Here is a 196,295-nt window from a genome sequence, read left to right on the forward strand (position 1 = left end):
TGCAGGAAACCAACAATAAAATGCAAACCCTCTTAAAGGTGATTTATTCATGATTAGTCAAACGGTTTTCGATACTTCCAGAATACTGAGTTTGAAAGGTGTCACCCATGTGGTACTCTCCCCGGGCTCCAGAAATGCACCGCTCACCATCAGTTTTTCCAGAAACCCGGACATAAAAATCTATAACATCGTCGATGAGCGATCCGCTGGGTTTATTGCTCTTGGGATGGCCCAAAAGCTCCGGCAACCCGTGGTGCTTTGCTGCACATCTGGTACCTCTCTGCTCAATTATGCACCTGCTATCGCTGAAGCCTGGTATCAGCAAATCCCCCTTATCGTGATCTCTGCAGACAGACCACCTGAATGGCAAGGACAACGAGATGGCCAGACTATCCATCAAGTAGGTGCACTTGCAAATTTTGTGAAGGAAACGTTTGAACTACCTGCTCAGACTGAGCATGAGGATTTGGCCTGGGAATATTCACGAAAACTCAATGAGGCAGTGAACCTTTCCACACAGCTTCCGCAAGGACCGGTTCACATCAATATCCCATTCAGGGAGCCTTTTTACCCTCAACCGAACGATCAATTGACGTTCTCAGATCACCCTTGGGTTATTTCTCCTCATTATTCTGAATTGTCACCTGACTTTTCATCCTTGGCCGAAGCATGGCAACACTTTGACAAAAGGCTGATCGTACCCGGGCAACAACCCCTGACCCCTGAGCTCAACGAGGCGTTGGGAAGGCTCACGGGTGAGGCGGTGGTAGTTGGTGATGTGATCTCCAACATATCAGGACAGGCCGCCATCCGACACCACGACCTCTTTCTGGCTTCCGTAGAAGGTAAGCTCGCAGAGAGTCTGCAGCCGGATCTACTCGTGACATTTGGCCGATCAGTGATCTCCAAGAACCTTAAGATTTTCCTACGTAAGAATCCACCCAAAGAACATTGGCACATCGATGAAGCCATGGTATCAGCTGATCCTTTTCAGAGCATGAGCAAGCTCATTCAGGCCAAGCCCGAGCGTTTTCTGGCAGCTATGGCTGACTCAAAGGGAGATCTTAGCGATTTCAGTTTTCAGATCAGAAAGAATTTTGCCCAAAACTGGGCCGTGGAGGATAGTAAGGGAGAAAGACGACTAACCGAAAGCTTTGAAAACATGAAGTTTTCAGAGTTCTCAGCTTTTGCGAAAGTGATCAAGCTCCTGCCCGACTCCACAGACCTGCACGTGGCGAATAGTATGCCTGTCCGCTATGTCAACTTCATACAGGGATTACCGAAAGGCACCGAGGTTTTTGCCAACCGAGGCACTAGCGGGATAGATGGTACAAACGGCACTGCCGTGGGAGGATCATTGGTATCCAATCGACTGACGGTTTTGCTCACCGGTGACCTTAGTTTCTTTTATGACAGAAATGCATTCTTTCACCACTACGACTTAAGGCAACTAGTTCTCATCGTATTTAACAATGGTGGTGGTGGCATTTTCCGGTTAATTCCCGGGCCATCAGCCCTACCAGAGCTGCAACAGCACTTTGAAACCAGACACACCCACTCTGCAAGATTCACGGCCATGGAGTACGGTTTTGATTACTACCAGGCCAAAGATGCTGCAGGTGTGGAAAAAGCCATGAAGTCCATTGTGAAAAAAGGAAAAACCCCAAGACTACTGGAAATATTCACTGACCCAGAAACCAACAATGAGGTATTTGCTCAGGTAAAAAAGGCATTCACTTCCTGATAATACTCCACCCGCCAAATTCAAAAAGCCGGAAGAGTTCCGGCTTTTCTTTGTTTAATTAGCGTACAATAATCTTTTCCGCTATTTACAGCTATTCCCTGTAAATAATATCTTATCTGCGGTTTTCACATAAGTGAAATTGAAGGTCTCAGCAATGATATCGACTACCTCATCAATGGTCTTTTCATTAAACTTAGCTGTAAGCACACAGTTTTTGAGCATCTGATTCTCATAATCAAATGTCACCCCATACACTTCACTCATCGTTTTAGAAACTTCATTCAAGCTGGTAGACTTGAAGGTAATCACTCCTGTCTTCCATGAGAGGAAATTATCATCAGTAATTTTGCGCTTCTTGATACCGCGCTCTCCTAGCTGAATGATACCCATCTCCCCTTTCTCCAGGTTGATTTTCATAGCTCTTCTGCCAAACACCTCGGGGTTTTGAGCCATAGCCACTGATCCGCTGCTCACCATTACCTCCACGGCATTTCTCTCCTCACGGGCATCCACCACAAATGAAGTCCCCAAAACCTCCACAAGTACGTTGGTGGTATTCACGATAAAGGGTTTATTTTCATTTCGTTCCACTTCAAAGAATGCTTTTCCGGTCAGAAACACCTCGCGCTTGTCTTTGAAATCGCCAATGCTAATGCTGGCTCCACGCTGCAAGGTGGCGATAGTGCCATCTGGTAGCTCAAAGGGTGTCACCGTGGCAACCACCTGTCCATAAGGGTTATTTGCCTTCTTGGGGTAAAGCGCAAACACCAGCCCCAATGCCACAATAACCGTTGCAGCAATTCTGAAAATTTTTTGGTTCCAAATCGGAATTATTTTCGGTGCGCTCTCCTCATCGGCCAAAATACTGTTCAACATGGCCGGATTTCCTTCTTCAAGTGGCTGGGAGGTTAACCAAATTTTCTTGAACTCAAGAAACTCTTTTGAGTTATTTTCTGTGGCACTCCTCCACTCGTGCACGGATTTAATTTCTTCGTCCGATGCTTCTCCCGAAAAATACTTTGATAATACTTCTTCCATTTCCTTTAATACTCCGACAAATAAACAAATAACATGGATATACCCCCTATTCTTTTTCAGAGATTATCTGCTTTCGGGTCATAATCGGCAGGCATCAAATCTGCCACCCGCTCCCAGGACCAGTACCCAATGGTGGTTAGACCCAAAGGTTCTTTTATCTGACCGTTGTGATCCAAAGTAACGTAAGTACGTTTCAACTCAAGCATGGATTTCTGAGCTCCAGGCTGATGACTGTTGATCCCGGAAGTTGGACCCAACCCATTGGATGAAATCTCATCTTCATTAAGGCTACTCAGGTATTGAGTGCTTTCGACCTCCTTGTCGTAGCTCACCATTACATAATCATCAAAATCGAGCTTCCACTCATACCGATTGGTGCCTCGTGCAAGGATGTCATCAGGCTCTATCTCAACCATTTTCTTATTGAATATTTCGGAAATATCCTTGACGCTATAAATTCTAAAGCCCTCTTCTTTGAGTTCATCAGCAATTAAAGACTTAAAGAAATGCGTGATTGACCCGTAATAACTCTTCATTCTGTTCTTGCGCCATTTCTTCCTGATCCGATTGTTCTCAGGGTCCAATGGCGTAAATCTTGCCTTTCCGTAAAAACTCGTGCGGTCATCGTCTCTTTCGAAATGCTCAAGCTCATAGCTCACCTGATATCCCAGCGCTTCATTCAAGATAATCAGTGGCTCCTGAGCTTCCCCTGTAAAAACCCGGGTATCTTCATTGTAAGAGAAATCCAAAGATTCCGCATTTAGTATTTCACATCGGGAGGCATTGGCGGAGGATCCCAGAAACTCCTTTTTAAACATCCTGTAGTACCTGGGCCATTCATCCTCAGACACGATAGGGTCAGAAATGATCTCTATTTGATCCAGTGTCCGCACCTTGAAATCCAGCAGCCCATTGATGGCATAAGAATTATTATTTTCGGCCTTAAAGGAATAGGAAGCCAGCTCATATGCCACATGGGAAAAAACCAAAATATAGCTTCCGTGCGGCACATCCGTCAGCCGGTAGTTTCCATACTGATCAGTCACTGTGCCGATGGTCGTTCCATTAATGAATACATTTACTCCCTCAATGGCGTTTTTAGATCTGTACTCACGCACCCAGCCGGTTATCTGCACCTTGCCTCTGCTACCATCCACTCCCTCCTTCGAGACCCCTTGCTTGGCTCTGATGATGATCTGATCCTCGTATCTCGAATGCTCCAGCATGGTACCTACCAGGAGTATATTCAAGAGGTTGTCGATGTGGATACCTTTTCTGGTGAGGGTATACAAACTCCCTTTAGGGATGGCATCAGCATTATAGGAAAAATAATACCCACTCTTATAGGTGATGCTGTCCAGTACAATTTCCAGTGGAAGGTCCTTAAAGGATATGGAAAGCGTATCTGTGGTATCCTGTCCTTTTACCGAATGGAGAAAGGCGAACAGAACAAACCCAAATAGCCATTTCCATCTCATCGCCTCAATTAAGATCTTTCAGTTTTTCTCTTAAGGTTTTCAGTGCTTTACCCATCTGAACCTCCACCGTTTTGATAGAGATGCTCAGGTGGTCTGCTATCTCCTGATATTTCAGTCCCTCAAAGCGACTGAGCTTAAAAATTTCAGAACACCTGGGAGGCAGGTTGTCAATGGCTTCAAAAATACGTTCCTGCACGTTACTGTTTTCTCCATCGGGGGAAGGACCCTCTACGGCTTCTTCCATAAACGTGATCACGTACTGTCGATAAGAGTCCTTTACCTTTTGATGTTTGATGAAATTGAGGCACGTGTTATGTACAGATCTGTATAAATAACTTTTGATGGATGAGTCTGGAGCCAGTGTATCACACTTCTCCCAAAATTTCACAAAAACCTCCTGAATCACCTCCTCGGCATCATCAGGATCATCCATAAATCTCATCGCATAGGATTTCAACAATCCATAGTACTCATTGAACACAAGTTCAAAAGCGCGCTTATCTTTGTTGCGTAGGCGTTCTACCAGTACTTGATCAGGGTCTTGCAAACTATACCAGTTAATGTTATTCAAATTTGAAAGGCAAAAGCTAACCATTGGCGAGCTTAAAAGCGGAAAAATAAACCAAAATATTCTTTCCGATCTTGAATCTCGTGTGGTAAAATTCATAATCTCATGGCTCGCGGGGCAGAAGGAATTTGCTATGCCTACCTCTGGCTCCACGGGCACCCCGAAAGAGACACACCTTAGCCGTGAGGCGTTGCAATACAGCGCACGGCAATCAATGGAATACATAGACCCTACCGGAAGTTATCAAACTACTCTTCTCTGTATCAACCCCGACTATATCGGAGGGCTCATGGTAGTGATTCGAGCGCTGACGCATGATTTGGATGTGAGCATGGTGGCGCCAACTTCCCGATTGGCTGATGTCCTGGGCAAGGAGTGCTACGATCTTGTGTCCATGGTACCCATGCAGGTACAGTACCTGCTTGATCATCATCCGGATACGCTCTTGCAATTCAAAACCATTCTAATCGGTGGTGCTCCCCTGCCTCATGAGTACATTGTTAAGCTCAAATCACTAAAGGTCGTGAGGTGTTTTCAAACTTACGGGATGACTGAAACGGCCTCACACATTGCTTTGAAAAACCTGACCGACGGTGATGACAGCTTCGAGGTATTGGGAGATGCTGAGATACAACAGGATAACCGTGGATGCCTAAAGGTCAAAGGGTCGGTAACAGATCACCAATGGATCCAAACCAACGATGTAGTAGAACTGACAGATCCACGCCATTTCCGGTGGTTGGGCAGAGCTGATTTTGCCATCAACTCCGGAGGAGTGAAAGTTCATCCTGAAATATTGGAAGCATCCTTAAGTTCTCAACTGAAAATGCCGTTCTTTGTGGCTGGATTACCAGACGCTTCTTTGGGTCAAAAGGTAGTGATGATCGTGGAATCTCCAGAGCCAGTTACATTGGATTTCAGCCATATCAGTCAATACAGTCGCCCCAAAGAAGTCTATTACAGCCCAGGATTTTCCTATACTCCCTCTGGCAAGGTAAATCGGACTGAAACACTCAAAAAATTGAACTTATGAAAGTAAAAGTATCTTACCAGACCCTGCAACTGCCCCCTCCTCTTGCTTTTGCCTACACGTTGGAAATGGAGTTTCACGAGGAAGAAATTAAAATTCAGTACGATCTGGAGTTTTTAAACCGGGATGAGATTACTCTTGAAGAAATTGAAGAAGAAGGATTCAGTGAGAATGATGATTATAGCTGGACCGGTACCCTGGGCAAGGCATGGGTAGAGGACCTTTATGATGACCTTCTGGAAGTTGACCTGGAAGACGAAAGCGAGGATTTCAATATCTATCTGCACATGGAAATATCGCATGATGGTCAGGAAGACAGTGGCATCGCTGTAATGGCAGAAGATTGGGACTACAGGCTTCAGGAGGTGATACAGGCCATCTATGAAAAAGCAGGGATAGAAGATAAACTTAAGCTCAAGTTTATTCATCAAGCCAATGGTGAGCGGTCGTTTTACGAGCTGGAGGGCTCCTTTGAACACAAAACGTGTCAAATCAACCAAAAGGACATCAGCTGGGATGAACTCCATCAGCTGATGAGCGATGTGTACACCATAGACTTTGAGGGGGAATCGGTAGAAAAACCATCCGGGGACGGACTTTGGATTGACCAGGACGCTATGTCTGGCTATCAGCTCTTTGATGAGCAGGCCGGCCCCAAGGCTTCCAAAATTAAATCCCGTATTTTGGACATACTGGAGCGATAGCCCATACCTATTTGGTATTCATAGGTTTAATGGTTAATTTTTATGTTGATACACTTATTTGAACCATTAACCTCTTATTGATTATGAAAAGTCTTGGATTCATTGGGAAACTGCTCTTTGTTCTGCCCTTTGCTATGTTTGGTTTTTTCCATTTCATGAATGCCTCAGCTATGTCTGGAATGGTACCAGCGGCATTTCCCGCACCAGAGGCGTGGGTATATTTGGCCGGGCTTGGACATATTCTGGCAGTAGTGGCCATCGTAATTGACAAGAAAGCAAAGCTAGCTACGATGCTTCTTGGGATCATGCTACTTTCATTTGCACTACTGGTTCATTTCGGTGGATTTATGGATGGAGATCAGGGAGACACAGCCAATTTCCTAAAAGCTACCTCCCTGGCGGGTGCTGCCTTTTTTATGAGCAGCAAGCTGACCAATTAAATATCGAACAGATTATAATTGCCTCCCTTCCTGAAAATGTTCAGGTTCAAGGGAGGCATTTTTTTGTTATCAAAGTACTTCTTCTTCGAGTTATGGAAAAGCTGATCGATCATCAGCGCATAGTTACCTGCCCCGTGTAGCCTTCTCTCCCAATCGGTATCATTGGCCTTGCCTCCATGAAGCTCTTTGATCTGATTCATGGTTTTTTCGGCTCGATCAGGAAAACTCTTCTTTATCCAATCCTCAAAAATCTCCCGAATTTGACCATTCAGTCTCACCACAGTGTATCCGGCTGCCAGTGCACCATGCTCCGATGCTGCCTTGAGGATGGCAGGAACCTCAGTATCATTGAGGCCTGGTATGATGGGCGCGTTCATCACACCCACCGGCACACCCAACGCACTCAGCTCCCTGATGGCATTCAGTTTTTTCGTAGCTGTAGCAGTCCTTGGCTCCAGTTTGGCCCTGAGAGACTCATCCAGTGTAGTAATGGAGAAGTAAACATGCACAAGAGATTTCTCCGCCAGAGCCTGAAGTAAATCCATATCCCTCAAAATCAGTGCATTCTTGGTGATAATGCTCACAGGGTTTCGGTACTTGAGCATAACCTCCAAAATACCACGGGTGAGCTTCAGGTCTTTTTCTATTGGCTGATAGCAATCGGTGTTACCGGAAAGCATGATGGGCTGAGGCTTCCAGGAGATTTTGCTCAACTGCGCATCCAGCAACGCAGCCACCTTGTCTTTCACAATAATCTTACTCTCAAAATCCAGCCCGGCACTGAAGCCCCAATAGGTGTGGGAGTTGCGTGCATAGCAATACACACATCCATGCTCACACCCCTGATAGGGATTTACCGAGTAAGTAAATTGCAAATCAGGACTGTTGTTTTTGCTCAGTACATTCTTTGGAGATTCATGAAAGATCGTTCTGTTTGGCCGCTCCTCCTGTGTGTACTCGTCTATCCCTTCATCATGGTACTGCCCCACGGCTTGCTTAAAAAATGGATTTGTGGGATTGTACTGCGCACCTTTACCTTTCATATTAGTAAATATACTAATATAATTAGTTAAGCTAAATATATTAGCTATATACTTTTCGTATTTTGCTAAGTCCGAAAGCACTGCCCATCCCCACTATAAATCCCATCAGGTGTGACTCCCAACTCACAAAAGAATCCTGCGGATAAATGCCGTAAATGAGCCCTCCATATATGAGCAGCACAATGATGGAAATCAGTATAGAGCGAAAGTTTCTGCGAAAAATCCCGAAGAAGATCAAAAAACTGGCCAGTGCATACACCAGCCCACTCGCACCAATGTGGTAATATGGCCTGCCTATAACCCACACCAATACATTGGTCAGAAAATAACCATGGAAAAATACCTGAGTGGCAATCCTGTCATAAAAGATGTAAACGGCGCTCCCAAGAAATAAAACTGGAAATGTATTGCTAACCAGATGAGAAACAGACCCGTGAATGAGGGGTGCGGCGAGAATTCCGATCAAACCACTGACTGTTCTGGGAAGAATACCCAGAAAGCCTAAATCTATGTAACCATAGAACTGAATGCTAAAGCTGAGCCACATCAGAAAGACTAACCTCAGAGGTGGTATGACACTGGATCTGTACATTGGTAAGCTAAAGAAACAAAAAAAGCTGCCAGTGGCAGCTTCTATCATTTAATATTATTGGTTTATTTACCTGGCTCCTTGATCATTTGAAGCTCAATCAATTTTGACTCTTCGTAGCTCACAGACAAATATCCAAGGACGCCACCAGATGCCTCAGCTATTTTCTTAGCCAGTTCCTTGAGCGAGGCATGTAGCTTCACACCAAAATTCTTATCCATTTTGGGAAGAATAAAATTCAGTTTCCTCAACTCAGCTGTCAACACCTTATTGCGCTCTTCAGCACTTTCAGGAAGCTCATCTATTAATTTATTGAATTTAGACTCAAAGCTTTCCCCTACTAACTTGTAATAGTCTACCAGCTGCTCTCTCGCTCTACTCTGCTTGCTATGTGCCACGTCTATGGCTTCTTTTCTTTCGCTCTTGTCAATATTGCCATCAGCGCCCGCTATCAGGATTGCTACATACACCGGGGCAGTCAGCAAAACATCAATCTCTTCTTCTCTTAGGTTTTCGAATTCTTTGATCATTATTGTGTCTATTGAAACTCGCTCGAAAATAGTAAAAAATGAGTGTTTACCCGTAATTAATTCTCATCATTTTCACCCCGTAGCACAAACTTCATCAGTAGAGGTAAGTGATCGGAAATTTCTCCTGTTTCGGAGATTACACTTTGTCCCACGCTTGTGATAAAATTCTCATTGTAAAGTATATAATCGATCATCTGATAGGGCTCCCTACTGTTGAAAGTATTGAATGACGCGGGTGAACTTTCATAGGTCAAAGAGTCTACAGCTGACCGTATATGTTTGGCGGACATGATCACACTCATGGCATCATCTGGCTGCAGGTACTCCGGCTGGCTGTTAAAGTCACCGATCAGCAATACCGGGAGTTGATCCGAATAGGATTCGAAGAGTTGCTTCACGGTCTCGGCCTGTGCCAGTCTGGTCTCCTGGTCGAAAGCCTCCAAATGAAGGTTCATCACACGAATGGTATCCCCAGGGGCCAATACGAGATCACACACCTGTACCAGTCGATCGATATAAAAGGCATTGTATACAAAAGAAGTGTTGATTGGTTTGATCAGGGTGATGGTCTGTGCGTTAGCCACCGGAAACATGGATAAAATAGCCTGACCGGAGAGCATTTTTCCAAACTGATGCCCCAATGGCCAGTAGGGAAATGGCACGAATTTCTTATCCCAATTCACAGAACGGTAGGCATAGGGATAGTCCAACTGCAGGGCCAAACTATCCAGCTGGTTGTACATAAAGGAACGCTGCGAACCGAAATCAACCTCCTGGAGACCTATCATATCCGCTTCGATCCTTTCAAGGGTTTTCAGAGCCACCGACAAGTTCTGGTGATACAATTCCTCTACGCGTTCCACCGCGAGATTATTGGTCATCCCAGATAGATAGCCTATATTGAACGTCACAACGCTGAGGGTGTCTGATCGCTCAAATTGCTTTATCTTGCTGTCATATTGCGTTGTACTGAAGTGTTGATCTTTTTCCAGATTGCCTTCTGAAGCGACAATAAAAAGTGAGGTAATTCCCAGAGTAACAAAAAAGAGTAGAGTAATAATTATTCTCGCCATTCGTGCGTGTTAACTGGGAGCAAGTTAAATTTATTAGAATTTACAATGCCTGATAATATGGATTTTTCATACTTGATTTCGATCAGTGACGGTGATACGGCGTTCATTCAAGAATTTATATCGACGTTTGAATCCAACTCCACCAGTATCATAGAGAAGCTCAAAATTTCCCTGGAGACAGGTAATTTTGACAGTAACAAAAAACTCGCACATCAACTAAAGCCTTCCCTGGAAATGCTGGGGCTTGCCAGCCTAGAAATAGCCGTTGGTATACAGGAGCAACCTGAAACGGTGACACTGGAGCAGATCCTGCAAATAGAAAGTGAGTGTAAAGCTGCGGTTCAGGAGATGAACAACCGCTTCAATCTATAGGGAGCTTTTCTTTTTCACCCAAAAACTTGGGTCCTCTATTGAAAACGTAAAGATCCAGAACCGTATTAGTACGTGCCAAAATCTCTCGAATGGCCAAGGATAGCGGTAGCTGGTCCTTATTGTCGGCAGAAAAAGCAACGGCATCCATGCCATAATAATCCGCAATGAAAAGTGCCCGGTAGCAATGAAAATCCTGAGTGATAATGATCAGCTCATCCTGGCCAAAAATGAGTTTTGAGCGAACAACCGAGTCCAGGGTACGGAACCCCGCAAAATCCAGAGTGATATCAGCCTGAGACACCCCCAGAGCCATCAGGGCATTGAGCATATCCTTTGGTTCGTTATAATAAACTGTGTTATTATCTCCACTCACAATGACATGATCAATCACCCCCCGATGATACAGCTCGGCAGTGGCGTCTATTCGCTCTTTAAAGTACTTGTTGGTACCGCCCTTTACTGTCCGCTTGCTGGTTCCCAATAAAAGCGCAACCTTCTTACTGGGAACCTGAGTGATGTTGTAATAGATCTGACCGCTGGTGCTTGAAATGATCCAGAAATTGAGGCCTAACACGAGTACGCTGATAGCCCCAACCATGATCACTGCATACTTAGCGATTTTCTTGAGCAATTGCATTTAGCTTTTAATTGATTTGTCCTTTACAGGCTTAGTCTTCTTCATCCTTGCTTTTCCCTCCGAAAAGCCCCAACTGATTGTCCTCTTCCTCCACTTCATGCTTAATATTGCTCTTTAATGCCTCCAGATCCACTGCTGTCTTGCCTGTTTCTTTTTGTTCATTTTCATCATCCACTTCCTCTTCCTCTTTTTGAGGAGTGACCTCCGCGGCAGAAAGAATGTTCTGATATGGGCATTTATTACCCAGTGCTTTCCATCCTTTCACGTCAATGACTTCTGCCAGATCCAATTGGGCAGTTTCATTTTTGCGCCCGTCCTTATAAGTAACGGAGATCAGTGTATTATCGCTGTTATTGGCAAAAATAAGTTTAGAGCCTTTGGCTTCAGAAACAAAACTGAATCGCTTGTCAAGGGTGGTTGTCTCTATCAGGAATCGCTTGACGTAATAGACCTTATTGCCAGCATCATAGTGAACCGCATTGATCGGTAAATCCTTTTCATGCTTGAAAAGCCCAAGAACCTGGTTGGGCTCATACCTATTCGTTAGCTCAAAACTGGTCAGTTCATAGCTCCCATCCTTGTAAAACACAATGATATGATCTTCTGCTTTGAAGTTGCCCAGGTGATTACCTCTTTTGTCCGTATTGAGTCGGCCAATCACCTCATCATACCATACATCCAGGCCACCTAGCGTAGACACTCCCGCCGACTTAAACTGCACCTTTCTTACGGGCTGTTTGGTGAGGATATTTCCTCCGGCTCCTCTTCCCTTGATTTCAATTTCTGCAAAGTCAAAATCAAAAACTTTCTTACGCGCCTTGCTGGCCGGAGTGAGATACACGGTCACTACCTCCGCCTCTCCATTGGGGTTGGCTGAGAAGTAATGAACCCGAGAACCTTTGCCCCCTTTGGTCAGGTCATATTCCCTATCTCTGGTCACAGAAAGCACCTGAAAGCGCTTCACCATACTGCGCCCACTCTTCCCGTCCACATAAGCCAGGTTATAGACCATGCGCTCATCGGCTTTGTTAAATACCCCGGCGTAAATAATGTTCTTACCTACAAAGACCTTTTCTTGTATTCTGGTTACCTGGCACACACCATCCTTGCGGAAAATGATGATATCGTCAATGTCAGAGCATTCACAAACAAACTCATCTTTTTTGAGGCCATAACCAATAAATCCATCCTCCCTGTTCACATAGAGCTTAGCATTATTAGCGGCTACCACAGCAGCTGATATGGTATCGAAGTTGGCAATTTCGGTTTTGCGTTCCCGGCCCTTGCCGTATTTATCCAACAGATTCTTGTAATAGGCTATAGCAAACTCGGTAATGTGTGCCAGATGGTGCTCTGTCTCCTCAAGTTCTTCAGTGAGCTTACGCATCAGTTCATCTGCCTTGAAGGCATCAAACTTGGAGATCCGCTTGATCTTAATTTCCGTCAGCCGGATAATATCATCCTGAGTAATGTCCCTGTAAAACTGAGGTTTGAATGGGTCCAACCCTTTATCAATGGTCTGGAGTACGGCTTCCCAGGTCTCACACTCCTCTATGTCGCGATAGATCCTGTTTTCGATAAAGATCTTTTCGAGGGAAGAAAAGAGAATTTTCTCCATCAACTCACCTCGTCTGATCTCCAACTCCTGCCTTAGTAGCCCCACTGTTTGGTCCACCGAATGCTTCAGGATCTCTGTCACATCCAAAAACTGTGGTTTATCGTCGTAAATCACACAGGCATTGGGCGAAATGGACACCTCACAATCGGTGAATGCATAAAGTGCATCAATGGTGATGTCAGGTGAAGTGTTTGGTGCTAACTGGATCTGTATCTCAATATCCTTAGCGGTATTGTCAATAACTTTCTTGATCTTGATTTTACCCTTATCATTGGCTTTGATGATGGACTCAATGAGTGAGGTAGTGGTGGTTCCAAACGGAATATCCTTGATGATCAGCGTCTTGCTATCCATTTCCTCGATGACCGCTCTTACTCTGACCTTTCCGCCTCGCTTACCATCATTGTAGTCTGATACATCTATTTTCCCTCCGGTCAGAAAGTCCGGATAGAGCACCACTTTCTTTCCTTTCAGGATATTGATTGCTCCTTCTAAGATCTCGCAGAAATTATGCGGAAGCACTTTGGTAGATAAGCCAACGGCTATACCCTCTACTCCCTGGGCCAGAAGCAGCGGAAACTTGACGGGAAAAGTAACCGGTTCCTTTTTACGACCGTCATAGGACAGTTGCCAGGTGGTCGTTTGAGCATTGTAAATGACATCCAGCGCAAACTTCGAAAGGCGTGCCTCTATGTACCTGGCAGCAGCAGCACTGTCTCCTGTGCGAACATCTCCCCAGTTACCCTGCGTATCGATCAGGAGGTTCTTTTGCCCAATATTGACAATGGCATCACCAATAGACGCATCACCGTGAGGGTGGTACTGCATGGTACTTCCTATGACGTTGGCTACTTTGTTAAACCGTCCGTCATCCATTTCCTTCAGGGCATGGAGTATCCTGCGCTGTACGGGCTTGAGCCCATCCTCAATGGCCGGTACGGCTCGCTCCATGATCACATAGGAGGCATAATCCAAAAACCAATTTTCATACATTCCCGAAACCGGGATTACTTCATGCAGCTCTTCTTCTTCTCTGCCGTTTTCTTCACTCATGAGATCCTGTATTTTGACTTGCTATAGAATTTACATTTAGATCCAAATTCCACACGTTACTCTTTATTTCATTTTATCAACTCCCTCGGGGAGTTTCTTATCTGCTTAAAATCATTCTATTGGATGTATGTCCCGACCTACAATCTTCACTGACGTCACTGTGCCAATATTGCCTGGAGTTGGTCATCCGAAACGTTCAATACACCATTTTTAATCAGTCGGGGGGTGAGCGTCCGCCAGTGTTCGTCCTTTTTGAAAATAGATTTGAACATGGGAAGTGCCTCACTCATTTTGTTAGTATTAGCCAGGTTGATGGCATGCCAGTATTGCATTTCCAGGTTATCAGGAAACATGTCTTCCGCTTTCTCATATAGCTCGCTCGCAGCCACAAAATCCCCTGCTTCCACAGCCAGGTCGCCCTTATTCATATATTCGTAAGCCTGATGCACCTCCCATAGACGCCTGATTTCCACCAAAGGCTCTGCATGGTCATCCACCCGAATGTCTACTTTACGATCCAACCATAGTTTTCCTGTAGGCTGCCCCGAAACCACCAATACTGCCGCTGATTGCTTACCTCTGATGTCTCCTCCGGCAGCTTGTGCCGCTTCCAAAGCGACAATCAGCCTCTCGGCCAGGGGTCCTTTGGCATTCTTATACGCTTCTGCCATTGCCGGCCAAACCTTGTCATTATCCATCAGGTTAGCCTGTACGGCAAAGTTTTCCCCAACCAGGTGTCCTGCAGCCGGAATGTTTTTAGCTCCCGTATGGGAAGCTGCCAAACCGCTTGCATCCACAATCCCAAGCTGACGGTAGGCTTCTCCTTCATCACTTTTGATCAAAGCCTCCAACACCTGCTCAGCATTCAACCCGGTCTTTAAAAGCGCAAGGCCTTGCGGACCAAAAGCAGGATTGGAAAAGGACTGGGTAGCTATGGCCCCTACTCCAGCTTCGGCCCAGGTAACCACGGTGCCCACCGAAAACCAATGAGACTGAACCGCAACACCCAAATCCCCTGTCTCAGGATCGTATGCCACGATGGAGTAAGTATGAACTAACGGATGCTCTTTATTATACTGTGCGTTAGCCACCCAAAACACCATCAGGGAAATACAACTCAGAACAATTTTTCTCATCTCAGTCATTTTCTAATCTGAATATTTCACTCGCAAAATGCTCAATATAAGGACCCACACCCGTGCCATGAGTGCCTCCCGACAATGTGGTGAATGAAACCACATCAGCAGAAGCTCCATTGGCAATGAGTTTTGCATACACATCTACCGAATTTTGATAAGGAACTGTAATATCTGCATCCCCATGATACATAAACATCGGAATCGTAGGTGTCCAGTCTGTCAGGCTATTTTCAAGAAAAGCCTCTTTCACAAAAGCGTATGCCGGCATATCAACACCCGCAATAAATTGGGGGTTTAACAATACTGAAAGCTCGTCGCTCAAGAGTGCATTGATCTCACTTCCACTCTTGGATCCATCAAAATATCCTGAAATGGCGGCAGCATAAGGTTCATTAAAGAACACATTCAACTCCTGATTCCAATCATAAGTCGTCTTGTAAGCATAGGCCACATAAGCCAGGAAAAAAGGCTGATGATAGGTATCAAGGGTAAAGAAGTATTCCTGAAAGGCTTTGACATCATACCCACCGGAAGATGGGAAAGATGCTTTCAGGTCATAGTACGCCATACCCACTTCCTCGACATACTTGTGTGTAGCCATGGTAGCATAACCGCCCTGAGAATAACCAGCCAGGTACAATTCATCATCAATGGACATTTCCAAATCTGCCACCAGCTGCCTGGAAGCGTAAATACCATTGACAACAGAAGTGGCCGTAAGGTCTTCCACATAGTATGGATGCATGAGATCGCCTGATGCTCCAAAACCGATGAAGTCTGGCAGGATCACCACAAGCCCTGTACTAGCCAATGCCGAAGCAAAAATGATTTGACCATCTGAAAGCTCCAGATTGGTTGGGGCCTCAGCCTCCGAAGCAATGGTACCGTGCTGGAAGCTGACTGTAGACACCGTATCCTCCGTATTAGGTAGCATAATCACTGCCGAGGCGGTGATGGAATCCCCTTTATAATCAGTCTTATAAGTGATTTTATACAAGGTCACATCATGAACCATCAGGTTTACATCCACGTCCAAACCGGACAATGAGATGAAGGCACGCAGATCCCCGGCAGGTCGTGAAAATATGCGGGTGGCTTCTACGAGTGTCTGCGGAGATGCCTCTACTTTTTCTTCCTTAGGAGTGACATCCTCATCCTTGCAACTTCCCAGGAGCATCAGCATCCCGAGGCCACCTCCCAATATCCATAATTTCATCTCCTTCATCATCCTGACTTTAAAAGTTCTATACCAAAATAGGTGCGTCTGATTCCTTGTCTACCACATCCTTTTCTATGCGGAGTTTGTCGATGATAAACTCCTGACGATCAGGGGTGTTTTTACCCATGTAAAACCTCAGCAGATCCTTGATCTTGGTATCCTTCTGAAGGATAACAGGCTCCAGTCGGATGTCCTCCCCTATGAAACCACCAAACTCCTCGGGCGAAATCTCTCCCAATCCTTTGAATCGAGTGATCTCGGGTTTATTTCCTAATTTTTCGATGGCTGCCTTACGCTCCTCATCACTATAGCAGTAGATGGTCTCCTTTTTATTTCTCACCCTGAAAAGTGGGGTTTCCAGAATATAGACGTGGTTATTTCTAACCAACTCAGGGAAAAACTGAAGGAAGTAAGTCAACAGCAGTAATCGGATGTGCATACCATCCACATCGGCATCCGTGGCAATCACGATCTTTCTATACCTCAGTCCTTCCAGACCGTCTTCTATGTTGAGTGCATGTTGCAGGAGGTTAAACTCCTCATTTTCATACACCACCTTTTTGGTTTGCCCAAAGCAGTTGAAAGGCTTACCTCTCAAACTAAAAACCGCCTGAGTTTGTACGTCTCTTGACTTGGTGATGGATCCGCTGGCACTGTCTCCCTCGGTGATAAATACCATGGTCTTCTCCAGCAACTCATCTGAGCCTTTTTTGTCGTCATAGTGAATGCGACAATCTCTTAGCTTCTTATTGTGAAGATTGGCTTTTTTGGCCCGTTCATTGGCCAGTTTCTTGATACCGGCAATTTCTTTCCGCTCTCGCTCCGACTGAAGGATGCGCTTGAGCAATGCGTCTGCGATCTGACTATTCCTATGCAGGTAGTTATCGAGCTCTTTCTTTAGGAAGTCATTAATGAAAGTTCGCATGGTAGGCCCTTCCTCAGCCACATTAATGGAACCCAGTTTGGTCTTGGTCTGGCTCTCAAAGACCGGCTCCTGAACCCGCACTGCTACCGCACTCACGATGGATGCCCGGATATCTGAGGCCTCGAAGTTTTTTCCGTAAAAATCCCTGATGACCTTCACTACTGCTTCCCTAAATGCCGCCAGGTGTGTACCTCCCTGGGTAGTGTGCTGTCCATTCACAAAAGAGTAATACTCTTCCCCATACTGATTAGCATGGGTCATGGCCACTTCTATGTCATTGCCCTTAAGGTGGATGATTGGATATCGCAAGGCTTCTTCATCTGTCTTGCGCTTCAGTAAGTCCAGCAGACCATTCTCAGAATGGTATTTTTTACCATTGAAATTGATCGTGAGTCCTGCATTCAGAAAGGCATAGTTCCAAAGTAAGTTCTCGAGGTATTCGGGTATAAAGTGATAATGTTTAAATACCGTGTCATCTGGCTCGAAACTAATGGCTGTTCCATTGCGCTCCGATGTTTTTTCCACCTTGGCATCATTGGTGATTTCACCTCTTACGAATTCTGCCAGCTTGGTTTCCCCATCTCTGAACGACTGTACCCTAAAATAAGAACTCAAAGCATTGACGGCCTTGGTTCCCACACCATTCAGTCCTACAGACTTCTGGAAAGCGCCGGAATCGTATTTTCCACCGGTGTTGATTTTACTCACACAGTCCACCACTTTGCCTAGTGGAATCCCACGGCCAAAATCCCGTACCTCCACCTTTCGGTCAGATACTTTGATGTTGATGGTCTTTCCGTGTCCCATCATGTGCTCATCGATACTATTATCGATGATCTCCTTCACCAATACATAAATACCATCATCGTGAGCCGAGCCATCGCCCAGTTTCCCAATGTACATCCCGGGTCTCAGTCTGATGTGTTCTTTCCAGTCTAGCGACTTGATACTATCCTCGGTATATTGTACTTCTGCCATACGCGCGTTTGAAATCGGATGATTAAACCATTGATTTGATCAACTCAAATCGGAATTTATACAAAAAAACAGATTTAGAAAGGCCTTAAAATCAGTAGTGACTTGAGCCTTTAAATGAATTGAAAAGCCTTAAAATATTGCAGATCAAGTAGTTTTAGGCCTTTTTATAGATCATATAAAATAATCCTAAAATCCAGGAAAAAATAAGGGCCGGTCCCAGGTAGTTCAAATAGGCAAAGCCGGAGGCGTTGAGGTGTGCACTGTTATTGAGTACCCCAATGAATCCTACGAGAAGAGTCAGGCAAATATTAATCACAAATGCTCCACCCCTTACCCAGGCCTTTACGTCTTCATTTTCAATTTTACCTTCAAAGAGTTTTTGAAAAGCCAGCATCACAAGGTTTACGATCACGAAACCAGCCACCACATAATAGAAAAAGGTCTCCTTGTGCAACTGCAGACTACCTGCATCGGGTTCCAATGCGACCATGATGGGTAAGTAGGCATATACCAGTACGAGAATGATCAGGAAAAGAATGATGGAAAGTAACTTGAGGAAACTAACGACTCTAAGCATATTTAATTAAACGAAGCTGTAATTTTCAAATGTCAAATCTTACTAACTGCACAAAAGTAGGTCACCCCAAGCACAATCACTTGACTGAAAAAGAATTTATAACAGCAATTCAAAATCATACCGGGATCATCCACAAGATCCTGTATCTGTACGTGGATGACCCGGAAGACAAACGGGACCTGAAGCAGGAAATCCAGCTACAGGCCTGGCGTGCCAAGGATCGTTTCAGGGGAGACTCCCAGTTTAGCACCTGGCTGTACAGGGTGGCCCTTAATACGGTATTTACTTTCAATAGAAAGCGAAAAATCTCCTCCACCAGCCTGGATTCAGCGGCAGAACCCATCCACCATCCTGCTGAAAAAACCGAGCGATCAGAACTGCTCCTGAGAGCCATTAAAAACCTGAATGATGTGGACAAAACGATCGTAACACTCCATCTGGAAGACTATGACAATGGAGAAATTGCCGATATCACCGGCCTGAGTAAAAACAATGTGGGCGTAAAGCTCCACCGGATAAAGGAAGCATTGAGGAAAAAACTTAACGAAAAAGCCCAATGGACGAATTAAAGCAAGCCTGGGAAGAAATGACTTCCGACAGCAAGGATTTGACTCAGCTGTCTGAGGCAGAAATTAAGGGCACAACCAGCGTAAAATCCGCGGGTGTGATAGAAAAGCTACGATCTGGGGTTAAGAAGAAATTGGCATATGCGGTCTTTTTCACATTAGCCATTGGGGGCGGTATTCCTTTTGCATTTCCGCTGGCCTCTCAAATCCTGCTCACCATCCTCTTTGTGGCTTATCTCGTGGGTGCGGTATTGCTCTACCAGGAGTTGCAAATACTCAACAGAGGTGTAGACATGACTCAGGATGTACTACACGGACTGACTACCTACCGCGACCGTATCAAACGTGTGCTCAGGTATGAGGAGTCTACTGCCCTGGCCCTCTACCCTGTCTCCATTTCCGGTGGGTTCTTCCTGGGATTTCAGCTGGTCGATCGCGAAGCTCAGATTATGACCCAAACCATTCACTGGGTTTTTCTGGTCATTACCATCTTGCTCCTCACCATTGGTGGTCACTGGCTGGCCAGGTGGATGAACCGAAAGGCTTTCGGGCAGTACCTGAATAGATTGGATGAAACCATCGAAGAATTGAAGGGAATTTAACGCACGGTTAAGTTCAGTATTTAGGTGCTTCTCCTATGTTTGCAGCCCAAACGCTCAAACCAATGCATCAAATACGCCTCATGCGGCCTGGATCTGATGGTCAGATCATCAACGAGTATGGACTAGCTGAAAAGCCTCCCCATGATTGGGGTTTTCTACCTGCTGGAGATGCGGCGGTCACCAGAAAAGTGACTGCTCTCGGAGACTGTTGGCGGATACAAATCAAGAAAGGAAGACGCCTGCAATCACTTGGGATATGGGCACCAAAGGACCATATAACCCGAGCCAAGCAGGAGGTAAAAGGCATGCGCTCCACCCCTGATTATGCCAAGAAGAGAGCCAGTGCGGCCAAATCACGAGATCAAAAGCAGGCAGCATATACTGCAGAATTTGAGCAGGCAGTCATCAACTTCCTCAACTTTCACCAAGTATACAAAGCATTTGAAACACAGATGGCCAAACTAATCACTGCTCATGCCATTCCGATAGGCAGTGGTACAGTGGCCCGTACTCAGATGATCCCGCTCTCTGAAAGAGCTTCAAGAGCCGTAACGGCATGGATGCGGCATCAAACAACAGAATATGATCGGATGAAAATCGCCAGAGTGAAAGGAGAAAGACGAGCTGTGCGCCGGAAACTTGCGGAGCGCTCTTCAGGGCTCCTGAAAGCCTACAGAAAGGGTGAACCTATTGCTCCTGAGTGCCCACTCCAGAAGGCTTTGAAGCGTACCAACTGATTGTATCAGTCCTTCAGCATGAATAACTCCATCCTTTCGGCATGAGCCGGATCATAAAATAGCATCGGGGCTCTCAACTTCCTGATGGCAGCTTCCAGGTTCGTAAAGTTGGACTGGGGAATGTGCAGAGGGATTTTGTAGAGAATAGGGTCTTTTTTATCAATAGGGAACAGCACTCTGGACTGATACAAATAAGGTATAAGGGTTGCATTGCAATTCAGCGCAACGCGTGAAACTTGATGGGCCTCCAATAGCTCTGTGAGGGTAAGATTGATCTTCTCGAAAAACTCTGTGGTAGCCGCCAGCCTCACCCTGGATCCGGCTCTCGATTTCCCCTTTTTATTTAAATATTTGATCTGACTGAACCCCTGCTTTTTACGGGTCATATAAGCGGAAAATGTGGTATGATACACATTGTTGCTGCCATGCATAATGCAAATAGCAGCATTCCCAGACTCAATTGTCAGATAAAGCACACAAGCGGCTTGCTCAGGAATGGAAAAGTCCTTACGCACGGTGAGATGCAAGGGCAATCGGATGAACCCTAAAGATTCATTGTGTTCATCATTCAGTACTACCAAATGCCGCTTGAGGTCATAGACCGCATGTGGAAACTCCCGTTTAACCATATCCATTAACTCACTGATTGGCAAATGGTACAAATTGGCTTTGAGCTGATCCATGAATGACCTTTTTTGAGAAGTCAAATCTAATGATCAGATGGGTTCGAATAGATCAGATGAAGCAAAAAGATCAGGTACTTGCACCCGGTACCTATCAGTCGGATTCATTTCTGTGATTGGATAGCATGCTTTACCTTTGGTCCATGAATATTGACCCCATTATTCTTTCCATCCCCATTTACTTTCTGCTCATTGTGGCAGAGCTCCTGATTCAGTTTTTCAACAAACAAAAGATTTACCGCCTCAATGACGCGGTGACTAACATCTCGTGCGGCATTACTCAGCAGATTACGGGTGCTTTTTTCAAAGTAACAACGATAGCAGCTTATCAATTTGTTTACGAAAACTGGAGCCTTTTCCGCATTGAAAATACCTGGTGGTCAGTAACCCTACTCATCCTGGCAGTGGATCTATGCTACTACTGGGCGCACCGGATGAGTCATGAAGTAAATCTTTTTTGGGGTGGACATGTGGTTCACCATCAAAGTGAGGACTATAATTTTTCCGTTGCGCTTCGTCAGGGCTCCTTTCAGATTCTCTGGACTTTTTGGTTTTACATACCTCTCGCATTCCTTGGATTCAATACTGTAACGTTTTTGATAGTATTGGCACTCAATACAGTCTATCAGTTTTGGATCCATACGGAAACCATTGGTAAGCTTCCCCGACCGATTGAGTTCATTTTCAATACTCCCTCCCATCACCGGGTGCATCACGGCCGCAACCCCAAGTACATCGATAAGAACCATGCGGGATCTCTGATCATTTGGGATCGGATGTTTGGCACTTTTCAAGAGGAAGAAGAAAGACCTACTTATGGCATCACCAAACCAATCAATACTTGGAATCCTGTTTGGGCCAATCTGCAGCATTATGCAGATATGGCCAGCCAGCTCAGGAGCACACCCGGTCTTATAAATAAGCTGGGGGTAATGTTTAACAAACCCGGATGGAGGCCTGTGGCACAGGGCGGTTATCAGTCAGCCCCAGAAGTGGACAAAGTGAACTATCGAAAGTATGACACACATCCGGCATTTAGGATGAGTCTCTACGTGCTGGTTCAGTTCATCATTACACTGGCGGTGACTTCTGCTTTTCTGTTTACCCTGGCAGATCAGGAACTGATCAACAAACTCATTTTTTCTTTGGTAATCGTGTGGTCCGTTGCTCAATTTGGACTGCTGCTGGACAATCACCCGGAGTGGAGCAGGTTGGAATACCTGCGCATTCTGTTTTGCGGAGGGGTCTTCGCTTTTCTTTATCCTTATCCCCTCATTATAATCCTTTCAATCACCTATATAGGGGTCGCTTTGATTTCATTTTTCTTTACATATAAACCTGCAACCGACACAGTTGGGTCGGTGATCAACTCATGAAATACTTCTTTCCTCTCCTTTTAACCCTCTCATTAAGTGCTTGTTATTCCATTCCTGAAATAGAGGGATTTGACAAAGACGTCTGGCAATCTGAGATGAGCTGTGAAACTAATCGCCTGGCCATGGTACAGCTTCTTATTTCACAGCAGGAAAAACTACTCGGTGAAGGTCAGGCAGAGATCCAGCAGCTCTTAGGCGCACCTGATGAGCATGAACTATACAACAGAAATCAGAAGTTCTTCTACTATAACCTTACCCCACCCACAGGCTGTGAGAATGGAACATTTCGTCGCCTAAGCGTGAAATTTGATGCACTAGACCGTGTGAAGGAAGTGATGGTAATTGAGTAACAGCCGTCATCCATGTGCAGGTATAACGTACGTTTCAATTCTAAAACGTAACAAGTGAATGCACTTCACCGGAGCCTTTCAAGCGTTCCTGGCCTTTGAGAAAAGACAATTCTACCAAAAAAGAATAACCAATCACCTCTCCACCAATCTTCCTGATCAGTTCGGCCGCCGCAAGGGCCGTCCCACCAGTGGCCAGCAAGTCATCATGAATGAGCACACGCTGACCTTTAGTGATAGCGTCTACATGGATTTCTATCTCAGCGGATCCATATTCCAGATCGTAGGAATGTTTGATGGTCTGATAAGGGAGCTTACCCGCTTTTCTAACGGGGATAAATGGTACACCCAATTGCTGGGCAAGTTGCAAACCATAAATAAACCCTCTGGATTCGATGCCCACCACACCTTCTACATTTTTGGTACTCCAGTAATCAAAGAAGGTCTGACTCACCTCGGCACTCAGCTCAGGATTGGCCAGTACGGGGGTTATGTCTTTAAACAGGATACCGGGTTTCGGAAAGTCAGGAACGTCACGAATGACTTTGGAAAGTTTTTCTGAAATCATCAGGCTAAGTTATTCAAATCTCAATGACTCGATAGGATCGAGTTTGGAAGCTTTATAGGCAGGCAGGTATCCAGAGATAAGCCCAACAGTCATACCGATGATCACACCCACTGCAATCCACAGCCAGGGGATCACAAAACCACCGCTGCTGATCAGGCTGGAAGTAAGATTGCCAATGATAATGCCCAGCACAATTCCCCCAATACCTCCCATCTGACAGATGACAATGGCTTCTATGAGAAACTGCTGACGAATCTTTAATGGCGTGGCTCCCAGGGCTTTACGAACACCGATTTCGCGGGTTCGTTCCGTCACAGACACCAGCATAATATTCATCAATCCAATGGAGGCACCCAGCAGGGTGATGAACCCAATGGTGAACCCTCCTATTTTGAGGTAGCCTGTAATCTCCCCTAATCGCTCAGCCAATGACTGATTCACTGTCACCTGAAAGGAGTTTTCCTCCTTAACAGGGTCGCGCCGAATGGCACGCATAAGTCCTGTAGCCAGGCCGGTAGCTGCATCCATCTGGGTGGGGTCATATACAGCCACAGTAGCTTCATAATCCAACTGACGTCCAGCCGCCAGACGTCTGGCAGTTAGTGTTGGTACCAAACACATACGATCCACACTTCCATTGCCGCCGGTACCCCCCTGAGCACCGAGTAAGCCCACCACTTTAAATTTGGAACCCATAAACTTGATCTCCTTATTGATAGGGTCTTCATCCTTTTCAAACAGAGCACTTTTAATCTCCGAGCCAATGATCACTACCATGGCGCCATTCTGCACCTCTATTTGCGAGAAGCCACGGCCCTCCTTAATGTCATAACCATCTACCAGCAGGTAGTTATCATCACCACCCTGCACGCGTGAGTTCGGATTAGTCTTCTTGGATCCGCGTTTGATCTCCGCAGCAAAGGACACGTAGGCATTTACGCTCACCACGCCGGCCGTGAATTTCTCTTTAAACCTCATCAGGTCCTCATAGGTAAGTGGTGGGAATACCTTGGCCTCTTTCCCATCGCGTGACCCGCGATTCTTGCGCACACTCTCCATATCGAAAGTGTTGGCGCCCAAATTTGAAAAACTGTCATTAATAGAGCTCTGAATCCCCTCAATGGCCGTAAGAATGCCCACGAGCGAAGTGATACCAATGGCAATAATGGCTGCTGTGAGGAAGGTTCTGAGCTTATTGGCCATCACTGATTTTATTCCTTCTTTTACGTTTTCTCTGAGATCCATGGGTTACCTTTATCGCTTTGGAAAGTTAGTGAGAACTATGCTTTATGAATGACTGTTGCAGTATTAAATTTTGATAGTGGGATGCGTAAACTCTTTCTGATTCTAATCCTTTTTGTTGGCTTTCAGGCCAAATGTGCCTACATCCTCATTCCCATGGATGAAACACAGACCGATCACCTAAAGGCATACGGAATTACTTACTGGATGTTGACCCAGGAGGTGCCAGCCGACTGGTTGCTGAATTATCGCGGAGGTAGTTTTATGGTCAAGCACCTCCAAAGTATCGAAAATGAATGTGTCATCCGAAATGTATCCTATGAGATTATTTCTGATGCACAGGCCAACCAAATCCTGAATGAGATCGCCAGCCCGGCCTCCAATATGGACGTAATGAAGCTGGAGAAATATCCAAAAATCGCAGTGTACTCCCCTAAAAGCAAACAGCCCTGGGATGATGCCGTTACCCTGGTGCTGACCTATGCAGAGATTCCCTACGACGTGATCTTCGATGATGAGATCATGTACAATGAGCTCCCTAAGTACGACTGGCTCCACCTCCATCACGAAGATTTCACAGGTCAGTATGGCAAATTTTACCGCACCTACCAGCACTTCCCCTGGTACCAGCAGCAGCAGCGTGAATATGAGGAGTCTGCCCGAAAGCATGGCTACTCCAAAGTGTCTCACCTCAAACTGGCTGTAGTCAAGAAAATACATGGGTTTGTTGCCGGAGGTGGTTTCCTTTTTGCCATGTGTTCTGCCACAGATACTTACGACATAGCCCTGGCTGCAGAGGGGTTAGACATAGTGGAATCTATGTATGATGGTGACCCTGCGGACCCTAATGCCCAGAATAAGCTGGACTTTGACAAGACCATGGCCTTTCAGAATTTCCGCCTGGAAAGAAATCCCTATGAGTATGAATACTCTGACATAGACATGCAGGCACGCGAGCGAGGATTGAAGCAGGAAACGGATTTTTTCTCACTCTTTGAATTCTCCGCCAAATGGGATCCCATCCCTACCATGCTGACCCAAAATCACGAACACATCATCAAAGGCTTTATGGGACAGACCACTTCATTCAGGAAGTCTCTTATCAAATCGGATGTGGTGATAATGGGTGAAACACGCTCCGTGGGCGAAGCAAGATACATTCATGGAGTTATGGGCAAGGGCTTCTGGACATTCTACGGCGGACATGATCCTGAGGATTACCAACATTTCGTGAATGAACAGCCAACAGATCTTAACCTTCACCCCAACTCACCGGGTTATCGGCTTATCCTCAATAATATCCTCTTTCCTGCAGCCAAAAAGAAAAAACAAAAAACTTGATTTGTGACTTAGAACTCAAACGATCAATGCATCCGGTCTCCTCGTAGCTCCAGGCTTCTGATAATATCAGCTTCTGCAACGAGGATCTCCTCCCACCGGGCTTTCACATATTCCTCAGTCATATAGACTTTGGCCAGCTCTATGAAATTGACATAGTGCCCTGCCTCAGAGACCATCAACTCATAATAGAAAGTCTGCAACTCTTCATCCGCAATGTTTTTCCAAAGCAACTTGAAGCGCTCACAGCTACGTGCCTCTATCAATGCGTTCATGAGCAGCTTCTCCACTAGCTGCTGATCTCTGCTACCCCCCTTATTCAATACTTTGTTCAGTGCAGTAACATATTCGTCTTTGCGGGCATACCCTAACGCATATCCTCGCTTCTTAAGCTGCTCGATTACACGTTCAAAATGAGCCCATTCCTCAGCTACCACCGGAGTGAGTACATCTACCAACTCCGACTTTTCAGGATACTGAATGATTAGAGAAATGCAAGATGAGGCCGCTTTCTGCTCGCAATAAGCATGATCTACGAGAATGTCCTCTATTTGCATTTCAGCAATGTTGACCCAGCGCGGGTCAGTGGGTAACTTAAGCCCCAATACGGTCTTGTGGTCCTCCATCATTAGTCAAAAAACATCCATCTCACACCAAAATCCATCACCTGTGACTGCCCTGGGTAATAGGGTGTCACAAAATAGCCATCATTACTTTGCTGGTTGATATTGGTCATTTTCACAAAAGCTCTTAGGTTATTGATTTTCATACTCAGAAAGAGATCTGCGGTGTAAAACTGCTCGATCAGAAACTCTCGTTGCAAATGAAACTGCTGGATCTCAGGTGCATATCCCATTGCGTAATACTGACTTTTAGCATGTACATCTATACCCACTTCCACCCCCATGGTATCTTTAAACCAGTATCCACGCCAGAAAAAACGGCCATTGTAAAAAAACTGTGGGACCTCCATATGGTCAGCGCCCCCTCCAGAAGTGTTCGTATAGTACACCTCATTTTCCAGATGAAAAGCTTCTTTCAGTGCTTTATTCGTGTACAACCTGAAATTAAAATCGCCACCCAATGAAGCCATAATGGCCACATCGCCACTCTGCTGAGCGGTTTTCTCTTCATCAAAGTAGAAGAACTTATCCAGGCTCAGCAACCTGCCCTGAGGCCTGATCTTCAAAAAGCCCAAATCCACCTGCAGACCAGCGGTTATCTCATTGCTAAAAGCAGAAGCAAAACTTTGATTCCATTCGTGATGGTTGCCAAAATACTTCTCATAAATAAAGGCGGGCTTGTACCTCACAGACTTGTATGATCCAAAGAGGAAGTCAGAATTGAGCTGACCAGTCAGCTGGTATTCACCACTTTGCATCAGCTCACCTTTCGCCTCTATGTTAAACTGGTCTTTCCAATCAAACCGGGTATAACCACCCAAAAACATCTCACTGAAACGTGGCGTAGGATCCTGATAGAGGTTGTCAAAATCAAGGTCTCTCCTTTTGAGGTATAGGCGGTAAAAGATGTTGGCCAGATCTCCCTTAATCCCCACTTCATTGACCATCTCCTTCCACGTAAATCGCTCATAGGTACTGTCTGTCCCCAGCAAAAACTGATCGTAATAGCCACCATAGGTAACATCAGTCCCACTGGACACATCTTTGAAGTCCTGAAAGCCTACCTCCTGATTTTTCAAATCAAACTGATGATAAAATTGCAGCGGAGTGGTCCAGTTATACTGGTGATAGAGGTGAAAATTAAGTCGGTCATCATTAGATCGGGCTTCCGAAAGCTGGATGTCAGAATCCTGGTATTCAAATAGGTCTGCTTTGGTCGCCTGAGACAGATCCTCAATATAGATACCACCGGTTTCTTCTATATCGTACCCCATCTTCACCATATGAAACATGGCGCTGTAAGGCTTCTCCTTGTGTTTATAGTAAGTATACAAATCGAAAACCGTACCTACCACGTTGCGATCTTGCTGACCACTTTTACCAATCTGCTTATCGGAGGTGATCCGATAAATATCAAAACCCACATTCCAGTTTTCGTTGACATTCCGGCTAAAGGCCATATCCACCACAGATCTACCTTCTCCCCCAAATACCACCATCAGATTGATATGTGGCGACTTGGAGTCATAATATTTTAGCTGGTCAGGATTGACCATGTAAGGATCATAAACCGAAAGACCGCTGGTACGCCCTATCTCCTTTGGAGCCGGGTAAAAAATCGGGAACAGGGCTGTCCCATTGTTACCCAGGTCCTGAAACTTTCGTCGCTCTATATCCAGCTTGGTGAATTTCTCTAATTCGTAAAGTGTCGTATCTGGGTGCCTTTCCTTCTCCTGATTGTTCTTCAGATCGCTTTCATAAATGATCAAAGTGGTTTTAGATCCGTAAACCAGTTCACTGGAATCATCCGTGATTTGAGCTGCGGAAAGCAGACTCATCAAAAGAAGTATTGCCGATAGTGATTTTTTCACAGCGCAAAAGTATAATCAAATAGGTTCTTGGGCATAGTTTTTCAGTTTCGACTCCAGGTTAGACAGGAATAACGATTCGTCCTTCAAAAATTTCATACGAATGGGTAGATAAAAACAGGAATAATCGCGCAGCTCCTGAAACTGCTTCAGCTTCACCATATCTTTCTCAGTGGTGATCAGGCTGGTATCTTCGTCCATTTCACGGAGGATGTCACGCACATCTGCTGGCTTGTAGCGATAGTGGTCTCTGTAGTTATAAGTGTGCTTCACGGCATAGTTGCGCTGGAGGTAATTCTCAAAAGGCTCAGGATTAGCCATTCCTGAAATACCCAGTACATTTCTTTTGAGTTCACGCCCATTTTGAAAAAGTGAAACCAAAGGATCATACTGTACGGTCATAAAATGCACTGCTGCTGAGGTATATTTCTGGATCTCATGCCGCATCCCTACCTGATCTGCCTCACTCATATATTCCGGACACTTGGTCACCACTACGATATCCGCACGCTGCACCCCACGTCGTGCTTCGCGCAGCCTGCCTGCCGGCAGCAAATAGTCCCTGTGCAGAGGATTTTCATAGGTAGTAAGCACAATCGACACTGAAGGCGTGACTCTTCGGTGCTGAAAAGCATCGTCCAGCAAAATGGCATGCGCATCCGGCACATGCCCCAATAGCTCAGAGATGGCCAGGTCACGCTCTGCCCCTACAGCCACAGGAACTATCCCATGATATTTCTGCAGGTACATGTAGGGCTCATCCCCAATTGTATCAGGTGTGTCAGCTGTGGTAGCCAACCTAAAGCCATAAGTTCTCCGCCCATAGCCACGACTGAGAGTGCATACTTTCTTGTCCTGTCCTTGAAAATACCTCACCAGATAGTCAATCATTGGTGTTTTACCGGTACCGCCTATGGATAGATTACCTACTACCACTACATTTGTATCAAAGCGAACCGTTTTCTTTACCCCAAGATCATAGAGCAGGTTTCTGAGCCTGGTGATCAGGTCAAACAAAAGTGCAAAAGGAAATACAATAACTTGCCACCAATACATAAAGGGAGTTTACTATGCGAATCAAAGATATTACAGATTTCTTAGAGCAATTTGCACCGCTCAGCTATCAGGAGTCTTATGACAACTCAGGGCTCCTAGTTGGTGATGCCAATGCAGAGATTTCGGGGATTGCCATTACACTGGATGTGACCGAGCAAGTCATTGATGAGGCCATTCACAATGGAGACAACCTCATCATCGCCCACCACCCGTTGATTTTCAAAGGACTCAAAAGTCTGACCGGAAAGCACTGGGTGGAACGATGTGTGATCAAAGCGCTGAAACATGACATTGCACTTTATGCCATCCATACCAACCTCGACAATGTGCACCTCGGTGTAAACAGAAAAATCGCAGAGAAATTATCGCTAAAGAATATTCGTATTTTGAGTCCTAAATCAGAGATCCTCTCCAAACTGGTCACGTTTGTGCCGCATGAAAATGCCCAGCAAGTCCTGGATGCCCTGTACAATGCCGGTGCCGGTCAGATCGGTCAGTATGACCATTGCAGCTTTCAAACGGAAGGTACAGGCACTTTTCGACCAGGAGAAGGCTCCAGCCCGCATATTGGCAACCACCATGTGGATGAAACGGTCAGTGAAAAGCGAATCGAGCTCATTTTCCCCTCCCACCTCAAGCATCGCATAGTCAGTGCCCTGCACAATAGTCACCCCTATGAGGAAGTGGCCTATTACCTCTCCACACTCAGCAATACAAACCAGGAAGTAGGGTCAGGCATTGTGGGTGACCTCACCTCCCCCATGGACACATCCGAATTCCTTCGTCACCTCAAGCAAACCATGCGCACCGACTGTGTCAGACATACCCCAATTTGCAAGGAAAAAGTATCAAAAGTGGCCCTCTGTGGAGGAGCTGGAAGCTTCCTGCTCACTAAAGCAATAGGTGCAGGAGCTGATGTCTTTATCACCGGCGATTTCAAATATCACGACTTCTTTGAAGCCGATAACCGAATCGTGGTAGCAGATATTGGACACTTCGAAAGTGAGCAGTTCACAAAGGACTTGCTTTATGATATAATAAGCGAAAAATTCACTAATATTGCACTCCGTTTATCGGAGGTACAAACGAATCCTATCAATTATTTGTAATACTACATGGAAAACACCGTAGCGAAAAAGCTCGAAAGCCTCGTAAAATTACAATCCATCGATTCTGAACGTGATGAACTACTGAAGATCAGAGGAGCCTTACCCGATGAGGTAATGGACCTTGAAGATGAGATTGCTGGTTACCAGACGAGAGTTGAGAAACAAAACTCAGAGCTTGCGGAACTAGAAGAAAATATAGCGAGCAACAAGACCGCCATCAAAGACGCTGAGAAGCTCATCAAGAAGTATGAAGAGCAGCAGATGAATGTTCGCAACAACCGCGAATATGATGCCATCACCAAAGAGGTGGAGTTGCAGCAGCTTGAAATTCAAATTCTTGAAAAGAGGATCAAAGAAGCTTACGTAAAAATCGATTCGAAAAAAGAAGAGATTGCACAGACTGAAGGTATTTTATCTGAGCGTACAAAAGATCTTGATTCTAAGAAAAACGAACTGGATACTATCGCAAGTGAGTCAGAAGCGGATGAGCAGAAACTCATGAAAGATAGAGATAAAGCGGCTAAGCAGGTAGAAGACAGATTGCTGAAATCTTACGAGAAAGTAAGAGAGAACATGCGAAATGGCCTGGCTGTGGTACCGGTAAAGCGTGGTGCCTGTGGCGGCTGCTTCAATGTGGTGCCCCCGCAAAAGCAAGCAGAAATACGTGAAAAGAAGAAAATTATAGTTTGTGAGCACTGTGGCCGAATCCTCTCAGATGTTGAGGATGAAGTGATTGAGGAAGAAAAACCCAAACGCAGAACCAAACGAACAACGACTAAAAAATAATGAAAGCGCCCTTGTGGCGCTTTTTTTATATCACTCCCTTCTCTGGGTGCTTGCCTTTGATGGATCTATAATAGGATTTGATGAACTCCATATCCGCTTCCATGTCCCCTGTTGGGTAAAAAGGCTCCCGATACTCCACCACTTTGTGTTCAAAGTCAAAACCCACCATCACGATGGGTACACCAGCCTTGTGGGCGATTCTGTAAAAGCCAGTCTTCCACTCTGGCACATATGACCGTGTGCCCTCCGGCGTAATGGTGATAATAAAATCCTCGTGCTGCTGGAATAATTCCACCACCTGATCCACCATGTTGGTATTCCTCGATCGATCTACCGGAAATCCACCTACAGCCCGCATAAACCACCCCACCACAGGAAGATCAAACAGTGATTTTTTGGCCAGAAAGTGACTTTTCAATCCACTAATACTCCTGGCTGCCACCCCCACAAAAAAGTCCCAGTTACTCGTATGTGGTGCCACGATCACAACATATTGCTTCAGGTCAGGACGCTGGCCTTTCATCTTCCAGCCTGTCAGCCTAAAGCAAAATCTAAAAAACAATTTCTTCATGGGGTTATAGTTTCTTCAATGCACCTTCTTTGATGGCTTTTCGGGCATACTTATATCCGAACTTGTAAATAGCCTGAGCCTGCTTAAAATCAAACACCTTAAACTTGCTCAGTCCAGGAGGCTCCAGAAACACGTCACAGTGCTTCTTTCTGGAATGAACATTCTGAGTGACAGTCAGCATCATGGAGCGCTCCATCAGGTCGCGCCAATTACCCAACTCATATCCTTTGTCGATGGGATTACAATGCAGGGCTACGATCTTATCACAACTCTTTTGGATAGATGCGTAAGGAAGGTTGTCCAGAATTCCTCCATCCACCAATGTTCTTTTACCTATCACTATCGGATCAAATACTACAGGGATACTACAGGAAGCCAGGATGGGTTTAATTAATTGGCCCTTCCTATAAACTTTTACCTTCCCTCGTTTGATATCGGTGGTGGATACACACAAAGGAATTTTAAGGGCTTCAAACGAATCCTCCGGAAAGTACTTTTTTAGCTCATGCGAAGCCCGTTCGATATTGAGCAGGCTTCGCCAGTTAAATGACGGGCGGAACGTTGTGAGGAAATTGGTTTTTTCAATAAAGCCGCATATCTCCGATGGGGTGTATCCCGCACAATACAGACCACCAGCCAGTGCTCCTGCACTGGAGCCGGAAACAATATGAAACGACAATCCCTCTTCCTCCAACGCCTGGATAATCCCTAAATGCGCGATTCCCCGGGCACCACCGCCAGATAATACGAGACCTAGTTTCATAAAGTCAAATCGCTATAAATACCGATTTCCACCACTAACACATCCCAATACCCTGTGCGGATAATCATCTGCATCAGGCCACTACGCCCATATTTGAAAACTTGTCGATTCGTTCGGCAATTCGTTTCTCTACGGAAAGTTTCTCCAGGTTTTTAATATGCTTCACCACTTCTTTCTTCAACTCTTTTGAAGCCGCCTTCATATCAGTATGTGCTCCACCAAGGGGCTCCTTGATGATGCCATCAATCAACTTATGCTGAAGCATGTCCTTGGCAGTCAATTTAAGCGCCTCTGCGGCCTGTTCTTTATAATCCCAGCTACGCCATAGAATTGACGAGCACGACTCAGGAGAGATCACCGAATACCAGGTATTTTCCATCATCAATACTTTATCAGCTATGGCAATACCCAAAGCACCACCAGAAGCTCCCTCCCCAATCACCACACTTACTATAGGCACAGTGAGGGTCATCATTTCTTTCAGGTTTCGGGCTATAGCCTCTCCCTGTCCACGCTCTTCTGCCTCTATACCCGGAAAAGCTCCAGGAGTATCTATCAGGGTGATCACAGGGGTATTGAATTTTTCTGCCAGCTTCATCAGACGTAGGGCCTTTCGGTAACCTTCTGGATTGGCCATACCAAAATTACGTTCCTGCCGCTGCTTGGTATTACGCCCCTTCTGCTGACCGATAATCATCACCGAGAGTCCCTCTACTTTGGCAAACCCGCCTACCATGGCCTTATCGTCTTTTACCGTACGATCACCATGGAGCTCTATAAAATCATCGGAAATTTCATAAATATAATCCAGTGTGTAAGGGCGCTCGGGATGTCTGGACAACTGTACTTTCTGCCACCGGGTCAGGTTTTCAAAAGTATCTTCTTTCAACTTCACAATCTTCTCTTCCAATTTTGTGATAGCCGCCGACACGTCTACATCACTCTGCTGGGCCAACAGTTTCATGTCTGCCAGTTTGCTTTCTAATTCTACGATTGGTTTTTCGAATTCTAGGTGCATGTATTGAAAAATTTTGAGGTACAAATGTAGCCATAAATACCCTTTTCAGACATTTTAACCGAATTGAAAAACACATTTAAAATATTTGAAATGAAGTGTTGCATTTGAAGAAGTAAGGGTATAGTTTTGCAACGCAATTGAGCAAACGGTGTGGTAGTTCAGCTGGTTAGAATGCCTGCCTGTCACGCAGGAGGTCGCGGGTTCGAGTCCCGTCCATACCGCAAAAAATTGCAAAACCCTTTGATTTTCAGAGGGTTTTTTTGTTTATAGGGGTTAGACATAATGTTCTGCCAGGCTCTTACACCCAGAACTTCTTAGAACCTCCGATTAACAAACCTTACCACGGTGTCTCCACCCTAAGTTGTTCATAAGAACCTTAAATCCCCATCAAATTTCTGGAGATGGAATGCGCAAGACCCAAAAGTGCCATGAACTCCATAAAATCCTGATCAGAACTCCCGGAAGGAATAAGTAAATACGGATTGATCCGGTATTTTTTAGAGAGCATAATAGCATAAGGAGTATCCTGCCAGGTGGCCACCGCCCGACCATCGGATAACACCACGGCCCTGAAATACTGTCCACTGTACACGACCAGAAATTGGCGGTCGTTGATCTTCGCCTCAATTAAAAAATCAGTGGGTGTTTCTATTGCTCCATACTTCCGCAGCCTGACCCTGAGCCACTTCAGGTCATCGTTAAAACAGGAGCTCCAAAGTGACGCCAGTGAATCTTCACTTCTTTTGATAACCCGATAACTTCCCAGAGTGTCTCTTTGGTCGATGATCCATCCCAAGGCCCCTTCGTCCAGTAGCAATGTAAATTGTTCGGTGTGCTCGAGGGTACTCCCATCGGCTGTTTTCACCCGTTCCCGGGTTTTCTCATAAGATCCGTTTACAATCAATGGAAGAGCGAGCCGACTTCTTTCTCCCAAGTGGATTTCATTGGGATAGATCCATGCAGACTCAATGAGTGTGCTGGTACTCAGACCGGTCAGAAGCGTCCATACACTCTCGGAAAAGTTCTCTTTTCCCTGGGGCTGCGTGGACAAGAATTGCGAAGGGCTGCCCGATTTAAGTTGAATTTCACTGATACCTTGTCTGCCAAGCTCATAAGTACCTGTCTGCATTTTCACCTTTCCGAAAGGAATAGAGTCCTGTTGCTGGGCTTCCAGTTGCCAAAAACAAGTCAGTAAAATGAATATTGTAAGGCATGGAGCTTTCATAGTCTAAATTTAAACAACCCCCCGTTGGTAAAGAAAAATAATTTTCGAGCTGTAAGTCCCTCCACCCTAGATCAAGGGGGAGACACCTGGAGCGTAGAAACTTAAGACCTTTGTCTCACAGAATTTCTCTCAACCAACTTTGGTGCAATGTCCAAAGTCTCTGACTCGGTTTCATTCAGTAAGTCCAGGAGAGTGGTCACGGCCATGCGGCCCATTTTATTGGTGGAGTGCTCTATGCTTGACAATCTGGGAAAGGTATACTCACACAATGGCCGATTGTCAAAACCCAAAACCGAAACCTCCTGAGGCACCTTCACTCCTATCTCGTTGAAGTGGGCAATCACCTGGGCTCCAATCAAATCATTGTAACAGGCCACTGCGTCGTATGCCCCTTCCTGCCAATGATGGTCGAGAATCTCAGATGCAGTACCATCAGTATCCAAAAAACTTGCTGTGCAATTGGGAAGGTCACTTTCGTCCAAAGCCTTATTGTATCCACTTAGTCTGGCCACGCCATTCTTTAGCGCCTCAGAGAGCCCGATAAACAATAGCTTTCGATGCCCCGACGCTATGAGGTACTTACCTCCAAGGTATCCTCCCTGCTCATCATCGAATGAAATATGAGGAAAAACCTCCTGGTCTATGATTCGATCAAAAATCACCGCGTGCTTACCCAGAGCAGGCAGGCCCTTAAGGAAATTGATATTGTGGGTTTCCTTAGACGGAGCGATCAGAATCCCTTCTACATTACAAGCAATCAAAGACTTTACCAATTGATTTTCCTTCTTTTTGGATTCGTTAGACTGGCAAACCAGCAGATTGTACCCAAGCTCCTCTGAGGCTTCCTGCATACCAGATAGTATGGCAGCAAAGAAATCATCACCAATCTCAGGCACGATGATCCCAATCAGTTTCGTCTTATTGGTTCTGAGTCCTTTGGCCGCAGTATTTACCTGATAATTCAGTTTACGGGCCATGGCCTTCACCTCCTTGACCAACTGAGCATTGCTTTGATTCTTACCATTGAGAATGCGGGATACGGTAGAGGTGGACACATCCAGCGCACTGGCAATATCTTTGATGGTGGCGACACGTTTCATTTTGGGTATTCTGGGCTAAACGGAATTTTATATTCTCAAACTATAAACGTAAATTTAACGCTTACAGTTGACTAACAACAATCACAAAACACGATTCATCATGACTTATCAGCATCCAACCATGTGGGTTTCCATTGATTGTCTGGTGTTTGGCTATGATGTCTCCGAAGAGAACCTGAAGTTACTTTTATTTCAAAGAAAAGTAGAGCCATTTGCTGGACAATGGTCGCTCATTGGTGGATTTGTTAACGAAAACGAAGACCTCCTGGCCGGTGCGCAGCGTGTACTGAAGACATTCACCGGGCTGGACGGTGTATTTCTGGAGCAACTTTCCACCTTTGGCAAGGCCAGTAGGGATCCTGGCGGCAGAGTGGTATCGGTACTATACTGGAGTCTCATCAAACTGGATTCTATCCAAAAGGAAGTGGTCAACAGTCACGGAGCGGGTTGGTTTGATCTGGAGCAACTCCCCGAGCTGGTCATGGATCACCTCGACATGACCCAGCTGGGCATGGAGCAACTACGCCGCAATGCCACAACCACTCCTATCGGGTTTGAGCTGTTGCCTGAGAAGTTTACCCTTCCGCAATTGCTGCGCCTCTATGAGGGTATCTATGGCAAAAGCATCGATGACAGAAACTTCCGCAAAAAGATACTGGCCACGGATGTATTGGTGCGGTTGGATGAAAAGGATAAATCAAGCTCTAAAAAAGGAGCCTATAAGTACATGTTTGATGAGCGTAAGTACCACGAGCTGAAGCAACGCGGGTACCACCTGGACTTCTCCATCAAATAAAGACACAAAAAAAGCCTGGCGTTTCCGTCAGGCTTCTAAATCAGTAAGTACTGTTAAACACTTATTTTTTCGCTAAATCTACTACAGCTTTGAAAGCATCAGGGTGATTCATTGCCAAATCAGCAAGAACCTTTCTGTTGATCTCTACATTGGCAGCTTTCAACTGACCCATGAATTGAGAGTATGACAAATCATATTCTCTCACGGCTGCATTGATTCTCTGAATCCAAAGTGCTCTATATTCTCTTTTCTTTACTTTTCTGTCACGGTAAGCATATTGCATACCTTTTTCGATGGCATTCTTTGCTACCGTCCAGACATTCTTTCTTCTGCCCCAGTACCCTTTGGCTTGCTTCATCGTCTTCTTACGACGAGCTCTGGATGCTACATGATTTACTGATCTCATTTGTTTTTCTTTTTTGACAATTGGCGCCAGTCATTACTGAGCTTGTGAGCCAAATTATCGGGTTAAACTATTGAACCTTGATTAGAGGTTAAGCATGTGCTTAACGTTTCTCTCGTCACTTGGATGAACCAAAGTAGCGTGCGTCAGATTTCTCTTTTGCTTCGTTTCCTTTTTGGTCAAAATGTGACTTTTGAATGCGTGCTTTCTTTTGATTTTACCTGTACCTGTCAGTTTAAATCTCTTTTTAGCACTCGAATTGGTTTTTACCTTCGGCATTTCCTACTATTTATTTCTTACTTACTGATTTCGCTGCAATGATGATAGACATGCGCTTACCTTCCAACTTGGGAAGTAACTCTACCTTGCCATAGTCCTCTACGGCCTGCGCAAATTTCAAAAGAAGGATTTCTCCCCGCTCTTTGAAAACGATTGTTCGACCCACGAAGTGCACATAAGCTTTCACTTTGGCGCCTTCTTTAAGAAACTTGATCGCATGATTCAACTTAAAGTTGAAATCGTGCTCATCCGTATTGGGTCCAAATCTGATCTCTTTTACGACAGTTTTCTGAGCTTTGGCTTTGATCTCCTTTTGCTTCTTCTTCTGCTCATATTTGAACTTTGAATAGTCGATCACCTTACAAACAGGTGGTTCGGCCTTGGGAGAGATCTCCACCAGGTCTAATCCTTGTTGTCTGGCTAATTCCAATGCTTTTTCGATGGGATATACATCCACTTCAACATTGTCACCAACTACCCGCACCTCGCGAGCTCTGATCTTTTCGTTCACTTTATAAGGCTCTTCTACGCGACCCCTATACGGCTTTCTGTATGGTCTACTAATTGTAATCCTCCTTTTTTGGTTCTACCATTGAAAAATAAAACGCAAATATCGTTATTATTTCTCTTTATATAAAATGCTAATTTCCTTTATTTAACAGTTCTTTTACTGTGTTGTTAAAGAAATCTTTAAATTCTTCGATTTTCATACTGCCCTGGTCTCCCTTGCCATGAGCGCGAACAGACACACTTGCGCTCTCTGACTCCTGCTCTCCTACGATGAGCATGTAAGGTATCTTCTTTACTTCGGCATCCCTTATCTTTTTCCCGATTTTCTCATCGCGCTCATCAATATATCCTCTAATATCCTCCTGCTGGAGGAAAGAGTATACCGAATGGGCATAATCGTGATACTTTTCGGAGATCGGCAACACCGCAATCTGCTCAGGTGCCAGCCACACCGGGAAGTCTCCCGCGGTGCTTTCAATCAGGATGGCCACAAAACGCTCCATGGATCCGAATGGTGCCCGGTGAATCATCACCGGCCGATGCTTCTGATTGTCAGTGCCGGTGTATTCCAGCTCAAATCGCTCGGGCAGGTTATAATCCACCTGAATGGTTCCCAACTGCCACTTTCGACCCAAGGCATCCTTGACCATAAAGTCCAGTTTGGGTCCGTAGAACGCAGCTTCACCAAGCTCTACCACGGTCTTAAGTTTCTTCTCTGCCGCTACTTCAGTGATTTCTCGTTCAGCTCTGTCCCAGTTTTCATCACTTCCAATGTACTTATCAGGGTTCTCAGGGTCTCGTAGAGAAATTTGAGCAGTAAAATCTTCAAAGCCTAAGGCACTAAACACATAAAGCACCAGGTCAATGACCTTGGCAAACTCTGCCTTCACCTGATCAGGCCGGCAGAAAATATGCGCATCATCCTGAGTAAAGCCCCTTACTCTGGTGAGTCCGTGAAGCTCTCCGCTTTGCTCATATCTGTAAACGGTACCAAACTCGGCATACCTGACAGGCAATTCCTTATACGATTTCGGACTTGATTTATAGATTTCGCAGTGATGCGGGCAGTTCATGGGTTTCAGCAAGAACTCTTCATCCTCTGCCGGGGTGCGAATAGGCTGGAAGGAATCTTCGCCATATTTGGCATAATGACCAGATGTCACGTACAGTTCCTTACTACCTATGTGGGGAGTCACCACCTGCTCATACCCCGCCTTTACCTGCGCTTTCTTCAGAAAGTTCTCCAGACGCTCACGAAGGACTGCTCCTTTGGGCAACCACAAAGGAAGCCCTTTCCCCACTTTTTCTGAGAAGGTAAAAAGTCCTAACTCCTTGCCAATCTTTCGATGGTCTCGCTTTTTTGCTTCCTCCAGCAGTGCGAGGTATTCGGTTAATTCCTTTTGCTTGGGGAAAGTGATGGCATACAGCCTGGTTAGCTGCTTTCGCTTCTCATCACCACGCCAGTAAGCACCAGCAATACTCAGTACTTTGGCTGCTTTGATAAAACCTGTGTGAGGAATGTGCGGCCCACGACAAAGGTCGGTGAAGTTGCCTTGTTCGTAAAAAGTGATGTTGCCATCTTCCAGGCCCTCAAGCAATTCGAGCTTATATTCATCCCCTTTTTTCTGATAATAATCTACCGCATCCTGCTTGTTGATGTCTTTTCTGACATAGGGATTCTTTTCCCGGGCCAGTTCCAACATTTTGTCTTCAATGGCTTTGAGGTTTTCGGCATCAAATACCTGATTTCCGAAATCTACATCATAGTAAAAGCCATTTTCAATCGGCGGGCCTATACCCAATTTCACGCCGGGATAGAGCGCCTCCAGGGCTTCTGCCATAAGGTGAGCAGATGAGTGCCACATGGTAGACTTCCCTTCGTCATCATTCCAGGTGAGCAGGCTGAGTGTAGCATCTTCGTTAATAGGCCGGGTAGCATCTCTTACTTCGCCATTTACCTTGGCGGCCAACACATTTCTGGCCAGCCCTTCGCTGATGTCCATGGCCACATCCATGGCAGTTACGCCCTTTTCATATTGCCTTTCACTACCATCCGGTAAAGTGATTTTAATTTCACTCATTCTCAGTCTCTTTCTTTGATGAAATATCTAAAATGGGGATTCTCTTCTCTCTTTCCCGCAAACTCCGCAAATATGCAATTTTTCGACCAACATTTCGAGCCATTTCTTCGGCAAGTGAATTGGTAGAATCTTTTTCAAAAACCAGTGATGAAAGGGCATAAGATTGATTCAGATAACCCTGGTTTTCGAAGATCTCGGCTTTGGCCAGTAAAGCCCGCGATGAGCTGTCTTGCTGAATAACCAAATCGAGATAATAAGTGGCCGAATCCCACTGATTGTCCTGCTTGTACCAAATAGCTCGTTGATAGTAGACCTCCAAACTCTTCAAAACCCGCAACCTGGAATGGGCCTGTTCACTCCTACCCAGCTCATAAAGTGTCTTTGCGGCAAGCATCTGTCCCTCAGCATCATCAACATTAATCTGCAGTCGCTCGAGTACCTTACCGGCTTCTTCAAACTGGTTGTGCTCCAAAAGTAATGGCACATAGGCATGAAGTACAGACGGATGATCGCTATCCGCCCTGGAAAGATTGCTAAATGCATACAGTGCTCTGGTGGTATCCTCCATTTTCAGATAGGTGCGTGCGGCAAATGTCAACTTCTCAGGATCTTCCTTGCTCACTTGTATCAAATCCCACAGGTGATTTTGGGCTTCTCTCTCCCGCCCCAGGCCGGACAAGGCAATAACCCTCCATTGTAGGTTATCGCCCGAAAAACCATTCAGCTCTTCCCAATGCGCCACATAATCAAGCATTTTCTCATACAAATGATGTGTTCTGAAATAGTCCTGTCCATAGAGATATACCTCCTGATCCAATCCGGCATTGGAAATAATAAAATTGAGATCATCGTCTGCTTCCTCAGGCCACCTAAGCTTTTGATTGATAAATAAGCGCTTTTTCCGCAGCAATACGTCCTTGGGCTTATCCCTGATTTCCGAGTTGATAGCTTTCAAAGCAGTGAGATAATAATCAGGGCCTACCGAGACCTCTGAGATGGAATATCTCTGATGGTCTGAGCAACCAGCCAAAATGAAAATGCAAATCAGGGCTCGATACATCACTATAGGATGAGTTGGATATTGAATTTCAAACCAAATTTACGAACATCCTGGCGATCGAGATAAGTGAGGCGATGAAAGGCTTCCACAGAGAAGACCTTAAAGATATTTTCCACACCATAACCCAGCTCCACATAGGGTCTGTTGTCCATCTGATGGAATGGCAACACTTCTACCCCATCCACCATCTTATTTTTGGTCATGGCAAGGTTGCGATCGCTAATGTCACCATAAAGCATATTGGCACTACCAATTAGGCGCCATTTCAATTTCTTCATCAGGGGAATGGTATTGAGAATAAACCCTTCAAAGGAGTGTCGGTACCTGAATTCAATGTACTTATCTGTGCTAAACTCAAAGTAGTCCATTAGATTGTATGCAAAATCCACATAAAAAAAGGTCTCATTACCAATGGTATTGTACAGCAAAGTGTATGGTAAATCTCCGACTATATATCCACCGGTAAGTTTAATTTTGGACACTCCCAGGATGCCCATTTTCTGATCCTTCTCTGCCGAGAGTTTCATTTTGTGATAGTTGAAGTCGCTACCCAACACTCCCTTGAAACCATAGGTATAATCCAGGTTGAATGCTGGCCACCGGACGGTCCCCAGACTGAGTCTTTCATTGTCATTGATCACAAAAAGCTCATCCTTGGCATATCGCATCGATACGGAAGCCTCGCTCACTTTGTACATGCTTGAGGTCTCAGTGTCTCCGGGGCTACGATAGTACTGAAAATCAAAGAACGGATCGAAGGATTCGTGTTTCATTGCAAACGTCGCTCCAAACCCCGCGCTGAGCTGCCTGAAGAGACTCAATCTGTACTTATTAATCAAAAAGGGCTGAGTAAGGGTGCCAAATCTGCTAAGGGAATAAAAGAGGCTATTAGGCTCAATCTGCTCATTGAGCAACCAGACCTGCTCAACTTCCCGCTGCTGTTCGTATTTGATGTTGGTCCACGGTTGCCTGTCTAATATCCTGTCCGCGTAAAATCGATATTTGATGCGTTCATCATCAAACCCATACCCTACATGACCACCAAAGGTCCACTTCCGACTCAGATCTATGGTAGTACGACCCCCGAAACCTACCCGTACACCTTCAATATTATTATTCCCCAAAAAAGTAGAATAAGGTCCAACATCCATCGCACCAACCTTATAATACCCGTTCACAGCAAATTTGGCCAGATCCATATAGGTTTTGACAACCGGTATTCGTTTCATTGAATCGATCATACTGAATACATTGATCTCAGTAGGTGACAGTGAATCGTGCCGGTTTTCAGCCCAATATTGCTCATCATAATCGCGAACGGTTTCCTCCATCACCACGGGATTCAGATAGAAACTATTGGGCTTAGGCTGATTAACAATGTGATCCTTAGTGGAGACATAAAATTTGGCGAGCATACCCGCCGTTTCCTTTGTGACCTGAGATACATCCACTACCACCCGTGTTTTTTCCGGCAACCAGGGACCGGCTGATGTCTTGATGAGATCCTGTTGAATCTTAATTTTCTCAATATAATTCAGATTGGCTGCCTTAGGTACGGACGCATCAATTCGTTTGAGGGCATACTCCTCTTTGGTAATCCACATCGTACCCGTAAAAGCCAAATCCTGCTCTCTCTTGGGATAAAAATCAATCCGATAGCAAAATTGGTCATTGATGTAGGCACTGTCTTCCAGATACACCTCATAATAGAGTCTCCATCCGTCAGTGATCGGAGAAACAAACTCTTTGGTGACAATATTGAGCCAGTTCTGGTAAAAGTTGTATTCCTGAAATGTGGAACCAATGACCTGAGAGGTAAGTGTGCCATCAGTGATCCCTACCCCACTTACTTTGGTTTTGATGATGTTCTCGTGCTTAAACTTGGGGTCCCTTTTGTAGTAGAAATCAGAAATCGCCTCTGAGATAAACACGGGCAAAATAGGCATCCCATCTTCACCGGCAATCTGCTCAATGCTATCCAATACGTTGGTGATTTTCTTAACAATCTTCCTGTTCCTAAACCGGTCTGAGATATTATCTACATCAAATTCAACCTTGGTATAGCTTTCATACTGGTAGGCACTCAAGCTCCGCTTGTCATTCAGGTCTTTATTGCGAATGATATTGCGCATGATCGGCCAGGCCGGATTCTCACCGGCATATACCACCACTTCGCCCAGAGTCTTCACATCCTCATCCATTTGGAAGTTGATGATTTGGTCGCGCCCTCTCTCGAGGGGTTTGGCCCGCATAATAAAACCAATATACCGCACCTCTATTGAATCTACTTTTTGATTGGTCTTGGCAATGAAATTGCCTTCAAAATCGGTGATGGTACCATCTTGTGTTCCTGTGAAAATCACATTAGCAAAAGGTATAGGCGTACCTGTAGCAGATTCAATCACTTTGCCCGAGACCGTGGTGGTCTGTGCAAACGCAACGAGGGAAAACAAGGAAAAGACAGTAAAAAGAAACTTCTTCAAGGATAGTCGAGAGCTAGAGCTGAAACCAACGCAAATCAAGTCTATTATTACGAAGGAGGAAAAAATGAGATGTTGTTTATCTGATATTTTTCTTAATCTCATTTACATCATGCTGAAGGTTCAGCACCATGCCCGCTATTTTGTCAATAGAAAGTTCATTTGCGGCCTCAGGATCAGGAAACTGTATACTTATATACGCCTTGGCTTCCCATATCTCCATTACTTCCTTTGGATCAACCTCATATGCTGAATAGGACTTGTTGTCAGAAACCAGGTAAAGGGTACCCTTCTCCTCAATATAGTTGAACACGCGTTTATAAACTACGCCCTCACGGTCAGTCACCAGCACATAGGTTTTACCGTTTTTGATCTCTGTAATGCTTTCAAGGTACCTACCAATGACAATGGATCCGGATGTAATGGGCAACATAGAATCTCCAGAAATCTCAAAGGCCCTGTAAGTTGCATTCTTGGGCAGCATTGGAAGGTTGAATTTGGGAAGCTCTGAGATGTATTCAGGATCGGAATATCCATTCATATAGCCGGCAGCTGCCTTTTGGGGTACTAATTCAATATTTTCATTATCCTCCTTGTCCACCGTGATTGACAATATTCTCACCTTATCCCGAGGTGAACTCCCCTTTCCTGTGGTCAGGTCGGTGGCGATCAAATCGTCAGTGCTCACATTGAGTACCTCGGCGATGCTCATCAATGTCTGAAGCCTGGGCTCGGCCCTGGCTTCTTCATAGGCACCCACTACCGACCGCTTAATGCCCACCTGATTGGCAAACTGCTCCTGGGTGTATCCGGCTTGCTTTCTAAGAAATTTGATGTTTTCAGCGATAATACTCACAACTCTGCTCGATTAATGATATAGCGTAACATTTTATCCATGTGGGGATCAGCTATCGAAAATAATGAAATTCATATCATCCCGCCCTGACTTGCCAATAGAATACAAATGTAAATGATGAAACTCTTTGGTCTGTCGGATGGTATGAAGTTTTTCCTTAATGGTAACCACCACATCCCGAAGGGTCTTATTCGCATCCACCAATACATAGCCGTACATGTCTTTACGCTCCCGAATGGTCGCATAAAATTTCACCTGGCACTTACCCGATTTTAACTTTTTGGAATTGAGTTTAAGCGCATACTCGTCATCAAATGACACATCCGCTGCCACGGTCAGCAGATCCTTCACTCTAAATATATTAGCATTCTTATTCATAGCTTCCACATTATGGAAGTAAATAAGATCATTATTTTAGTAAAATGCAAATAATGATGGTAAAAATACTAATAAAATGAGATATTAAAGGTTCTGCCTATTGGCCTCCTATCCTAAAGTAGACACTCATGCCGAGATTGGACGTATTCAGCCCCAAGTCGAAGTAATCTGCCTTGAAATCATAAGAAATACCTCCACTGCGAAGAATAACCACTGTGCTTCTGTGAACCCGATAACCCAAACCCGGGCTTATACCGGGTGCCACTCTTTCCTGATCTCCAAAACTCAAATCAACGTAGCCATTCAAAAGCCAGAAGAAGCTTCCTTCTATCGGGAATATCCTGGTGTAGTTGGGATGAAAAACAGCGTACGAAACATCAGGTATAGAACGTGAAATATATCCGATGGAGAGTCCGAGTAAATCCCGATCCCCAATGGCATACCTATACTCAGGCAACAGGACAAACGCACCAGATCCGTCATTATCACTAATGTTCACGGTACCTCCCAAAAAGTGTTCACCTTTAGATATTTGGGCCTTGGCCAATCCAAACATGGACAAACAAACGACGAGTAACGAAATCTTCTTCATAGGGTATATTTTTCTTCTAAATTAAATATTTCATTCAACCTAACGCAAAAACATTACCCCTATTTTTAACTGAATACTAAATAACGTATTCAAAACGATCCATCAACCCACGTACTTCAGCATTCGTGGTGATTTCCACAACCCTTTTCTGATGGGAATGATCCTTCCACTTCTCCAAACCCAGGCTATGAACCTCCTGTACCCCATCAAACCAGGCCCTGTTATCTCTGACTGTGGCATGGTCATACCACCTCAACAATTCCTCACTCATCGGCTCCTCTATAAAATCACAAACCTTCCTCATTTGACCTAAATAGTCCGTCACCAAATCCTCATACTTAAGCGTAAACACCTGATGATGATCATGCATGGCCACCCCTGCCGAAACATCGGTGATGTACCGATCAATTGGAATCCAGTACTCATCGGGTTTTTCGGGATGAATGGAAGTGCAGACCGCACGAGGATCACGTACTATATGGATAAACCGGGCATCCGGCCCAAAGTATTCCAGCAGTTCAGGTATAAACCGCACATTGGCCGGACGCTTCTCACACCAGCGGTGACATTGTTGCGGGATTCTTTTGGTCAGAATGGCCCTGTAAAGTCGATCAATGCGTGTGGGAACCAGCCCTGCACTCCCTTGATGCCATTCTGTAAAAGCATCTAATTCTTTAGCAAAAGCAAAAATACCTGGATGCGCAGAGAGCATGGAAAGTAGCAGACTGGTACCGGACCGACCACAGCCACCAATAAGTATCGGAGCTCTGGTGAAGTGATTGCGTTCCCTGATTCGTCCGAGCCGATTGATCACCGGGCTGGTAATATTGGCTTTCCACCATGTATTCATTGGCAGAGACTAGTTTCCAACATAGAATATGGCATTGGTAAACAGCAACTTCCCGTTTTGCCAAAAAGACCTGAATAATGGATTGTCGGCCATATAGATCATGTGTCCTGCACCGATAGACTCTACCCCAAACACCAATGAGCTTCCCACCCTGCTCCTGACCAATTGACCAGCAAAACCGCTCAAATGATCTTCCGGAGACTTGATGACTCCTACATTGCCTGAGGATAAATAGCCGTACCGGGAGGCTGAGGTTTTCAGTGAAAAATATGAATCACCATACCCAAAAGCCAAAGGGTGGGTTTTATCCAGATGGACCTTAAATACAGCACCCGCCACATACTCCCGGATATCATAGCGCTCTCTGTCTGCATGCGGCACTAGTTTCAGTTCTTCTTTTACTAAATCATCCTTATCCTCAAATGCCCCTTTCTCGGCTTCTGAATTGAAGGCACTCAAACCGCTGTAATCACTGTCTGCTAACTTATTCAGTGCGCCCTGCACGGCAATCAACGTACCTCCATCAGCCACCCAGTCACTTATTTTCTTCATAGTATTAGCTCCAAAATCGCTGTACCAACCATTTTGCATGATGAGCACATCATATTGGCTCAAATCCACTCGATCGAAATATTCAGTAGAAAGTGTGGTAACGGGATACCCCAGCTCCTGCTCGAAAAAATGCCAGGTAGCGCCGAAATCAAGTGAAGACGTCCCAGGCCCACCGATCAGAGCCACTTCTGGTGCCCGGAGAAACCGAACATCAGCAGACCCTATATCTGGTCCTGCAGACACAAACCCTGAAGCAATCGGAGTAGCCTGGCGTCCGTACTGAGTGCTCAGGTTGCTCACGAAATTGGTAAAATCACGAATTTTTGCATTGTCGCGTTGGGTAACCAGAAAAGAACCCTGATTAAAGACTTTGTCCTCCAGCTGGATGGGTTGAGTAGTGAAACGCACCTGCACCTTCTCCTTCAGCATGGCTGTCAGCAATCGGGCATCCTGCATATTCTCCCATTTGAAAATATATCCGTAAGCCGGAGAAAGCTGTGTGAGCTCTGAAGATGTGGTCTTGCTGGCACCCACCGAAAGCACCGCACTCGTGGCATAGGCCTCCACCCCATAAGCGTAAGGCACTGCCCAGGCTGTAATGTCATAGGTAAGTGAATCGGAGAGTTTAGTTTTCGGCTCGAACAAGACAGAGGTAAGAACCGACTTGGGCTGATCCGTAGAGATCACGATATCCTCAGATACGATAGAAAAGCTCTTTGTTTTCCCAGAACCATAATGATAGCCACTGAGTGGTTTAGAAACACTGGCAGCCCCATAGCGGATCCCCTGCATGTCTAACCATCGCTTGAGGGCATCAAACTTTCCCTGGTTACCGTCATACTTCAGGACATAACTCTTATAATCTGAAGGGCCTTTTTGTTTGAAGAACTTCGTGAACTCACTGAGTACCTTTTCATTATTCTGGGAGGTAATCTCTATAGTAGACAATCCCGTGGTATAATGATGAGCTATGCGGTCTTTCAGTGTGAGTGTATCTCCCTCTTCTTTGATCACACCAAGGCCGGCTCTCCCAGAGCCACCCTGCTCGTAGGTCATCCCAATGGCACCGTTGTAAATCGGATAGGTATCTCCATAGCTCGGGTAGAGCAAATCAAAATACTGCTTGGTGAAGTAGAACCAGTTGTTGGCATCAAAATACTTTGAGTGATTTTTACCGATCTGCGTCTGAAAATCACGCTGCCAGTCGGTAATCAGCTCATGAAAGGGCTCTGCCGCGGGAGCAAAATAATAGGGCTCATTGATTCCCTGCTCATGAAAATCCACATGAATCTGGGGAAGCCACTGATTATAGACGGCCATTCGCTGCTGACTTTCCACCTGAGTCTGCCAGGCCCAATCCCGGTTCAGGTCAAACAGGTAATGATTGGCTCTACCCCCGGGCCATGACTCATGATGCTCCCAGGAGTCCGGGTTGGCATTGTAGGGCTGATTGGCGTATTGCCAGTAAAAATTCACATAGCGTTCCCTCCCATCAGGGTTCACGCACGGGTCCATGACGATGAGCGTATTTTCGAGCCATTCAGCCTTGTCAGAGTCACTTCTCACCAATTCATACAAGGTAGTCAGGGCCGCTTCTGTTGATACTGATTCATTTCCATGCACATTGTAACTGAGCCAAACCACGCTGATGGACAACTCAGGAGAGCCACTCACTAATCCTGCACGTTTGAGGTTATCCGTGCGAATGGTTTCCAGCTTGTCCAGGTTTTCTTTGGTGGACACAAAGGCCAGATATAGAGGACGCTTTTCATAAGACTCGCCATACTGCTGAAGCACTACCTGAGGTGAAACCTCGGCTACATGCTGAAAGTAGTCCACCACCTGATGATGACGACTAAACTGCTCACCCGGCTCATAGCCCAAAAAGCTGGCAGGAGATTTCAACTGACTATGGCCGCCAAGCATATTACCTAAAGCCAAAAGTGCTACTATATATTTTTTCATTGGGTCATTTCATTGAATACTGAATGCTGCTAAAATAACTCAAATCAACCGACTAACATGACATACTTATATAGACGGTTGGCCGGACAAATAACCAAAGGGAACAACATCCCGAAATAAGTGGGCTTCAAAAAAAAATGTTAAATAAAGCCCGTAAGTGTAACTTTTTAAACCCCGGAATTTCGGGCAAGTGTTCAGAAATGTGAACATCTAGATCCGATCATGAACACCTAATGAAACTCAAAATATTTTTAAATAGCTATTTATCAAGTAGTTATCAATTTGGCACAGAATTGATATCCTGAGATTTCAATTATTTAATTCTCAACTATAAAAACAACAGGTATGAAATCGATTCAAAGAATGATGGGAGTAGCAGCACTGATAATGATTTTCACGTACAGCACTCAGGCCACTCCTGATGACAGTAATGCAGTAAAAAAAGCGAAGGACGCTGTGGAAGGTGCAGCTCCTTATGACTGGAAGACTATGGCTCAGAGTGCCAAGGTGTGTTTTAGAAAACAGGAAAATGTGGAGCAGGCCCTGGAGTGGATCAATAAATCCATAGAAATCAACAAAGACCCCTTTAATCTGGAAATAAAAGCCGACTACTATCGCGACAAAGGTGAGAAAGACGAGGCCTTAAAACTATATTCTGAAGCCTTGAAGGTTGGTAAAGAACAAAACTTCTGGTTTGATGGCACCGACATTCAGGCGAAGATCTGGAAACTCCGAGAGTAATACTTACTTCTAAATGGAAAGGGCCTCAATATTGAGGCCCTTTTTTTTAGATCAATCTTTTTTCAGCTTATCAGCAAAGACCTCCTTGAATTTCTTCACCTTGGGAGCCACCACAAATTGGCAATATGGCTGGCTACCGTTCTCGTTGAAATAATCCTGATGGTAATTTTCAGCCGGGTAAAACACTTCAAACGGCGTAATTTCAGTTACAATCGGGTCACCCCATGCTCCCGATTCATCCAGCGCCTTTTTCAATCGCTCGGCCACCACCTGCTGTGCCGGATCATGGTAAAATATAGCTGATCTGTACTGAGTACCTACGTCATTTCCTTGTCTGTTGAGTGTAGTTGGGTCATGCGTCTTCCAAAACACTTCCAAAATTTCCTCCAAACTGATCACTGCCGGATCAAAGGTCACCTGTACTACTTCCGCATGGCCGGTCCTGCCTGTAGTCACTTCCTTATAGAAGGGATCTTTGGTCTTCCCTCCGGAATAACCAGACACTGCAGACTCCACCCCATTAAGACGCTGAAAAACAGCCTCTGTACACCAAAAACACCCTGAACCTAACGTTATTTTTTCCATTGTTTATTTGAGAAAATTTGGCAAGAATAACCTCCCGATCACTCAAAAGGTTCACGAAATAAACAACATTTTATCTCGTTCACAAATACCTCCTTAAACTCAACCTATACTTGCTCCTTTCAAAGGATCTGTATTCCTCAGCCCCCGGTTTCAAGATTGTATTTTAATAGCATCGATTGCCCTGTGGATATCTAATACTTCATTTTGGCTAATATTAACATTACCCAACGTTTATGAATGTCTGACAACTTTTTGTGATATGATAAACTTTAAGGGCGCCAGGGAGTTGGTCTGAGGTATGAAATCAATTCGGCAGAGCAACTAGAAATTTACATGAAACATGCCGATACCGGACTGATGGTTTTTACATCTACATGAATTAAGTCTATTGAAAGCACATAAAAAAGACCTTACCACCGGATCTATTCCTAAGAAATTAATTGGCCTCACTCTGCCCATGATGATGGGAATCCTGAGCATGGTGGCTTTCAATCTCGTGGATACTTATTTTGTAGGAAAGCTTGGGAGCCTGCAGTTGGCAGCACTCAGCTTTACTTTTCCGGTAATCCTGGTGATCTTCAGCATTATCCAGGGCCTGGGCATCGGAGCCACGGCATTGATCTCCAGATCCATCGGCAGGAATGATCGACAAAAAGCCGCCCGCGAAACGACTGATAGCCTGGTGCTTTCGGTATTAATAGCCGGAGTGTTTATTGTCATCGGGCTATTCACCATTAACCCTACCTTCAGGCTGCTGGGAGCCAGTGACGAGATCCTGCCATATGTGATCGAATATATGTCTATCTGGTACCTGGCATTATTCTTCGTGATTATCCCGTTTGTGGGTAACAGTGCTCTCCGTGCGACTGGTGATACCCGAACACCCAGTTTGATCATGATTTTTGCGGTACTAGTCAATGCGATCCTCGATCCTCTTCTGATCTTCGGTTATGGTCCCTTCCCGGAGCTGGGGATGAAAGGCGCCGCTATAGCCACCGCCATCTCCCGAGCCATGACCATGGTACTCTCACTTTGGGTGCTGGCCAGGAGAGAAAAGCTGATCGTCAAAACTATCCCTGCATGGAAGACGCTGCTTGGATGTTGGAAGGCCATCCTCCACATCGGTATCCCTTCAGGCCTGAGTAAAATGATTGTACCCATCACTACAGGTGTGATTACCGCGCTTCTCGCTGGCTATGGGGACTTTATGGTTGCCGGCTATGGAGTCGCCACCAGGATAGAGTTCCTCTCGATGAGCATCCTTTTTGCCCTTTCGGCCTCCATAGGTCCATTTACCGGACAAAACTTTGGTGCTTACCATTTTGACAGAATACGTATTGGTGTTTTTTATGCCAATGTATTTAGCGTGACCTGGGGCTTGGGCATGGCGCTGATCCTGTACCTGCTGAATGATCCTATTGCCAGCATCTTCACCGACAACCCTGAAGTGATCCGATCCACCAAAATGTACCTGACCATCGTATCATTTTCCTTCGGGTTTCAGGGGATTGTGCAGGTGGTGAACAGTAATATCAATACCCTCAGCAAACCTCTGGCAGCATCGCTGATCGTATTTGTGCAAATGCTTGTTATATGCATTCCATTGCTTTATTTGTTGGAATATTCCTTTGGAGTTGCTGGCATATATTCTGCCGTAGCCATCACCTATGTTACAGGCGGCCTTATTTCCGCGTTTTTCAACCGAAGAATTGTGGCCCAGATGCAGTCGGACTATGCCCAACATAATGCGGCACCATAGATCGGAAAACGTTTTGGTAATCCATCTAAAATCGTAAATTTACCAAGAAGCACTAGACGCCACCTTATGAAGATTTTAGCACCACTAGCCGAAAACGGAAGAATTAATCCTGATGCGAGCATTAGAGACAGCCAATCTGTCATTATCAATGCGCCGATTCAAAAGGTATGGGAGGTGCTGATCGATATGTCCCGCTGGCCAGAGTGGAATGGAGACATCAAATCAGTAAAAGTGGATGAGGTAAAAGACGGAGCTGAATTTCGCTGGACCCTTAATGGCTCCACCCTAACCTCCACCATTCGAAAAGTGCAGGCTCCTGAGCTCCTGAGCTGGACTGGTTCTACCAAAGGCATCAAAGCCATCCAGGTGTGGCGATTGGAAGATTCAGGAGATAATCAAACCATTGTATCTACCGAAGAATCGCTCCAGGGCTTTCTCACCCTCTTTTTCAGCCATCAGAAGTTGCACACCACGCTGCTCAAGTGGCTGGAGCGACTCAAGCAACGTGCTGAACAATAATATCTGTTATTACTTCTTATCGAGTGCTGCAATCTGCTCCTTCAGCATGGCAAACTCCGGTTCCATGTCAAGAGCTTTTTGAAATAGCTCCCTAGCCATTGAGGTATTGCCCTTATCCGCTTCGATCATTCCTTTCATTCGAATAGTGGCTGCTTTGAGCGAAATCTCCTGAGTTCTTGAATTATCTATTGGGAAAACCAATTTAAGTTGGTCTGACTTAGGAGAAGCTATGATGATATCGGCATTGTTAATGGCTTCACCATGTCGCTTGAGCTCTAGCTGCAAAAACGCAATTTTGTAGAGCGTGCCCAGATCATTATTTGCCAGGTATAACTTTTCGTAGTTATTGACGGCTCTGGTTTTCACCCCCAGGTTATCAAAAGCCACTGCAGCCACTTCCGTAGCAAACAGATCATTGGGATCAACCTTCATGGCATCTTGCGCCACAAGCGCTGCAGATGCATACTGCTGGTAATCGAAATAGAGTAAAGCCAGTGAATCAAGCACTGCACTGCTATTGGGGTTGGTGGCAATCAGATTGTAGAGTGCCATCCTTGCTACATCCGGATCATTGTACTTTTTGGCAAGGGTGTAGATATATGCCTGTTTTCTCAGCTCATAAGGAATACTATCCTTGGGAGCCTGCTGCTGTGCGGATGCTGAGATTGCACAAAGAGCAATCAATAAAGTGGCAAGGTATTTCATGTTATTTGTTTAGTGTGAAATTTTCAAGAAGTTGCAAAAATAGAAATTACTTTGATTTGACAGTCAGCCCTTTGGCTTTTCCTATCTCCAGCATCAAATCATACGCCTCTGCAGGATCATTTTTGATCTGTCCCTCCAGAATGGCTTCTTTGATGGCGTTTTTGATTTCGCCCACAATTACCGAAGGCTTTATATCAAACGTTTCAATAATGGTTTCCCCTGATACCGGAGGCTGAAAGTTGCGAAGATGGTCTCTTTCTTCTACTTCCCTGATCTTATTCTGCACATTGATAAAGTTGGCTAAATAGCGCCGCACCCTATCCATGTTTTTGGAGGTGACATCCGCCCTGCACAGGGTCATCAGGTCTTCTATATCATCACCTGCTTCATAGAGCAACCTTCTGATCGCTGAATCAGTCACCTTCTCATTCACCAAAGCGATGGGCCTCAAATGAAGCCTCACGAGCTTTTGCACATACTTCATTTTATCATTTAGAGGGAGCTTCAGGTTTTTGAAGATCTTCGGCACCCACCGGGCACCCATATCTTCATGCCCATGAAAGGTCCACCCTGCTTTGTCATGAAAGCGCTGTGTGGCGGGCTTGGCAATATCATGAAGAATGGCCGACCATCTCAACCAGAGGTCATCAGTGTCCTCACTGATGTTGTCCAGTACCTGAAGGGTATGGTAAAAATTGTCCTTGTGGGATTTTCCATTTACTTTCTTCACGCCCTGAAGCCGGGCCATTTCAGGAAAGATAATCTCTAATAAACCTGAGGAGAACAAGAGTTTAAAACCATAGGAAGGTGTATCTGCCAGAATGATCTTGTTGAGCTCGTCGGTGATGCGCTCCTGAGAAATGATTTTGATCCGCTCTTTTTGAGTGACAATGGCATTGAAAGTATCCGGGTCTATGTCGAATTTGAGCTGTGTAGCAAACCTAATGGCGCGCATGATCCTGAGTGGATCATCTGAGAAAGTTACCTCTGGTTCCAAAGGAGTTTTGATCAGTTTCTGACCCAAATGCTCTACCCCGCCAAAAGGATCTATCAAGGTTCCAAAATCGTGTTCATTCAGGCTGATGGCCAGTGCATTGATGGTGAAATCCCGTCTGTTTTGATCGTCCTCCAGGGTGCCATCTTCTACAATGGGTTTCCGGGAATCCGCTCTATAGCTCTCCTTTCTGGCTCCTACAAACTCCAGCTCGTATCCATCATAAGTGATGGCTGCCGTGCCAAAGTTCTTATATACGGCTAGTTTGGCTTCCTTACCAAGCTCCTTCTTCAACTGCTCTGCCAGCCGGATACCACTTCCCAAACATACAAAGTCGATATCCTTGGAATTTCTACCCAGAATAAGATCCCGCACATAACCGCCCACTATATAAGCTGAAACCCCCAAACCTGTCGCCACCTGACCCACACGGTGAATCAATGGATGAAAATCCACTTGCTTATCCAAAACCTCCGTTACCATCATTGGCTCAAAATTATAACAATCAATCCAATGCAGTTTGTAGGCACCAGAATAAAAACGCAGTATAAAGGAAAATCCTTACAGCCAAATGTCAAACTCGCTGACAATAAACCACCAGTACACCTCGGCTTATTTGTACTACTTATTAGATTTGTAGAGACGAAATCCGATCAATGAGCACATCACCACAAGAGAAAATCGCCAACCTCACCAAAGAGCTGAATCATCACAGTTATCTCTATTATCAGGAGAACAAATCTGAAATCTCTGATTTCGAATTTGATCAGAAGCTGAAGCAGTTGGAAGAATTGGAAGCAGCCTATCCTGAGTTTAAACTGGAGGATTCGCCCACGCACCGCGTAGGTGGCACTATCACTAAAAATTTCAACACCGTCTATCACAAATCACGAATGCTTTCGCTTGGCAATACGTATTCCAAGGATGATCTCATCGAATTTGACAAACGGGTGATGAAAGGATTGGGAACGGAGGATTATGAGTACTTCTGTGAGCTCAAATTTGATGGTGTGGCCATCAGCCTGCTCTATGAGCAAGGGGTGCTCAGCCAGGCCGTCACGCGCGGAGACGGTGAAAAGGGCGATGAAGTGACCAGCAACGTGAAAACGATTCGCACCATTCCCTTACGACTTAATGGTGATTACCCTGAAACTTTTGAGGTTCGGGGTGAGGTATTCATGCCCAAGAAGGTCTTCAAAGCGCTCAATGAAGAACGTGCAAAAAATGGAGAGGCACTACTTGCCAATCCGCGAAATACTGCATCAGGCACCCTGAAGATGCAGGACTCTTCAGTGGTAGCCAGCCGAAAGCTGGACTGTTACCTTTACAGCTTACTTGGAGACGCCATTACCACTAGCACCCATGAAGAGTCTATCCATCTCCTGGAACGTATGAATTTCAACGTCTCACCCACCTATGCCCGATGTAAAAGTCTTGAAGAGGTCTTTGAATACATCAACACCTGGGAGCAAAAAAGACACGAACTGCCTGTAGAGACCGACGGAATCGTCATCAAGGTCAATAGCACAGCTCATCAGGAAGAACTTGGGTTCACAGCCAAAACACCACGCTGGGCCATTTCATACAAATACAAATCTGAAGCCGCAGAGACCCGACTGAATAACATCACCTATCAGGTGGGGCGCACCGGAGCCATCACTCCTGTGGCTGAGCTCGAGCCCGTACTGTTGGCTGGCACCACCGTGAAGCGTGCCTCCCTGCACAATGCCAATGAAATAGAACGTCTGGATATTCGGATTGGAGACTATGTGTTTGTGGAAAAAGGTGGTGAAATCATTCCGAAAATCACTGGGGTAAATCACGATCGTCGTGCTGCGGATTCAAAAGAAACGATCTACCAGAACAGTTGCCCGGAGTGTGGCACTCCACTGGTGAGAAAAGAAGGAGAAGCCAATCACTACTGTCCCAACGCAGATGGTTGTCCTCCTCAGGTCATGGGACGTGTCGAGCATTTCATTTCCAGAAATGCCATGGACATTGCCCACCTGGGTCCCAAAACCATCGAGGGCCTCTTCCAGACAGGTAAAATATCCGGAATTGCAGATCTGTATTCACTCACTTTTGAGGACCTGAATGGATTGAAGTTTGAGGACAAAGATGAACTTACAGGGGAAGTAAAGATCAGGTCCATTAAAGATAAATCCGCACAGAACATTGTGGAATCACTGGAAGCATCCAAGCAGATTCCTTTTGAAAGCGTCCTGTTTGGGCTTGGTATAAGGTATGTAGGGCGCACAGTAGCTGAGAAGCTGGCTGAGCACTTCAAGACCATCGACAACCTCCGAAATGCCAGTATGGAAGAGGTGATCGCAGTTCATGAGATCGGTGAGCGAATAGCCGAAAGTGTGGTGAATTTCTTTAGCATCCCTGAGAACATAGAACTGATAGAACGACTCAAGGCCGCTGGTCTGCAAATGAGGATGGAAGAAACCCAAACTCCGGAGTATCAGACGCAAATATTTCAGGGAAAAACGGTTGTGGTCTCAGGGGTTTTTGAGAGTTTTGAACGTGAGGAATTGAAAAAACTCATCAAAAGCCTTGGCGGGAAGGTCTCCAGTTCCATTTCCGGAAGCACTGATTTTTTGATTGCTGGTGCCAATATGGGCCCGGCCAAACTGGAAAAGGCTCAAAATCTGGGCACCCAAATACTCTCAGAGAAGGAGTTTAGTGAGATGATTAACCAATGACATGCTAAAGAAAGCCATTCTGAATTTTAAAGCGAAGCGGATTTTGAAAAAGAGGTCCCAGGAGCTTATGACCGATTTCAAATCGAGCCAGAAAATAGCGATCATCTACTCAGACCTCTTTGAGAATGAAAAGCAAATAAGTGAGATCGTCAACGAGCTCAAAAAGGAAGGGAAAGAGATCAGTATGATGGTATACTGTCACAGCATCAAGAAAAAGACCACCGCTCTCCCCCATTTTCATTCTAAGGAAATCTCACTGACTGGCGAAATCAAAAGCGAAGACCTCAATTTTTTCCTTCGCCAGAGCTACGATTTTGCATTATGTTTCGATCAGTCACGGCATTTCATCATTGACTATGTATTTTCGCAAGTGAAAGCCAAATGCCGTGTTGGCATTAGGACACCTTCGCGAGACCATCTCTTTGAGATGATGATTCAGGCTGATGATCAGCAAACCCCACTGAGTAGTGAAGTATTAAGATATTTAAAAATGATTCAATCTTATGAATACTGAAATTTTTAAAGGTACCGGAGTGGCCTTGATTACCCCATTCAATAAAGATCAAAGTATTGACTTTGACGGTCTGAAAGCGGTAATAGATCACGTAAGTGAGGGAGAAGTGGATTACCTGGTCATTCTGGGTACAACTGGCGAGGCACCTACCATCACTGCGGAAGAGAAGAATCAGGTAACCGAATTCGTCATTGCCAATAACCCGCGGAATTTGCCAATCGTATATGGTCTGGGTGGAAACAGTACCAAATGGGTGACCGATCAGCTCGATCTGATCAAGGACTACCCTCTGGCGGCTATCCTGAGCCTTAGTCCTTACTATAACAAGCCATCACAGGTAGGCATTGTACAGCACTATGAGGCCATTGCCGACGCAAGTCCCTTTCCGGTGATATTGTACAACGTACCCGCCAGAACCAGCTCTAACATCACCACTGAGACCACTGTAACGCTTTCAAAACATCCCAATATCATTGGAACCAAGGAAGCTTCTGGAAACCTCACACAGTGCATGGAAATCAGAGCCAACACAGATGAGGACTTTCTATTGATATCAGGTGATGATGCACTTACCCTTCCTATGATGTCTTTTGGTTGTGTGGGTGCCATTTCTGTCATTGCCAATCTGCAGCCGGCGGCATTTTCACGAATGGTCAAACTAGCACTTGCCGGTGATTTCAAAGGAGCATCCAAGCTCCACTTTGAGCTATTGCAGGGCTACGAACTGGTCTCAGCAGAAGGCAACCCGGTTTCTGTTAAATCCGGTCTGGATGCTTTTGGACTTATTCAAAACACCGTACGATCGCCTCTTTATGCAGGTAGCAAAGAACTCATCAGACATTTCAAAATGTATCTGAATAAATAGAGATACGCTTTTAACAAAAAAGCCAGATACTCAACTTTAAAGTATCTGGCTTTTTTTATGCTCAGTGCCCGGAAAGGGCTGATACAATAAAAAAGGGGCTTAAAAGCCCCTCTCTTATTTTATAATCTTTTGGGATTATGCTTTGTTTTTCATGTCCTGCACTTCGATTCTGATCTCTTGTGAGAGGTTCTTCAGCTCTTGCATTCCTTTTCTAACTCTTGTTCCTGCTGCAGAGTTTTCTTTGTCATAAAATTTGCTGAAATCTGCTTCAAGAGAATCTACTAATTCTTTAAGTTGTTCGAATCTTTTCATATTGATAAATCTTTAAGGTTACTGATAATTATTCGATGAGGCAATTTATATAAAATGTTCAAAAACCAAGCATATTGAGCTAAAAAAGCTAAATATGACCTAAAGTTGTGCCAAAGTGGCACCCTCTACTCCTGCTTTTTTGTACACTCCATCATCCAGCTTTTTCTTAACTGCCTCAAAAGCCGTGATCGTCTCTGCCACATCATCCAAACTATGCACAGCTGTTGGGATGATCCTCAGAATAATGGTACCCTTAGGCACCACAGGATATACCACCACAGAACAAAATATGCTATGCTCCATTCGGAGATCCTTTACGAGGTTTACTGCCTCCATGGTGTCTCCATTCATGACCACAGGAGTCACCGGAGACTGTGTAGTGCCTATTCTGTAGCCTTTTTCTCTGAAGCCAGACTGAATGGCATTTACTATGGTCCAAAGGTTTTCTTTCAACTCAGGCTTAGTTCTGAGAAGCTCCAAACGCTTGAGGTTACCGATAACCAGTGGCATTGGCAACGACTTGGCAAATATCTGAGACCTCACATTGTATTTAAGTACATCTATGATCGCTGCATCTCCGGCAATAAACGCCCCAATGCTGGCCATAGACTTGGCGAAAGTAGAGAAATAAATATCAATACCATCCTGCACGCCCTGCTCCTCACCTGCTCCTGCTCCTGTAGCTCCCATGGTACCAAACCCGTGAGCATCATCTACCAACAACCTAAAATTAAATTTCTCTTTCAACTTCACGATAGAGGCCAGATCTCCCATGTTACCAGACATCCCGAAGACACCCTCAGTAATCACAAGGATACCTCCTCCAGTTTCTCCTACGAGTCTCTCAGCACGCTTCAACTGCTTCTCGAGGTTCTCTATGTCATTATGAGGATAAACAAAACGCTTACCCATGTGCAATCTCAATCCATCAATAATACAGGCGTGAGACTCAGCATCATACACAATCACATCTTTTCTATCCACCAAAGCATCAATCACGGACATTACACCCTGATAGCCAAAGTTCAAAAGCATGGCCGAATCCTTCTGCACAAAGGCCGCCAGCTCTCTTTCTAACTGCTCGTGGTACACGGTATTTCCCGTCATCATCCTGGCTCCCATAGGATACGCCATTCCCCATTCGGCAGCTGCCTCGGCATCTGCCTTTCTTACTTCAGGATGGTTAGCCAAACCCAGGTAGTTGTTCAAACTCCAGGTCAACACTTCTTTCCCCCTAAACTTCATTCGGGGAGCAATCTCACCCTCCAGTTTTGGGAACATATAAAAGTTATCATCAAAATAAGAATGCTGTCCTAGCGGCCCCCTATCCTGTAGCAATTTTTCAAATAAATCCATCTAACGTGTATTAATAAACCTTACCAATTTGGAAATACAAAACTAACACTTATTAAAGATTGGACAAATGTTATACAGGCATTTAACCTGCGGTCATTTTTTGTAAATATTCATTAGCATTGTGTCATAACCCAAAAAAATGAAAATCAAGAAAATACTCATAGCCAACAGAGGCGAAATCGCCATAAGGGTGATGCGCTCTGCGAAAGAAATGGGGATAAAAACCGTGGCGGTATATAGCGAAGCTGACAAAGCAGCAGCGCACGTACTCTACGCAGATGAAGCTGTATTGATCGGGCCACCCCCCTCCGCTCAGTCCTACCTGGTCGCTGACAAAATCATTGAAGCCTGCAAACTCACGGGTGCTGACGCAGTACACCCCGGATATGGATTTCTCTCTGAAAATGCCCAGTTCGCGGAGAAAATAGCTCAGGCAGGAATCATTTTCATTGGACCGTCCGTAGAGGCCATCAAAGTAATGGGCGACAAACTAGCCTCCAAGCAAGCAGTAAAATCATTTGATGTACCGCTCGTGCCTGGGATGGACGAACCTATCAGCGATGTGGAAAAAGCCAAGGCCGTGGCGCAGAAAATCGGCTATCCGGTGATGATCAAAGCAAGCGCCGGCGGTGGTGGAAAAGGAATGAGGATAGTGACCGACCCCAAAGACTTTGATGAGCAAATGACGCGAGCAGTTAGTGAAGCACGCAGCTCTTTTGGCGATGAGGCGGTCTTTATCGAGAAATTTATTACTTCCCCCAAACACATTGAGGTACAGATACTTGGTGACCAACATGGTAATATTGTCTACCTTTTTGAAAGAGAATGTAGCATACAGCGAAGAAATCAGAAAGTAATAGAAGAGGCTCCCTCTGCTGTACTGTCCCCAGAGCAACGAAAGCGATATGGAGAAGCTGCAGTAAACGTGGCCAGATCATGCAACTACTATGGAGCCGGCACGGTGGAGTTCATCGCAGATGCTCATCTGGATTTCTATTTTCTGGAAATGAACACCCGCCTGCAGGTGGAGCACCCCGTCACAGAACAGATCAGCGGCGTGGATCTGGTGAAAGAACAAATCAAAATCGCTCAGGGTGAAGCCATCTCCTTTACCCAGGAAGACCTTCAAATCAACGGACACAGCATAGAAGTGCGTGTGTATGCGGAGGATCCTGAAAACAATTTCTTACCCGACACAGGCACCTTAAGTACCTACAGACGTCCACAAGGAGCGGGTGTGAGGGTAGATGATGGCTACGAAGAAGGAATGGAGATTCCTATCCACTATGACCCAATGATCGCAAAGCTCATTACCCACGGCAAAGACCGGGCAGAGGCCATTGAAAGGATGAAAAGAGCCATTTTTGAATACAAAATCATTGGCATCAAAACTACCCTGCCTTTTTGCGAATTCGTTCTGAACCACCCCGATTTCATCGATGGGTCTTTTACAACGAAGTTTGTGGAAGAGCATTTCACACCGGATCATGTGAGAAAAGAGCCTTCTGAAGATCTGGAGCGGGTAGCAGCCATTTTTGCTTTTGAACAATACAAAGCCAAAAAAGAACGGCTTCAGTATACCCCTGCTGCCAGTCAGAAATCTGGGTGGAAAAGTCGGATTAAGCGCGACTAGTATGGCAGAAATCAGACCATTTGCTGGCTGGAGGTACCATCAAAAGCATACTCAAAATATCGATAGACTTACCTCACCACTCTTTGATGTGGTCTCAAATAAACAGCGGGAAGTACTTTATCAAACCGAGTATAACAGCATTCACCTTTCGGTACCCCAAGGAGAACATCCTGCCGAACTGGCCAAAGAAAAACTGAGCCAATGGAAGCAGGATGGGGTAATCGTTCAGGATCAGCTGCCAGGAATCTATGTCTACTTTCAGCATTTTTCATTGGCAGGCAGAGACCAGACCTACATCCGAAAAGGCTTCATCTGCAACATTAGAATCTACGAGTGGGGCGAAAAGGAAATCCTGAGGCATGAGAGTACCATGCCATTTTCAGTAGATGATCGCATGCAGCTTCTCCATAAAACCCAACTCAATGTGTCCCCTACCCACGGGCTCTATACCGACCCGAATGCAGAAATAGAAAAGTACCTGGATGAAAGCATGCTGGCGCCCATCTATGAGTCAGAAGATTATCAGGGAGTAAGAGACGTACTTTCCGTCATCCATGATGCCAAAATCATAGGCAGGATTCAGGAAATCATTAGGGAGAAGAAAATCATACTGGCAGATGGTCATCATCGCTACGAGGGTTCACTCAACTACATGCAGCAGCGCCGAAAGGAGAATCCAAAGCATACCGGACAGGAAGGGTACAACTACCACATGATGATGCTCACCAATACCGAGGCGGATGATCTGAGAATACTGCCCACCCACCGGGTGGTGCGTGATCTGGATAACTTCTCCGAAGAATGGCTCCTAAACCAACTGGAAGAGGATTTCACCATCAAAACGGTGGAAAATGCACCGGATGTCAATGAGATCATTTTGGGCAAACAGTGGGCTTTCGGGCTTTTGATAGGTGATAATGCTTATAAAATTCGTCTAAAGCCGGAAAAAATCAACGAGATCAAATGGAATTTCCCAGATGAAGTGAAAGCCCTGGACCTGACGGTAATGCATTATTTTATATTTGAGAAAATCCTGGAAATCCCCGGCCAGAAACAGGTGAATGCCAGAAACATTACCTTTCAACGAAACTTCACAGAGTGCCTAAGGGAGGTGCTCAAAGGTGAAGCACAGTTTGCTTTAATTACCAAGGATATTTCAATTGAAACTGTCAAGCAAGTATGCTACAGTGGATTCACAATGCCCCAGAAATCAACCTACTTTTACCCTAAAGTCATTAGTGGTTTCGTATTTAGTTCCATAGACGATCATGAGTTTCAGACACCCTTTGATTCTTGCTTCCAATAGTCCACGGCGCCAGGAGCTGCTGAAACAAGCTGGCTTTAGCTTCGACGTGTTTGTCCGGGATTTTGACGAAAGTTATCCCGAGGAGCTTCCTGCCGAACAGGTGGCAGAATTTTTGGCAGTAAAGAAAAACAAAAATTACCGTGAGCTGCTTTCCGATCAGGTAGTGATTACTGCTGATACTACAGTCGTATTAGGCCATTTGGTACTCAATAAGCCAGCGGATCATGCGGAAGCTTTCAGCATGCTAAAATCCCTCTCGGGTCGTACTCACCGGGTGATCTGTGGGGTTTGTATCTCCTCGCCCAAGAAGCAAGTGGCCTTCACGGAAATTACAGAAGTCACCTTTGGGCACATGACCGACGAAGAAATCAACTTTTACATTGAAGAATATCAACCATTCGACAAGGCGGGTGCTTACGGTATTCAGGAATGGATCGGACAGACGAAAGTAGTGTCTATCAAAGGATCTTACTTCAACGTGATGGGCTTACCTACTCACAGGGTTTATGAAGTTTTAAAATCTGAATTTCAGGACGATATTTAACACAAAAGGGGCTCACAAGCCCCTTTTATTAGTGTTTTATAATATTTCAGAAGGCTCTTATTCTTCCGAATCTCCTTCCTTCTTCTCTTCTTTTTTAGCTTCGATACCGTCTCCATCCTTCAATCGCTTAGATACGGCCAGGAATGGGCCTGAAACCACTTCATCCCCTTCTTTCAATCCTTCCACAATTTCAATGCGCTCGAAATCACTAATTCCGGTCTTCACAATGGTTTTCACTGCCTTTCCGTCAGCTACTGTAAATACCACCTCATCCAGCTCCTGATCCAGTGAGGTCTCTGTGTCTTCAGCATCCTCTTCTCCTTCACTGTTAGCTTTTCGGGTAGTCACAGCAGAAAGTGGCACTGTGAGGATGTCGCGTTTGGTTTCGGTAATGATATCCACACTGGCGGTCATTCCTGGTCTGAAGGGGTACTTCATTCCGTTTTCCTTAATCAGATCCTGATAAGAAGAATTCAAAATTTTAATCCTTACCTCAAACTCAGTCACTGCATCTGACGACACTTTGGTATTGGCAGAGTTGGCAATCTGCGTGACCACTCCTTTAAAGGTTTTATCCATATAGGAATAAGAATCCACATCGATAATCGCTGTATCACCCTCTGAGATGCGTATGATGTCATTTTCATTTACATCCACCCTCACTTCCATATTGGAAAGGTCAGCGATACGCAGCATCTCCGTACCCTGCATCTGTGAGGTACCGACTACAGTCTCTCCCTCTTCCACATCCAACTTAGAAACAATTCCACTCATCGGCGCTTCAATCTCCGTGAGACGAAGGTTTTCAAGTGCCTCATTCACCGAGGCCTGAGAGCTCTGCACAATGTATTTCGCAGCTTCCACGTTTTGAGTAGCGGATTCCAAATCCTGCAGGGCTACATTATAATTGGCTTCTGAAAGCTGAAAATCGGCATCTGAAATCACCTTCTCGGCGTACAACTTCTTTTGTCTTTCATACTCGAGCTCTGCTCGCTTATAGTTGGCTTTTGCACGAGCTTCTCTTGCTTTGGCATCGGCCAGGTTGGCTTTTTGTTGATTCAGGTTGGCCCTGGTTCGCTCCAGCACAGACATGAAATTGTCCGGTCTGATTTTCAACAGAAAATCTCCCTTGGTTACAGAATCTCCTTCTTCGATGGACAGCTTAATGATCTCGCCGGGTACTTCCGGGCTGATTTTCACTTCAACCACAGGCTGAACGGAGCCCGAGGCGCTCACCTTCTCTACAATGGTAGCTTTCTCCACCTTGCCAAACTCTACCTCAATGGCCTTTTTCTGTCCTACCCAACCCTGGGATTTACCAACCATCGCAAACACGATGAGCAACACGACAACCCCTATCAGGATATATAATATCTTGTTATTTGATTTTTTCTTTTTGGCCATGGTGATTAGAATGATAAGGAGTTACCCTGATAAAAGTCTAAGATTTTTTTCTTAAAAATGAAGTCAAATTTAGCGCGAACAAGATCCGATTTGGCACGAAACAAGTTATTTGATGCCACCTGATAGTCCGTGAAATTCGCCGCCCCTAAGTTATACTGGTTTTCAACAGAACGAAAAGTTTCTTCTAATGCTTCCACTTGTCGTGATGAAGCAGCGTAGGTTTTGGACGCAGCAAAAGCGTCATTGTAAGCCGTTTCAATGGTTTGTCTCAGTAAGTTCTTTTGCTCTAGTACGGTGATCTCTGCCTGCTGCAAATTGATCTTTGCGTTTTCAACGCTGGATTTGGCCTGGAGGTTATTAAAAATCGGGATAGACAAATTCAAAGTCAGCGATTTACTAAAGTTTTGGTTCATTTGGTCATTGAATGCTACAGTCTCAAAAGAGCCATTAACCAACTGTTTGTAGGCATCTGAGTAATTGGATCGGAAACCTCCACTCAAGGAAAGCGCAGGCGCATACCCTGATTCTGCCACCTTCACTCCCATCAGGGCACTTTGCACCTGCAGTTCGGCGCTTTGTATCTCTGGCATGGACGCTACCGCCGCTTCAAAAACCTCATCAGAACTTATTGTGAGGTCGGCCTCTCCTTCCAGTGTGAGATCCGGGATAATCAGCTCAATGTCCTGAGAAGTAGGAATCAACATGGCCTGTTTCAGGCTCAGCAAGGCAAGATCCAGGTTATTTTGAGCGGTCACCAGCTGCACCTCATTGGTAGCCACCTGAGAGATCAGCTCCAACTCATTGGTGCGGGGCAGCGCTCCTCCTGCTACCAGCTTTTTGGTACGCTCCAGTTGCTCCTGACTGGACCGTAGCTGGTATTCGGCATTTTCAAAGAGTTCACGGTTGAAAATCACATTCAGGTAAAACGTAACCACATTTAACGAGATGTCATTCTCCGCTTTATCCACCGCATACTGCGACGATTCCAGACTCATTCGGTTTTGCTTGATGGTATTGGTGATTCTAAACCAGTTAAACAAGGTCATATTGGCACTCCCGCTCACCCCAGTAAAGTTGATCTGCTGAGTGATGAATGAGTTGGTGGTGGGGTCAATGGATCTACCCCAGTTGTAGCCGTAATTTCCTCCCACATTCAGGCTCGGGAGCTGACTGGCCCTGGATTGGTTCAGATTGACCTGAGCAAGCTGCTCCTGGAGGTTGCTGCGCCTCACAGACAGGTTATTTTCTATGGCAATGTCGATGCACTGCTGAAGATCTAATACATAAAGTGAATCACTTTGGGCAAAGGCGGTAAAAGTAAAGAAGAGAATCAGTAGGGTTAGGTTCAGTTTTTTCATGAGATCATTGATCAATGTCGGGTATGTAGAGGACACTCCTCACCCAGTTAAGGTTACGTAAATATTCTAAAGTGATGGCTTTTATGCCTGAGTCCATTTCAAAAACCAGGCAGGCCAGATCGTTCTTCCCTTTTCGGGAAACAGTCATGGTAGCGATGTTGCAATCGTCATGTGAAAGCACATCTGAAATGAAGGCGATGCTCCCCTTCTGGTCATCGGCATGAATGATGAGTGTGTGGGCACTGGCCGTGAAATTGCAGTCAAAGCCATTGACTTCACGGATTCTGATCACCCCACCACCTCGGCTTTCTCCTACCACTTCAGCCTGATTGTCCTTGGAGGTAAGATTCAGCCTTACCGTATTGGGATGAAGCGTAGAAGCATTGCCTACAGACTTAAACTTGTACTCGATACCTGCATCCTTCGCTAGCTCCAGCGCACCTTTGATGCGCTCATCATCCGTAGGGAAATCCATGAGGCCGGCCAAAATAGCCCGGTTACTCCCATGCCCTTCATAGGTTCTGGCAAAAGAATTATAAAAGGTAATGATGGCCTTGGTGGGTTTGTCTTTCAGAATTTTACGGGCCACCCTGCCTATACGCACCACTCCAGCTGTATGCGAGCTGGACGGGCCTATCATTACAGGGCCTATCATATCAAATACACTGCTTCTTTCAGACATATCAGGAAATTAAACGATTAAAGAACTAATACGATACTTTAAAATGTCACTTATTGTAAAAAGTTGACTCAAACTGCCACCTGGGCCTTGATATGAGGGTGTGGATCGTAGTTTTCTAGTGTGAAATCCTCAATGGTGAATGAAAAAATGTCTTTCACGTCAGGGTTTAGTCGCATAATCGGAAGAGGCCTTACTTCACGAGAAAGCTGCAAACGCGCCTGCTCCAGATGATTGGAATAAAGGTGTGTATCCCCAAAGGTGTGTACAAAATCTCCATATTCCAGCCCACACACCTGCGCTATCATCATCGTGAAGAGTGCATAGGAGGCAATATTGAAAGGCACCCCCAAAAACACATCAGCACTGCGCTGATACAGCTGACAGGAAAGCTTACCATCGGCTACATAAAACTGAAACAAGGTATGACATGGTGGCAAAGCCATTTTTTCTATCTCGCCCACATTCCAGGCACTGATGATCATTCTCCGTGAATTGGGATTGTTTTTAATGGTGTCGATCAAGCCCGAAAGCTGGTCTACCGTGGTGCCATCGCTCTTGGGCCAGCTGCGCCACTGCACCCCATAGACAGGGCCTAGTTCACCATTGGCATCTGCCCATTCGTCCCATATGGTCACCTTGTTATCATTCAGGTATTTGATATTGGAATCTCCTTTGATAAACCAAAGCAGTTCATGTATGATCGATCGGAGGTGCACTTTTTTGGTGGTAACAAGGGGGAAACCATCCTGCAAATTGAACCTCATCTGATGTCCGAAAATGCTCAGGGTACCTGTGCCTGTTCTGTCTCCCTTTTCCACACCGTGGTCCAGGATATGCTGCATCAAATCGAGGTATTGTTTCATGATTAATCGTTTTTGATTGGCTACTTTCGTAAAGGATAACGCTAAATTAAGACCTAAAAAGTAGAAACCTGAACGCTTTACTAAATAAGTACTTTGGAAATTTCAGGAGTGGTAAATTCCGCTTTTTACTGGTGAGCCTGTGGGTGGTTATCACCATTTTCTTTGCGTATCACCTGCAGTTTCTCAAAGCGGATTTTGAATTCGAGAAGTTTTTCCCTCTTGATGATCCGGACATCACTTTTTATGAAAATCACCTGAACTATTTTGGCTACGACAATGACTACCTCCTGATTATTCTGGAAAATAACAATGGAGTGTTTCATGAGGACTTCCTCCAAAAAATCGCGCAGCTAACGGCCAGTATCAAATCAGAAGAGGGTGTAATTCAGGTTGGCTCTCCCCTCGATTTTCAACAGCCCATCAAGGCCCCTCTTGGGGTAACACTTGTTCCGCTCATTCATCTGAAAAACCCGGAACTATACCCACAAGACAGTGCAAACATGTTTGCTCACCCTATCTACAGGCACTTCTTTGGTAAAGATGGCAGGTCTTTACTCGTACAGGTTACCCATCAGCATTTCGAAGACCCTGTTTCCGCTGATCTACTGGTCAATAACCTGAACCAGTTACTCACCCAGGAGCATTTTGATCACTACCGACTGGCGGGAAAACTTGTGGCTCAAAAGGCATTCATCGGGTACATTCAGAGCGATTTTATTCTCTTCCTTGCATCAGCACTGGTTGTGAGCTTTCTGCTTCTTATCCTCGTCTTTCGCTCTGTGAAAGTATCGCTCATGCCCTACCTCATCAGTGTCACCAGCCTTATCTGGTTGCTGGGACTGATGGCCTTGCTCGGGCAGACCATTACCATTTTGGGTTCGCTTATTCCTCCTGTTATTCTATTTGTATCCACCTCTGATGCCATTCACCTCATCAATGCCTTCAGGGCAGGCGAACAACCCGATTTTATCACCAGGTTAAAGACTGCCATCCATAAGGTGCTCACACCTACTTTTCTCACCTCGGTCACCACTGCTATAGGTTTCTTTAGTCTTGTGACCATCGATACAGAACCTATTCGCTTTCTGGGGATTTTCTGTGGGATTGGCATTATGCTCTCTTTTATCATCACTTTTGCTTTTGGACCACTGCTGATCCATCAAAGCTACCCGCCACGCAAACCAGGTACAGCCACAAGGTACCTGGCCATCTGGGTGATCCGGCATTACAGAGTCGTTCTCGCTGGCACCACACTCCTGGTGATCTTATCTGTGGCAGGACTTTATCTACTCAAAACCGATGCTCGCCTCCTGGATGATCTTCCTGCGGACTCAGAAGTCAGGCAGGACTTTGAGTTTGTGGACATTCACTACGGAGGGTCCAAGCCCTGGGAAATGGCCTACTGGCCTAAAGATCCCGATGGCAGCATTTGGGAGGAGGAGGTCATGCGAGAGGCCCATAAGATTCATCAGTACTTACTAAAGGAGTATCCCATGGACCGACTTTGGTCACCGGTCACCTTTGCCATGTATGGCCATCAAATGATCAATGGTGGGAGCTCTTCAGCATTTGAGATGCCCGATACACAAAATTACCAGAGAGCCATTCGAACCGTACGCCCTTACACCCGGAAGCCTGAAGTCCCCAGCCTGATCGGCCAAAATGAGCATTATGCCCGCTTTACAGGTTTCATTCCTGAATTTGGGTCTCTTGAGACTATCCAAAAAGATCAGGAGCTCCTTTCCTACCTCGAGGCCCACCTTAATCATGATGTCATTGAATACCGGCTCACCGGCACCACTTACCTGATCGACAAAAGCCATGAAATGCTCTCCGCTAACCTGATGCATGGACTTCTAATCGCCATTTCAGTCATTTCTTTAATACTTGGGATTTATTTTCGTTCGCTTAAAATCCTGTTGATCAGCCTAATTCCCAATATCATCCCCCTTTTAGCCACGGCCGGGTACATGGGGCTTGCAGGAATTTCGTTAAAACTCACAACCTCCATTATATTTGCTGTTGCATTCGGTATTGCAGTGGATGACACCATTCATTTTATATCAGTGTACCGAAGGCAAAAAGCTAGAAATAGGATATACAGAATGATCAATACTTTTCAGACTGCTGGTAAGGCCATGAGCATTACCACACTGGTAATTGTTTCGGGTTTCGTTTTATTCCTTTTTTCCTCATTTGGAGCTACTTATTACCTGGGCTTGTTTTTGTCCTTGTCCCTGACAATAGCCCTGATCATTGATCTAACCCTACTTCCGCTACTCCTTCATTTTACAGAAAACAAGAACAGTTTATAGTTGTTAACTACACAATGAATAAAGGATTAAAAATAGGCGATGACATTCCTGAAGTAACCCTCAAAGATCAGGAAGGCCATCTGATTGATTTAACCGCGTTCAAGGGGAAACATTCTTTGGTGGTATATTTCTATCCAAAGGACGATACTCCGGGGTGTACCCTGGAAGCTTGCAGTTTCAGAGATCGATATGATGAATTTGAAGAGGCCGGCGCCAAGGTGATCGGTATCTCAGGAGATTCTGTAGGTTCCCACAGCCGTTTTGCTTCGCGTCACGGTCTCAATTTCATGTTATTGAGTGATATCAACAGAGTGGCTGAAAAGGAATTTGGCGTGCCGAGAAACCTGTTGGGGTTATTACCAGGTAGGGTCACCTACGTCTTTAACAAGGAAGGAAAGCTGGTATCCACCTTCAGTTCGGCGGTGAAGGCCACCAGACACATCAAGGAGTCGCTGAAAGCTCTATCCACCTGTCAATGAGGCTACTGGCTTATTAGCCAGTAGAGCTACCTTTTCCCTGACCTGCTCCACCACTTCGGCACTTCCATCGCAGGTGATCGGAGCAGATACGCTCACTACCATCTGGGTACTGCTCCATTTGCCCCAGGTAAAGGACTTTCCGGTCTGCCTGATGCCTATGGGAAGGATCGGCACATTGGCCTCTTTGGATAAAATAAAAGGACCTTTTTTGAAATGAGCGATCTGATGATCCACTGTGCGTGTGCCCTCGGGAAACATCAACACTGATTTTCCCTGATTAATCAGTTTAGCTGATCGCTTCAGACTCTCCATCGATTTTTTTCGGTTGGACCGATCAATAAAAATCATACCCGTGGCCATCATGTACCACCCAAGGAATGGGATGATTCTCAACTCTTTCTTTGCCACAAAGTACAGGTTGGCAGGAATCGCCCGAAAAAGAATGGGTATATCCAAATACGACTGATGATTACAGACAAACACATAGGGTTTGTCTCGCTCAATGACTTCCATCCCACTCTTTTCTATTCGGATACGAAAAGCCCACAAAATACCCGGAGCCCAGCAGCTACGGGCCATCGCCACAGGTATGGCTGTGCGAAAAGTGAATAGATAGATAATGAGCGACAGGCTAATCCAAAAGATGCTCCAAACCGCACAAAAGAAAACTCTTAAAAATACCAGCATTCAATCAATCAAAATTCTCCTCAAAGCTAAGCACTCTCCCATAAAATGGTACCCACTTAAAAGCTTTGATTTAATACTCGTTTTTCAGGGCATCGTTTAACTTTGCGCACTTTATAAAAATCGAGAATCAATGGCCGAGTACAAACATCTGGAGGTAGAAAAAAAATGGCAACAATACTGGCAGGAAAACAAGATCTATGAAGTAAGCATAGATCCTTCCAGGCCCAAGTATTACATCCTGGATATGTTTCCGTATCCTTCAGGTGCCGGACTACACGTAGGCCACCCACTTGGCTACATTGCTACAGACATTATTTCTCGTTTCAAACGACTCAAAGGGCACAATGTGCTTCACCCGATGGGTTTTGATGCCTTTGGTCTACCGGCTGAGCAGTATGCCATCCAGACTGGTCAGCATCCGGCCATTACCACGGAAACCAACATCACCCGCTACAAAGAACAGCTCACCAATCTGGGATTCAGCTATGACTGGTCTCGCGAGGTGCGCACTTCAGAACCCTCCTACTACAAATGGACCCAATGGATCTTCAAGCAGCTATTTAACAGCTGGTACAACAAAGACTCAGACAAGGCAGAGCATATAGACACATTGATTACAGCTTTCGCCGAAAGCGGAAATCAGGCGATCAATGCCGTGTGTGATGATGACGTGCCTGCATTCAGTGCAGGTGATTGGAACAGTTGGTCGGAAGAGGCGCAGCAAAAAATGTTGCTTAAATACCGACTGACCTATATCGCAGAAACCACCGTAAACTGGTGTCCGGCTTTAGGTACTGTCCTTTCCAACGATGAAGTAAAAGACGGATTTTCGGAGCGGGGCGGCCACCCTGTCGTAAAAAAGAGCATGGCACAATGGAGCATGCGGATCACGGCCTATGCCGACAGACTCATTTCCGGGCTGGATAAAATTGACTGGCCAGAGCCTATCAAAGACATGCAACGCAACTGGATCGGCAAATCCTATGGCGCTGAAGTAGATTTCGCCATTGAAAATTCAGATAAGAAGATCAGAGTCTTTACCACCAGAATTGACACCATCTATGGGGTGAGCTTCATGGTGGTGGCACCTGAAGCCGAAATCGTACAGCACCTGACCACTCCTGAGCAAAAACAGGAGGTTGAAGATTATATTGCCGTGGCCAAAAACCGCTCTGAGCGTGAGCGAATGAGCGACGTGAAGACCGTTTCCGGGGTGTTTACCGGGAGTTATGTGATCCATCCGTTTAGCGGAGAGAAAGTGCCTGTCTGGATTGCCGACTATGTATTGGCAGGATACGGTACCGGAGCAGTGATGGCCGTACCTAGCGGAGACCAAAGGGATTTTGACTTTGCCAAGCACTTTGACCTGCCGATAGTACAAATAATCGATTCGCAAAAAATTACCGAAACGGAAGCTGATGCCACCAAAGAGGGCAAAATGATCAATTCAGGTATTCTGAACGGGCTTACTCCACTTGAGGCCATCGACAAGGCTATTGCTGAGGTGGAGCAGAAGGGAATTGGGGTTAGAAAAGTGAACTACAGATTGCGTGACGCCATCTTTGGTCGCCAGCGCTACTGGGGTGAGCCTATTCCGGTTCACTTCAAAAATGGCATCCCCTATCTACTGGAAGACAGCGAACTGCCACTCAACCTTCCTGAGGTAGATAAGTATCTCCCCACAGAAGACGGTGCGCCCCCACTGGGCCGTGCAGACAACTGGCAGTACAAAGATGGTACTCCCTATGAGCTGACCACCATGCCTGGTTGGGCCGGATCCAGCTGGTACTTTTTCAGGTACATGGACCCGGACAATGATCAGGAATTTGCGTCTGAAAAAGCCCTTGACTACTGGCAGCAGGTGGACTTCTATATGGGTGGCAGTGAGCATGCCACCGGTCACCTCCTCTACTCCCGTTTCTGGACCAAATTCCTCTACGACATGGGATTCATCAAAGTAGATGAGTATGCTAAGAAGCTGGTGAATCAAGGAATGATTCAGGGCCGCTCAAACTTCGTTTACCGGGTAAAAAATGAGAACAAATATGTGTCCTTTGGACTGAGAAAAGAATTTGATACTTACCCGGTGCACGTGGATGTCAACATTGTAAAAGATGACATTCTGGACCTGGAGGCGTTTAAGTCATTTAGACCAGACGCAGAAGATGCAGAGTTTGTATTGGAAAACGGCAAATACGTCTGTGGCTGGGAAGTAGAAAAAATGTCCAAATCCAAGTACAATGTGGTCAATCCGGATGATCTGGTGGAAAAATACGGTGCTGATACACTCAGAATGTACGAGATGTTTCTTGGACCTATAGAGCAGAGTAAGCCCTGGAACACCAATGGCATAGAGGGTGTTTACAAATTTCTCAGGAAATTCTGGACGCTCTTTCACAACAACCGGGAGGATCTCCTGGTGGTCTCAGAGGAGCCCGCCACCAAAGAAGAGCTAAAGGTGCTCCACGGTCTTCTCAGGAAAATTGAGGACGACATAGAGCGCTTATCACTCAACACCTCAGTGAGTAATTTCATGATCGCCGTGAACGAACTGGGGGCACTCAGCTGTAACAAGCGGGCTATACTGGAGCCAATGGTTATCGCCCTGGCCCCTTTCGCTCCACACCTTTCTGAGGAGCTCTGGTCACTTCTCGGACATGAGGAAAGCATTTTTAATGCATCCTACCCTGTATTTGATCCCAGTCATCTGGTAGAGGATAGTTTTGAGTACCCGATCATGGTGAATGGAAAAATGAGAGCCAAAATTCAATTGGGAGCGGATCTGTCAAAAGAAGAAATCGAGTCGCAGGCACTGGCTCACCCCAATGTACAGAAATGGACTGAAGGTAAAACGCCTAAAAAGGTAATCGTAGTACCTAAGAAGATCGTCAATGTGGTGGTATAATCGTGGCATTATTTGTGCAATCAACCACCACATGAAAAACGCAATAATCGTAGCGACTTTGCTCTTTCTGGGAGCTTGCACGAGACCCGAAGATGCTCCGCAATTCATAGGGATAGAGAACATTGAAGTCTCAAAAATCATGGGTACCAATGCCGTGCTTAAAGCAGAAGCTATTTTTTACAACCCCAACGATGTAAAAATGAAGCTGCGCAAAGTGAACATTGATATCGAACTGGAAGGCAAAAAAATCGGAGTGATCAACCAGGAATTTACGACCAAAGTACCTGCCCTTTCCGAATTCAGGGTGCCATTGAATGCCAGCTTTGATATAACAGAAATCGGACTACTCAATGGCATCATCAGCATCCTGGGTGGGAAAAAGGTGGCAGTTCATTATAAGGGGTTTGTGAAAGTCTCCGTGCACGGTTACCCCGCTACTGTTCCTATTGACTTTGAAGAGGAAGTGAGGATGTGACCGATAAATACTTAGACAAAAATCCCTAAAACGTGGTATTGAACTGGATTTGGCTTTTGGCTAGCTTTATGCAATAATTAGCACAAAAATGAAACGCCTTATCTCCACCGCCCTGATTCTTCTGATTTCCAGCCTTTTTGTTTTATTGGGCTTCAAGAAATTTCGTCCTTCCGTACAAAAACCCTCTTCGAAGCTTTTCGTCTGACCTGACTAAACCGTCAGTTCAATGATGTTTCCCTCGGGATCCAGTATGATGCTTTCGTAATAGCCGTCACCTGTAGTTCGTGGTTCGCTGTGAATGGTGATGCCCGCACGTCTGAATCGTTCTGTGTACTCATCCACGGCCTCTCTGCTTCCCAGACTTAGCGCCATATGAGCCCAACCCAATTGAGTGGAGGTCCCCTTTTGGTGATGGTCTTGTTGTTGCATCAGTTCCAGGCGCGTATCCCCATCTGCAAAGGTTAAAAAATAGGATTTGAAGTTCTTTTTAGGGTTGTGATAAAGATCGGAGGCAATGGCTCCGAAATACTTCACATAGAATGATTTGATGGCTTCCAGGTCACCAACCCAGATTGCCAGGTGCTCTATTTTCATATTTAAAATCCGGAATTGGGATCTTCTTTTATGGCGTCATCCAAGGAAGGTTCTACCTCAACCTCCTGTATTATGGGGTCTGATTTGACCTTTTTCCCTTTAAAGAGGCCTTTAAAAAAACCTCCGGAAGACACTGAATCGGCAGGGTTATCAGACAGAGGCTCTGAGACTTCCTCCTGTATGGGCACTCTGGTATAGAGATACTGTCCAAAATGCTTATTGTAATACGCCTGCTCAACATTCAATGCCTTGTCATTTGGATCATACCTATAGAGGTATTTGAGTTCCGTTTTAGGCTTGGCCGGCTCCACTATCGCCAACGTAGGAATATCGAGGGTATCCTCTTCGGAAGAAACAATGGTAGCTGTAGAGTCAATCACCACAGTAGCCGAATCAGAAAAATCACTGGCAATAAATTCACCAACATCCTCCACCACAGGAGGCTCTTCAATAGGCTTTGGTGCTAGTATATTCTCCTTAGGGGCGGTCCTGAGTTCGTAGTTCTTCAGCCAATAAGGTTCATATTTAACGATTCCAAACTTGGTCTTCTTCACCTCATCCGGGGTAACCACATAAGGCTCTACATAGGCAAAATAATCAATCCCTTTGCCAACAGACGCCACCACCGCTCCCGCACTATCCAGCGATACCGGCTTCTGACTCGCCAGATATTTTAGGCGCTCATCCTTGTCTATTTTCCAGAGGTAAGAATAGTAGGCCATCCGCACCGAATCATCCAGAATATAGGTACTCTGAAAAGCCGGACAAATGATCTTGTCACGACAGGAGGCCAGGCATAAGATGATGATAATAACAGCGGAAAGTTGCCTCATAAATATGGCTATCGGCGAATACAACCCCTAAAATAGGATTATTTTAATTATGGTAAAAGTTTGTAGGGCAGAAAGAAAGTGTTTCAATATCACTCATCTAAGATTTCCAGTGCGTGAGGAAGGATCATTTGCACCCATGCTGCATACATTTCTCCTGACGGGTGGAGGCCATCCTCAGCCACATATTCGGGCTTGGTGGCAGCTTCCCTCGATATAGGAGTGATATTGAAAAATGTCACACCGTAAGCCTCCGAAAAGCCTCTGGCCATATTGTTATAATCGTCTATCTCACGAGCGATTTTAGCCCGATCACTATTGGCCGCAAAGGGTGTCACTCCATAGTCAGGAATACTCACCACGATCACCCGACGCTTGTCTCCTCCGGCAAAGGCAATGGCCTGCTTTAGCAGGAACTCAAACTCGGTCCGATAAATAGATATGCTGTAGCCACGATACTGATTATTCACTCCTATAAGCAACGAAACCCAATCATAAGGCCCTTTTACTTCAGAATGGTCGATACCATCTTGAAGCTCCGCTGTGGTCCACCCTGTCCTGGCAATGATCTCAGAATCCTTCATTTCCACACCCCTTTCACGGAGCTCTGTGACCAGCTGTACAGGCCATCTTTCTGCTATTTCCACACTTTCTCCAATGGTGTATGAGTCACCCAAAGCGAGAAAACTTATGCTTCCATTTGTCATAGTAGTATCCTCATTATTTTCTTCATTTTCAGAACTTTCCTCATCTTCTGGCTCAGCATCGTCATTTGCAGGGGTTTCATCCTTTGTTTTCTCCTCATTTTCAGGGCGGTTATCATCTGCCTCCATACAGGAAAGTGGGAAAATCAGGCAAAACAAATAAATCAACTTCATAGGTTCTTCAGTTCTGCTTTCAATTTGGCCGGTAGGCCGGAGACGACCAGATCATATGAATCATCCACCCACTCCCGTATTTGCTGGTCTGAAAGAATCCCAACTGTCATCACGGTATTCCAGTGTTTCTTGTTCATGTGATAGCCCGGCAGCACATCCTCAAACTCCTCTCGCAGCCTGATGGCTTTCTCCGGATCACACTTCAGGTTGACACTGACAAAATCTTCTACATTGGCCAGGGCAAACATTTTGCCCATCACCTTAAATACCAATGTATCGGCATCAAAAGGAAACTCCTCAGTCACTCCTGGCTTGGCAATGCAGTGATTTCTCAGATCTTCGATGTTCATAGATTACAGAATATACGATGCAAAGACTATGATCGGATGATGTACCTCACGATGATGACAATCACGCAGATCAAAAACATGATCATGGAAATCTTATTGATTCCATGCATCATCTTAATACTCGTATTGGTCGGTCGAGAAGGGTCTTTTTTTCTGAAAAAATAGGTTAATACTTCTTTGAAATTGAAATAGTAACCAGCATCATTTTTCTCTTCATTCTGGTTTTGTTTCTCTGACATGGTCTTCTATTTGAATCGTTACAGGACAGCCTGTGGCTCTGTCCATTTGCCATCTTCCTTGATTAACTCTATCAATTCATCCAGGGCACGTGCAGAAGGCACTCCCCGCTTCATTACTTCTTTGCCTTTATACAAAGTGATCTTCCCCTTACCAGACCCCACATAACCATAATCTGCATCTGCCATTTCCCCCGGGCCATTCACTATACATCCCATGATCCCGATTTTTACACCTTTCAGATGATCGGTGCGCTTCCTGATCATGGCAGTAGTCTCCTGCAGGTCAAACAAAGTACGCCCGCATGAAGGACACGAAATATACTCTGTCTTGGTGATCCTGGTCCTGGCCGCCTGCAATATCCCGAACACGGTGCTATTATACAGTTTGGCTTTAGCCAATCTCTCTGACCTGTCCCCTTTTACCTGAGCCATGCTCAGAAGTGCTCCATCTCCAAAACCATCAATGAGCAAACCACCAATGTCGGTGGCAGGATACATCATCATGGCATCTGCATTGAGGTAAGGAAAAGATCGCTCTATCACCACCGGTATACTCACTCCGGCATTGACCAATCCAACGAAGGACTGACGCAAATCTGCATAAGCATGCTGATTATTTGTTTTGAGAATCAACACAGCGTTGGTCATCTGTCTGATCTTTTCGATCACAGATGGCGTGAGCTTCGTAGTAGATAGCTGTATGAAAATACACTTTGAATCAATAGGCTTATCTATCTCATTTACAGTAATTAATGGGTACTTGTTCGCGTCTGAATTGACCGTCAACCAGGTGTTATAATCAAGTATCTCTTTAAGTCCATTGGGTAACATAAAGGGGATTGGGCGGGTACCGGTATAAATGTAATCGCACCCCAAATCATTCATCGTCCACTTGTCCAATTCCGGCAGGTAGAAGTGCCCAATTGCTTTGAGGTCCTTCATTTCTACAGACTCGATATCAGAAAAATCCGCAATCACCCTGGGGACATTCCCACCACCAAAATTAATTACCTCATCCGTCTGGCGTTTCTGATATTCATAGGGATGGTAAACACTAAAATCACAGTTGGCTATTGGCGCATGCCCCTGTCTCCCCACGAGCCTGTCTACAAGGATTTGCCCTACAGGGGCTTCTACTTCAGGTGCTTCGGTGAGAGAGACACGCACGGTATCTCCCAATCCATCCTCCAGCAGCACGCCTATTCCAAGGGCACTCTTGATTCGGCCATCCTCTGCTTCGCCCGCTTCCGTCACACCCAGGTGCAATGGATAAGGCTGTAGTCCTTCCTCATCCAACTTCTGAACGAGCAGTCGATAAGCCTGCACCATCACTTGTGGATTGCTGGATTTCATCGAGATCACAATATCAAAGTATTCCAGCTCTTCGCAAATCCTGATAAACTCCAGCGCTGACTCCACCATTCCTAATGGGGTGTCACCATATCGACTCATGATCCTATCAGACAATGAACCATGATTGGTACCAATGCGCATAGCCGTACCGTATTCCTTACAGATCTCCACCAGGGGTGTAAACTTTTCGCGAATGCGGTGCAGTTCGGCATTATAAGTCTCGTCCGTATATTCTATCTCCTCAAATCGCTTTTTATCGGCATAGTTTCCCGGATTCACCCTTACCTTCTCCACGATGGTGGCAGCAAGTTCCGCGGCATTCGGAGTGAAGTGAATATCAGCCACCAGCGGCACAAAGCATCCCCTTTTGCTCAACTCACTTTTTATCTCGCGGAGGTTCTCGGCCTCTTTGATACTGGGTGCCGTAATTCGCACATACTCGCACCCACTCTCCACCATTCTCAATACCTGCTCCACCGAACCCTGTGTGTCCATGGTGTCCACGGTGGTCATGGATTGTACCCTGATAGGATTATCCCCACCCATGGGTACGTCCCCAACATACACCTCACGTGTCTTTCTCCTTTTATATTGAGTGAGGCTATCGCAAAAATTGACCTTTCCGGTCAGGAGCTCATCGGCAGGGTTCATAAAATAACATTTATGGTCTAAACACCATACAAAGATAAAAGTTGCGGGATCATAAATCGCCTAATTGTGGTCTGATTACCAGGTCCTCCACCACGGTCCGGTCACTGAGCTGATAAGTGGTGAAAATCATCTCTGCCACGTCTTCCGGTTTCATAAATCGATCTTCCGGCAAGTCCACCCCTTCCCAACTGGCAGTAAAGGTAGCTCCAGGCATCACTGAGGTCACCCGAATTTGATCTGCTTTCAATTCCTCTCTCAATACTTTACTCATTCCATACATCGCAAACTTGGAGATGCAGTAAGATCCACCATTGGTGTAAGCCGTAATGCTGGCAGTGGAGCAGATATTGAATATATGCCCTTTTTTCCGCTTCTTCATTTCAGGGATTAGTCCTCTGCTGAGTCTATAAGCACTATACAGGTTGGTTTCAATCTGCGACTCCAATACGCCCTCTTCTTCTGTGTGTACCTGACCAGGCACAAACTTGCCAGCATTATTAACCAAAACGGCCACAGGCTTACCCGTCAATCTGATAAACTCAATGAAGTCATTCACCTGTGCTTTCCTGGATACGTCAGACACATTCACCAGCACTTTGTTGCCGTACTTGCCCTCTATAGATTTCTTCAGATCATCCAGGTCGGTCTCATTTCTGGCGCAGGTCGCTATGGTATAGCCGGCTTCAGAAAATTTTTCTATGATGGCCCGGCCGATACCTTTGGTGCCGCCAGTTACCACAACTAATTTATCTTTCAGATCACCCATAATTCTATAAAGCAACCAGAAACCACATTGTTATTTAAGAAAACAAAATCTTCATTTTGTCCTTTAGTTGGTCAAACGGTTTGTGTTTGCTTCGTTCTTATTAATTTCGGCAAAGCTAACACATCTGACGCAAGAGAATACTTCATGAAATCACTAGGTAAATTTTTGATTTTTGCTGGTCAGCTTTTCGTAAGACGCGAAAGTTTTTCCACCTACGTTTCCCTGACCATCGATGAGTGCATCAAGGTGGGGTACAATTCTCTTTTTATTGTGACCATTGTCTCGGTATTCATGGGTGCGGTTACTACCATCCAGACGGCCTATAACCTGGTAAGCCCCTTCATTCCTGATTACGTGATTTCACTGGTAGTGCGGGATATGACCGTTTTGGAGTTGGCTCCTACGATTATGGCCATTGTATATGCAGGAAAGGTAGGATCTAACATAGCCGGTGAACTCGGAACCATGCGAATCACAGAACAAATTGATGCTTTGGAAGTGATGGGCATTAACTCTACTTCCTATCTGGTGCTTCCTAAAATCATCGCATCTATGCTTATGTATCCGATGCTGGTGGTGCTTTCGGCATTTTTGTCCATCTATGGTGGCTACCTCACCAGTCTGGCCACGGGCATTATCTCTGGCCATGATTATATCTACGGTATCCGATATGACTTCATTGAGTTCAATATCGCATTTGCTCTCATCAAGGCATTTGTATTTGCTTTTCTGGTAGCTGCCATTTCTGCTTACAAAGGATATTTCACCTCAGGTGGAGCACTGGAGGTGGGCCAATCGTCTACCGCTGCCGTCACCAATAGCTGTATTGCCATTTTGCTGGCAGATTATCTTCTCGCTCAACTACTACTCGGATGATCGAAATCAACAACATAAAGAAGTCTTTTCAGGGCAAAGAAATCCTAAAAGGTATCAACGGCACTTTTGAGCCGGGAAAATGTAATCTGATCATTGGGTCCAGTGGAACCGGAAAAAGTGTGCTTCTGAAATGTATTGTGGGGTTATTTAAGCCCGATGAAGGAGACGTACTCTATGATGGCCGTGACTTTTCTCACGGTGACAAAGAGGCCCAAACGGAAATAAGGAGGGAAATAGGAATGCTTTTTCAGGGCAGCGCACTGTTTGACAGCAAGAACGTGGAGCAAAACGTGATGTTTCCGCTGAACGTGCTCACAGATATGAGCAAGGAAGAAAAGATAGAGCGTGTGAACTTCTGTCTGCAACGTGTGGGGCTGGAGAATGTGAACAAAAAAATGCCCTCTGAGATCAGTGGAGGTATGAAAAAACGTGTAGGCATAGCACGTGCTATTGTCAACAAGCCCAATTATCTTTTTTGTGATGAACCCAACTCCGGGCTGGATCCACAAACTAGTATGGTCATTGATGAACTCATTGACGAAATCACGCAGGAGTATCAGATGACTACTACCATCGTCACTCATGATATGAATTCGGTGATAGAAATAGGTCAGAAAGTAATGTATCTCTACAAAGGTGAAAAATTATGGGATGGCACTAACAAAGACATCACCCACTCAGGTGTGAAGGAATTGGACGACTTTGTCTTTGCCAACAGAATGATGAAGGAGTTCAGATAAAGCAGAAGCATCATCAAAAACCACTAGTTTTAGGGGATGAAGGAATGGATGAACTGGCCCTGGACTGAAATGTTACTTGCCTGTGCGGTGGTTCACGGCATCATTGCAGCAGTGCTGCTTCTTTTCAATAAGTTCCCTGCGAGTCAGTTTTTGGCAAGACTACTCCTGAGTACGCTCATCTTTCTCTCGAGCAGCTTTGCCCCTTCCGGTTTATTCCTGGATCAATTTGCCCTGGCTCTGGTGGCTATCAGCCTTTTTCTCTACACCAGGTCATTTTTTACCCAAAAAACCCGTAATAACAATAAGCACCTGCTACCGTTGGTGCTTCCAGCGCTTTTCACATCTACTTCGGTGATGGGAGTTGATTTCGAATATGGCTTCATTATTCGGGAAGGCACCCTAATCGCCATTGTGGTTATATACCTCCTTTCTGCCCTCAGGACGGCACAGATAGAAGCAGCCCAGCGTGGGATCTACTGGTTTCAAAACCCGGGAAGCCGCCTGTTATGGTTTAGAAATTTTCTCCTTTTCTCGGTACTCCTTATTTCCTATTGGCTCGTTGCCGGCAATACCCTCGGTGTTTGGGAGACTTCCCTGGGTATTCTGATTTTCAGCTACTTTATCTATTTTCAAATCTTTAAGGAATCTACCTTCCTATCCCCAATTCCTCTGGGAAATAAGTATCAGAAATCAACCCTCACTCCCGGGCAGAAAGCGGCCATCCTGGAACGTCTGGATGATTTGCTACAAAAGGATAAATTTTACCTCCAGAGCACCATATCCCTCAGTCAGTTGTCGGATCAACTACACACCACCACCCATCACCTTTCTCAGGTGATCAATGAAACCAAAAACACTTCCTTCCAGGAGCTGATCAGTCAGTACAGAGTGCGTGAAGCCAAGCACTTGCTGAAGGCACCGGAGCAGCAGCAGACCAAAATAGAAAACATCGCTGCCATGGTTGGGTACAACTCCAAATCGGCCTTTAACACAGCTTTTAAAAAGTATACAGGGCTCACACCGTCAGAATTTAAGGATACCAAGGGTGTTCGATCCTATCGGGAAGAACGTCTGCCCGGCCAGAAAAAACCATTCTTTCAATACTTAGGCCTTAGTTCGTACCATGTTTTACCAAACCTCAAAACAAACATGGTTAGCAACTTCCTGAAAATTTTCTATCGTAGAATGGTGAGAAACAAAGTGTTTTCTGCGATCAATCTATTTGGGCTCACTGTTGGGTTTTCCTGCAGTATCCTGATCTACCTATTCATCACCGACCAACTCTCCTACGACAAGGAGCTGGAGGATAGCGAGAGAATCTATCGCATAGCGTGGATGAGTGACAACCCCCAGACGCGCACCCCACACCCCATGGCCATGGCCATGGCCAGAGATCTGCCAGAGGTAGAGGCTGCCACCAGTCTTTCACCATGGAATGGTGTCGGGCAAAGCAATGAGACTGTGAAAGTAGAAAATGTGGAGGCTGAAATTCTGTTTCAGGAGCCCAATTTCTTCTTTGTGGATTCTACTTTTCTGGATGTCTTTCAGCTAGAGGTAATAGCCGGCGACAAAGACGCACTCAGGAAACCATGGAATCTGGTCATCACCGACAAGATGGCCAAAAAATACTTTGGCAGTGAAGACCCCATAGGGCGTGAACTAAACGTAAATGACATGCCTGTGGAAATAGCAGCAGTCATCAAAGGGGTGCCCGAGAAATCTCATTTTCACATTCAGGGCTTGGTCTCCTACGTGACCATCAAAAACATTAACCCCAGTAACCCCTGGTTCACCTGGGAGGACTTTGGACATTTTAATTACATCAAAACCAAATCTGGTGTGGACCCCGCCAAGTTGGAAGCCAAAATCCCCGAATGGGTCCTTTCATACCTCAACTGGCCACAGTCTTACAGAGCCTCTCTGCTGGAAGGTGATTATCAGTTCGCTTTGCAACCAATAGAAGAAATACACCTCATGTCTCATCTGCGATGGGAGCTGGAAAACAATGGCAACATCCTGTATGTATATATTCTTACTGGCACCTTGATCTTCTTACTCCTCATTGTGTGCATCAACTACATTAATCTGACTACCGCTAAGTCATTGGAAAGAGCCCGGGAGGTGGGAATCAAAAAGACACTTGGTGCCTATTCAGGAAATCTTACGCTCCAATTTTACCTGGAGTCACTTATATTTTGCCTGCTGGCCTGGGTCCTTGCCCTCCTGCTTGCGGTATTGTGTCTAGACACCTTCAATTACCTATCCGGTCAGGCATTTAACCTTTCAGACATCTTTAACAGCTCTTTTCTGCTAAAATCCATGGGTTTATGTCTGGCTCTGGCACTTCTGGCTGGTTTTTACCCTGCTTTCACCTTGTCTTCATTTATTCCCATGGAAGTGCTGAAAGGCAAGTTCTCTTCCTCATTCCAGGGAAGACAAGTGCGAAATGGATTGGTGGTCTTTCAGTTTTGTGTCTCGAGCATTTTGATTATTTCCAGTCTGATCATCATGAAGCAGATCAACTTCATGAAAACCACATCGTTGGGTTTTGATCATGAGGCGGTCATATCCATCCGCATACACCCAAGTGTAGAGATCGGTGGAATCGATCTACGACAGGTCGAGACCTTCAAAGAACAATTTGGCAATATCCCCGGAGTGCTCAATACAGGTTCCATTTCCAACCTGCCCGGTGGTCAGTTTAATCAAAATGCCATTTTTCTGGAGGATAATCCCGAGAATCGTGTAGATGCTTCTGAGCTATATGTAGACTATGGTACGGCGCCATCTTTGGGTCTGTCTATGGCCATGGGAAGATACTTTGACCCTATCTATGCAGCAGATTCTGCCGGGACCACCTTTATAATCAATGAAAGCGCTATGTCTGCCCTTCGTCTGGAAGATCCGATCGGGAAAAGCCTGACATGGGATAGCGATCCGGTAGCCCAAAAAGGAACCATCATAGGGGTCGTTAAAGACTTTCACTATCAGTCACTGCATGAGGCCATTCAACCATTGATCATCCAGCTCAATCCCGAATATGCCAATCACCTCCTGGTGAAAATGGAGGGTAAGAACTTTCAGCAAACACTGAACGACATACAAATGAGCTACCAGAATATTGAGAGTGAGTTACCCTTTAGCTATCGCTTTTTGGATGAGCAACTGGCTAATCTTTACCTATCTGAAGAACGCACGCTCAATGTCTTTTCCATTTTCGCGGGATTGGCTTTGTTTCTGGCCTGCCTGGGATTGCTCGGCCTGGCTCTGGCTCTACTCAATCAAAAAGCAAAAGAAGTAAGCATACGGAAAATTATGGGTGCTACACCCAATCACATTTTAGCTATGGTGTTTTCTCAGTTTGCTCGATTGCTCGGGCTGGCACTCCTGCTGGGGCTACCTACTGGCTATTTTCTGATGCAAAGATGGATTGGTGAATTTTCTTACCAGGTAACATTGGGAGTAACCCCCTTCTTACTGGCATCCGCTCTCCTGCTTCTCGTGGCCCTTGGCAGTGTGAGCTTGGTAGTATTGAAAATCTCCCGGGCCAATCCTGCAGATAACCTGAGGTATGAATAGGTTCTAGAAATAAGCGGTCACCTGCACCGATCCTGTATGTACAGCCGCACTTTCTGCAGATTTTCTACCAAAGTATTGAAGCGAAAGCTGCAACCCTTTGCCCAGGGACTGCTGCCAGTTGATATTCCACTTCTGGTTAGTCCCTGGCTGGAGGGCTTCAAGTAGCTCATAGCCCAGATACGAGTTGATTTCCCCGTCGAATTGAATTTCCAGCCAAGTGAAGGAAGCATTCAGGTTACCTTGCCCCGACCTGACCCATGTGGCTTCCAGCTTATATTCATTGATCTGGGTATTCTCATCTCCCTCCGCCAACCTTTGTTTGTCTCTTCTGCCATAGCCCGTGATGAGTCTGAAGGTATTCAGTGGCTGCCAGACCACCTCGCTTTCAATGGTTCTTCTCCCAAGGCTAAAATTCCTGCTTTCCAGAAAATCCGAATGATTAACCGTTTCGCCCAGCCCACCACGGCCTCTCAAAGTAACTACTGACCCAAATCCAATGCGGTAGGCAGCGAGCCAATCCTGCTTCTCTCTAATCTCAAATCCCCCACTGAGCAATGATTTACTACTCTGCCCTGAACGCGTGACATCCAATCCAAAGCCCGGAGCATTCCTGTTGTAGAAAAGGGTATGACGATAGAGGTTCCTTGCTGAAACAACTTTCTCATCACTGAGGTCCACAGAGAAGGGATCCAACCTTGACATCAAATCCTGTGAAGTGGTTTTGAAGTCATATTTCAGGTTGGTATTGAAAGACACCCGGGACAACACGGGTAAAATCCCGCTTTCATCACGCCAGCCCTCGGGCATTTTCACATCCAGCGTGTGTATGTAAGTAGACTGGTAGGCATTGATGTACTCATCTGTGGGTGTGAATAATTTAATGAAGGTCTTCTCATCTGGATTAATAGCTTCATAAAATTCATTGATATCCTGTATTCCATCTTCATTTTCGTCCCGCCAGGTATGAGTCCCCTCTCCCGTGGCTACATTCAAAAAAACAAATTCCCGCTTAAGCTCACGAATGTTTGCCGTCGCAAAAGTAAGGTTACTGGTAATGTGCCGCTTCGCAAAATGTCCCAACCAGGATACCCTACCAAGTATATTCTCATCTGTATCCCTGTCACCAATCTGTTCTTTCACCTTCCGGTAGTTGAGCTGAGCACCCACCTGATGATTCGTCAGGCTTTTGGAATTCATCGTGAACCGGTATTCCTCGGCTTCTGTATAGGGACTCAGTGTGCCATCTACAGGGAGTTTGTCCTTTCTGAGTATATAGTCTGCTCTAAAGGTGGTTTTCAATGAATCTCCGCTTTCGACGAAAAAATCATGAGCATCAAAATACATCAATGTACTCAACACTTCTTCGGTGTCCACATCAGTGGTTGTGTTGTGATCCAATGAAAAATGATAGCCCGGTCGAAGTACCCAATCCACGAGCTGAATCTGTTGGCTGGACCGGAGCCATTCGGAGTGATATCCCGCGGGTTGATTGGTCATAAGGAAATTACTGGACTTCACCTCCATTGGGCCAATCCTGTGACCAAGATTTAACTCCTGCTGGACACCCGCAACAACCTGAGCCCTATTCCTCACGGTGAGGCCATATTGACCACCATTGCGGTCGTCTTTTCTTAATCCAACCTGCGCAGAAAAAATCTGATCCTGCCGGGTCTTCAGGGTATCTGCAAATACATCGTAACCCCAGTCCCGATCGTAATCGGCACTTCTAAATCGATCAATAAAGGTGAAATACCTGCTATCAAACTCATAAGTCAGCTCTGCATTGACCGGATAGCCCGGTAAAAATGAAATCTCACGACCCGAAGACACCACCCCTCCTTTCCATGCAAAGCCGCTGTTGTCAGCATCGTCTATGGGCGAATACAGATTTTGATCCAGTGTGGATATGGCCAGCTCCTGATAGACCTGTTCATACGCCCCTATTTTGGCCCGCAGGCCTGAAACAAACATTCGCTTCTGATTGGGTGTGGGGATGACCTGTATAGGCGCATAACTGCCAGCACCGGTCCCTACCCATTCATAAATCCGTCCATTTGAAGTAGTATTTGCGAGCATGTAGTCTCCGTTGCCTGTACCCACTTCAGAAAAACTAATCCTGAATACAGCGACTTCCGGGTCAGTGCTTTGCTGGAAGATGCTGACCTGCGCACCTTCTGCATTGACCGTATCCCGCTTTTGATATAGGACAGCATTTTCAATGTATGCAGTAGAGTCCACACCAGAAATACTCGCGACACCACCATTGTCGCCTGCTGCTCTAAGGTTCAGCACATCGGATTCGTTCAGGTCAAAGGCGAGGGTATTGGATGGATTATCCTTTTCCTGATAATAATTAAAGTACACCGATAAATGCTCATTGCTGAGCTGCTGGGTGGCAGACAGGTTGGTTCTGGTATAGAACTGATTGGCAAACTCATAATCCACACGAATCCTGGAAAACCGGGTGATGATGACCGCACTACTGAAGGTAATTTCACCGAGGTTATAATCGATCACATAATCCCGATCAAATCCCCGCTCCAGCAACCTTCCGTCCAAATACACCCGCTCGGAGTTAGCCATCACAATGATGAATCGCTCTCCATTGGCTCCTCGCAATTTATAGGGGCCCTGCACACCCTCCTGTGGCTGAATCACCGCCGAGGTAAACTGACCCTTGGCCAGCGCCCCTGACACCTGAGAAGTGGATTTCCACTCTTTGCCCACAGATGTGTGAGCCTTCATGGCCAGCCCTTGCACATTCTTATAGTATTTTAGAAAATAGCTCTCCTTCACCGGGTTCTGCAGTACAATATCCCCAGCAATCACTTCAAACTGGTCATTGTATAACTTGATAAACACATTATCAAAATCTCTGATTTGCTGCGTGTTACCTTCTGGTTGATAAGGGATATTCTGATCCGTAATGACAGCACTCACCTTCAGGTCTTCGCTAAGGTTGCCTTCCATTTGGAGGTTAAGAGCCGAATTAACAAAGACATTCTGGCGGTTGCCAAAGGTGACTCCACGGGTGATCGCCCCAAAGGTGCTAACCGTCCCAAAAGAAAAGATCTCTTCCTCTTTGATCGGTGAAAGAGCTGTACCCCTTTCTCTCAGTGCACCGGCAGTGTATCTATTCACATCTCTATTGAACACCGGCTGGTGTATGACTTCAGAAACGGAGCGGAAACAAATCTCCACTGAGTCCTGAGTGAGCGTCTCCAAAAAGGTGATGGTGCGATGATCGGGCTCGAGGCGAAATGCCACATCGGGGTTGACAGAAATGCTGGAAGCTTCTACTGGCAAGGTGTCCAGCAAAACAGTTTCTCCAACCAAATAAGTGGAGCACTTAAACGACTGAGAATGGGCTGTCAGGACGATCAATCCAAACAGCAAAATCAGGCTATACCGAATAGACAGGTAATGAGATGTAGAAGGTAGTACCTTTCCCCTGCTCCGATTCAAACCATATGTTACCTCCGGCGTTTTCAATTCCTTTTTTAGCTACAGCTAAACCTATCCCACTTCCTTTAGATTTAGTACTAAAATAGGGAGTAAATACTTTTTCTTTTTGCTCATCCGAAATTCCCATTCCCGAATCCGCTACAGACAGGATCATTTTATCACCGCTCACGCGCACGCCTACCTTTATTTTGTGCGTTTCGGGGGTCTCCTTAGACTGTATGGCATTGAGTAAAATATTGGTAATAACCCGACTGAAAATCTTCGGATCCAGATAAACCATAACAGACTTCACCTCATAGTCTTTCTTCAATGCCACTTCATTGCTTTGGTAGAGATCAATAGTCTTATTCAATAGACCTATCACTTCCACCGGCTCATTATTAGGTGCGGGCATTTTGGCAAACTCTGAAAAAGAGTCTGCTATGCTGCTGAGAGAATCCACCTGACTGATCAGCGCTTCGCAAGTCTTATATTCCTTGCTATCTGTTTCGAATGATCGCATCATCTGCTGGATCTTCAGTCGCATAGGTGTCAGCGGGTTTTTGATTTCATGCGCCACCTGACGGGCTATTTCATTCCAGGCCGACTCTTTCTGTATGGCCGCCAGTGCCTCCTTGCTCTCTTCCAGTTTCACCAGCATGATATTGTATTCTTTGACCAGACTCCCAATCTCATCTTGTGCTTCATAGTGAATAGGCTGGTTGGTCTCCTCAAGGCTGATTTTTCTGATTCGCTCACCAATCTTCTTCAGTGGCCTCACCAGCTGACCGACAATCACATTCCCTCCAAGCAGTGATATGAGGAATATGATTGAAAAAATAACCACGAGGCTATTAAATACCTCTACCTGCTGCTGGCGCAAGTGATTTTTAGAATCGAAATAAGGCATAGATAAGAAAGCCATAAGGCGGCCGTCTTTGTAGGACCTGAGCGCCGTATAGGAAGTTTTGAAATCTAACTTTCCAATGGTTTCATCTAATATGATGTTCTGCTCTCGCTTATTTTTGATCTGGTAATATGCTTTTGTATCCAGCAGCCTGGAAAGTAACCCGAGCCTGAAGATCTCCGGCTGACTGGTAATGACCAACCGTCCATTGATATCATAGATATTGAGGTCAGACTGAGCAAGGGTAGCAGCTTCCACAATTTCGTTGGCATATTCATCGATATTGATCTGATTAGAGAAAAACATTTCAGACTGATCAAGGATATTCTCTGCGATATTATAGCTCCTCTTCTGAAAATTACGATCAATCTCCTCACGGTAGGAAGAATTCAATGTATTAATCAAGGCAACGCTCACCACCAGCATAGGCAGTAAAAAGGACAAACCCAGGTAGACCTGAATCTTGGTAGACAGATTGAACTGAGCTCCAGATACAAAAATGCGGGCGCCAAGAAACAGGAATCCTGTGAAGAAAACCAATAGCAAAAACATAAAACTTGAATTGGCCAGGATCGCCTGAGTCTGATAAGTCGGAGACACTATAATCACCGTGCGGTTGTCTACAGTCTTTAGACCAAAGTAGTGATACCCCCCTTTCTCCAACCCATTATCATACAGCTCTTCATCCTGAAACTCAGCACTCGAAAGCTTATTTTCAAAGCTGTAGCGGCCCTGCTTGTAGAGCATCTCACCGTTCTTATACACGGCATAGTCAAACTCTACTTTACTTCCCAGATAATATTTACTCTCCAGAAGCAATTCAGGAAACACACTGGATGGGATGTACTTCTTCAGCGTAAGGTCGAGTAAAATATAGCCTACCTGACGACCATATGCCGAAATCTCCAGAAAGCATAAGTATTTGTTTCTGACGTTCTCTTCCCGATCTTCCATGAAATAAATGCCCTCATAATCGGTATAATATTCAGGAATGGCATACTCCTGCTGCCACGCTTTATATGACTTGGTCGAAACGTCAGGCTGCAGAGATTCACCCGCAGCATCAAATAAATAAACATCTATGTCGTACTTCTTAAAATAGGATGCCAAAAACTGTCTCTTGATCTTCTCCCTGATGTTTTGTCGGGCCAGAATCTTGCTCATAAGACGGGTTCTTACGTATCGATCCTGAGAAATCTCCTGGATGATTTCACTGAGATAATACTCCCCTATAATGTCATTTCTAATCAGAAGTCTGTTAGCAAACTTCTCTTTAGCTACTAAATCATCCTTCTCGTGATGCTTGTAAACTGCCAGAGAGCTCACAATGGATGTGGTTGCGAAAACCATGACCAGAAAGATGAAAGTCTGGTAACGAAGCCTGTTGATCGCTTTACTAAACTTCCAGAAGTCAACCAAACAGGAAAGTAGCACAAATGCACTCGCATACCCCAGACCAGGACCAGGCAATACAATAGTTAGGGGGAGCGCACTCACCATAAGAATGTATTTCAGCACTTTATTTACAGGAAGGACAAACAGAGTCAATTGGCAAATGCTGAAAATCAGCATCACTGATAGCCCTATCAATATCAAAAATGCATATGCACTGATCCTTAACTCATTAAAAACGATAGAGCTACTGATGTCCAACTCAACCTGCGAATGCTCTAAAAGCAGCCAGGTAGATCCGTAGACCAGCCAAGCCACCATCACAATCATTAGTGAAAGGAGTACCCCTATCCCGATAGCCCCTGGACGAGACAATTTGCTCACCCAATCTGACAGGTCGCTCACCACGGCGCTGTACACAATGGCAGATATGATGAAAAGCACAAATCCATTCACAAGTAAGTCCCCCAAGGTGGGGTTGATCAGATCTGCTGCAAAAAATACCGGATTGAAGAGGTCCCAATCACCAACGGCTGTCTGTGTATACCAAAAAAGCAGCAGCCTCCATCCCACAATAATCATGATCAAAAGTCCTGATCTTTGGAGTTTGGAATAGGAAGATCTCCCAAGAGCGCTTATGACAAACCAAACACACAGCAACCCCGCCAGAATCAAAGCCACTAATCCCATCCACTCACCATTTGGATGGCCCTGTTCTGAAATAACTGCCGTAAATAAGGGAATACCGTTGAATGAAAAAGTATGTGGGCCACTGTCCGTAATTCTCAGTTCATAAGCCTCGAAAATTTCGCTATTGAGCCGATCAGATAGGTACTGGTTTTTGACCGGAGGACTTTCATAAAGCGTAACCATTGAGAAAATTTCGATCAGATCCCGATCGGTTACCACCTGCCTCCTTTTGACAATCCGTACTCCAAAGTCATCCTTTATGGTATAAAGGGTGTCTGATTTTTTTAAAGCGCCATATTCAGGATAAAACTGATTGTCAGTCCAGTAGACCAATCCCCCATTAACAAAGACCCGCTTGCTAAAACGAGCATTGTCTTTAATGGAAAAAGGGTTGGTATAGACAGCCAATTCATTCTCAAATTGATCTATGTCTTGCTGTTGGGCCCTAAGTACGGTTTGTAAATTAGTGGATATTACCTGAGCAATCGTCTCGGGTTGTCGATTGCTGGTTATCCCATAGAAAAGGACAGCCAGAAGAATTAGTAGAAAGAGAAAAAAGCTGAATTTTAGCCGCATACCTTAGATAATCACTCCCAAGATACACTATTTCGATTTTTTCGGATCGTAAGTGACTCCTCCGAAAACATAGGTAAATATGATCCTGGAATACCTGAAGGTGAAGGGGTACAAAAGCAGTGCCACAGCCGATATACTGATAATATAAGTTTCGAGTGACGGATCCCCCACAAAAACATATAAGACAAACACAGTAGCTAAAAAAATACCGACTGAGAGCGCATAACTCACATACATGGCACCATAGTAAAAACCGGGCTCCTGCTCAAAGCGATGGCCACAATGAGGGCAGTTTTCGTGCATGGCTCCAAACTTTCTCAAATTCGAAATGGGATACAGAAACATATTCCCTTCCCTACATCTGGGACACTTACCTTCAATTATTGCCTTCAAAGGCCCTTTTTTTGCCATTAACTTTCGCATTACGATACCAGATGAACGCCACTAGTCCAATAATAAGATATGGGGCGCAGAATAAATAGAGGATCCCGAAATTCAGACCTGCAGCCAAGGCAGTGTCACCATGACTCACATTATTCACCACTTGGGTCCTACACATGGCACATTGCGCATGAGTAAGCACTGGCATCATGAATAAAGCAACCAATGAAAGTAAATATCTAACTTGTTTCATGCCTGGAAAACAGCCTCGTAATTGATTAGGTTCAAAGGTAATAAGGACTAATCATAAGATAAACGATCACCCCAGTAACAGATACATACAACCACACTGGAAAGGTATACTTTACAATCCTTACGTGCTTCACAAACTGACCTGTGAGCGCATAATAGAAAGCGAAAAGGACAAATGGAACCACCACGATTGACAAAGCGATGTGTGAAAGCAGGGTAAGCAAATAGACCGTTCGATAACCCCCTATTTCAGCGCGTTCTGCTTCACTCAACACCCCATCGTGATTGATGTCCCCATAAACCGTGGAAACCGTAGAGGCATGATATAAAACATATGAGAGCAGGAAAAGAGTCCCTAGTCCCAGAGCCGTCATCATGAGGTTCCGATGCAGGGTGGTACGCCGGGTCTTTATGGCTGCCAATGCCGCAAGCAATAGTACAGCGGTAGCGCTGTTGATCACAGCATTTAAAGTAGGCAATAGCTGTATCCACCCGCCGTTCTCAAATGACAGCTTAACAGGAGCAAACAATAGAACGGCTACCACTACCGGGATCGCCACAGAAACTACCGTTATCCACTTAGAGTATGACTTACTGGTTTGAATAATCTGTTCCATTATCTAGGTTTAGTAAATAAATATCAATTTCGGCAAGCAGCCTATCCACTTCCTCACGGTTTAACTCGAATTCCCCACGGATCATTCGCCCATTGTCAACTAAATAAATTGAGCCGGGCAAGCCGCAGGAATCCAGCGGATATTCGTGGTAGTTCATTTTTTGGAGGTCTTTCATTTTGGCTATAATCCGATTTCGTTCATTCACAAAATCCATAGCCACATTAGCATCCAGCACAACGAAGCTACTGTCGTTGATACAGGTAGTATTCCATTCACCTAAAACAGGTAAGTCAAAACGATTCTCACCAAAGGCTTGTAAGAAGAAATACCATGCGATAGGTAGCCCAAAAACTATCACAAAAAAGACAATAACAATCGGCCTGCTTTTGTTCATAATCATTCAAAAAAAAAATCATGCCCAACTAACTCAGGCATGATTTAAACATTCATTTCTTCGGAAAGTTATTGAAGGACTTCCAAAATGGCCGCTCCCTGATACATCAAGATGAAAATCAGGAAAACGATAAATATGATCGGAAGTAAAATGGACAACTTCAACGATTTCTTCTCATGCCCCAGGTGCATGAACTCAGCCACAATGTAAAAAGCCTTCACAATGGTCAGAATGATAAACACTGACGTTCTGAATACTCCTGCTGGTACTGTAAAAGCAATTACGAACTCGATGGCCGTAACCACGCCCAAAATCAAGGCTACTTTTAATATCTTATTTATCTTGGACTTATCTTCAGGGATTACCTGAACTTCTGTAGTTTCTAATTCCATGTTTGTGTCTATTTAAAAATCAGATAAGGTAAAAGAACGTAAATACGAATACCCAAACCAAATCAACAAAGTGCCAGTAGAGACCTACTTTCTCCACCATTTCATAATGTCCCCTTCTTTCGAAAACGCCAATTACTGCCTGGTAGAATATAATAAAATTGAACATCACTCCACTAAAAACGTGAAACCCGTGAAACCCTGTGATGAAAAAGAACAAGGCAGCAAAATTGGATGGACCATATTGATTCATAGTCAAACTGGCCCCTTGTAGAATATTGGAACCTACATTTTTGCTCAAATCCGTACCATGGATAAAGTGTGACCACTCCCATGCCTGACATCCAAGAAAAGCAAAACCACCAACAATGGTCCACAACATCCACTTCTCAACACCCTTCCTATCCATTCTGTGACCTGCTTCTACAGCCAGCACCATGGTTACACTACTCAATATAAGCACAAAGGTCATGATCCCCACGAAAACCAATGGAGCCGTCACGCCGTGTAAAAAGGGCACTGCATCAAATACTTTTTCAGGGATTGGCCAATACTCCTGTGAGAATGCAAAATCAGCAACAGCTCCATCATATGCGGGGTGACTGTATCTGATCATCCCGTATGTAATCAGGAGAGCCGAAAACGTGAAAGCATCCGAAAGCAAGAAAAACCACATCATGAGTTTTCCATAGCTCGCCTTCATTGGAGCCACTCCACCACCCCAGGGGTTGGTGGTGCTTTCATCTACTATAACTGCTGTGTTTGCCATAGCGCGTGTCTAATTGTTTAAAATCAAAAATAAGTATAAATACAACCAAAGTCCACCCAGATAATGCCAGTAAGTCAGACACATTTCTATCTGTGCCAGACTCTTTGAGTGTACTTTATATCTAAAAGCGTTCACTAATACGATTGCTAAGAAAACAACTCCGCCGATTAAATGCAAAGCGTGCAATCCCGTAAAAACATAAATAAACGAACCGGCAGGATTACCTACAAAATAGACATCCTGGCTAACTAACTGACTCCAAGAGAGGTACTGACCAATCACAAAGCCTGATGCCAAAAGCCCGGACAATATCAGGTTCAATCTTAACCAAAATAAATTATTCTTTTTCGCAAAAATATATGCCAGTTGCATCGTTACACTGCTCAACACGATCAACACGGTAGTCACATTGAACAATGACGGAAACTCGATAAGTGGCCAGTTTCCTTCAGCTCTCTTCACTATATAAGCACTTGAAAGCGACACAAAAATCATTGTCACCGTAATGATGAAAAGCCACATGGCAAACTTCTTTGGGTGCATCGACCTCACCCTCACATTTCCTACTGGTATATCTGCTGCTTTATCCATTTCACACCTTATCTAATAAATACGCTATCTGCACAATCGGCAAATAAATAAAGGACCCAAACATAATTTTCAATGCCGACTTACGTGAATAATCCTTCATCAATGAGAATGTCTGACTCAAAAACAGGGCTCCACAAACTGTAGCCACTACCCCACTGGTAATTCCGACCAACCCAAAATAAGTAGGAAGCAGGCCCAAAGGCAGTAAAAACAGCGTATAGATCATTATGTTGATCGCCGTGTTAAGGTCTTGCTTTCCTCCACCTGGAAGAAGTTTAAAGCCTGCTCTTTTATAATCTTCATCGGCCACCCAAGCTATTGCCCAAAAATGCGGAAATTGCCAGATAAATTGGATTCCGAAAATAATCAAGGCTTCGTGTGATATGCTTCCTGTGGCAGCCACCCATCCAAGCAATGGAGGTAAGGCACCAGGTATAGCTCCCACAAATACAGCTATTGGCCCCACTCGTTTCAATGGTGTATAAACAAAAGAATATAGCACCATCGACAAAAAGGAAAGCGACACGGTCAGGATATTGGTCTGCCAAACAAGGATACCAAAGCCCAAAGCACCAATCAATAGCGCATATTGAACAGCTTCATTTACAGAAAGTCTTCCGGTTGGTAAAGGTCGGTTTTGAGTCCGCTTCATCAGCTTATCCAGATCTTTCTCAATAATCTGATTAATAACAATTGAAGTACCGGAAATCAAAAATCCTCCGAAAACCAACCAGCCAAAATGAATCCAGTCTATGTGCCCCTGATTCCCAAGTAAATAACCGAAACCACAGGAGAAGGCTACTAAAAAGGACAGTCTAAACTTCAAAAGTTCATAAAACGCTCTGACCTTTTCTGTGAATGAAATGCTATGTAATTCAATGGATTGCATCAACTCTTTTGGGCATATGAATTTGCGTACAAAAATAGGTAAAATATAACTCCGAAGGCCATTGTTCCAAGAAGCAAATGTAGTGGCTGAGCAAACGCAGGAAAGCTGAAATACGCCATGATCACACCTAAACCGATCTCTATACAGATGATAACAACCAGAGACTTCAAAAAGGCAGAAACAGTTCCGTGCTTCCAGTTTAAATAAACCACATAACCCACTATGGCGGTTAGCAATAAGGAATATGATCGATGCACATAAAACAACAAGCCCAGTTGGTCCAACCAACCCGAGCGATCTATGTCCGTCCCATGTTTGATCACATCTATCTCCTCCCGAACCTGAACGCCAAAAATGATTTGAATGGTAAACAGTACGAGCAGCACAAGCAACCAGCCACCACCTGTCACTCGGTGCTCATCCCGTGAAGACATCAGATACCGCTGTGTGAGCAACAAAGCCACCAGCAACAAAGCCAAGATCATGTGGAAAGAAATGAACCCCGGAAGCAGATTAGTAGAAACGACTAAAGAGCCTATCCAACCCTGAAAAACCACCAATACAAAGGACAAAACTCCTAGAATAGCCACCCATTTAATAGTACTTATGTATTTCAAAGTGAAAATCATGTTCATGATAACCAGAAAACCTATGATCACACCCACCAGTCGATTGATATATTCCACCCATGCTTTTTGAGTATCAAAATAAGTAGCTACCCCTATGGACGGATCATTTGTTACACGCTGCGCCAAATCCTCCCAACCAAACCACAGGAGCGTAGCAGCCAATCGCTCATTCTTTTCAACCCTAGAAGACACGAATATATCCTCATAGTTGGCTGGAAGCTCAGAAGCACTGGCTGGAGGCACATAAGATCCAAAGCATTTGGGCCAGTCTGGGCACCCCATACCCGCCCCCATACTACGAACAATGCCGCCCACTAGTATCAAAAAGTAGACGGCAATGATCGTATATAAATTAACTTTTAATGATCTGTTATTTTGTTTCATTAACCTGAGCACTACCCTCAGTTTTCGCTGCCTCAGATTCGTGCGGAAGATTCGACTCTGGAGTCTGGCTGAAAGGAATATGCTGTGGTATAAAATCCTCTGCAGCACCAGGCTTACTATAGTCGTATGGCCATCTGTATACTTTAGGAATTGCTCCAGGCCAGTTACCATGTCCGGGTTCTACTGGTGTAGTCCACTCCAACGTGTTAGACTTCCATGGATTCTGAGGTGCTCTCCTACCTCTATACATACTGTAAAAGAAGTTGAACAAGAAGATAAACTGTGCACCAAAAGTCACAATAGCTGCCACACTCACAAATGAGTTAAGGTCAGCAAACGAGCTGAAAGCATCAAAGCTGGTGAATGAGTAATACCTTCTTGGAAAACCAGCTATACCAATGTAATGAAGCGGGAAGAATACGAGATAAACTCCCACAAATGTCATCCAGAAGTGAATAAATCCTAACCGGTTATCCATCATTCTGCCAAACATCTTCGGGAACCAATGGTAAACACCAGCTAACAAACCAAAGAATGATGCACTTCCCATCACAAGGTGAAAGTGAGCGACTACAAAATAGGTATCATGCAATGAAATATCCACCGCGGAGTTTCCAAGAAATAATCCCGTGAGTCCACCTGATATAAAGAAAGAAACCAGACCGATAGAAAATAGCATCGCAGGAGTAAATACGATGTTACCCTTCCAAAGTGTGGTGATGTAGTTAAATGCCTTTACTGCTGATGGCACTGCGATAATCAACGTAAGGAACATGAAGATGGATCCAAGGAAAGGATTCAAACCTGTCACGAACATGTGGTGCGCCCAAACAATAAAAGATAAGAAAGCAATCGCCAGAATAGAACCAATCATGGCCCGATAACCAAAGATTGGCTTCCGTGAATTCGTAGAGATAATTTCAGAGGTAATACCAAGAGCAGGGAGAATTACAATATAAACCTCCGGGTGTCCCAAAAACCAGAACAAATGCTGATAAAGAATTGGGCTACCACCGACATTAGGCAGTGCCTCACCGTTGATATATATCTCAGATAAATAAAAGCTCGTCCCAAAAGACCTGTCAAAAACCAACAGCAAAGCAGCAGCAACAAGTACCGGGAATGATAACAAACCAATTACCGCAGTGATAAAGAAGGCCCAGATGGTCAATGGCAAACGTGAGAAGGACATGCCTTCCGTCCTCATATTGATCACGGTGGTGATGTAATTAATACCACCAAGTAAAGTTGACACAATAAAGAACACCATTGCAACCAACCACATGGTCATACCTGCCCCTGAACCCTGAATAGCCTGTGGCAACGCGCTCAATGGAGGATAAACTGTCCACCCACCCGAAGCTGGCCCTGTCTCAAGAAATAACGAGATAAACATTACAAGACCTGAAAGGAAGAAAAACCAGTAGGACAGCATATTCATGAACCCTGACGCCATATCTCTGGCCCCTATTTGAAGAGGAATCAGGAAATTACTAAATGTACCACTCAGACCGGCGGTCAGTACAAAAAACACCATTATGGTGCCGTGCATAGTTACAAGTGCCAAATAAAACTCTGAGTCCAATTTTCCACCCTCAGTGATCCATTTTCCTAGAATTGGTCTTAACCAATCCAGCTGCATTTCAGGAAAACCCAGCTGCAGCCTGAAAATGATGGAAAGTGCACCCCCAATGATCGCCCAAAAGATTCCGGTAATCAGGAATTGCTTAGCAATCGTCTTATGATCTGTGCTGAAAATGTATTTACTGATAAAGCTCTGCTCATGATGCTCGTGATCATCATGTGCCAAATGTTCTTCTACTTGAATGTCTGCTACTGACATGTTAATTCTTTTTAATATGTACTGCTAACAACTGAATTTCCAACTTTTTGTATTCCGGCATTGTCTTCAATACCCGATGCTATTCTGGCCATTTCCTGCAACTCATCAGGAACCTGAGAAAGATAGTCTGCATTTTGTTTCAGCCAGGCATCCTGACTAGCATACCACTTTTCATATTCCTCGGGCTCTAGTACCTCAATCAAATATTTCATGGCAAAATGCCCCTTCCCACATATCTTGTTACATACTAATTCATAGTTGAATTCAGGATTTCCAGTCTCTGTACGCATCTCCTCAGTGGTTTTGGTAGGAACAAACCAGAACCTGGTTGGCATACCTGGTACAGCATTCATCTGTAGCCTGAAATGGGGTTGATAGACACTATGGATTACATCCCTTGCTCTAATCTGGAGCAGCACAGGCTTTCCTTTTGGGAGATACAATTTGGTCGGGATAAAATCATCGAAGGATGCTCTATCGCTAAAATCAATTCCAACCTGATTCACCACATCTATTTTCTTGTAATCGTAGTCTCCGAGTTTTTTATCGGCGCCACCATATCTCACGGCCCATGAATACTGGTACCCCATTACTTCAATCACTTCAGCACCTTCTGGTGCAGGGCCTGTAATATCAACCCATGCCTTCCATCCGGAAATAATAAGTATCGCCAAAACCACCGCCGGAACAGCTGTCCAGATGTACTCCAATTTACTGTTATGAGGGTAGAAATGGGCCTGATTGCCCTCTTTGTGCTGGTACTTATAAGAAAACCCAAACAAAAATATCTGCGTCACAATAAATACGAAACCAGTGATAGCCATAGTAATCCAGAACAAACGATCTGTAACCACACCATGCTCGGAGGCTAATGGCTGAACAAAACTCTCATCCAAACCTCCAAAAGAATAGTAGAAGAAACCGACTATCCCTAAAACCAGAAATACTACAAGTAAACTAGCCTGAAGTTTATTGCTGGCAGGTATCTCTTTTTTCGAGTCTCCCTTCACAATCCCAACCAAGGTAAATACCCTGAATATGGAAATCAGGATTCCTACAACCAAGATAACTGCTAATATTATGATCAAATCCAACATATCGAATTACTTATCTTATCTCTGATTTTTAAATATGATGATGTAAACTTTCTTCCAGCATGGGGTGATTCTTGGCATACAGTGGTGCCTTAGACAACTGATTCAAAATCACATAGATAAAAGCTCCTGAGTAGACGAACATTAAGCCAAGCTCAAGGAGTCCAAAACCTCCGTTACCTTTCAGTGTTCCTGGTGTAATCATCAGGTAGAAATCAAGCCAGTGTCCGATGATTATAACTGGAGCCACCACCTTGATGAATCTCGAATGCCGCTTGGCATTTCTTGTCATCAATACAAGGAAAGGGAAGAAAAAGTTTACGATCAGGTTAAGGTAAAACAATGGCGCATACTGACCGTTCTTCCATCTTTCTACATAATAAATGGTCTCCTCAGGGATATTGGCATAATAGATCAATAGAAACTGTGAAAACCATATGTAAGTCCAGAACACACTGAAAGCAAAGATGAACTTGCCCAGATCATGAATATGATTGGCATTCACTATACTCAAGTATCCTTTGTCCTTCAAAAGAACCACAATGAAAGCAGTCAAGGCCAATCCAGAAACCCACCAGCTGGCGAAGTTGTACCATCCAAACATGGTGCTGAACCAGTGTGTATCGATAGATAATACCCAATCCCAGGCAGCCATGGACGAAGACACTGCAAAGAAAATAATGAATATGGCAGACAATTTTCTCAATTGATACCACTTCTCTGTTCCACCTTCTAAATCCTCTTTATAGGCCAGGCTTTTCAGCTTTGCAAAAAGCATATACCATACAGCAAAGAAAATAACTAAACGAGCCAGGAAGAACACAGGCACCGATCCTCCATGAAGTGGCCAAAAGAAATAAGGGCCCTTACCAGCAATGATAGAATCATAGTCCGGGGATGCAGGATCATAAAGATCATGATGAGTCCAGTGAAACAAGTCGTGACCTGCCACAAAATAAGTTACTAACATCAGAACACCTGCAAATGGAATCCATGCTCCAAATGAAAGAGGTATTCTCTTAATCCCAGCAGACCATCCCGCCTGGGCTGCATATTGAATGGCAAAGAACAGCACTCCGATAAGAGCTATTCCAGCAAAATATACATTATTGATCCATAGGTTTGCGTAGAGCCTTTGAGTCCAGTGGAACGCATGACCAGCCTCCCCTTCCAACTCATGGTGACCTCCACCCATAGATATAGAGAAAATTCCCAGTAAAGCTAAAACTGCCCCTACTGCTATAAATATGAATAGATTCTTTTTGGTCTTTGCTGTAAATTCAAATGTTTCCTCAGCCATATCTAAAATGGATAAAAATCAGTTTTTATTGTTGTTGCAGAGTTTGTACATAAGTAGCGATCTTCCAGCGATCATCCACACTTATCTGAGAGGCATGAGCTCCCATGCGTCCCTTGCCATTAGTAATCACCCAGAAAATATGACCGGATTTTTTATCCTTTACTGTGGCAGAATTATAGGCCGTTACACCCTTATATACTTCACCTACCAGTCCATCGCCTGCACCTTTTTCTCCATGGCAATGCTCGCAAAACCTGAGATAAAGAGCCTTACCTTCTTTCAAAGCTTCCTTCGAGTCAGCAAATGGATTGGTCAAAACCTCTTCAGCAGTAGCATAATCATCAGCTGCTATACCATTCGAAGCAATATACTCACCCCTCTTAATGGTATTCGCCACGGGCTCTCTCATGGTCATCTTAAAAGGATTGTATGGATTTGAGTTATAAAACTCACCATGTTCATCCTCAGGATTTGAATCCAACCAACTTCCTTTGCTCTCGTCTGTAATTTGTGAAAGTGGTTCATACGGAGTAGAGTGATACATCTGTGGGGCGTATTCCAAGCCCGTATCATCCACACCGGCAGCACATGCACCTAACATGGCAGTAACCACACCCGCAACTAGTATTTGATATGTATGTTTTAACATCTTCATTAAAGTGTTTTCAGATTCACTTCAGAAGCTCCGCTTGCTTTCAAAAGACTGCTGATAGCTGCTTCTTCAACTTTATTTTTACCAAGGTCTATTGCTACGATGTGTTTATCGTCAGTAATACGCTTGTCAAATAGCTTCGGCTTTCCCCAGGGCTTAAGATTACTAATAATCATAAAAGTCCCCACCATCCCAAAAGAGGCCAACAAAACGGTCAGCTCAAATGTCACAGGGATAAATGATGGGATTGGAGCATAGTCCTTTCCTCCAATGATCATTGGCCAATCTACTGTCATCATTCCCAACTGCATGGTAAGGGCCAATGAAGTACCCAATAATCCAAACAGGAACGCTACAACAGATAATCTGGAACCTTTGTAACCTAGCACATCGTCAATACCATGTACCGGAAATGGTGAATAAACTTCATGAATTTTGACTCCTCCTGCACGCACCTGAGTGATCGCCTTCAAGAGAACATCTTCATCTTCATATACACCGACTATATAATTGCTTTCGTGAGCCATTATGCTTTTTTGTTTTCGCCAGTTGCTTTAATAATACTTTTTACTTCCGCCATGTTGATCACAGGGAAGAACTTCGCAAACAAGAAGAACGCTGTGAAAAACAATCCAAAAGTGAATACATATACTCCTACATCGTACATGGTTGGATAGAACATCGCCCAGCTTGAAGGCAAAAAGTCTCTGTGTAGTGAGGTCACGATGATCACGAAACGCTCAAACCACATTCCAATATTTACGATAATAGAAATCACAAACGTAGCAGCCAGATTGGTTCTGATCTTCTTAAACCAGAAGAGCTGCGGAGAGATGACATTACAAGTCATCATAGAGGCATATGCCCACCAGTATGGTCCTGTGGCTCTGTTGATGAAAGCATATTGCTCTGCTTCCACTCCGGAATACCATGCCATGAAAAATTCTGTGATGTAAGCCACACCTACTATAGAGCCTGTAATAATGATTACAATGTTCATTAGTTCGATGTGCTGAATAGTGATGTAATCTTCCAGTTTATACACCTTTCTAGTAATCAGAAGAAGTGTCAATACCATTGCAAAACCTGAGAAGATCGCACCCGCTACGAAGTAAGGTGGAAAGATGGTTGTGTGCCAACCCGGAATTACTGAGGTCGCAAAGTCAAAAGATACAATCGTGTGTACTGAAAGTACCAGAGGTGTTGCCAAACCAGCCAGAACCAATGCCACGGTCTCATACCTCGACCAGGTCTTAGCCGCTCCATCCCATCCAAAACTCAATGCACCATATACGGCAGCAGAAACTTTGTTGGTGGCTCTGTCCCTGATGGTAGCGAAATCAGGAATCAAACCAATGTACCAGAAAACAAGTGATACAGAGAAGTAAGTTGATATCGCAAATACATCCCACAACAGTGGTGAATTGAAGTTTACCCAAAGTGATCCAAAAGTGTTAGGGAGTGGCAACGCCCAGTAAAAGCCTAACCATGGCCTTCCCATGTGCAGAACAGGGAACATGGCAGCACAGATTACTGCAAATATGGTCATCGCCTCAGCTGCCCGGTTAATGGACATTCTCCAACGTTGACGAAAAAGCAACAGAATGGCTGAAATCAAAGTACCTGCGTGACCAATACCAACCCACCAAACGAAGTTGGTAATATCCCAGGCCCAACCAACGGTCTTGTTCAATCCCCACATTCCAATGCCTTCCCAAAGGGTCATGGCCACAGCATATGCTCCTATGGTCAATGTACCAAGCGAAATAGCCATGGCAAACAGCCATAGTTTCGCAGGTTTTTCCTCTACTCTTCCGGCAATGTCCTCTGTAACGTCGTGTACTGTTTTTCCACCCGTAACTAAGGGCTCTCTAATTGCTGATTCTGCTATCATAGGATATTATGCTTCTGCTTTTTCAGTTTTAGACACTTCATCTTTATTTCTGACTTTAGTCAGATACCAAATATTTGGCATCACTCTTAATTCTTCCAATACGTGATAGGCTCTTGGCTCTCTCGCTTCTACACTCTTCTCATTCTGCTTGATCTGAAGCATCTGAGAAATTCGGCTATTTGGATCTTTCATATCCCCAAATACCAAAGCCTCTGAAGGACACGCACTTGCACATGCTGAAACAACTTCCCCATCCTCAGGTCTTCTTCCGTTTCTTTTTGCTTCAAGCTTTCCTGACTGGATTCTCTGTACACAGAAGGTACATTTCTCCATAACCCCTCTGGCCCTCACTGTCACATCCGGATTCAACACCATCTTGCCCAGGTCATTATTCATGGCCATGTTCTTATCGAACTGCTTGTTATCGTGGTATTTGAACCAGTTAAATCTTCTTACTTTATATGGACAGTTATTAGCACAATACCTTGTACCAATACATCTGTTGTAAGTCATTTGATTGAGTCCTTCACTGCTGTGTGTGGTTGCAGCCACCGGACATACAGTTTCGCAAGGTGCGTTATTACACTGCTGACACATCATCGGCTGGAAAGTCACCTCAGGATTTTCTGCTGGATCCTCCATGGCCTTACCCTCTGTGGCATCAGAACTATAGTATCTATCGATTCTGATCCAATGCATCTCACGCCTGTTGAGTACTTCTTGCTTTCCTACCACAGGTATATTATTCTCTGTCTGGCATGCGATCGTACATGATCCACACCCCGTACAAGAGTTTAAGTCAATCATCATACCCCAATGGTGATTAGGGTATTCATGGCCCTTCCATAGGGAAACGGCGTAGGGTTTCTTGTACCCCTCTGCGGTAGCTATTTTAGGGAAATTTCTTCCGGCCTGATTATCTTTTTGATAGTTCTTAAGAAGGGTTTCCTGAATGACAGTCTCGCGGCCCATGTAAGTCTGGTGCGTCTGAGTCTGAGCGATTCGATAAGGTGTACCTGTTGGCTCAGCGCTCACACCCGTGGTAACGGCAAAACTGACAGTTCCTTTGCTCACAGTACCAAACTGATAGGCGTTTACTCCTACCCCATCGGCTACTTTTCCTGCTTTACTTCTACCATAACCAATAGCCAAACCAACCGTGCCATATGCCTGACCTGGCTGTGGCAACACAGGGATTTCAGCTGTCACACCATTTGCGGTGAAATTCACCTTCTGGGTGGACATGTCCCCTATCTCAATTCCCCACTCCTCGGCCTGCTTAGGTGATACAGTTAAATAGTTATCCCAAGTAGCTTTGGTAATAGGATCGGGCATTTCCTGAAGCCATGGGTTGTTGGCCTGAATACCATCAGCAACACTGCTGTTTTGATAGATCACCAACTCCAATCCTGCATTATCGAGTGAATATGAAGAACCGATGGCAGAAGCCACAGCACTCACTGCCACATCAGCAGAGGCTGATTGTGCTTCACTCTTAATTTCATATACACCATCATGTAAACACTTGTTCCAAAACGCGTCGAAGTTGAAAAACTCGATGCTATTGGCTTTAGCGAATACGTTAGAGTTCCAGGTGTCACGCACCAAATCGTAATAAGAACCCTCTTCACCAGCCCATGTCATGAATGACTGCTGTGCTTGTCGGGTGTTAAAGATGTTTTGAATAGCCGGCTGCGATAAACTGAAGAATCCAGTCACTGGCTCAAAGTCATTCCAGGATTCAAGGAAGTGATGGTCAGGCGCCTGGTATTTCACCAGCGAAGCAGTCTCGTCACCTCTATCACTGGTAGAAACCGCAAATTTAGCTTTGGCTAGACCCGCCTCTATTTGAGCTCCAAGTGGATGATCATAAACAGGGTTACAGTTGTAGAATACTACTCCTGCCACGGATCCTGCATTCAATTGATTAACGAAATCCGCAAACTGAGCATCGTTTCCTTTTCTCAGGTTTACTGACTTTGAAATATCAAGAGTAGCTCCATAGTTACCAAGCAAGTCATTGATCGCGATCACCATCAACTGTACGTTGATGTCATTTGATCCGCTCATGACCAACGAAGCACCCTGTGTCTTCACCAAATCGTTGGCAGCCTTAGTCAAAAGCTCATTATCAACTTTAGCGACATTTACCTGAGTCGCTCCCATCTTGGCAGCCACAGCATTGTAAAGGTTGGCTACATAAAGTCCTTCTTGTGAGGGCCTAATCGCCACTCTATAATCAGCGTTGGCCCCTGTAAGGGATAAATTCGATTCAAAAGCATAGGCCCTTGACATATCCGTTTTATCCTTAGAAAGCTTACGACCTGCCGCAAATTGCTTGTTGTTGGCAGTTCTATTTGGCCAGGCCCCAAGGAAGTCAGCTCCAAACGAAACCAAAGTCTTGGCTTTGGAGAAATCATGAAATGGCATCATTCTGTTTCCAAATGCTGATTCGTAAGCCGAAAGCATTCCGCTAAACGATACCTGATCATAGGAAACATGAGTGCCTCCAAATTTCTCAGTCAATTTGTTAATAGTAGCCTGGGTGGAAGGAGAAGCAATTGAGTTGCTCACTATGGTCAACTTGCCATTAGCCGCAGCAAATTCCTTAGCCAAAGCACTGTCCAAATCAGCCCATGAAACTTTTGCTCCATCAATTTTAGGGTCCGTAAGTCGTTCCTGATCATAAAGAGAGAGTACAGAAGACTCTACCTGAGGAGTGGTACCACCACCACTAATGGTAGACAGCTTATTTCCTTCAAGCTTGATAGGTCGACCCTCTCTTGTCTTCACCAGCACACTACAGTAATCGCTACCACTCACATATGTGGAAGCATAGTAATTAGGGAGTGTGGGATCAACTGCTACAGGTTTCTTTACGTAAGGAATAGCCTTTTTAACCGGGGTCTCGCAAGCTGCCAATGACACAGCAGCTATACCAAATCCCATAAGCTTAAGGAAATCTCTTCGAGATGGCTCCCCTCCGTCTTCACCACTGATGGGCAAATACTCCGGGAACTCCTTGTTAGCATATTTTTGAAACTCAGCTTTGTTTTGAAGCTGCTCTAATCCTTTCCAGTATTTCTTAGTTTCCTTCATATTGATGGACTAATCTTTTTCAAGCTAGGTATATTAATAATGACATTTTGAACACTCCAAACCTCCAATGTCCTCTACTTTAAGAGGTTCTTTGCTATGCTCAGCATGCAACTCCACTAACTTGGTGTAGTATTCGTTATCTTTTGTGTTAACTTCTGTTTCTCTGTGACAGTTGATACACCACCCCATGGTAAGGGTAGAATATTGGTATACAACATCCATTTCCTCGACAGGACCATGACAAGTCTGACATTCCAACCCACCTACTTCCACGTGCTGTGAGTGGTTGAAATAAGCCAAGTCAGGAAGGTTGTGAACACGTACCCACTCGATAGGCTTAGTGTTTTCACCATACTCTCCGGTAGAAGGATCGTAATCAATGGCTGCATAAATCTTTTGGATCTCAGGAGATTCTGTCTTGATGGCCGTATGGCAATTCATACAGATATTGGCAGAAGGAATGTTGGCAGCTTTTGACTTCCTCACTCCGGTATGACAGTAGTTACAGTCTATTTCAAACTGACCCGCATGAATCTGGTGTGAAAAAGCGATGGGTTGATTAGGCTGATAACCCTGCTGTACTCCGATGGTAAACGCACCGTCAATAGCCGTCTTAAGTAAAAGGGCCACGAAAATGAATATTACCGAACCAATGACAAAATCACTGGTCAGTACTTTTTGAATATCAGTTTTCTGGTTAACTACCTCAACATCTTCCGCATCTAACTCCTTCTGATCTTTCAGGTACTTAGTAAGCACAGAGACCATTAATCCTAATACGATAAGGATCAAGACCAGTACAACCACCAATACAACCAGTATAGCGGTGAGGTAGCCTGAGGACACAGAATCGCCTTGACCTGCAACAACCTGGTCCGTACTACCACTCTCAGCTGTTGCTACCGGAGCAGGCTCTTTATTTGACTCTACTTTTATGTAAGAGAGAAGAGAAGTAATTTCCTCATCAGAGAAAGGGTAAGCCGGCATAGCCGTCTTGTTATATTGTTGCCATATTTCTACGGCGTACTCATCACCACTTTGAATGAGCTTCTGCGAATTCTTTATCCAACTCGTCAACCACTCTTTAGATCTCCGCTCATGCACATCCTTAAGTGCTGGACCAATAACCACCTCATTGATGGCATGACATTGGGTACAGTTCGCCTTGAATATGCTAGCTCCGGCTGACGCCAGTGCTTCATCTGTAGGAATACCATCTGCATCACCACCACCGGCCGCATCTTGCGCCAGTGCACCAAATGATAATAATAAGAAAAATGTGTAGGTGAGAGAGATTAAAACAAATCTGGTTGCTTTGGACATGGATTGTTTCTTTGTCAACATGTATTTTCTGCTGTTCTAAATCAGACGGGTACAAATGTAATACCGTGGGTACGTATTTCAAAGGCAGTTTTGCAACCCAGATGGCATTATCTCGTATGTGGATAACTTATGTTGATAAATCGAACTGATTATCAGCCCATTAGACCCCTCAGTAGACTAAAAAAAGCACTATTTAGAATCATTATAAATAAATTAATTGCTACCAATCATCTATTCAACGATTTTATCGATGTAGTCTGAATTTAGCAACCCTAAAGCTCCCATGTATTTGAGCTTAAATTTCACCCAATCTCCCACCTGATAATTTCGCTTGGTGCGACCAAGATCAATGACAATCATATCGGAGCTGGCACCGGTGATTTTCACTCCCTTTTCTACAGGAATTAAGAAGTCTGTGGAGATATCCAGTAAGCCCAGATCCAGAATGGCGCGGTAGCTGGTCTTGCCATAATCCTCTTCGTTGATTTCGAATTGTTCACCAGAAGGGTTAGTAGCTAAATCCCCTGAAGGCACTTTGGGTTTTTCTATCAATTCAATAATTTGAGCATGAAGCATAAAAACATCGCTTTTCATGCCCTTTACTCCCTTGTTGGTAAAGAGGTTATTGCCGAAATACAACATCTCCCCTATTCTGAAATGGTTGATGCCCTTAGGTAGTTGGCGATTGAGCAACAGCGGAAAAACCACTGATGTGCCTCCAGAAACCCATTCAATTTTTCGATTGAATTTGGCTTCAATCAATTGCTTATAAAGACTCAACTGTATGAGTTTATCCTGTGAGGGCATCACTCCATACAGGCAATTGAGATTGGTGCCTAGCCCCACCACCGTAATATTGGGTAGCTCAAAAATTTGACCGTAGAACTCCAATAACTGCTCTCCAAGAACTCCTTCTCTCAAATCTCCCATTTCGATCATTATGATGATCTTATGGAGCTTATTTTGGCGTCCCGCTTCCTCAGAGAGCAGACGTATGGTAGAAAGCTCTGTATTGAAGCTTACATCTGCATATTTAATAATGCTGGGGATGGCCTTCTTTGCAGGGGGCTTAATATATACTGTTTGAATACCCGAATCAATTTGTTTGACGGTCTTCAGATTGCTCACCCTGGAATCATGGATTTCGCGAACTCCCAGATCCACGAGTTCCTGAATAAAGTTTTTAGTACCACACAGAAGCTTTGATACTACACCCCACTCTATACCTTCAGCGTCGAGTTTGGACGCAAGGTATTGGTAGTTGTGTTGAAGTGATTTTCTCTTAAGCTTTAGATAAGCCATTGGTTGGTATTTGATTTGTTAATGTTTCATTAGCGATGACTGTTCTGGGAATGTTGCGGGGGAGTCTGGTGAGAAGTTCATAATTGAGCTGATCACTCAACTCTCCAAATGAAGACACAGAGATAGAATTATCACCCTGGTCGCCAATTAGTACCACTTCGTCTCCCTTTTCAGCTCCGGGACATTCAGAAACATCCACAATTAAAAGATTCATATTGACGATGCCTACCACGGCCAGACGCTTACCTCTGATGAGTACCCGCCCCTGATTACTCAGTGATCTGGCGTACCCATGACTATAACCTACGGGGACTGTGGCGATCTTCATATTTTCCGATGCCATAAAAGTGGTTCCATACCCAATAAATTCCCCAGTATTAACCTCCTTCACATCCATCACTTTACTCTTCCATTTCATCACTCGCCTTAGCGGGTCTTCACGAGATGACACATGTTTGATACAATCAATGAAGGTTTCTTTGCTGGGCCAAAACCCGTATTGCAAAATACCTATTCTAACCATTTCCATCCGACTCTTTGGGTAGGAAATGGCAGCGGCAGAACAAGCAGTATGTTTCACTAAAGGCTCCAGACCTGTACTTCGGAGCCATTTGTCCATCTTATTGAATTTCTTGATTTGATTCTTCACTCGTACATAATTGGCTATGCTCTCTGCTCCGGCATAGTGGGTACAATCACCCATCAACTCGAAGTGATCAAGGTTCTTTTTTAGAAACTCAACCGCCCTTACAAGATCTGTTTTAATGAAACCTGTGCGATTCAGGCCTGTTTCAAACTCAAGGTGTATTCTGGCCTTTTTGCCAACTTTGCGGGCCATTTCGATAGCCTTTTCCAACCTATCCAGCTCAAAAACAAAAAACTCAACCTCATTCAGCACCGCCCATTCGAGCTCCGCATTATCTACAAACCCCATGACCATGACCTGGGATCTATGCATACTGATGTTGGTCACTTCGAGTGCCTCATCTGCACTGAATACCGAGAAATGATCAACTCCAAGGGTCTCGGCCATCGGTACAAACTCAAAAATTCCGTGTCCGTAGGCATTTCCCTTCACCACAGAGGATAATCGAACATCTTTGCCAATGACCTTACGGATATAATTGAGGTTATTGGCCAGTGCCGTCTGGTCAAGTTCTATTTCGGAAGTTGCGAACATTCTTTTATTCCTGAAGTTGTGAAATTATCTCTTTGAAAATGATCATTCCTGTTTCGATTAGCTCATCGGGAAAATCATAGTCCGGGTTATGAAGTGCCGGACAATTCTTTCCTGATCCTATTCCAAACATGGCTCCGGGAAACTGCTCTGTGAATATCCCAAAGTCTTCACCCCATTTGAATGGAGTGGCACGTTGCTCGGTTTCATATCCGCCGGCTGCAGCTGCGCCCTTAATTGCAGCAATGACCCTTTCGTCATTAAAGTTAGCAAAGAAACTCTGAGTCCACTCGATCTCAATTTTAAGATCATGAGCACCGGCCACCTGTCGGGCAATATCCTCACACTTCTCTTCGTGATCACGAATGACCTGATTATCCCAGGCCCGTAACGTAAAATGCAACTCTCCGTATCCCGCGGAAACTCCATAGGCCTGATCCCCCATGGTCGTATAAATTGGTGTTGCGATACGGAAATCATCAGTATCCAAATCCGGCTGATTTTGATCAAGAATTAACTGGGTGATTTCTGCCATGGCCAATGCCGGGTTAATGCCGAATTCTGGCTCGGCGGCATGTGAGGTCTTGCCTGTGAGTTTGATAATTATGCTATTGGCTGCTGCTGTGAATGTGCCTGACCTCCAAACTACCTTATGCAAATCATACCCTGGCAGATTATGCAAAGCCACAGCATAGTCCGGCTTAAGGGAATCAAACAATGGATCGTTGATGATACCCTTCGCTCCTTCCCCATTTTCCTCGGCAGGTTGAAATAACAGAATGGCATCTCCTTTTTCCTGGCGCTCCAGCGATAGATATCTCGCCAGCGCATATAATATAGAAGCATGACCATCATGCCCACACTTGTGACTTACACCCTCAGTAAGTGACTTGTGCGCAAAGTCATTAATCTCCTGAATAGGCAAAGCATCAAAATCTCCTCGAATCAATACACTTTTGCCAGGTTTGTCTCCTTTGAAAATAGCAGCCACACCATAATGTTTAAAAACAATAAGTTCATCGGGTGTGCATTCTGATTTCAACCTTTCAATCAAGTGACGAGAAGTATTCTCTTCGAAACACGACAACTCTGGGTGCTGATGAAGGTACTTGCGAAGAGATTTAGCCTCATCAATAATGTTGTGCTGCATTGACTTATTTGGTTAACCGCATTTCGAGATATTTATTGGTAAATCCCAACTTCTCATAAAGTCCCTTGGCCGGGTTATCTGGCTCCACATGCAAGGCAATATCACCCTCAGCTGTGTTGATGGCCTTTTGCATGAGTGCCTTCCCGTAGCCCTTTCCTCTTCTTTCTCTGTGTGTGGCGATATAGACCAGAATGTTTTCGGGGATGTAGCCATCCATGCCTGTTTTATTGACAACCACAGCCCCCACTATTTCACCCTGATCTTTCCCAACCAGCACAAACCCTCCCGGAGTTATTCCGGTGCTAAGTGCATAGTTAATGGCTTTCATAATGTCCTCCTTTTTATCTCCATATTGATCCAGGTGGTTAAAAAGAAAGTCTCTTACTTGTTCTATTTCTATCAGGCCCACGGTATCTGATGGGCCAAGTATGTTGATCTCTAACATATATATAATTGGTTATTGTTTGTTTCTGAATTGATTGATCATCACAAAGGTGATCAGCGACAAACTGATCCCGTAGATATTGGCATCCAGACCAAGAGGCAAATCCCTACCTATTAAAATTAATGAAATAGTAGTACCCCCACCTATAAGCATCGAAAAGAAAGCTGCATTGGCACTGGGCTTCTTCATAAAAAGTCCTCCTAAGACGGGTATGAACAGCCCTGAAACCATGAATGCATAGGAATAAAGCATGAGTTCCAGTACGCTCTGCATGACAGAGGCCAGCAGTACCGCAAAAACACCAATCCCCAGTGTGATGATTTGGGACAGCCTTAGGAATTTCTTTTGATCCGTGCCTTTGTAACCTATAATATCAGTCACCAGGTTACCAGAAGATGCCATGAGACAGCTATCCGCTGTGGACAAAACCGCCGAAAAATAGGCCGACATCATCAACCCCATCAATCCGGCAGGGAGAATTGTTCTGAGTAGCATCGGCAGCCCTACTTCAGCATCCATACCCTGAGCACTCTCGTACCCTAGGTAAGCAAACATCCCTGTCTCGGCGCCTACCCGGGCAAACATCCCCAGCAGCACTCCCATGAGGGCCATGACAGGCCATTCGAAAAGACCAGCAATGTACCAGGCTTTTTGCGCAGCTTTTTCACTCTTGCAAGCATATATTCTCTGGTATAGAGTCATTCCCACAAACCAGATCGGAATAATGGTAATTCCCCAGTTCACCATGTCCTGCCATCTGATGTTGGTCAGCGAAAGAAACTCAGGAGGCAAGACCTCTCTGATTTTTTCATACCCACCTACGCTTACGTATCCCAATGGCAACCCTATAAACACGAGCCCTGAAAGAAGCAGCGCCCACTGAATGGTGTCTGTATAAATCACTGCTTTGAGCCCTCCCATCACTGTATACACTACAGCAATGACTCCCATAATGACCAGGGCATTTGTCAGACTGAGATCAGCGAAAGTCGAGGATGCTAATTTGGCTCCTGCCAAAAGTTGAGAACTCGTGAATCCGGCATAACCTATGGCAGAAATGATTCCAGCAAGTAGCGCGGTTTTTTTATCATAGAATATGCTAAAGATCTGAGGAAACGTAAATAGCTTTTTGAACTCCGGCAATGCACTGAGTTTGGGGATAAGGATTACTGCCGCCAACCATGCTCCAAGCAAACCTGTAAATAACATCCAGGATCCGGATAAGCCCATTGTGAAGCCCAAACCACCTAAGCCAATGGAAAAGCCGCCGCCCACATCAGTGGCCACCACCGAAAGCCCCACATGCCAGGAACTCATGGATCTGCCACCTACATAATAATCTTCCGTGTTTTTATTCTTTTTGAGGAAAAAGGCTCCTACCCCCAGCATTGCAATCATATAAACAATAAATACCAGGAGGTCTATCCAGTGGATGCTCAAAACAATCAGTAGGGTTTGGGATTAAAAAAATGTACACTGCTACGAAAGCAACTCAGAGCCTTGCAAATTGTTCAGATCAATCGCAATTCTCTATAATGGCTGCAAGATAATCATATAATGCCTGATGGATATCCGGCCTCACATTGAGCTGATAAATAGCCTTACTTTCTCTGGTAGGATACACCCGGTTTGAAAGAAAAACAAATAGTAAGTCATTGGCAGGATCAGCCCATACCAATGTGCCGGTATACCCCGTGTGTCCGTAGCTTTCGAAAGAAGCCGATTTTGCCACACTACTAATCAATGAGTCATATTCGAGAAGTGGTTTATCAAAGCCCAAGCCTCTTCGGTTTCCTTTATTAGCATACTGATAGCTGGTAAACACGTCAATAGTTGATGGTTTCAGGTACTCCACGCCGTTCAAACTCCCATTATTTAACCACATCTGCCACAAACTAGCCACATCTTCCACGGTTCCAAATAACCCCGCATTTCCCGAAATTCCCTTCATCAAAATGGCCCCCTCATCATGTACCCTGCCATGGATAGGTTCATACCTGAAAAAAGAATCAATTTCTGTCGGCACTATTCTATCCAAGGCGAATTTTTCAGCAGGGTTAAAAGTGAGTGTACTCAGTCCCATGGGCTGGTAAAACACCTCCTGTAGATAAACCTCAAAAGGTCTTCTGGTCAATCGCTGCACTATCTCAGGCACCAGATAAAAGAACAAACCCGAGTAGACATAGTGCGGCTCCCTGTTCACCGGAGCTGCTTTGATGTACTTCTTTATTCTTTTGTAAAACTCCCTGTGGAGAAACATCCCTTCAGCAACCTTATAGGGATAGTCCTCTGACCGGCTGTCTGAAATAGTATGCCCCTTGTAACGACCATTATTTCTTCTGATCTCCTCATAAAACTTAATCCAGCTCTGTAGCCCGGCCTGATGCGCCAAACATTGCCTCAGCGTTACCTTACCGATCTTTCGCCAACCTAATCCATCCACATAGTTCTTCAGGGGCTCGTCCAGATCTATCAGACCATCCTCGTAAAGCTTCATCAAAGCCAAAGTAGAGGCCATGACTTTGGTCACTGAGGCCATATCAAAAAGGTCCGAAGTATAGACTGCATCAAGGCTATCGTAAGTCTTATAGCCATATGATTTTAATAAGATTGGGTTTCCCCTGTGTGAAGCATACACTACGCACCCCGGAAAGGCGCGCTCCTGAATTGCGTTAATCACAATTAAGTCCACCTTTTTTTGTAAATCTCCCAACAAATACGAGGTGTCTTGTTGACTAAAACACTGATTTTGAAAAAAAATTGATAATAAAAATAAAATGATTGTTTTATATGCCATTTACGTGCTTAATTTTAAGCCTCAGAGAAAGCGAACTTATGGAAAATCACAAACATTTTGTAATTGATTTCGATAGCACGTTCACCCGGGTGGAGGCTTTGGATGTCTTGTGTGAGATCTCTCTCAGGGGTCAGCCAGATGCCCAGGAGTCCCTTGCCAAGATCAAAGAAATTACTGATCTCGGCATGGAAGGCAAAATATCCTTTCGGGAATCTCTTGAAAACAGATTGGAAATTCTCAGAGCGCACAAATCTCATTTACCCGAATTAATCGCCAGATTAAGCGATCAGGTCTCCGATTCATTCCAGAGAAACAAAGAATTTGTAAGAAAATACGCCGGTCAAATTTATATTTTATCCAATGGATTCAAAGATTTTATTGTTCCCATTGTAGAGCACTTTGGCATTACTGAAGACAGGGTTTTTGCCAATGAATTTACCTATGACGAAGCGGGCAATATTGTTGGATTTAACAAAGAAAACCTACTTTCTGAAAATAACGGGAAACCCAACAAAATACGTTCGATGAATCTCAAGGGTGAAGTCTATGTGCTTGGGGACGGGTATACTGATTACGAAATCAAAAAGGCCGGAATTGCGCATAAGTTCTACGCCTTTACAGAGAATGTGAGGAGGGCCAATGTGCTCCAAAACGCAGATCATGAAGCGCCTAATCTAGATGAATTTTTATATGTAAATAAAATGGAAAGAGCACTCTCCTATCCCAAAAGCCGAATCAACGTATTGCTGCTTGAAAACATCCATGAACATGGGATCAAGAAATTACAAGAAGAAGGCTACAATGTCAAAGTGCATCCTGCGGGAATGGACGAAGACGAACTCATAGAAGCCATAAAGGATGTATCCATCCTTGGCATCAGGTCTAAAACTCAGGTGACCAAAAAAGTACTTGAAAGCGCCAACCGACTATTGGCTGTTGGAGCTTTTTGTATTGGCACCAACCAAATAGACCTGCTCACCTGTCAGCGCAAAGGAGTAGCTGTATTCAATGCGCCTTTCTCCAACACACGTTCCGTTGTGGAAATGGCCATTGCCGAGCTCATTATGCTGATGAGAAACCTTCCTGACAAGTCAGTTTCTATGCATCAGGGCAAGTGGAATAAATCAGCCAGTGGTAGTTTTGAAGTGAGGGGAAAAACACTCGGCATCATTGGATATGGAAACATAGGCGCACAGCTTTCTGTGGTGGCAGAGTCTATTGGTATGAAGGTGCAGTTCTATGACTTGGAGGAGAAACTTGCACTTGGCAATGCTGTACAGTGTAAAAGCCTTGAAGAGCTACTTAGTACTTCTGACATGATCACCCTGCATATAGATGGCCGAAAGGAGAATAACGGGTTTCTAACAGAGAAGCATTTTTCTCAGATGAAAGACGGTGTAATCTTCCTCAACCTTAGCCGTGGACCTGTTGTAGATATAGCTGGTCTTAAAAAATATGTACTTACTGGGAAGATCAGAGGGGTAGGTGTGGATGTGTTCCCAGAGGAACCTTTGAGTAACAACGATGAATTTATTTCTGAATTACGGGGTTTACCTAATACGATCCTTACGCCACACATTGGTGGTAGTACACTAGAGGCTCAGGAAAACATTGCGGATTTTGTGCCTGGTAAGATTATGGAATATATTAACACCGGATCTACGAGCAATAGTGTGAATTTTCCGAATATCGTGTTGCCTATGCTGAAAAACGCACACAGGTTTATACACATACATCGGAATGAGCCCGGAGTTCTGGCCAAAATAAACCATGAACTGGCTGCACACAATTTGAATATTGTGGGTCAATACCTAAAAACCAATGAGGAAATAGGGTATGTAATTACTGATATCAACAAAGATTATGATGAGGAAGTAATTAAAAATCTTAAATCCATTAAGGAAACCATTAGATTCAGAGTTTTATATTAGTTTAGTCAGATATTTCAATAAAAACCAAGTCCCAATCCGCAATAACCGTTGTAATTAGTAAATTCGTGTTGTAGATTAGTTGCCAATGAATCACCATTCACCGCTTTGGAAATCGATATCATCTTTGAAAGACCTCAATCAAGTGATTGAAGGCTCTCGTTTGAAACCAGCAATGGTTTTTAAGCACAGAGCTTCATCTCCTGAAAGTATTGAGAAAAAGATAGAGCTAGAAAATGGCTGGAATATTTCCAGCGATATGATAGACGTTTATCTTGTCGATGATATGAAATCCAAAGACGTCTCCAGAGAAATTTCAGAAATAGCGGGCATCAATCATGAATTCCCCCAGATTGTGCTATTTGCGGATGGCGTGACCATGTACGATGAATCACACGACATGATCAGTGTGAAGAAAATCAAACTTGCACTAAAAATCGTCAACAGAACCTTCAAGTGGATGGAGACCAGGGCATAAAAAAAGCTTTCGGAATCCGAAAGCTTAATGCTATAAAGGTCGTGTTGATAAACCCCTAAATAATAAGGATTTGAGCTGTGAAATAGGTCAAAGATCCACTGTTGTCCTGAAATCTTTCGATGACGAGGCCCTGATGGAGACCACCAGGGTGAGGCCCAATTTTGCTACCCCACTTGGCTCGGTATTGTTTTAGTGTTAGGTTTAAAAACAATATTACCTTCAATAGCGAAACAAACTTAATCAGTACTATTTCAAATTCTCAATGCAACATAAGATTTATTTCACACCGGGACCTTCGCAAATCTTTTATACGGTAAACGACCACATGAAAGAGGCCTTTCAGAAAGACATCATGTCTATCTCTCATCGCAGTGCCACTTTCCAAAATCTTTTTGCTGAAGTAAAAGCTGATCTAAAAAGCCTGCTCCACCTTCCGGATCACTATGATGTCTACTTCATTTCTTCTGCCAATGAGATCTGGGAGAGAATCATTCAAAGCCTGGTGGGCAATGCGTCCCATCACTTCGTGAATGGCTCCTTTGCTGAGAAGTTTTATCAGTTTGCTACAGATTACAAAAAAGAGTCAACCATCACCCGAATGAGCGATGGTGAGGACTTTGACAATCTGGAGGTGCCGGAAAACACTGAGCTTATCTCAGTCACGCTCAACGAAACCAGCATTGGATATGCCTTCGATGCTAACAGCATTTACCAGCTGCGAGAGCAGCACCCCGACAAGCTCATTGCTGTAGATGGAGTGAGTGCTTTTCCCGCCGTTCCCTTTGATTTCTCTAAAGTGGATACCGCCTATTTTTCTGTGCAGAAATGCTTCGGACTTCCTGCCGGATTAGGGGTCTGGATCGTGAACCCTACCTGTTACCAAAAAGTGGAAAAACTTCGGAAAAACAAAGTTGTTACGGGTAGTTATCATGATTTACTGCAACTAAAAGCCTCAGGAGATAAAAATCAAACTCCTGAAACCCCCAATGTTTTGGGGATCTTCTTGCTCGGGAAGGTGGTAAAGGATATGCTATTCAGATCAGCCAAGCTGATACAAAATGACACCACCTACAAAGCCGCCCTACTCTATCAGGCGATTGAAAAATCTTCTGTATTGAGCCCATTCGTCGCACGAAAAACCAATCAATCAAAAACCGTGGTAGTCGCCAAATGTGAGGGTGGCAATGCCGACATCCTCGCCCGCTTCGGAGAGCAGGGCTGGATCATAGGCAAAGGGTACGGTTCATACAAAAGCGACCATATACGCATTGCCAACTTTCCTGTTCACAGCAAAGAGCAGATAGAACAGCTGACTGACTACATCAGCAAGACCTAATTTTATTCTTAAAACCTTTTGATCAGGGTATTTATTCAGTATTTTATTGCGAAAAAGATTTATTAAATCATAAATCATTTTGAAACTTTCTTTCGTTTATAAGAATTGATAAATTGATTTCGATTTAATTTTGCACCCCAATAGTCATCGCGTAATATGTATAAGTACAATAAAATTCTTGTAGGCCTCGATCATACAGAGACGGATCTGGATTTGGTGAAAGCTGCCTCAGATGTTTGTGAGTTGTCAGGATCAAAGGTTGTATACTTTGTAAATATCATTAAGGACATCAACCTGCCGGAGAAACTCATGAAGGAGTTTCCTCACATTCTTGATCAGGCTATTGAAGAACGGAAAAACAATCTCCAAAAGACGGTCACCGATCATTTTAAATTCGAAGGCGCAGAAGTAGTCGTGAATGTGATCGTGGATCAGGGCCAGGTCACAAAGACCCTTCTCAAGCACGCTTCTGCTGAGAAAATAGATTTGGTCATCCTGGGCAGGAAAAATGAAAAAAAAGGTGGTGGAGTGTTGGTGAATAGAATTGCCCGCCGAGCAGGCTGTTCACTCCTCATTTTACCGAAAGGCTCCCAATTCAGCGTAAGCAGTGTTCTGGTACCCACAGACTTCTCAGCTTACTCCAGAAGTGCCATGGAAAAGGCAACCATGCTGGTAAAAAAATCGAAAAAACCAGGAAAGATTATTGTGCAAAACGTCTATCAGGTTCCAGTGGGCTACCACTATACCGGCAAGAGTTTTAAGGAGTTTTCAGAGATCATGAAAGATCATGCCAAGAATGATTTTGCCAAATTCACTAAGAGCATGAAATTGGATGGTGTGAACATAGAGCAGATTTACACTCTGGATAAGGATGAAGACATCATATCAGACATCTACAAAGCTGCCAAAAAAATCAAAGCCAGCCTGATCGTTATCGGGGCGAAAGGCCGCACCGCCACTACTGCCCTATTTATTGGTAGCAAAGCAGAAAAATTGATTCACGTGGATGAAGAGATTCCTATGCTGGTGGTGAGACCAAAAGGGAAAAATGCCGGCATAATAGAATACATCAAGGAGCTCTAATAAGCTCCTTTTTTTATGTCCTGAGTTTGTCCAAAAGTTCATTTAGCTGCTTAGCCTCTTCCTCGGTAAGGCTCACCAGCCCATCCTCCCACCGATCCATATCCTCATCGGTTTTTGCCAGGAGATCAAGGCCCTGAGATGTAATTACCACATCCACAGCACGCCTGTCATTGGGGCATTGCTTTCTCGCCACCAATCCTTTGGATTCAAGCTTATCTACTATTCGGGAGGCATTTGAGCTTTTGTCCAGCATTCTCTCGATGAGCAAATTGATGGTAGCCGGTTTAGGGTGCTGACCTCTGAGTATCCTCAATACATTAAATTGAGGAGTGGTCAGTCCGTATGGCTTGAACAAAACAACCTGATGTTGACTCAGCCAGTTATTGGTGTAAATAATATTCACAATGGCTTTGTTCAGTTGACTCCTAAACTTCGCCTGTTTGATATCTTCTCCTATTCCCATTTGATGGTAAATTAACAACTACATTTAATGTAACGACATTTAAATTAAGCTGGTTCGACGAAATAAAAAAATCGCCAAGAAAATTAAACCATCGGTTAATTTTAGACTCTAAACGGTAAATCACCTTTACCTACCTTGGAAGACTCTTTTATCATATCCAAAATTCAGGACCCCGAAACCATTAACTATGGATTCAATCTGCTGGTGAAAGCTTACCAGGAACGTGTGTACTGGCATGTCCGGAAAATGGTCATCGATCATGATGATGCGGACGACCTTACCCAGAATGTTTTCATCAAAATCTGGAAATCACTGGGTAACTTCCGGGAAGAGTCACGCTTGTATACCTGGATTTATCGGATTGCGACCAATGAGTGCCTGAACTTTCTGAAAAAGAAAAAACGTAAGTTCATGATCCCAATCCACGATGTGGCTGGGGAACTCTCACATAAAATAGATCAGGGAGCCTATATTTCCGGAGACGAAATTCAGCTTAAGCTTCAGAAAGCCATCCTGACACTGCCTGATAAACAAAGGCTCGTTTTTAACATGAGGTACTTTGATGAGCTGAAATTTGATGACATAGCGGAGATTACAGGCACATCAGTAGGCGCATTGAAGGCGAGCTATCACCTTGCAGCCAAAAAAATAGAGTTTTTTTTAACCGAACATTAAACCTTGGACAAGAAAGAGCATCTAAACTAAAGTAATGAAAAACCATCTAGACCATATCAACAAAACGTCACTGCCTTTTGAAGTACCTGAAGGGTATTTTGATCAGTTACCAAACAGAATCAGCGAGAAGGTCTCCCAGGCTCCGACTGCCACACATGCTGCATTCCGGTGGGCCCTTTTGCCTGCCTTTGTGGTGACCGCACTGGTCTGTTTGGTTATTCTCAATACCGCCAATAAACCCGACAGATCAGCAGATTTGCTTGCTTCTCTCACCAATGAAGAAATATTTTTCTACCTGGAAAACACAGAGATTTCGGAGTATGAGATCGCAGCATTGAGTGCAGAGCCCGAGGCCCTACTGCGGGGCGTAGACATCATCGATCAAATGAACCTTGACGAAGATGACTTCAACCAATTGATGGAGCATTATGATTTGAACGATATTTCACAAGATATTTAACTTATAAGCAATTATGAGACACTTAATCACTTTAGTTCTTACTCTTACGGCCTTGGGACTGTGGGCACAAAATCCCTCTACCATGGAACGTGTGGAAGCCGCCAAAATAGCCCTGATCACTGAACGACTGGAGCTCACACCAGAGCAGGCCGAGAAGTTCTGGCCGATTTACAGGGAATTTTCAGAGCAACAGCGAAACCTAAGGAAGGAATTCAACAACCTGCGAACCAACCACAATCCTCAAACAGCCTCTGAAGAGGAGAACCAAAAGATGCTGGAGATGGGGATGCAGATAAAAGAGCGTCAACTTGGACTGGAGCGCACCTATTCTGAGCGGATGCAGCAAGTAATCACCACCCGTCAGCTGATGAGTCTCAGAAAGGCTGAGGATGACTTCAAAGAAATGCTGATGAAACGAATACGTGAGCAGCAGGGACAGCGTGACCAAATGAGACAGGACAGAATCCGCAACAACGACAATATGCAGCGAAAAAGAAATAACTAACCACCTACCCTACCTGATCTTTTGATAAAATATTTTCTGACCATATGTCTGGTATTGGCAGGACTACTGAAGTCCTATGCACAGAGCGACTCCCTCACCTGGGAGGAAAAATTTGCCCTGCTCGAAGCTGAAATGGACTCTATGTCCATTTTTTACCTTCTGGACAGCATTCTTGCCAGCTCCCCGCTAAAGTACTCGGAGTTCAATGCGCGCATGAGCTACAACAGCAATGTGCTCAATGCCGGACGAAACTATGGAGTCAACCAGCACAGTATGTCACCTGGTATGTCCTATTATCACAGCACCGGACTATACGCCGATTACGCAGGATTTTGGAACTCACAAACTACTCCTGAGTATAATCTTTCCATCTTCTCATTCGGCTATTTGGGCTCATTCAGTAAAAAATGGAACTACTCTCTGAGTTACGAAAGGTGGTGGTATCATCAGATCGAAAGCACCGGTCTCAACAATAACCTCGGCGGGAACATCACTTATCGAAACAAGCTGATCTATGCCACCATTGACTATAGCCTGCTTTTTGGGGAAAGATCCGCACACAGACTTATCGGAAGTCTCTCGGGAAATGTGAGTCTAGGCAAATGGTGGTGCTTCAAAAGCATTAAATTATTACCCTCCTTATCCTCAACCTTTGGCAATTCACTGATCACCACCCGATTTGAAGGCAACATCATCGAAGAATTCAGGTCCAACCAGACCCTCAGAACCAACTTTCGCTCCGATGAATTTCAAAGCTATGCCAATACAGTGCTCTCCGATCAGGAAAAGGAAGCCTTGAGGCAAATAAGAGAGAGCAGAAACCTCACAACCAGGGAGAAGATCACACAGCAAATGAAAATATACCTCACCAATGATGATGTGCTCAACTACCTATATGCTCTTCTTGATACCACTGAGGAGAAATACGGAATCATGAACTACAATTTCAGTCTACCGCTCATGTTAGCCACTGAAAAATTTTCTTTCCTTATCAGCTATACTTATAGTGTACCTGTCCAATTGCCCGGTGAAGATTATGCATTAGATCCAGTAGGCTATTTTGGAGCTTCTGTGATCTACCGCATTCCTTTCAACTATAAATAGAAAGATCAACTATTATTTGAAAGTAAATGCCCTACCTTTGCATCCCGTAACATCACCAAAGATCAAAGTAATTCAATGTCCAAGGTCAAATACATTTTCGTTACGGGAGGCGTAACTTCTTCGCTGGGAAAGGGAATCATTTCAGCATCTCTCGGCAAACTACTACAGGCAAGAGGTTACTCCGTAACCATCCAAAAATTCGACCCTTATATCAATATTGACCCTGGCACCCTCAACCCCTATGAGCATGGTGAATGCTATGTGACGGATGACGGAGCAGAAACAGATCTGGATCTTGGTCATTATGAGCGTTTTCTGAATGTCTCTACTTCTCAAAACAATAACGTCACTACCGGAAGGATATACGATAACGTAATCCAACGAGAGCGTAAAGGTGAGTTTCTTGGAAAAACCGTACAGGTGGTTCCTCACATTACCGATGAGATCAAGAATAACATCTTCAAGCTGGGTGAAACGGGCAAATATGACATCATCATTACCGAGCTGGGTGGTTGTGTAGGTGACATTGAATCCCTCCCATTTATAGAAGCGGTGAGGCAGGTGAGATTTGAACTGGGACCGACCAACTGCATCTCCATACATCTCACACTAGTGCCCTACCTCAAAACTGCCGGTGAGCTAAAAACCAAACCCACGCAGCACTCTGTAAAGGAACTTCTGGAAGCAGGAATCCAGCCGGACATTCTGGTGTGTCGGTCTGAGTACCCACTCACCCCTGAGATCAGAAAAAAGCTAGCCCTCTTCTGCAACGTTCCCATCAATTCTGTCATTGAGGCATTGGACGCTGAAACCATCTATGATGTACCCATCCTCATGCGGAAAGAAAAGCTGGATGAGCGTGTACTGGCCAAGTTCAAGCATTCGTACAAGAGAGAGCCAAAAATTGACCAGTGGAAAGAATTTCTGGGCAGGCTGAAGAACCCTACCAGTCAGGTGAGAATAGGTCTTATAGGCAAATACGTGGAGCTGAAGGATGCTTACAAATCCATTGCAGAAGCTTTTGTACACTCAGGAGCTGAAAACGAGTGCAATATTGAGATCGACTGGATTCATGCTGAAGAAGTGGATGAAGCGAATGCCAAGAAATTATTCAAAAACCTCGATGGCATTTTAGTGGCTCCCGGTTTTGGCGAACGAGGGATTGAAGGCAAGATCAGCACCGTAAAATATGCGCGCGAAAACAAGGTTCCTTTTTTTGGAATTTGTCTCGGAATGCAATGTGCTGTAATAGAATTTGCCAGAAATGTACTAACACTGAAACAAGCCAATAGTACAGAAATGGATCCCAAGACCAAGCATCCGGTCATAGACCTGATGGAAGATCAGAAAAACATCAAAAACATGGGCGGAACCATGCGTTTGGGTGCTTATGATTGCAATGTAAAAAAAGGAACGAAGGCTTATAATGTCTACGGTCATACCAAGATCTCCGAAAGACACCGACATAGATACGAGTTTAACAATCAATACCTGGAGCAATTTGAGAATGCCGGCATGATTGCCTCAGGAAAAAACCCGGACACCAATCTGGTGGAGATCATGGAACTGAAAGACCACCCGTGGTTCATTGGCTCACAGTATCACCCAGAGCTCAAGTCTACGGTAGCCAACCCTCATCCCCTTTTTGTGAAATTCATTAAAGCTGCCATTGCACACCGAAAAGAAAAAGAAAGCATTTAACAAACAGAACTACGAGTAGTCAAATAAATTTATGGACAGAAATCAATTAACAGGTCTGATTCTGATGTTGGTGTTTATCACCATCTATTTTCAATTTTTCGCACCTGAGCCAAACCCCGAGCAAATCTCCCAACTCAACAGGAGTGATTCCTCACAAATCATAGATGACCCACAACAGTCAGCAATCGGTCAGCCCAGCGCCACCGTGCTTTCAGACAGTGCCAGAACCCGTCTGAGTGAAATGAAATTTGGTCTCTTTTCATCAGCCGCTGATGGAGAGGAAAAAATCACCACCATTGAAAATGAGAAAATGATTGTCTCTTTTTCTTCAAAAGGTGGGGTGGTCAACAAGGTCATTCTTAAAGACTTCAAAGACTTCAGGGGAGCTCCATTGGTGCTGGTAGATGATGCGCATGCCGCTCAGCACATTTATGTAGATCATTTATCCAGAAAAGTTGACCTGTCTGAATTGTACTTTACCGGAAGAGGCAGAAGTAACGTGACCAAAGCCGGAGACACCACTGTGTTGGAATACCGACTTACCCTACCCGAAGGACAATCTGTCACTTACAAATACACCATCCCTGGTGATGGCTATGAGATAGGTATGACGGTTGTTCAAAATGGGTTGGAGCCAATCATCGGGCAGCAGGTAACCTTCGCATGGAACCAGCGTGCCAATCGCCTTGAAAAAGACTTCAAAGACGCCAGAAACAGAACTACCGTAAAATATCGCTTCACGGATGGAGATGTAGACGAACTCTCGGCCACGTCTACAGAAAAAGAAGAAGAAACGCTTGATCTGGCTACCAGCTGGGTGTCTTTCCGACAAAAGTTCTTTACCAGCGCCATCATTTCAGCTACTCCATTCACCAATGGTCAGGTAAGCAGTTACACAAATTTTGAGGATACTACCTCCGTAAAAAACATGGCCATGTCTATGACCCTGCCCTATGCAGACTTCATTGACAACAACTCCACCTTTAAGTTTTACTACGGACCTAACAACTACGCCATTCTGAAGGATGTAGCTCCTGACTTTTCAGAGAACGTAGAACTTGGATGGAGCGTCCTTTCATGGATTAACAAATTTGCGATCATCCCGATCTTTCATTTCCTGGAGCAGTACATTTCTAATTACGGAGTGATCATTATCATCATGGTGATCATCCTGAGAATTGTTTTGGCCCCGCTGACCTACAAGTCGCATATGGGGATGGCCAAAATGCGGGTAATGAAGCCAGAGCTGGACGAACTCAAAGCCAAGCATGGCGATGATGCCCAGAAAGCACAACAAGAGCAAATGGCACTCTATCAAAAAGTGGGGATTAATCCATTGAGTGGCTGTATTCCTATGCTGCTGCAAATGCCAATCCTTTTTGCCATGTTCTATTTCTTCCCTAACTCGATAGAGCTGAGGCAGGAAAGCTTCCTGTGGGCGACAGACCTTTCTACGTACGACAGCATTTGGGACTTGCCTTTTGATATCCCATTCTATGGTGATCACGTGAGTTTATTCACACTTCTCATGACCGCCTCTACCATCCTTTACACCTGGTCAAACAGTCAAATGACCACAGTACAGGGTCCGATGAAGTCACTGCAGTACATCATGCCGATCATGTTCCTGTTCTTCCTGAACAGCTACTCATCTGGTCTTACTTTCTACTATTTCGTTTCCAACATTGTCTCCTTTGGACAGATAGCACTTTTCAGGAAGTTTATCGATGAGGACAAGATCAAGAAAGTACTGGATGAGAACAGGAAAAAGAACGTGAATAAGAAGAAATCATCCTTTCAGCAAAAGCTGGAAGAAGCTATGAGAGCTAAAGATCAAAAGAAAAAACCAGGCAAGAAATAAGCCGATACGGTAACGCTTTCAGGCAAGGGAGTCACTTAACCTCATGGTTAAGTGACTCCCTTTTTTCCATTGACAGTATTTTTGTGAGCTTATCCACAATCTGGTTTCCTCCAAAAAAGTAATCAACCATTTATACACAATTGAAATGTTAATTAATTGATTACTAACCTACTAAAGCTTAACACCCGATTATAAAGACTTTTTCTTTCTGGGCGCTATCTTTAACTTGTCTTTATGTTAAATATATTTGTGCGCTTTCTCTTTTAAGAAAGCGTGTAAAAGTTTCCAATTGAACTATGGGTAAAATTATTGCGATAGCAAATCAAAAAGGAGGAGTAGGTAAAACAACCACAGCCATTAACCTGGCTGCCAGTTTGGCCGCCCTCGAGTTAAAAACCTTAATAGTAGATGCTGATCCTCAGGCAAATGCTACCTCTGGTGTGGGTAAGAACCCAAAGGAAGTAGAAATAAGTATATATGAGTGTATGGTAGATGGTGCCGATGCTGAAAAGAGCATTGTGTCTACCGATATCAAATTCCTTGATCTGCTCCCCTCCCATATCGATTTGGTTGGTGCTGAAGTAGAAATGGTCAGTGTTTCTCAGCGAGAGGGCAAAATGAAAGAAGCTTTGAGCAAAGTAAAAGAGAAGTATGACTATGTGATCATAGACTGCTCTCCCTCTCTTGGTCTCATTACAGTCAATGCCCTGACTGCTGCAGATTCAGTGATAGTACCCGTTCAGTGTGAGTATTTTGCGCTCGAAGGGCTCGGAAAGCTTCTCAACACCATCAAGATCATTCAAAACAGGCTCAATCCTGAATTGGAAATAGAAGGCATTCTGCTCACCATGTATGATCTGCGACTGAACCTGTCCAATCAGGTAGTAGAGGAAGTGAGAACACACTTCAAGAGTATGGCATTTGAGACCTTGATCCCAAGAAACATCAAATTGAGTGAATCTCCCAGCTTTGGAGTACCTGCCATTTCACATGATGCAGAAAGTAAGGGTTCTTTGGCATACCTGAACCTGGCTAGGGAAATCATGCAGCGAAACGAAGTAACGGCATAACAGGAACATGACAGATAAAAAGTGGAAAAAGAAAACCGGACTAGGTAGAGGTTTAGGTGCGTTGCTGGAAGATTCCGAAGAAAAGGAAAACATCAGCGGATCCGGTGCCACCATCAGAGGAGCAATCAGTGAAATACCTGTTGATCAGATAGAAGTCAACCCATTTCAGCCCCGTACAGATTTCAACGAAGAAGCGCTGGAAGAACTTGCCGAGTCGATACGTGTGCAAGGCATTATTCAACCCATCACTGTTCGTGCACTCAGCGAGAATGAGTTTCAGCTGATCTCGGGAGAGCGTAGACTTCAGGCCAGTAAACGTGCAGGACTCACAGCCATTCCGGCCTATATCCGGACAGCAGATGACCAGCAGATGCTGGAAATGGCTCTGATCGAAAATATTCAGCGTGAAAACCTCAATGCCATTGAAATAGCACTGAGTTATCAGCGTTTACTCTCCGAATGCGATCTGAAGCAGGAGGAGCTTGGTGACAGGGTAGGTAAAAACCGAACCACGGTCAATAACTACCTGAGATTACTCAAACTACCGCCAGACATCCAGATTGCTTTGAGGGATGGAAAAATCTCTATGGGTCATGCCAGAGCCATTGTCAATATAGAGAATGTGGAGCAGCAGTTGGCTATCTTCAAGAAAGCTGTGAACGAAGGGCTTTCTGTCAGAAAAGTGGAGGAGCTGGTAAGAGACCTGAATACCGAGAAGAAAGAAACACCAAAACCCAAGGAGCAAATTAATCCTGAGATCGCTAAATTGCAGGACAAATTAACGACACACTTTGGAACAAAGATTCAGGTCAAAGCAGATAGCAATAACAAAGGAGAAATCAAGATTCCATTTATTTCAGCAGAAGAGCTGGACAGGATTCTCGAATTGCTCAATGTGTAAGAACCCTTTGAAATACTGGCTACCAATGGCATTGCTATTGGTAGCATTCAGCAGCAATGCACAACGCAACCGGGCCGACTCTCTCTTTTTGAACTCTGACCTCAGTCAGATAGAAACTATCAAAACCGTTTCTGAACTCGACCCCAATAAAGCGGCCCTTTTATCGGCAGTATTGCCCGGACTGGGGCAGGCTTACAACAATCAATACTGGAAAATTCCCCTGATCTATGGTGGCGGGTTGATCATCGGCCATTACATCAATTACAACAATGTGATTTACAATGAGATGCGCAATTCACTCATTGCTGAAGTGGATTCAGATCCTTTCACTGAAAACCCATATAAAGACAGGTTTCAGGAAACCGCTCTCACCAGAAACAGGGACGCTTTTAGGCGAAACAGGGACCTGCTTATCCTGATTGGTGCGGCTTTTTATCTGCTCAACGTAGTAGACGCCCACGTATCTGCCCATTTGAACGAATTCGATGTGAATGACAACCTTTCTCTGAAAGTATCCCCATCTATTCAATCAACTCCATTATTTTCGCAAGCTTTAGGCTTTTCAATCTCACTAAGTATAAAATAATGCGCATCGCACTGATAGGATATGGTAAAATGGGCAAGTCCATTGAACAAATTGCCAGAACAAGAGGTCACCAAATCAGCTACATCATAGATCAGGACAACCACTCGGACATCCAAAAGATATCACCTGACAATACGGACATAGCCATCGAGTTCTCTCAGCCTTCCTCAGCTTTTGACAACATCACCACCCTCCTTTCCAACAAGGTAAAAACAATGGCCGGTACCACAGGCTGGCTGGATCGCTACGATGAAGTGAAAGCTCTTTGCACTAGGACCAACGGTACGTTCCTGTATGCTTCCAATTATAGTGTGGGCGTGAATTTATTCTTCGAGCTCAACGAATGGCTGGCTAAGAAAATGAGCCAACTCGAAGATTTTGTGCCGGAAATGGTGGAAATACATCACACAGAGAAAAAAGATGCTCCCAGTGGAACAGCAATTACCCTGGCAGAAGGCATCCAAAAAAACGACCCTTCCGTAAAAAAATGGGTTAACGAGTCTTCTGAAGATCATCATACCCTAGGCATCATCTCCAAAAGAGAAGCCAACGTACCAGGCACTCATACGGTCACCTATCGATCACCTCTGGAAACGATCGAAATCACTCACGTAGCACATGATCGTAAAGTTTTTGCCGAAGGTGTAATAAAAGTAGCTGAGTGGGCAACTAACCAGACCGGAATCTTATCAATTAGAGAGTTTTTAAACAATCAATCATAAATGTATCTCAACGACTTTAGCCTGTCATTCACTCTGATCCTCGTTATCGGATGGTACTTACTTCAATCAATTGCTTATTACAAGTTTTTTGAAAAAGCCGGGCAACCCTCCTGGATTGGTTTTGTGCCTTTTTACAACTACTATGTGCATCTGCAAATCATCGGAAGGCCTGTATGGTGGCTGTTCCTGCTTTTTGTACCTGTAGTTAATTTCTTTATTGCACTCACTATTCACCTGGACCTACTCAAGTCCTTTGGCAGGTACTCATACAAAGACCAATCCCTTGGCGTGATCTTCGCGCCTATTTACATGGTTTACATTGCATTTAGCAGTGCCAGCTATGAGGGCAAGGCCACCGAAATGCCCAAGAGGGTGCGCACTGTCGGTCAGGAATGGTTTGAAGCAATCGTATTTGCGGTTTTTGCGGCCACTTTTATCCGATGGATTTTCATGGAAGCCTATGTGATCCCCACTCCATCTATGGAACGATCCCTTTTGGTGGGAGATTTTCTTTTCGTAAGTAAGATCAACTACGGACCAAGAACACCGAAAACACCCCTTCAGGTACCTCTCACACACGCCAAAATTTGGGGTACAGAAATTCCATCCTACATAGAAGCGATTGAACTCCCTCAGTTCAGACTCCCCTCTTTAGGGAAAGTAGAGCGTAATGACGTGGTGGTATTCAACTATCCTGTCAATGACACTTACAACAGACGTCCGGATGGTGATTTTCATCCTCTTGACTTGAAAACACACTATATCAAGCGTTGCGTGGCCATTCCTGGTGACGAAATAGAGGTTAAAACAGGCCAGGTATACATCAACGGGGAGAAAGGAACGGATCCTGAAATGATGCAACACAAATACTTTGTAGAAACAGATCAGGTGATCAGAGACCGGGTATTCAGCAACTACAATATTTGGGAATATGGCCCTGCCGTAACTCCGGAAGGCAAAAAAGGGTATGTGGTGCTTACCACAAAGTCTGAAGCTGAGCAGCTTGTACAGCTGGATTTTGTAAAATCTGCAGAACCCATGTTTATGAATAAGGAAAATGCAGAGCCGAGAATTTTTCCAAACTCCACATATTTTCCATGGAATGCAGACAATTTTGGGCCACTGACAATACCCGGGCGAGGGTTTACCATACAGGTAGATGAATACACTCTGGCCAAATATGGATCTACCATCGAGGACTACGAAGATCTGGAGGACGTTGTAATTGAGGTAGACAAACTCATCATTGGAGGCCAGGAGGTGTCAGAATATACCTTTACCAAAGATTATTACTTCATGATGGGTGACAACCGTCACAACTCAGAAGACTCCCGTTATTGGGGCTTTGTACCTGAAGACAATGTAGTGGGTGAAGCTTCGTTCATTTGGATGTCCATGGATGAAAAAGGGTCATTCCTGAGCAAGATCAGATGGAACAGACTGTTCAATGTGATAGAATAATAATGCGCTGAGGTGTTTTAATTAACAAAAGATACTGCGTAGGTTTGGCTCTTGTGTTATCTTAGGACCTCTTCTCAAGGTCTTGTGGAGAGTACCCTAAACAAATGATATGCTCGAACTAGCTAGTATTTTTGTGCTCGGTATTTTTGCTCAGTGGTTGGCCTGGAAAATCAAGCAGCCGGCTATTCTACCGTTAATATTAATTGGTTTAGCCATTGGGCCAATAGCTACTCTGTTTACAGCGGATGGCAGCAAGCTGATAGACGGGGATGCCATCTTCAGTGGTGATCTGCTTTTCTCATTCGTTTCTATCGCAGTTGGGGTGATCCTGTTCGAGGGCGGACTTACACTTAACCTCAAAGAAATCAGGAGTCTGGCTGGCACCGTCAGAAACCTGCTCATTATAGGAGCATTGATCACCTTCATTGGAGGCGGCGTATCTGCTCATTTTATCATGGGTCTAAGCTGGCAAATGTCCTTTCTATTCGGGGCACTCATTATCGTATCGGGCCCCACCGTGGTAATTCCTATTCTCAGAAATGTACGCCCCAATACCAACGTAAACACTGTACTCAAATGGGAAGGCATTCTGATCGATCCGCTAGGTGCATTGATCGCGGTATTAATGTATGAATTCATTCTCTCCTCAAAGCATGGTGTTGACTATCCTATGGAAGTCTTCCAGGATTTCTTCATCACCATATCAGCGGGGATTGTATCTGGTGGACTTGGAGCGTTCTTCCTCTATTCGCTTATCAAAAACAATGCATTGCCCGGCTACCTCCAAAATGTATTCACATTGGCACTGGTCATTTTCACCTTTGCCATATCGGAGATGATTCACGCTGAAGCGGGTCTGATGGCCGCCACTGTCATGGGAATTGCTCTGGCCAATGTGAAACTCGAAGAGCTTAAAAAAATACTTTCCTTCAAAGAAGACATCAGCGTAATCCTTATTTCAGTCCTTTTCATCCTGCTCTCTTCCAGAATAGACATCATTCAGATAGAAAAATTAGGTTGGGAAAGCCTGATCCTCTTCTTGATCATCATACTGATTGTAAGACCTATCGGTGTTTTACTAAGCACTATAGGTTCTCACCTCAACTGGAGAGAGATCGTCTTCATCTCATGGATCGGCCCCAAGGGGATCGTGGCAGCGGCCGTAGCATCTCTCTTTTCTCTCGATCTGATCAAAGGTGACACCCACATTGACCCAAAAGAAGCAGAACTACTCCTGCCCCTGGTATTTCTTATTATTGTGGGAACCGTGGTGCTGCAGGGTTCTTCTGCCAAATACGTGGCTTCCCTGCTTGGTGTAAAGCGTGCAGAACCCAAGGGTATTTTGATTGTGGGTGCTAATGAATTGGCACGTAAAATTGCTCAGGTCATTAAAGACCATGGCACCTATGTACTACTGGTAGACACCTCTGCTCCGAGTATCAAGGAAGCCAAAAAAGCGGGACTGAAAACCCTGCAATCCAATATTCTCTCTGATCAAATCTTTGATGAAATTGACCTATCGAAAATAGGTAAACTGGTGGCCATGACTTCTAACTCCGGACTTAATGACCTGGCTTGCACCTGGTTTGAAAAGGAACTGGGTGAGACCAATGTTTTCAGGCTCGCAAGTAAGGAAGAAGCGGACAACACCAACCTCCCGCTGCCCAAAAATGTGCTATTCAATGCGCGGGTGGACTTTGTCACACTCGTACAGTTGATCAGAGTGAAAAATCCATTCTCTGAAATATCTTTCGAAAGTCAGTCTGAGTATGAGGGTTTCAGAAGTAAGTTCGCAACAGGGATGATTCCTTTATTTTTATCAGGAGAGGGAGACGAGTTTCAGATCATTACAGGCTACACCAGCAAAACAGATAAACTTACCTCATTGGTGTATGTAAAGAAGCCCAACTTCGATTCAGAAACCGTCCCTGATGACGATCAGGATGTGGAGTACATCCAGTCGTAGCTCAGTTATTGGATGGGAACGGGAGTTAGCAAGTACGCTATCAACCTGATCAGCATAATCATTCCAACGATAAATCCCACGAGCATCATGCATCCCGGTAGTGTGTTTTTTCTTTCCCGACGCCCCTCGAGATGATCGTAGTAACTCATATCACCAATTTATAGATTCCTTTCCATTTTTAAGCAAATAATTATTCGCTTTTGAGAACGGTTTACTACCGAAAAATCCCCGATGAGCGGAAAACGGTGAAGGGTGTGGGGATTTGATCACAAAATGCTTCTGAGAATCTATGATTTTGCCTTTCCGCTGCGCATATGCCCCCCACAAAATAAAGACCAAGCCGTCTTTTTTTTCTGAGAGTAAACGGATCACAGCGTCTGTAAACTCCTCCCAGCCTTTGTTTTGATGAGATCCCGGCTGGTGAGCCCTGACAGTCAGAGTAGCGTTCAATAACAGAATGCCCTGCTGAGCCCATCGTTCCAGGCTTCCATGTGAGGGGATTTCGTTTCCGAGATCTCCTTTCAGCTCTTTGAAAATATTGACCAGTGATGGAGGCATAGGCATCCCCTCTCGCACCGAGAAACAAAGTCCGTTGGCCTGGCCGGGACCATGATAAGGATCCTGCCCTATTATCACTACCCGAGTATCTTCCACAGGACAAAGATCAAAGGCATTAAAGATCTGCCCTCCAGGTGGATAAATGGTATGTTTTTGATACTCTTCTTTTACAAACCCGGTAAGTTCCTTGAAATAACCCTTGTCAAATTCTCCTTCTAATAATGACTTCCATGAAGGTCCTATTTTTACATTCATATGTCTATCTGAAAACTTTCTTTTGATTGATAGTAAATTAAAAGAGAAATCTTATAAATTTCTCTCCGAAAACAAAGCAATGACTACTGATACCACAAAAGGAATAAAGGTAACGGTTGATACCGAATATCAGCAGGAATACTCCAATCCCGTACAGCGTCATTATGTATTCACCTATCAGATCACGATAGAAAATCTAAGTGATAAAACCATTCAACTGCTCTCCAGGCACTGGGACATCATAGATCTTACCTTCCCCAAAAGAGAAGTAGAAGGTGAAGGAGTAGTGGGAAAACAACCCATTCTGGAGCCTGGCCAAATGCACCAATACGTTTCCGGTTGTAACCTAAAATCTGGTTTTGGGAAAATGTATGGGCATTATACCATGGAGCGCCTGGTGGATGGCAAACGATTCAAAGTGAATATTCCTGAATTTGAAATGGTCGTTCCATTCAAATTGAACTGACCACTTGGCTTCCCCATTTTTTACTTTCAAAGAATATCTGAAATACAGATCTGTAGCACTTAATGCCCATGATCTGCACTCCCCTTTTGTCTTTGAGCTGTACAATGAAGTCATACGAAAAAGAGCAAAAGTACAAGAATCAGCACTCCGGAAGCTCCGTCAAAAAATCACCAGATCTGACCTCACCGTTGATTTTCAGGATCCAAAAACAGGAGGAAATCATCGATCCACCGTGAAAAAACTATCACGGAGAGTAGCCTCCAGCCACTCCTTTTCTTATTTCCTCTTCAAGCTGATCAACCATCAAAAGTATCATACCGTATTGGAGGCCGGTACATCCATAGGGTTGAACACCCTGTATATGGCTCAATCAGTGGCCAGTAGTGTATGGACACTGGAAGGCTCTCCCCAAATTGCCAAAATCGCCAAAAGGCATTTCGAAAAGCTGGGCCTCTCCCATATTCATCAGGTCATTGGTGATGTCAGAGACACTTTTGTGTCAACCCTGAGTGCATCACAGCCAGCTTTGATTTTCCTGGACGCAGACCACCGATCAGACACCATCGCATTCTACCTCGATGCCATCAGGAAACATTCACCTGACACTCAGTGCATCATTGTTCATGACATCTATTGGTCTCAGGACATGAAAAACAGCTGGAGCGCCATCGTCAAAAATCCGGCATATCCTCTGACGATTGACATCTTCCAGGCCGGAATCATATTCCCACACCATCCCATCAAAAAGCAGCACTTTGTATTGAAGTTTTAAGGACTTCAAGAGATTATTATTTTCGGCCCTATTCGTCTATTTTTGCGTGCAAATCAAAAAACAGCGATGGAAGTACAAAACGAAAACAGCACCCCACAGAGCAATCCGAAACCAAAAGACAGAACCGCCCTATTCATCGGGTTGATTGTGGCCTTGCTAGGGGTCCTGATATTTTTATACTACACCAATGATACCCTCGAAAAAGAGAAAGAGGCCCAGGCCCTGGAGCTCAACAAAACGCTGCTGCAACTGGACAGCATCTCCAGCCAACTGGATAGCAAAATCCTGACCATCTCCCAGCTTGGAGGGGAAATAGACACACTATTGAAAATCAAGCAACAGCTGGAAACAGAAAAGAAGCAACTCCTGACTAACCAGAGCAGACAAAAAGACCTCATGGCCTCACTCAAAGATCGGGTGGATGGCTACCAGGAGCTATTATTGGCCAAGGATGTGGAAATAGAAGAATTAAAGAAGCTCAACGAAGAACTGCTCACCGAGAACGTGGAGCTGAAAACAGAAAAGCAACAGCTGAACGAATCCATTCAGGAAATCAACAAGGCCAAAGAAGAATTGGCCGATAAAGTGGCCTTTGCTTCAAGGCTCAAAGTGGAAGGCCTCAAAGTGTTTGCGGTAAGTGATGGAGGGAAAGAGCGTGAAGGCGAGTTCAGAAGCCGACAGGTGGACCAGTTAAAAATCACCTTTACTGTAGCTGATAACAAAGTGGCTCCTATAGAAGGTAAAGACCTGTTGGTGAGAATCATAGCTCCAGATGGCAATGTGCTTTTTGATGTAACGAGAGGCTCAGGGTCTTTTATATTTGAGGGCCGGGAGCTGTTCTACTCTGCCAAACAAGAGATTCTCTATGATAAAAACAGCCAGTTGGTGACTGTTTTTTATAAAAAAGGAAGCGAATACGCCACGGGCAGTTATCAAGTGGAAGTCTACACAGATGATTACCTGATGGGTAAGGGGAGCTTTTTGGTGAAATAGAAAGGCGCTCCTCCGGTGACAATTCACCCCTATTCATTGCGCATTAGTATTTCTTTCCCTACTTTTGCACTTCGAAAAATTTTAGTTATCTATTTAACATTATTATGAAACGAGATTACGAGACAGTATTCATTTTAACTCCCGTTTTGTCTGAAGCTCAGATGAAGGATGCTGTCGAAAAATTCAGAGGTGTTTTGAAAGATAGCGGTGCAGAAATTGTAAATGATGAGAATTGGGGTTTGAAAAAACTTGCCTATCCTATCAACCACAAGAGCACAGGCTTCTATCACCTTTTTGAATTTAAGGCAGAAACATCCGTAATCAACAAGTTGGAGACAGAGTATAGAAGGGACGAGAAGATCATGCGATTCCTTACCACCGCTCTTGATAAGCACGCTGTGACTTACAATACGCGAAGAAGAAAAGGAGAATTCAACAAGAAAAAAGAGGAAGTAGCATCATGACACTACAGAACGAACCGATCAACAGAGAGCAGAAAAAAGACAAATACTGCCGATTCAAGAAAAGTGGCATCAAATACATCGACTACAAGAATCCTGATTTCTTGCTAGCTTTTGTAAATGAGCAGGGTAAACTTCTTCCAAGAAGAATTACCGGAACAAGTCTGAAATACCAAAGAAAGGTTTCTCAGGCCGTGAAAAGAGCAAGACACCTTGCTTTCTTGCCATATGTTACAGACTCTTTAAAGTAATAGTGAGATGGAGATAATATTGAAAGACGACGTAAAAGGAGTAGGATACAAAAACGATATCGTGAGCGTAAAGCCAGGATACGGAAGAAACTATCTGATCCCTCAGGGTTTTGCAATCATCGCTAGCGAAAGCAACAAGAAGATGATCGCTGAGAATGTTAGACAAGCAGCTCACAAAGCTGAGAAGATAAAAAATGACGCTGAAGAAATCGCCAGCAAACTTGGAGATCTGAAATTGGAGATCAAAACCAAAGCTGGAGAAAGCGGGAAGATTTTCGGTGCGGTCACTGCCCTACAGGTAGCTGATGCATTGAAGGAGAAGGGATTTGATATTGACAGAAAGAAAATCAGTCTGGGAAGTATCAAAGAACTTGGAGAGCATTCTGCTGTAATCGACCTTCACAAAGCTGTTCATCACGAAATCACTATTAGTGTAATCGCTGAATAAACACAGTCATTAGAAGATACGAAAACCCTGATTTCGAATAGAGATCAGGGTTTTTTTGTTCCTTTCTTCTCTAACTTAGCTATTGTGTTTACGCTACCCTTCCAAATACCTGAGGCACCACATAAGATCAAGCTGAAAGATTCTATTTTCAGCATTGGCTCCTGCTTTTCAGATAACATCGGGGATAAACTCACTGCCCACAAGTTTGATGTCGTCACCAACCCTCTGGGGATTTTGTATAACCCCTTTTCCATTTTCAAAAACCTCCGGCTTCTGCTTTCAGAAGGGCTGGACCCGGATAATTTCATTGAGGCAGGGGGCGTTTATTTTCATTGGGATACGCACAGTGACATCTCGGGCACGGCCATGGATTCCTTCAAAGCCCTCCTCGAGGCAAGAAGCCACACTTCCAGACAAAGCCTTACCAGCGCCAACTGGCTCATCATTACCCTGGGCACCATCTATGTGTACAAACACCTCGAAAGCGGAAAAATCGTAGCTAATTGCCATAAAATTCCCCAAAGACATTTTCAGAAACTAAGCCTCAGCCAGGCAGAGATAGAAGAGGACTTTTTTCAGACCATGGAATTGCTCCGCACCATCAATCCCGACATTAAGGTGATTCTGACCGTGAGCCCTGTCCGTCACATCAGAGATGGACTGATCGAAAACAATGTAAGCAAAGCAACCCTTCTCCAAACGGTCAATAACATCGTGAAGAATGACCCAAATATCTACTACTTCCCTGCTTACGAAATTCTGATTGATGAACTCCGGGATTATCGTTTCTTCAAAGAAGACATGATCCACCCTACCGAGCAGGCCATACAGTACATTTGGGAGCGATTCATCACAGCCTGTTTAGATCCGGATGCCATTGGCTTTATCAGCGAATGGACCAAGGTCAAAAAATCACTGGAACATCGTCCTTTCCATCCTGACACCAATGAACATCAGCGCTTTCTCAGGTCTACACTCACCAAACTGGAAGCCCTAAGCCAACGTGTGGACGTCTCCGGTGAAATGGAGCTCATCAAAAACCAACTAATCCGCTAGACATGAAGATACTCATCCTCAGCACACTGGCGATCAGTTTTTTATTCATTCAGTGTACCCAGAATATGACACATCAAGAAGAAACCACCGAGGAATACGAATTCACTAATCATTTAATAAACTCTACGAGCCCCTACCTCCTACAGCATGCCCACAATCCGGTGGATTGGTATCCATGGGGTCCGGAAGCCTTGAACAAGGCCAAGGAAGAGAACAAACCCATTCTCCTGAGCATCGGCTACTCCTCCTGTCACTGGTGCCACGTGATGGCTCATGAAAGCTTTGAAAATGAGGAAATTGCCAGGCTGATGAATGAGCGGTTTATCAACATCAAGTTGGACCGGGAAGAGCGACCAGACCTGGACAATATCTATATGGATGCCGTGCAAGCCATGGGCTTGCGAGGTGGCTGGCCCCTCAATGTATTCATCACACCCGATCAAAAACCCTTTTACGGAGGCACCTACTTCCCGCCTGACCAGTGGAAAAAGCTTATTGTCTCTGTCAGCGATGCCTATGAACATAAATACGATCAGCTTTATGAGTCCGCATCACAATTTGCTGCCAATATAGATCAAAGTGAGGCTGAAAAATATGGACTTACAGACGGAGGCGTCGCGCTGACTCTGTCAGATTTTGACACAGCTTACGACAGCCTGAAAAATAAGTTTGATCCGGAATGGGGAGGCATGAACCGGGCGCCAAAATTTCCAATGCCTGCGCTATGGAACTTCCTTCTCACCTATTCTCATACCAGTGGGCAAACGAAGGCTCGGGAACATTGTCTCCTGACACTCGATAAAATAGCCTCCGGCGGCATATATGATCACGTTGGAGGTGGGTTTTCAAGGTATTCTGTAGATGGTGAGTGGCATGTTCCTCATTTCGAAAAAATGCTTTACGACAATGGTCAGCTGCTGTCTTTGTATGCCAATGCTTACAAACTCACTGGAAAAAGTGAGTACAAGCAGGTACTAACCGGCATAGCTCAATGGCTGCAGCGTGAGATGCTGCATGAGCAGGGAGGATTCTACAGTGCACTGGATGCAGACAGTGAAGGAGAGGAAGGTAAGTTTTATGTGTGGACTTTCGAGGAGGTGAAGGAGCTGGCCGGGGGTGATTTCTCAGTCATTGCCGAGTATTACAATGTCACCAAAGAAGGCAACTGGGAGCCCGGAAAGAATGTGCTTCGAAAATTGGAAGATGATAAAGTATTGGCCACCGAACTCAATCTTTCCGTCACAGAACTTAGAGATCAGGTGGAGCAATTCAATGCCAAGGCATTAGCGGTGCGAAACACCAGAATAAGACCTGGTCTGGACAATAAGCTCATTGCCGGCTGGAATGGATTGGCACTCACGGGGTTATGTCACAGTTATCAAGCCACCGGAGAAAGCATTTTTGCGGACTTGGCCACTGAAAATGCAGCCTTTATCAGCCAGCAACTTGTGACTAACAAAGGACTTGTGAGAATTTATGGGCTGGATACACGAGGGTATCTTGAGGATTATGCTGCAGTGATACAGGCATTTATTACCTATTATGAGACCTTCTTTGATGAAACCTACCTGGAGCTGGCCCGAACCATGACAAACCAGGTGATCGATGAGTTTTTTGATCCGAAAGAAAACCTGTTCTACTATACCAGCAATCAGGCGGAGCATCTCATCGCCCGAAAGAAAGAAATTTTCGACAATGTCATTCCGGCCTCCAACTCTATCATGGCAGAGAATTTACATAAGCTTGGCCTGATGTATGACGATGAGTCTTATAAGAAAATAGCTTTCACGATGATTTATCAGGTGAACAAACTGATCCGACAGGAGCCGGAGTACCTATCCAACTGGGCATCCATTTCCTTGCTCAGACTCAAACCTACTGCAGAAGTGCTACTGGTGGGAGCCCAGGCTCACGAACAAGCGCTGCAAATCAACAAGACCTATTTGCCCAATAAAATCCTCATGGCAAGCACCACAGGTAGTAGTCTGCCCCTATTTGAGTACAAGACCGTGGCAGACAATGAAACCACTATTTACGTTTGCTTTGACAAAGTATGTAAACGACCTGTTAATAATTTTACCGACGCACTGGCTGAGATTCACGATCGAAAATGATATGTTCACTCACTCACAATTCAGTTTCAGCACATAAAGAACTTTTATGTCTAATGGATTGCCTAATTTAAGGCCACCAAACCATCAACCAACTGACATGGTCTTATATCAGGAAGAAAAAAAATACGTTGATAGTCTCCGCAAAAGCCTGGCTGAGGATAACGAAATTTCAAAGGAGAAAATTGAAGAGTTGCTCAATAAGTTTGAAGACATGATGGAAATGACCAGTGTCAGCATCAAAATGATCGACCGTCTGATGCAGAACTATGACAAGCTAAAGCAACAAAACGGAGCAGCCACAGTAGCCGTAAAAAACCAATAAGCCTCACCAAAAAATTACCCTCGCATGCATTTCTGGTTTAGATTTGTGTGATTGAGCTACCTTGAAGTCATATTACCTCTGCCTCTTCCAGGCACATTCACTTACAGATTTTCTGATTTACTCTACCCCGACCCTCAAATTGGCGCCAGAGTCGTCGTGCAGTTTGGGAAAAGAAAAATCTACACCGGTATTATCCATAGTGTACACGATCAAACTCCCACCGACTACAACCCAAAGGAAATTCTGGATCTGGTAGATCAGGAGCCGGTACTCACCCTCCAGCAGCTCCGGTTTTTCGAATGGATGAGCAGTTACTACATGTGTACGCTTGGTGAAGTGGTGAATGCCGCCCTACCCGCCGGACTCAAAATTTCAAGTGAATCGATCTTATCCCTCAACCCTGAGACTGTACTTGAAGACCTGGACCTCACGGAAAAAGAGCAATCCATCATCAATCACCTGCTCTCCGGTGACATTAAAATGAGTGAGGTCAATAAAATACTGGACATCAAGTCACCTTACAATCATGTCAAAAACCTAAAAGAGAAAAAAGCCATTCAGGTATTTGAGCAGGTAAAGGACAAGTATGCTCCTAAAAAAGAAACCTGGATAAGGCTTTCGAAACCTCACGCTACCGAAGACGGACTCGATCAGCTTTCAGCACAGCTGGAGAAAAAAACCAGGCAGCTGGATGTGCTCCTGGCTTATCTACGAAGCGTCCCCCTGCTAGAATCTCCATCATCCAATGAGCACGGAATTAGTAAAAAGGAACTGACTCAATCCAACATCAGCGGCTCATCACTCAAGACACTCATCAAAAATGGTGTTTTTGAAGAATGGGAAAAAATAGTCTCACGACTGGATGGAATGAAAGCCTCCGGTGCGCAACAAATCAACCTCTCTTCGGCACAGCTGCAAGCCCGAAAAGATATTCTGGAGTCATTTCAATCCAAAGGTGCGGTACTGCTCAAGGGAGTAACCGGAAGTGGAAAAACCGAAATTTTCATCTCGCTCATCCAGGACATTCTGGAAAATGGAGGACAAGTACTTTACCTGCTTCCCGAAATTGCCCTCACCACACAGATCATTAAGCGACTGGCTAAGGTTTTTGGTGACCAGTTTGGAGTATTTCATTCCAGATATTCGGACAACGAGCGTGTAGAGGTTTGGCAAAAAATTCAGAAAGGCGAATTCAACTTTGTGGTGGGTGTACGCAGTGCGATTTTCCTTCCGTTCAACGACCTCTCGCTGATTATCATTGACGAGGAGCATGAAACGTCTTTCAAACAATACGAACCCGCACCCCGATATCATGCGCGTGATGCAGCCATCTACCTGGCATCCATCTTTCATGCAAAGACACTGTTGGCCACTGCTACTCCCAGTCTGGAGAGTTATCAAAATGCCCTGGAAGGCAAGTATGGGCTCGTCAAACTGGAGGAGAGATACAACGAAGCAATACTCCCCAGTGTGGTACTGGCCAATCTGGTCAAAGAGCGCAAACAGCGCAAGATCAAAGGAAATTTCAGCTCCGTCCTGATAGAAGCTATTGAAAAAGTCATGGACAAAGGCAAGCAAGTCATCCTCTTCCAAAACCGAAGGGGTTACGCCCCCTACCTCACCTGCCAAAACTGTGGATTCATACCCAAATGCCCACATTGCGACGTGAGTCTCACCTTTCATATCCATCAAAACCTACTGATCTGTCACTACTGCGGTCACAAATCAGAAATGCTCTCTTCCTGCGTCCAGTGCAACTCTCAGGAACTTAAAACGATGAGTTTTGGCACTGAGAAAATTGAAGAAGAGCTACAACTACTCCTTCCCAACGCCAGGATTGGCCGAATGGATCTGGACACCACCCGGAGCAAATACAGCTATCAGAAGATTATCGATGACTTTGAAAATGGTCATATAGATGTGCTGGTGGGAACACAGATGGTCAGCAAAGGGCTCGATTTTGATCACGTAGAGCTTGTGGGAGTATTTGATGCAGACCGGATGATCCACTTCCCGGACTTCAGATCTCACGAAAGGGCATATCAGCTCATCCACCAGGTAAGTGGCCGGGCCGGGCGCAGGGCCGATCAGGGGCATGTGGTCATCCAAACCAATGACCCGGAGCAGGCCATCTTTGCTCACCTGAAACGGCAGGACTATGAGAGCTTCTTCAATGCCGAAATACTGGAGCGTCAGCAATTTCACTATCCGCCATTTTATAGAATCATCAGGATTACGCTCAAGGATAATGAAAAGCATTTGGTTGCCAATGCGGCACAATTCTATGCCAAGGAGATCCGAAAACAACTGGGAGATCTTCGGGTGATCGGCCCGGTGGAGCCGATGATTGGTCGGATCAGAAACCAGTACCTCTTTGATATTACGGTAAAGTTTGAAAAACATGGGCTCAATTTGTCGGCCTTAAAAGAATTCCTGCTTAATTCGCGTAATATGATGCTCAGTCAGCAGTTATATAAAAGTGTGAAAGTGATTTTTGATGTAGATCCGGTATAGATGAAGCAAAGCTTTTATATTCTTCTTATTTGGGTGACCCTGGCCTATGCCTGCGATCCATGTGCCGACTGTGGTGAGCCGCTACGGTATGACCCCACGGTGAAAATGATTTTCATCAATCAGGACAGCGCTGATGTACTGAATGACAGCATCCAATTCAATAAGGATTCCATCGCCACCAATACTGCCTTGCGCAAAGTCAACACGGACTCTATGAAAGTGCTGCAAGACTCGCTGATCATCGTGGATACCCTGGTAGCTGCAGGAAAGGAAGAGTACATTGAGGTTCAGGATTTATTTAATAAAACCATAGATAGCCTCTCCATCGTTTCGGATAGTCTGTCCTCCTACTCCAAGCAGCTTACAGCAATCAATACTGAACTCACTAAGATCCTAACTGTGATTAATAAAGGGACTGTACAACTCCAGCATACCAGTATCCTGGAAAATGGTGCGGAGCTGAGCTATGAAGACTCTACCACCTCTTTCAGGTTGCCTTTGCTCCTTGCCAGTAATCAGACCAGCTACCGCATCACCATAGATGGTATTGATTATACCATTGCCTTTACTTATGAAACTTTCGAGTCTATTGATAAAGCCAGGGTGGCCAAGGTAAGTGCTGGTAATTTAGAGGTTCTTTCACACTCCTTTGATTCGTTAACTTTAAATTGCCCATCTGACTGCATAAGCGATGATGCGACCGTTACTGTATATTTCTAGTTTCTTACTGATGTGGCAAGCATTTGCCCAGGCAGACGCTGTGGCTGTGGACAGCCTGGAAGAGGAAAGCGTGCGTTTTATTCAGCCTTCATTCAGTTTTGACTATGGAAAAGCCCTGGTAAGTGTTGCTGGGTTTGAGAAAAAGTATGAGGGGGCTTTCTCCCTGCTATTCTTTGACAACTACTATCTCACCGGGGAAATAGGCACCGGAAATCTCCAACCAAAAAACGGCATTGAAAACGGGAAATACCAGTCTGAAGGAAATTACTACCGAATAGGTGGCGGGTACCTGAAAGCCATCAATAGTACCAGCAGGCTTGGACTGGGTGTTCGGTATGCCATGAGTACTTTTAATGACCAGGGGGAGTACTATGTAGAGAGTCAGTCTGGTAGTCAGGACGACTATAGTGAGCAATTTGAACGTAAGAATTTGGAAGCCCGATGGGTAGAAATGGTGCTCACCTCCGAAAGCAAAGTGAGACTCAAAAAGTCAGATCCTGAAGCCAGAATTAACCAATTATTTTCTCTCGGGTTTCATCTGAGACTGAGGGTGATGTCCTCTTATGATCGCTTTTCTCCCATAGACGTGTACAGTGTTCCAGGGTATGGCCGCACAGTCAATAACCCCAACCTGGCCCTCAACCTGTTTTTGAAGTTCACTCCTTTCTAGGATTACTCGAACTGCTCTCCCTCTTTTACCGTACCGAAGACCAACTCCACGCGCCGATTTTGTTCCCTACCTACAGCCTGCTGATTATCAGCAATAGGTTTTGATTCTCCCCTGCTTTCGGTAACAATACGTGATTGATCTATTCCGCTTTTCACCAAATAATCATTCACAGCCTTTGCTCTTTTTGCTGCCAGAATTTCATTTTGTCGCGGACTTCCTATTTCGTCCGTGTGTCCGATCAGGTGTAGATTGAGTCGTTCATTGGCCTTCAAAATGGCGATGGTGTTCTCCAGCAAGTCCAGATCTTTCAATAAGAGATTATCCGAATTATGATCAAACAGAATGTTACGCTCTATCCTGTTGAGTGTTTCCAGACCATGTACGGAAGTCACCGTGGGGATCTCGAATTCCTCTACCAGAGATGGAATGTTTGTTTTTGAAGGTGTAAAAATCTCTTCTCGTTTCTCCAAGATATCCTCATCACTACTCATCAGCTGAGTCGCATAGATGTCTCCAAATTTTCCACCCCTGGAACTACTGAAAAAGACTGAACTATCCTGTCCTATATAAAAATAAGCATCAAACGCCCTGGAATTAATTTCTCGTCCCAGGTTCACAGGTGCGGACCAGTTGGTCCAGCTATCATCGAGACGTGTAGAATAGTAAATGTCGGCGCTTCCAAACCCGCCTTTTCTGCTACTGGCAAAAAACAAAGTTTTACCATCAGCACTCAAAAAAGGCGAAATTTCATACCCCACACTATTTACCACATTCCCCAGATGGATGGGTGGAGACCACCAGTAAAATCCTTCATTTTGCACCCCTGCACCACTTGCCTGATGAAACCTGTTCCAACCTGTGAACTTAAAACTCACATAGAGATCTTCTAGTCCCATGCTATAGGGGCCATTCATGGATATAAGCAGCACATCGGACAGCTCGTTTACATTCAATCCGTACAGGCTATTCATCTCACCAAGATTATAGATTCCTTCTATCTTAGTCACTACTGGTGGGGACCAGCCCTCCTCCGACTGGTCACTGTATGACAAACCGCTTTTAGAACCAATGTTATCTTCATAGGAATTGAGCAAGTAGATTCTTTTACCCCCACTATCTATCCCTACTACGGCATTGTTCCCACGGTTGTTAAATAAGGCGACAGGCTCCGCTTCCTGCCACTCTCCCTTTTCATTCTTGTCAGAAACCCAGACGTCCTGGCCGCCAAAACGACCTCCTACATTCTTCTCGAAGGCTCCCCGGGTGATGTATAAGCGATTACCATCCGGTGACAATACCGGCATGAGCTCGTCACCTTTGGAGTTCACTTTGGGTGATAGCATTTGTACCTCACCAAAAATCAGATGCTGGTCCTGAGCACGAAGTGAAGGCCAGCCAACACAGATGGCTACTATTAGTGTCAATCGATAATGGATAATCCCCCTCATCTGATCACAGGTTTTGGAGCAGATCCCCTGGCCAACAATATTCCAAAAACCACCTCATGTGTACTACCAAAAGCATTACCGGGTTTGGAAATGGGAACATCATACGCATAGGATAATTTGTACCGATCACTAAAATAGAAACCAATTGACCCACCAAAAGCATCCCTATTTCGGAAATTAATACCCAGCCAGAGTTTCTCCTGACAATAGATTTTACTGGTCACATAAAGTGCAAATGGAGATTGTGATTTGTAAGAAAACAGAATCCCCGGGCTCAAAAGAAAAGAGTTACCCACGTTGATATAAACTCCTCCGGCCAAGTTGTGCTGAGTATCCACTCCTTCCAGTCCGAAGGCCTGACCACTTCCCAATCCCGCCCCAAGAATTTTGACAATGGAATAGGAAGCATAAAAATCTGAGGAGTACAGGCTCAAACCGGTATTGATATAATAGGAGTACTTATTCAAATCTCCAGAAGCATATTGTTGATAAAGCTGGTCATTGGCTGGATTCAGGACGGTTGCTTTATTACGATCAAACTGAGCACTGTTCACCAATCCCGACACCCCTACAGACATCATCATTTCTCTGGACACCGGCAAATGCACGGCGTAGCCACCACTCAATGAATACTTGGTAATAGCCGCTTGTTCATCCCCAATCAGTGAAAAAGAGTAACCATGCTTTGGCTGATGAGTAAGGCCACTCGATGGCTGCAATTGCCTCCGCAGTTTTGTTCTGGCCTTTCTATCCAGCTTCCGAACCGTCTGTCGGATACTGTCCTCTACCATTCGTCTCAGGAGGTATGGATTACTGCTCCTCAGTCCATTGTTCGGCACATTCACATTATCTGCCATCTTCCCGATATCGTAGGGGCTCTTGTACCTGACCTTGCGCCGTTTATTAGGGCTCCAATCAGGAAGTACACCACTCACATGGGCATAGGTAGCAAACGGAGCATCTTCCATTCCCACCCACTGCCGTCGGACTCCAAACCGAAAATCGGTGTGATTTTCGATCCCGGCAAAAGCAGGGTTGTAGAGTGGCATTACCTCCTGATATTGTGTAAGTGGAATGTTAATCTGGGCATTCGCCCCAAACAATAACACTGAGAGCAAACCAATAAAAATGAATCCCTTTTCGATCTGTGCGCTCATCATTATCTCAAAACAGTAATAGTGCCCGTATACTTTGTATTCAAAGAGTTATTGAGCTTGATGATATAATAATAAGAAGCTACAGGTACGTGATGCCCCTGATAGGTTCCATCCCAGGGTCTCTGATACCCCTTGGAACTAAATACCGTCTGACCTGACCGGTCATATACCACCACCTCGTTAAATGGATAAGCATCCAGATTAGGGATGATCCAATAGTCGTTTTCGCCATCACCGTTCGGAGTGATTGCAGAAGGAATCTCGGGTAACTCCAGAGGGTTTACCACAATCAAAAACACCTTTTCCAAATACTCAGATGGTGTACCGTCATCCTCTGATCTAACTCTAATAGTATAATTGCTTTGAATTCTGGCTTCAAAAATCTCACTGCTTCTTAGTTCATTTCCAGAAATCACAAAATCAGCATTATCAACATCTCCTTCACCATCTACCATTGTATAGGTATGTGTATCACCAAAGTCAGGATCTACCGTACTCAGAAAACCCACTCGTGTACCTTCTGGCTGGGCTTCATCAATGGTATGATTATCTAGCAGAATGTTTTCCGGAGCGGCATTCACATCCAATACTTTCACCACAGCATCCGCCTCAGCCGAAAGTCGCTGTACCTCATCCACCACCTCTATCCTCAAAGTATAATGAGGGGTACGCCGTGCATCCAGGGTTGAGTTATTTTTTATGGTTAGCATCCCTGTCCCATCGATTTCAAAAACATCCTGTGTATTACCACCCAGTATTTGATATGACAAAGGGTAGCCCTTTGGAGAAACCGCCACAAACTGCCCTACGTGAGCTCCTACCACGTCCGTCTCATTTATCTCAAAGGTTTGGTCTGCCACTTCTGGTGGAGTGGGCACATAAATCACTTCTACATGTACTACTCCCTGTGCCGACTGACCTTTGACGTCCGTCACCCTCACCGTCAACTCATACTTAGGGGTGGCTATCGCATCCAGTTGTGAGGCGGCGTTGAGGGTGAGTACTCCGGTTTTGGGATGAACACTGAAAGTGTTCCCTGTATTTCCGCCAAGGACAGAAAACACCAACTCATCCTCATCCTGGGCTTCAATTACTCCAAGCTGGGTGCCGTTTGAAGCGGTCTCTTCCACACTAAAAAACTGTTCTTCAATAATAGGAGGCCGATCTGCCGAGAGAATAACAATTTGAAAAACCTCTTCGTAATACAGATTCTCAGGTTTACCATTATCAGTGGTACGCACCCTAATGCTATAGGTACTTTGGACCAACGAATCCAATGGGGTATTGGTGAGTAAAGAATTTGACACAATGGAAAAAGAAGAATTATCTATATCGCCAGCACCACTTACTATGGAATAAGAGTGACTATCCTCCGGGTCAGGGTCGGTGGTTGAGAAAAACCCGACCAAGGAGCCAGATACAAGGTCATCAGGAATGGTGTCTCGGGATATCCATATATCTGTGGGGGCACTATTCGCCTGGATTACATAAATCACAAACCGCTCCTCTATCCAAAGTCCTCCGTTATCAGTGCTTCTCACCCTGATCTGATAAATATTCTGATCATTGGCCAGAAACACTTCATTGGTGAATAGCTGGTCTCCCGAAATAGCAAATGACGCATTATCCAAACTTCCAATTCCACTAACAAGAGAATAGGAATGTGTATCCTTTGAGTCAGGATCATCGGTGGAAAAGGTGCCAACCAAGGTGCCCACTGGTCTGTTTTCACTCACCGTATCATGAGATAACAATAACCCTGTGGGGGTTTCATTCACCTCCAAGACCTCTACAATTGCGTTAGCTTCAGCAGAGAGCATTTGCAAAGTATCTAACACCTCTATACGCAACACGTACTCTGCAGTTTGCATTGCGTCCAGTGTTGTGTTGTCATTAATGCGGATAACTCCACCCTCATCAATCCCAAATACCCCTTGCGAATTGCCACTGATTATTTGAAAAATCAATGGGTTATTTCTTGGTGAAATGGCTATGAAGTCGCCTACAACCGTTCCTATAGAATCCGTCTCTTTAATCTCATATGTTTGATCATTGACCTCAGGGGGGGCGGGTACATGAATTACTTCAATATGTACAACCCCTTGGGCAGATTGACTTTTATCATCGGTCACTTCCACAGTCAACTGATACTGTGGCCTCACCAGAGCATCAAGTTGTGAAGCATCATTAAGGGAGAGTAAACCAGTCTTTGTACTCAAACTAAATGTGTTGTTGATGTTTCCATCAAGAATTGAGAACACCACATTACCGTCATCTTTAGCTTCAATAAATCCAATTTGCGTACCCGTTGGTTCTGTCTCCATTATGCTAAAAAATTGCTCTTCGATAGATGGCGGATCATCAGCGGACGTAATAACAATTTGAAAAGCTTCTTCATAAAAAAGGTTTTCAGGCTTTCCATTGTCGGTGGATCTTATTCTGATATTGTAGAGGCTTTGTGTCAGGGAATCCAATGTGGTATTGGTGAGCAGCGAATTTGACACAATAGAAAAAGATGAATTATCTGCATCACCAGCTCCAGTCACCAGAGTATACACATGACTATCCTCGGGATCCGGATCTGTTGTGGACAAAAAACCAACCCAGGATCCCAGTTCCATGTCATCAGGTAATGTATCGCGGGAGATCATTATATCAATGGGGGCCCTATTGGTTTGAATGATATGAATAACAAAACGCTCCTCTACCCATAGCCCACCACTATCAGTACTTCTCACCCTAATCTGATAGGTATTCTGATCATTTGCGAGAAAGACCTCATTGGTAAACAACTGGTCATCTGATATGGTAAACGACGCATTATCAGTGGCACCGTTTCCACTCACCAGGGTATAGGCATGAGTATCGTCTATGTCTATGTCATCAGTAGAAAAAGTACCAACATAAGTCCCAATAGGTCTATTTTCACCAACTGTATCATGGGACAGGATGAGGCCCGTGGGTTCTTCATTCACATTGGTAATCCTTACGACTACTTTCTTCTCTATTGAGAGACCGCCAAGGTCCGTGGATTTTAATCTCAAAGAATAAATATCTCCCTCTTCATAATCAAAAGACACCGAGGCCCTTAGCAAATCAGTGCCATAATCATCTGTCCAGATCAAATCATCACTAATTGGAGACTTTTGTATGAATGAAAAAACATCGAACTGTCCATTGTCATCATCACCTTCTCCGGACACCAACTCATAGATATGAGTGTCCACCACATCGGGATCCTCAGTAAGTAGTTGGCTTAGCTCTGTTGGCTCTCTTTCGTTTTCTGACACATAGATTGTATCTGCAATATTGATGCTTGTGGGTCGATTGTTTTCCACAATCACCGTGTTGTGTGCAAATCCAGCTGTGAAATAAGAAATGGTTCTTCCATCCAATACAGCAGGGATCAAGCCTTCTGCAAACCGATTTGACCCCCAGGCCACTAGTGTTGAGGGACCCGTTCGAGCGAGATTGTGGTAATCTCCTACGCTGATCTCATCTACAAAACCCATGGCAGGTATATCGAGTTGGTCGAAGAGCGTATTATCCCCCCATCCTGAGACAGTCCCATCTATATTCAAAACCAAAGAATGGAATTGCCCCGCTCCTATGTCTTGTACATTGGCGATGGAGCCAGGAACTGTGGACTGCCCAAATTCATTCGCACCCCATGCCACTACCGTTTGGTCACTTTTCAAGGCAAGGTTGTGAAAATTACCCACAGCTATTTTTTCCACATTAACGAGCCCTGCTGGTGGGGACAGATCATATCGTGTACCAGCCCCCACCAGAATGACTGTTTTGTCCGACTTAAGGAGTAAAGTATGCTCATCTCCAGCACCTATGTCAATAATATCTGAAAATGAAGATACCTCTGTCTGGCCGAAATCATTGAATCCCCAGGCCACCACAGTGCCATCCGCTTGCAGCACCACTGAATGACCAAGACCCGCTGACACTTTGATAGGTGCGATAATACCTGCCGGAACAGTGGTCTGGCCATAAGAATTATCCCCCCAGGCGATCACTTCAACACTATCTATAATAGCAAGGGTGTGTTCGTAGCCTGTAGAAATGGCAGTTACATGAATGTCTTGAAAAGAAAGGTGAAGCTGATCGAAAGTATCGTCTCCCCAATCAAAGATCATCGTATTGGTATCCTGAGCCGAACAAATTAACCCCTCACCCAATAGGGCGAGTAGGCTGGTCAGATAAATAAGTTTATACATGGTGGCGGATCAGTTTGAATGAAGATCATACCGTTAATGATCTTACCTTCAAAAAGGGACAGTTTAAGGTAGCTTTTTTTTTCAAAAGCACAAAAACAACCCCTCACAAACCACCTGAATACTCCAGACGATCAATCAGATATCCCACTCGTCATTGAGCAAGCGAATGGCATGATGACCTGTGAGGTCAAACTGACAGGGAACCAGGGAAATGTAATTGTTGGCAATCGCCCATTCGTCATTGTCCTCCCCTTTGTCATGATTTACGAAGTTTCCGATCATCCAAAAGTACTTTCTCCCATGGGGGTCTATCCGCTGGTCGAACTCTTCTTCCCATCTGGCATTGGCCTGACGACATACCTTGATCCCTCTAATTTTCTGGTTTTGGTGTGCAGGTATATTTACGTTCAGTGCTATCCCTTTCGGAATCCCCTTTGTCAGGGCCTCACGAGCTATCTTGAGGATGAATTCATCCACATGATCCATCTCCGCGTCAGTGTCATAGTCGCAGAGCGAAAACCCAATAGCTGGTGTACCTTCAATAGCCGCCTCTATGGCCGCGCTCATGGTACCAGAATAAAGCACACTGATGGAGGTATTGCTTCCATGATTGATGCCACTCACCACTAAGTCAGGCTTTCTATCTTTCAGTAAATGATGTTTGGCCAACTTCACACAGTCTGCCGGAGTGCCGCTGCATTCATATGCCGGAATCTGATCTCCAAACAACCTGTTTTCGGTAAGTCTAAGTGTATCCCCCACTGTGATCGCATGACCCATCCCCGACTGAGGGCTGTCCGGTGCCACCACCAGCACATCGCCGATCTGAGCCATCAGGCTTACTAATTTCTTAATTCCATTAGAGGTAATGCCATCGTCATTGGAGACGAGTATCAGTGGTTTCGACATGCGTTGGTTTTTTATATAGCGTTGTAAAAGGCCGTGATTCGAATGAGGTCTCTCAATTCATCCGTTTTCAACCTGTTTTTCTTAATGAAGCTCTTCACTTCCGAGGAGTGCTTGGACATGATATTCATCAAATCACTTTTCTTACCTAGGTAGATATCTATCTTCCCATCCTTATGGAGGAAATAGAAAGTATAATGCACCTTATCCTGAATAAATGACCCACCCCAATAGGCAGAGCTATTGGAGACACTTTCCTGTACAATGGCCTCTCTGGAAAGCAAAGAGAGCGGCCCCTCATACAACACCTCAAAGATGATCGGAATCTCATAGTTGTAATTGACATTATAAGGTATGGAGTAGAACTGCCGGTAGTTATCCACTAATTTGTCATATATCTCAAAATAGAAAATCTTATGACTGCTGAAGGTCTTCACCACATTGCCCTGAATCAACTGCACAATGTTGGCTTCCATGTCATATTTGATCAACCCCCGAACGGTATCATCTTCCGTAGTGATCAGGTAACCGTCATGCCACACCTCCGACGAAAACTCCTGTGCATGGCTCAAGAAACCAGCAGCACAGAAGATCATGAATAAAAATAGTCTCCTCATCTACAATTATTTTTTCAGAATCTCGTGTCCCATTTTGTCCCGCTTGGTTTCAAGGTATTTTTGATTGTGGATATTTGGAACAACCTCTATAGCTACGTTCTCAACAATTTCCAGACCATAACCCATTAGGCCGATGCGTTTTTTTGGATTATTTGTAATGAGCTTGAGTTTGGTCACTCCCATTTTCCTCAAAATCTGCGCACCTACACCGTAATCCCGCTGATCCATATGAAAACCTAACTTCTCGTTGGCCTCCACTGTATCCAGCCCTTCTTCCTGTAGCTTATAGGCTTTCAGCTTATTCAAAAGACCTATCCCACGTCCTTCCTGATTCATGTAGAGCACCACGCCTTTGCCGGCCTTCTCCACCATCTGCATGGCGCTGTGTAGTTGATTGCCACAGTCACACCGGTAAGACCCGAAAATATCACCCGTCACACAGGAAGAATGCACCCTCACCAGTACAGGCTCATTCTCTTCCCATTCGCCCTTATAGAGCGCCAGATGGGTCTCATTGGTGTTCTTTTGCTTGAAAGCCTTCAGGCGAAACATACCATGCTCGGTGGGCATGTCTACTGCAATTTCTTCTTCCACAAGGGACTCATGCTCCATGCGGTAAGCAATCAGGTCTCTGATGGACACAAGTTTCAGGTTGAATTTATCAGCGATAACCCTCAAATCAGGTAACCGTGCCATGGTGCCGTCCTCCTTAAGAATCTCCACCAGTACACCGGATGGGTGAAGTCCGGCCAACCTGGAGAAATCAATGGCGGCTTCCGTATGTCCTGTTCTTCTTAGCACCCCACCCTCTTTGGCTTTCAATGGGAAAATATGGCCAGGCCTGCCAAGGTCCTCAGGTTTGGTGTCCTCATGAACAAGTGCCTGAATGGTCTTGGACCGATCGGAAGTGCTGATGCCAGTGGTGGTACCATGTCCGATCAGGTCCACTGATACGGTGAAGGGGGTTTCATGCACCGCTGTGTTCTTACCTACCATTAGGTCCAGACCTAGTTCTTCACATCGCTTTTCCAGCAAAGGCACACAGATCAATCCTCGTCCCTCTTTGGACATGAAGTTGATAATTTCGGGGGTGACCTTCTCTGCGGCACAGATGAAATCGCCTTCATTTTCACGATCTTCATCATCTACCACGATGATAATTTCGCCATTTCTGATGGCTTCTATTGCTTCTTTTATTGGGTCAAGAAGTTGCGCTCTACTCATTCCTATTTATTTTCAGTCTATCTTAATACAAGTTATTTTACTGTGACGTTCCCCAGAAATTCCGCCAGGCTCATCTCTATTTTTTTAAGCCCGTTGATTTCATCCAGCAGGATGTCAATGTCATCTTCATTCGTCGCTTCCTTTAGCTTTCTGTTTTCCTCCTCTATCAGGTGTTGCACAATTCTAAACTTCAGCCTCAGGATATTAGAATAGGTAACATCCTTCAATTGTTCCTCCTCTTTTGGAATATATATCTGAAATTTCTTCTCCCAGTTCTCGCTCACCTCATGCTTTGAGGTCATCAGGTTGACCACCTCGCGCTTGATCTCTTCAGAGCCGTGCTGTATGAGGTAATCCCCATCTATTATGACTCCCTCAAGAAGCTTCTCCTTGAAAATATCAAGGATGCTTTTGTATACCGGATTGGTAAACTGTATTTCCTCAATCTCTGAAAGAAAGTATGAGATCAGGTCTTCATCCACCAGCTCGTGATTGGTGATGTGACTCTTTCCATAATTCACCAAAACCCGGATACTCTCCTTCTCCTGAAGCTCTATGACCTTCATGATATCGAGCTCCTCCGGCTCTTCTGGTTGGGCCACCAGCAGGTCTTGTGGAGTCAGATTTTCACCAGGCTGATAGCCGGCTTTGCCCTTGTCCCGGTTTTGCTGGATAAGGATCTTGTTTTGCTCGGCCACCAATACTGCCTCCGAAATACCCAGCAGATCACTGCATTCCTTCAGGTAGACCGTCCGTTTCACCGGGTCGTCTATCTTGGTGATGGACCTTACAATGTCTTTGATCAACCCGGCTTTTTTAACCGGATCATCTTTGGCATCTGCTAAAAACAGTTTTGTTTTGAAGCGAATTATATCCTGAGATTCACTTTCAATGTAGTGACTAAAAGCACTGGTACCCAGCTGCTTGGCATAGCTGTCCGGATCTTCTCCTTCAGGGAGTGCAACCGCCCGCACATTGAGCCCGCCCTCCAGCAACATATCAATCCCTCTGATGGAAGCTTTGATCCCTGCGGCATCACCATCGAAGATCACGGTCACGTTTTCTGTATATCGTTTCAGGAGTTTGATCTGCTCCTCGGTGAGGGCTGTACCTGAGGAAGACACTACATTTTTGATACCCGTCTGGTGCATGGAAATGACATCCGTATAGCCTTCTACCAGGTAAACGTTATCTTCTTTTCGGATGTCCTGCTTAGCCTGAAACAGACCATAGAGAATCCGGCTTTTATTGTAGAGCTCTGTCTCCGGAGAGTTGATGTACTTGGGCTGTTTCTTATCCTTGCCCAGCATTCGGGCACCGAATGCCACCACTTTGCCGGACACATTGTGAATGGGGAAAATGACCCGATTTCTAAACCTGTCATAAACCTTTCCCTCCTCCTTCACCACAATAAGACCGGCCTCTTCAAGCAGCTCCTGGCGGTATCCTTTTGCCGTAGCAGCTTTCAGCAAGTGATCCCACTCACTGAGGGTATAGCCCAGTTCAAAATCCTTAATGGATTCATCTGTAAATCCCCGTTCCTTGAAATAGCTCAGGCCTATCGATTTGCCTTCCTCACTCTCCCACAATAGTTCCTGAAAGGATTCCTTGGCGAAATTGAGTAGGATATAAAGACTGTCTCTCTTGTTTTGAGCCTCCTGGGCTTCGTCGCTCTGCTCCTCCTCTATGATTTCTACACCGTACTTCTTAGCGAGGTATTTCAGTGCTTCCAGGTATGAAAGACCATCCACTTCCATGACAAAGGTGATACAATCCCCGCCTTTGCCACTGCTAAAATCTTTGAAAATACCTTTGGAGGGCACCACATAAAAAGATGCTGTCTTCTCATTGGTGAATGGACTCAGGGCCTTGTAACTGCTTCCTGATCGCTTCAGGGTAAGGTAATCACCCACCACGTCCACGATATCCATGCGGTTTTTTATCTCATCGATGGTAGCTGGACTGATCATAGGTTAATCTTCGCAGTATCAGAGTGATTTTTCAAAGCACAAATCTAAGGCTTTACTCTGAAACGAAACGGCCTATTCCGCAGGGCTTATTCAGAACAGAAAGACAATCCAGAATCACAGGATCGCTTCCCCTCATGATAGATGATGTGAGTTTGACGATGACGCCCGTCCAGCACATCGTTCTCCAGAAAATCATCAATCATTGATATGTACCCATCCTGTATGGGCTTGCCCGCCCACTCATGTCCACCACCACAGTCTGTCATGAGATAATACTGCTGGTCAAGTGAACGCAAACGCTCAGCCAGGGTATACGAACCTGAAAGCATCATAAATCCGGTCTGATCTGCATCACAATAGTGGTGTGGTGCATTGGCGTAAGGCACCAGATTGTCACAGGTACCATGAAAAAAAGCCGTGGGAATGGCGTTCTCTTTAGTGATCCACCGGGCATCCAAAAGTGCACCGGCCATACTAATCACGCCACCATACTTAAAATTAGATGGTAGGATGCCAGCCATGGTTTCCTTCCAATAGGTTGCGTGGATTGCTGCCTCTGCTCCGGCACTGCTCCCGACAATCACCACTCTGGAGGCATCAATACCCAATTCCTCTTTGCGGTCAATCAGATAAGCCACTGCCTGGTGGATGTTTCGTGCCGCCTCAAATATGGTGCTGATTTTATTCTGAACGGGCTGGTCACAGCTGAAGGACTTGCCTTTCATAGTGAGGTGATAGGAAATAGTGGCTGTAACCCAACCCTTTGAAGCATAGCGCTCACAAAAAGCCAGGTGACCTGACTCATCGCGCTTTCCTCCCGAGAACCCACCACCGTGCACGTAGATCAGCAAAGGGCGAGGCGCTGCTACATCCTTTGTCGTATACAGATCCATGCCAAGCGTGTCTTCATAAACGACCGTATTCCTTTCGAATGACTGTGCCTCGAGAAAACAAACCGTCATAAGCAGAAAGGATGCAAGAAAATATTTCATAGGTCAATAGGTATCTCTGTATATGTGGTCAAATCGTCGTCCATGATCAGGCTTCAGCGGCATGGATTCACCACCGGTTTCAGACAACCAGGCAAAAAGTGCCGATCTCAACTCCTCAGCCACTTCTCTGTAATCATCATTCCTGATCAGATTATTCATTTCATTCGGATCATTTTCAATATCGTATAATTCGTTGATATCCCAAACTCCGTGGTAGCGAATAAACTTATACTTTGATGTGCGAACGGCATGAACCGTAGGCGTCTGGGGAAAAGGGCGCTCCCAAAAGTACTCATAGTAGACCGTGTCACGCCAGGGGATAGATTCCTGATAAAGGAGCTTTTTAAAGGAGCTCCCATCCATATGCGCTTTGACTCCCAGTCCGGCCATATCCATTACGGTGGGGCCTACATCCACGTTTTGAACCACCTCACTCACCCTGGAGGCCGCCGGGATACCGCCACCCATAGCCAGCATCGGCACTCGCATGGATTCTTCGTAAGCCTGGCGCTTGTCTATGAGCCCGTGTTCGCCAAACGAAAAACCATTATCGCCCATGTAGATCACCACGGTATTTTCCAGTAAATTCTCTTTCTCGAGGTAGTCGAGTACGGTACCGATACTTTCATCCACAGATAGCAACGTTTCACAATAGCGTCGGTAAAAGTCCTCAAAATTGATTTGCCCATGATACATGTAATCCACACCGTGCCAGCTATTGCACTGAGCTTTTGCCCAGTTGGGTAGATCATCATAGTTGTATTGATCCGCTGAAACGGTGCTTCGCTCATGGCCGGGAGGAAACATAGTGGGCGGGTATGCAACCGGCTCCGTTTCATATTTCCCAAGGTGTCTCTTGGCTGGCTGGAAATCGGCATGCACTCCCTTATGAGACAGGTAGAGAAAAAAGGGCTTTTCTTTATCTCGGTTACTAATGAAATCAATGGCATAGTTGGTCAGCACATCTGTGACATAGGCTGAGTCCCCGTGCACCTCATCTGTACCATTGAAATTGATGGTAGGATTATAATATACTCCCTGTCCCTTGAAACTAGCCCAAAAGTCAAACCCGGGCCGCTTACCAGAATGGTGCTCGCCCATGTGCCATTTTCCAATGAAGCCTGTCTGATATCCGGCTTCCTTCTGGAGGTATTCAGGGAAAAACACTGTGCCCTCAGGAATGAGTGACTGGTTATCTACCACCTTATGATTATGTGCATACTGACCGCTGAGGATACTTGCACGGCTGGGTGAACACAGGGAGGTACTCACAAAGGCATTTTGCACATGTACCCCTTCAGTGGCCATTCGGTCCATATTAGGCGTTTCCAGAAATGGAACTTTCCCCATGAATCCCATGAAGTCATAGCGGTGGTCATCACTGAGAATAAACACCACGTTCTTACGATTCGAAAGGTCAGGCTGTGTAGAGGATTGCTCTTTTTGGCTGCATGCTGAAGCGATAACGATCAGTAATACAAGGCTTAAAACTTTCTTCATTTCATGTTCATTTTAGCATAAAAAACACCCACCATCAGAAAATTTTCATAAACGCCGGCATAAGACTTATTCCCAGAAGTCTGACACCTTAAAAGCGAATGGGTCAATGTTTCTGAATGGTGGGATTTTTTGAAGTGTGAAGAAGTAACAACTATGGGAATTTCTTAATTAATTTATTTCGTCCAATTTACCTTTTGTCTCTGCACATCTCTTGAGTTGGCGCCTACCATGATTTCAAATTCACCAGATTCCCAGTCAAACTCCAAATCTGAGTTGTAGAACTTCAAGTCTTCATTAGTTACCTCAAAAGTCACTGTGACTGTCTCTCCTGCTGCTATCAAAACCTTCTGAAAACCTTTTAACTCCTGTACCGGACGGGTGATGCTTCCCACCACGTCTCTGATATATAATTGCACCACTTCCTTACCATCCACATCACTTTCATTGGTGACGGGCACAGATACGCGAAGAACCTCTGCTCCCTTTAGTTCCTGGTGAGACAGGGTCATGTCACCAAATTCGAAGGTGGAATAACTCAACCCAAAGCCGAAAGGATATAAAGGCTCATTGCTCACATCCAGGTAATTGGATCGAAACTTCTGAAACCACTGACCTTCCGCCAGGGGTCGGCCGGTGTTCTTATGGTTGTAGTAGATAGGTACCTGTCCGATATTTTGAGGGAATGTAGTGCTCAATTTTCCCGATGGGTTCACCTCACCAAAAAGCACATCAGCAATGGCCAAACCACCTTCACTTCCTGCAAACCATGTATTGAGAATAGCAGGAACACTTTCTGACTCCCATTTGATGGCAAGCGGCCGGCCACTTTGCAGTACAAGTACCACTGGTTTGCCCGTTTTCAGAAGTGCCTTCAGGAGGTTCTGTTGACTTTGGGGAATTGAAATATCTGATCTACTGGAGCTCTCTCCGGACATCTCAGCTGATTCACCCAATAAGGCTACGATCACCTCTGACTTTTGGGCTACAGCCAGCGCTTCCTTAATGAGTGCGTCCGCAGAACGCTCATCCCTGTAGGTAGGCTTACCGAAAATACTCACCCTGGCTTCCAGGTCTGCCTCTTCATAGACATTCGCCCCCTTTGCATATAGAATATTTGTACGAGCTCCACCCACTGCTTTCATTCCTTCCAGAAGTGAAATGGACTTGGTGAAATCTGCTGCCACACTCCAGGTGCCAGTCATGTTCTCTTTGTAATTGGCTAAAGGTCCTATCAGGGCAATGGTTCCGCCCTTCTTTAGGGGCAACACATTGTCTTCATTTTTCAAAAGAACCAACGATTGAGCTGCAATCTTCCTCGCAGCCTGTCTCTTATCGGCCGTGTAAATTTCCGTCTCTGATCGTTGAATGTCACAGTACCGATAAGGATCTTCAAAAAGGCCCAGTTCAAACTTCGCTCGCAGGATTCTGCGACAAGCCGCGTCGATTTGTGCTTCCGTGATAGCTCCTTCTTCCAGTGACTTTTTGAGTGTGGTCAAAAAGCCCTCTCCTACCATATCCATGTCTATGCCAGCATTCAAAGCCAGTACAGATACCGTCTGCAAATCACCCATACCATGGTCAATCATCTCATTGATTCCTGTATAATCGGTCACTGAGAAACCATCGAAACCCCACTGTTCACGGAGCACTTCTGTCATCAGCCAGCGATTACCTGTAGCAGGGATACCATCTATTTCATTGAAAGAAGCCATAACGCTCCCCACTCCTGCATCGACAGCTGCTTTGTAAGGTGGGAAATATTCATTGTACATTCGCACCCGACTCATGTCCACGGTGTTGTAGTCCCGGCCTGCTTCAATGGCACCGTATAGCGCAAAATGTTTGACACAAGCCATCATGGTATTGAAAGCAGTAAGGTCATCACCCTGATATCCGCGTACCATGGCCCCTGCCATCAGCGATGCCAGGTAAGGGTCTTCACCCACACCTTCGGATATCCTGCCCCAGCGCGGGTCACGACAGATGTCTACCATCGGAGAAAAGGTCCAAGAAATACCGTCTGCTGTGGCCTCCTGTGCGGCGATTCTGGTAGACAGCTCGATGAGTTCCATATCCCAAACGCATGATAGTCCCAGGGGAATGGGGAAAACCGTTTTGTAGCCATGGATCACATCCATACCAAAAATCAACGGGATTTTAAGGCGGCTCTTTTCCACAGCTATCTGCTGGGTAGCTCTGATTTTTTCTACACCGCTGATATTAAATAATCCTCCTACCTGGCCAGCTTTGATCTTTGGCACGATCCCAGTATTGGAAGCCAAACCTGTGCTGATGTCACCAGCCCCCGGAAGATTGAGCTGCCCTATCTTCTCCTCTATGGTCATAAGATTTAAAAGAGAGTCTATCTGAGCCTCATAGGGCTCACCCGCTTGTATCGGATCAGGCGCAGAGCAACTGCCCAAAAACAGCGATACTATCATCATCCCAACCACTAATAGATTTCTCATGTCCAATGTTATCTTTTGATGTAAAAGTGTGTGTCTATTTTTCATACTCAAAGCCCAATTTCTTGAGGCCATTTTGCACCTCAGGTGCGGACATAAACAGGTCCCATAGCAAGCCACTCCTGTAGTTCTCGATCATGACCGGGATTGGTCCCTGATCAATGGCCAGGTACCGCGGCAAATACCAGTCGGCGCTAAAGCTAAAGGCATCATAAGGACCATATTTCCCCACTAGCGTATCTCGCTGCGGCGCATATAAAAATTTCAGCATCTGCATACTTTCTTTGGGAGTATAAGGAAAGGATGACAAAGCAGCTGTTGGGGAAATTACCCCTAAATCTGCCCCGGGTCTATGCCCGGAATACCCTTTCATGGAATAGCTGGAAGTCATCCCCCAACAGTTTTCACCGTAACCTTCATACTGCTCTGGGTTCTCAAGGCAATATGCATAGTGGATTTTTGCATGATTCTGATTCAGTGCCCAATACTCCCCATACTTATCCTTAAGACCTCTGGGATCCAACCCCAGATAAGAGTAGTGCGCCCAAAACAGTGGTCCCACCTTACTTTCATCATGCTCATAGTGATTGAGCACCAGGTCGTACCCGTAATAAGTTTCATTTGATTCTATGTTACCGTCAAGGGCCCAGCCCTTGTGATACACTTCTGGAGTCACAGGATGGGTAGGTGAAGATGCTGCCAACACATACATGATGAGTGCTTCATTATACCCTCCCACAGGAAAGTTCATCTCCCAACCATAGTTGGGTGACCAGTGCCAGTAAAGAACATGCTCGCCACCTTTGGTATGCCAATCCCACTCCACTTCTTTCCAAATGGTATCGATGCGCTCTGCTATTGCTCTTTCTTTTTCGTTGCCATCTTTAAAATACTGCCTCACCGCCAGTAGTCCTTGTATCAGGAAGGCGGTCTCCACCAAATCTCCACCGTCATCCTTTTTGCTGAAGGCCTTGGTTTTGCCGGTATCTCCATACCACCAGTGCGGGTACACCCCATGGTAGCGGTCTGCCGTTTCCAGAAAGTCGAGAATTCGTTCATACCTGCGGACTGCTTCCTCCCGCTCAATAAACCCACGCTCTATGCCCACCAATATGGCCATAACACCAAATCCGGATCCCCCAGAGGTAACTACATTTTCATCATTGCTTGGGTAAATACCGTCCATGTGGACACGCTCCCGGGCCAGCCCTGAATTGGGCTCAGCGCCATCCCAGAAGTACTGAAAAGTCTGATATTGCACTTTATCCAAAAGGGAGTCCTCCCGTATCAATGTGGTAGCTGTCTGCTCCTTCTGTTTAGAGCTGCATGCACTCATAATTACCAGTACTATGAGTGTCCCTATTTTAAACAAATTATTCATAGCTAAATCCAAGTTTATCAAGTCCGCTTTGCACCTCAGGTGCAGACATAAAGAGGTTCCAGAGCAATCCCGTTCGATGATTTTCGATCATCACCAAAATAGGTCCCTGATCAATGGCGATATAGGAAGAGGCTGTCCAGCCTTCTGAAATATTGAAAGCATCGTAAAATCCATATTCGCCCCATAGCTTATCGCCCAGTATATAATAAAAGTGCCTCATGGCTTCCATGGACTCCTCTGGTGTATATGGGATGGAAGAAATGGCTGCCGTGGGTGTGATCACTCCCAGGTCATTATCTGGAGAATGTGCGTTATATCCTTCGTGGTTGTCGCTGGCGGTAAGTCCCCAGCTTTGTGCAGAGTACCCAACAAAGCGTTTAGGGTTGGCTATGCAGTAGGCCCTGTTGATCAGCGTGTGGTTCACATTCTGATTCCAATAGTTAGCATATTGATCCGTGAGGTTTCTCGGATCCAATCCCAGAAAGGAATAATGGGCAAAGAAAAGGGGGCCTCCCTTATCTGACCTCAGGTCCATCTGATACCCATAGTAGGACGCTCCAGAGCTATTCACCATGGCTCCGTTGCGGGCCCAGCCTGCAGTGTATACCTCCTGATCGATGGGATGTGTGGGTGAAGCTGCCGCCAGCACATAAACCATGAGGGCTTCGTTCCATCCGGAAATTTTGTGATTCTTCTGCCACCCCACGTTGGGAGACCAGTGCCAGTACAGGACATCCTGCCCATCCTGAGTGTACCAATCCCACTCCACCCCTTCCCACAGGGAATTGATTCGTGCGATCAGGTCTGCTTCTTCCGGGTGGCTGCTGTCCAAATATTGTCTTACGGTAAGCAAGCCCTGCACCATAAAAGAGGTTTCTACCAGATCTCCCCCATCATCGTCGCTACTAAAAGGGATGACTTTTCCTGAAGTGCCATTCAGCCAATGCGACCAGGCACCATGAAACCGGTCAGATTCTTCATCCAGAAAGGTGATGATCTTATTCAGGCGAGCTACTCCCTCTTCTCTGGTAATGAAGCCACGTTCTATTCCCACGATGATGCCCATCAAACCAAAACCAGATCCGCCGGAAGTGACCGTTTCGCCACTCGTATTTCGTTCCCGAGCCAAACCACTCACCGGGTGACCAAAGTCCCAGAAATACTTGAAGGTCTGCTCCTGTACCTTGGTAAGCAGGGCCTCGTCTGAAATCTCGGGGAATTTCAACGAGGAATCGAGTTCAGTATAAAACGGAAGCTGGTAGCTCTCAAATTTCTTACCTGAAATGGAGGTGAGTGCGGAAGATATGAAGAGTGAATACCGCTCATACCCCTCCAGGTTTTCAGTAACGGTCATGGTAAACGTGCTATCAGATGCACCATTGGCGACATTGAATGTCGCCGGAATGCTACCACCTGACAGGTTAATGTTGTCTTTTAGTACTTCCAGGTCGAGCGGATCAGAAAACGTCAGCTGAAAAACCGGCTGACGACTGATGTTGATAATTCTTTGATTTTGATCGGGCGATGCCCCATCAATAGTGACGCTCGATAATATCATAGGTGGGTTCTCAGTGAGGAAGGTTACCTGAAAACCTGGAAACGTCTCACCTTCGGCGCCTTTAATGTCTTTGGAAATACTAAGGGTATAAGTAGAGTTGATGGTCAACTCTTCAGAATGGGTGATAGAAATGGTTTTATCACTGTCCAGTAGCGAAAATGCCAGCTCGACGGCCTGGTCATTTTCATCGGTGAGGATAATACTGGAAGAAACACTGTTCTCACTGAGGGCATGAGAAAAACTGAGAATGATGCTCTTATCTACAGGCTGAGGTGCCTCAGGGTTTGCCAACAAATTACTGGTACCAATCCGCAAAGCAGTCAATTGCATGGTGGCAGGTGTGACACCCCCTGTGGAGTCGTCTCCGCAACCAGCCAGACTAAAAACAAAAAGGACAACCAATATAATAGGCGCGACGACATGCATACCTTTTTGTATCATGATGTGAAATACTTTTATGATTCCTAATGAATCCATGGGTCAGTAAAATGCTCCTGAAGGAGCCAGGTAAGAATTAAATTAAAAGAAAAAGAGTCAGGAGCCTATGAGAACGACTCCTGACTCAACCACTATGTAACCACTAACCTAATTAAGGCTTTTCTGCATTGTAAAGCTCAGCTGCCTGAGTAGCAGAGAAAGATGCATGGAATACGCGCACGTCATCCATTTGTCCTTTGAAGTGATTGTTGTCCGGGAAACCAACAGGGTTTGCCCAATCATCTGTAACCACTCTGTTTTCGCTACCCTGAATAAAACCAAATGCAAGTTTATTACCTGGAGCATCATTGCCATTGTAGGCCACTCCTACTGCATTGTACAGGGCATGAGTCTCTCCATAAAGATTGAAATCCTGGCTTTTTCTCAACTCACCGTTGATGTAAATCGCACCAATTTTGGTTGCTGCATCGTAGCTCACGATTACATGGGCCCACTTGTCTTTAATGATTGCGGCAAGACCCCCTGATGCAGAAACATCCTGATCGAAAGTCCATCCCTGCCATCCGAGGTTACCAGTGGTAGACCACCACAAATCCTGAACACCAGTGGTTCCTCCAGCTAGTGCATAGGTAGAAGCCAGTTTACATCCGCTGTAGTTTCCAAAGATCTCGAACTGGAAGCCATTCCACGCGCCTAAACCCATTACAAACTGTCCACGGGTTTCATCATTGTCATTCACATCAGATCCGTCAGACTTAATCCAAAAGCTGAGGGTAAAGTCATCAGTATCCATCAGTGCATCCGCACCAGGCACCTGGATCAAACTCTCGTCTCCATCGAAAGAAGCTGTACTTTCTGCCTGTCCGAATCTATCCGTTACATAAGTAATCTTGGTACGGCTATCGGCATTGAAAGCACCCATTTCGTCGGTATCATCGCCATCAAACTTCCAGTATGCTACCTGAGCGTCCGCATTTGGCGGAGTTACCTCGGCTACACCACCGGTAGAAAACGATCTGCTGGTGGCTACAAACTCACCCCCATCAGACGCCACAATAGCACCAATCGAAAGGGTATAATCTGTTCCTCTGGCTAATTCTTCTGTGGCAGTAAGCGTAACTGTAGCTCCGCTCGCTGTTACATCGGCAGTCACACCGCTGATAGAAACTGAAGTAGCACTCACTGTAGCCGCGTCCACTTCCTTAGAGAAAGTAAGGGTAACTACTAAATCTACCGGTACTCCACTTGCCGAAGTGGCACCATTCAAATCCACGCTGGTCGCTTCACCTGATAGCACATCAGTACCAGTGGCAGACACACTCACCAAGGCCAGGGCACCCGGACCTTCGTCATCGCCACAGCTGATAAAAACCATCGCACTGGCCATTAGCGCCAGCACCAATAATAACTTCATTGTTTTCATACTTACTTCATTTTAGGTTTAATAATCCTCTTTTACTTCTATTTACTTGTTATTGAATGCTCTTAATAGCCTTTATTCTGGGAGATCCTTCCTTCTGAAATATCCACCTCAGACTGGGGGATAGGAAAGAGTTCATTCTTATCCTTTACAAAACCAAGAGGTCCCAGAACGGTCTCTGCCCTATTGGTACGCACCAGGTCCCAAAATCTCAACCCCTCAAACGCCAACTCATAGTTTCTTTCATTTTCTATGGCCAACCGAAGACCTGCCTGGTCGGTCACGGTGATATCCGGCAGAATGCCAGCGTTACCACCCCTGGCCCGCTCACGAACCTCATTGAGATAAACAAGCGCTTCCGCAGGCTTATTGTTCTCATTGAGCGCTTCAGCCGCCATCAACAGCACGTCAGCATATCGAATAATTCGCTTATTATGACCAAAAGACTCATTGGTGCCCGGTCCGGGATGCCAGATCTTCTGGTTGTACACTTCTATCTCTACAATATCTCCATCTACTCTGGTGGTGTCAGGGGTAGATGCGTCTCCGCCAGTCTCCACACCATCCAGCACTTCACCCAGGAAAATAATACTGGCATCCATCCTTGGGTCGTTGTTGGCTTGCATCATCAGGATCCAGGGGTAGGCAGGTCTGCCAAATCCCCAACCACGATTAGGCGTACCACGAATCCCCATGGTATTACCATACTGATTGCCACCCTGATCAAATGGAAAAGGCAACGCCCCAATCTCAAAGATCGACTCCACGCCAAACTCATGATCATAACTAAAGGCATCGGCAAAGTTTGGCTCCAACTCATACTGGGCAGAGGCAATAACTTCTAATGCATATTTCTCGGCATTTACAAAGTCACCATTGAACAGGTAAAGTCTGGCCAGTAGGGCCTTGGCTGCTCCCTTTGTTGCACGGCCGGCTTCATCTGCGGAGTATTCAGATTTTTCAGGGAGAAACTCTGCTGCATGCAAAAGGTCAGGATAAATCACCTGGTTGAAAATCTCCTCTGCTGAGGTCTTGGTCAGGTCCAATGCCGGATCCGTCACCAATACCAGAGGTACTGCCCCAAAGCCCTGAACCAGCTGAGAATAAAAATATCCCCTTAAAAATCTGGCCTCTGCTACTATTCGCACCCGGAGTTCCTCATCCATCACGATTTCCGCATTGGGCACCTCATTGATCACAAGATTGGCTCTGCGGATTGCCTGATAAAGTGTTTTATACCATCTGTCACCTGAGCCCTCTGTGGCCGTATGGCTGAAGTTATCATACGGAGCGATGGCAGTACCATCTCCGGGATTACTTCCCTTGATCATCTGATCGCTCATGATATCCAGCAGAGGAAAACCACCGGTATGGATGTTCCAAACCCGGAGGGAGTTGTATACTCCGTTCACCGCCAGTATGGCATCAGATTCTGACTGGGGAAAAGTGCCTGCAGTCAGACTCCCCAGCAAAGGTTTTTCCAGATTTTCTTCACACGCAGAAAAGAAGAAAACAAGACCTATGAATGTATATTTTAAAGATTTCATCGCTTAAAAAGTTAAATTCAGTCCCACACTATATACTTTGGTAATGGGATAAACTCCCCTGTCTATGACCCCATCCAGAGCGCTGGACGCACCCAAATCGGGAGAATATCCGCTGAATTGTGTCTTGGTGAAAAGATTGGTACCACGTACGTACACTTTGAGTGACTGTGCGCCCACACTATTCAAAACGGCCTGCTGGAAACTGTAAGACAAAGTGACCGTTCGCAGGCGCAGGTAAGAGCCATCTTCTATGAAATAATTGGAAGGCGTATAATTGGTTCCGCCCGAGACAGCTCTGAAGTTTTCATTGGAAGGGTTGGAAGGAGTCCAATGATCCAGGAATCGGGTTTCATAGTTCAGCAGCGAAAACCTCACGGCCTGCTTGCCATTGTAAATGTCTACCCCTGTCTGCCCCTGAAAGTCAAGGCCAACCCTAAAGCCTTTGTATCCTACTTCCGTATTGAATCCATAAACCAATCCGGGTATTGAATTTCCGAGCATGATCCGATCATCACCGTCCAGTATACCATCTTCATTGGCATCCCGGTAGATCAAATCACCGACCGTCTGCCCAAAAAGATGAGGTGTAGCATCTACCTGCTGCTGTGTCTGGAATACGCCAATCGCATCATATCCGTAGAAAAAACCAATGGGCTGCCCCACGGCAGTTCTGGACACCTGCTGGCCATTGCCCAAGTCACCTGCCACTATTAGTGAATCTACGCCAATGTCTTGTCCAAGCTCCAGCACCGTATTTTTCACAGTCGATCCCAAAAATCCAAGCTTATAGTTGAAATTGCCGATATCATCCTGCCAGTTCAGACTAAACTCAAATCCCTTGTTTTCAACAGAAGCCACATTGTACACGATCTGTTGGAAAGCTCCGAGACCTGTATAGCCTATAGGCTCCAGGTTAACCAGAATGTCGTTGGTCGTTTTTACATAATAATCCATTTCGGAAACCAACCGACCGTTGAACATGTCAAAATTTAACCCTACGTCAAACTGTTCGGTCTCTTCCCATTTCAGGTTGGGATTGCCTCCGGTCGCATACGCGGCCCCTGCCACATACTGTTCATTTTGACCAAATACAGCCCCGAATGACTGGTCAATCTGCGGAAACTGGGCATCATAGCTGATCTTATCATTACCAACAATTCCCCAGCTCGCTCGAAGCTTCACGTTACCCAGAAAACTCACCTCGGGGAAAAATGCCTCTTCGGACAAGTTCCAACCTAGCGCTAATGATGGAAATACTCCATATCGGTTGTTAGGGCCAAACTTAGAAGAACCATCTCTCCTATACGTGGCGGTGAATAAATACTTATTCATCAAACTATAATTGAACCTAAACAAGTAGGACTGGATGGCAGAATGAGAGGCGTTGTTAGACACATCCTGAAGCAATGGGTCGCCATCTGACGCATCGATGTACCAGAAGGATTCCCCATCACGAAGGAGATTCTGGGCAGAACCTGATAGGAATTCAGATTTCACACGCTGAGTGGTATAACCGGCCACTGTATTGAATCGGTGAACACCGATCTCCTTTACATAGGAAATGGTGTTTTCCCAAAGCACAAAACTGTTGTCATTGTAGCTCTGTGAAATATCACTTGTTTCGTTTTGCTGCAAGGGAGCTACGAAATACTCGGGTGTGAAACTCTTGTTTTTGCTCATTCCCAGTGAAAACTGTAAACTGGACTTCACCGAGAAGCCATCCAGAAAAGCATACTGGGCAAAAACGTTTCCTACACTTTCTATACTCTTATTGACGTTGTTGGTGTATTCAATTGCGGCCAGGGCATTTCCCCCACCCTGCACTTCAGCAAAAATTTGCTCCCCTGTCGCTGGGTCAGTGGTATAGGGCGCATCAATCGGCCAGGCCCGAAGTGCCGTATTCACAACTCCAGGACTGTTTTGCTTTTCTTTGAGTGCTACTGAGAGGCTCAACCCAATATCTAAGTTCTTGGCGATCTCGTAGTTGGTATTGATCTTGGTAGTGATTCGTTCTAATCCTGATTTGGGCAAAATGCCCTCTTGTCCGAAATAGCCCAGTCCGAAGTAATAATCTACCTTTTCACTGGCTCCTCCAAAAGAGAATGAATAAGACTGAATGGGTGCATAGTCATTGTAAATCTCGTCTTGCCAGTCGGTAGAGGAGAGCTGATCTACGTTATATGGGCCTGGCTCGGTTAAGTCAATGTCATTGACATACTGACCAAACTCCTTACCATTCATCAAATCAATTTTATTGGCAACCACCTGCCAACCCAGCTCAGCGTTAAAGTTAATTCTCGGAGCACCTTGCGCTCCCCGCTTGGTGGTAATGATGATCACCCCATTGCTACCCCTCGAACCAAAAATGGCGGTAGCCGAAGCATCCTTCAGCACCTCTACTGACTCGATATCATTGGCATTCAAGAAATCCAACGGTGTACCGGAGCCGCTGTTATCAGAAACCCCTTTCTCTATAATCACACCATCCACCACAAAGAGGGGGTTGTTGTTGTTGAGGGTAGTTACCCCTCTCAGTCTAACCACCGGAGTGGCTCCAGGATCTCCACTGGGACTCAATACCTGAAGTCCCGATACCTTTCCCTGAAGGGCCTGAACCGGGCTGGCATTGGGCACTTTGAGTAAATCCTCGCCCTTCACTGAGGCCACTGCTCCCGTGAGGTCACTCTTGCGGACCGATCCATAGCCCATCACTACCACTTCTTCCAGTTCAGAAAAATCTATATCTAGAGAAGCGTTAATGACGCTTTGGTTATTCACCCGCACTTCTTTGGATGAATAACCCAAATAGGTAAAAACCAAAACAGCCTCCGAACCGGAGACCATCAATTGATAATTACCCTCCAAATCCGTTACGGTACCATTGGTGGTCCCCTTCTCAATGATCGTGGCTCCGATCAGCGCTTCTTTGGTCTCAGAATCCAGGAGTGTCCCACTAATTTTAAAATCCTGTGCATCCGTATAGCTGGATGCAGAAACCATTGCGATAATGATAATAAATAGCTTAGTAAACTGCCTCATATTATAAAGTTGTCAATGAGATAACGATTGCATCTATGCAACTTTAGAGGTTTTTCTAGCTATTTCAAAAAAATTATCATTTTCACATCCATGAATAATACAATAATTAACGGAAAATATCAATCACAAAAAACGAGTAGCGTATCGCTTGAATCACATTAAAAATATTTTGATAAAAAATCAAAAACAATTTTTACAAATCCAAAGATCGTTTCGATCACAATCATAACCCACCAAAAAAAATCTTTATTTAATCCAATAATTATTTTTGACTAGAAACAAAATCCTCAAGGTTTTTGAAAATTTCATGAAGGGTGCGCTTTTCTTCTTCAGTCAGTGCCTTAATTCGCTTTTTGAAATCTGAAATGGTGTTTCTTCTCAATTCCAGCATCTCGGCAAATTCTACCAGTGAGTATTGGTCTTTATTGAAACTATCGTAAAGGATGTAGAAGGCCTTCTCCAGGGGAAATTTGATCCCATGAAATAGCGTTTTGGTGGTGGGCGACTCCTGATAACCGCATTTAGAACACCTTCTGCTAAATGGGGCCGATCCCTCACTGTACACCGTGTTGTTACACCTGGCACAGCTATAGTGGCTTCTCCATTTGAGATTACTCAAGGCCCTCAGGCAATCGTTCTTGTCAGAAAAGACTTCAATAAATTCCCTATAAGTGAGTTCCTTGTTTTGAAGACGCTCCATCTGTATGGACTTAATGTTATTTCTAAGTCTCCAGTTATCCAGATCCAGTAGGGAATTGATTTCGGAAATCTCCACTTTTTGCTGAGAGAGCAGCGTGTTTTTCTCCTTCAGCTCTGCAGTACGTTGCTCCACCAACGACTCCAGCTGAGCATTCATACGATCTTTCAGTTTTGCATTCTCCTCGTGCTGCAAAATGATTCGCTTATGCGCACGGTCCCGATTTTCTTTCAAAATCCTCACCCGATCGCTCAATGCAAACGAGAGAAAGAGCATCTCAAAAACAAAACATATATGAAGGCTATAATAAGTCAGGGTGGTGAATGGGATAATAGAAAGCATCAGCATGGCCTTCAGGATAAACCCGAGAAAGAGAACTCCAAAAGCAACAATGAAAAAACGGGCAGGTTTGTACCCTCTGTTGAATACAGAGATACTTCCTGCGAAAATGATGATCAGGGGAATTAATTCGATGTTTCGATTCTGAAATATGCTATGATCGAAAAAGAGCGCATAGCCGAAAAGAAGAATTCTCAAACCAAATACCACATTCAATAAGGTATTGATTTTTGGGGCCCTGATTTTGAGGCTCAGAAATTTCTTGGAGAACAGAATCGCCCAGAAAATAATGGCAAATAGAGAAACCCCATGAGCCACCTGATTCCATTCAGGGCTATTGCGCCACAGGTATTGATACCCTACCCCATCCACACTCATGGCAAACACCCCCACACTGATGATATAAAAGGTGTAGTACAAGTATTTAATCTCCCTCATGGCTGAATAGATCAGCATATTATAGAGAGAGATGATCAGAATCATACCATAAAAAATACCGTACAGATAATACTCTGCAAGCGCATACTCCACAAACCGATTGTAGCTTCTGATGCCCACCCTAATGTCTGCATACTCATGACTCACCACCCGGAAATACAGCAGATACTCACCCGATCCGGTCAGCTGAATTTCAAAGTTCTTATGGGCCATGGGTTTCTCCCTAAAAGGAAGCATATCACCCATGATATATTCTTTAAAAGGCTTCCCTTCATGGCTCAAATACACCTGCAGGGTATCGATGGTCTGATCAAAAAATTCCAGCAGGTAGTTGGTTTCCCCTTCAGGGATGACCAATTTGATCTTCATCCAGTAAGCCGATCCTGTGTTGTAATCCTGAGGGGTAAAATTCAGGTTCTTATTGAACTTGGTTTGAAAATCTGTCGCAGACACATCCTCAAAGGTGAGTGTGGTAAACCGGTCTTCGTAAAACTCTATGTCCCTGATCTTCAATTGCAGCTCGTGCGTACCCGGAGCGATCACCACGGGTGCGGCATAAAGAAGCAAATGAAACCACAGATAAATCATAACATCAGTACAAAGGAGACCTTAAAGATAACCAACAAGAATTTCCCGGTATTTGTCCTCAATAAAACTATTTAAGACAGAAACGCATTAATGAAGAGAGACATAAGTTTGAGGTCAGAAATCCCTTGATTAACATTGCACCAGAATTCTTAAGTTAGGTAATGGAGATAAGCAGAGACAATATATTAATTGCATTAAGTGAAGTTCAGGATCCAGATCTCAAGAAAGACCTGGTCACGCTGAATATGATTCATAACATCCAGACAAGCGAAAAAGCAATCAAATTTACTGTGATGCTTACCACTCCCGCTTGTCCACTGAAAGAACTTATCAGGAAAGATTGCGAAAAAACCATTACCAAGCATTTTGGTGAAGAAGTGACGGTGGAGATAGAGATGTCCAGTACCGTGACCACTGTTCGTCAGAATGCGCCTATGCTTCCTGGAGTTAAAAACATCATAGCCGTAGCCTCCGGCAAAGGCGGTGTGGGTAAATCTACTGTAGCTGCCAACCTGGCTGTGGCTCTGGCCAAAACCGGAGCCTCTGTGGGATTGATTGATGCCGATATTTTTGGCCCCTCTGTACCTACCATGTTCAATTGTGAATTTGAACAGCCCAGCGTCACGCAAGTCAATGGTCAAAATAAAATCATCCCCATCGAGCAGTACGGTGTTAAACTAATGTCTATAGGCTTCCTGGCACCACCAGAAAATGCAGTAGTCTGGAGAGGCCCCATGGCCAGCTCTGCGCTGAAGCAGTTTCTTGGAGATACCGTATGGGGTGACCTGGACTACCTCCTGATCGATCTACCTCCAGGCACAAGTGATATCCACCTTACCCTCGTCCAGAGTGTACCCGTCACCGGGGCCATTGTGGTCACCACACCTCAAAAAGTAGCCTTGGCCGATGCTCAAAAAGGGATTGCGATGTTCAGACAACCACAGATCAACGTACCTGTTTTGGGCGTGGTGGAGAACATGGCATATTTCACTCCTGAGGAACTTCCCGATAATAAGTACTATATTTTCGGTGAAAATGGAGGCAAGCAGCTGGCTGATAAATTCAATATTCCGCTGCTCGGGCAGATTCCACTGGTGCAAAGCATCCGCGAAAGTGGAGATGCAGGCTATCCGGCAGTACTCAAAGATGATGTGACCGCTGAGGCATTCCGAGATTTATCTCAATCGTTGGCCCAGCAGGTGGCCATCAGAAATGCTTCTGAAGCAAAGACTAAAAAAGTAGAAATAAACGTTTAAAACATGGCTGATCTTGAATTATTGGAAAAAATAGAGTCTGCACTGGACACTATAAGACCGTATCTGGAGGCCGATGGTGGTAACGTGAAAATACTGGAAGTGACGGATGAACAAATCGTCAAGCTCGAACTCCTGGGCAACTGTGGTTCCTGCCCTATGTCTACGATGACCCTCAGGGCCGGAGTGGAAGAGGCTATTAAAAGAGCGATCCCTGAGATCAGAGGGGTTGAGGCCATCAACATCACCACCCCGGACGATCCCCGTGCCAAATTACCTGAAACAATGATGTAAAATGCGGGGGTTACTACTGTTCTTGCTGCTGTTTTCCTTTGGCATAAGTAAAGGACAGGAGAGATGTGCTACCAATCAACTGAATGCCAATGTCCAGCGAACGGAAGTTCAATCCGACTTTGAAGGCTGGTTGAAAAAGCGGATTCAGGAAAAGAAAGCACAACAGGCTGTTTCCCCACGACGAGCCACGGCCTATCAAATCCCGGTGGTTTTCCACATTATACATGATGGTAGTCCGGTAGGCTCCGGCTCCAACATCTCCGACGATAAAATACTGGAGCAGCTGCAGATCATCAACGAAGATTTTAGCCGAACAAATGCAGATGCCTCTGAAACACCCGCTGAGTATCAGGATGTGGCCGCTGATGCTGAAATCGAGTTTATCCTGGCCAAACAAGATCCTGAAGGCCTGCCTACCAGTGGCATAGTGAGACTTCAGGGCTCCAAGTCGACCTACAGCCCTTCAGAGGATGCGCTGCTGACCTCAGAAAGTTACTGGCCTCAAAATGACTACCTCAATATCTATGTTACGGATTTGAGTCAGGGCAACCTCGGCTATGCTCAGTTTCCATTTTCGAACCTCCCGGGCATCGCCTCAGAATTGGAAAACTATAAGTCCACAGACGGTGTGGTGCTGGATTATGCCTGGACGGGCAACAATGAAAACACAGGCAGCTTTGATAGCAAAGGACGCACAGCCACCCACGAAATAGGTCATTACCTTGGCTTACGACACATTTGGGGGGATGGAGGCTGTGGCGTTGATGACTTCTGTGAAGACACCCCTCCTGCCTCAGGTTCGTCCACAGGTTGTCCCAAAAACAAGATCTCCTGCGAAACGAAAGACATGATCCAAAACTTCATGGATTACACAGATGATGTGTGCATGAACCTATTCACCACCTGCCAAAAACTCAGAATGCACACGGTATTAGAAGAGAGTCCGAGAAGGGCTTCGCTCCTCACCTCTCCTGGCCTCAAAGAGCCTGTGCTGACCAATAATGACCTGGGCATACGATCGGCCATAGCCCCTACCCAATCACAGTGTACCAGTATGGTAACACCGGGCGTACAGGTGAGAAATTACGGTCTAAACCCCATCACTGCTTTCAAAGTATCTCTTTTCCATGAGGGTGTACTTCAGGAAACCCTCACCTCCAATGTCCCTTTGACCACTGGGGAAACAACTGAAATCAATTTCACACCCCTGTTTTTAGATGACCAGGATGCCAACGAACTCACTTTTGTAGTCACTCAGGTAAATGGCGGCCCCGATGGAAACGATCAGAACAACAGCCTCACAGTTACCATTGCACCATTTCTCCCCAAAGTGGTCCCGTTTTTTGAGGATTTTGAAGAAAGCACCAATTATTATAAGATTACAGAAACCGGAGCGCAATCTGCCTGGATGTACACCACCGCGCCTGATTCTACGCCTTCCAATCAGGCCGCCGTGCTTCCTTTTTACAATCAGACAGCCAACTTCGGCTATCAGGATTTTCTGATCACGCCAACCCTGGATTTCTCAGCACTCACTTCGGTACAGCTAGACTTCCGCTACGCATATGCTTCCCGTTTTTCGGAAAATCTGGACGGGCTGATCGTATTAGTCTCTACCAACTGCGGCCAGGACTTTCTCCTGCAGAATATGGTTTTTGAGCGCTATGGCAAAAACCTGCGCACCGCTGGCACCAGTGATTTTAGTTTCATCCCGGACGAGCTATCGGACTGGGAAAGTGTCAACCTCAACCTGACCAAATTTGCCGGAGAAGAGCAGGTGCAAATAGCCTTTGCTGGGGTCAATGGCGGAGGAAATAACATCTATCTGGACAACATATCAGTGACATCAGCCAATCTTCTGGCGTATGATATTGGGATCAAATCTGTGGAAAACCTGCCTGTGGTGAGCTGTGAACAATCGGCCTTCCCCCTGGTGGAGATCAAAAACTATGGCTATGAAAACGTGAGAGACATTGAGTTTCAGGTAGAAGTGAATGGAGTTACCTTTATGGAAGAATTTCACGACCTTTTCTTGCCTTCAGGGCATTCTGAAACCTTCATGGTGAACACCTCTGATTTTATGACAGATGGGTTCAACGAGTTTATCTTCACCATTAGTCAGGTCAACGGACGGCAGGACGAGCAGGCCTCCAATGATCAGAAAATATTTTATGGGCTGGTGAATGACACAGAAGATGCCATCCCCGTTCAGGAAACTTTTGAAAATCAAAGCTGGATCGTTGTGGACCCCACCGGGGTACCGCTCTTCGAAGTATTGCGGGTGAATGGAGACACCGTACTTGCTTCTATGAGCTACGGTAATGAAACGGTCAGTAAGAGCTATCTGATTTCACCCACCCTCAAAACCGGCCCTTACAATCAGGGAGCCATTCGGTTCGACTACTCCTATGGGCAGCGCACGGGATTTAATGACAACCTGAAAGTACTCCTGTCCCTGAATTGTGGAAAAACTTTTGAAAAAGAGCTCCTCAGCCTCAACTCCGAGCAGCTGGCAGTGAAGGTGAGCAATACCGAATGGGTGCCCGAATCCAGGGAAGACTGGAAAACTGCCTTTATTGATATCACGGAGTATATGAACTGGCCCGAACTAAGAATAGCCTTGGTCTTCTCCAACGGAAATGGCAACCGACTCTATCTGGACAATATCAACGTGCTCACCACCAATGACCCAGGGCTCCCGGAGTTTCAAAATCAGGTACAGCTTTATCCAAATCCGGCTACCACTGAATTTAATGTGGCATTTAACCTTCCGGAAAAGCAAAAGGTTAACCTCCAGCTCATAGACATTAGCGGTAAGGTGTTATTTGATCAGGACTTCAGCAACATCATCAACCAAACAATCAACCTCAAAGCGCCCTCTCAAAGTGGCTTCTACATTCTTCATGTAACCGGCCAGGAGATTAGCTACACCAAAAGATTGTTTATCAGACAATAGAAATCCCAAATCAGGTTAATTTTACCGCCCATGAGGATAGGAATTATTTTTGGAGGTCAGTCTCGCGAAAGAGAGATTTCATTTGCCGGCGGACGTACCGTCTACGATAATCTAAACAAAACACTTTTTACTCCAGTACCCATATTCATTGATAGTCTGGGCAACTTCATACTCCTTGACTGGCAGTACCTTTACAAAGGCACCATCAGGGATTTCTATCCATCTGCAGAGCATCTACCCCACAGCCCACACTTCTTTCAGGTGTACGCCGAGTCGCTGCAGAATGAGCCAGACCGACTGGAGAAGAGTATGGCAGCTGTCGGACAAAAAATCACCCCTGATCAGCTTTCAAAGCACATCGATTTCGCTTTTCTGGCCTTGCATGGGCCCTATGGTGAAGATGGAAACATCCAGGGCATTCTGGAGTGGTACGGCATTCCCTATTCGGGAGCAGGTATATTACCCAGCAGCATCGGCATTGACAAAGAAGTACAAAAACGTGTCCTGAAAACTGCCGGTTTTGAAACGCCAAAAAGTACTTCCATCGAACGTTCCCAGTGGCTAACCAGCCAAAGTGCAGTTATCCAAAACCTGGAGCGGGAGTTTAGCTACCCGATGGTGATCAAAGCGCCCCATCAGGGCTCCTCCATAGGTGTAAGCATTGCCCAAGACAAGAACTCCTTGCTTGCCGGGCTTAATCGGTCGTTTTTCATTGAAAGCATCGACATAGCCAGCTGGAAAGCCAAGTCAGATGAGCAAAAACGTAACTTCCTTGTCACGTTTACGGACATCAGAGAAGGTCTCGGATTCCCGGTTCTGGTTGATGGAGAGATGGTCTATCATCCTGAAAACCTCTGGGAGTTATTAGACCAAAGTAAGGAAAGCACCCTCAAACTTGAGTCTCCCAATGGAGAAGCACTCGTACTGGTAGAATCATTCATCGAAGGTCGGGAGTTTTCATGTATTGTCATTGAAGATGAGAATGGCGCTCCCATGGCCCTGCCCCCTACCGAAATCAAAAAACGAACAGACCTTTTCGATTACCGATCCAAATACCTGCCCGGAATTAGCCGCAAGATTACGCCAATCGATCTGCCCGATCAGGACATTGAGAGGATCATGAGGAAATCTGAGGCCCTTTTCACCGCCCTGCACAGCCAGGTATATGCCCGAATTGATGGCTTTTTCACGGCTGAGGGTGACATCTTTCTGAACGATCCTAACACTACTTCAGGGATGCTGCCTTCTTCCTTCTTTTTCCATCAGGCAGCGGAAATCGGCTTCAATCCATCACAGTTTCTGACCTATATCATTTCCAGAAGTATATCAGCTAGACTGAATGCCGGGAAAAAGATCTATCACCTACTGACACTGGCACAAACCCTGCGCACCAGCCTGCAACAGGCCGCTGCCCATCAGGGTGAGAAGATCAAAGTAGCAGTGATCATGGGTGGGTTCTCCTCTGAAAGACACATCAGTGTAGAGAGTGGACGAAACATCTATGAAAAATTGGCCTCATCAGGCAAATACCTGCCCATCCCAATTTTCCTGACCGGTGATGAAACCAAACACTTGCTCTATCAGCTCCCCATCAACATCATGCTGAAGGATAATGCTGATGATATCCGTGAAAAAATCACACAGCACAGTGAGGTCACACACCCGGTCATTGCTGAGATCAGAAAAAAAGCCCATCATCTCATGGAGCAGTTTGCCTATGAGGAAGCCCTGCAGTTGGAATCTCTCACTTATGACGAACTGGCAACGCGTGTAGATTTTGCTTTTATCGCTTTGCATGGCAGACCCGGAGAAGATGGTGCGGTGCAGGAGCAACTGGAACTGAGAGACGTCCCCTACAATGGATCCGGAGTGGAAAGCTCCAGGATCTCCATCAACAAATACGACACGAACGAGCTCCTCCGGGCCAATGGTATCCTGGTGGCCGATCACATGCTGGTCTATCAGGAAGAATATCAGCAAAACCCTGAGAAAACCATCGAATCCATCACCTCCCGGTTTAGTCTGCCGCTCATTGCCAAACCAGCTGATGATGGCTGCTCCTCTGCCGTAAAGAAGATCAAAACCCGTGAAGAGTTGGTCGCTTTCGCTGAAATGATGTTTAGAACTCAGGAGGCTTTCCTACCTGAACCAATGAGAACCCTGAACCTCAAGGCCAATGAAGAGTTTCCTCAGAAAAACTTCTTTTTGGTAGAGTCACTCATCAGTGCGGAAGGTGCGGATAAATTTCTGGAGATTACAGGTGGCATGCTCACTCATCTTCAGCCAGATGGTAGTCTGAGTTACGAAGTTTTTGAGCCTTCTGAGGCTCTGGCATCCGGCGAAGTGCTTTCTCTCGAGGAAAAATTTCTGGCTGGTGAAGGTCAAAACATCACCCCTGCCCGATTTGCAGACACAGCGGAAGGTTATGCGGCCATTGCCAAGTCGGTAAAAGAGACCCTGGAGAAAACGGCACGGACCATTCAGGTAGAGGGCTACTGCCGGATCGACGCCTTTGTGCGAATCTCCGGACAGCAAGCAGACACCATCATCATTGAGATCAATTCGCTGCCCGGCATGACACCCGCCACTGCTATTTTTCATCAGGCAGCACTCAATAATATGAAACCATATGAGTTTATAGACCAAATCATTCAATATGGGTTTGCCAGACATCAGGTGGAAAAATGATCAGCCCTCAATGAAAGATTTACAGTTTGTTTATCTTCGATTTTCAACAAGACCAGAACTTATAGATATCTATGTCCATTTTTAAAGTCAACTCCTGGAAAGACCTGGCGCTCCACGCTTTCATCATCATTGGTTTGGGGGTTGTTTTCATCTTCATTTTCTTTTTTATCTACCTTCCTATGAGCACCAATCACGGGGAGACCATCACTGTACCGGATGTACGCGGCATCACACTGGATGAACTGGATGACTTTCTGGGAATGCGTGACCTTCGCTATGAAGTCACGGCAGATTCGGGATTTTCAGCCAGTCTGCCCCCGCTGGCAGTATTGAAGCAATTTCCCCAACCCAATGCCAAGGTGAAGGAAAACAGAAAAATCTATGTGACACTGAATGCCGAAAGAGCTCCACTGGTAAGAATGCCGAAACTTGTAAGCGGATCGGTAAAAAATGCTCAACTGGTACTCAAAACATACGACCTGGAACTGGGAGAAATCACCTATGTACCAGACCTGGCCCTCAATTATGTGCTGGAGCAAAGAACAGATGGGCGTGAGGTACTAGAGGGCGAGCGCATCCCCAAAGGCTCTATCATCGACCTTGTGGTAGGTGATGGGCTTGGAAAGCAGTCGCTGGAATCCCCCAACCTGATCGGACTGGATCTAGAAAGTGCTCAGTTTGCCATAGTAGGTTCCGGATTAAAAATAGGCGAAACTAAGTACGAGAAAGAAGGTGTGGCCGTTATAGAGACCGAAATGGAAGACGGAACTTTCACTTACAAAGAACAAAAAGTATCTCCGGGAGCAGTATTTAAGCAAAGACCCAGCGCCGGGATACGCATGCGTCTGGGCCAGATGGTAGATCTTTGGGTTTACAGTCCGGACTCGCTCAATACCAATCCTACCCTACTGGATCAATAGTGCGCATCTACCTATATAGCATCCTTTTCATACTGGCCAGTGCCGGTCAGGCTCAGTTTGCGATCAAGGGCATACAAAACTCCCATCATCGTCAGCTCCGAACAACTGCCCCTGAGTACCCGCGAACACTTCCGTTTTGGGATGACTTTTCCACCTCGGATGGCACGCCAGATACCCTCCTATGGATTACAGGTGGGGATGTTTTTGTGAATGCCACCCTGGGCCAAAATCCGCCCACCTATCGGGTGGCGACGTTTGATGGATTGAAAGGAAACGGCCTGGCGCACGACATAGCCAATGGCTTCAACGGGCCAGCGGACAGCCTTATTTCTCAACCCATTGACCTCAGTCAGGTCAGTAATTTCAAAAAGACCACCGTCTATCTCAGCTTCTATTGGCAGGCCAAAGGCAATGGGGAGCTCCCTGACGAAAAGGACTCCATTCGTGTACAGTTTACCACGGCAGACTCCCTGTGGGTGACCCAGTGGGTACAGGTTGGAGGGTCAGAGAACGTATCCGATCACTTTCAGCAGGTGATCATCCCGGTTTCAGGTAATGAGTTTTTTCATGAGCGATTTCAGTTCAAGTTTCAGGCATTCAGCAGCCTGAAAGGCCCATTTGACACCTGGCACATTGATTATGTCTACCTCAATCAGGACAGACATGAAAACGATCTTTCACATTTCGACAGAAGTCTGTCGGGAAGTCCCTCGCCCCTGTTTTCGCCCTACTACGAAGTACCCGCAGATCACTTCTTTAGAGACCCGGCCAAATACCTGAGTGTACAAAGTGTACTGGCTACCAACCTGGATGCAGAAACGGCCGTGGGCCATCCGCTGGATTACTATTATCAACTGGAAAACCTTACCACAGGTGAAGTTTATGACTTATCATCTATGGGAAACGGGGGCCTTGGTGGTCTCGATCCGCTGGAATACAGAAACATCCTGGGACCTTCTGATATCGACATTGAGGCTTACAATACCCCGCTGGATTCTCAGGTGATCATGTCCACGTTTTATTACGAAACCGGAGACAAAAACCTGTTTGAAGTAGTAAATGGAGCAGACACGGTGTTTCTGCCTGTCAATCTGAAAGTGAATGACACCATACGCACCCGGTACACCCTGCATAATCACTACGCCTATGATGATGGCACTGCAGAATTCGCCGCAGCCATCAACCTGCTAAAGGGGCAGGTAGCTGTTAAATTTGCGCTGGAAGCAGCCGACACGCTTACCCATGTGGATATCTACTTTCCTAACATTTCACCTGACCCATCCGGAAGCTCCGTGGACATCCTGGTTTGGGATCGCCTGGACGATACCAGGATCCTCTCCAGACAACCCTATACCATCCAAAGTCCAACCGGACTCAACCAATTTACCCGAATCAAACTCAGCCAGCCGGTACTCACCAGAGATACTGTATATGTGGGTTATCAGCAGTTTACGGACAATTACCTGGGTGTGGGATTTGATAGAAATAATGCCATTGCCAGCAACAATATCTACACCAACGTAACGGGTGTTTGGGAGCAGAATAGCCGACTTAGCGGAGTACTCATGATTCGTCCTGTATTTGAGTTTGATTCCACTTTTATCCTCAGTATCCCCGGAACTCCTCTCCCTGCGATCACAGCCTATCCCAACCCCTGCAAGGGCACCCTCAGCATCAATGGGAACTTCGATCAACTAACTATTTTCAATCTTTCAGGCCGAACGGTCTATTCATCTGATAAGCGGTCATCTTATGATCTTTCATTTTTGGAGGATGGGATATATTTGCTAAAAATAAACAGCAACAATTCCATTACTACCCAAAAACTGATCATCAGGAAATGAATGACATTACCCCGGAAGAATTAAAATCGAGACTCGAAAAGGGTGAAACCCTACCCCTATTCGATGTGCGAGAGGATTGGGAATATGACGAATCCAATATTGGTGCCGAACTTCTACCTCTTGCGAGTATACCCCTCAGGCTCAAAGAGCTGGAACCGCTGAAGACGAAAGAAGTGATTGTGCACTGCAAAAGCGGATCCAGAAGTCATCAGGCAAAAAAATACCTCTCCAAACAGGGCTTCAGACAGGTGAGATCACTCATCGGAGGCATAGAAGCATACCTAAACAACCAAAAATGAAGAACTTATTAATCATAACATTGATAGCGGCAAGCTCCTCGGCCTATGCACAGTTTCCTTGTGAAAACGGCATGTCAGGCGGCACCTATCCCTGCAATCAAATCACCCTGATGAGCCATCTGGCACCAGAGGAGATAGATGCGGTAGAGCATCATGGAAATTACCTCAATGACATTTGGGGCTGGACAGACGCTGAGTCCGGGAGTGAATATGCACTGGTTGGCCTGGTGGACGGAGTAGCTTTTGTGGATGTGACCGTGCCTACCAACCCTGTATACTTAGGCAAGCTACAGGAGAGTGCCACCTCCAATGGACGAGTGAGCAGAATTGGAGATGTGCAACATGGAAAATCGAGCTGGCGTGACATCAAAACCTTCAAAGATCACGCCTTCATAGTGAGTGACGTAAACGGAGCACATGGCATGCAGGTATTGGACCTGACCAAACTCCGGGGACTGGATGGCAGCACCACCGTAAAATTCAAAGCTGATGCCCAGTATGAAGAATTCGGATCTGCGCATAACATTGTGATCAACGAGGAAACCGGTTTTGCCTATGTAGTCGGGGTATCTGATGGTGGCACAAAATGCAGTGGCGGCCTGCATGTCATTGACATCAACGACCCCAAGAATCCTGCATTTGTGGCTTGCTTTAGCACTGATGGATATACACATGATGCCCAGTGTGTCATTTATCAGGGACCAGACGCTGACTATCAGGGTCAGGAAATATGCTTCAACTCCAACGAAGACACTTTTACCATTGTGAATGTGGATGACAAAGACAACATGTCCATGATCAGCCGCACCGGATATGATCAGGTTTCTTACACTCACCAGGGATGGCTCTCAGAGGATCATCGCTTTTTCCTGTCAAATGACGAGTTGGACGAAAATGCTTTTGGGTTCAACCCACGTACACTCATCTGGAATATAGAAGACCTGGATGCACCCGTACTTATTGGCGAATATTACAACAATGCCGCGGCCATAGACCACAACCTGTATACCCACAATGGACTGGCTTTTGAATCCAATTATTTCAGTGGCCTGAGGGTACTGGATTTAGCCCAGGTGGCTGATGGCAAACTCAGAGAACGAGCATTCTTTGACACGTACCCAGACGCTGATGCCATTGAATTTGGCGGTACCTGGAGCAATTACCCCTATTTCGAAAGTGGCACAATCATCGTATCCGACATGAACAACGGACTGTTTGTCTTACAGCTCGATTTGGAGGAGGACATCATAGCCACTCACCCTGCCGATATGGAAGGGTGTGAGAATGAAGAACTCTCATTTGTGGTGGCCGCAACAGGCACTACCAACTCCTATCAATGGCAGCGGTTTGACGGTAAGACATATGTCAACCTCACGAACAACGATCAAGTGAGTGGCACTCAAACCAATGAGCTGAAAATCATGGCTCAAAATAACTACCAGGGAGATATTCTGAGATGTAAAATCACGGAGACCAATGGTACCCTTCACTACACTTTTCCTAGCTCTTATGAGATCAAGGGAGAACCTCTGGAGGTGGCGTTCAGCTTTGAGGAGACCACACCAGGTTCCGTGCAGTTCACCAATGAGAGTACTGGCGCCCAATCCTACTCCTGGGATTTTGGGGATGGTAGCACCTCCGACGAGGAGAACCCCATTCATACATTCGAATATGGAGTCTTTAATGTAACCCTCACTGTGACCAACGAGTGTGAAACAGCTGAGCTGACCAAGGAGACCTTTGTGGTAACAGGACTGGATGATCAGTCAAGGTATTTCAATGTATTCCCAAACCCCTCCTCAGACCTGATCAATGTTTTCAGTCAGGAGAGCGGAATGCTGGAGATCCGGGATACCTCTGGTAAACTCGTCCGTGAGCAGGCCATTACTCGTGGCGCTCATGTTATTGAACTTAATCACCTGCGAAAAGGGATTTACTTTATTTCCATCCGTACACCAGAAACCTTTGTGGTGAAGAAGCTCATCATTCAGTAATCAACTCTGGAATATCCAAGATAAAGGGCTGGGGGCTAAAGCATAATATGAAAATGATCAGTGCTACCCAGCCCAATAATTTCCTTTCTACAGAGAGGGGCGTATTGTCGAGCACCGGAGGATGCACAATCCCCATAAATCTGCCCAGGAGCAAGCCAAACAAAAGCCAGCCACTATAGCCTTCCCACTGAAAGAGGTAATGCACAATAAACTGCGCAGAAAACATAATGGCCGCAAACATCCACCGATCCTGCCTGCTCTTAAACATGCTGGCGGAGCAGATAAATAGAAAATATAAATAGGCCCCTATCAAGATCAAAAAGTGTAAGGAACTCTCCAGTCCTACATCGGCCATATCCTGAATACTAATCAGCCCCAGACCTGCATAAAATAAGAAGATGGAAAACAAGACCTTCGACACTTTTTCATGCCGCCTGGCCCCTATCAGGCCAAACAGAATATGTCCACCATCCAGCTGACCAATAGGTAGCAAGTTGAGTGCCGTAAAGAACAGTGCGAGGTAGCCCGCCAGTAACAAGGGATAGTGGATAATCTCATTGTCATGAGGCATCCTGGCCGGATCCGCTACATATTCCTCAAAGAACCAAAAAATAGCATTGGAGCCAAAACGAAATGAGGCCGTGCTGTCATTGTCATACACATGATCGGCATAGTCCAGTCCATACTGTTCATACTCCGGATGCACCTGATAGATGTACTCTGGCTCAGGCAGATTAGCAAAACCATACCAAATCACCCCTATGGCAATCACAAAACCAGCCAGCGGACCAGAAATCCCAACATCAAAATAGTGTTTCAGGCTATAAATATGATCCTTGATCCGAATAAATGCACCCATGGTTCCAAAAGATGGGGAGAGAATAAAACCCAGCCACATGGGGATGTAGTATGGGAGTGTAACCCGAATATTGTGATGGCGTGCCGTAAAGTAGTGGCCAAACTCGTGAAACGTGAGGATCAGCAGAAACGGGATAGAAAACTGAAAGCCACCTATGAATTCGTCCCAGGTCATCAATAAATCCTCGTCCACCCACAGTACATATTTGGAGTACATCCACTCGGCGCCCGCCAGCGTGGTGGTGATGATCGTCAGTAAAAAAAGCCCAATATGAATGAGATGCTGCTTGTGTTTTTTAATCATGAATGAGAATTTCGAATATCTGATCTGGGAACTGTACCTGTTCGGCATTGATACCAACTCCTCTGGCTGCTTCTATGTTTTCTATTTTATCATCCAGAAAAAGTGACCGCTTCGGATCAAAACCCTGATCTTCTATGATGAACTCATAAATGTAGGCATTGGGCTTCCGGTAGCCAATCAAATGCGAATAGTAAGCCGTATGGGAAAAGTCCTTCATTGGCTTGCCTGCCAGGCTCATCACCATGGAGTCGAAGTATCGTTCGTGCATGGCGTTGGTGTTGCTGAGGATGAGTACCCGGTGAGTTTCCATGAGCTTCTGCATCAGCTCCAGGCGACCCGACGATATTCCCTTAATCATCAGGTTCCAGGCGTACTCAAAGTCTGAGAGGGAAATCTGAGAATCAAAAAGCTGATTGATCTCTTCGACAAACTGAGCATCATCGATCTGGCCTGTTTCGTAGCGGTACAAATACGGTGAACCTACAATCAGCTCCCTCAGGTCCTTGCCACGACCGCTGGTCAGGCGGGAAAACTCCTCAATCACGGCCTGTGGGTCCAGGTCTACAATGACCTCCCCCAGATCGAAAATAATTGTATCAATTTCTGATAGTCTCTTTGGCACTTCGTTGTTTAATTAGCGGCAAATATCTAATATTGCACCTCCAAAACAAAGACAGTCGTAAGGCTGTTTTTTGTTACAGTGCATCTAGCCGAAAGCGAGAAAGTGCTGGTTCGAGCTGACATCTCGAATAGAAAAAAACTGTAGGGCCTATAGCTCAGTTGGTTAGAGCACCTGACTCATAATCAGGTGGTCCCTGGTTCGAGCCCAGGTGGGCCCACAAATCTTAACCTCCGTCAGTTTTGACGGAGGTTTTTTTATGATGGCTACCTACACCTGCTATATCATTTACAGTCAATCGCTGAATCGATACTACGTTGGTGAAACCGAAAACATAGATCTGAGGATTTCACAACATAACGACGGTTTTTATAAGAGCGCATTTACCACAAAAACCAACGACTGGGAGTTGTTTCACTTCATAGAATGTGTTGATAGAAGGCAGGCTCGCCTGATTGAAACACATATCAAAAAGATGAAAAGCAGAAAGTACATTGAGAACCTCAAAAAATATCCGGAAATCAGCAATCTGCTGAAAATTAAATATTAATAGGTCCCTGTCCCGATAGCTATCGGGACGAGCCCAGGTGGGTCCACAAACCTTAACCTCCGTCAGTTTTGACGGAGGTTTTTTTTGTGGCTAAGAATTGGACCCATAGCCTAACACAAACGAAAGATTTACGCGTTTCGCTTTCCTGAATACACCTGACCTGATTACTCCATTACACCTGTCATGGCCTGGTTAACCATCTGCACGACAAGATTCCGGTATTCTTCGTACCTCAGAAACCGGAATGACGTTTTTCCGCTCCGTCATCCGGCTTTGTACAAGCACAGCGAAGCACAAATACCGAGATCTCCAACCCCTTCCTGGAGTTGACTGTAAAACACCAAATCGCCATCTCAAGCTGATGACGAGCCTGAACCTGTCATGGTGAGCTCCGTCGAACCATCAGACAGGTTCATGAGAGATGCTTTTCCTTCGGAAAACAAGACCGCAATGTGATTGCCACCGCCTGGGAATGACTTTCTTTTCCCGTACAGACAACAAGCTGCTATTCAACAGATAAAAGCCGACCTACACCTATGGATAACAAAAAAGCCATTTCGATTCTCGAAATGGCTTTTTTAAAGTTGTATAGGTGATTCAGTCAATCACACACAAACTCGAATTTAAAACTAAGATGTAGCTGGCGCTTTTTTGGTCCTAATTAGGTGTTCCACAACGCCTATACTACCACTACTCAAGTATAATTCTGTGCATGCTTACATGACCTGACTGATCCAATAGTTCGATCATGTAAACACCCGCTCTGAGATCTGTCAAATCAACCTGCGGACTGGTATGGGTCATCACCAACCTGCCAGAAGCATCAAATATTTTCACTCGCTCCACACCTACTCCTTTGATATTCAGTATCCCTTTTGTCGGGTTTGGATAGACCACAAGATCGGCGTGACCAACTCCACCCAGGGTCAAGGGCTCCTCTACGTCAATCAAACTGACCGTGATCACGGCTGATGAAGTCAAAGTGCCATCAGACACTTCCAAGGTCAATATGAAAGCGGGCTGAGTCTCAAAATCCAACTGAGAGGCATCGGCCACAGTCAACTCTACACCATTGCTAATGGCAAAAGCGCCTGCAGAATTTCCATCTGTAATGGAGATTGTCAAGGCGTCAGAATCCGGATCAGAGACCTCCAACACCCCTACTAAGGTCCCACTCGCTGATTCCTCTTCTACAGTAAAAGTGGCCGCTACGATAGCCGGCGCTTCATTTACATCCACCACACTGATGGTCACATTACCCACAGTGGATAAATCACCATCAGATATGGTCACACTCAGTGTGAACTCCTGATTGATTTCATAGTCAATAGCATCAGCTACAGCTACCGTAATTACCCCATCTATGCTCATGCTGAAAACATCACCCCCATTGCCGGAAGTGATGACATATTCCAACACATCACCCTCTGGATCATTGGCAGCTAATGTACCTACCACCGCACCTACAGGAGAATTCTCATCAATTGTAAAGGTTTGATCAGGCAATGAAGGTGCCTGATTACCATCGTCCGTCACAGAGATGGTGATGTCCACGGATCCGCTATTGCTTCCATCCGAAGCCTCCACTCCTATCAAGAACTCTGGCCGGGTTTCAAAATCCAGGGCAGCCGCATTATTTACGGTCAACTCTCCATCGCTACCAATTGCAAAAGCGTCATCCGAATTTCCCGAGGTGATCGCCCAGGTCAAGGTTTCATTTTCAGGATCAAAAGCTGATATAAATCCCAAAGAGGTACCCACTGTTGCGTTTTCAGCTACGGTCAAGGTCCCTGCAGAGAGTACAGGCACTTCGTTCACATCGACCAGCTCAATAGAGATCAGAGCGGTTGCCTCTGAAGCTCCGTCACTCACAGACACTTCCAGCTCAAACACCGGAATCGTTTCAAAATCCAGAACTGATCCATCCAACACACTGATACTCCCGGTAGACTCGTCAATTTCGAATGCCCCGAGATCATTACCAGCCAGAATGGAAAAGAGCATAGGGTCACTTTCCGGGTCGGTAGCCACCACATCTCCTACCACAGTTTCTGCCGGACTATTTTCATCAAGCGTAAAAGTCTGATCTGCTATTTGAGGAGTTTGATTTGAAGGCGTAACTGTCAACATAAAAGTGGAACTGGCTGTATTGTGCACGGCCTGACCATCATCTGCTGTAACGGTGAACTCCTGAGTGCCAAACCCATCCGCTACACTGGTGATCGTCACGGTACCAGTTGCAGCATCTATGGCCACATTTGCAAACGCAACTGAAGCCGGGGCTATGGAATAGGTCACCGTTTGCTCCACTTCATTCGCCGGCACCGGACCTGGAGTTACGGTCACTACCTCTGTACTTGTGAAATCCTGATCAACATTTACATCTCCTGAAAGCGAAAACACAGGTGCATCGTTGACAGAGGCAACCTCAATGGTCATGGTAGACGAACTAACGCCAAAGGTGCTTGCATCACCCACTGTGAAGTCAAAAGTATCTTCACCTGCAAAGTCTGCTCCACCAAAGTACTCCAATAGCTCTATGTCAGCCACAGCTATCTCCTGATCAATTGAAACCAATTGTCCATCTAGTGTCAACTCCCCATAAGTCGGTAACAGATTGATCTGAAGACGGCTAAAAGTGGAGCCATTTTGACTGGAATAATTGAAGTCATCAGCCACAAAAGTCAATATTGAATCCTCCTCCACAGACAAGGTATTGTCCTGAGAGATTGGCCCATTGGAGATGGTAAACATTCTTCGCTCAGCAATACTCCATTTTCCCAGATCATCCTTCACCCGTATGGAAAGCAAATAATCCCCTTCTACTAAATCACCAAGTCCTATTTCCAGCTGCTCTTCAATAGAAGCACCATTCGCACCCAGCTCTAGCGCAGTGGCCTGCCCCACTCCTGGATCATCACCAATAAAATATTCTGCACTTACGATCAGCTCAGAAGTGTTCGCTCCGGAAGTTTGCGGCATGATGTACAGGGTACGGGCAAATGGAATCCCCCAGACGCCCAGATGGTCTTTTACCCTGACCATCAACTGATGAAATCCCGCCGACAAAGAAGAAACATCTATGGTTGCCACCAAATCCAGACTGTCGCTGGCACTGACGTCAACGCTCATACCATTGCCAACACCCGGGTCATTGTCAAAAAAATACTCCACAGCAGTCACCGTGCCAGTAGTAGCCCCGGGAGCCTCCGCTAGATCCATGATATAAAAAGTCCGATTGATGTAATAGCTCCACCGACCTAGACCATCCCGGGTCCTCACCATTAGCTGATGAAACCCTGCAGATAATGAGGATAAGTCTATTTGCTCAATAATCTCCACAGAGTCCGAGGCGGTAAATGAAATAGAAGTGCCATTGCCAACGCCCGGATCGGTATCAAAAAAGTATTCAACATACTGTAGCTGGACATCAGCGGCTACCTCGGAAGCAACAGAAATCAAGGACTGCCTGGTCAGCGCTCTTGAACGATTGGAGGCATCCGTCACGGTCAAACTGACAGTATAGCTACCTGGCTGAGTGTAAGTGTGGCTCGGGTTGGCTGAAGTAGAAGTAGCTCCATCTCCAAAACTCCAGGCATAATTCGCAATGCTGGCGTCAGCCGTGGACGCACTACTTGAAAAAGCAACATCCAATGAGCCTGTTCCCGAATGAGCATCCACCGAAAAATCCGGAAATAGCACTTCACTATACAATGCATCTACTTCTTCAGCACTGATCGCCCGGTTGTAGATTCGGATATCATCTATGGCCCCTTCAAAGGGATATCCCACGGTGATGGCTCCAGAACCCAATGCAGGTTGATTCGCAGATTGCTCCGCTTTCAGTTCACCATTTAAATAAGCACTCAGGGTAGTTCCATCATATGTCAAAGTAGCCATTTGATAAATCCCTGGCTTGCCACTATTGGTGGTAAAAGAAGTGGTATTTCCGCTCCCATCAGCAGTGGTGAATTTCAACCCCTCATTGACTACTGAAATGGTGTACAAAGTGCCTGCATTGATCATGGTACCCAGATCCAAAACTCCTGAATCATCATCAAAACCATCGACGATGTTATACCAGAAGGAAATGGTAAAAGATGAGCTTCGTAAGGCCACATCTGAAGAGGTGTAGGCCGGGGTGACGCTACTTCCATCAGATCCTTTCGAAAATCTGCGGGTATTGAAAAGTCCAAACCTATCGGAAATTTCATAATTGTTAGTTCCACTGGCGTAAATGCCATCGTATCCGTTTCCTGAGGCGTCAGTCATGTCGCCTTCCATTTTGTAATAGGCCGTCAGACCATTGCTAAGATCAACCTGCCCGTAGACGTTTTGACCGATTATTACAAATAGGAGCGTCAGAAAACCTAGTTTTCTAATAACTTTCATCACTATATCGCTTTAAGTAATTACTGATTGTTAGAAACTCTGGCTTTCAAATCTATTTCTATAGAACTGCCCTCTGGCACTGCTGCCGAACGAATGTTAAAATCAGTTATTTTAGGAATCCTGCTCTCAGTCACAATCACATTGGGTACATCTCCGGCACTTGGAAACGGGTATGGGCCACCAAAAATTCCCATTTCGGTACCGTCAGATCCTGTGCCCTTGCATGGCGAATCCTCCGCCAGTCTGTAGTCATAGCTGAAATCCAATGCGAATTCAGGTACATCCACAAATTTAGGATTCACATTCTCAAGGTTATTGCCAGTGCTATTGGTTCCGTAATCGAAGGTTTCACCCCCCTCGCTGGTCAGTACCAGGTTGTGCGTGAGTGCCACATTGCTGGCTCCTCCTGTAGCTCTCCCCCAAAGAATATTATTGCTGAAGACAATACCACTCGTCTGGTTGGTAATGCCTACACCACTAAAAAACACATCATAGACCTGATCACTTCCTATAAAAAGATTGTTGATGAAAATCTGAGATCCTTTGACCCGTGCCACGCCACCGGTGAAAATATTATTGGCCACAAGCAGGTTACTGCCAAATGGGTAATCCCCATATACACTGTTGTAGTTGGGTGCATAACCTATGTTATCCAGTATGTTGTTGTAAATCTTGATGTTGCTAAAATAGCTGAGATGAACCGACTCACATCTATTTCTGGTAAATGTCACATTGGTGAGGGTGTTGCTTTCAGTGCCTTCAAAACCCACAGAGATGTATCGGTAGTTTCCACCGGCGGTTGTTACCACTCCATTTACATAAAAGCCTTCAATATGCGATCCGGATGCATTCAGATCCAATGCGGGATTCTCATTTTTAATGACCATGTGGTTTACTTTGGTGGTAAAACCGAACTGGGCATCTTCTGTAGACTGGTAGCCAGCCCCGATCAACACCAGCTTCTTGTTCAAGGTAAACCCATCATAGGTAGTTTCAGAACCTGCAACTATTATGGTATCACCCACCGTGGCAGCATCAATGGCTACCTGAATACTTGAATACAGAGCGCCTGAGTTTTCATTATTATCCACGGTGATCACTGTGGCCAAGGAGGTAAAAAAGCCAATCAGAACGAAGCTAATGGCTAAAGAATATTTGAATAGTTGAATGGATCGAATGTGTTGAGCTAAATACATGTGAAAATGGTTTATGGTACGAATATGTTCGGGCAAACAAAATCAAATAAGTGGTTAATATCAATACCTTAAATTCGGTATAGCACTCAATATTTTGCCAAAAGGGAAATTATAATTCGAGGGTTGGTCTTTTGACTCAAGGCAGGCCGGAGTTTCCATTAGTCATCAATAAGGGAAGCATTGTCTTACGCTTCGACGGAGCTCAGGCTGATAAAGCAAAAACAACGTTTATGTACTGAGGAGATACCTCCATACCTGAACGGAATATGGTAGAAAGCACACTAATTTCGTGGCGGCAGATAAGTGGGATGTTCACATTGAGACTAGCCAAAAAGCACTCCCGTTAGCTATCGGGAGACATATGTCCGATCAGCGGTATGTTGGGCTTTCGTGTTATATTTCTACGTTGAGTTTCAAATGGCCACCAAGACCTTCTCTGATAATTCGCATCAAAGTTGACAGTCGGATATCACTTGCGTTGTTCTCAATTCGTGAAATGTACGTTTTAGTTGTTCCGCATTTCTGTGCTAGTTGTTCCTGAGTCATTCCCTGGTTCTTGCGCATTTCTTGAAGCATCGCTCCCAATCTGAAAGCTTCGAATCCTTCCTCAAAGGCTTCTCTGGATTCAGTTCCACGTTCACCGTACTCTGAATTTAAGTGATCGTCAAAGTCTATAATTTTAGTTTTGCTCATCGTAATATTGTTTTTGCAGCTTTTCAGCCAGTTTTATTTCGTTCTTAGGTGTCTTTTGGGTTTTCTTTTGAAACCCATTCAACACTACAACTAATTTACCCTTGTCAAAGAAGCAGAATATTCGATAGATGTTAGTCCCCGAGATCATCCGCATCTCATATAAGTTAGTTCCCGTGATGCTCTTGAGATATTTCGTTGGCACGCGTTCAACTGTTTTTATCAATTTGATTGTCCAGTTTATTCTCTCTTTTATCTTAGGAGTTTGTTTGTTGTAGAACTCCCAAAAATGTTCGCCAAAGAATATAACTTTTCTAACATCACTACTTTGGTTCATATGAACAAAGTTAGCTAATAAGGTAACTTATTGCAAGTTGATAAAGTTCAAATGGCAGGTGCTTTTTCGATTACGGCATGAAGCCCAAAAGGAAGCTAGCAGGTATGCGCCCCGAGCTTGGCAAGCTCCGATAAAACTAATGAATTTGCTGCGCCCGGCACGGGGGTGCTTCCAAAGTATCAGAATGGCACTGCGTTCAGAAAGTGAAAAATCCTGCGAGTTGAGCTCGGTAGAAAATGGAGCAGTTTCTTCAGCGGCTGATTCACGGTCAAGTTGCACAGAAACCAGCCAGAAAGCAGTTTGGCATATAACCGATCAGAGTTTGTTAGAGAGCTTTTTTTGTTATTATTGAGGTTAATTTAGCTTTACGAAATGAATCCTTACAAACCAGTAGTTATTTTGCTTCTTCTGTTGGCCTTCAGTTGCAGTCGAGACAATGAAAAAGTAGAGTATTATGAAAATGGGTTTATTAAATTCCGATCCTCAATTTCAGAAGATACCACCGTTATTGAAAGGTTTTACGATGAAAAAGAAGCACAGATAAAGTCGATTATTAAATCATTGAATGATACTGTCTATATCGCAAAATATTACGCTATAAATGGACAGTTATCCGTTCGGTCGGAGTTGGATAGGAATAAAATTGTGAAATACGAGACAAAGAATAACGAGTGGTTAATCGGCCCTCAAGATGGCCCAAAGTATCTCTCAGTAATCACGGACTTGAAGTTCCCTCGGGATATGGATGAATATTTTACAAGGTCAATTAATAGTGATGGATTGTATGTTCATCTTCCATTATCAGATGTGAATATTGAAGGACTCTTGTTCGAACATGAGGTTGAAATATTTAGCGATTCTAGCGGATTCTTTTTTGGGACTCATACGTATTTCAATGTTCCATGATATACATTCTGGCAGTGCTCTCTAACGTCTAGCTAAGCACAGTCGGCTCGGCCTTTCAAATATCTCAAAAGTATCTGATCCAGATACCCTTTGCAAATAACTAAGTAAGCCGATTGGGCTTAGCGATTTCTACGCCTTATGCAAGTTGGCCCTTATAATTTTCTTCATATTTCTGATTTTTTCTAACGCAAGCAAAGACGCGATGGATAATTTTATTTCTAACTGCATTTATGACTGCCATTTTATTCTTTCCTTCATCAAC

At 45.1% G+C, this 196,295-nt stretch carries 169 protein-coding genes, 2 tRNA genes and 1 pseudogene (1 of these 172 cut by a window edge); 71 read left to right on the plus strand and 101 right to left on the minus strand.

What is annotated here, in order from left to right:
* Window positions 1-53, plus strand: partial view of an isochorismate synthase gene (locus ACHKAR_RS02640; RefSeq protein WP_395416057.1) — the 3' portion only. Its footprint begins 1,144 nt before the window's first position; 53 of the gene's 1,197 nt are visible here — the last part of the coding sequence; its start codon lies beyond the left edge, outside the window; its stop codon occupies window positions 51-53.
* On the plus strand, window positions 50-1,744 hold the full coding sequence (gene menD, locus ACHKAR_RS02645; RefSeq protein ID WP_395416058.1) for a 2-succinyl-5-enolpyruvyl-6-hydroxy-3-cyclohexene-1-carboxylic-acid synthase: 1,695 nt from the start codon (window positions 50-52) through the stop codon (window positions 1,742-1,744). The genes ACHKAR_RS02640 and menD overlap by 4 nt, the downstream gene beginning before the upstream one ends.
* A gap of 81 nt (window positions 1,745-1,825) precedes the next feature.
* Here menD and ACHKAR_RS02650 read toward each other — a convergent pair whose 3' ends face one another.
* The 3 genes from ACHKAR_RS02650 to ACHKAR_RS02660 are packed head-to-tail and all read right to left on the minus strand — an operon-like array spanning window position 1,826 to window position 4,807.
* Window positions 1,826-2,782, minus strand: coding sequence for a FecR family protein (locus ACHKAR_RS02650; RefSeq protein ID WP_395416059.1), 957 nt, complete (start codon window positions 2,780-2,782; stop codon window positions 1,826-1,828).
* Window positions 2,783-2,838: 56 nt separating this feature from the next.
* A complete protein-coding gene (locus ACHKAR_RS02655) occupies window positions 2,839-4,260 on the minus strand; it encodes a carboxypeptidase-like regulatory domain-containing protein (RefSeq protein WP_395416060.1) in 1,422 nt (473 codons plus the stop codon).
* A gap of 4 nt (window positions 4,261-4,264) precedes the next feature.
* Window positions 4,265-4,807, minus strand: coding sequence for an RNA polymerase sigma-70 factor (locus ACHKAR_RS02660; RefSeq protein WP_395416061.1), 543 nt, complete (start codon window positions 4,805-4,807; stop codon window positions 4,265-4,267).
* A gap of 13 nt (window positions 4,808-4,820) precedes the next feature.
* On the opposite strand from ACHKAR_RS02660, the gene ACHKAR_RS02665 reads away from it, so the two are divergent.
* The 3 genes from ACHKAR_RS02665 to ACHKAR_RS02675 all read left to right on the plus strand — a co-directional run bounded on the left by ACHKAR_RS02665 (window position 4,821) and on the right by ACHKAR_RS02675 (window position 7,002).
* On the plus strand, window positions 4,821-5,861 hold the full coding sequence (locus ACHKAR_RS02665) for an AMP-binding protein (protein WP_395416062.1): 1,041 nt from the start codon (window positions 4,821-4,823) through the stop codon (window positions 5,859-5,861).
* The gene (locus ACHKAR_RS02670; protein WP_395416063.1) at window positions 5,858-6,562 is read left to right on the plus strand and encodes a hypothetical protein; all 705 of its coding nucleotides are present in this window, start codon (window positions 5,858-5,860) and stop codon (window positions 6,560-6,562) included. Before ACHKAR_RS02665 ends, ACHKAR_RS02670 begins: the two co-directional genes overlap by 4 nt.
* Window positions 6,563-6,645: 83 nt before the next feature.
* On the plus strand, window positions 6,646-7,002 hold the full coding sequence (locus ACHKAR_RS02675; protein WP_395416064.1) for a DoxX family protein: 357 nt from the start codon (window positions 6,646-6,648) through the stop codon (window positions 7,000-7,002).
* Here the strand turns inward: ACHKAR_RS02675 and ACHKAR_RS02680 are convergent.
* The 4 genes from ACHKAR_RS02680 to ACHKAR_RS02695 are packed head-to-tail and all read right to left on the minus strand — an operon-like array spanning window position 6,999 to window position 10,237.
* Entirely contained in the window at window positions 6,999-8,045 is a 1,047-nt protein-coding gene (locus tag ACHKAR_RS02680) for a PA0069 family radical SAM protein (RefSeq protein WP_395416065.1), read from the minus strand. The two genes, ACHKAR_RS02675 and ACHKAR_RS02680, sit on opposite strands and share 4 nt — an antisense overlap.
* A gap of 40 nt (window positions 8,046-8,085) precedes the next feature.
* A complete protein-coding gene (locus ACHKAR_RS02685) occupies window positions 8,086-8,685 on the minus strand; it encodes a rhomboid family intramembrane serine protease (RefSeq protein WP_255465064.1) in 600 nt (199 codons plus the stop codon).
* A 14-nt stretch (window positions 8,686-8,699) separates the two neighbouring features.
* Window positions 8,700-9,164 (minus strand): hypothetical protein, encoded by a 465-nt coding sequence (locus ACHKAR_RS02690; protein WP_159580027.1) that lies wholly within the window; start codon window positions 9,162-9,164, stop codon window positions 8,700-8,702.
* A gap of 56 nt (window positions 9,165-9,220) precedes the next feature.
* Window positions 9,221-10,237 carry an endonuclease/exonuclease/phosphatase family protein gene (locus ACHKAR_RS02695; protein WP_395416066.1) on the minus strand — a complete coding sequence of 339 codons (1,017 nt, stop codon included), beginning with the start codon at window positions 10,235-10,237 and terminating at the stop codon, window positions 9,221-9,223.
* 57 nt (window positions 10,238-10,294) lie between these two features.
* Here ACHKAR_RS02695 and ACHKAR_RS02700 point away from each other — a divergent pair, with 57 nt between their 5' ends.
* Window positions 10,295-10,609 (plus strand): hypothetical protein, encoded by a 315-nt coding sequence (locus ACHKAR_RS02700; protein WP_159580031.1) that lies wholly within the window; start codon window positions 10,295-10,297, stop codon window positions 10,607-10,609.
* Here ACHKAR_RS02700 and ACHKAR_RS02705 read toward each other — a convergent pair.
* The 6 genes from ACHKAR_RS02705 to ACHKAR_RS02730 form a co-directional block, all read right to left on the minus strand.
* Window positions 10,599-11,246, minus strand: coding sequence for a SanA/YdcF family protein (locus ACHKAR_RS02705; RefSeq protein ID WP_395416067.1), 648 nt, complete (start codon window positions 11,244-11,246; stop codon window positions 10,599-10,601). The genes ACHKAR_RS02700 and ACHKAR_RS02705 overlap by 11 nt on opposite strands.
* Before the next feature lie 31 nt (window positions 11,247-11,277).
* A complete protein-coding gene (locus ACHKAR_RS02710) occupies window positions 11,278-13,917 on the minus strand; it encodes a DNA gyrase/topoisomerase IV subunit A (protein ID WP_395416068.1) in 2,640 nt (879 codons plus the stop codon).
* Window positions 13,918-14,072: 155 nt separating this feature from the next.
* The gene (locus ACHKAR_RS02715) at window positions 14,073-15,053 is read right to left on the minus strand and encodes a DUF1028 domain-containing protein (protein ID WP_395416069.1); all 981 of its coding nucleotides are present in this window, start codon (window positions 15,051-15,053) and stop codon (window positions 14,073-14,075) included.
* A 1-nt stretch (window position 15,054) separates the two neighbouring features.
* Window positions 15,055-16,272, minus strand: a complete 1,218-nt coding sequence (locus ACHKAR_RS02720; RefSeq protein ID WP_395416070.1) for an alpha/beta hydrolase family protein — start codon at window positions 16,270-16,272, stop codon at window positions 15,055-15,057.
* Between the two features lie 28 nt (window positions 16,273-16,300).
* The gene (locus ACHKAR_RS02725; RefSeq protein WP_159580039.1) at window positions 16,301-18,178 is read right to left on the minus strand and encodes a DNA topoisomerase IV subunit B; all 1,878 of its coding nucleotides are present in this window, start codon (window positions 18,176-18,178) and stop codon (window positions 16,301-16,303) included.
* Window positions 18,179-18,332: 154 nt separating this feature from the next.
* On the minus strand, window positions 18,333-18,755 hold the full coding sequence (locus tag ACHKAR_RS02730) for a hypothetical protein (protein ID WP_395416071.1): 423 nt from the start codon (window positions 18,753-18,755) through the stop codon (window positions 18,333-18,335).
* Between the two features lie 80 nt (window positions 18,756-18,835).
* Between ACHKAR_RS02730 and ACHKAR_RS02735 the strand changes: the two genes are divergently transcribed.
* The 3 genes from ACHKAR_RS02735 (at window position 18,836) to ACHKAR_RS02745 (ending at window position 20,660) form a co-directional block, all read left to right on the plus strand.
* Entirely contained in the window at window positions 18,836-19,324 is a 489-nt protein-coding gene (locus tag ACHKAR_RS02735) for an RNA polymerase sigma factor (protein ID WP_395416072.1), read from the plus strand.
* Entirely contained in the window at window positions 19,312-19,923 is a 612-nt protein-coding gene (locus tag ACHKAR_RS02740) for a hypothetical protein (RefSeq protein ID WP_395416073.1), read from the plus strand. Before ACHKAR_RS02735 ends, ACHKAR_RS02740 begins: the two co-directional genes overlap by 13 nt.
* Before the next feature lie 62 nt (window positions 19,924-19,985).
* The gene (locus ACHKAR_RS02745) at window positions 19,986-20,660 is read left to right on the plus strand and encodes a DUF2293 domain-containing protein (protein ID WP_395416074.1); all 675 of its coding nucleotides are present in this window, start codon (window positions 19,986-19,988) and stop codon (window positions 20,658-20,660) included.
* Between the two features lie 5 nt (window positions 20,661-20,665).
* Here the strand turns inward: ACHKAR_RS02745 and ACHKAR_RS02750 are convergent, their stop codons facing one another.
* Window positions 20,666-21,343 carry a hypothetical protein gene (locus ACHKAR_RS02750; protein ID WP_395416075.1) on the minus strand — a complete coding sequence of 226 codons (678 nt, stop codon included), beginning with the start codon at window positions 21,341-21,343 and terminating at the stop codon, window positions 20,666-20,668.
* 125 nt (window positions 21,344-21,468) lie between these two features.
* On the opposite strand from ACHKAR_RS02750, the gene ACHKAR_RS02755 reads away from it, so the two are divergent.
* Window positions 21,469-22,719, plus strand: coding sequence for a sterol desaturase family protein (locus ACHKAR_RS02755; RefSeq protein WP_395416076.1), 1,251 nt, complete (start codon window positions 21,469-21,471; stop codon window positions 22,717-22,719).
* A complete protein-coding gene (locus tag ACHKAR_RS02760) occupies window positions 22,716-23,069 on the plus strand; it encodes a hypothetical protein (protein ID WP_395416077.1) in 354 nt (117 codons plus the stop codon). The genes ACHKAR_RS02755 and ACHKAR_RS02760 overlap by 4 nt, the downstream gene beginning before the upstream one ends.
* 40 nt (window positions 23,070-23,109) lie before the next feature.
* On the opposite strand, the gene ACHKAR_RS02765 is transcribed toward ACHKAR_RS02760, so the two are convergent.
* Both ACHKAR_RS02765 and ACHKAR_RS02770 read right to left on the minus strand, forming a co-directional pair.
* Window positions 23,110-23,634 carry an adenine phosphoribosyltransferase gene (locus tag ACHKAR_RS02765; RefSeq protein ID WP_159580055.1) on the minus strand — a complete coding sequence of 175 codons (525 nt, stop codon included), beginning with the start codon at window positions 23,632-23,634 and terminating at the stop codon, window positions 23,110-23,112.
* Between the two features lie 9 nt (window positions 23,635-23,643).
* A complete protein-coding gene (locus ACHKAR_RS02770; protein ID WP_159580057.1) occupies window positions 23,644-24,879 on the minus strand; it encodes an ABC transporter permease in 1,236 nt (411 codons plus the stop codon).
* Between the two features lie 81 nt (window positions 24,880-24,960).
* On the opposite strand from ACHKAR_RS02770, the gene ACHKAR_RS02775 reads away from it, so the two are divergent.
* On the plus strand, window positions 24,961-26,217 hold the full coding sequence (locus ACHKAR_RS02775; RefSeq protein ID WP_159580059.1) for an asparagine synthetase B: 1,257 nt from the start codon (window positions 24,961-24,963) through the stop codon (window positions 26,215-26,217).
* 23 nt (window positions 26,218-26,240) lie between these two features.
* On the opposite strand, the gene miaE is transcribed toward ACHKAR_RS02775, so the two are convergent.
* Genes miaE through lpxK form a run of 3 tightly spaced genes read right to left on the minus strand, consistent with a single transcriptional unit; the run spans window position 26,241 to window position 29,761 of the window.
* The gene (gene miaE / locus ACHKAR_RS02780; protein ID WP_159583611.1) at window positions 26,241-26,840 is read right to left on the minus strand and encodes a tRNA-(ms[2]io[6]A)-hydroxylase; all 600 of its coding nucleotides are present in this window, start codon (window positions 26,838-26,840) and stop codon (window positions 26,241-26,243) included.
* 2 nt (window positions 26,841-26,842) lie between these two features.
* A complete protein-coding gene (locus ACHKAR_RS02785) occupies window positions 26,843-28,675 on the minus strand; it encodes a putative porin (protein WP_395416078.1) in 1,833 nt (610 codons plus the stop codon).
* Between the two features lie 48 nt (window positions 28,676-28,723).
* Complete coding sequence (gene lpxK / locus ACHKAR_RS02790; protein ID WP_395416079.1) at window positions 28,724-29,761, minus strand: tetraacyldisaccharide 4'-kinase; 1,038 nt, start codon at window positions 29,759-29,761, stop codon at window positions 28,724-28,726.
* Window positions 29,762-29,775: 14 nt separating this feature from the next.
* Between lpxK and ACHKAR_RS02795 the strand changes: the two genes are divergently transcribed.
* Window positions 29,776-30,870 (plus strand): Nif3-like dinuclear metal center hexameric protein, encoded by a 1,095-nt coding sequence (locus ACHKAR_RS02795; RefSeq protein WP_395416080.1) that lies wholly within the window; start codon window positions 29,776-29,778, stop codon window positions 30,868-30,870.
* Window positions 30,871-30,876: 6 nt separating this feature from the next.
* The gene (locus ACHKAR_RS02800) at window positions 30,877-31,656 is read left to right on the plus strand and encodes a zinc ribbon domain-containing protein (RefSeq protein WP_159580067.1); all 780 of its coding nucleotides are present in this window, start codon (window positions 30,877-30,879) and stop codon (window positions 31,654-31,656) included.
* Window positions 31,657-31,681: 25 nt separating this feature from the next.
* Here the strand turns inward: ACHKAR_RS02800 and ACHKAR_RS02805 are convergent, their stop codons facing one another.
* From ACHKAR_RS02805 to ACHKAR_RS02815, 3 genes are all read right to left on the minus strand, one after another.
* A complete protein-coding gene (locus tag ACHKAR_RS02805) occupies window positions 31,682-32,227 on the minus strand; it encodes a lysophospholipid acyltransferase family protein (RefSeq protein WP_395416082.1) in 546 nt (181 codons plus the stop codon).
* A 4-nt stretch (window positions 32,228-32,231) separates the two neighbouring features.
* Entirely contained in the window at window positions 32,232-32,990 is a 759-nt protein-coding gene (locus ACHKAR_RS02810; protein ID WP_395416083.1) for a patatin-like phospholipase family protein, read from the minus strand.
* Between the two features lie 73 nt (window positions 32,991-33,063).
* On the minus strand, window positions 33,064-34,008 hold the full coding sequence (locus ACHKAR_RS02815; RefSeq protein ID WP_395416084.1) for an acetyl-CoA carboxylase carboxyltransferase subunit alpha: 945 nt from the start codon (window positions 34,006-34,008) through the stop codon (window positions 33,064-33,066).
* Between the two features lie 147 nt (window positions 34,009-34,155).
* Here ACHKAR_RS02815 and ACHKAR_RS02820 point away from each other — a divergent pair.
* A tRNA-Asp gene (locus tag ACHKAR_RS02820) sits at window positions 34,156-34,229 on the plus strand.
* Between the two features lie 155 nt (window positions 34,230-34,384).
* Here the strand turns inward: ACHKAR_RS02820 and ACHKAR_RS02825 are convergent.
* Together ACHKAR_RS02825 and ACHKAR_RS02830 are read right to left on the minus strand one after the other, a co-directional pair.
* Window positions 34,385-35,233, minus strand: coding sequence for a hypothetical protein (locus tag ACHKAR_RS02825; protein ID WP_395416085.1), 849 nt, complete (start codon window positions 35,231-35,233; stop codon window positions 34,385-34,387).
* A gap of 101 nt (window positions 35,234-35,334) precedes the next feature.
* Window positions 35,335-36,333 (minus strand): LacI family DNA-binding transcriptional regulator, encoded by a 999-nt coding sequence (locus ACHKAR_RS02830; RefSeq protein ID WP_395416086.1) that lies wholly within the window; start codon window positions 36,331-36,333, stop codon window positions 35,335-35,337.
* Window positions 36,334-36,433: 100 nt separating this feature from the next.
* Here ACHKAR_RS02830 and ACHKAR_RS02835 point away from each other — a divergent pair, with 100 nt between their 5' ends.
* Window positions 36,434-37,129, plus strand: a complete 696-nt coding sequence (locus tag ACHKAR_RS02835; RefSeq protein WP_395416087.1) for an NUDIX hydrolase — start codon at window positions 36,434-36,436, stop codon at window positions 37,127-37,129.
* Between the two features lie 61 nt (window positions 37,130-37,190).
* On the opposite strand, the gene rplT is transcribed toward ACHKAR_RS02835, so the two are convergent.
* The 11 genes from rplT to ACHKAR_RS02890 form a co-directional block, all read right to left on the minus strand.
* The gene (gene rplT / locus ACHKAR_RS02840) at window positions 37,191-37,535 is read right to left on the minus strand and encodes a 50S ribosomal protein L20 (protein ID WP_159580079.1); all 345 of its coding nucleotides are present in this window, start codon (window positions 37,533-37,535) and stop codon (window positions 37,191-37,193) included.
* 81 nt (window positions 37,536-37,616) lie between these two features.
* On the minus strand, window positions 37,617-37,811 hold the full coding sequence (gene rpmI / locus ACHKAR_RS02845; protein WP_159580081.1) for a 50S ribosomal protein L35: 195 nt from the start codon (window positions 37,809-37,811) through the stop codon (window positions 37,617-37,619).
* 10 nt (window positions 37,812-37,821) lie between these two features.
* Complete coding sequence (infC, locus tag ACHKAR_RS02850) at window positions 37,822-38,322, minus strand: translation initiation factor IF-3 (RefSeq protein ID WP_159580083.1); 501 nt, start codon at window positions 38,320-38,322, stop codon at window positions 37,822-37,824.
* Between the two features lie 130 nt (window positions 38,323-38,452).
* On the minus strand, window positions 38,453-40,402 hold the full coding sequence (gene thrS, locus ACHKAR_RS02855) for a threonine--tRNA ligase (RefSeq protein ID WP_395416088.1): 1,950 nt from the start codon (window positions 40,400-40,402) through the stop codon (window positions 38,453-38,455).
* Entirely contained in the window at window positions 40,395-41,462 is a 1,068-nt protein-coding gene (locus ACHKAR_RS02860) for a tetratricopeptide repeat protein (RefSeq protein ID WP_395416089.1), read from the minus strand. Before ACHKAR_RS02860 ends, thrS begins: the two co-directional genes overlap by 8 nt.
* Before the next feature lie 2 nt (window positions 41,463-41,464).
* A complete protein-coding gene (locus ACHKAR_RS02865) occupies window positions 41,465-43,945 on the minus strand; it encodes a DUF5686 and carboxypeptidase-like regulatory domain-containing protein (protein WP_395416090.1) in 2,481 nt (826 codons plus the stop codon).
* A gap of 76 nt (window positions 43,946-44,021) precedes the next feature.
* A complete protein-coding gene (locus tag ACHKAR_RS02870) occupies window positions 44,022-44,798 on the minus strand; it encodes an XRE family transcriptional regulator (protein ID WP_395416091.1) in 777 nt (258 codons plus the stop codon).
* Between the two features lie 48 nt (window positions 44,799-44,846).
* The gene (locus tag ACHKAR_RS02875) at window positions 44,847-45,176 is read right to left on the minus strand and encodes a hypothetical protein (RefSeq protein WP_395416092.1); all 330 of its coding nucleotides are present in this window, start codon (window positions 45,174-45,176) and stop codon (window positions 44,847-44,849) included.
* Window positions 45,177-45,273: 97 nt separating this feature from the next.
* Window positions 45,274-45,768 carry a hypothetical protein gene (locus tag ACHKAR_RS02880; protein WP_395416093.1) on the minus strand — a complete coding sequence of 165 codons (495 nt, stop codon included), beginning with the start codon at window positions 45,766-45,768 and terminating at the stop codon, window positions 45,274-45,276.
* A 76-nt stretch (window positions 45,769-45,844) separates the two neighbouring features.
* Complete coding sequence (locus ACHKAR_RS02885) at window positions 45,845-46,618, minus strand: sulfotransferase family protein (RefSeq protein WP_395416094.1); 774 nt, start codon at window positions 46,616-46,618, stop codon at window positions 45,845-45,847.
* Window positions 46,619-46,627: 9 nt separating this feature from the next.
* Window positions 46,628-49,135, minus strand: a complete 2,508-nt coding sequence (locus ACHKAR_RS02890; protein WP_395416095.1) for a M14 family metallopeptidase — start codon at window positions 49,133-49,135, stop codon at window positions 46,628-46,630.
* Window positions 49,136-49,480: 345 nt separating this feature from the next.
* Between ACHKAR_RS02890 and ACHKAR_RS02895 the strand changes: the two genes are divergently transcribed.
* The gene (locus ACHKAR_RS02895; RefSeq protein WP_395416096.1) at window positions 49,481-49,876 is read left to right on the plus strand and encodes a hypothetical protein; all 396 of its coding nucleotides are present in this window, start codon (window positions 49,481-49,483) and stop codon (window positions 49,874-49,876) included.
* 51 nt (window positions 49,877-49,927) lie between these two features.
* Here ACHKAR_RS02895 and msrA read toward each other — a convergent pair whose 3' ends face one another.
* Window positions 49,928-50,461 (minus strand): peptide-methionine (S)-S-oxide reductase MsrA, encoded by a 534-nt coding sequence (msrA, locus tag ACHKAR_RS02900; RefSeq protein WP_395416097.1) that lies wholly within the window; start codon window positions 50,459-50,461, stop codon window positions 49,928-49,930.
* Window positions 50,462-50,849: 388 nt separating this feature from the next.
* Between msrA and ACHKAR_RS02905 the strand changes: the two genes are divergently transcribed.
* A complete protein-coding gene (locus ACHKAR_RS02905; RefSeq protein WP_395416098.1) occupies window positions 50,850-52,220 on the plus strand; it encodes an MATE family efflux transporter in 1,371 nt (456 codons plus the stop codon).
* 66 nt (window positions 52,221-52,286) lie between these two features.
* Window positions 52,287-52,739, plus strand: coding sequence for an SRPBCC family protein (locus ACHKAR_RS02910; RefSeq protein WP_395416099.1), 453 nt, complete (start codon window positions 52,287-52,289; stop codon window positions 52,737-52,739).
* Between the two features lie 9 nt (window positions 52,740-52,748).
* Here ACHKAR_RS02910 and ACHKAR_RS02915 read toward each other — a convergent pair whose 3' ends face one another.
* Together ACHKAR_RS02915 and ACHKAR_RS02920 are read right to left on the minus strand one after the other, a co-directional pair.
* Entirely contained in the window at window positions 52,749-53,444 is a 696-nt protein-coding gene (locus tag ACHKAR_RS02915) for a hypothetical protein (protein ID WP_159580109.1), read from the minus strand.
* A gap of 46 nt (window positions 53,445-53,490) precedes the next feature.
* Window positions 53,491-54,924 (minus strand): CCA tRNA nucleotidyltransferase, encoded by a 1,434-nt coding sequence (locus tag ACHKAR_RS02920; RefSeq protein WP_395416100.1) that lies wholly within the window; start codon window positions 54,922-54,924, stop codon window positions 53,491-53,493.
* A 170-nt stretch (window positions 54,925-55,094) separates the two neighbouring features.
* On the opposite strand from ACHKAR_RS02920, the gene ligA reads away from it, so the two are divergent.
* From ligA to dapA, 3 genes are read left to right on the plus strand one after another with little or no spacing between them, the layout of a single operon-like run.
* The gene (gene ligA, locus ACHKAR_RS02925; RefSeq protein ID WP_395416101.1) at window positions 55,095-57,146 is read left to right on the plus strand and encodes an NAD-dependent DNA ligase LigA; all 2,052 of its coding nucleotides are present in this window, start codon (window positions 55,095-55,097) and stop codon (window positions 57,144-57,146) included.
* Between the two features lies 1 nt (window position 57,147).
* Window positions 57,148-57,660 (plus strand): DUF6913 domain-containing protein, encoded by a 513-nt coding sequence (locus tag ACHKAR_RS02930; RefSeq protein WP_221413284.1) that lies wholly within the window; start codon window positions 57,148-57,150, stop codon window positions 57,658-57,660.
* Entirely contained in the window at window positions 57,650-58,525 is an 876-nt protein-coding gene (dapA, locus tag ACHKAR_RS02935; protein WP_395416102.1) for a 4-hydroxy-tetrahydrodipicolinate synthase, read from the plus strand. The genes ACHKAR_RS02930 and dapA overlap by 11 nt, the downstream gene beginning before the upstream one ends.
* Window positions 58,526-58,660: 135 nt before the next feature.
* Here the strand turns inward: dapA and ACHKAR_RS02940 are convergent, their stop codons facing one another.
* Window positions 58,661-58,837, minus strand: a complete 177-nt coding sequence (locus ACHKAR_RS02940; protein WP_159580119.1) for a histone H1 — start codon at window positions 58,835-58,837, stop codon at window positions 58,661-58,663.
* A gap of 99 nt (window positions 58,838-58,936) precedes the next feature.
* A complete protein-coding gene (locus ACHKAR_RS02945) occupies window positions 58,937-60,193 on the minus strand; it encodes an aminotransferase class I/II-fold pyridoxal phosphate-dependent enzyme (RefSeq protein WP_159580121.1) in 1,257 nt (418 codons plus the stop codon).
* A 139-nt stretch (window positions 60,194-60,332) separates the two neighbouring features.
* Here ACHKAR_RS02945 and accC point away from each other — a divergent pair, with 139 nt between their 5' ends.
* Genes accC through ACHKAR_RS02960 form a run of 3 tightly spaced genes read left to right on the plus strand, consistent with a single transcriptional unit; the run spans window position 60,333 to window position 63,676 of the window.
* On the plus strand, window positions 60,333-61,826 hold the full coding sequence (accC, locus tag ACHKAR_RS02950; protein ID WP_395416103.1) for an acetyl-CoA carboxylase biotin carboxylase subunit: 1,494 nt from the start codon (window positions 60,333-60,335) through the stop codon (window positions 61,824-61,826).
* A gap of 1 nt (window position 61,827) precedes the next feature.
* Window positions 61,828-63,132 carry a DUF1015 domain-containing protein gene (locus tag ACHKAR_RS02955; protein WP_395416104.1) on the plus strand — a complete coding sequence of 435 codons (1,305 nt, stop codon included), beginning with the start codon at window positions 61,828-61,830 and terminating at the stop codon, window positions 63,130-63,132.
* Window positions 63,095-63,676 carry a Maf family protein gene (locus ACHKAR_RS02960; RefSeq protein ID WP_159580127.1) on the plus strand — a complete coding sequence of 194 codons (582 nt, stop codon included), beginning with the start codon at window positions 63,095-63,097 and terminating at the stop codon, window positions 63,674-63,676. Before ACHKAR_RS02955 ends, ACHKAR_RS02960 begins: the two co-directional genes overlap by 38 nt.
* A gap of 57 nt (window positions 63,677-63,733) precedes the next feature.
* Here ACHKAR_RS02960 and ACHKAR_RS02965 read toward each other — a convergent pair whose 3' ends face one another.
* The 4 genes from ACHKAR_RS02965 to ACHKAR_RS02980 form a co-directional block, all read right to left on the minus strand.
* Window positions 63,734-65,080, minus strand: a complete 1,347-nt coding sequence (locus tag ACHKAR_RS02965; protein ID WP_395416105.1) for an efflux RND transporter periplasmic adaptor subunit — start codon at window positions 65,078-65,080, stop codon at window positions 63,734-63,736.
* 5 nt (window positions 65,081-65,085) lie between these two features.
* The gene (locus tag ACHKAR_RS02970; RefSeq protein ID WP_395416106.1) at window positions 65,086-66,438 is read right to left on the minus strand and encodes a TolC family protein; all 1,353 of its coding nucleotides are present in this window, start codon (window positions 66,436-66,438) and stop codon (window positions 65,086-65,088) included.
* A 4-nt stretch (window positions 66,439-66,442) separates the two neighbouring features.
* Window positions 66,443-67,120 carry an L-serine ammonia-lyase, iron-sulfur-dependent subunit beta gene (gene sdaAB / locus ACHKAR_RS02975; RefSeq protein WP_395416107.1) on the minus strand — a complete coding sequence of 226 codons (678 nt, stop codon included), beginning with the start codon at window positions 67,118-67,120 and terminating at the stop codon, window positions 66,443-66,445.
* Between the two features lie 68 nt (window positions 67,121-67,188).
* Entirely contained in the window at window positions 67,189-67,983 is a 795-nt protein-coding gene (locus ACHKAR_RS02980; protein ID WP_395416108.1) for a thymidylate synthase, read from the minus strand.
* A 131-nt stretch (window positions 67,984-68,114) separates the two neighbouring features.
* On the opposite strand from ACHKAR_RS02980, the gene ACHKAR_RS02985 reads away from it, so the two are divergent.
* Window positions 68,115-70,298, plus strand: coding sequence for an efflux RND transporter permease subunit (locus ACHKAR_RS02985; protein WP_395416109.1), 2,184 nt, complete (start codon window positions 68,115-68,117; stop codon window positions 70,296-70,298).
* A 14-nt stretch (window positions 70,299-70,312) separates the two neighbouring features.
* Window positions 70,313-70,777: a peroxiredoxin gene (locus tag ACHKAR_RS02990; protein WP_395416110.1), complete on the plus strand. Its 465-nt coding sequence runs from the start codon at window positions 70,313-70,315 to the stop codon at window positions 70,775-70,777.
* On the opposite strand, the gene ACHKAR_RS02995 is transcribed toward ACHKAR_RS02990, so the two are convergent.
* Complete coding sequence (locus tag ACHKAR_RS02995; protein ID WP_159580141.1) at window positions 70,760-71,464, minus strand: lysophospholipid acyltransferase family protein; 705 nt, start codon at window positions 71,462-71,464, stop codon at window positions 70,760-70,762. The genes ACHKAR_RS02990 and ACHKAR_RS02995 overlap by 18 nt on opposite strands.
* A gap of 130 nt (window positions 71,465-71,594) precedes the next feature.
* Here ACHKAR_RS02995 and leuS point away from each other — a divergent pair, with 130 nt between their 5' ends.
* A complete protein-coding gene (gene leuS / locus ACHKAR_RS03000; protein WP_395416111.1) occupies window positions 71,595-74,369 on the plus strand; it encodes a leucine--tRNA ligase in 2,775 nt (924 codons plus the stop codon).
* A gap of 31 nt (window positions 74,370-74,400) precedes the next feature.
* Complete coding sequence (locus ACHKAR_RS03005) at window positions 74,401-74,844, plus strand: LEA type 2 family protein (protein ID WP_395416112.1); 444 nt, start codon at window positions 74,401-74,403, stop codon at window positions 74,842-74,844.
* Window positions 74,845-75,054: 210 nt separating this feature from the next.
* On the opposite strand, the gene ACHKAR_RS03010 is transcribed toward ACHKAR_RS03005, so the two are convergent.
* The 7 genes from ACHKAR_RS03010 to ACHKAR_RS03040 form a co-directional block, all read right to left on the minus strand.
* Window positions 75,055-75,438, minus strand: coding sequence for a VOC family protein (locus tag ACHKAR_RS03010; protein ID WP_395416113.1), 384 nt, complete (start codon window positions 75,436-75,438; stop codon window positions 75,055-75,057).
* Between the two features lie 2 nt (window positions 75,439-75,440).
* Complete coding sequence (locus ACHKAR_RS03015; protein ID WP_395416114.1) at window positions 75,441-76,271, minus strand: hypothetical protein; 831 nt, start codon at window positions 76,269-76,271, stop codon at window positions 75,441-75,443.
* Window positions 76,272-76,360: 89 nt separating this feature from the next.
* On the minus strand, window positions 76,361-77,146 hold the full coding sequence (locus ACHKAR_RS03020; protein WP_395416115.1) for an SGNH/GDSL hydrolase family protein: 786 nt from the start codon (window positions 77,144-77,146) through the stop codon (window positions 76,361-76,363).
* Complete coding sequence (locus tag ACHKAR_RS03025) at window positions 77,143-77,496, minus strand: MmcQ/YjbR family DNA-binding protein (protein WP_395416116.1); 354 nt, start codon at window positions 77,494-77,496, stop codon at window positions 77,143-77,145. The genes ACHKAR_RS03020 and ACHKAR_RS03025 overlap by 4 nt, the downstream gene beginning before the upstream one ends.
* Before the next feature lie 26 nt (window positions 77,497-77,522).
* Window positions 77,523-77,735, minus strand: coding sequence for a DUF6728 family protein (locus ACHKAR_RS03030; RefSeq protein WP_395416117.1), 213 nt, complete (start codon window positions 77,733-77,735; stop codon window positions 77,523-77,525).
* Between the two features lie 18 nt (window positions 77,736-77,753).
* A complete protein-coding gene (gene ispG, locus ACHKAR_RS03035) occupies window positions 77,754-79,739 on the minus strand; it encodes a (E)-4-hydroxy-3-methylbut-2-enyl-diphosphate synthase (RefSeq protein WP_395416118.1) in 1,986 nt (661 codons plus the stop codon).
* A 49-nt stretch (window positions 79,740-79,788) separates the two neighbouring features.
* Window positions 79,789-80,505 carry an SDR family oxidoreductase gene (locus tag ACHKAR_RS03040; protein ID WP_395416119.1) on the minus strand — a complete coding sequence of 239 codons (717 nt, stop codon included), beginning with the start codon at window positions 80,503-80,505 and terminating at the stop codon, window positions 79,789-79,791.
* 144 nt (window positions 80,506-80,649) lie between these two features.
* Here ACHKAR_RS03040 and ACHKAR_RS03045 point away from each other — a divergent pair, with 144 nt between their 5' ends.
* Genes ACHKAR_RS03045 through ACHKAR_RS03055 form a run of 3 tightly spaced genes read left to right on the plus strand, consistent with a single transcriptional unit; the run spans window position 80,650 to window position 85,700 of the window.
* Complete coding sequence (locus tag ACHKAR_RS03045; RefSeq protein ID WP_159580159.1) at window positions 80,650-81,381, plus strand: MlaE family ABC transporter permease; 732 nt, start codon at window positions 80,650-80,652, stop codon at window positions 81,379-81,381.
* Window positions 81,378-82,121: an ABC transporter ATP-binding protein gene (locus ACHKAR_RS03050; RefSeq protein ID WP_159580161.1), complete on the plus strand. Its 744-nt coding sequence runs from the start codon at window positions 81,378-81,380 to the stop codon at window positions 82,119-82,121. The genes ACHKAR_RS03045 and ACHKAR_RS03050 overlap by 4 nt, the downstream gene beginning before the upstream one ends.
* 36 nt (window positions 82,122-82,157) lie before the next feature.
* Window positions 82,158-85,700: an ABC transporter permease gene (locus ACHKAR_RS03055; protein ID WP_395416120.1), complete on the plus strand. Its 3,543-nt coding sequence runs from the start codon at window positions 82,158-82,160 to the stop codon at window positions 85,698-85,700.
* A gap of 3 nt (window positions 85,701-85,703) precedes the next feature.
* On the opposite strand, the gene ACHKAR_RS03060 is transcribed toward ACHKAR_RS03055, so the two are convergent.
* The 24 genes from ACHKAR_RS03060 to ACHKAR_RS03175 all read right to left on the minus strand — a co-directional run bounded on the left by ACHKAR_RS03060 (window position 85,704) and on the right by ACHKAR_RS03175 (window position 115,963).
* On the minus strand, window positions 85,704-89,165 hold the full coding sequence (locus ACHKAR_RS03060; protein ID WP_395416121.1) for a hypothetical protein: 3,462 nt from the start codon (window positions 89,163-89,165) through the stop codon (window positions 85,704-85,706).
* Complete coding sequence (locus tag ACHKAR_RS03065) at window positions 89,104-92,709, minus strand: ATP-binding protein (protein WP_395416122.1); 3,606 nt, start codon at window positions 92,707-92,709, stop codon at window positions 89,104-89,106. Before ACHKAR_RS03065 ends, ACHKAR_RS03060 begins: the two co-directional genes overlap by 62 nt.
* Window positions 92,710-92,736: 27 nt before the next feature.
* Window positions 92,737-93,102: a DUF983 domain-containing protein gene (locus tag ACHKAR_RS03070; protein WP_159580169.1), complete on the minus strand. Its 366-nt coding sequence runs from the start codon at window positions 93,100-93,102 to the stop codon at window positions 92,737-92,739.
* A 272-nt stretch (window positions 93,103-93,374) separates the two neighbouring features.
* The gene (locus ACHKAR_RS03075) at window positions 93,375-93,959 is read right to left on the minus strand and encodes a DUF420 domain-containing protein (protein ID WP_159580171.1); all 585 of its coding nucleotides are present in this window, start codon (window positions 93,957-93,959) and stop codon (window positions 93,375-93,377) included.
* Window positions 93,934-94,359 (minus strand): hypothetical protein, encoded by a 426-nt coding sequence (locus ACHKAR_RS03080; protein WP_395416123.1) that lies wholly within the window; start codon window positions 94,357-94,359, stop codon window positions 93,934-93,936. Before ACHKAR_RS03080 ends, ACHKAR_RS03075 begins: the two co-directional genes overlap by 26 nt.
* A gap of 62 nt (window positions 94,360-94,421) precedes the next feature.
* Window positions 94,422-94,745: a cytochrome C oxidase subunit IV family protein gene (locus ACHKAR_RS03085; RefSeq protein ID WP_159580175.1), complete on the minus strand. Its 324-nt coding sequence runs from the start codon at window positions 94,743-94,745 to the stop codon at window positions 94,422-94,424.
* 19 nt (window positions 94,746-94,764) lie between these two features.
* Window positions 94,765-95,511, minus strand: a complete 747-nt coding sequence (locus ACHKAR_RS03090; protein WP_395416124.1) for a cytochrome c oxidase subunit 3 — start codon at window positions 95,509-95,511, stop codon at window positions 94,765-94,767.
* Window positions 95,512-95,520: 9 nt separating this feature from the next.
* Window positions 95,521-96,102 (minus strand): cytochrome c oxidase subunit 3, encoded by a 582-nt coding sequence (locus tag ACHKAR_RS03095; RefSeq protein ID WP_159580179.1) that lies wholly within the window; start codon window positions 96,100-96,102, stop codon window positions 95,521-95,523.
* Window position 96,103: 1 nt separating this feature from the next.
* On the minus strand, window positions 96,104-96,991 hold the full coding sequence (gene cyoE / locus ACHKAR_RS03100; protein WP_159580181.1) for a heme o synthase: 888 nt from the start codon (window positions 96,989-96,991) through the stop codon (window positions 96,104-96,106).
* Entirely contained in the window at window positions 96,991-98,004 is a 1,014-nt protein-coding gene (locus tag ACHKAR_RS03105; RefSeq protein WP_395416125.1) for a COX15/CtaA family protein, read from the minus strand. Before ACHKAR_RS03105 ends, cyoE begins: the two co-directional genes overlap by 1 nt.
* Window positions 97,991-99,847 (minus strand): cytochrome c oxidase subunit I, encoded by a 1,857-nt coding sequence (locus tag ACHKAR_RS03110; protein ID WP_395416126.1) that lies wholly within the window; start codon window positions 99,845-99,847, stop codon window positions 97,991-97,993. The genes ACHKAR_RS03105 and ACHKAR_RS03110 overlap by 14 nt, the downstream gene beginning before the upstream one ends.
* Window positions 99,848-99,858: 11 nt before the next feature.
* The gene (locus tag ACHKAR_RS03115) at window positions 99,859-100,911 is read right to left on the minus strand and encodes a cytochrome c oxidase subunit II (RefSeq protein WP_395416127.1); all 1,053 of its coding nucleotides are present in this window, start codon (window positions 100,909-100,911) and stop codon (window positions 99,859-99,861) included.
* Window positions 100,912-100,972: 61 nt separating this feature from the next.
* A complete protein-coding gene (locus ACHKAR_RS03120; protein WP_159580189.1) occupies window positions 100,973-102,241 on the minus strand; it encodes a quinol:cytochrome C oxidoreductase in 1,269 nt (422 codons plus the stop codon).
* Between the two features lie 25 nt (window positions 102,242-102,266).
* On the minus strand, window positions 102,267-102,890 hold the full coding sequence (locus ACHKAR_RS03125) for a c-type cytochrome (protein ID WP_395416128.1): 624 nt from the start codon (window positions 102,888-102,890) through the stop codon (window positions 102,267-102,269).
* Window positions 102,891-102,895: 5 nt separating this feature from the next.
* Window positions 102,896-103,420 (minus strand): DUF3341 domain-containing protein, encoded by a 525-nt coding sequence (locus ACHKAR_RS03130; RefSeq protein WP_159580193.1) that lies wholly within the window; start codon window positions 103,418-103,420, stop codon window positions 102,896-102,898.
* Window positions 103,420-104,787 (minus strand): NrfD/PsrC family molybdoenzyme membrane anchor subunit, encoded by a 1,368-nt coding sequence (gene nrfD / locus ACHKAR_RS03135; protein ID WP_159580195.1) that lies wholly within the window; start codon window positions 104,785-104,787, stop codon window positions 103,420-103,422. The genes ACHKAR_RS03130 and nrfD overlap by 1 nt, the downstream gene beginning before the upstream one ends.
* A 6-nt stretch (window positions 104,788-104,793) precedes the next feature.
* A complete protein-coding gene (locus ACHKAR_RS03140; protein ID WP_395416129.1) occupies window positions 104,794-107,886 on the minus strand; it encodes a TAT-variant-translocated molybdopterin oxidoreductase in 3,093 nt (1,030 codons plus the stop codon).
* A gap of 33 nt (window positions 107,887-107,919) precedes the next feature.
* Window positions 107,920-109,209: a cytochrome c3 family protein gene (locus ACHKAR_RS03145; protein WP_395416130.1), complete on the minus strand. Its 1,290-nt coding sequence runs from the start codon at window positions 109,207-109,209 to the stop codon at window positions 107,920-107,922.
* 231 nt (window positions 109,210-109,440) lie between these two features.
* On the minus strand, window positions 109,441-110,511 hold the full coding sequence (locus ACHKAR_RS03150; RefSeq protein WP_395416131.1) for an alanine racemase: 1,071 nt from the start codon (window positions 110,509-110,511) through the stop codon (window positions 109,441-109,443).
* The gene (gene alr / locus ACHKAR_RS03155) at window positions 110,492-111,691 is read right to left on the minus strand and encodes an alanine racemase (protein ID WP_395416132.1); all 1,200 of its coding nucleotides are present in this window, start codon (window positions 111,689-111,691) and stop codon (window positions 110,492-110,494) included. Before alr ends, ACHKAR_RS03150 begins: the two co-directional genes overlap by 20 nt.
* 4 nt (window positions 111,692-111,695) lie before the next feature.
* The gene (locus ACHKAR_RS03160) at window positions 111,696-112,838 is read right to left on the minus strand and encodes an amidohydrolase (protein ID WP_395416133.1); all 1,143 of its coding nucleotides are present in this window, start codon (window positions 112,836-112,838) and stop codon (window positions 111,696-111,698) included.
* Window positions 112,839-112,842: 4 nt separating this feature from the next.
* On the minus strand, window positions 112,843-113,283 hold the full coding sequence (locus ACHKAR_RS03165; RefSeq protein ID WP_395416134.1) for a GNAT family N-acetyltransferase: 441 nt from the start codon (window positions 113,281-113,283) through the stop codon (window positions 112,843-112,845).
* A gap of 12 nt (window positions 113,284-113,295) precedes the next feature.
* Entirely contained in the window at window positions 113,296-114,717 is a 1,422-nt protein-coding gene (locus ACHKAR_RS03170) for a sodium:solute symporter family protein (RefSeq protein ID WP_395416181.1), read from the minus strand.
* A gap of 82 nt (window positions 114,718-114,799) precedes the next feature.
* Entirely contained in the window at window positions 114,800-115,963 is a 1,164-nt protein-coding gene (locus ACHKAR_RS03175) for a serine hydrolase domain-containing protein (RefSeq protein WP_395416135.1), read from the minus strand.
* A gap of 155 nt (window positions 115,964-116,118) precedes the next feature.
* On the opposite strand from ACHKAR_RS03175, the gene serA reads away from it, so the two are divergent.
* From serA to ACHKAR_RS03195, 4 genes are all read left to right on the plus strand, one after another.
* On the plus strand, window positions 116,119-118,011 hold the full coding sequence (serA, locus tag ACHKAR_RS03180) for a phosphoglycerate dehydrogenase (RefSeq protein ID WP_395416136.1): 1,893 nt from the start codon (window positions 116,119-116,121) through the stop codon (window positions 118,009-118,011).
* Window positions 118,012-118,135: 124 nt separating this feature from the next.
* Window positions 118,136-118,486 (plus strand): monothiol bacilliredoxin BrxC family protein, encoded by a 351-nt coding sequence (locus ACHKAR_RS03185; protein ID WP_159580209.1) that lies wholly within the window; start codon window positions 118,136-118,138, stop codon window positions 118,484-118,486.
* 262 nt (window positions 118,487-118,748) lie between these two features.
* Window positions 118,749-119,822, plus strand: a complete 1,074-nt coding sequence (locus tag ACHKAR_RS03190; RefSeq protein ID WP_395416137.1) for an aminotransferase class V-fold PLP-dependent enzyme — start codon at window positions 118,749-118,751, stop codon at window positions 119,820-119,822.
* Between the two features lie 156 nt (window positions 119,823-119,978).
* Complete coding sequence (locus ACHKAR_RS03195; protein ID WP_159580212.1) at window positions 119,979-120,905, plus strand: universal stress protein; 927 nt, start codon at window positions 119,979-119,981, stop codon at window positions 120,903-120,905.
* A gap of 13 nt (window positions 120,906-120,918) precedes the next feature.
* Here the strand turns inward: ACHKAR_RS03195 and ACHKAR_RS03200 are convergent, their stop codons facing one another.
* On the minus strand, window positions 120,919-121,368 hold the full coding sequence (locus tag ACHKAR_RS03200; RefSeq protein WP_159580213.1) for a MarR family winged helix-turn-helix transcriptional regulator: 450 nt from the start codon (window positions 121,366-121,368) through the stop codon (window positions 120,919-120,921).
* 135 nt (window positions 121,369-121,503) lie between these two features.
* Between ACHKAR_RS03200 and ACHKAR_RS03205 the strand changes: the two genes are divergently transcribed.
* The 12 genes from ACHKAR_RS03205 (at window position 121,504) to ACHKAR_RS03260 (ending at window position 134,380) form a co-directional block, all read left to right on the plus strand.
* Window positions 121,504-122,043: an RNA polymerase sigma factor gene (locus ACHKAR_RS03205; protein WP_159580214.1), complete on the plus strand. Its 540-nt coding sequence runs from the start codon at window positions 121,504-121,506 to the stop codon at window positions 122,041-122,043.
* 34 nt (window positions 122,044-122,077) lie between these two features.
* Entirely contained in the window at window positions 122,078-122,503 is a 426-nt protein-coding gene (locus tag ACHKAR_RS03210; protein WP_395416138.1) for a hypothetical protein, read from the plus strand.
* Between the two features lie 13 nt (window positions 122,504-122,516).
* Window positions 122,517-123,008, plus strand: coding sequence for a hypothetical protein (locus tag ACHKAR_RS03215; RefSeq protein WP_395416139.1), 492 nt, complete (start codon window positions 122,517-122,519; stop codon window positions 123,006-123,008).
* Between the two features lie 21 nt (window positions 123,009-123,029).
* On the plus strand, window positions 123,030-124,112 hold the full coding sequence (locus ACHKAR_RS03220) for a hypothetical protein (RefSeq protein WP_395416140.1): 1,083 nt from the start codon (window positions 123,030-123,032) through the stop codon (window positions 124,110-124,112).
* A 75-nt stretch (window positions 124,113-124,187) separates the two neighbouring features.
* On the plus strand, window positions 124,188-125,813 hold the full coding sequence (locus ACHKAR_RS03225) for a CTP synthase (protein WP_159580218.1): 1,626 nt from the start codon (window positions 124,188-124,190) through the stop codon (window positions 125,811-125,813).
* Window positions 125,814-125,844: 31 nt separating this feature from the next.
* On the plus strand, window positions 125,845-127,674 hold the full coding sequence (yidC, locus tag ACHKAR_RS03230) for a membrane protein insertase YidC (protein WP_395416141.1): 1,830 nt from the start codon (window positions 125,845-125,847) through the stop codon (window positions 127,672-127,674).
* A 296-nt stretch (window positions 127,675-127,970) separates the two neighbouring features.
* Entirely contained in the window at window positions 127,971-128,744 is a 774-nt protein-coding gene (locus ACHKAR_RS03235) for a ParA family protein (RefSeq protein ID WP_159580221.1), read from the plus strand.
* Window positions 128,745-128,751: 7 nt separating this feature from the next.
* Window positions 128,752-129,645, plus strand: coding sequence for a ParB/RepB/Spo0J family partition protein (locus ACHKAR_RS03240; protein WP_159580222.1), 894 nt, complete (start codon window positions 128,752-128,754; stop codon window positions 129,643-129,645).
* Between the two features lie 25 nt (window positions 129,646-129,670).
* On the plus strand, window positions 129,671-130,231 hold the full coding sequence (locus ACHKAR_RS03245) for a DUF5683 domain-containing protein (RefSeq protein WP_395416142.1): 561 nt from the start codon (window positions 129,671-129,673) through the stop codon (window positions 130,229-130,231).
* Window positions 130,231-130,953: a 4-hydroxy-tetrahydrodipicolinate reductase gene (dapB, locus tag ACHKAR_RS03250; protein WP_395416143.1), complete on the plus strand. Its 723-nt coding sequence runs from the start codon at window positions 130,231-130,233 to the stop codon at window positions 130,951-130,953. Before ACHKAR_RS03245 ends, dapB begins: the two co-directional genes overlap by 1 nt.
* The gene (lepB, locus tag ACHKAR_RS03255; protein ID WP_395416144.1) at window positions 130,954-132,414 is read left to right on the plus strand and encodes a signal peptidase I; all 1,461 of its coding nucleotides are present in this window, start codon (window positions 130,954-130,956) and stop codon (window positions 132,412-132,414) included.
* Between the two features lie 109 nt (window positions 132,415-132,523).
* Window positions 132,524-134,380: a cation:proton antiporter gene (locus ACHKAR_RS03260; RefSeq protein WP_159580225.1), complete on the plus strand. Its 1,857-nt coding sequence runs from the start codon at window positions 132,524-132,526 to the stop codon at window positions 134,378-134,380.
* Window positions 134,381-134,530: 150 nt separating this feature from the next.
* Here the strand turns inward: ACHKAR_RS03260 and ACHKAR_RS03265 are convergent, their stop codons facing one another.
* On the minus strand, window positions 134,531-135,193 hold the full coding sequence (locus ACHKAR_RS03265; protein WP_395416145.1) for a uracil-DNA glycosylase: 663 nt from the start codon (window positions 135,191-135,193) through the stop codon (window positions 134,531-134,533).
* Between the two features lie 79 nt (window positions 135,194-135,272).
* Between ACHKAR_RS03265 and apaG the strand changes: the two genes are divergently transcribed.
* The 12 genes from apaG to ACHKAR_RS03325 all read left to right on the plus strand — a co-directional run bounded on the left by apaG (window position 135,273) and on the right by ACHKAR_RS03325 (window position 145,980).
* Window positions 135,273-135,659, plus strand: a complete 387-nt coding sequence (apaG, locus tag ACHKAR_RS03270) for a Co2+/Mg2+ efflux protein ApaG (protein WP_159580227.1) — start codon at window positions 135,273-135,275, stop codon at window positions 135,657-135,659.
* A 4-nt stretch (window positions 135,660-135,663) separates the two neighbouring features.
* Window positions 135,664-136,431 (plus strand): O-methyltransferase, encoded by a 768-nt coding sequence (locus tag ACHKAR_RS03275; RefSeq protein WP_395416146.1) that lies wholly within the window; start codon window positions 135,664-135,666, stop codon window positions 136,429-136,431.
* 66 nt (window positions 136,432-136,497) lie between these two features.
* A complete protein-coding gene (locus ACHKAR_RS03280; RefSeq protein WP_159580229.1) occupies window positions 136,498-137,424 on the plus strand; it encodes a coiled-coil domain-containing protein in 927 nt (308 codons plus the stop codon).
* 104 nt (window positions 137,425-137,528) lie between these two features.
* Complete coding sequence (gene rpsF / locus ACHKAR_RS03285) at window positions 137,529-137,888, plus strand: 30S ribosomal protein S6 (protein ID WP_370519053.1); 360 nt, start codon at window positions 137,529-137,531, stop codon at window positions 137,886-137,888.
* Entirely contained in the window at window positions 137,885-138,136 is a 252-nt protein-coding gene (gene rpsR, locus ACHKAR_RS03290) for a 30S ribosomal protein S18 (protein WP_159580230.1), read from the plus strand. Before rpsF ends, rpsR begins: the two co-directional genes overlap by 4 nt.
* 7 nt (window positions 138,137-138,143) lie before the next feature.
* Window positions 138,144-138,584, plus strand: coding sequence for a 50S ribosomal protein L9 (gene rplI / locus ACHKAR_RS03295; RefSeq protein WP_395416147.1), 441 nt, complete (start codon window positions 138,144-138,146; stop codon window positions 138,582-138,584).
* Window positions 138,585-138,668: 84 nt separating this feature from the next.
* Window positions 138,669-139,640, plus strand: a complete 972-nt coding sequence (locus ACHKAR_RS03300; protein WP_395416148.1) for a GSCFA domain-containing protein — start codon at window positions 138,669-138,671, stop codon at window positions 139,638-139,640.
* A gap of 2 nt (window positions 139,641-139,642) precedes the next feature.
* Complete coding sequence (locus ACHKAR_RS03305; RefSeq protein WP_395416149.1) at window positions 139,643-141,754, plus strand: thioredoxin domain-containing protein; 2,112 nt, start codon at window positions 139,643-139,645, stop codon at window positions 141,752-141,754.
* Window positions 141,755-141,851: 97 nt separating this feature from the next.
* A complete protein-coding gene (locus ACHKAR_RS03310) occupies window positions 141,852-142,076 on the plus strand; it encodes a hypothetical protein (protein WP_159580233.1) in 225 nt (74 codons plus the stop codon).
* 51 nt (window positions 142,077-142,127) lie between these two features.
* On the plus strand, window positions 142,128-144,590 hold the full coding sequence (priA, locus tag ACHKAR_RS03315; RefSeq protein WP_395416150.1) for a replication restart helicase PriA: 2,463 nt from the start codon (window positions 142,128-142,130) through the stop codon (window positions 144,588-144,590).
* Entirely contained in the window at window positions 144,591-145,310 is a 720-nt protein-coding gene (locus ACHKAR_RS03320) for a hypothetical protein (protein ID WP_395416151.1), read from the plus strand.
* Between the two features lie 10 nt (window positions 145,311-145,320).
* Window positions 145,321-145,980, plus strand: coding sequence for a DUF6048 family protein (locus ACHKAR_RS03325; protein ID WP_395416152.1), 660 nt, complete (start codon window positions 145,321-145,323; stop codon window positions 145,978-145,980).
* A 2-nt stretch (window positions 145,981-145,982) separates the two neighbouring features.
* On the opposite strand, the gene ACHKAR_RS03330 is transcribed toward ACHKAR_RS03325, so the two are convergent.
* From ACHKAR_RS03330 to ACHKAR_RS03405, 16 genes are all read right to left on the minus strand, one after another.
* Entirely contained in the window at window positions 145,983-147,428 is a 1,446-nt protein-coding gene (locus tag ACHKAR_RS03330) for an OmpA family protein (RefSeq protein ID WP_395416153.1), read from the minus strand.
* Window positions 147,425-148,585, minus strand: coding sequence for a PorP/SprF family type IX secretion system membrane protein (locus ACHKAR_RS03335; protein WP_395416154.1), 1,161 nt, complete (start codon window positions 148,583-148,585; stop codon window positions 147,425-147,427). The genes ACHKAR_RS03330 and ACHKAR_RS03335 overlap by 4 nt, the downstream gene beginning before the upstream one ends.
* A 2-nt stretch (window positions 148,586-148,587) precedes the next feature.
* Entirely contained in the window at window positions 148,588-152,814 is a 4,227-nt protein-coding gene (locus ACHKAR_RS03340) for a cadherin domain-containing protein (RefSeq protein ID WP_395416155.1), read from the minus strand.
* Between the two features lie 135 nt (window positions 152,815-152,949).
* Entirely contained in the window at window positions 152,950-153,723 is a 774-nt protein-coding gene (gene surE, locus ACHKAR_RS03345; protein ID WP_395416156.1) for a 5'/3'-nucleotidase SurE, read from the minus strand.
* A gap of 11 nt (window positions 153,724-153,734) precedes the next feature.
* The gene (locus ACHKAR_RS03350; RefSeq protein ID WP_159580239.1) at window positions 153,735-154,337 is read right to left on the minus strand and encodes a hypothetical protein; all 603 of its coding nucleotides are present in this window, start codon (window positions 154,335-154,337) and stop codon (window positions 153,735-153,737) included.
* 6 nt (window positions 154,338-154,343) lie between these two features.
* Complete coding sequence (locus ACHKAR_RS03355; protein ID WP_159580240.1) at window positions 154,344-155,561, minus strand: bifunctional 3,4-dihydroxy-2-butanone-4-phosphate synthase/GTP cyclohydrolase II; 1,218 nt, start codon at window positions 155,559-155,561, stop codon at window positions 154,344-154,346.
* Window positions 155,562-155,593: 32 nt separating this feature from the next.
* Entirely contained in the window at window positions 155,594-157,531 is a 1,938-nt protein-coding gene (gene dnaG, locus ACHKAR_RS03360) for a DNA primase (protein ID WP_395416157.1), read from the minus strand.
* A gap of 86 nt (window positions 157,532-157,617) precedes the next feature.
* Window positions 157,618-158,523: an alpha/beta hydrolase gene (locus ACHKAR_RS03365; protein WP_395416158.1), complete on the minus strand. Its 906-nt coding sequence runs from the start codon at window positions 158,521-158,523 to the stop codon at window positions 157,618-157,620.
* A gap of 3 nt (window positions 158,524-158,526) precedes the next feature.
* A complete protein-coding gene (locus ACHKAR_RS03370; protein WP_395416159.1) occupies window positions 158,527-160,023 on the minus strand; it encodes a sulfatase family protein in 1,497 nt (498 codons plus the stop codon).
* A gap of 173 nt (window positions 160,024-160,196) precedes the next feature.
* Window positions 160,197-162,491, minus strand: a complete 2,295-nt coding sequence (gene bglX / locus ACHKAR_RS03375; RefSeq protein WP_395416160.1) for a beta-glucosidase BglX — start codon at window positions 162,489-162,491, stop codon at window positions 160,197-160,199.
* Between the two features lie 34 nt (window positions 162,492-162,525).
* Window positions 162,526-163,869: a glucoamylase family protein gene (locus tag ACHKAR_RS03380; protein WP_395416161.1), complete on the minus strand. Its 1,344-nt coding sequence runs from the start codon at window positions 163,867-163,869 to the stop codon at window positions 162,526-162,528.
* Window positions 163,862-165,868: a glucoamylase family protein gene (locus tag ACHKAR_RS03385; RefSeq protein WP_395416162.1), complete on the minus strand. Its 2,007-nt coding sequence runs from the start codon at window positions 165,866-165,868 to the stop codon at window positions 163,862-163,864. Before ACHKAR_RS03385 ends, ACHKAR_RS03380 begins: the two co-directional genes overlap by 8 nt.
* Window positions 165,869-166,016: 148 nt before the next feature.
* Window positions 166,017-167,288, minus strand: a complete 1,272-nt coding sequence (locus ACHKAR_RS03390) for a LamG-like jellyroll fold domain-containing protein (protein WP_159580252.1) — start codon at window positions 167,286-167,288, stop codon at window positions 166,017-166,019.
* A gap of 62 nt (window positions 167,289-167,350) precedes the next feature.
* The gene (locus tag ACHKAR_RS03395; RefSeq protein WP_395416164.1) at window positions 167,351-168,832 is read right to left on the minus strand and encodes a RagB/SusD family nutrient uptake outer membrane protein; all 1,482 of its coding nucleotides are present in this window, start codon (window positions 168,830-168,832) and stop codon (window positions 167,351-167,353) included.
* A 3-nt stretch (window positions 168,833-168,835) separates the two neighbouring features.
* Complete coding sequence (locus ACHKAR_RS03400) at window positions 168,836-171,871, minus strand: SusC/RagA family TonB-linked outer membrane protein (RefSeq protein ID WP_395416165.1); 3,036 nt, start codon at window positions 171,869-171,871, stop codon at window positions 168,836-168,838.
* Window positions 171,872-172,133: 262 nt separating this feature from the next.
* The gene (locus ACHKAR_RS03405; RefSeq protein WP_395416166.1) at window positions 172,134-173,933 is read right to left on the minus strand and encodes a 7TM diverse intracellular signaling domain-containing protein; all 1,800 of its coding nucleotides are present in this window, start codon (window positions 173,931-173,933) and stop codon (window positions 172,134-172,136) included.
* A 161-nt stretch (window positions 173,934-174,094) separates the two neighbouring features.
* Between ACHKAR_RS03405 and ACHKAR_RS03410 the strand changes: the two genes are divergently transcribed.
* The 8 genes from ACHKAR_RS03410 to ACHKAR_RS03445 all read left to right on the plus strand — a co-directional run bounded on the left by ACHKAR_RS03410 (window position 174,095) and on the right by ACHKAR_RS03445 (window position 186,181).
* A complete protein-coding gene (locus ACHKAR_RS03410) occupies window positions 174,095-175,189 on the plus strand; it encodes an Mrp/NBP35 family ATP-binding protein (RefSeq protein WP_395416167.1) in 1,095 nt (364 codons plus the stop codon).
* 3 nt (window positions 175,190-175,192) lie between these two features.
* On the plus strand, window positions 175,193-175,480 hold the full coding sequence (locus tag ACHKAR_RS03415) for a NifU family protein (RefSeq protein WP_159580262.1): 288 nt from the start codon (window positions 175,193-175,195) through the stop codon (window positions 175,478-175,480).
* A gap of 1 nt (window position 175,481) precedes the next feature.
* The gene (locus ACHKAR_RS03420; protein WP_395416168.1) at window positions 175,482-178,436 is read left to right on the plus strand and encodes a choice-of-anchor J domain-containing protein; all 2,955 of its coding nucleotides are present in this window, start codon (window positions 175,482-175,484) and stop codon (window positions 178,434-178,436) included.
* A gap of 30 nt (window positions 178,437-178,466) precedes the next feature.
* Window positions 178,467-181,124 (plus strand): D-alanine--D-alanine ligase family protein, encoded by a 2,658-nt coding sequence (locus ACHKAR_RS03425; protein WP_395416169.1) that lies wholly within the window; start codon window positions 178,467-178,469, stop codon window positions 181,122-181,124.
* Window positions 181,125-181,195: 71 nt separating this feature from the next.
* Entirely contained in the window at window positions 181,196-182,044 is an 849-nt protein-coding gene (locus ACHKAR_RS03430) for a PASTA domain-containing protein (RefSeq protein ID WP_395416170.1), read from the plus strand.
* Window positions 182,044-183,888, plus strand: a complete 1,845-nt coding sequence (locus ACHKAR_RS03435) for a T9SS type A sorting domain-containing protein (RefSeq protein WP_395416171.1) — start codon at window positions 182,044-182,046, stop codon at window positions 183,886-183,888. Before ACHKAR_RS03430 ends, ACHKAR_RS03435 begins: the two co-directional genes overlap by 1 nt.
* A complete protein-coding gene (locus ACHKAR_RS03440; protein ID WP_159580272.1) occupies window positions 183,885-184,187 on the plus strand; it encodes a rhodanese-like domain-containing protein in 303 nt (100 codons plus the stop codon). The genes ACHKAR_RS03435 and ACHKAR_RS03440 overlap by 4 nt, the downstream gene beginning before the upstream one ends.
* On the plus strand, window positions 184,184-186,181 hold the full coding sequence (locus ACHKAR_RS03445) for a choice-of-anchor B family protein (RefSeq protein WP_395416172.1): 1,998 nt from the start codon (window positions 184,184-184,186) through the stop codon (window positions 186,179-186,181). The genes ACHKAR_RS03440 and ACHKAR_RS03445 overlap by 4 nt, the downstream gene beginning before the upstream one ends.
* On the opposite strand, the gene ACHKAR_RS03450 is transcribed toward ACHKAR_RS03445, so the two are convergent.
* Window positions 186,171-187,343 carry a site-2 protease family protein gene (locus ACHKAR_RS03450; protein WP_395416173.1) on the minus strand — a complete coding sequence of 391 codons (1,173 nt, stop codon included), beginning with the start codon at window positions 187,341-187,343 and terminating at the stop codon, window positions 186,171-186,173. The two genes, ACHKAR_RS03445 and ACHKAR_RS03450, sit on opposite strands and share 11 nt — an antisense overlap.
* A complete protein-coding gene (locus tag ACHKAR_RS03455; RefSeq protein WP_395416174.1) occupies window positions 187,336-187,965 on the minus strand; it encodes an HAD family hydrolase in 630 nt (209 codons plus the stop codon). The genes ACHKAR_RS03450 and ACHKAR_RS03455 overlap by 8 nt, the downstream gene beginning before the upstream one ends.
* A 143-nt stretch (window positions 187,966-188,108) precedes the next feature.
* Here ACHKAR_RS03455 and ACHKAR_RS03460 point away from each other — a divergent pair.
* Window positions 188,109-188,182, plus strand: a tRNA-Ile gene (locus ACHKAR_RS03460).
* A 39-nt stretch (window positions 188,183-188,221) separates the two neighbouring features.
* Window positions 188,222-188,512 (plus strand): GIY-YIG nuclease family protein, encoded by a 291-nt coding sequence (locus ACHKAR_RS03465; protein ID WP_395416175.1) that lies wholly within the window; start codon window positions 188,222-188,224, stop codon window positions 188,510-188,512.
* Window positions 188,513-189,202: 690 nt separating this feature from the next.
* On the opposite strand, the gene ACHKAR_RS03470 is transcribed toward ACHKAR_RS03465, so the two are convergent.
* From ACHKAR_RS03470 to ACHKAR_RS03485, 4 genes are all read right to left on the minus strand, one after another.
* Entirely contained in the window at window positions 189,203-192,904 is a 3,702-nt protein-coding gene (locus ACHKAR_RS03470) for a cadherin domain-containing protein (RefSeq protein WP_395416176.1), read from the minus strand.
* Between the two features lie 20 nt (window positions 192,905-192,924).
* Window positions 192,925-194,100, minus strand: coding sequence for a right-handed parallel beta-helix repeat-containing protein (locus ACHKAR_RS03475; RefSeq protein ID WP_395416177.1), 1,176 nt, complete (start codon window positions 194,098-194,100; stop codon window positions 192,925-192,927).
* Between the two features lie 393 nt (window positions 194,101-194,493).
* Window positions 194,494-194,793 carry a helix-turn-helix domain-containing protein gene (locus ACHKAR_RS03480; RefSeq protein ID WP_395416178.1) on the minus strand — a complete coding sequence of 100 codons (300 nt, stop codon included), beginning with the start codon at window positions 194,791-194,793 and terminating at the stop codon, window positions 194,494-194,496.
* The gene (locus ACHKAR_RS03485; protein ID WP_395416179.1) at window positions 194,780-195,127 is read right to left on the minus strand and encodes a type II toxin-antitoxin system RelE/ParE family toxin; all 348 of its coding nucleotides are present in this window, start codon (window positions 195,125-195,127) and stop codon (window positions 194,780-194,782) included. Before ACHKAR_RS03485 ends, ACHKAR_RS03480 begins: the two co-directional genes overlap by 14 nt.
* A 372-nt stretch (window positions 195,128-195,499) precedes the next feature.
* On the opposite strand from ACHKAR_RS03485, the gene ACHKAR_RS03490 reads away from it, so the two are divergent.
* Window positions 195,500-196,033, plus strand: coding sequence for a hypothetical protein (locus ACHKAR_RS03490; RefSeq protein ID WP_395416180.1), 534 nt, complete (start codon window positions 195,500-195,502; stop codon window positions 196,031-196,033).
* A 136-nt stretch (window positions 196,034-196,169) separates the two neighbouring features.
* Here the strand turns inward: ACHKAR_RS03490 and ACHKAR_RS03495 are convergent.
* Window positions 196,170-196,295 (minus strand): annotated as a pseudogene (locus ACHKAR_RS03495) (IS110 family transposase); the annotation flags it as partial.

Source organism: Marinoscillum luteum (assembly GCF_044005705.1).
Taxonomy (GTDB): Bacteria; Bacteroidota; Bacteroidia; order Cytophagales; family Cyclobacteriaceae; genus Marinoscillum; species Marinoscillum luteum.

What these genes read in the sequence shown, in the direction of transcription:
- ACHKAR_RS03235 (WP_159580221.1), top strand. Translation starts at nt 127,971, where the DNA reads ATGGGTAAAATTATTGCGATAGCAAATCAAAAAGGAGGAGTAGGTAAA.
- ACHKAR_RS03400 (WP_395416165.1), bottom strand. Translation starts at nt 171,871, where the DNA reads ATGAGGCAGTTTACTAAGCTATTTATTATCATTATCGCAATGGTTTCT.
- rpsF (WP_370519053.1), top strand. Translation starts at nt 137,529, where the DNA reads ATGAAACGAGATTACGAGACAGTATTCATTTTAACTCCCGTTTTGTCT.
- ACHKAR_RS03010 (WP_395416113.1), bottom strand. Translation starts at nt 75,438, where the DNA reads ATGAAAATAGAGCACCTGGCAATCTGGGTTGGTGACCTGGAAGCCATC.
- dapA (WP_395416102.1), top strand. Translation starts at nt 57,650, where the DNA reads ATGAATACTGAAATTTTTAAAGGTACCGGAGTGGCCTTGATTACCCCA.
- ACHKAR_RS02785 (WP_395416078.1), bottom strand. Translation starts at nt 28,675, where the DNA reads ATGAGTCTGCTTTCCGCAGCTCAAATCACGGATGATTCCAGTGAACTG.
- ACHKAR_RS02990 (WP_395416110.1), top strand. Translation starts at nt 70,313, where the DNA reads ATGAATAAAGGATTAAAAATAGGCGATGACATTCCTGAAGTAACCCTC.
- nrfD (WP_159580195.1), bottom strand. Translation starts at nt 104,787, where the DNA reads ATGATAGCAGAATCAGCAATTAGAGAGCCCTTAGTTACGGGTGGAAAA.
- rpsR (WP_159580230.1), top strand. Translation starts at nt 137,885, where the DNA reads ATGACACTACAGAACGAACCGATCAACAGAGAGCAGAAAAAAGACAAA.
- ACHKAR_RS02775 (WP_159580059.1), top strand. Translation starts at nt 24,961, where the DNA reads ATGCGTAAACTCTTTCTGATTCTAATCCTTTTTGTTGGCTTTCAGGCC.
- ACHKAR_RS02910 (WP_395416099.1), top strand. Translation starts at nt 52,287, where the DNA reads ATGAAGATTTTAGCACCACTAGCCGAAAACGGAAGAATTAATCCTGAT.
- ACHKAR_RS02815 (WP_395416084.1), bottom strand. Translation starts at nt 34,008, where the DNA reads ATGCACCTAGAATTCGAAAAACCAATCGTAGAATTAGAAAGCAAACTG.
- ACHKAR_RS02755 (WP_395416076.1), top strand. Translation starts at nt 21,469, where the DNA reads ATGCTTTACCTTTGGTCCATGAATATTGACCCCATTATTCTTTCCATC.
- ACHKAR_RS02890 (WP_395416095.1), bottom strand. Translation starts at nt 49,135, where the DNA reads ATGAAAAAATATATAGTAGCACTTTTGGCTTTAGGTAATATGCTTGGC.
- ACHKAR_RS03280 (WP_159580229.1), top strand. Translation starts at nt 136,498, where the DNA reads ATGGAAGTACAAAACGAAAACAGCACCCCACAGAGCAATCCGAAACCA.
- ACHKAR_RS03480 (WP_395416178.1), bottom strand. Translation starts at nt 194,793, where the DNA reads ATGAGCAAAACTAAAATTATAGACTTTGACGATCACTTAAATTCAGAG.
- ACHKAR_RS02765 (WP_159580055.1), bottom strand. Translation starts at nt 23,634, where the DNA reads ATGATTTCAGAAAAACTTTCCAAAGTCATTCGTGACGTTCCTGACTTT.
- ACHKAR_RS03420 (WP_395416168.1), top strand. Translation starts at nt 175,482, where the DNA reads ATGCGGGGGTTACTACTGTTCTTGCTGCTGTTTTCCTTTGGCATAAGT.
- menD (WP_395416058.1), top strand. Translation starts at nt 50, where the DNA reads ATGATTAGTCAAACGGTTTTCGATACTTCCAGAATACTGAGTTTGAAA.
- ACHKAR_RS02805 (WP_395416082.1), bottom strand. Translation starts at nt 32,227, where the DNA reads ATGAAGAAATTGTTTTTTAGATTTTGCTTTAGGCTGACAGGCTGGAAG.
- ACHKAR_RS03350 (WP_159580239.1), bottom strand. Translation starts at nt 154,337, where the DNA reads ATGAGGAGACTATTTTTATTCATGATCTTCTGTGCTGCTGGTTTCTTG.
- dapB (WP_395416143.1), top strand. Translation starts at nt 130,231, where the DNA reads ATGCGCATCGCACTGATAGGATATGGTAAAATGGGCAAGTCCATTGAA.
- ACHKAR_RS03090 (WP_395416124.1), bottom strand. Translation starts at nt 95,511, where the DNA reads ATGGCAAACACAGCAGTTATAGTAGATGAAAGCACCACCAACCCCTGG.
- ACHKAR_RS02770 (WP_159580057.1), bottom strand. Translation starts at nt 24,879, where the DNA reads ATGGATCTCAGAGAAAACGTAAAAGAAGGAATAAAATCAGTGATGGCC.
- ACHKAR_RS03120 (WP_159580189.1), bottom strand. Translation starts at nt 102,241, where the DNA reads ATGGCTGAGGAAACATTTGAATTTACAGCAAAGACCAAAAAGAATCTA.
- ACHKAR_RS03245 (WP_395416142.1), top strand. Translation starts at nt 129,671, where the DNA reads ATGGCATTGCTATTGGTAGCATTCAGCAGCAATGCACAACGCAACCGG.
- ACHKAR_RS03415 (WP_159580262.1), top strand. Translation starts at nt 175,193, where the DNA reads ATGGCTGATCTTGAATTATTGGAAAAAATAGAGTCTGCACTGGACACT.
- ACHKAR_RS03225 (WP_159580218.1), top strand. Translation starts at nt 124,188, where the DNA reads ATGTCCAAGGTCAAATACATTTTCGTTACGGGAGGCGTAACTTCTTCG.
- ACHKAR_RS02830 (WP_395416086.1), bottom strand. Translation starts at nt 36,333, where the DNA reads ATGAAACGTGTCGCCACCATCAAAGATATTGCCAGTGCGCTGGATGTG.
- dnaG (WP_395416157.1), bottom strand. Translation starts at nt 157,531, where the DNA reads ATGATCAGTCCAGCTACCATCGATGAGATAAAAAACCGCATGGATATC.
- ligA (WP_395416101.1), top strand. Translation starts at nt 55,095, where the DNA reads ATGAGCACATCACCACAAGAGAAAATCGCCAACCTCACCAAAGAGCTG.
- ACHKAR_RS02965 (WP_395416105.1), bottom strand. Translation starts at nt 65,080, where the DNA reads ATGGCCAAAAAGAAAAAATCAAATAACAAGATATTATATATCCTGATA.
- ACHKAR_RS03075 (WP_159580171.1), bottom strand. Translation starts at nt 93,959, where the DNA reads ATGGAACAGATTATTCAAACCAGTAAGTCATACTCTAAGTGGATAACG.
- ACHKAR_RS02750 (WP_395416075.1), bottom strand. Translation starts at nt 21,343, where the DNA reads ATGGATCAGCTCAAAGCCAATTTGTACCATTTGCCAATCAGTGAGTTA.
- ACHKAR_RS03320 (WP_395416151.1), top strand. Translation starts at nt 144,591, where the DNA reads ATGAAGCAAAGCTTTTATATTCTTCTTATTTGGGTGACCCTGGCCTAT.
- ACHKAR_RS03020 (WP_395416115.1), bottom strand. Translation starts at nt 77,146, where the DNA reads ATGAAGTTGATTTATTTGTTTTGCCTGATTTTCCCACTTTCCTGTATG.
- ACHKAR_RS02695 (WP_395416066.1), bottom strand. Translation starts at nt 10,237, where the DNA reads ATGGCGAGAATAATTATTACTCTACTCTTTTTTGTTACTCTGGGAATT.
- ACHKAR_RS03330 (WP_395416153.1), bottom strand. Translation starts at nt 147,428, where the DNA reads ATGAGGGGGATTATCCATTATCGATTGACACTAATAGTAGCCATCTGT.
- ACHKAR_RS02680 (WP_395416065.1), bottom strand. Translation starts at nt 8,045, where the DNA reads ATGAAAGGTAAAGGTGCGCAGTACAATCCCACAAATCCATTTTTTAAG.
- ACHKAR_RS02715 (WP_395416069.1), bottom strand. Translation starts at nt 15,053, where the DNA reads ATGAGAAAAATTGTTCTGAGTTGTATTTCCCTGATGGTGTTTTGGGTG.
- ACHKAR_RS03410 (WP_395416167.1), top strand. Translation starts at nt 174,095, where the DNA reads ATGGAGATAAGCAGAGACAATATATTAATTGCATTAAGTGAAGTTCAG.
- ACHKAR_RS02920 (WP_395416100.1), bottom strand. Translation starts at nt 54,924, where the DNA reads ATGATGGTAACGGAGGTTTTGGATAAGCAAGTGGATTTTCATCCATTG.
- ACHKAR_RS03380 (WP_395416161.1), bottom strand. Translation starts at nt 163,869, where the DNA reads ATGAATAATTTGTTTAAAATAGGGACACTCATAGTACTGGTAATTATG.
- ACHKAR_RS03340 (WP_395416155.1), bottom strand. Translation starts at nt 152,814, where the DNA reads ATGTATAAACTTATTTATCTGACCAGCCTACTCGCCCTATTGGGTGAG.
- ACHKAR_RS03160 (WP_395416133.1), bottom strand. Translation starts at nt 112,838, where the DNA reads ATGCAGCACAACATTATTGATGAGGCTAAATCTCTTCGCAAGTACCTT.
- miaE (WP_159583611.1), bottom strand. Translation starts at nt 26,840, where the DNA reads ATGGAGGACCACAAGACCGTATTGGGGCTTAAGTTACCCACTGACCCG.
- lepB (WP_395416144.1), top strand. Translation starts at nt 130,954, where the DNA reads ATGTATCTCAACGACTTTAGCCTGTCATTCACTCTGATCCTCGTTATC.
- ACHKAR_RS02720 (WP_395416070.1), bottom strand. Translation starts at nt 16,272, where the DNA reads ATGAAATTATGGATATTGGGAGGTGGCCTCGGGATGCTGATGCTCCTG.
- ACHKAR_RS03390 (WP_159580252.1), bottom strand. Translation starts at nt 167,288, where the DNA reads ATGAAAACAATGAAGTTATTATTGGTGCTGGCGCTAATGGCCAGTGCG.
- ACHKAR_RS02670 (WP_395416063.1), top strand. Translation starts at nt 5,858, where the DNA reads ATGAAAGTAAAAGTATCTTACCAGACCCTGCAACTGCCCCCTCCTCTT.
- ACHKAR_RS03210 (WP_395416138.1), top strand. Translation starts at nt 122,078, where the DNA reads ATGAAAAACCATCTAGACCATATCAACAAAACGTCACTGCCTTTTGAA.
- ACHKAR_RS02725 (WP_159580039.1), bottom strand. Translation starts at nt 18,178, where the DNA reads ATGGCAGAAGTACAATATACCGAGGATAGTATCAAGTCGCTAGACTGG.
- ACHKAR_RS03365 (WP_395416158.1), bottom strand. Translation starts at nt 158,523, where the DNA reads ATGAAATATTTTCTTGCATCCTTTCTGCTTATGACGGTTTGTTTTCTC.
- ACHKAR_RS03260 (WP_159580225.1), top strand. Translation starts at nt 132,524, where the DNA reads ATGCTCGAACTAGCTAGTATTTTTGTGCTCGGTATTTTTGCTCAGTGG.
- ACHKAR_RS02995 (WP_159580141.1), bottom strand. Translation starts at nt 71,464, where the DNA reads ATGCTGGTATTTTTAAGAGTTTTCTTTTGTGCGGTTTGGAGCATCTTT.
- rpmI (WP_159580081.1), bottom strand. Translation starts at nt 37,811, where the DNA reads ATGCCGAAGGTAAAAACCAATTCGAGTGCTAAAAAGAGATTTAAACTG.
- ACHKAR_RS02945 (WP_159580121.1), bottom strand. Translation starts at nt 60,193, where the DNA reads ATGGATTTATTTGAAAAATTGCTACAGGATAGGGGGCCGCTAGGACAG.
- ACHKAR_RS02745 (WP_395416074.1), top strand. Translation starts at nt 19,986, where the DNA reads ATGCATCAAATACGCCTCATGCGGCCTGGATCTGATGGTCAGATCATC.
- ACHKAR_RS03130 (WP_159580193.1), bottom strand. Translation starts at nt 103,420, where the DNA reads ATGGCTCACGAAAGCAATTATATAGTCGGTGTATATGAAGATGAAGAT.
- yidC (WP_395416141.1), top strand. Translation starts at nt 125,845, where the DNA reads ATGGACAGAAATCAATTAACAGGTCTGATTCTGATGTTGGTGTTTATC.
- ACHKAR_RS03465 (WP_395416175.1), top strand. Translation starts at nt 188,222, where the DNA reads ATGATGGCTACCTACACCTGCTATATCATTTACAGTCAATCGCTGAAT.
- ACHKAR_RS03150 (WP_395416131.1), bottom strand. Translation starts at nt 110,511, where the DNA reads ATGGCTTATCTAAAGCTTAAGAGAAAATCACTTCAACACAACTACCAA.
- ACHKAR_RS03190 (WP_395416137.1), top strand. Translation starts at nt 118,749, where the DNA reads ATGCAACATAAGATTTATTTCACACCGGGACCTTCGCAAATCTTTTAT.
- ACHKAR_RS03200 (WP_159580213.1), bottom strand. Translation starts at nt 121,368, where the DNA reads ATGGGAATAGGAGAAGATATCAAACAGGCGAAGTTTAGGAGTCAACTG.
- ACHKAR_RS03370 (WP_395416159.1), bottom strand. Translation starts at nt 160,023, where the DNA reads ATGAAGAAAGTTTTAAGCCTTGTATTACTGATCGTTATCGCTTCAGCA.
- ACHKAR_RS03055 (WP_395416120.1), top strand. Translation starts at nt 82,158, where the DNA reads ATGAAGGAATGGATGAACTGGCCCTGGACTGAAATGTTACTTGCCTGT.
- ACHKAR_RS03110 (WP_395416126.1), bottom strand. Translation starts at nt 99,847, where the DNA reads ATGTCAGTAGCAGACATTCAAGTAGAAGAACATTTGGCACATGATGAT.
- ACHKAR_RS02880 (WP_395416093.1), bottom strand. Translation starts at nt 45,768, where the DNA reads ATGAAGAAGATTTCGTTACTCGTCGTTTGTTTGTCCATGTTTGGATTG.
- ACHKAR_RS02655 (WP_395416060.1), bottom strand. Translation starts at nt 4,260, where the DNA reads ATGAGATGGAAATGGCTATTTGGGTTTGTTCTGTTCGCCTTTCTCCAT.
- ACHKAR_RS03450 (WP_395416173.1), bottom strand. Translation starts at nt 187,343, where the DNA reads ATGATTAAAAAACACAAGCAGCATCTCATTCATATTGGGCTTTTTTTA.
- ACHKAR_RS03425 (WP_395416169.1), top strand. Translation starts at nt 178,467, where the DNA reads ATGAGGATAGGAATTATTTTTGGAGGTCAGTCTCGCGAAAGAGAGATT.
- ACHKAR_RS03430 (WP_395416170.1), top strand. Translation starts at nt 181,196, where the DNA reads ATGTCCATTTTTAAAGTCAACTCCTGGAAAGACCTGGCGCTCCACGCT.
- ACHKAR_RS02705 (WP_395416067.1), bottom strand. Translation starts at nt 11,246, where the DNA reads ATGCAATTGCTCAAGAAAATCGCTAAGTATGCAGTGATCATGGTTGGG.
- ACHKAR_RS02980 (WP_395416108.1), bottom strand. Translation starts at nt 67,983, where the DNA reads ATGAAACAATACCTCGATTTGATGCAGCATATCCTGGACCACGGTGTG.
- ACHKAR_RS02800 (WP_159580067.1), top strand. Translation starts at nt 30,877, where the DNA reads ATGGAAAACACCGTAGCGAAAAAGCTCGAAAGCCTCGTAAAATTACAA.
- ACHKAR_RS02795 (WP_395416080.1), top strand. Translation starts at nt 29,776, where the DNA reads ATGCGAATCAAAGATATTACAGATTTCTTAGAGCAATTTGCACCGCTC.
- ACHKAR_RS02685 (WP_255465064.1), bottom strand. Translation starts at nt 8,685, where the DNA reads ATGATAGAAGCTGCCACTGGCAGCTTTTTTTGTTTCTTTAGCTTACCA.
- ACHKAR_RS02885 (WP_395416094.1), bottom strand. Translation starts at nt 46,618, where the DNA reads ATGAATACATGGTGGAAAGCCAATATTACCAGCCCGGTGATCAATCGG.
- ACHKAR_RS03305 (WP_395416149.1), top strand. Translation starts at nt 139,643, where the DNA reads ATGAAGATACTCATCCTCAGCACACTGGCGATCAGTTTTTTATTCATT.
- ACHKAR_RS03440 (WP_159580272.1), top strand. Translation starts at nt 183,885, where the DNA reads ATGAATGACATTACCCCGGAAGAATTAAAATCGAGACTCGAAAAGGGT.
- ACHKAR_RS03470 (WP_395416176.1), bottom strand. Translation starts at nt 192,904, where the DNA reads ATGAAAGTTATTAGAAAACTAGGTTTTCTGACGCTCCTATTTGTAATA.
- ACHKAR_RS03040 (WP_395416119.1), bottom strand. Translation starts at nt 80,505, where the DNA reads ATGGGTGATCTGAAAGATAAATTAGTTGTGGTAACTGGCGGCACCAAA.
- ACHKAR_RS02675 (WP_395416064.1), top strand. Translation starts at nt 6,646, where the DNA reads ATGAAAAGTCTTGGATTCATTGGGAAACTGCTCTTTGTTCTGCCCTTT.
- ACHKAR_RS02960 (WP_159580127.1), top strand. Translation starts at nt 63,095, where the DNA reads ATGAGTTTCAGACACCCTTTGATTCTTGCTTCCAATAGTCCACGGCGC.
- ispG (WP_395416118.1), bottom strand. Translation starts at nt 79,739, where the DNA reads ATGAACCCTGCCGATGAGCTCCTGACCGGAAAGGTCAATTTTTGCGAT.
- ACHKAR_RS03095 (WP_159580179.1), bottom strand. Translation starts at nt 96,102, where the DNA reads ATGGATAAAGCAGCAGATATACCAGTAGGAAATGTGAGGGTGAGGTCG.
- ACHKAR_RS02875 (WP_395416092.1), bottom strand. Translation starts at nt 45,176, where the DNA reads ATGAATAAGAATGCTAATATATTTAGAGTGAAGGATCTGCTGACCGTG.
- ACHKAR_RS02810 (WP_395416083.1), bottom strand. Translation starts at nt 32,990, where the DNA reads ATGAAACTAGGTCTCGTATTATCTGGCGGTGGTGCCCGGGGAATCGCG.
- accC (WP_395416103.1), top strand. Translation starts at nt 60,333, where the DNA reads ATGAAAATCAAGAAAATACTCATAGCCAACAGAGGCGAAATCGCCATA.
- alr (WP_395416132.1), bottom strand. Translation starts at nt 111,691, where the DNA reads ATGTTCGCAACTTCCGAAATAGAACTTGACCAGACGGCACTGGCCAAT.
- ACHKAR_RS03125 (WP_395416128.1), bottom strand. Translation starts at nt 102,890, where the DNA reads ATGTTAAAACATACATATCAAATACTAGTTGCGGGTGTGGTTACTGCC.
- apaG (WP_159580227.1), top strand. Translation starts at nt 135,273, where the DNA reads ATGACTACTGATACCACAAAAGGAATAAAGGTAACGGTTGATACCGAA.
- ACHKAR_RS02710 (WP_395416068.1), bottom strand. Translation starts at nt 13,917, where the DNA reads ATGAGTGAAGAAAACGGCAGAGAAGAAGAAGAGCTGCATGAAGTAATC.
- ACHKAR_RS02665 (WP_395416062.1), top strand. Translation starts at nt 4,821, where the DNA reads ATGTTATTCAAATTTGAAAGGCAAAAGCTAACCATTGGCGAGCTTAAA.
- ACHKAR_RS02895 (WP_395416096.1), top strand. Translation starts at nt 49,481, where the DNA reads ATGAAATCGATTCAAAGAATGATGGGAGTAGCAGCACTGATAATGATT.
- ACHKAR_RS02730 (WP_395416071.1), bottom strand. Translation starts at nt 18,755, where the DNA reads ATGCTTAGAGTCGTTAGTTTCCTCAAGTTACTTTCCATCATTCTTTTC.
- rplI (WP_395416147.1), top strand. Translation starts at nt 138,144, where the DNA reads ATGGAGATAATATTGAAAGACGACGTAAAAGGAGTAGGATACAAAAAC.
- ACHKAR_RS03050 (WP_159580161.1), top strand. Translation starts at nt 81,378, where the DNA reads ATGATCGAAATCAACAACATAAAGAAGTCTTTTCAGGGCAAAGAAATC.
- ACHKAR_RS03045 (WP_159580159.1), top strand. Translation starts at nt 80,650, where the DNA reads ATGAAATCACTAGGTAAATTTTTGATTTTTGCTGGTCAGCTTTTCGTA.
- bglX (WP_395416160.1), bottom strand. Translation starts at nt 162,491, where the DNA reads ATGAGAAATCTATTAGTGGTTGGGATGATGATAGTATCGCTGTTTTTG.
- sdaAB (WP_395416107.1), bottom strand. Translation starts at nt 67,120, where the DNA reads ATGTCTGAAAGAAGCAGTGTATTTGATATGATAGGCCCTGTAATGATA.
- ACHKAR_RS03165 (WP_395416134.1), bottom strand. Translation starts at nt 113,283, where the DNA reads ATGTTAGAGATCAACATACTTGGCCCATCAGATACCGTGGGCCTGATA.
- ACHKAR_RS03395 (WP_395416164.1), bottom strand. Translation starts at nt 168,832, where the DNA reads ATGAAATCTTTAAAATATACATTCATAGGTCTTGTTTTCTTCTTTTCT.
- serA (WP_395416136.1), top strand. Translation starts at nt 116,119, where the DNA reads ATGGAAAATCACAAACATTTTGTAATTGATTTCGATAGCACGTTCACC.
- ACHKAR_RS02940 (WP_159580119.1), bottom strand. Translation starts at nt 58,837, where the DNA reads ATGAAAAGATTCGAACAACTTAAAGAATTAGTAGATTCTCTTGAAGCA.
- ACHKAR_RS03240 (WP_159580222.1), top strand. Translation starts at nt 128,752, where the DNA reads ATGACAGATAAAAAGTGGAAAAAGAAAACCGGACTAGGTAGAGGTTTA.
- ACHKAR_RS03335 (WP_395416154.1), bottom strand. Translation starts at nt 148,585, where the DNA reads ATGAGCGCACAGATCGAAAAGGGATTCATTTTTATTGGTTTGCTCTCA.
- ACHKAR_RS03385 (WP_395416162.1), bottom strand. Translation starts at nt 165,868, where the DNA reads ATGATACAAAAAGGTATGCATGTCGTCGCGCCTATTATATTGGTTGTC.
- ACHKAR_RS02970 (WP_395416106.1), bottom strand. Translation starts at nt 66,438, where the DNA reads ATGAAAAAACTGAACCTAACCCTACTGATTCTCTTCTTTACTTTTACC.
- ACHKAR_RS02650 (WP_395416059.1), bottom strand. Translation starts at nt 2,782, where the DNA reads ATGGAAGAAGTATTATCAAAGTATTTTTCGGGAGAAGCATCGGACGAA.
- leuS (WP_395416111.1), top strand. Translation starts at nt 71,595, where the DNA reads ATGGCCGAGTACAAACATCTGGAGGTAGAAAAAAAATGGCAACAATAC.
- ACHKAR_RS02930 (WP_221413284.1), top strand. Translation starts at nt 57,148, where the DNA reads ATGCTAAAGAAAGCCATTCTGAATTTTAAAGCGAAGCGGATTTTGAAA.
- surE (WP_395416156.1), bottom strand. Translation starts at nt 153,723, where the DNA reads ATGTCGAAACCACTGATACTCGTCTCCAATGACGATGGCATTACCTCT.
- ACHKAR_RS03140 (WP_395416129.1), bottom strand. Translation starts at nt 107,886, where the DNA reads ATGAAGGAAACTAAGAAATACTGGAAAGGATTAGAGCAGCTTCAAAAC.
- ACHKAR_RS03215 (WP_395416139.1), top strand. Translation starts at nt 122,517, where the DNA reads ATGAGACACTTAATCACTTTAGTTCTTACTCTTACGGCCTTGGGACTG.
- ACHKAR_RS03015 (WP_395416114.1), bottom strand. Translation starts at nt 76,271, where the DNA reads ATGAGGCAACTTTCCGCTGTTATTATCATCATCTTATGCCTGGCCTCC.
- ACHKAR_RS03355 (WP_159580240.1), bottom strand. Translation starts at nt 155,561, where the DNA reads ATGAGTAGAGCGCAACTTCTTGACCCAATAAAAGAAGCAATAGAAGCC.
- ACHKAR_RS02690 (WP_159580027.1), bottom strand. Translation starts at nt 9,164, where the DNA reads ATGATCAAAGAATTCGAAAACCTAAGAGAAGAAGAGATTGATGTTTTG.
- ACHKAR_RS03145 (WP_395416130.1), bottom strand. Translation starts at nt 109,209, where the DNA reads ATGTCCAAAGCAACCAGATTTGTTTTAATCTCTCTCACCTACACATTT.
- ACHKAR_RS02760 (WP_395416077.1), top strand. Translation starts at nt 22,716, where the DNA reads ATGAAATACTTCTTTCCTCTCCTTTTAACCCTCTCATTAAGTGCTTGT.
- ACHKAR_RS03030 (WP_395416117.1), bottom strand. Translation starts at nt 77,735, where the DNA reads ATGTCAGAGAAACAAAACCAGAATGAAGAGAAAAATGATGCTGGTTAC.
- msrA (WP_395416097.1), bottom strand. Translation starts at nt 50,461, where the DNA reads ATGGAAAAAATAACGTTAGGTTCAGGGTGTTTTTGGTGTACAGAGGCT.
- ACHKAR_RS03325 (WP_395416152.1), top strand. Translation starts at nt 145,321, where the DNA reads ATGTGGCAAGCATTTGCCCAGGCAGACGCTGTGGCTGTGGACAGCCTG.
- ACHKAR_RS02915 (WP_159580109.1), bottom strand. Translation starts at nt 53,444, where the DNA reads ATGAAATACCTTGCCACTTTATTGATTGCTCTTTGTGCAATCTCAGCA.
- ACHKAR_RS03310 (WP_159580233.1), top strand. Translation starts at nt 141,852, where the DNA reads ATGGTCTTATATCAGGAAGAAAAAAAATACGTTGATAGTCTCCGCAAA.
- cyoE (WP_159580181.1), bottom strand. Translation starts at nt 96,991, where the DNA reads ATGCAATCCATTGAATTACATAGCATTTCATTCACAGAAAAGGTCAGA.
- ACHKAR_RS03195 (WP_159580212.1), top strand. Translation starts at nt 119,979, where the DNA reads ATGTATAAGTACAATAAAATTCTTGTAGGCCTCGATCATACAGAGACG.
- thrS (WP_395416088.1), bottom strand. Translation starts at nt 40,402, where the DNA reads ATGAGTGAAATTAAAATCACTTTACCGGATGGTAGTGAAAGGCAATAT.
- lpxK (WP_395416079.1), bottom strand. Translation starts at nt 29,761, where the DNA reads ATGTATTGGTGGCAAGTTATTGTATTTCCTTTTGCACTTTTGTTTGAC.
- ACHKAR_RS03105 (WP_395416125.1), bottom strand. Translation starts at nt 98,004, where the DNA reads ATGAAACAAAATAACAGATCATTAAAAGTTAATTTATATACGATCATT.
- ACHKAR_RS03475 (WP_395416177.1), bottom strand. Translation starts at nt 194,100, where the DNA reads ATGTATTTAGCTCAACACATTCGATCCATTCAACTATTCAAATATTCT.
- ACHKAR_RS03265 (WP_395416145.1), bottom strand. Translation starts at nt 135,193, where the DNA reads ATGAATGTAAAAATAGGACCTTCATGGAAGTCATTATTAGAAGGAGAA.
- ACHKAR_RS03490 (WP_395416180.1), top strand. Translation starts at nt 195,500, where the DNA reads ATGAATCCTTACAAACCAGTAGTTATTTTGCTTCTTCTGTTGGCCTTC.
- ACHKAR_RS03085 (WP_159580175.1), bottom strand. Translation starts at nt 94,745, where the DNA reads ATGGAATTAGAAACTACAGAAGTTCAGGTAATCCCTGAAGATAAGTCC.
- ACHKAR_RS02860 (WP_395416089.1), bottom strand. Translation starts at nt 41,462, where the DNA reads ATGTATCGAGCCCTGATTTGCATTTTCATTTTGGCTGGTTGCTCAGAC.
- ACHKAR_RS02825 (WP_395416085.1), bottom strand. Translation starts at nt 35,233, where the DNA reads ATGAAAGCTCCATGCCTTACAATATTCATTTTACTGACTTGTTTTTGG.
- ACHKAR_RS03005 (WP_395416112.1), top strand. Translation starts at nt 74,401, where the DNA reads ATGAAAAACGCAATAATCGTAGCGACTTTGCTCTTTCTGGGAGCTTGC.
- ACHKAR_RS02740 (WP_395416073.1), top strand. Translation starts at nt 19,312, where the DNA reads ATGGACGAATTAAAGCAAGCCTGGGAAGAAATGACTTCCGACAGCAAG.
- ACHKAR_RS03405 (WP_395416166.1), bottom strand. Translation starts at nt 173,933, where the DNA reads ATGATTTATCTGTGGTTTCATTTGCTTCTTTATGCCGCACCCGTGGTG.
- rplT (WP_159580079.1), bottom strand. Translation starts at nt 37,535, where the DNA reads ATGAGATCAGTAAATCATGTAGCATCCAGAGCTCGTCGTAAGAAGACG.
- ACHKAR_RS02700 (WP_159580031.1), top strand. Translation starts at nt 10,295, where the DNA reads ATGGATTTTTCATACTTGATTTCGATCAGTGACGGTGATACGGCGTTC.
- ACHKAR_RS02835 (WP_395416087.1), top strand. Translation starts at nt 36,434, where the DNA reads ATGACTTATCAGCATCCAACCATGTGGGTTTCCATTGATTGTCTGGTG.
- ACHKAR_RS03485 (WP_395416179.1), bottom strand. Translation starts at nt 195,127, where the DNA reads ATGAACCAAAGTAGTGATGTTAGAAAAGTTATATTCTTTGGCGAACAT.
- ACHKAR_RS03080 (WP_395416123.1), bottom strand. Translation starts at nt 94,359, where the DNA reads ATGATTATGAACAAAAGCAGGCCGATTGTTATTGTCTTTTTTGTGATA.
- ACHKAR_RS03445 (WP_395416172.1), top strand. Translation starts at nt 184,184, where the DNA reads ATGAAGAACTTATTAATCATAACATTGATAGCGGCAAGCTCCTCGGCC.
- ACHKAR_RS03065 (WP_395416122.1), bottom strand. Translation starts at nt 92,709, where the DNA reads ATGCGGCTAAAATTCAGCTTTTTTCTCTTTCTACTAATTCTTCTGGCT.
- ACHKAR_RS03025 (WP_395416116.1), bottom strand. Translation starts at nt 77,496, where the DNA reads ATGAACATCGAAGATCTGAGAAATCACTGCATTGCCAAGCCAGGAGTG.
- ACHKAR_RS02955 (WP_395416104.1), top strand. Translation starts at nt 61,828, where the DNA reads ATGGCAGAAATCAGACCATTTGCTGGCTGGAGGTACCATCAAAAGCAT.